The sequence below is a fragment of the Halosolutus gelatinilyticus genome (assembly GCF_023028105.1).
GTDB classification, from domain to species: domain Archaea; phylum Halobacteriota; class Halobacteria; order Halobacteriales; family Natrialbaceae; genus Halosolutus; species Halosolutus gelatinilyticus.
Genome location: NZ_CP095491.1, coordinates 1,560,751 through 1,786,183, shown reverse-complemented (window position 1 = coordinate 1,786,183; position 225,433 = coordinate 1,560,751). Strand labels below are relative to the sequence as shown.

Sequence of the window (225,433 nt, the reverse complement as noted above, 5' to 3'; positions counted from 1 at the left end):
GAGTGACAGCCATTAACGATGATTAAGAGCGTGGCTGAGAGATTCCATATAAGGAATATAAGCAACAGTACGGAACTGAACGGGAGTTTCTCGAACAGCTACGGTTCGATCGCGAGATGAACGCCCCGTCCGACGACTGCGATCGCTCGCGATCGAGGCGATGACTAACGAGCCGAGAGGCCCATTTGCCTGGCGTGGCGGTTCGGATCGTCACATCGGCGTCGGAACTGGATCGATCGTTTCAGCGGCAGCGTACTTAAGGTCCACCCACCGTTAGCATTCGGCATGTTGAGGAGTTTCCGGATCGGGTCTCTATTCGGTATTCCGATCAAACTCGATCTGACGTTCTTGCTGGTGCTCCCGTTGTTCGCGTACCTCATCGGAAACCAGATTGGGGAAGTCGCAACGATCCTGAACGACGTTCTCGGCGCCGGCATCCAAACCGGTACGATCACTGGCGGCGCCACGCCGTGGATCCTCGGACTCGCCGCCGCGATCGGCCTGTTCGTCGGGGTCGTCCTCCACGAACTCGGTCACTCGCTGACCGCCCAACGGTACGGCTTTCCGATCGACTCCATCACGCTCTGGCTGTTCGGCGGCATCGCCGCGCTCTCGGAGATGCCCGAAGACTGGCGCCAGGAGTTCACCATCGCCGTCGCCGGCCCGATCGTCTCTGTGTTAGTCGGCGTCGGCTCGTACGCGCTCTTCCTGGCCACCCCCGAAAGCCTCGGGGGCGTGCGGTTCGTCCTCGGTTACCTCGCCGTGTTGAACGTCGCGCTGGCGATCTTCAACGTCATTCCGGCGTTTCCGATGGACGGCGGGCGGATCCTTCGGGCGTTTCTCGCGCGGAGCCAGCCCTACGCCCGGGCGACTCAGCAGGCCGCGAGCATCGGGAAACTGTTCGCCGTCTTCATGGGCCTGTTCGGCCTCTTCGCGTTCGACATCATCCTCATCGGCGTCGCCTTTTTCGTCTACATCGCCGCCTCCAGCGAGGCCCAGCAGGTGACGATGAAAGCCGCCTTCCAGGACGTCACCGTCTCGGACATCATGACGCCCGCCGAGCACCTCCGTACCGTCGACCCCGACACCTCGATCGCCGATCTGATTCAGCGGATGTTCACCGAGCGTCACACAGGGTATCCGGTCATCGAAGCAAGCGGGTTCAACGGCGAACGACTGGTCGGCCTCGTGACGCTCTCCGACGCCCGCGAGATCGATGCCGTCGAGCGCGACGCCTACACCGTCGAGGACGTGATGTCGACCGACCTGAAGACGATCTCGCCGGACTCGGACGCGATGACCGCGATCGAACGCATGCAGAGCGACGACATCGGTCGCCTGCTCGTCGTCGAGGACGGCGACCTCGTGGGCCTGATCTCCCGGACGGACCTGATGACCGCGTTCGACATCGTCCAGAAGAGCGGCGGGCTGAACATGGCTGCGCAACCGCAGACGGCGGACTGAAGGTACGATCGATCACGACTTTAGGTATCGCTCGTCGGTACGTCGATCGGGATCGATCGTCTCGGGTGGCGATCGCGTGTAACCGGAACGATCCCGTCGAGTGCCGCCAACAACATTCTTAACCGCGGTCGGGGCTGATTCCCGTCCGATGCCACCGGCCATCGAGACCGTCGACCTGGTGAAGGAATACGGCGATCTGCGCGCGCTTCAGGAGCTCTCGCTCACGGTCGAGGAAGGCGAGTTCTTCGGCCTGCTCGGCCCCAACGGGGCGGGCAAGACGACGTTCATCAACACGCTGGTGGGGCTGGTCCGCAAGACCGGCGGCGAGGCGCGGGTCTTCGGCTACGACGTCGAGGACGACTACCAGCAGGCCCGCGACGCGATCGGCCTGGCTCCACAGGAGTTCAACGTCGATCGATTCTTCCCCATCAAGGAGGTTCTGATGCACAAGGCGGGCTACCACGGCGTTTCCGAGGACGAGGCGGCCGATCGCGCCGACGAGGTGCTCAAGCGCGTCGGCATCTACGACAAGCGAAACGAACGCTTCGACTGGCTCTCCGGCGGAATGAAGCGGCGCCTGCTGCTCGCCCGGGCGCTCGTCACCGATCCCGACCTGCTCATCCTCGACGAGCCGACGGCGGGGGTCGACGTCCAGTTGCGCCACGACCTCTGGGAACTCGTGACCCAACTCAACGAGGAGGGGACGACGGTGCTCTTGACCACCCACTACATCGAGGAGGCCGAGCGGCTCTGCGATCGCGTCGCGATCCTCAACGAGGGGCGAAAAGTGACCGTGGCGACCCCGGACGAACTCAAGACCCGCGGCACCGACACGATCGACGTCCGTCTCGAATCGCCGCCGACGGTCGCGCCGGATCTCGGGCCGTACGCGCACGAAACCACGGTGTCCGACGATCGCCTCGAGGTCCGCGTCGACGACGGCGGCTCGACCGCACCGCGGCTGCTCAACGACCTGGAGGCGATGGGCCACGAGATCGTCGATCTCGAGATCTCCCGGACGTCGCTGGAAGAGATCTTCGTCGACCTCACCGAGCGCGAGGATCGCACGGTGACGCGATCGAACGCGAGCGACGGCGACGCCGCCGAGGAGTGGGTCGGCGATGAACGCGAGCGGGAGCAGGAGGGTGTCGCCTGATGTGGACCGTCGGCTTCCGGGCGCTCTTCCGGCGCGAGGTGTTGCGGTTCGTTCGCCGCCCCAAGAACACGTTCATGCCGCCGGCGATCACGAACGTGCTCTACTTCGCCGTCTTCGGGGTCGTCCTCGGCGGTCGGATCGATCGGATCGCTGGCTTCGATTACATCCTCTTCATCCTCCCGGGGCTGATCGTCCTCGGCGCGATCTCGAACGCCTTCGAGAACGCCTCGTTCTCGATCTTCCACGGCCGGTGGAACGAGTACATCCACGAGACGCTCACCTCGCCGCTGTCGTACCTCGAGATGGTCGTCGCCTACGTGGCCGCGAGCGCGGTCCGCGGACTGATCGTCGGCCTCATCATCGCCGTCGTCGGGCGGATCTTCGTCCCGATCAGCATCGAAAACGGACTGTTCCTCGTCGCGACGATGGTCGTTATCACCTCACTGTTCGCGGGACTAGGCATTATCGGCGGTCTAGTCGCGCGCGACTTCGACGATCTAACCGTCATGAACCAGTTCATCCTGCGCCCGCTGGTCTTCTTCGGCGCGGTGTTCTACTCGCTGACCATGCTCGATCCGATCTGGCAGGCCGTCTCGCTGGCGAACCCGATGGTCTACATGGTCGACAGCGTCCGGTACGGTCTGCTCGGCCACTCGGACATGCTCGAAATCGCCCCGGCGGCCTACGCCGAGTACGCCCCGCTGCTCTCGCTTTTCGTCCTCGCGACGCTCACCGCGATCGTGCTGGCGATCGACATCCACCTGTTCAAGACCGGGTACGGGCTGACGGACTAGAAATCGGGCGCCCGTGCCGACTCGAGTTGCGAAGCCGAACGCCGGGTGTTTACTGTCTCCGTGACGTGTTGCTTCGGTATGGAAACGGCAGATCACTGCTGGAACTGCGGGTCGAACGTCGAATCCGACTCGAACTACTGCGCCGAGTGCGGAGCGGAACTGGATCGAGAGCGGCGTTCGGAGCGCGACGTCGACGATCGAACGGGTGGATACGAGACCGGTGTCGACGGAACGGGCGACTACGTCGAAGACGAGTACGGTACGCACCGCAACGACACGATGTTCGCCGCGGCCACGCACCTGCTCGCGATCTTCACGTGGGTGATCGGCCCGCTGATCGTGCTCGTCGTCACCGAGGACGAGTTCGTCGACGCGAACGCGCGGACAGCGCTGAACTGGCAGATCATGTTCACTGTCTGGATGGTACTGTCGTTCGTTCTCGCGCTCGTCGTCGTCGGCATCATCGGCCTGCTGATCCTGCCGCTCATCAACATCGCCTTCTGCGTGGTCGCCGCGGTCAAGGCGAACGACGGCGAGGTCTGGCAGTATCCGCTCACGCCCGAGATCGTCTAGCGGCGAGAGCGGCAACCCGACTTACGACTCGTACTCGGCGACCTGCACGAGTTGCTTCCCGACGTTCTCACCCTCGAACAGGCCGAGGAACGCGTCGGGCGCGTTTTCGAATCCCTCGACGGCGGTCTCGCGGTAACGGATCTCGTCCTCGCGGACGAACGTCGAGAGCCGATCGAGGGCCTCGCCCCAGCGGCCGTCGTAGTCGCTGACCAGGAAGCCCTCGACGCGGGCGCGGGATTCGACGAGTTTGCCGAGCTTTCGCGGTCCGGTCGGGACTTCGGTCGCGTTGTACAGCGAGATCTGGCCACAGACCGCCACGCGCGATCGGACGTTCAGCAGGGGCCAGACGGCGTCCGTGATCGGGCCGCCGACGTTGTCGAAGTAGCCGTCGATCCCGTCGGGACAGGCCTCGGCCATCGCGGCCGAGAGGTCCTCGGTTTCGTAGTTGACCGCGGCGTCGAATCCGAGTTCGTCGGTGAGCCACTCGACCTTCGCGTCGCTACCGGCCGTCCCGACGACGCGTGCCCCGTTGAGCCGGGCGAGCTGGCCGGCGACGGAGCCGACCGCGCCCGCGGCCGCCGAGACGACGACCGTGTCGCCGGGAGTCGGGTCCGCGACGTCGAGCATTCCGAAGTAGGCGGTCACGCCGGGCATGCCGAGCACGCCGAGCGCCGTCGATACCGGGCCGCGATCGGGATCGACCGGCCGGAGTTCGTCGCCGTCCGCGACCGCGTGTTCGGCCCAGAGGAGGGTTCCCGTCACGACGTCGCCGGCCTCGAACTCGTCGTGGTTCGATTCGACCACCTGGCCGACGATCCCCGCCTGCATGGGATCGCCGACGTCCCACGGCTCCGCGTAGGACTCTGCGTCGCGCATTCGCCCGCGCATGTACGGATCGACCGACTGGTACAGCGTCTTCACGAGCACCTCGCCCGGTCCGGGCTCGGGCCGATCGACGGTCACCAGTTCGAAGTCGTCGCGGGACGGTTCGCCGACGGGACGGCTCGCGAGTCGCCACTGTCGCGTCTCTTCCATACGCAGGCAAGGCGAGCCGGGCAGGTCAACGTTGGTATCCCGGAAGCCGCGGGTCCCCGATCGGCGACTCGCGATCGTCACGCCGATCGGCCCCGACGGCGTCGGTCGCCCGCGATCGAGAACCGATCGCAAAGCCTGACCGAAAAGAAATTACTTTGACGGTGGTACGTGCCCGTTCTCGTATGGGATCGGACTCTGACGACGTACTGCACGCACTGCTCGCGGGGAACGACAGCCACGTAGAGGCGCTGGCCGACGGTCACTTCGCGGCGGTCCAGGCCGGACAGGAGCCCGACGTCGTGGCGATCTGCTGTTCGGACTCCCGCGTCCCGCAGGTGGGCATGTGGGACGTCGACGAGCCCGGGACGGTGTTCACGCCGAGCAACATCGGAAACCAGGTCTGGGACGAGGTCGACGGCGAGACGGTCGTCAACGGCGGCCTCGCGTATCCGATTTACCACGCCGACACCGACGCCATCGCCGTCGTTGGACACACCGGCTGCGGGGCCGTGACCGCCGCTTACCGGGTCGCGACCGGGGCCGATCGTCCCGGTCCGCGGGGCGTCGACAAGTGGGTCGACCTGCTCGTCCCGGTCGTCGAGGACGCCCTGTCGGGCGAGGCGATCGACGTCGACGCCGACGACGAGACGGTGATCAACCGACTCGTCGAGTACAACGTCGACCGACAGATCCGGTTCCTGCTGGAGTCGGACGAGATCGACGACGACGTCGACGTCTACGGCTTCGTCTACGACTTCCAGGGGATCTACGGCGACGACCACGGTCGCGCGTACCTCGTCAATCTGAACGGCGAGACCGAACCGGCGGCGATCGCCGCGTCAATCCCGGCGAAGTACGAGTCGGCGATTCGGCGCCTACTCGACTGAGTCTCTCGTCTGAAGCTACTCGACCGAATCTGTTCGATCGAGTCCGCCCGCCCGAGTAACTCACCCGAATCTGCTCGACCGGGTTCGCTCGGGCGAGAACGTCGGAACGCCCGCCGATCGACGTGGGGCGCAAAACAAGCGGACGGTTCGGGGCGGCTCGCCACGGCGATCGTCCCAACCTAGTACTCGGGGACGTTCTCGAAACACCGAGCGCACTTCGTGGCGCTCGAGTCGCTGATCGCTCGCTCGACGGAGATCAGCCGCAACTCGTCGTGAGAAACGTGAGACGTCGCTCCACAGTGCGTCCGGAAATCGGAGCTGCCGGCTTCGTACTTGTGAATCTCGTTCGTGGTTTCGTTCAGAACGCCGTCCATGAGTCTCGGTATCACGGCCCACCAGCATAACGTTATGGACCGAACCGATCGAGGAGGGCGGGCGCCGATTCGACCGCTCGTCGATGTTGTTTTGTCGGTCCCGACGAAAGCTATCGCCATGCGCGAGTACCTCGAGACCGACATCGGATTCTACTACGCGATCGGCGCGTTCACGATGGCGGTGTTTCTCGTCGGGCTCGTCGCGCTCGCGGTTATCAATCCCCGCGGCGTCGGCACGACCGAACTCGTCGGGCTCGTGGGCGGATTCTTCCTGTTCATGCTGGTGTATTTCATCTCGATAACCGTCCACCGCCTCGAGGAGAGTGAAGAGGTCTGAGCCAGCGTCTGTCACGATACGCCGGTGAACGCGGTTCGTGATGCGTCTGTCCGCCGGATTCAGGAAAAGAGACGAGTCGGAGGGTTTATCAGGATAGGGCGGCTCCCTTTAGAAGCAATGGCGAAAGGAACCGTTGATTTCTTCAACGACACTGGCGGCTACGGATTCATCGAGACTGAGGACGCGGACGACGACGTGTTCTTCCACATGGAAGACATCGGCGGCCCGGACCTAGAAGAAGGACAGGAACTCGAGTTCGACATCGAGCAGGCCCCCAAGGGCCCGCGCGCCAAGAACGTCGAGCGCCTGTAAGGCGGATTTCGTAGCGGTATCGGCACTTGACTGCAGTATTTTACACCGTCCAGCGGCGGCACCGTCGACGCCGACGGTCGCGACGCGATCGACCGGAAGGACGGCGTTCCGACACGATGATACGCCCCGTACGCGTACCATCCGTACCATGATCGTCCCCGCGATCGGCGTCCCCGAACTCACGGTCATCGCGTTCAACCTTCTCCTCTTCGTCGGATTCCTCGGCGGGCTCTGGTACGCCGGTTCGAGGATTCGACGCGCGCTGTAGCCGGCGTAGCGGAGGGTGCGGGATCGGGGACCGAGAGCCGAGGGCGGCCGCACCCCTCCGGGACAATTTTGGTGATCGATCGCCGAATAGGCGTATGACCGAGCCGCTGATCCGATCGGACACGGAGATCGAGTACGAAGCAGTCGACGCGGCCGACGGCCTCCGGAAGGGCGTCCTGATCGGCGATGAGCACGGCGCGCCGAACTTCGCGATCCGGCGGTTCGTCCTCGATTCCGGGGCCGAAGTGCCGAAACACACGAACGAGGTCGAACACGAGCAGTACGTCCTCGAGGGCGCATACACCGTCGGCATCGAAGACGAAGAGTACGACGTGGAAGCGGGCGACTCGCTGTTGATCCCTGCCGGCGCGGTCCACTGGTACCGCAACGACGGCGACGAGCAGGGCGCGTTCCTCTGTGCGGTCCCGAACGGCGACGACGCGATCGAACTGCTCGAGTAGCGCCAGTTCCCGTCCGATCGGCGTCGGTCGGTCGCAGGCGAGGATCGCAACTACTAAACGTTCTTTAGGCGGACCTAAATGTGAATGGCTGGATCGCACTCGGCCGGGACTGGGGCGCAAACGACCGCTCAGAAGCAAGAGAGCTGGCTCACCGGCACGCTAGTGGTGTTCTGTCTGGCGAGCACGATCGTTACGATCGTCGCCGGGCTCGTGCAGGTTAGTTTCGGGTCGTACTCGATGACGATCGCCGAAGCCTGGCGGGCGGTCGCGAATCCGGACGTGGTGTTCAACATCAAGGCTTGGAACGCGTTCCTGCTCGGGGGCGAACTCCCCGAGATGGATAGAAACAGTCTCATCGTCTGGAACATCCGGCTGCCGCGGGTGTTCGTCGCGATCATCGCCGGTGCGACGCTCGCCGTCTCCGGTGCGATCTTCCAGGCGGTGACGCGCAACGAACTGGCAAGCCCCTTCGTGCTGGGCGTGAGTTCCGGAGCCGGGTTCGCCGTGCTCGCGACGCTCGTCGTCTACAGCGGCCTCGCGCCGTTGCTCCCCTTCGTCGCCGCGCTGGGCGGAACGCTCGCGTTTCTGGTCGTCTACGCGATCGCCTGGAAGGGCGGGACGAGCCCCGTCCGACTCGTCCTCGCGGGCGTGATCGTCAACATGATCTTTCAGTCGCTCCAGCAGGGGCTTTTCTTCTTCGCCGACGACCTCGGCGTCGTCCAGACGGCGATCGCGTGGCTCACCGGTTCGCTCACGGGTACCGGCTGGGACGAGGTCCGGGTCGCGATCGTGCCTGCGATCCTGGCGATCCTGATCGCCCTCGCCGGCGCGCGACAGCTCAACGTCCTGTTGCTCGGCGAGCAAACCGCTCGATCGCTCGGCATGCGCGTCGAGCGGGTTCGGTTCTTCCTCTCGGCCGTCGCGATCCTGGCCGCCAGCGTCGCCATCTCCATCGCGGGCATCGTCAGCTTCTTCGGTCTCGTCGTGCCCCACATCGTGCGAAACACGCTCGGCGGCGACTACCGGCAGCTGATGATCGGCTGTCTGTTCGCCGGTCCGGCGCTGATGGTCGCGGCCGACGTCGGCGCGCGACTCGCACTCGGCGGCACACAGATACCGGTCGGCGTCGTCACCGGCCTGCTCGGCGGCCCGTACTTCCTCTATCTGATGCGCAAACAGCGATCGATGGGTGAACTCTGATGACGCGATCGAATCCCATGACCGATAGGAACCTCGACGAATCGACGGGAGCCGGTGGAAGTGACAGCGACGCTGACGCCGGCGCCGACGCCGATACTGGCACCGCCGCTGAAACGACCGTAACCGGCGACGCCGACGGCGTCGTCGAAAGCGCACTCGTCGGCGACGACCTCGAGTTGAGCTATCCCGCGACCGACGAGACCATCGTCGACTGCGCGCGCCTGGACATTCCCGACGGGGAAGTGACCGCCCTCGTCGGACCGAACGGCAGCGGCAAGAGCACGATGCTCAAGGCGCTCTCGAGTCACCTCGAGCCGGAGGCGGGGGCCGTCCGCTTGCGAGGGGAGGATCTTCAGGAGTTCGACCGGAAGGAACTCGCGCGCGAACTCGGGCTCCTCTCGCAGGAGAACGATCCCGTGGCCAGCATCACCGTCGAGGACCTCGTCTACCACGGCCGGTATCCCCACCGCGGGTTCTTCGACAGCGTCTCTGCAGAGGACGTCGAGGCGGTCGAACGCGCCCTCGAGCTCGCGGGCGTCGACCACCTTCGCGACGCCGAACTCGGTCAGTTGAGCGGGGGCCAAAAGCAACTCGCCTGGATCGCGATGGTGTTGGCCCAGGACACCGACATCCTTCTGCTCGACGAACCCACGACCTTCCTCGACCTGCACCACCAGTTCCGCGTCCTCGAAACGATCCGCCAGCTGAACGAGCGAAAGGGCGTGACCGTCGCGGTCGTGCTCCACGACATCTCCCAGGCCGCGCGGTTCGCCGACTACCTCATCGCGATGCGCGACGGGGAGCTGTACGACTGGGGGCCACCCGAGGAGATCGTCACCGAGCAGCTGCTCGCGGACGTCTTCGGCGTCGAGGCGAGCGTCAAATACGAACCCGAGTTGCAAGTATTACCGAAGCGAGCGCTCCAGACCGATCGATCGTAAGCGCACTTTCGGAAGGTTTTTGACGTTTTAGGTGTGCCTAAAGCGTAATGAGCGACGAAGGATACTGGTCGAGACGACACGTCCTCCGAACGAGCGCCGCGATCGCCGGGGTAGGCGCCGTCGCCGGTTGTCTAGACGACGGGAACGACAACGGAAACGATGACGGGAACGGCGACGGCGGAAGCGAATCAGGCGGCAGTTACTCCGTGACCATGGAGCCCGTCGGAACCGTCGAGTTCGACGCCGTCCCGGAGACGTGGGTCGCCAACAACGGCACCTGGGCCGACATGGGGATCGCGCTCGGACAGGAACCGCCGAAGGCCCTCTGGCTCACCAGCCGATACCACACGCAGTACTACGACGGGATTCCCGACCTCGACGTCAGCAAAGAGGGGATGATCGATCTGTACGACGACGGCGTCGACGTCGAGAAGTTCTACGAACTCGACGCCGACCTGCACGTCATGGATCCTAACTTCATGACGAACCGGTACGACACGATCGACGAGAGCGACGTCGAAGATATCGAACAGATCGCCCCGATCTTCGGGAACAGCATCTTCTCTCGGGGATACAACTGGCACGATTATGAGTACCTCACGCTGTACGAGGCGTTCGGGAAACTCGCCGAGGTATTCCAGGAGGAAGAACGATACGAGGCGTTTTCCACGCTTCACGACGAGTTCCAGTCGACGCTCGGGGACGTCGTCCCGTCGGAGGACGAGCGGCCCGGAGTCGCGATCGTCTGGCCAATGGGCGACGGCGAGTTCCTCCCGTACACGATCGACGAGGGGACGAGTTTCAAGCAGTGGAACGACCTCGGCATCCACGACGCGCTCGCGGAAGCGAACGTGGAGAACTTCCACGACTCCCGCGGTCGGATCGACTACGAAAACCTCCTCGAGATCGACCCCGAAGTCCTCCTGTTGCGCGGCAACGAGGATCTTAGCGCCGAGGAGTTCCGGAATACGGTCGTCGCCGAGATGGAAAACCACAACGTCGCCAGCGATCTCACCGCCGTCCAGAACGGTGACGTCTACCGCGGCGGGCCGCTCCACCAGGGGCCGATCATCAACCTCGTCCTCACCGAACGCGCGGCCCAACAGGTCTATGGCGTCGACGAGGAGCTGTTCGACCGACAGAAAGTCAGCGACATCGTCAACGGCGAGTTCTAAGCGATCTCGAAGCCGCTCTCCGATCGAATTCGAGCGTCTGACTGAACCGTCCCGTTACTCGGACCACGTGAACGCGTTCGGTTCGTCCCCGCTGTCGGGGGGTTCATCGTCGCTACGCGCGGTCGTATCCGCGGACTCCGATTCGTCGCCGTCCGCTGCGGACGGATCGATCGAGACTTCGAACGTCGAGAGCGACTCGGAGAGTTCTCCCGCGCGCTCCGACAGCGATGCCGCGGTGTGCGAAACCTCGACGAGCGACGAGGTCTGTTCCTCGGCCGCCGCCGCGACGGTCTCGGCTTCGGCGCTGGTCTCCTCGCTGATGGCCGTCACGTCGTCGGTCATCGCCACGACCTGCTGGGTTGCGGCGGCTTGCTGCTGGCTCGCGGTCGAAATCTCCTGGACGCCCCGGTTGGTTTCCGCGGCGAACGACGAGATCTCGTCGAGCGCGGCCACCGACTTCTCGACCGCGCCCCGGTGGGTCTCGATCCGATCGTTCGTCTTGCGAACCACCTCGACGACGCGATCGGTCTGCCCGTCGACCCGCTCGAGGCGGTCCTCGATCTCCGTCGCCGCCTCCTGGGTCTCCTCGGCGAGTGACTTGACCTGCTCGGCCACCGCGGTGAAGCCGCCGGCCGACGAATCGGAGCGCGACGCCTCGATCGAGGCGTTGAGCGCCAGCATGTTCGTCTCGACGGCCACCGCCTCGATGAGCGCCAGGAGGTCGTCGATCTCCGCCATCTCCCGTTCGAGTCGGTCGACTTCCGCGACGGCCTCGTCGGCCTCGGTCTCGACGGCGTTCATCCCGTCGATCGCTCGCTGGGCGGATTCGCGGGCGTTCGAGCCGGTTTCCGCGGTTCGTCCGGCGAGCGAGGCCACCCGCGAGGAGGTCGCGGCGATCTCTTCGGTCGCCGTCGATAGGTCGTCGACCTCGGCGCTTACGGCCGCGAGTTGGTCGCTCTGTCGGTCCGCGCCGTCGGCGATCTGCTGAACCGAGGTCGTCACCTGTTCGGAGGCCGATCGGACCTCGACGACGCCGTCGGCAGTCGTCTCTGCCGCGTCGTCGACCGCGTCCGCGAACGCCCGCGTGACGCCGACGGTCCGCTCGATGTCGTCCATCATCGCGTTGAACTCGGCCGCGACCGCGGCCATCGCCTCGCTCTCACCGTCGGGTTCGAGTCGTCGCGTGAGATCGCCGTCGGCGCAGGCGCGCATGATTTCGCCGTACTCGTCGGCCGTCCGTTCGAGGTGGCGGGAGAACCGATCCGATTCCGCGCGGGCGCGTTCGGCGTCCGCTCGCGCCGACTCCGCCTCCTCGATCCGATCGCGCAGCGACCGGCGCATCCGATCGAGCGACCGGTGGAGATCCCCGAGTTCGTCGCTGCGGGTCGACTCGACGGGATCGTCGAGGGTCCCGCCTTCGATGGCCTTGGCCTTCCCGGAGAGGTCGCGGAGCGATCGGGCGGTGGTTCGACCGATCGTCGCGCCGAGGACGACGACGCTCGCGAGGGCGACGGCCAGCATCGCCAGGATCCCGTTCGAGACGACCGTCTGTAGCGAGTACGCCTTCGCGGCGGGGACCCTGGTCGTCAGGGTCCAGTCCGTGCTCTCGAGCGCCGCGTAGCCCACCACGAGCTCATCCCCGGCCGCGGTTTCGATCGACGCCGTTCCGGTTCCGTCACCGACGTCGGCAGGATCGAGGACGTCGTCCCGGAGAAGCAGCGCCCGATCGTGTGCGAGGACGACGGTCCCGCTCGAATCGACGACGACCACGTCGTCCTCCTCGTCGCCGATCATGTAGCGGGACAGCGACCCGAGATCGACGAGCCCGACGACGGCGCGATCGGATCCCGGAACCTTGCTGACGACGAGCATCGCGGGGCGGCCGGTTTCGATCTCGAACGGCTCGGTGAAGGCCGTACTGGACCCGTCGTCCATCGCCGCAGCGACGCGATCGGCCGTCGCATCGTTCAGCCGCCGCTCGTCGGCGACCGCGGACACGCCGGCGGAGACGAGGACCTCGCCGGTCGCGGGGTCAACGTAGTAGCCGCCCTCGAACGCGGCGCGATCGGTCAATCGGTGTAACGCGTCGGAGATCGCGACCGTGTCTTCGCTCCGAAACGCCGTCGATCGCGGCAGCGACTCCATGTACCGCTCGGTCGAGTCGTACCAGGTGTCGAGTCGATCCGAATCTTTCTCGGCGCCGGAGACGAGTTGCGACGCGACGTCGGACTCGAGTTCGTCGCCGGTGTGCGCGTAGACGTAGCCGCCGAACGCGCCCAGCACGACGACGACGGCCACGAGCGCGGCGACGAAGCGAAGCGCGTAACTGCGACGAACTCCCGGAACGTACTCGGCTGGATTGAACCCCATTCGATTGGCGAACGAGACCCGGATACCATGTAGCTCGCTAATTGTGGAACGTAGCGCTATTGAGAGCCGTTGTCCGGTACGTTCGACGGACGATGCGACGGGGCGCCGCATCGATCGCGCCCGGCCTCGGCCGGCGGACGATCGCCGGAGCGGGAGTCGGTGCGATCGCCGAGGGAGTCCGAACCGCTGAAATACCGTCCCGCCATACTGACGGCCGTGTCGAAGCAGGTCCAGGAGATCGAGACGATCTTTTGTCACGAGGCGGGCAACGACTACCTCGTCGTCGTCCAGCGTGACGGACAGCGGCTGTTCCGGGCGAAACTCGGGCTCTCGGAGACCTCGGCCGGGCCGCGGCCCGCGAAGTTCCGACTCAAACAGGGCTCCAGCGAGGAACCCCGCCAGCCCGACGAGTTCGTCGAACTCGCCCGCCGAGCGAAGCGGATCCGCATCTCCGAGCAGACCTCGCCCGAGGGCCGGCACGAACTCACGGAGATGTTCGCGGGCTACCAGCTCGACGACAAGGCAAAGGCCGTCAGGACCTGCCGCTACTGCGCCTCCGCGGGCCGGTACTCGCCCATCACGACCGAAACCGCTGTCAAGGACGATCGGGACTGGATCTGCCGGGACTGCGCCCGGCGGGAACTCGAACGGCAGCTCTCCTACGCCGGCGGCGGCGAGGTGACCGGCGCCGCCAAGGAGCGCCTCGAAGAACTCATGCTCGAGGTCCAGGACCTCGATCGGATCGTCAACCTGCTCAAGGGGCGACTCGACCCCGATCTCACGAAGTTCGATACAATCTCGGCGACGACCGACGAGGTCGATCCCGTCCGCGTCGACTCGCTGAACCTCCATCCGGGGCTGCAGAACCTGCTCGAAGATCGGTTCGAGACGCTGCTGCCGGTCCAGAGTCTCGCCGTCGAGAACGGGCTGTTCGAGGGCGACGACCAGCTAGTGGTATCGGCGACGGCGACCGGGAAGACCCTCGTCGGCGAGATGGCCGGCATCAACCGCGTGTTAAACGGGAATGGGAAGATGCTCTTTCTCGTCCCGCTGGTCGCGCTCGCGAACCAGAAGTACGAAGACTTCAAAGACGAGTACGGCCACCTGGTCGACGTCTCGATCCGCGTCGGTGCGAGTCGCATCAGCGATAACGGCAACAAGTTCGATCCGAACGCCGACGTCATCGTCGGCACGTACGAGGGGATCGACCACGCCCTGCGGACGGGCAAGGACATGGGCGACATCGGAACGGTCGTCATCGACGAGGTCCACACCCTCAAAGAGGAGGAACGGGGCCACCGCCTCGACGGACTCATCTCGCGACTCAAGTACACTTGTGAAGGACGAGCAACGCGCCGCGACGACTACGGAGGCGCACAGTGGGTCTACCTCTCCGCGACCGTCGGCAACCCCGAACAGCTCGCAAAGGTGCTGGAGTCGAAACTCATCGAGTTCGAGGAGCGGCCGGTGCCGATCGAGCGTCACGTCACGTTCGCCGACGGACGGGAGAAGATGCGGATCGAGAACAAACTCGTCAAGCGGGAGTTCGACACCGAGTCGTCGAAGGGCTACCGCGGCCAGACGATCATCTTCACGAACTCCCGCAGGCGGTGTCACGAGATCTCCCGGAAACTGGAGTACTCCTCCGCGCCGTACCACGCCGGGTTAGACTACAAGCGCCGGAAGAAAGTCGAACGCCAGTTCGGTGAACAGGACTTGGCCGCGGTCGTGACGACGGCCGCGCTCGCGGCGGGAGTCGACTTTCCGGCCTCGCAGGTCGTCTTCGACTCGCTGGCGATGGGCATCGAGTGGCTCTCCGTCCAGGAGTTCCACCAGATGCTCGGCCGCGCGGGTCGGCCCGACTACCACGACGAGGGGAAGGTGTACGTCCTCGTCGAACCCGACTGCTCCTACCACAACTCGATGGAGATGACCGAAGACGAGGTCGCCTTCAAGCTCCTCAAAGGCGACATGGAGTCAGTGATGACCCGCTACGACGAGACCGCGGCGGTCGAGGAGACCCTCGCGAACGTCACCGTCAGCGGCAAGCGCGCGAAGGCCCTCAACGATCGGATGCTCGGCGAGGTGCCGACGAAGCACGCGATCGGCAAACTCCTCCAGTACGAGTTCATCGACGGCTTCGAGCCGACGCCGCTGGGTCGGGTGATCACCGAGCACTTCCTCGAGCCGGGCGAGGCGTTCGCGCTCGTCGACGGTATCCGCAAGGACGCCCACCCCTACGAGCTGATCGCAGATATCGAGCTCCGCGATGCCGATCTGTGAGAACGGACGACCGTCGACCACGCAGTCGTCGCGACGAACCGACGACTCGCTTTCCGAGAAGCGATCGACGCGGAAATCGCGAGTAGGGAAGCGAGTAACCGCTGGCCGTCAGGGCACGAATGCGACGCCGAACAGCGCCAGCATGATCACCAGTATCGCACCCGGGACGCCCCCGAGGGCGACGATGACGATCGCGATCGGCGTGACGGCGACCGAGAGACCGAACACCGCCTGCGCGAGGAACAACACCAGCAGGCCGACGGCGGTGTTGACGATGAACGGGCGGACGGTCTCGACGATCGTCGACGCGCCCAGGAGGGCGGCAAGCACGAGGACCACCAGGAGGATTTCGAGTCCCGTAACCATAGCTGACTGTTCGGGCGGAGCGAGGTAAAACCCGCCGACGGAACGAAACGCTTTATGACGTCGGGCCGGAACAGTGAATACGGGATCGTGGGTTAGCCTGGTATACTTCGGGCCTTGGGTGCCCGTGACCCCGGTTCAAATCCGGGCGATCCCATATTACTGCCGCGAGCACATTCGCGAGCGGCAAGAATCTGACAGAGACAGGATTTGAAGTAGCGCGATCGAGATACGCATGAGAGATGGCCAGAGCGGTACCCGTTCGTTGTCGCAGTTTGGACGAACTCTACTATTGTCCCACAACCGGAGACAACCTTCTCAGACCACCCTACCAGCCATCACGATCCGAACCATCGGCACACCATCCGGCAAGGGGATGCTAGCGATCCAAGACGGATCAACGCACCTCCGAGTGGTTAAGGCGAGATTTGGGATGGAATCCTAGACACAGTTCCCGAGCGTTCGGCTTCAAATTCTGAGAGTTCCACGAGAAACGACGGGGGCGACCGGTGAGTCGACTCGTCGAATCCGATGAGCGGGAACGCCGCGGCGATCGAGATGAGGTGTCCTCTCGAACGTCAAGAACCCTATTGAGTTCTCTACAGTACACGTGAGCCGAATTTTCAGTATAGCCATCTATTATAAATATACTTCTATTTCTCCCAGGAGTTAGATTCTGATGTCTGGGAAAGAAAACGGCGACAGCGCGAAAGCGCCGTTGGGCACGGCGAATCGACGGCGGTTCATGGGAGCGGCCGGCGCGCTCACGGGCGCGTCGATCGCCTCGATTGTCGTCAGCGACACGGCTGCGGCGGAGCGTTCCGAGGAGCGGGACGCGATTCGAGCGCCGCGGATCACGGCGCACCGGGGCTACGCCGACGTCTACCCGGAGAACACCGTCGCGGCGGTCGCGGGATCGTCGCGACTCCGCGCCGATCGGATCGAGATCGACGTCGTGGCGTGCGAGGACGGCGAAATCGTCGTTTTCCACGACAACGTGCTCGATCATCTCACGGACGAATCGGGGCCGGTCGCCGAGACACCCTTCGAAACCGTCACTCAGACGGAAGTCCTCGAAAGCGGCGAGACGATACCCACCCTGGGGGAGGTCCTGGATGCGGCGCGGCCGAGCATCACGATGAACATCGAATTCAAGGCGTCAGGGAACGACTCCTGGCTCGAATTCGCCGATCGCGCCCTGGGTATCGCGGCCGAGTATCCGGGCGACTTCTACGTCTCCTCGTTCGAGTCGGACGCGCTCGAGGCGGTTCGAGAGATCGATCCGACGATTCCGGTGGGGGTCATATTCGGCAGCAACCCGGAGGAAAACCTCGAGATCGCCCGCGAGCTGGACGCCGAAGCGGTCAACGTGTCGACGGGCGTGCTCGATCGCGCCCTCGTGGAGACGGCGCACGCGGAGGGTCGCGAGGTGAACGTCTGGACGATCGACAGCTGGCGAGACGCAACGGCGCCCCTCGAACTGGGCGTCGACGGGTTGATCGCCGATTATCCGAGCGTCCGCGATTTCGGCACCGGAAAACGGGCCCCGAGCGCGCCGGGTCAGTAGCCGCCGAACACCGATCGAATCGGAGCGGTCGGGAGGCGCGGATCGCCCGCACCGCAGCGGGTGGCCGCTACTGACGCGGTCACCGCGCCGGCGTCTACGACCGCGTCCGCGATCGCGGGTGGCCGCGCGCCAGCGCGAGTCCGAAACTCCCGTCTCGCGTCCGCGTCGGTTCGAGAGCCCGAGCGCCGCGATCGATCACTTTCAGCACCGTCCGTCTCCTCATCGAACGGGTACCCGCTGACGCCCCCACGCGACACCACCCGGACGGTGACGGTTCGTCGGTCGGAACCGGGATAATCGTATAATTCATACCTATTAATACATGATTCTATGAACTTAGCGAGGGATTAATACCCCAAATAGCAGCCGATGGCGTAGAAATACCGTCAAGTGTGCGCGGGATCGAACGAGTTCGTTTGCTCGGTCCCGCGACCGCCGTACCGAGCGAGTCGCTTCGATCGCCAACAACGTCGACATCGAGCCTACGCTGAGCCGAGCCGACCGGAATCGATCGCCCATCCGTACGCGATTCGGCGCTCCCGACCGACTACCGCACCGATCGCTCCGGTCGACTCCGAGCGTCGATTGGTCGCTACGCGGCCTCTCGTTCGGCCTGCGCGACCGGGTCGGAATCGCCGATCGTCACCTCACCGTCACCGCGCACGCGAACCGTGTAACCCTGATACGAGAATTCGACCGAGAGTCGATCCCGATCGGAGCCCGCCGACTGGGCGAGCGAGTCGAGCGCCTCCAGATCGACGGCGTAGTGAAGCGGCGGAGTGAGCTCCGCACACGGCGTTCCTTCGTGTTCGGCGATCGTTTCGATGACTGTCTGACTGATCGGTTGCCCCCGATTCATACTTCGCGCTGCCAGACTCGGATATATAAAACCCGATGGTTGTCTACTGACGTCCGACGGACGACCGTCATACAACTCGTCACAACGCACACCGAGTTTCCGACGCCTCGGACGGCAGCCGGCGAGTCCGATCGCCGAACCGGTCCGTCGTCGATCGGCCGAATCGGAGTCAGGCGGCCGGTTGCGACCGACGAGAGAACGGATCGGCCGCCGAGGCCGCACACGTGTCACCGGGAGATCAACAGTTCTGTATAGGTGTCGTCCTAGTAACAGCGCATGGACATCGACGAGGCCGCCGACGAGTGCGCGGCCGTCATCGACGCGATCGGGGAAACGGTGGTGAGCGATCGGGAGTTCCTCGAGACGACCCTCCTCGGGCTGCTGGCCCGCGGACACGTATTACTCGAGGACGTGCCGGGGACGGGGAAGACGCTTACCGCGCGCAGCATGGCGCGGGCGCTCGGTCTCTCTTTTTCCCGGATCCAGTTCACGCCGGACCTGCTTCCGGGCGACGTGACCGGAACGCACGTCTTCAACGAGCGCACGCGGGAGTTCGAGTTCCAGGAGGGACCGATATTCAGCAACGTCGTCCTCGCCGACGAGATCAACCGCGCGCCCCCGAAAACCCAGTCCGCGTTACTGGAGGCGATGGAGGAGCACCAGGTGACCGTCGGCGGCGAGACGCGCGAACTGCCCGACCCCTTTTTCGTCATCGCGACGCAGAATCCGGTCGAACACGAGGGAACGTTCGTCCTGCCGGAGGCCCAGGTCGATCGGTTCATGGTGAAAACGAGCATCGGCTACCCGAGTTTCGAGGGCGAAGTCGCTCTCCTGAAGCGGCGCGCGAACCGCCACGAGCGAAGTCCGTCCGTCGAACGGGCGCTGACGGCCGATCGCGTGGAAGCCCTCCAGGGCGTCCCCGAGACGGTTCGGGTTCACGACGACCTCGTCGACTACATGCTCGAACTCACGCGCGGCACGCGATCGAACCACCGCGTGGCCGTCGGCGTCTCGCCGCGTGGCTCCCAGCGGCTGTTCGAAGCGACTCGCGCGCGGGCGGTCATCGAGGGGCGCGACTACGCCACCCCCGACACCGTGAAACGCGTCGCCAAGCCAGTGCTCGCCCACCGACTCGTCCTGACGGCGGACGCCGCCGTCGACGACGTCGAGAAGGAGTCGATCGTCGACGAGGTGCTCGCGGAGACGCCCGTGCCGACGATCGAGTAACGCGACTATTCCTATTTGAAACTCGACCCCTTCTACGAGGCGTGCTACTGTGAGACGACTATCGGTGTCGATACGGTTTCGAAAGCAACTCCAGCCGTTACGAGAATCGCTATCCGCGGCTAGCCGCGTCGTCCCGGAGGATCGCCGTCAGCAAGAGCACCGTCGCGACGATCAACAACACCAGCGCCGACAGCGGCTGGCCGTCGGTCGCGATCTCGTAGAGCAGATAGCCCGCGCCGATCGTGAGCGCGCCGACGGCGGCGCTCGCGGCGAGGTGAACCAGTTCGATCCGGCGCGTCGGCGCCTTCCGACCGAGTTGCTCGCCGATACTGATCGCCGTCGTGCCTGCGTCCCACGCCAGGACGGCGGCGACGACGCTCACCAGGACCGCACCCGCGGCGGCCCCCTGCACGCCGGCCACGATCGCACCGGCGACCAGCGCCGCGGCGCCCAAGGAGACTGACGATCGGGTTCCCCTGGCGACGCCGCTGACCAGCAGCGCGAGGCCGACGCCGCCGGCGGCGAGCGCGTACCACGAGTAGAGCCCGCTCGCGATCGCCGCACACCCCGCGGCGACGCACGAGGCGACGCCGCTCAGCCGCGCGGGAGAGCGATCGGTCCGGGTCATCGCCCCGTCACCGCCCGGGCCCTCGCGAGCACTTCGTCGAGCGACTCCTCGGGCGCCCAGTCGAGGACCGGAATCTCCGCCCGGCGGAGGTCGGTCGTCGCCACCGTTCGGTAGACGCGCGCGAGTTGCTGTCCGGGCGTTCGATCGGCCGTCGGATCGGGACTGACAACCGTCGTCGAATGCCCCCGCGCCTCGAACTCACGGACGTAGCGGATCGTCGATCGATCGCAAAGCGGCGAGAACACGATCAGCTGTGCGGCGTCCGGTAGCCGTCGCCGGAGTCGCCGTTTCCAGTAGAGCGTGAACTGATCGTCGTCGGGAACGGACGAAAAGATCGGGTCGGTGGCGAAGAGCGTCCGTCCCCGCGCTCGGTGATCGCGACCGGTCGACGGTGCGAGCCAGCAGTCGGGCGCACCCATGGCGGCGATGCCGACCCGGTGTCCGTCGGCCAACAGGCCGGCGAAGATCCGCCGCGCGGCGGCGATCGATCGATCGACCGCGTGCTCGGACTCCGGGCCGGGGGAGACGTACGCCGACGACTGGACGTCGACGACCAGCACGACGACCGCCGCCCGTTCCCGCCGGAACTTCAGCGTGGCGAGTTCTCCGGTCCGCGCGTGGTGGTGCCAGTCGATCCGGTTCATCGCGTCTCCGGGCTGGTACTGGCGCGTGCTGTAGAACTCCACGCCCGCGCCGCCGGCGTCCGTCTCGACGACACCGGTGTACTCGCTCGCCTGCGCCCGGAGAGGAACCGCCTCCCGGGTCGGCCGGAGCGGCGGCACGCACCGCAGCACCGACGGCGCCGAGAGGAGGAGTTCGCGTTCGACCGTCCCGGGCAGGTTCCGCGCGACGGCGATCGCCGGTCGGAACTCGTGCTCGCCGCGACGGGCCGTGACGGTGTACGAAAACGTCGTCGAGTCGCCCGCCCGCAGCGCGGTTCCGAACCGCGGAGATCCGTCGGTGACGGCCAGTCCCGGCGGGACGCCGTCGACCACGCGCAGGTCCGGGAGAAACCGGGACGAGCCGTTTGTGATCGTCACGGTTACCTCGACGTCGTCTCCCGGCTCCGGGTCGTCGTCGCCGAGCGATCGCTCGAACGAAAGCTGGACCGGCTCGAGCGGCATCGACCGGGCGTAGGCCGCGTAGCCGATACCGACGACGGCCGCGAGGAGGATCGCCGGCCGCTCGACGAGCAATCCGACGCCCAGGGCGACGAACGCGACGAGCCCCACGCCGCTCCAGTGGTTGGTCGATCGTCGGATCCCGGATCGAGTGGTCGATCCCTCGGCGGCCATCCTGTCGGAGTCGACCGTCGTCCCCGCGGGCGCCCGTCCGTCGGTCGCCGCGGGGCCGGACGCCGCTCGCCGAGCCGGAGACGGGGCAGCTGTGCGCTCTGGCGACGAGCCGATCGTCTGTCGTATCCGCGACCGAATCGTCTCGACCTCCCGCTCCGGGACCGGAACAGCTGCGATCGCCGCGATCTCGGACACGGTGCGACGAACGGCTCGTTCGTACTGCGATTCGGCGAGGAACGGCGTTCGAAGTCGATCGAGAAGCCGTCCCGGCGAGTCGTTGGTCTCGCTCAACAGCGACGCGGCGTAGGGATCGGCCGTCCACGTCCCGTCGTCGACGCGCTCGCGCGCCTCCGACTCCGTGCAGTCGGCGTAGCGGGTGAGGACCGCGATCGCCGCGGCCCGCAACCCTCGCTTCGTTCGCGTGGTGGAATAGACGGTTCCCGAGTCGAGAAACTGTTTGAGGACCTCGTCGAATTCGTCGCCGGGCGTCGGCGTCGGCGGAACGTCTTCTGGATCCGGAATCGACGCCTGTGTGACCCCCGACCCGTCGCCGGACCAGCGGACGTAGTAGGCGTAGCACAGCACCAGTCCGCCGACGACGGGGACGAGCGGATCGCCGATCGGCATCGGGAGCGAGCCCGGCGCGACCATCTCCACGAGCGCGAGACCGAAGAGTCCGAGTCCGGCGCCGACGAGGAGTCCGCGGGTCCTCATTCGTCATCAGCTCCGTACGTCCGTTCGATCCGGCGAAACACGCGAACGGCTCGCTTCTCCCGCTCCGTCGTCGGACTGTACTCCCCGTACCGAACGTCCTCGAACAGTCGCGTGAGCTCGCGGACATCGTCGGAGTCCATTCCCGCGTCCACGGCGACGGTCGCGAACTCGCGCGGCGTCGTCGTTTCGGGACGGGACACCTCGAGGAGGTCGATCATCTCCCGCCACGCTCGAAGGACGTCGTTGCCAATGTCGTCGCCGTCCTCGATCCGATCCGCCGCCCGGCCCGCGGCGCGCCCGATCGCCGCTGCGTCGTCTTCGTCCTCGTCGGCGTTGGGATCGGCACCTCGCAACCGATCGACCACCGTCGATCGCGCTGCCGACGATCGAGCGGCGACGACGATCGCGCCGAGCAACGCGATCGTGAGCGCGAGGAGAACGACGGTCGGAACGGGCGTCGAATCGCCGGACCCGAGCCCGCCGCCGTCGCCCTCGCCGCCGAGGCCGCCGTCGCCCGCGGATTCCGGCACCGGCTCATCGCCCGTCGGGATCGACCCCGAAAAGAGGAACAGCGCGAGCACCAGCAGCGCGACGAAAACGACGACGATGACGATCCACGGAACGGATTGCCGCCAGTTCCGGACGAAGTACACCAGAAGCGCAAGCAGGATGAGACCCAGCACTACCAGCAGGATCTCCTTCACAAACGGGATTTCGACGGCGTCGACCGGCCGATCGGACGCCGGCGGCGGCTGAACGCCGGTTCCCTCCCCTTCGCCGGATCCGCCCCCACCACCGCCGCCGAGGCCGCTCTCGACGTCGACGGTCGATGGAAGCGTCGCTGCCGCCAGCGAGACTGCGAGAACGCCGACGACTGCGACGATGGCGACGAGTACGGTACGTTGGTCCACGCGTGACACTATCGGCGGTATCGCGTTTATCCATTCCGGAATCCATAGCCATATTACACGTCGATCGGGCCGACACTCCGACGGAGGTACCAAAACACGTTGGCACGAGATACATACTCGAGTACTCGAAAGAGTCACTCGGCCGCGCGAACGACGAACACTGACACGACGATCGCCGTACGACGATCGCCGACTACCGGTTCGACGTGGCCGGGTCGCCCGACCCGATCGGGCCGTGCTGCGTCCGCCGCAGCACCAGGGGTTCCAACGAAGCACCAGGGAATGTTTTCACGCACGGCAATCGGTCCGTCCAGGACCGATCGACGGTTCTCCTGACGCAGCCGCCGATCGAAGTCGCGGCCGGCGATCGCGACCGTCGCAAGCGAAGCCAGGCGGGCGATCAGTTCCGCCCCGCTTTGCCACCATTTATACCCGATGCAGCCCCTACCACAGTGCAATGGCGCAAGCGGGCAACACGGAACTCGTCGATGCTTTCGAGCAGTTCTTCCGCAACTACTACGACAACGAGATCAAGCAGCTTGCGCAGCGGTACCCCAACGAACAGCGGTCGCTCCACGTCGACTGGCAGGACCTCTACCGGTACGATCCCGATCTGGCTGACGACCTCATCAATCAGCCCGAACAGCTCCAGCGCTATGCGGAGGAGGCGCTGCGACTGTACGACCTGCCGATCGACGTCAGTCTCGGCCAGGCCCACGTCCGGGTACGGAACCTCCCCGAGACCGAGTCGCCCGAGATCCGGGAGATCCGCGCCCGCGATATGAACTCCCTCGTTCAGGTACGGGGGATCGTTCGAAAGGCGACCGACGTCCGGCCGAAGATCGAGGAAGCCGCCTTCGAGTGTCAGCTCTGTGGCACCCTGACCCGCGTCCCCCAGTCCAGCGGCGACTTCCAGGAGCCCCACGAGTGCCAGGGCTGCGAACGACAGGGCCCGTTCCGGGTGAACTTCGACCAGTCCGAGTTCGTCGACTCCCAGAAACTCCGCATCCAGGAGAGCCCCGAAGGCCTCCGCGGCGGGGAGACCCCACAATCGCTCGACGTCCACATCGAGGACGACATCACCGGCGAGGTCACCCCCGGCGACCACGTCTCTGCCACCGGCGTCCTCCGGCTCGAACAGCAGGAGAGCCAGGGCGAGAAATCGCCCGTCTTCGACTTCTACATGGAGGGGATGTCCGTCGACATCGACGAGGAGCAGTTCGAGGACATGGACATCACCGACGAGGACAAAGAGGAGATCGTCCGTCTCTCCGGAGAGGACGACATCTACGAGCAGATGGTCGGCTCGATCGCACCCTCGATCTACGGCTACGATCAGGAGAAACTCGCGATGATTCTCCAGCTGTTTTCGGGGGTCACGAAGCAGTTGCCCGACGGCTCGCGGATCCGCGGCGACCTGCACATGCTCCTGATCGGCGATCCGGGTACGGGTAAATCGCAGATGCTGGGGTACATCCAAAATATCGCACCTCGGTCCGTCTACACCTCCGGTAAGGGTTCGTCCTCGGCCGGACTTACCGCCGCTGCTGTGAGGGACGATTTCGGCGACGGACAGCAGTGGACCCTCGAAGCCGGCGCTTTAGTTCTCGCAGATCAGGGCATCGCGGCAGTCGACGAACTCGACAAGATGCGGTGTGTAACAGGAGACACACTTGTCCATACTAATAGCGGAATCAGGCCAATTCGTGAACTCGCACACGAAGCGATAGCTGACGGGTCGATTGAAGAACTCGAGAACGGCCGGACGATCCGAGACGTCGACATAGACGTCTGGACCATGACCGATGACGGAAACGTAGTCAAACGCGACGTTCTCGCAATCCACGAATACGACGCACCGGAAGAATTCCGGAGAGTCGAATTAGAGAGCGGAGAAGAGCTAACGACTACCGCGGATCATCCCTTCTTCGTCTTAGAAGACGGAACGCACGAGGAACGGCAAGCCCAGCATCTTCACGAAGGCGACTGGGTATACGTACCTGAGAAAATCCCAGCAGAGATAGCCGATGGCGGCGTAAGTGTTCTTCCAGCCTCCGAGGCAGAATCGGAAACCGATCAAATAACTGCCGCACACGGCGCGGTTCTAGGCTATATCGCTGGCGATGGGAACGTCTTCTACGATCGAGAGGGCGGAAGCTATGGATTCCGCTTCACGAACAAGGAAGAAGAACTCCTGAACGACTTCGAGGAAGTCTGCGAGGAGGCGTTCGATACGCAAGCTGTCCGCTATCCCAGCGAGCAGCGGAGTGACGGCGTCGAAACGGTTCGAATCCACGGAAAGCAGTACGTCGATAGACTTCTCGAATCAGGTGCGAACCTCGAGACCTACGATGGAAAACGACTCCCCGAGACGATAACGAACGCATCCCGAGAGACGAAAGCAGCGTTCGTTCGTGCCCTCGCAGATTCCGAGGGAACAGTCGATGAACGAGCGGTCAAAATTTACTCCTCGAGCTACGAACTGCTCCTCGGAACGAAGATGCTCCTCCTTGAGTTCGGGATCTCGAGCCAGATCCAGACGCGAGATCGGGACGACAAGCGTGACTTGTTCGTGCTCGCGATCACGTCCGATCAGTCACTCGAGGCGTTCGAGCGGCATATCAGCTTTACTCTCGATCGAAAACAGCGTGCGCTAGAACGGGCCTGCGAACGAACGACGGGAACCCGAACTATCTTGGACGTACTGCCCGAGTGCGGTGAGTTGTTCGAACAGACCCGCAGTGCACTCCGATTACATCAGTCCGAGTGCGGTCTCAAGAGCGATGCGACCTACTGTAACTTCGAAAACGGAGATGCGAACGCATCGCTTCGACTCTCGAAAACGATACTCGAGACGTTCGAGGAGCGAAAGGAAGCGGCCAGTGACCATTGCGAAGAACTCGATTCCGAGACATCTTGGAAACGCCTCGAAGAACTCCGAGAGCAGTACCACGTCTCACAGCGGGAACTGGCCGCAGAGATGTTGCTTTCCCAGCAGCAGTTGTCCGCTCGATGGGGAAGGAATACCGATCTTCGAGAGCGAGTGGGGAGCCGACTACGTGAGATCCTCGAAACGCCCGCCTCAGTCGATCTCGAGCCGCTCCGAGTGTTAATCGGGAGCGACGTGAAGTGGCGTCGCGTAACTGCAGTAGACTCGGTAGAGTCCCGGGACCATACCGACACTAGAGTTCGAGTTCTCGAACAGCAACTCGCTGATGAACTCGGTGCGTCCACCGTCGACTCGATTCGAGAGCGAGCGCGGTCCTTGCTCGAGACGGACGAACCGGCCGAAACGTGGGACGAACTTCGCAACCGACTCGGGATGTACGGCATTTCGTTCCAGCAAGTCGCCGTGGAGATGGACGTTGCAGGATCGACGGTCTCACGGTGGTTCTCGGGAGCCGTTGACGTCGACAACTTCGACGTCGTCCGATCCGTCTGCGAAGCGTTACTCGACGAGAAACGACAGAATCTCTCAGTACTTCTCGAGGAAATCGAACGGCGAGATCAGCCTCGAGTGTACGATCTTACTGTCGAAGGCACACACAACTTCATCGCCAACGGTATGATCGTCCACAACTCCGAGGACCGATCGGCCATGCACGAGGCCCTCGAACAGCAGAAGATTTCGGTCTCCAAGGCGGGCATCAACGCGACCCTCAAGTCCCGATGTTCGCTGCTCGGCGCGGCGAATCCCAAGTACGGCCGCTTCGATCACTACGAGCCGATCAGCGAGCAGATCGATTTAGAGCCCGCGCTCATCTCGCGGTTCGATCTCATCTTCACGGTCACAGACCAGCCAAACGAGGACAAGGATCGGAATCTCGCGGAACACATCCTTACGACCAACTACGCGGGCGAGTTAACGACTCAGCGCGAGCGGATGACCAACCTCGACGTCAGTCACGAGGAGATCGAGGAGATGACCGAGCAGGTCGATCCCGTGATCGACGCCGAGTTGCTGCGCAAGTACATCGCCTACGCGAAGCAAAACTGCCACCCGCGGATGACCGAGGAGGCCCGCGAGGCGATCCGCGACTTCTACGTCGATCTCCGATCGAAAGGGACCGACGAGGACGCGGCGGTGCCGGTCACCGCCCGCAAACTCGAGGCACTGGTGCGGCTCTCGGAGGCCAGCGCGCGGGTTCGCCTCTCCGACACCGTCGAACAGGACGACGCCGACCAGGTCATCGAGATTGTCCGATCGTGCCTGCAGGACATCGGCGTCGACCCCGAGACGGGCGAGTTCGACGCGGACATCGTCGAAGCCGGCACCTCGAAGTCCCAGCGCGATCGGATCAAGAACCTGAAGCAGCTGATCGGCGACATCGAGGAGGAATACGACGAGGGCGCGCCGGTCGACATCGTCATGGAACGGGCCGAGGAGATCGGGATGGATCAGTCCAAGGCCGAACACGAGATCGAGAAGTTAAAGCAGAAAGGCGAGGTCTACGAGCCGAGTACGGACAACCTCCGAACGACGTGATCGTAGCCGGTCTCGTCGAGAGTCGCCGGTGACCGCACGCGTCAGTCCACCCCGAGTTCTCGAAGCGTCGTAACCGTCGATCGGATCGTCACCGGCGCGACGTCGGCGACCTCGGCCGCAGCGGCCTGGGTCACCGACGGCCACTCCTCGCGTTCGTTGGCAGCCCGGTAGAGACAGGCCGCCGCGACCCCGCTCGGATTGCGGCCGCCGATCGCGCGCGCCGCGAGCAGGGCATCGACGTGGGCTCGAGCGCGCCGTTCGACGGGCGAGTCGAGATCGAGCTTCGAGGCGTACCGCGGCAGGTACTCTGTAGGTTCGATCGGGCCGGTCGGCAGCCCGAGATCGCGGTTCAACGCGGCGTAGGCGGCTTTGAGTTCGTTCGCGTCGGCGCGCGCGACGGCCGTGATCTCGTCGATCGTCCGGGCGATCGACCGCGTCCGGCAGGTGGCGTAGATTGCGGCGGCGGCGAACCCCTCGAGCGACCGGCCCTGAAACAGCCCTTCCGATTGCGCCGAATCGAACAGTGCACACGCCTGGTCGCGGATCGACGCGGAGAGCGACAGCCGCCCGGTGACGCGTTTAATCTCGGTGAAGCCGTAGGCCTGATTCTGATCGGCCTTGGTCGACAGTCGAGCTCGGTTGTGCTCCCGCCGTAACCGGGCGAGCTGGCGTCGCTTCCGGCCGGTGAGTCGCGTCGTGTAACCGACGTCGGAGCCGGATCCGTAGCCGATCTCCGTCGAGAGTCCGCGGTCGTGGCGCGATCGGGTCAGCGGCGCGCCGGTTCGACGCGGATCGGACCCGTCGTCGTCGAACGATCGCCACTCCGGACCGCGATCGATCGCGTCCTCGTCGGTGACGAGACCGCAATTCTCGCAGACGAGTTCCGTTTCCGCCGGCCGAACCGTGCCCCCACACTCGGGGCAGACCGAAGTAGATCCCACATTAACCATCGGTAATTAGCATCCCACACAGTAGGTGATCGCCGGTATCCTATTTAAATTCTAGCATCGGTTCCGAAATAAAATTCGACGGACTCGTTCTACACGGAGCGTCGCGGCGTCGAAGAGCAAGGCGGGAGTCGGAGTCGAGACGCTACGTTGCGCCCGATCGAACGGCCGCGATGGACCGCCTCGAGCGGCTACTCAGCGCAGCGTCGCGACGAGCCGTCGAACGATCGCGCGGCGTCCCTCGTCGGATCGGCGCTCGGAGGCGCGAGTCTCCGCGATCGACCGATCGCGATCGTCGAGGACGCGTTCGTACTGGTCGACGATCGCCTGTCGGCGGCGTTCGCTCGCCGCGAGTTCGCGTTCGAGCGCGGCGACCTGAGCACGCAAGCGGGTCTGTTCGATGTGGGACGCCATCGGAGACGGACGCTCGGCACTCGTCGCATCGATCGACGGCGTCGTGACGGGCGGGAAACCGCGGTCGGAACCGGTTCGAGTGGAGGTCGATTCACGAACGCCGGAGTCGGCGCGTCGCTGCTCGGCGGACATGAACGCATCAGCAACGTAGACGATCAAAAAAGTCAGTCAGTCGGATGTCAGACGCGTCAGACGGCGGTCGTGCGCGGAGCGGACGATCGCGATTTCGGCCCGATTAGTTCCGGAGATGCTCCAGGACTCCTTCGGTGTCGGCCGGCACCGGTTCGGGGTCGGCGCCCGCGGCGGCCGCGGCGTCGGGATCCTTGAGCAGGTGGCCCGTCGTCAGGCAGGCGACCCGTTCGTCGTCGTCGACGATCCCCGCGCCGCGGAGCTTTCGCAGACCGGCGACGGACGCGGCGGAGGCGGGTTCGACGCCGATCCCCTCGCCCGCCAGGTCGCGCTGGGCCTCGGTGATCTCCTCGTCCGAGACCGCGATCGCCGTTCCGCCCGTCTCTCGGATCCCGGGCAGCGCCTTCGGCGCGTTGACCGGGTTGCCGATCCGGATCGCCGTCGCGCGGGTCTCGACCTCGTCCCAGCGGCGGACCTCGTCGGCGCCGTTCTCGATCGCCTCGACCATCGGCGCGGCGCCCTCGGCCTGGATGCCCGTCAGCTTCGGCACCTCATCGGGGTCGAGTTCCCCCGCCTGGACGAGTTCGCGGAACGCCTTGTACAGCGCCGAGGTGTTGCCCGCGTTGCCGACCGGGAGGACGATCCGATCGGGGAACGCGCCGTAGTCGTGGCGGAACGCTTCGAGGATCTCCAGGCCGATCGTCTTCTGGCCCTCCAGCCGGAACGGGTTCAGCGAGTTCAGCAGATACGCCTCGCCGCGGGCGGCGAGCTCCTGGACGATGTCGAGACAGGCGTCGAAGTTGCCATCGACCTCGAGAATGCGGGCGCCGTGGAGGCTCGCCTGGGCGATCTTGCCCGCCGCGACCTTGCCCGCGGGTAGCAGGACGAGCGTCTCCATCCCGCCGCGGGAGCCGTAGGCCGCCAGCGCGGCGCTCGTGTTCCCAGTCGAGGCGCAGGCCAGCCGATCGACGCCGAGTTCCTTCGCGACGGCGACGCCGACGGTCATGCCGCGGTCCTTGAACGATCCGGTGGGGTTCATCCCTTCGTGTTTGATCCGCAGCGCGTCGACGCCGACGTCCGCTTCGAGACGGGGCACCTCATACAGCGGCGTCGCGCCCTCTTGGGTGGTGACGCCCTCCTCGAGCGGAAGTGCGTCGGCGTAGCGCCAGACCCCCTGGCCTTCGAAATCGTCGAACGTCGGTAGATCCGCGTACCGCACCTCGAACAGGCCGTCGCAGTCGTCGCAGGTGTAGCGGACGTCCTCGAACGGGGCGAACGTTGCGCCGCACTCGATGCACTCGAGCCAGACGCCGTCGACGGCGTCGGCCGGCTCGTCCGGCCGGGCAGCGGAGAGGCTGAGACTCATTGTCGGTCGAGAGGGAGAGCAGAGGCAAAAAGGACGTGGATTCGGGGGACTAGCGCCGACCCAATCGGCCGCTCGATCGGGGCCGACGCCCACCGAGCGATCGAATCGCGGAAAACGCGGCAGGGGGGCGCAGCCCCCGGTTACGAGCGATACCACTTCCCCGCACGCTCGCTCACGTCAGATACAGGGCGATCAGCGCCGCCGGCCCCAGTATCATGAGAAGCGCGGCGAGCAGCAGTCTGAACGGCATACCGCCGACTCGCCCTATACCGAACTCGTGTATAATTTTACAGGATCGTTCCGACTCGGTGAGTGGTTTCGATCGTTGATAAATATCGCATTGTCCGGGTAAACTACCTGTTTCTTCCGGTCGGACGCCGGTCCGCAGCGCGAAGGTGTCCGCGCTCTACCCGAGCAGCCAGCTCAACAGCGCCTTCTGGGCGTGCAACCGGTTTTCGGCCTGCTCGAAGACGATCGACCGATCGCTCTCGATGACAGCGTCGGTGATCTCCTCGCCGCGGTGAGCGGGCAGACAGTGCATGACCGCCGTCTCGGGGGCGTGCTCGAGGAGGTCCGAACAAACCTGGAAGCCTTCGAAGGCGTTCATCCGGACGTCGCGTTCGTCTTCCTGGCCCATGCTGATCCAGACGTCGGTGTAGATGACGTCCGCGTCCGCGGCGGCGTCGACGGGATCGTTCGTGATCGTCGGATCGCCGCCGAGTTCGCGGGCGCGGGCGAGCACGTCGTCGTCGATGCCGTACCCCTTGGGCGTCGCGACCGTCAGGTCGATGTCGGTCAGCGCGGCGCCGATCGCGAACGACTGCGCGACGTTGTTCCCGTCGCCGATCCAGGCGACCGAGACATCCTCGAAGCCGCCCTCGTGTTCGCGGATCGTCAGCAAGTCGGCGAGCGTCTGACAGGGGTGGGCGTCGTCCGTGAGGCCGTTGACCACCGGTACCGACGAGTACTCGGCGAACACCTCGATGTTCTCGTGTTTGAACACGCGGGCCATCACGGCGTCGACGTACCGCGAGAGGGTTCGCGACGTGTCCTTCAACGGTTCGCCGCGACCCAGCTGGATGTCGTCTTCGCCGAGGAAGACGGCGTGGCCGCCGAGCTGGGTCATCCCTGTCTCGAAGGAGACGCGGGTCCGCGTGCTTGGCTTCTGGAAGATCATGCCCAGCGTCCGTCCATCGAGGTCCTCGTGGGGCTCGCCCCGCTGCTGGGCGCGTTTATACTCCGCGGACCGATCGAGGACGGTCAGCAGTTCGTCCTCGGAGAGATCGTCGATCTCGAGGAAGTGACGGACGTCGGCGTCGCTTGCGGCGTCCCCGGTCGTCGCCATCAGTCGTCACCTCCGCGGAGCGCGGTCGCGACCCGTTCGAGGACCGCGACGGACTCGTCGAACTCGTCGAGCGAGAGGCGCTCGTCGGGGGCGTGATCGAGGTCGGAGTTTCCGGGGCCGTAGGTGACCATCGGGCAGTCCCAGGCGCCGGCGTAGAGGTTCATGTCGCTGGTGCCCGTCTTGCGAAGCAAGCGGGGCTCGCCGCCCCCCTTCCGGATCGCGGCGCGGAACGCGCGGGCGACCTCGGTCCGGGGGCTCTCCATCACCGGCGGGATCGGTTCGGCCCACGAGACGGTGCCGATCTCGAGTTCGGCCTCGGCGGTCTCGCGGACGATGTCGACGTCCAGCGACGGAGGCACCCGCAACTGGACCTTGAGCGTCGCCTCGACGGAGAGGCCGTCCTCGCTGATCCCGCCGTCGATGCCGACCGGCTTGGCAGTCACGCGCTCGAAGACAGGCTGGTACTCGTCGCTGTCGAAGGCGTTCTCGACGGCCGTCCACCACTCGGTCGCGTGCTGGATCGCGTTGGGTTCGGGCCGCGAGGTGTGGCCGGACTCGCTGGTCGCGACATACGTGCCCGCCAGGAAGCCGCGGTAGCCGAGAGTGATCCCCGTCGTGCCGCTGGGTTCGCCGTTGACGACGGCGTCGGGTTGGTCGCGATCGACGACCAGGTGGCGGGCGCCCCGCGAGTTCGTCTCCTCGCCGACGACGCCGACGAACGAGACGCCCGCGCGTACCGCTGCGACGGCCATCGCGGCAAGCGGCCCGGTGGCGTCGACGCTGCCGCGTCCCCAGAGGACGTCCTCACCTTCTTTCTCGGCCACCTTGGTCTCGACATCGTCTTCGTCGGCCGATCGAACCTCGACCGGAATCTCGCCGGGAACGGTGTCGACGTGCGAGGTCAGCAGGACCGCGTCGTCGGCCGGCGCGCGGACGTTACCGACCTCGTCGATCCAGGCCTCCCGACCGTTCGCCGAGAAGAACTCGACGAGGCGCTCGGCGGCCGCGCGCTCCTCGCCGGAGGGCGAGGGGATCGAGACGAGGTCGATCAGCAGGTTGCGCGCGTCTTCGATCGAGACGTCGATCGTGTCGTCCATCGTCGCGTTCATGAGTGGGCCTGGGCTTCGGGTGCGATGATTGCGGTCAGCGCATCGACGAGGCGATCCGCCTCCTCCTCCCCGATCACGAGCGGCGGCAGCAGGCGGAGGACGGTCCGACCGGCAGGGAGCGCCAGTATCCCGTGCTCGAGCGCCAGATCGCGGGCGACGCGGTTCGCCCCGCGTTTCAACTCGACGCCGACGAGCAGGCCCGCGCCGCGGACTTCGCGCACGTCGTCGCCAAGTGCCGCCTCGAGTTCGTCTACGAGGTAGTCGCCGATTTCGGCAGCGTGGGCGGGCCACTCCTCTTCGACCAGCGTCGTGATCGTCGCGTGGACCGCCGCGGAGACGACGGGGCCGCCGCTGAACGTGGCGTTGTGCGAGGCCGCGCCGTCGGCGATCCAGTCGCGAACCGCGACCGCGCCGACGGGCAGGCCGTTGCCCAGCCCCTTCGCCGTCGTGAGCACGTCGGGCGTGACGCCCGCGTTCTGGCAGGCCCACATCTGGCCCGTCCGGCCCATCCCGGTCTGGACCTCGTCGAAGACGAGGGCTGTGCCGGCCTCCGCGGTGAGTTCGCGGGCCGTCTCGAGGTAGCCCGCAGGCGGGACGTTGATCCCGCCCTCGCCCTGGATCGGCTCCAAGATTACGGCCGCGGTCTCGTCGTCCACGGCCCCAGCGAGTTCCTCGTCGTCGCCGTAGGGGACGAACTCCACGTCGCCGGCCAGGGGCTCGTAGGGCTTCTTGTACTTGTCCTTCCAGGTCGCCGCGAGCGACCCCATCGTCCGGCCGTGGAACGAGCGGGTCGCGGCGACGATCTTCGACTCGCCGGTCGCCGATCGGGCGAACTTCAGCGCGGCCTCGTTGGCCTCGGTCCCGGAGTTGCAGAACCAGGCCTGGTCCAACCCGTCGGGCGCGGCCGCGACGAGCGAGGCGTACGCGTCCTGGCGCGCCTGAACGGGATAGGAGGAGTCGACGAACGTCAGCTCACCGACCTGCTCCTGTACCGCCTCGACGACGGCGGGGTGGCTGTGGCCGAGCGGCGTGCACGCGTAGCTCGCACCGGCGTCCAGGTACTCCGTCCCGTCTGCGGTATAGAGGTACGGCCCCTCGCCGCGCCCGATGCCGATTGGCTTGCTTCCGGAGACGAAGTCGTGGTCGCTCACTGCGCCACCTCCTCGCCCTTCTCAGCGATCGCGTCGGGTTCGAGGGTCGTCCCTTCACCCGTCAGCGCGGCCGAAATCGGCTCGTCGGCGTTCGCCGTCGCGACGATGACCGACGACGCGCCGCCTTCCAGGGCTTCCTCGGCGGCCATGACCTTCTTGGTCATGAAGCCCTCCGCGGCCGCTTTGACGGCCGCGAACTCTTCTGGCGTCGCGGCCGAGTCGATCTTCGTCGACTCGTCGTCGGGATCCTCGTAGATGCCCGAGACGTCGGTGAGGACGACCAGGTCCGCTTCGAGAGCGCCGGCGATCGCCGCCGCCGCGCGATCGGCGTCGGCGTTAACGGCCGTGTAGCCGCCGGCTTTCTCTTTTCCGAGAACCGGCACGGAGACGACGGGCGTGTAACCGCCCGCGAGCACCGTTTCGAGCAAATCGGCGTTGACCGACTCGATCGTCCCGGAGTGGTCGCCGCGCTTGATCTTCTTCTTGTCGTCCTCCTTCACGCGGACGGCGGACTTGCGCTTGCCCTCGAGCAGCTTGCCGTCCGTGCCCGAGAGACCGACCGCGTTCACGCCTTCGTTCTGCAGGCTCTCCACGAGATCCGTGTTGAGCTTGCCCGGCATGACCATCTTGAAGACGTCCATCGTCTCCTCGTCCGTAAAGCGGCCGACGACGCCGCCGGGCGTCTCGACGTAGGTGGGCTCCTGTCCGAGCGCTTCGAGCGTCTCGTCGACGGCGGTCGACCCGCCGTGGGTGAGAACGATGTCCTCGCCCTTTTCGACCAGCGAGGCGACGTCCGCGAGCGCGCCTTCGGGATCGACGGCGCGGGCGCCGCCGATTTTGACCACTACCGTCATTAGGGCGCCCCCACGGGGTGTAACCCCGCAAACTCGAGTCCGGCGGTTTCCTCCAGTCCGAGCGCGACGTTGGCCGCGTGGATCGCCTGTCCCGCCGACCCCTTCATCATGTTGTCGATCGCCGAGAAGACGACGACGCGCTTGTTCTGCGGGTCGAGTTCGAAGCCGACCTCGGCGTAGTTCGTCCCGGCGACGGCCTTCGGTTCGGGGTAGCGGTAGACGCCGGAGCCGCCTGCGGCCATCCGGACGAAGGGTTCGTCCTCGTAGCAGCCGCGGTAGGCCTTCCAGAGGTCGCCCTTCGAGACCGGCCCGGACGGGAAGACGTGGCTCGTCGCGCTGGCGCCGCGGATCATGTCCACGGCGTGGCAGGTGAACGCGACCGAGGTACCGAGGAACTGCTCGATTTCGGCCTCGTGGCGGTGGCCGGTCGGCGCGTAGGGACGGACGACGCCCGATCGCTCGGGGTGGCTCGACGCCTCGCCGCCGCCGGCGCCACCCTCGGAGGAGCCGACTTTGACGTCGACGACGATCTGCTCCCCGCCGTCGAGGACGTCGTGCTCGAAGAGCGGGTACAGCCCCAGAATGGTGGCGGTGGCGTTACAGCCGCCGCCGGCGATCAGTTCGGCGCCTTCGAGGTTCTCGCGATTGATTTCGGGAAGCGCGTACTCCGCCTTCTCGAGGTACTCGGGTGCCTCGTGGCCGTCGTACCACTCGTCGTACTGCTCCTCGGTGTCGAGGCGGAAGTCCGCCGAGAGGTCGACGACGGTGTCTGCGATCTCGAAGAAGTCATCGATCTGGCCCATGGAGACGCCGTGTGGCGTCGCCGCGAACAGGACGTCGACGCTCTCGAGATCCTCGGGTTCCGTAAAGCGCAGGTCCGCCCCGCGCAGCGGCGGGTGGACGGAGCCGACGCTCTTGCCCGCCTTCGATCGGCTGGTGACCTCGGCGATCTCGACGTTCGGGTGGCCCGCGAGCAGGCGGAGCAGTTCGCCGCCCGTGAAACCGGAGCCACCGATGACGGTCGCGGTGACCGTCGCTGCGTTCTCGTCGGCGCTGACGTCGGTGCCGACGGCCATCAGGCGGTCACCTCGAGTTCGGTTTCGGTCGCGTCAGCGGCCTTCTGTTCGAGCCAGTCGACGACGGTGCCGGCGATGTCGGTGTCGACGGCGCCGTCTAACGCCTTGAACTCGACCGTGTGGTTGACCTCGTGGACGGTGTATCCGTCTTCGGTTTCCATGAGGTCGATGCCGAGTAGCCCGCCGCCGACGGCGTCGCTGGCCTTCTCGACGAGCTCTTTCGCCTCCGCGTCGGGCTCGAAGACGTCCGTCTCGGCACCCTTCGCGGCGTTGGTGATCCAGTGGTCCGACGAGCGGACCATGCCGGCGATCGGCTCGCCGTCGGTGGCCAGCACGCGGATGTCGCGACCGGGCTTCTCGACGAACTCTTGGATGTAGAACACCTTGTGCTCGTAGTGGCCCAGCGTCGCCTTGTGCTCTAAGATCGCCTCGGCGGCGTCGGGAGAGTCGATCTTGGCCATCAGACGACCCCACGACCCGACGACGGGTTTGAGGACGCACGGGTAGCCAAAGTCCTCGATAGCCTCCATCGCGGTCTCCTTGGTGAAGGCGACCTTCGTCGCGGGCGTGGGCACGCCCGCTTGATCCAGTGCAAGGCTGTTTTTCACCTTGTCCGCGCAGATGTCGGCTGTCTCGTGGCTGTTGATCACGGGGACCCCGTACGCCTCGAAGAACTGCGTGGCGTACAGGCTCCGGCTCGTGGCGAGACAGCGATCGACGACGATGTCGAGGTCGGTGAACGTCTCGGGGACGTCGCTGATGTCGAAGGTCTGCTTGCGGACGTCGATCTTCTCGACCTCGTGGTCGCGATCGCGAAGCTCGTTCAGCAGGAGCTTCTCGTCCTTGCGGATCCGGGAATAGAGTATTCCTACGCGCAAGATCACTCACCCCAGTCCTCTTCGAGCTCCGGGGCTCGCTCGAGGACTGGTGGCTCGGTGTCGACGACTTCCAGCTCGGCACCGCAGGTCGTACAGTCAACGATCTCTCCAACTTCCAGATCGTCGTGCAGGGACACTTCGGCCCCACACTCGACGCATTCGGTCATTGTACTCGCAACTGGGAGCCGGTATCCCTTAAACCCTTCGAACTTAACAACAAGATTACAGTATGGACACTACCCGCTAACGGTTTGAAAAGGCGATTTTCCGGCAAATTTTCGTTTCACATATCATGTGATAGGTAATACGTCCCCGGGAGGGGACGGCGGCGGGAGTGGAACTCCCGCTCGCCCGCAGATCCCGCGATCGGAATCTGCGAACGGCGAGGGTGGCCGAATCGGAATTGTTGGTCGAAACGCGACCTCAAACATACTCGTTCACCTCCTCGCGAAGCGCCGCGTGTGCGGCCTCGATCGCCTCGCTCGTTTCGTCGAGCGTCGCCTCGTGGCTCGCGAGCGCGTCGCGCGCGTCATCGAGTTGGTCCGCGACGACCTCGGGGGCGGGACCGCCCCGCGAGTCGCGAGTCGCCACGCTCTCTGCGGGATCGAGGGCTGCCGCCACGGCCTCGGGATCGACGAACGAGTCGATCGGTTCGCCGAGGACCTCCGCCGCAGCGGCGTCGATCGCATCGTAGTCCGCGCCGTTCTCCGCCGCGATCGCGACCACTTCGTGCGCCGTCCGGAACGGCAACCCGTTCGCCGCCAGCAGGTCGGCGACGCCGGTCGCCGTCGAGAAGCCCGCGCCGGCCTCCGCCGCGAGGGCGTCCTCGTTCCAGTCGGCCGTTGCGATCGCGCCGGCCGCGACCTCGCTCGCCTCGATCACCGCGTCGACGGTCTCCCAGGCGTGGGTCGTCGCCCGCTGGAGATCGCGGTTGTACGCGCGGGGGAGACCCTTGAGCGTCGTCGTCAGCCCTTGGACCCCGCCCGCTGCGTCGCCCGCGACCGCGCGGACGAGCTCCAACGTGTCGGGGTTTTTCTTCTGGGGCATGATCGACGACGTCGACGAGTAGTCGTCCGAGAGGGAAACGAAGGCGCGGTTCGCGAAGACGATGAGGTCCTCCGCGATTCCCGACAGCGTCGTCGCGTGGGTCGACAGCGCCTGCACCGTCTCGAGCAGGAAGTCCCGGCTCGAGGAGGCGTCCATCGAGTTCTCGATCACAACGGCGGAGCGCTGCTCCGCCGAGGTCCCCCTCGTGCCGCTCGCGGGACCGCCGTCGAAGCCGAGCAGTTCGGCCGTACGCTCGCGATCGATCTCGAACGTCGTCCCGGCGAACGCGGCCCCGCCGAGGGGTGATTCGTTGATCCGGCCGTACGCCTCGAACAGGCGTTCGGTGTCGCGACGAACCGCGCCTTCGTAGGAGAGCGCCCAGTGCGCGACGGTAGTCGGCTGGGCGGGCTGGAGGTGCGTGTAGCCGGGCATGATCGTCTCCCGGTGTGCGTCGGCGACCGCTGCCAGCGCCTCGCGCAGCGCGATCGTCGTCTCGATCGCGTCGAGAACGTCCTCGCGCACGCGATACCGGATGCAGGCCGCGACCTCGTCGTTGCGCGAGCGCGCGGTGTGCATCTTCCCGCCCGCCTCGCCGATCCGCTCGATGACGGCCGTCTCGATCGCCTCGTGGACGTCCTCGCCGTCGGGCAGCGAGGCGTGGCCGTCGACCTCGATCGCATCCAGCGCGGTGAGGATCCGGCCCGCAACGTCGTCCTCGACGATTCCCTGCTCGGCGAGCATGATCACGTGGGCGCGATCGACCTCGAGATCGGCCTCGAAGATTCGTTCGTCGGCCACGAGCGAGGAGAGGAAGCTCCGGGCGGGGCCGCCGCTGAAGCGGTCCCGTCGGACGACGCCCTGATCGCTGCCGCCGTCCGTTCGGACGATCCGATCGCGAGCGGATTCGCCGTCGTGAGCGCTCTCCTCGGTCATGGTTACTCGTCCTCGGCGTCGGTTTCGCTCCCGCCGTCGGGAGCGAGTTCGACTTCCTCCTCGGCGGCCGCGTTCGCGGCGATCGCTTCGTTCGCGAGGCGGCGCTGGAAGCCGTGGTACTTCGCGACCCCGGTGGCGTCCTCCTGCGTGATCTTGCCGACCGTCTCGGTGTCGAAGGAGGCGTGCTCGGCCGAGTAGGCGGCGTACTCGCTGTCGCGAGCGACGACGCGGGCCTGTCCGCCCTCGAAGCGAATCGTCACCGTGCCGGTGACGCGCTGCTGGGTTTCCTCGATAAAGCCTTCGAGCGCGTCCACGAGCGGCGCGTCTATCAGCCCCTCGTAGCCCTTCTTCGACCACTTCTGATCGATCAGCTGCTTGAACTCGCGTTCTTCCTGTGTAAGGACGAGCCCCTCGAGCCCCTCGTGGGCGTTGAGCAGCGTCGTCGCGGCCGGGTGCTCGTAGTTCTCGCGAACTTTCAGTCCGAGCATGCGGTCTTCCATCGAGTCGGTGCGTCCGACGCCGTACGCCCCGGCCACGCCGTTCAAGTGCTCGACGAGTTCGACGGGCTCGTACTCGACGCCGTCGACGGCGACGGGGTAGCCCTCCTCGAATTCGATCTCGATCTCCTGGGTCTCCCCGGTGGGCGCCTGTGTCCACGCGTAGATGTCCTCCGGCGGGACGTAGCTCGGGTCCTCGAGTTCGTCGCCCTCGACCGAGCGGCTCCAGAGGTTGGTGTCGATCGACCAGTCGCCGCCGCTGCCGCCCTCGACGGGGAGGTCCCGTTCGGCGGCGTACTCCTGTTCCCACTCGCGCGTGAGCCCGAGTTCGCGCACGGGCGCGATCACTTCGAGATCCGAATCGCGCCAAATCGCCTCGAACCGCAACTGGTCGTTCCCCTTGCCGGTACAGCCGTGGGCGATACCGGTACAGCCCTCTTCCTCGGCCACCTCGAGGATGGCCGTCGCGATCACGGGGCGGGCGAGCGCCGTCCCGAGGGGATAGCCCTGGTAGGTCGCGTTCGCGCGGACGCTCTCGAGACAGAGCTGCGCGAATTCCGCTCGCGCGTCGACGACGTAGTGTTCGAGGCCGAGTGCCTCGGCGGTTTCTTCGGCCTCTTCGAACTCGGAGGCCGGCTGTCCGACGTCGACCGTGACGCCGATGACGTCGTCGTATCCGTATTCCTCCTCGAGCAGCGGAACACAGACGGTCGTGTCCAGCCCGCCCGAGAACGCGAGTGCAACGCGTGTCATGTCGTACTCGAGTGAAACGGCAGGATGGACTTAAATTCATTGGTTTTATTCGAGTAAATTAAGTTTAGAGCGTACGCTAACCGGAAAATTGGGCAATTGCTGGAACGTTGGGAACGAACCGGAGACGTGGGGGGGTAGTATAGTACGGGCTCAGAGGCCCGGTCGCGGTCGTCGCGGTCGCGGAGAAACAGCTCCGTCGGTACCGAGACCGGCAACGGCGGGTCCGACGGAGAGACTCATTGGTACAGGTAACACAGCCCGAGCTATTAAACGCTATCGGGACGGCAAATGTTACAGCCGCCGTCGACGGGACGGCGCGCGAAGAGGGATCGTCCGATCAGTCCTCGTCTTCCTCGTCGTCGGGCAAGGAGAGCACGTTCTCGCGACCGATCCGGAAGACGTCGATCTGGTCGTCCTCGCGGAGCCTGCTGACCACCTGGCTCGTCTTGGCTTCGGTCCAGTCCAACTCCGAGACGACTTCCTGTTGCTTGATCCGGCCGCCGCGCCGGTTGAGCAACCGCAGGACGCGCTCTTCGTTGCTCAGCAGTTCCGGCGGCGGACCGTTCGAACCGCCGGCGGCGACGCTCGGGTCGTCGATCGGTTCGGAGTCGACGCCGGCGTGCCCGCCGGTTCGCCCCCGTTCGCCCCCGATCCACCAGCCCGCGGCGCCGACCGCCGCGAGCAACAGGAGGGCGGCCGCGACCGCGAGCCAGGGCATGGGCGGACCCCCGTCGGTGTCGGCAGCCTCCCCGTCGCTCGCGTTCTCGATCAGGATGAGCCGGGGTTGCTCGTTGGTGAACTCGGTCTCCTCGCCGTTCCAGAAGACCGATCGATCGTCCCGACTGTCCGGCGAGGGGTCGACGCCGTCGTAGGTCTCGTAGCCCTCGGGCCAGCGAAACTGCAGCGTGGTCCCGTCGGAGAGCGTGAATCCGGAGAGCGAATCGCCCGCCTCGATCCGGTTCAGTTCGACGTGGGCAAACGAGTTCCACGTGAAGGTGAACGTGACGTGGCCGAACGTCCGCGGTGCGGTGCTCTTGTCCGTTCTGACGGAGACGTTCATGAGTTCCATCTCGCGCTCCGTCCGATTTTCGGCCTCGACGAGTTCGGTTTGCCAGTCGTCCGCGTGCGCATCGGTGTACGCGTCGGAATTCGACTCGACGTCCTCCCGAAGCGTCTCCCATTCCACGTTGGACTCGTTGCCGTCGTCACCGTTGATCGCATATCGATGGTCGACGGTGAACGTCGCCGATCCGTTCTCGTGGATGACGACGTTGACATGGATCTCGTCAGCCTCCTCTAACCACGCGCTCTCGTTCCGCTCTTCCTGAACCGCGGCGGCGTCGATCCCGGTAGCACTCCCGCCGGCATCGGCAGCCACACCGAACGGAACGAACGCGATCGAGCCAACCACCACGAGCAGGCAAACCAGGGCCCGGAGCCCCCTCACGTCCATTAGTTAACGATGACAGAGCCGCCTAAATAGGTCTTTCCGACCGCGGTAGCGGTGTGTTTTTCAACTGTCACGTCAACGCGAGCGGGTGAACGATTCGCGCGGCGCCCGCTGGCTGCCGGGCTGACCGTGAGCGAACGCCAGACTCATACGTCGACCGACCGAACTGAGACCGAAGTGTACAGCGTCAACGTCCCCGTACCGGGGCGCGTCCGCGAACTCGCGGACGCCCTCTACCCCGAACTGCTCGGGTTCGATCGCGTTCGCGAGGACCACTCGTGTTTGCTCAAGCGCCTCGGCGACGCCGATCACGTCTCCCGGCTCCAGCACCGCGCCCACCGGGCGCTCGAGGGATCTCCCGCGGTCGAAGCCGAGATCACGGGCATCGACTACTTCGACGATCCGCCGCTGGGATCGGCCCCCGTCGTCTACCTCGCCGTCGAGAGTCCGGGCCTCGAGCGGATTCACGCGAATCTCGCCGAGACGTTCGACGCGGTCGACGGTCTCGAAGGCAGCGACTACGTCCCCCACGTCACGCTGGCTCGCGGCGGCGACAGCGAGGTCGCGAGACGGCTCGCCGATCGGGAGATCGAGCCGATCCGGTGGACGGTCTCCGAACTCGAGTTCTGGGACGGCACCTACCGGCTGCCGGTCAGCCGCGTGGGCCTTCCCGCCTGATCGCCGGCCAATTCCGTCCGCGACCGTCCGGTCGCAGTACCGTGACGACGAGGGTGCGCCTCGTGACCGATCGGCCTTTTCGCGACCCTGATCGAGGGGCAAAATCGGCGACGGGACCGGTCACGGAGCCGGCGGATCGCCGTCGTACGCGCCGTGATCGGCGTAGAAATTCAGCATCGCGAACTTCAGCTTCTCGGGCTGGATGTCGAGCAGCTCCTCGCGGTCCTCGTGGGGGAAGGTGCCGTTGACGCTGTACTTGCCGAGATCCGACTTCTCCCGCCGTGAGTAGCGGCGATCGAGCAGCGCGCGAACGCCGACGTCCTCGGGCGATCGGATCACCCGCCCGAGCGCCTGACGAGTCTTCCGAACCGTCGGGATCTCGACGGCGTAGCGCCACCCCGTCTCGGTGCCCTCGAAGGCCGCGTCGTAGGCCTCCTGAACCGCTTCGGCGCGATCGTCGAGGTGCGGATAGGGGACGCCGACCACGAGGACGGTCCGAGCGTCGGCGCCGTCGAAGCTCACGCCCTCCGCGAGCGTCCCCCACAGCGACGTACAGAGCACGGCGTCGTCGTCTGCAACGAACTCCCGGCGGAGGTCCTCGACAGCGACGCCGGGTTCGTCGAGGTAAACCGGGTTCTCGCAGCGGGATTCGAGCCGCTCGGCGTACCGACTCGCCTCACCGTAGTTCGGAAAGAACGCGAGCGTGTTCCCGGGCGTCATGCGGACGGCGTCGTGAATCGTCTCGGCGACCCGTTCCTGGACCTCGGGATCGTCGCGATCGGACGAGAACAGCGGCGGCGTCTCGACGGCGTACGTGCGCCGGTTCGAGTCGGGGAACTGGAGGCCGTACGCCATCGTCACAGGGTTCTCGAGGCCCAGCACGTCCTCGGTGACGTCGAACGGCTGGAGCGTGGCGCTCATCAGGACGGTCGCGTACACCTCGTCGAACAGGCGGCCGGTCACCTGCCGTGGGAGGCAGGTGTACAGTTCCGCGCGGCCGTAGACCTCGTCGGTCCCGGCGTCGCGCGTGACGGAGACGACCGGGTAGAGTCCCTCTTTCGCGCCCTCGTTTAGCCACGCGCTGACGAACGCCGCAGCCTGCAGCGTCTGGCACTCCGTCCGCGTTGCCGTCTCGCCCTCGCGGTAGGCCTCCTCGTACTGCTCGTCGAGTTCCTGGCCGAGTTTCGTCGCCGCCTCGAGGTCACCTTCGATCCCTTGCCCCGAGTACTGCTGGAGGAAGGCGAGCGTGAGGTCGTCCCGCCGGTCCTCGTTGGCGATCGGGACGTCCTCCCAGTTCTCGCCGATCCGTTCGCGCCCGCCGAAGCCGAACGAGTCCTCGTAGGTCTCGACCAGCGCGCGGTGAAACGCCGAGAGGACGTTCACCGCGTCTTCGGCCCGAGGATCGTCCGTCTCGGCGAGTTCGTCCAGCGCGGAGTCGAACGTGCGCTCCGAGCACGTGCGGGTGGCGTGTTCGCGGGCCGCGTCTTCGACGTTGTGCGCCTCGTCGAAGACGGCGATCACGTCCTCGGGATCGCGGCCGAGCCACCGGAAGAACTGCTCGCGGATCATCGAATCGAGCAGGTGATGGTAGTTACAGACGACCAGGTCGACGCCCTCGATCCCCTCTTTTAAGAGTTCGTACCCGCAGAACTGCTGTTGTTCGGCGTAGTCGTAGATCTCCTCGGGCGTGCGGACGTCATCGAAGAGCCAGCCGAAGAAGTCGTCCGTCTCCGCCGTCAGGTTGTTGCGGTAGTACTCGCAGACGTTCTGGTCCGCCAGGTCGTCGAGTCGGTCCTCGATCGACTCGAGTTCGTCCATCACCGCCGATCGGGCGTCGGCCGCGCCGCCGTCGCCCTCCTGGCTCTCCGCGAGCAGTTCCCGCTGGCGGCGTTCGAGTTGCTGCTTATCGCGTTCGGCGTCGACGAGCGCCCGGGTGTTGTCCCGCAGCGCCTGACACTCCTCGTAGCCGACGTCGATGTGACACATCGACGATTTTCCCTTGAACACGACCGCCCGAATCGGCTCTTCGCGGGTGATCGCGCGGGCTTCGGCGACGAACTGGCGCATCTGCTGGTGGACGTTGGTCGTGATGACGACCGTCTTCCCCTGTTCGCGGGCGACTTCGAGGGCGGGAACGAGCGACGAGAGAGTCTTGCCGGTCCCGCAGGCCCCCTCGAAGAGGACGTCCTGTCCCCGGTAGAGGGAGTTGTAGATGCGGTCCATCGCCTCGCGCTGATTCTCGTACGGCTGGTCGTACGGGAAAAAGCGCATGTACCCGGCTGTCTCGGACACGATACGTGATTGGTTCCTGCTCCGATAAAAGCATTCGTCTCGATTCAGCGCTTCTTGATGCGGACTCGATCGTCGACTCCAATCGACCAGATGGAGTCGATCGTGTTCGGATCAGACGAAGACATCTGCGATCCGGATGAGATCACAACGAAAGCCCCTGGCAGCATCCGGTCGAGGGACTTGCTGTGCGTGGTTCGAGAGACCTGTGGTCTCTCGTCATCAAGCGAAACCTTCGGTTTCGCGGACATCGCGAATCTCCGATTCGCTCAGTCACGAAAGGCGCGCAGCGCCTTTCGAACGACCTCACTCCGTTCGGTGCTGGCCAAGCGAGAGTCTACGGCTCTCGCAGTCCTTTGCGCGCGGAGCGAGCAAAGACGGCGCCCGTCTTCCCGGATGCTGCCAGCCCCGTTCAGTCCCACCCGCGGTGGCCTGCCGATCAGCCGACACGGGTGGGGCTGAACGGGGCCAGTGCGATCGGGGAAGGCGGACGGCGTTAGCACCGAGTCGAACGAAGTGAGGCGAGGCGCGCAACGAGTCCCCCGACTCGATCGCAGCAGGGGTTTTCGTGGTGTTTCCAACCGCTACGAATTATTCAGCGTGGTAGTCGAACAGAGACGAAATGCCAATTGACCACAGTTCTCACAGCCGGCGTACGCGGGGTACAGGGACATAACGAACCGGCACTTCGCCCCGAATATGGTGGCCATTCCAGGGTACGATTCCGATACGGTCGCGGAGGACACATTGCCACAGGGAGGCGCCAGCATCGCCGTCGTCGCCGGCGTCGTTCCCGACGAGTTCGGCCTGTCGAAGAGCGCGATCGAGGGGCCGATCGACGCGCTCGCGAACCCCGTCGACATCCGCGGGCTGGACGGACTGAAGGCGATCGAAGCGGTCCGGATCACGCTCGGCTACGATCCGTCGAAACTGCCGCCGGGGGCGAGTCCGACGGACGTCGCCGTCGCCGTCGACACCGATTCGGGCTGGAAACCGCTCGAGTCGACGGTCGACCTGGAGGAGACGACCGTGACGGCGGTGCTGAACGATCGGCCGCCGGGGCCGACGATCGTGGCGGGGTACGTCGACAAGGACGTCGAACGTCCCGGCGCGATCGAATAGCGCCGGTCGTCGAACGGCCCGGTGGAGCGATCGAGACGCCCGTTACGTTTCGGGCTCGATGTACACTTTCCGGACCTGCGCGTCGTGGTCCATCAGCGCCAGTTCGATCGCGGTGATGCGCTCGTCGATCGTCTCCGTATCGAGGTCGGGTTCGAACGCGACGTCCGCGGTGACGAGCAGTTCCTCGGCGCCGAAGTAGACGGTCCGGAAGTCGACCAGGTCGGTGACGTCGTTCGAGTCGATGGCGTGAATGAGTATTTCGACTGATGTTCAGATGAGTACATATTTTCTCGTAGTAAACGATTGGGTGAAGTATCCGACCAATAGTTCTCTTTATTAATAAATATTAGAATATATTTTATTTTTGTAAATGTAAATATGATCATAGATAGATATACTTAGAATACATACATTTATATAAATGGTATTTTAATTAATAGTTGGGTTCCATAGTGAATCAGCAAGATAATATCAGAAGTAATACACGAAGAGATTTCCTGAGAACGGTCGTAGGCTCCGCAGGGATTACCGGGCTTGCAAGCCTAGGTTCGGCTTCCGCCACTGCAGGAGGTCCCGATAGCAGCGACTTCAGAGCGGGGAAAGCAACGGATCGAATTTATCAACAATCGCTGCGGCTCCGGAAAAACAGGGGCTGGGATGTCCATGAATGGAGGAGTTGGCTCGCCGGCCATGGCTTGGACTTCAAACACACGGGCGACGAGGTGACCGTGAAGAAACCAACAGCGCATGGCGGCCCCAGTTCACAGCGCCTCTATGAAAGCACTGCGAGACTGTACATGACCTACACGCGGGGTCAGGACACGGACCATCTCATGGTAGAGTGGAGCCTCGATGACGGCTGGTCTTCGTACGCCGAACCTCCGGAGGACTATGTCTCCATTAGCTTTGAAGGCAGCTACTACAACTTCACCGACGGATACGATGAGGACTACGGGGATTATACCGACAGCGCCGAAGGTATCGACTCACTCGGCCACAACTATCGGGTCGTCAGCTACAATGCCGACGGGCACGCGATGAATTCGGTCGGCCGGTTTGGTTCCTGGTTCGATACGAAACTCTACGCCACTGGTGGCTCGCCTCAGACACGCCAGATCTACATGGACTACCACTGCCGGTGGACGGAGGAGACAATAACTGGCTTCGTCGTTGATTCTAACGGGGATGGTGGCCTTAACTTCGGCTCCGAGGACGGCCATTGGCGTGCCGAGACGTTTACCTCAGAAGCTGAGATGGACAATGGAGAAACCTACGTCGACGACGACCCAGAGTGACTCACGCGTTTCACAGTATATCGAACAATGAAACACGACAACGCAAGCTTGAAAGAGACGAATCGGCGGTCAATCCTCGCAGCGGTCGGCGGGGCGGCATTCGCCGGACTACCAATTGCATCAGCACAAAAACCCGCCCCAAATGGCGAGGAATATGAACGCCTCGCTCAGATGCGTACCGAAAACAACTGGGACCTTTCTACCTGGCATCATCGACTCAGAGCCGCTGGATTCGTCGTCAAGTACACTAACAAGAAGATTGGTGGCAGTGATGTTGGAACGACGAAGCTAGACAAAAACGAGTCGCATCTGTTCGTCACCTACTCCGAGGGGAGCGATGCAAACTGGGTGAACTTCAAGTGGTCGTTGAACGATGGATACGACGACTGGGCGACAGACCCGCTTGACTACGCTGCGATTACGTTTGATTCAAGCGACTACACCCGTAACTCGTATTACGGCCCCACATATGGTGACTATGTCTTTCCAATCTCTGACCGGGAAGACGACACTAGCGACACTGGCTTAGTCGTAGAATACAACTCAAATGACGCCGCGTACGACACTATTGGACGTTTCGAATCGTCCTTCGATGTTGCCGTAGATCCGTCAGCGAACTCAACTCCGTCCCAGCGCGAACTGACCGTCAATTTCTGGCACACTTGGGGTGCCGAACTGACCGATATCTCGATGTCAGGTTCGAACATCGATCTGGATTGGGACATCGGTCTTCACGGTGGCGTCTGGAACCGGAGTGCGAGTCCGTCGGAGTACCAGATGCAAAACGGGTTCTCGGACAAGTAACGACAATTACTGACCGAACCCCGACCTAATTATTGTGTATTTTTATCGACGTCTCGTTCGTTCGCAGTACGAAACTGCGCGCCCAATCCAGTTGGACGCGAGTTAAGTCCGCTTGGATTATGGCTTGACGGACTGTATCCTTAAAACGTACTTACGAATTGGCGATGATAAGTGTGTGCTTTATGATTAGTCGTCAGACTTTGAGGCGGTGCTCGAATAATAGCCGTTTGATCCGTGGCTGCCGACGTACGCCGAGCTGGCCGAAACGACGTAGAGGACAACCGTCAGAACTCCGGTCCCGACGAACGCGTACGTCGCCACTGTGATCCCTTCCGTCGCGACGGCGGTGACGAGTCTGCCGAACCACCAATTATTGGGGGTCTGTTCGAGGGGTACTGAAATAAACCAACATACGAACGCAACGAGGAACCAACTGCTCGCTGCAACGGCCACCCTAACGTTTTCGCGTGCCACACCGTGGATACCGGTGTGTTCGGCTGATTCTGTAGTGTGAGCGTGTCTAGAGGTGGCGATTGCAAAGACGTACAACGTTGCCATGAGGATCCCGCCGATTCGCGCGCCCGTGGTCGCAGCTGAGAGAGGGAGTAGCTGACCGACGAGCCCCCAGAACAGCAGGATGCCGGCGACCGGGAAGGTGGACCGGAGCAACATACTGATCGAATTCATTGAATTTAATGAATGCTTTCGACATATATATTTCTACCTCATCGTAAAACCACAGGTCAACGGACCTGTCGAAGCGGTCACGGGGAGAGGTCGACGGTGCGACAGGTCACCGAGCGGTGTCCTGACCTCCTCACTCGATCGTCTCGGGTTCGATGTACACCTTCTGGACCTGCTCGTCGTGGTCCATCAGCGCCAGTTCGATCGCGGTGATGCGCTCGTCGATCGTCTCCGTATCGAGGTCGGGTTCGAACGCGACGTCCGCCGCGACGAGCAGTTCCTCGGCGCCGAAGTAGACGGTCCGGAAGTCGACGACGTCGGTGACCCCGTCCCAGCCGGCGACGATGGCGCGCAGTTCGTCCTCGGCGGGTTCGGGGAGGCTCTCCCCGAGGAGGAGCCGCTTGTTCTCCCACGCGAGCGCGACGGCGAATCCCATGAGCAGGATCCCGATGAGGAGCGCGGCGCCGGCGTCGTAAATCGGGTTCTCGTAAACCCGACTGAGATAGATCCCGAGGAGGGCGATCCCCGCGCCGGCGAGGGCGATCGTGTCCTCGGTGAGCGCGGTGAGCGTCGTCACGTCGCTCGTCTTGTGGAACGCCTCGCGGAAACTCTCCCACCCGTGGGCCGCCATCTGACGGGTGATCCCCTGGTAGGCCTTGTGGAACGCGTACGCCTCGAACGCGATCGCACCTAGCAGGACGGCGTAGTTGACGTACACCGGGTCGAACGTCGTCCCGAGCAGCGAGACCGGTTCGTTCGTGCGGTGGACGCCGCCGTGGGTCAGCGCCTCGTAGCCGTGCGTCGCACTCTCCCAGCCGGCGATCCCGAACAGCATGACGCTGACGAGGAAGCTGTAGAAGAACTGCGCTTTGCCGTGGCCGAACGGGTGGGTTCGGTTCGCCTCCTGCGCCCCGTAGCGGATGCCGACGAGGAGGAAGATTTGATTGCCCGTATCCGAGATCGAGTGGTACGTCTCCGACAGCATCGCGGGACTACCGGTGAGCAGAAAGCCGCCGAACTTGAGGACCGCGATCGCGCCGTTCGCGAACAGCGCGGCGAGTACGACGGAGGTGCTACTGGCCATCGATGGCACCTACGCACACCGTCTTAAAAGAATAGGTGGCTGATAATTCGCGGCGCGTCTTCGACGCCGGTCGTCGGGCGCGGCCGATCGACCGCACACTGTCTTCCGATCGAGCCGGCGACGAAAGTTCGAAAGGATCGTCCCGATCGGGCCCGAATCAGAGGGCATGATCGCGATCTTTTCGGATACGCACAGCGATAGCGGGCACGAACTCGCGGGCGAGGCCCTGACCGCCGCACGAGAGGCCGGCACCGTGATTCACGCGGGGGACTTCACGAGTCCGGCGGCGCTCGACGCCTTTCAGGAGGAGTGCGAACACTTCTACGCCGTCCACGGCAACGCGGACAGCGCCGCGGTGCGCGATCGGCTGCCGACCGAGCGGATCGTCGAGGCCGGCGGGATCCGGTTCGCGGTGACGCACCGACGCGACGGCGGGGACGCGGGGCTGGCGATGTTCGGCCGATCGCGAGGCGCCGACGTCGTCGTCTCCGGGCACACGCACCGGCCGACGATCGTCGAGACCGGCGACGTGGTGCTGTTGAACCCGGGCAGTCACGCCCAGCCACGCGGGAATCGTCCCGGATTCGCGGTGCTCGACGAATCGGCCGACGGCCTCGCGGGCGAGATCCGCGAACCCGACGGCACGCTCGTGGAGTCGTTCGAGGGCCGGTGAGAAACGGCGCTACGCCAGCAACGGCGGCGAACGCGACTGGCAATCCGCGGGCCGCGAGCGACTCGGAGGGCGATACTGCGTCAGCGGGGGACGCGGGCGAAAGGAGGGCGAAGACGGAACCGCGCCGTCTTCGGCCGCGTCCGATTCAGGCGGAACGAAGCGGACGAGGGTGACCGGGTGGCGATCGTCGGGGGGACCGGCCGACGGATCGACCAGCGGGAGTAGGCCGGTGGTCTCGATCGCCAGGCGGGTCGACGATCGAGACGCAATTGAGGATACGAGCCAACACTGGTTATATTCAGCGTAAGGTGAAAAGGCGATTTTAGCCACTGAAATCCCGGCGAGACCGACGTCAGTTTTACCGCGAAAAGACGTCAAGGGGACGGCTCGCGGGACGTTCGTCGGCGATCGAGACTGAACCGGCGCCACCGCGGTTTCGATCCGCCCGATCGACGTCGAAACGATTTTGCGCGCTGACGGTGTACCCGCGTCCTATGCTGGACCTCATCCCCGACGATCCCGTCATCATCGCGGTCGTCCTGATCCTCCTATCGCTGATCTTCTTCTCGTACCTGCTCCTCCGGCGGACGGTCCTCGAGTTCCGCGACGGGATGCGCGGCCGGTAACGGGAGACGCGCAGGAACCGCGAAACGCAGCCGATACCGTGGAGCGATCGGTGACGCGAGTGGGCGAACCGCCGCTCTACACGTCAGTCCGCGCGGCCGAACGCGTCCGCGGCGCGATCGATCGCCCGCTCGACGTCCTCGCGGGAGACGTCGCGGTGGGTACAGAACCGAACCGTCGTCGGCCCCATCGCGGACGCCAGGACGTCGCGATCGCGGAGTCGATCGAGGGCCGTCGTCGACTCGAGGCCGGTTCCCGAGACGTCCGCGAGGACGATGTTCGTCTCCGGCGGCTGGACGTCGAATCCGTCGAGGGTCGCGAGGCCGTCGGCGAGCCGGCGCGCGTTCTCGTGATCGATCGCGAGGTCGTCGACGTTCTCGAGCGCCCGCAGGCCCGGCGCGGCGACGATGCCGGCCTGGCGCATGCCGCCGCCGAACAGCTTGCGCGTCCGGCGAGCCGCTTCGACGAACTCGGCCGACCCGGCGAGCATCGAGCCGATCGGGGCACCCAGTCCCTTCGAGAGGCAGAACATGACCGAGTCAACGGGGTCGGCGAGTTCGGTCGCGGGAACGTCGAGCGCCGTCGCCGCGTTGAACAGCCGCGCCCCGTCGAGGTGGACCGGTACATCCCGATCGTGCGCGGCGTCGGCCGCCGCGGCGATCGCGTCGGGGGCGATCGCGAGGCCGCCGCGGGTGTTGTGCGTGTTCTCGAGACAGAGCAGTCCCGTTCCGGGTCGGTGGAGGTCCTCGACGACGGAGTTCGACTCGATCTGTTCGGGCGTCGGGACGCCGCGATCGGCATCGAGCGTCCGGACCTGCAGACCGGCGTGCTGGGCGAAGCCGCCGAGTTCGTACTTCACGACGTGGCTCTTGCGATCGGCGAGCACCTCCTGGCCGCGATCGGCGTGGACCCGCGCCGCGATCTGGTTGCCCATCGTTCCGCTGGGGACGTACAGCGCCGCCTCCGCGCCGACGGCCTCGGCCGCGCGGGCTTCGAGTTCGTTCACCGTTGGATCCTCGCCGTAGACGTCGTCGCCGACCTCGGCCGCGGCCGCGGCCTCGCGCATCGCCTCGTCGGGTGTCGTAACGGTATCCGATCGCAGATCGATCATGACCGAGGGTCGTCCGGAACCCCCCTAACGGTGTCGCTCTCGGACGCGGGCGCGATAGCCAGTGCCGACCGATCGACCGAAGCGTACAACCCGTACCGTCTTGATTGCTGACGTATGGTCCCCGATAGAACACCCATCGACCCGGGTTCTGGCGGGAATTCGCCGCCACCCGGCGATCCGAACGACCATCCGACAGACGGCGGTGACTCGAACGATCCGCGCCCGCACTCGTTCCCGTGGCACGTCTCGCGCGTCCTCGATCGGATCGACGCGATCCTTCCGTTCGCACTGGTTCCGCTGTTGACCTCACTATCGCAGATCGCGAGCGTCCGGCGGGCGCTCGATCCCGCGGGGGGCATCTCGGTCAACTTCAAGTTCGTCTTCCCGTCGCCGTTTCTCGATCTGTGGACGCTCGTCGATCCGCCCGCGCGAGTCGATCGACACGCTATCGGCAGCGGATCCTCACCGAGGGACGATCCGTTCGCCGATCCGACGGTCCCGACCGGATCGGCGGATGCGACCGGTCCCGGCGGCACCGACCTGACCGTCGACACGCCGCTGTACGGAGTCGGAATCCCGATCGAGGACGTCGGCGTCGCTACCGGCGTCTGGATCGCGATCGCGCTGCTGGCCTACGCCGCGATCGCGGCGGTTCTCGCGGCCGTCTACGTCGGCGGCCTCGATCGGCGACTCCGGGGCGAGTCGGTCGCGGCGGCGGCCTGCGTCCGCGAATACGCGCCGCGCTTTTTCCTGTACGGACTCGTCACTTTCGGCGGCGTGTTGGTACTCGTACCGTTCGCGATGCTCTCGCCGATCGTGATCCTCCTCGCGCTGCCGGCGCTTGTCGTGCTGGGCTATCTCTTCTACGCCGCGCCGTTCCTGTTCATCGTCGCGGACGCACCCTTCCTCGACGCGTTCCGCCGATCGTACGGGTTCGCGATCCGCGGCGGCGCCTACCTCGGATTCGCGCTCTGGCACGTCGTCGTCGCGGTCGTGAGTTCGATCGTCCTCTCGCTGCTCGTCAGCGTCGGCCCCGTCGGCTTCCCGTTCGCACTGCTGCTCGCGGTACCGCTATCGCTCGTGCTAACCGCTGCGGCGGTGTCGTTCGTCCGGGAGTTATCGAACGCGAAGACGAAAGGGGACCGCCGACGAACGCGACCCTAACGTGACGAGCACACGCGTACGGCTGGCTCTCACCGGCCTCCGACTCGGCGCGATCGCCCTGGTCGTGAGCGGGTTCGTCGGGTGGGCAACCGGCGACGCGGCGTCTTTTTCGCTCGACTCGCCGTTCACGATCGCGTTTCTCGCGGGCGTCGGCTGTGCGATCGCGTCGATCTACCTCGGGATCTTCCTGACGAACCGCGACGAGACCTGAACGCACGATCGATCAGGTACCGTTTCGATTCGAAAACCGTATCCCGACGGTCCGGGTAGGTGTGGCACATGGACCCGCGCATCCGCGAACACGCCGAAATCATCGCGAATCACTCCGTCGACCTGCAGGAGGGTGACGATGTCGTCATCGACGCCCACCCGGTCGCGGAGGACCTCGTCGTCGCCCTTCACGAGGTGGTCGGCGATCGAGGGGCGAACCCGCTTACGACGAGTCAGCGGACGGGAGAACGACAGCGGCGAGCGTACCTCCGGGCCGGAGACGACGACTACGAGACGCCGGAGCACGAACTCGCGCTCATCCGGAACACGGACGTCTACATCGCCATCCGAGCGACCGACAACGTCACCCAGACCAGCGACGTCGCGCCCGAAACGCAGGCGGCGTACCGACAGGCTCAGCGACCGATCTTGGAGGAGCGGCTCTCGAAGCGCTGGTGTCTCACCCAGTTCCCCGCGCCCGCGAACGCCCAGCTCGCGGAGCTGTCGACCGAGGGCTACGAGAACTTCGTCTGGGACGCCATCAACAAGGACTGGGAGGCCCAGCGCGAGCACCAGGCGAACATGGTCGAATTCATGGACCCCGCCGACGAGATCCGGATCAAGAGCGGCGACACGACCGACGTGACGATGTCGATCGACGGGAACCCGACGCTCAACGATCACGGCGAGCACAACCTCCCCGGCGGCGAGGTCTTCACCGCGCCCCGGCCGGATAGCGTCGAGGGCGAGGTGCTGTTCGACATGCCGCTGTACCACCAGGGCCGGGAGATCACGGACGCCTACCTCGAGTTCGAGGGCGGCGAGGTCGTCCAGCACTCGGCGGCGAAGAACGAGGCCGTCCTGACGGAAGTACTCAACACCGACGACGGCGCCCGCCGCCTCGGCGAACTCGGCATCGGCATGAACCGCGACATCGATCGATTCACCTACAACATGCTGTTCGACGAGAAGATGGGCGATACGGTCCACATGGCCGTTGGCCGCGCCTACGATGAGACCGTCGGCGAGGGCAACGAGGCCAACGACTCCGCCGTCCACGTGGACATGATCGTCGACATGAGCGAAGAGTCGGTCATCGAGATTGACGGGGAAGTGGTCCAGCGCAACGGAACCTTCGTCTTCGAAGACGACGAGCTCTGAACGCGGCGAAGATCTCGATTCGAAACGACGAGCGACGCGAGCCGTAGACGGTTTCGAAGGATAGCGGTCGTTCGGGACGGCCCGATCGGACGTCGATTGGATTAATGGCGTCGGCACCGAAACCTGCAGTATGACCGTTCTTGTTGCGTACGACGGCTCCAAACCCGCCCGGACGGCGGCCGAATACGCGTTCACCGAATACCCCGACGAGGAAATTGTCCTGCTCCGGGTCATCGAGGCGGCCGACGGATTCACCGACGCGGGGATCGAGATCGTCCGAGACTTCTTCGCGGAGCGAAAGGCCGAAGCGTCGGCAGAAATGCGAGCGGACGTCGAGGAACTCGTCGACGCGGACGAACCGGAGTTCCGGACAGAGATCGCGATCGGGAAGCCCGCTCACGAGGTCGTTCGATTCGCCGACGAGCACGACGTCGATCACATCGTCGTCGGCAACCACGGCCGATCGGGCGTCTCCCGCGTGCTGCTCGGGAGCGTGGCCGAGAAGATCGTCCGTCGGGCTCCCGTTCCGGTCACCGTCGTTCGGTAACGCCGAGCCGCCCTGCCCGTGGGATGCGGGAACGACGAAGTGCGCGTTCTCGCGATCGGTCCGTAGTCGGCGCTCACCTGCGAGGCCGTCGAGTAAAACGAGAGCCCCTCGAGACCGTCGTTCGAGGTCACCTCCGCGACGGCCGCCAGGTCGCCGGTCACGGAACGGTGGCGGCGATACCGATCGGTGCCGATCAAACTGATCCACGGTTCGGCCGTCGGACGTACGTCGTCCGCGGCGACTCGGCGGTCCATCGAATCGAAAGTGAAAGAGAACTGTGTCCGACCCCCTGCCTCATTCGGTAATCGTATCGTTGACGAATGGTCAAGCCGATCCGAGGATCGGCTTGACGGTGGTAGGTGGGTGTACGCGGTCGGCAGCGGGGATGGCGATATCGACTGTGCCCCCAACCAATCCCCTTCGTGATGCCGTCGAACGGCTCTGCCGACGGGAAATTGTTCTCCGTCAAACAGTATTAAACTAACGGTCCCCGAGAGAATGACCCGATCGACGACGGCGGCGATCACCGTCGCGTGCCGCACGTACCGATAGGATTTGGAAACGGTCTGATTACTGAACGGGACGTTCGTTCCAGTACGATGGAATCATCACTCGCCGGAGAGCGGGTCGCCGCGCGGTGTGAAAACTGCGGGAATATTTTCGTCTCCGAGATCTGTCCCGACGGCTCGATTCGGCCGATCGGGACGAAACAGGCCTGCAGCTGCGGGAACGGTGACTTTCGGCCGATCGAACGAGAGCTCTCTGAGACGTAGGTCGGTGCGTGCGGGTTCTGGTCCGGGTTCGGCCGATCGCCTTCGCGGTCGCGCCTCGGAGGGAGCGGTCCAGATCGGCGCGCTACCGAAGGTGACCCGCCAGTCCTCCGGGAAGCGGCGATGAGCCGCTACGATCGCCGATCGTTTCACTCGTGCAACGGCGTGATGAAACCCATAGTGAATTACCGTCCGACGCTGGGAACGGACGTGTCCGAGATCACCAGGCGATCGCTGATTACCGGTAGTACCGCACTCGTAACGTGTAGCGCGCTCTCGTCGGCCGGTCCGGCGGGCGCGGCTGACGACCCCGACGCGACTCTCGACGAGGTTCGAGCACCCGACGCGACGCACGTCGATCACGGAATCGCGTCCTTCAGGGCCTCCGTGACGAACACCGGCGACGAACCCACCTCCGTGCCGGTTACGCTCCAGATCGCGTACTTCGACGACGTCATCGGGACGCTGGATCTCGATCCCGGCGAAACCGGTCGCGCGTACGAGTCGTTCGATCCCAGGAGCTTCGGCCCGGGAGAGCACGACTGGACCGTCGCCGTCGCCGGCGAAACCGAGACGGGAACGCTGACCGTCGACGCCGAAAACGACTACGAGGACAGAGACGAGGGGTACTTCCTCAACGTCCACAGCTGGAACGACGACGAGGAGTCAGTTATCCACGTCGAGGATCCCCAGGAGACGGTGAAACTCGCGTTCGACATGACCGTGCTCAACTACCACTACGACCCCGTCGAGACGGAGTTGCGCTTCGAGATCGACGACGAGACCCAACAGATCCCGCTCGAGTTCGAGCCGCGCGAATCCAAGCACGTCGATCCCACGGTGGAGCTGGGGGTCGGTCGCTATGAGTGGTCGGCCACCATCGGCGACCAGACCGAGTCGTCGCAACTTCGAATCGTCCCCGAGGAGTCGGACTGCTAGGCTCGGCGCGGTTGCGAAGCCGATCGGTTCCGGCTCCGATCGGACTGCGTCGACCCGAACGCGCTTCGGACCACCGCGCTGAGGAACTCGATCGCGGCACATTTTCGGCGAGTCGTCCGAGCAGCATTCTCCGCACCAGGCTTCGACCCGGCACGATGGGAGTTACTCCTCACGTCCGTTTTCCGTGAGACTTCGTCTCACGACGTTCCGCTCACAGGTTCGCGAAATCGTCGCAAAATCACGGGTACAATGGATTCGAACCACGGCCACAGCAAACTGCTCCCTGATCCGAACCCCATCTCATTGTGATGCTGTCGCTCACGAACTGTTCGCAACAGCAAGCGGGCACGATGGGGATCGGATGATGCCGCGGTCTGCGGCCCACTTAGTGGCGTTCATGGATTTCATAGGTCAGGAAGGTAATCGCTGCGCTGTTCGGCCTGTTCTCGGACTGAACGGCGGTCGTAATGCCGATCGAGGATATCCTCGCTCGCGTTGAGGCGGTCTTGTACGATCTGACGCGGAACATCCTCTCGCCGATAGTAGGTCACACGACCACTGCGGAGGTCGTGAGGTGACCGCGACGATGGGCACTTACTCGCGTGGTCGAGATGGGCGGCGTCGCACTCGTCAAGGTCGCGATCGTGGGGACACGGCTCACCTCGCCAGCAGGGTCGTGTGACGCGGTAGAGCGTCTTTCGCAGAGTATTCCCAGCGGGACGACCGTACTCCGTCGTGAGTAGCGGTTTCCGGCCGTGCTCGTCCGTTACGTCGGGACGGTGGTACTCGATATAGTCCTCAATGTACCGGGCTGCTTTCTCGCTAATTCGGTTCCATCGGGTCCCTTTTCTTGGTTCTTGAGCGGCGTTCCGGTCTCTGGTCGGTGGACGAAGTGAATGGCAGGGCCGGAAACACGCGGGTGCGATCCGTCGAGGTCAAGATCTCGAAGATCGAGCCCACGGACCGCACCAGTTCGCGCGCCTGTTCGCCAGAGCAGCATCACGACAATATGGTCACGAGAAGCCGGTTGAGCGCGTTCGAGATATTCCAGGATCGTCACCGCTCGATCGGGTTTCAGCGTCGAATCTGACACGTCTTCGCCGTTTTTCATCGTCGGCAGCGTGACCTGTTCGTACAGCTCTGGAGGCACGGCGTCGATGTTCGCCGCGAAGCGCAGAAATCGGCGGAGCGTCGCGAGTTGACCCTTCAGAGTGACCAGTTTAACCGGTTCTCGATCGTCACCAGCCCCCTCGCGTCGCCAGATTCGGTACTTGTAGATGTCCCGGCCAGAGAGTTCGTTTAGATCATCAATTCCGTGCTCGTCACAGAATTGCACGAACGCGCGCAGCCGGTGTTTCGCGCTCCTGCGTGTCGACTCCGCGTGCTCGTCGCGCATCGCGTCGTGATACATCTCGATCGCGTCGTGGGGCGCGATCGGCTCGAGACCGCTCATCGGCCCACCTCGCGAATTTCTAATTGATTACAGTATCCGGTACGCTTACCGTGGTGGCGTGTTTGGTGTGTCATGGTCTCACGGTTGTGGGACCGCGGACTCGCCGCGCGCGCCACTACGTGGAACTGGGGGCACGCGCGGTCGTTGTCCGTCGGTGATTCGTAACGAGTGAATCCCGCCCTCTTAGTCGCTGGAGTGTCGTTTCCGAAAGTTCTGCAAACACGTATCGAGGACTGAAGCCCTCTCCGATGCGTTTTGAATACTTTCGGCTATTTCCGATACAATTCCGATACTCGATCGTCGCGGCCATGGGCTGTGGGCCACAGGTCGATCGGGGACTTTTCCCCTGTAGCATCGAGCGATTGCATGCTTCCGTACTCACTTACGGAAGCCAGCGGGCCGGTGCCCCAAACACCGGGTCCGCGGTTCTGACGAGGACCCGACCGGGCAGCGGCGGGTCCGTCTGGCTTCCGTTGCGCTCACCCAGGAACGGGGGGTACTTCAAATTAGTGCATCAAACAATGCACTACAGGTGCTCAAACGCTGCACAAATACCATCGTACCGGTCGTTCTAACACGGTGTTCCGTGTCTTGAAAAGCGAATGCGACGGCCACGGGTGGACTGGATGACGCGAGCCGACGATGCGATTCTTGAGTTTCTTCTGAACGAAGGTAACGAACCGATCGTGGCGAACCCGTCCACTGTCGAGGCAAACATCGATTACAAAATTTCCCACGTTCGTCGTCGTCTCCGAGCGTTACAGGACGGCGGGCTGGTCGAGTACTACGACGAAGATCGCGGACTGTACCAGATTTCCGATCAGGGACGGGCCTATCTCAGTGGGGAACTCGACGCTGACGACCTCGAGTAAGGTGGAATCGCTTCTCTGCCGATCGGATCTGTTACCAGTTACGTCTCAAACATAACCCAACCGTGGTCAGCGAGTTGTCAAACAGTTAGGGATGATCGTGTATGCGGTGCTCACGCCGATTGACAGCGTCACCGTGATCCCGAAATGTGTTTATCGATGAATGGTTGAACTTCTGCACGTCGATCGCACCGCACCCGGACGAATCCCGAATCGAAGAGAACCGGGACCGATGACGATCGCGCTTGAGGTCGACGTCGTTACGACTCGGTGCCGATCATGTTCGCGAGGTGAGTTCGCGCCGGAGACGGATCGGTCCTGTTGGCTCGCCCGCGGGACGATCGCGGCGTCCGTCGACGGCGCCGGCCGATCGCAGTTGATTCTCAGTGGGGCGTCAGTGATCAATCGCGCTGACGGCTAAGTCAACTGACTATTTAGGCCAAATTAATAAGATTTAAAATATTTCAGAAAAGAATAAAAGGCTCCAGTTTATTTATGGATTCCAGTTCCCAACGGTACCTGTACTTCCGTCGTATTTTGTGACGACTGTAATACTGGCGTCGTCATCACAGACCGCAGTACCACCTACTGAAAGCGGATTACTGCTATTAACGGTAGTACCACTACTATCTTCACAATTATTCCCGTCTTGGATCCAGACCTCCCCATTATCGGTCCGCTGGTCTTGGATGAAGGTAACTGTCACTTCACCAGTACCAGTCGACGACGGTTCGTGGTCAAACTGAATACCGGCCGCAGGTCCAGCGCTCTGGCTCTGTCCGAGATCGAGCACGAACGCTGCGATCACGGCCGCGAGGATCACGGTGATGGCCACCATAAGTATCACACCAATGACTGGTGACACTGCCCGTTCCTTTTTGGAGTTTGTCTGGTCGCTATTATCTATCCCTTTCATGGGTTCCAGTTGCCAACAGTTCCCTCCGTGCCATCATACGTTGCAGTGACCGTAATTGGTGTACTAGTATCGCTGCACGTAGTGGTTCCACCGACACTTAGGGGAGTACCAGTGGTAGAGGTATCTCCATCACAGTGCACTGTGACATCGCCGTCAACACGATCTTCTTGGATATACGTAACCGTCACCGAGGAACCAGAGGAATCTTCATCGAATTGGATACCTGCAGACGGACCAACACTTTGGCTCTGTCCGAGATCAAGCACGAATGCCGCGATCACGGCCGCGAGAATCACAGTGATTGCTACCATTAATATGACACCTATGACAGGTGACACTGCCCGTTCTTCCTCGTTTCCGATCAACCGCTTGCCGATTGTGTCTAGCATGATTTCTCATAGCACCGCTGAACGGTAGGAAAGCTTATACCCAGGACTATGGTACGCCCGAGATGCGCGGGAATGGGGGCTTCCACACCATCCCAGCGCAATCTTCCTGCCGTCCTGCATTTTGGTGCTGATAGCAACCAGTTCCCTGGGGGGATATATACTTAGGGGATCGTGAATGTCTCGAGATCTGAAAAGGCTTTCAAAAGTGATAATCAGCGTTGTATAGAAGAGTTACAGTACCCCCTTGAAGCGCCGCAGTCTTGCGATTTCAAACTGACCAACACGGTGTAATAACCGTTATGGCCGATCGGTTCCACCCTCGAATGATGACTGATCGCGTCCCGATCAGCGAGCGCGCGCTCGCCGCGACGTTTGACGGCGGGGCCTATCCCCACGCGTGGGAGGTGGTCGAACAGTACCGCCGTGCAACTGACTACGCGCGCAAGAACGACTGCAAGTCCGGTGCGACAGCCTCGGCGCTCGACCTGCCGCGATCGCGACTCCGGACCTGGATCGACGACGGTGGGGCGCCCGATGCCGTCCGGGCGATCGAGATCGCCCGTGATCGCGGCTGGCTGGATTCCGAGTTCGGCGATCCGGAATTCGCCGGCCTGAACGCACTCGTCGCGAACGTCTTCTCGGGTGGATCGATCGCAGCAGAGAATTACGCGCCCTCGTTCGCGATCAATCACCACGGCGAGGAATCGCATCTGTTCGACGCGCTCGAGCTGGCTGACGTCGACTATCGGATTGAAGCCGATCGCCACCGCCGAGCGGATGAGGCCCGGCCGAGTACCGACGGGACTGTCCTGGGGCGCGTGCTTGCTGCACTCGGAGCGCCGGTCGGGTCGAAAACCTCGCAGCGCCTGTCACTACCCGATTATCTCGACGACGCGCCGGCCGACGTCCGGGAGACGTTCGTCTATAGCTACCTCGAAAATCGCGCGGCTGAACACGACGAGAAGGCTACGCTCACGATCCAAGAGCAACGAAATCAGGAGTATCTCTCAGAGTTGGGAGCGTTGATCGAAGATGTCGCTGGCGATCGCGTCACGATCGGTGAGCAGCATATCACGATCTCCGCGGATGCCGCTCGGAACCTTGGCACGGTTCGATAATCGTCACGTCTCGATCTCCTCGATGCGTTCGAGCGTCCATTCACCGTCGCCGACGTGACGGATGTGAACGTGGTGTTCTTCTTTGAGTTCGCCGTTCTCGTCGAGCAGCCCCTCAACGCGGAGATCGTCTTTCGGGAGCGTGATCCCGAACGAATTCTTGTCTAATCGGCGGATTTTGTTTAACGCCATGCGCTGGGCGGCAACCCGCCTTGGTATAAATGTTGGTGACTATCGGCATTACCAAGGCATCACCTAGTTTTTACTGACATTTTTGCGCGGACGCGTGCGACGGCCGCCGTTGCACTATGGCAACGAACGAAATCGACCCAATCGACTACGCGGGAATCGTGGCATACCCAATTTTCGCCGGAATGATCTTCGGCGTCTGGACGTTCGCCCTGGACCTGTTCGGCGGGTTCAGCTTCACTGATCCGCTATGGACGGGCGCGGGCGGTCTGGAGATCTCGATCGCGCTGATCGGCGCGATCGCGGCGATCGGCTGGATCGTCGCGACGAACGAGATCGACGGCTCGGACTACGAGCAGTACGAGTACGGTGTGATCATCTTCGCGTTCCTGAGCGTGCCACTGTACGAGTTCGTCCCGGCGTTCCAGCAACTCGTTGGCGCCCATGACATCATCGCGCTGGTGCTATTCCTGCTCGTCTCGGGAGCGTCTGCCTACATCGCGTGGACGGAGTGATCTCAATGACGAGAACCTACAAACTGCTGGTTTCGCCGCAGACAGCGTACATACTTCTCGTTTCCTGGGTGACGCTGATTCTGATCTTGGGGGTCGGCATGGCCGCGGTCGCGAGTGCGGACAACGCCGGCGACGAGCTCGCGAACGAGACAGTCCTGCTGAGCAACGACACGGCGCCGATCGCGGTCGGAGTCGAGTGGAGCGAATCGCTCACCGACGCGGCGAACGAGACCGCTGACATGACGTTCTATAACGCGACCGAGTACGATGACGACCCAGCAAACGCGACAGCCGTCCTATCGGACAGTATCGCCGCTGACGTCGGGAATACGACCGAGAATGAGTACAACGCAACCAACAGCGCGCTCGAGTTTGGCGAGGAGTACCACGTCGTGCTCGAGGGCACCGACAGCGAGATCGCCGACGCCTGGATCGAGGAGGGCGGTGGCGCGCTGTTCGCCGGGTCGGGCGGCGCGGCCGCCGGCGTCGGCATCCTGGCGATCGTCGGAGTGCTCGGCATGTTCGTCTACATGGGGAGGGATTCATGAGTAGTTCGGCGGCAGTCTCGCCGCCGGACGCCGACGGCGGCATCTCGATCGAGGACGACGAACATCCGGCCCATGCCCATGGCGACGGCGACGTCTACGAGCACGGTCAGACGCTGATCGGCCGGCGTGACCTGCTGCGGAGATCGGCGGTCGCCGGCGGCGCGATCGCGGCCGCGATCGTCATCGTCGGTCATGACGGGAAGGACCTGCATCCAGCAGTTCGAGAGTTGTGTCTCGTCCTACAGAAGAAGGACAAGAAGATCGCCCGGTTCTACGAGTCGATCAACAACCGGAAGCCAAAGCAGCCAATCACACCGGAGATCACCGGCTGGCCGGACTCGATGTGGAAACCCAACGACAAGGACCCGGCGCCGTGGAGTTGGGCCGACGGTTCCGACGACGGTTCTGCCGAGAATGGTGAGCACATCGCCCGAGAAGACGCTTTCCGGGAGTTGGCGATCTGGACCGTGATCCACGAGCGGACGAGGGAACTGGGAGACGATGAGGATCGACTCTCGTTCGACAAAATCTCCCAGAAACGTCTTGACGGCGCGTATTCCGGCGAATGGTGTCGTCGACGGTGGAAGGAGTACGAGGGCGGCGAGCACGGGAACGTAGTTGCCGGAGTACAGCAGGCCATCGCATGACGGCGTGGACCTCCAACGATCCCACCAACACCAACCCCCACCCGTAGCCCATAGCGACGCTTCCTGCGGTCGCGTCTTTGACGCTATGGGCGATGTTAGCAGTCGTAAAACTGGTCCGGGAAAATATATATCACACGCGAGAGGAATCCAATGAACCGATCAAAGAAAGCGAATAAATACGGTACAGCCGTCGAGAAGAAGGTATTCAGCAAGTACGGAATCGTTCCGGCCCGTTCGTCATGGTGTGACGCCGAGTTTCGAACGACCGGCACACCGATCGAGATCAAATCGGCAATGCTCAGGCGTTCGAACGGCCAGCCGGGGAATTTCAAGCTCTATGAACAGTATCACCGACGTCTCCGGCGGAACGACGGCTATTACATTTTCGCCGTCTACCGTCCCTACGGTCGCGGAACTCGAGTGCTGAAAACAAAGTTAGTTCATTCGAGTCGGGTTCCACGTCTCAGCTGGCATGGCGGCGGCGAGCACCGTGACACCCGACAGGCGAAGCTCGCGATTGCAGATATTTTCTGATTCTCTATTGAATTTTCACGATTTCTAGTAGCTTTCCGCAGCCGTGCTGAATACATAGCGCGAATGTGGCACGGAGTGAGGAACGACCAACGCGGAAGGTCGAACGCTCAATACATGAGACGAACATCGCCCGGGTTATCCTCGGCCAGCAGAATCTCGATTCCCTCACTCATCTACGAACCACTACCTATGCGGATTTGCTCGCTTTCTTCTCGGGAACTGTGAATGAGAAAGTCGACCCCTCACCGAGTTCCGACTCAACCCAAATGCGGCCATTGTGAATATCAACGATCCGTTGGCAGAGTGCGAGGCCAATACCAGTGCCGGCATACTCGTCAGTGGTGTGGAGGCGGTTGAACACCTCAAAGATCTCCTCAGCCTTTTCCGAATCGATCCCGATTCCGTTATCCTGGACCGACAGCACCCATTCATCGTTTTGCTTCTCAGCGGTGACGTGAATATGCGGCGGCTCATCACCAGCGTACGTAATAGCGTTATCGAGCAGATTTTGGAACAGCTGCACCAGTTGCTGCTCGTCGCCTATGACCGTGGGCAGTGAATCCGAGGTAATCTCGGCGCTGCTCTCTTCGATGGCGATTTGAAGATTATCCGTCGCCTGGGCGAGCACGTCATTACAGTCCACGGGTTCGAATTCTTTGTCACTCGTGTTGAGCCGTGAATACTGCAGCAACGCATCGATCATCTCGCGCATCCGGTCGGCACCATCGACGGCGAACTCGATGTACTCCTGTGCGTCGGCATCGAGATCGTCGGCATATCGGTGTTCGAGCAGTTGGACATAACTCGACACCATCCGTAACGGCTCCTGGAGATCGTGGGAGGCGGCGTAGGCGAACCGTTTCAATTCGGCGTTCGAGCGTTCTAGTTGTGCGTTAGTTTGTTCGAGTTCCTGCTGGCGATGCTTGCGCTCGGTAATGTCGCTCGCCATACCAATCCATTCCTCAATGTCACTGTCCTCATTCAACATTGGTACCGCACGCGTGAATGACCAGCCCAGGCTGCCATCGGCCTGCTCCACCCGGTGTTCAATCTCGAACGTGCTCTTGGTCCGGACGGCTTCGTTGACGGCCTCCATGACGCGCTCCTGGTCGTCCGGGTGAATGTATTTGTCAAGCCAGTCGCTGGTCGGTTCGTTTGTGTCGGCGAGGAAGCCGTGGGCTTCGAGGTGTTGCATTTTGTTCCAATCGGGGCCCATGCGAAACACGGCTTCCGAACTCGCGGTGACCAACGCTCGGAATCGCTCCTCGCTTTCGCGCGCCGTTTCATACAGACGAGCATTATCAATGGCTACGGCCGCTTGGGCAGCAATCCCGGTGATGATGTTTTCATCCTTCTCGGTGAAGATGCTCCGCTCCGAATGGCCGAAGAAAAGGCCGCCGTGTACTTCACCGGAGTTCGAGATTACAGGAACCGCCAGGTAACTGCATACGGGCAGATGGCCTTCGGGCATCCCATCGTAGGGCGCGTTTTTACCGTACCGCGGATCTTTGGTGATGTCGTCCGAACGGACGACCCCCTCGCCGTGAAAGGTCGGGCCGAAGACCTCCGTATTGCGCGGCATCGGGAAGTCTTCGAATGCCTCATCAGGAACACCTGAGAGGGTATAGAGCGTGTAGGATTCGCCCTGGTCATCGATGACGTTATAGAAGAAAGCACCAAACTCCGCGCCGGTTATTTCCGTACCGGCGTCTGTAACCTCCTGCACCAGATTCTCGAGGTCGAGTTCGGCGGCCAATGAGTTGCCCGCCTGGTTGATCGTTTCGAGGGTGTGGGTTTGTTCGCGCAGCGCCTCCGCGGCCTGCCTGCGTTCAAGTTCATACTCCACCCACTTCCCCATCAGGTGGTGGAACGTGCGTTCGGCCTCTGAGAACTCCTCCTTTCGTGGTTCGTTCGAGACGAAGAAGAACGTCCGATCGACGTCACCATCGACTTCGAGTTGGGTTCCGAGGTATGCCTGGACGCCGAAGCGCTCGTAGCACAGTTTCCCCTCGAACCCCTCGCTTACAGGGTCGGTGACGGCAGCGGTTTCTCCGTCGTCCGCCACCAATCGGCAGTAGGTTTCGGAGAGCGGATACTGCTCGCCCGGGACGAGGTGGTCATGGTCCCCGCGTATGGTCTCCACCTCGAACAGATCGGCCGTCGGATCGATGCGGGCGATCCCGCCGTATTCGAGGCCGAACCGCTCGCAGCCGAGCTCAAGTACCGCTTGGAGTTTGTCGTCGAACGGCCGGTCGGAATCGGCCACAATCTCGTACAATCTCTGTTGGGCCTGCTCGTGTTCCTTGCGCTCGCTGATGTCGCGGATCGTCGCGAGCATGACCGGGCGGTCATCGACCTCGATTTGGGACGCCGAGATCTCAGTCGGAATCCGGCCCCGATCCCTGCTGCGGCAGGTGAGTTCGTCTGTCCAGCCGATCCCATCTTCGAACACCTCGTCAACGAACGTACTGAATCTGTCGAGTTCGTCGGGATACAAGTCGGAGGGGCCGCGCGACAGCAACTCGTCTCGTGCGTATCCAAGCATCTTGGATGCGGCCGGATTTGCAGCGAGGATTTCGTCCGCGTCGGAGTCAACGATGAGGGTGGCGTCGTGGTTGCTCTCGAAGACCTGCTTGAAGTGTTCTTTCGATTGCTGGAGTTCCGTCTTCGCCTCGGTCTGCTCGCGCAGCTTCCCCATCATCCGATCAACCTTGTCGGCTGGCTGCTCGGGGCCGAAGAACTCCTTGGGTGGGGTGTAGTAGACGTTGTGAGAGACCATGTTGTCGTGGATGAGGTGCGGGTGGGCCTCGATGACGTCTTCGAGCATCTCGGGTGGGAACCGCTCGCGATTATACTGACACATGACGGTGTAGTCCTCGTTCTGGAACAGAGAGTTGAGGGCCGCTTCGTACTCGACCAGTTGATCAGGGCTCGTATCCTCGTCCAGCGCCCACGTCATCTCGGTGGCTGCCCTGATTCCCGTGTAGCCGTCCTCGTCTGTTGCCTCCGTTAGGGAGTCCTCCCAGAACTCCAGTATCGCATCCTGATTGAACGTGCCGGTCCTGTGGTACGTGTCCGCCTCCGTGTGGACGGAAAGCGCACCCGAGTCAAGGGCACCGTCCACGTCAATGCCGCGGGCCCGCATCGCTTCCAGTACTTCTGCTTTCGAGTTGTCATCCGCGATGTACAGGCATCGCTTGCCCTGCTCAAGCCCTTGGTGGATGAACGGGATGACGGCCGCGAACTGCTCGTCTCGGTTCTTATATATGAGTGCAAAATGGTCGTTGGCGTGGTCGTGACCATCGAGGGATTCGACCGGGCCGCGAAACTCAGGACTCTGACGCAATGCCTCGAGGCCGCTTTCGAGACCCGGCGTCCCCGGTTGGTCACTGCGTTCGCCCTGTTGACTCATTGGCAAACGGTAGTTGGGTGGCACGGTTAAATGTAGTCTTCATCTGTACGTGGGTGATCCGCCCTCCTACTCCCACCGTTTGGAGTTAGCGCTCGGTAGATATGCATATCTACGGAACGGCTGGTTCAGTAGGGCGGGCATGAAACAAACGAGATCGTCGTGCTGAACTCATCCTCTGCATTCAGCAGCGTCCATCTATCAATTTCGAAGGGATCGGCAGAGCAAAGCCGCACAGAGATTTTCCCGCCAGTCACATCTCTCCTTTCGTCTGAACGGCTACCTCAGTCTCAACGTCAAAACTGACAGCTTTCGTGCTCAGTGTCTCGGCGATCTCCCGGCGCTGCTTGAGCGTCAGATCGTCGCGCTCCAAAACACGTCGAGCCGCGGCTACGAGCGTATCGACGTCGTTGCACGCGAAGGCGATCGCGCCGACGAACCCAACCTCGGTACCGCCGCCGGGAGTCTTCCAGGTCAGCTCTGCCTGCCGGAGAACCGCCGGATCGTTACCCGACTTCGACCACTTCTCGAGGGCTTCCGCCGCGATCGTCGCGACGTTCTCGAAGCTCCCGTACTTCAGCTTCGAGAGAATCGTGTCGACGCGGAGCCGCTTCGGATCGCCGCCCTGGTCGAACTCGATCTCGGCACCGTTCTCTGCAAGCCACTGCTGGAACGGCGAGAGTTCGGCGACGTGATCAGCCAACCCCATCACGTGCTGAATGCGATCGGCGAAGCTCTCGATCGCGTCCCCACTGGCCTTCGGACTCTCGAGTTCCGACGTCCGCGAACTCATAGCGGCCCCTCCCGCGCGTTACGGACGTCGCGCGTACAGTCCGTGAAGAGCCGGCGAAGGCCGGTGATTCGATCGCCGTAGCGCTCGCACTCGTCGGATTCGACGAGACGGCTCATCGGTCACCCCTCTCGCATCTCGTGGAGTTCTCAAAATTTGAAGGAGAATGCTCAGAGCCCGGCTGTAGTTGTCGCTGGAAGAGCGATGACAGTGTTTGGACGACAGCAGAACACTTTTGCAATAAATGTGAGAATTGATTATCATGTCCGCCGATGCAGTTCGAATCGACGTACCCATTATTCACACCTCGGTTGTCGTGTATCTCGCCGTCTTCAGCGTCGGATACGCTCTTTTTGTTTCGAATACGGTATTGGGCGTCCCGGTGATCTGGCTCGGCTTGGGACTGTACGTAACTTATCTGCTCTACAGGGTCGTGCTGGCAGTTGAACGAATTGCATACGAGTCCTGACCGTTCAGTACCGGCCGCGGCGTTACCGCCGTCGGTCTGGATCTCTCGCTCTTGTCTCTCGATCGCACGACGAACCTGCTCGTCGGTTACCTGGTGGGCTGGATGGGCAATCTTCGTCCGAGTCGCGACGTCGTACAGCCGGTTCGCCGGCACGAACTCAAACATCCGATTCACCCCCGTGGCGACCGGGCGACGTCTCCGGGTCCGGGCTGGCGATGTCTTTCCCCGCCGCGGAGCCGCGGCTCAGTCGAGCGTACGAATCACACTCGCCGCAGCGATGGGCCCGGTCGCGATCGTCACCGAAGACCCGGCGGAACCGATCGGTGACGTGGGCACCACAGTGGAGACACGTCGATCGATCCGTCGGCGTCCAGAGACCGGTACTCAAGCCGACCACCTCGCGATGCAACCGACAATGAAAATCGCCGGACTGCGACGGGGGGTGTTCAACTGTTGAACGAAGTCCAGATTCTCAGGACAGGTCTCGAAACGAGAAATGCCCGAATCTAGATGGGAGCAGCGTTCTCGCGGACTTCTGGATAGAAGCCCTAAAACGATAGTTTTCGGACGGGCACGATGGGATTCGAACCCACGACCGTCGGATGTCTTCCCCCACCGCGATCGCGACGGGGATAGAAGTCCGACGCTCTATCCGGACTGAGCTACGTGCCCTCGGCTACGAGTCGTCGATCGAACAGCATAAGCAGTGTGGATTTAGGCCGGGTCTAGCCGTGGAACCGGTACAGCGAGGTCACGAACGGGAGCCGGTTCGCCAGCCAGATCGCGATCGGCAGTCCGACGATCGTAATCGCCAGGAGGGCAGCGAGGTTCGCCCAGGGGAAGCTCAGCCATCAGCCGACGAACACGAGGTACGCCGCTCGAACTAGCAGCGAGCGCTGGCCGCGGGCGACGTCGGAGTTCGTGAAGGATCGCGGCTCCTGCAACGTTCGCACCGTCGAGACGAGGTTGATCAGTTGATCCTGATCGGCGCGAGCACCGCGGTCACAGTCAGCGCCCACGCGGTGTTGACGACGATCGGAGTGAGCCACCAGCCGACCAGATCGAACCAGATCGTGCGTACGAACATCGACCGGTGAGTCATAGTGCCCCGTAGTTTCGATCGAGAGATAGCAGTTTCGAGCGCGCCGCCGGTTCCGGAGTGCGAATCGACGACCCGGAGACGATTCTCGTTGTCGAGCCGGTCACCGCTCCGAACCGATCGAAAAAAGCCGAACCGAAGCCGAACCGTTCAACTGGCGGTACTACTCGACGATGTCTTCACCGAACTCGTCGCCCGAGCCGGACTCGTTGCCGGTGGACTCGTTGCCGGCGGACGTCTCGTTGCCGGCGGACGTCTCGTTGCCGGCGGACGTCTCGTTGCCGGCGGACGTCTCATTGCCGGCGGACGTCTCGTTCCCTATACCGCTATCGGACTCGTTGTTCTCGTCACCCATACCGCTGTCCTCGCTGCCGCCGAGTCCGCCATCTTCTCCCTCGCTCGTATTCTCCGTCCCGCCGTCGCCGGTGCTCGACTCGCCCCCGGATCCGGAGCCGTCGCTTCCGGACCCGGTGTCGTCCGAACAGCCGGCGATCGCTGCGATCGCACCGATGCCGACCGCCTTGGTGAATCGACGTCTATCGAGGAGTTTGGCTGTCATAGCGTGCGCTCGAAGCGAGGTCAATATGAAAGATAAGATGGACACTCCGTTTCGGAAAATAGTCTCGAATTCAAACGAATTACCGCGAGTCCGATCGCGGCCCCCGGACGATTGCGAGCGCGAACACTGTTTCCGCTCGAGAACGAGCCCCCTCTTATGGACGACCGGGTCAGTGAATGGCTCGTTTCCGTCCTGCGGCCGACGAGCGCGGTCGACGCGATCCGTTCCGCTCGCGAAACCGACGATACGCGACTCCTATCGGAGTTGCATCCAGCGAAACCGAGCCCGTATCGAACGGAACGAGCCGAGGGACGTGCGGCCCGCGACGAGCGACGAACACAGCCCTTATGCGGGTCTCGCCTGTATCCCCTCTCGATGCACGTCATCGGAACGGTCGGGCTCCCCGGCAGCGGGAAAGGCGAGGCCGCGACCGTCGCACGCGAGGAAGGAATCCCGGTGGTGACGATGGGCGACGTCGTCCGCCAGGAAACGGCCGATCGAGGCCTCGATCCGGCCAAGGACCACGGGAAGGTCGCGCAGGCGCTGCGCGACGAGAACGGACCGGCCGCGATCGCCGAGCGCTCGCTCCCGATGATCGAGGACCGCCTCGAGCAACACGAGACGGTGCTGGTCGACGGCATCCGATCGGACGTCGAGGTCGACGTCTTCGAGGACCGCTTCGGCGAGGACTTTACGCTGGTCAGCATCGAGGCGCCGTTCGAAGTGCGCGCAGAGCGGGTCGAGTCCCGCGGTCGGGACGCGAGCGAGGACGACGGCGGCGAAGGACTTGCTGCTCGGGACGCCCGCGAGCGCGGCTTCGGGATGGACGACGCGATGGTCCGGGCCGACGTCGTCGTCGAGAACACCGACACGCTCGAGGCGTACCGCGAGCGGATCCGAACGATCGTTCGCGAGGGCGCAGACCACGTCGATGCGGAGGTGCGCCGGTCGTGAGCGAGATCTACCGCGTCGACGTCGAGATCACGGCGCCGGTGTACGACACCGAGGTGACGAGCCGCGTCGCGGACGCGGTCGCGAACATCTTCCCCACCGCGGACCTCGAAGAGGGATTCGGCGAAATCAGGGGCGAAGCCCACTCGATGGACCACGTCTCGGAGCTCCTCCACAAGCAGGAGATCCTCGATACGGCCCGTGGCGAGTTCTTCGCGACCCGCGAGGGCGATACCTTCTCCTTCGCCCTGAAGAAGCAGGCGGCCTTCGAGGACCGGATCAACTTCTCGGTCGGCGAACCCGACGAGCTCGGCGAGATCAGCGTCCGCGTCCGGGTCGACGACCCGACCGTCGAGGAGTACATCGATCACGTCGCGCCGCCGACGGAAGACGGCCGGCCGATCGACGTCTGAACGCCGACCCATCCGACCGGCGCCGTCGCGGCGGTGCTCGAAACGGACCGAATCCGAGATCGCCGACCGACCCGGTCACCGCAACGTCCCCGAGAGGACTTTCGCGGCGACGAGCACGGGATCCCACGTCGTGTTGAACGGCGGCGCGTAGGCGAGATCGTAGTTCTCCAGTTCGAAAACGCTCGCGCCGTTCGTGATCGCGGCGACGATCGCGTGGCTTCGGTGCACGGCACCCTCGCCGTACTCGCTGGCGAGGCTCGCGCCGAGGACGCGCCCGGTGTTCCGATCGGCGGTGAGCGTGACGGTGACGGTCCCTCCCTCGGGGTAGTAGCCGGCCCGAGATTTCGCCTCGATCGTCTTGCTCACTGGATCGAAATCGGCTTCCCGGGCCGCCTCGTGGTCGAGGATCCCCGTTCGGGCCGCCTCGACGTCGAACGCCTTGATCGCTGCCGTGCCCGCCACGCCGCCGCCCTCGGTGGGGGTTCCCGCGACGGTCTGACCGACGGCGCGGCCGTGGCGGTTCGCGGTCAGTGCCAGCGGGGCGTACGTCGGGTCGCCGGTGACGACGTGCCTGGCCTCGGCGCAGTCGCCCGCCGCGTAGACGTCGGGCACGTTCGTCTCCCGGTACTCGTCGGTCGCGATCGCCCCCGTCGGCCCGAGTTCGACGTCCGCCGTTTCGGCGAGGCCGGTCCGGGGACGGACGCCGGTGCCGAGCAGAACCATCTCGACTGGGACCCGATCGTCGTCGGTGACGATCGCCGCGACCGTCTCGTCGTCCGTTCCGCCCGACGCGGCCGCGTCGCTCGCTAGTTCTCGCACGTCGGCGTCGAAGTGGACCGCGACATCTTGGTCGCCGAGGTGGTCGGCGATCCGTTCGCTCGTCGCCTCGCTGAACGTCTTCAGGACGCGATCGCCGCGCTGGAACAGGTGGGCTTCGAACCCGTTCGCGGCCAGCGCCTCGGCCATCTCGATCCCCACGTAGCCGCCGCCGACGACGCCGACGGGGCCCGCACAGTCCTCGAGGTACCGACAGGCTGGTCCCCGATCGGGCTGCTGGAAGGACTCGCCGTCCCGCGCTCGGGCGACGTACTCCCGGAGTTCCTTCCCGTCGCTCATCGATCCGAGGGTGTAGACGCCCGCCAGATCGGTTCCCTCGATTGGCGGGACGACGGCCGCGGCGCCGACCGCGAGCAGCAGGTGGTCGTACGACTCCGTGACCGTGCCGGCCTCGCTCTCGGCGGTGACGGTGCGCTCGTCGGGGTCGATCGAGACGACCTCGTGGCCCGTCCGGAGGTCGATGTCGCGCTCCTCGCGGAACTCTTCGGGGGTCACGGAGACGAGGGCCTCGAGCGACTGGATCTCGCCTTTCACGTAGTAGGGGAGCCCGCAGGCGCCGTAGGAAACCCACTCGCCCCGCTCGAAGACGACGACGTCGAGGTCGGGGTCGTCCCGTTTCGCCTTGCTCGCGGCGGACATCCCCGCCGCGTCGCCGCCGACGATGACGAAGGTGTCGGCCATACCCGTCGTTCTCCTCCCAGCTACATCAAACGGCGACCGCTCACGCAACCGTTGAATAGGCTTCCCGTTCGAGTGTCGCGTATGCGGTTGTTCGTCAGCGCCGACTTGCCCGACGATCTCGCGGAGCCGATCGCCGACCTTCAGGACGATCTCGCGGAGGCCAGCGGCCTCACCCTCACCGATCCCGAGCAGGCCCACGTCACGCTGAAGTTCCTCGGCGACGTCGCCGGCGACAGACTCCCCGCGCTCGAGGACGAACTCGCCGCCGCTGTCGACGACGCCGACGTCGACCCGTTCACCGCGCGGTTCGGCGGTCTCGGCGTCTTCCCCAGCCTGGACTACATCAGCGTCGTCTGGCTTGGCGTCGCGGCGGGCGGCGACGAACTGGCCCGCCTCCACGAAGCGATCGAGGACCGGACGACGGCGATGGGATTCGATCCCGAAAGCCACGACTTTACGCCCCACGTCACCCTCGCACGGATGGAACACGCCGGAGGGAAAGATCACGTCCAAAAAGTGATACGGGAGCGCGACCCGACGGTCGGCGAGATGCACGTCGACGAGGTTCGGCTGACCGAGAGCACGCTCACCGACGCGGGGCCGCGTTATTCGGCGGTCGAACGGTTCTCGCTCGAGTAATCGCGCCACCCGAGTTTCGTCAAATTAGCCACAATTAGGCAGCACTTACGACTCCGTCTGGCGGGAGATAGTCACGGTAAACTGTCTGTACACGGTGTCTTTCAGACAATACAGAAATGAATATGATAACGCCCTCCAGTGTAGCCCTTCTGGTAGGATGGTCGCTCAAATCGGCGTTTCAGCGTCAGCCACCTCGGCGGGATGGCACGGGAGGGCTCGATGATGTCGGAGGAGACAGGCGGGATCGGTCGGTTTCCGACGCGTCGGGAACTGCTCGCCGCGATCGGCGGAGCCGCAGCCACGTCGAGCGTCGACGCGAGCGGGGTCACAACACGTGAAGCACCGCTCCGGGTGCGGGTCTATCCCGGCCCGGTCTCGATACGCGCGTGGGCGCGATACGGGTTCAGCGGGATCACCCGGAACTGGCCACCGCCGTTTCGGGACGCGTTTGCGGCGATCGAGGACGCGCTGAACCAGGTGCTCTCGTACGCGTCGCGTCAGTCGCGACTCACGGAATTCGACGTTCGCCTCGAGCGCGGCGATCTCGTCCAGTATCCGCTCTCGGAGGCGTCGCCGTCCGCGGAATCGATCATCCCGTCGCGGGACACCGTCCTCAGCGTGTTCCGCGATCAGGTGCGCGGCCGCAATGTCGGCGCGGGTGCGGAATCGACCGCACACGTGCTCTTTGCGTGGGCGCCGTTGAACTACCGACTCGGCTACGGCGGCACGCACCCGGATCTCTATCGACTCGGACGGGTCCTCGGCGACGGCGCGTACACGGCCGTGAACCTCGGCGCGACGGAGGTCTGGGACTCGCGAGTGGTAAGCCGAAACATGGCCATTCACGAGACCCTGCACACGCTCATCTCGCCCTCGATCGCCGAAGCGATCGGCGGAACGGAGTGCGATCACGACCTCGGGACCGCCGTCCGAACTGACGACGGCACCCTCCGCGTATCGCCGATGGCGACGGCTTACGCCGGTCCAGATGTCGCGGGCATCAACGGAGGGACCCGTTGGCCCGGGACGGGCTGTGCCGATATCGATCGGATCCACGAGGGTGATCCGGACGCCGCTGTCGATCAGGTCGAGTACACGACGGAGTTGAGCGACGCGACGCTCGAGGCGGTGACGCGGTTTCTCGAGTACGTCCGCGATCGGCTGGCGAACGACCAGCCAGCCTCCGGGTAGGGGTGCGACCGTCCACCGTTCGCGGACCCGCCAGCGACTCAATCGTCGACGAGCTGCTCGATCCGCGTCGCCGTCGGCGGGTGCGTTCGAAAGAGTCGCCGTCGAAGTCGTCGGAGCGGAGGTATCGTTCGGTTCGGCCGATCGACGACGAATACGTTTTGCTATCGATCGCGCGCGGCTACGAACGGCGATCGCGGTCGAATTCGCGAGACCGGTGTGAGCCGAACGGCGCGAACGTCGAAGGTCGCGATCGCCGGTAAGATGGACAAGATTTTAAGCCAGCGTGGGCTACGTCCGGCCACTATGGGTAAAAAATCGAAGGGCAAGAAGAAGCGTCTTGCCAAACTCGAGAACCAGAACAGCCGCGTTCCGGCCTGGGTCATGATGAAGACCGACATGGAAGTCACCCGGAACCCGAAGCGACGTAACTGGCGGCGCAACGACACCGACGAGTAAACCATGAGTGCAAGTGATTTCGAGGAGCGCGTCGTTACCGTCCCGCTCCGTGACGTCAAGAAGGGCGCGAACCACGAGGCAGCCGATCTCGCGATGCGACTCGTCCGCGAACACCTCGCGAAGCACTTCGCGGTCGACGAGGACGCCATCCGACTGGACCCCTCGATCAACGAGACCGTCTGGTCGCAGGGCCGATCGAATCCGCCGCGGAAGCTTCGCGTCCGTGCGGCCCGCTTCGACGAAGAGGGCGAGGCCGTCGTCGAGGCCGAGGTCGCCGAGTAAACTTGCAACGTCTCGCCTTCGCCGGGTCGGCCTACGTCGGGGTGTTCGCCCGCACGACCGACTCGTGCGTACTCGTTCGTCCCGACGTCGACGACGACGTCGTTTCCGACCTGACCGACGAACTCGAGGTGCCTGCCGTCAAGACGACCGTCGGCGGTTCGTCGACGGTCGGCGCGCTAGCGACGGGGAACGAGAACGGCCTGCTGGTCAGTTCCCGCGTCCTCGAGTACGAGCGCGAGCGCCTCGAGGACGAGGTCGACGTCCCGATCGCGGAACTGCCGGGGAACATCAACGCCGCCGGGAACGTCGTTCTGGCGAACGATTACGGCGCGTACGTCCATCCGGATCTGCCCCGCGAGACGGTCCGGATCATCCAGGATACCCTCGACGTACCCGTCGAACGCGGTGATCTCGCGGGGGTCCGGACCGTCGGCACCGCCGGGGTTGCAACGAACTCGGGCGTGCTCTGTCACCCGAAGGCAACCGACGAGGAACTGGACCTGCTGGAGGAGGTTCTGGACGTCCGGGCCGACGTCGGGACGATCAACTACGGCGCGCCGCTGGTCGGGTCCGGGCTGCTCGCGAACGAGGCCGGCTACGTCGTCGGCGAGGACACGACCGGGCCGGAACTGGGCCGGATCGAGGACGCGCTGGGCTATCTCGACTGAGGTATCGGCGCGACCGTCGATTTTGCGTCCGTCGATCGCGGAACCCGAGAGCGTCGCGAGCCGTTCGAGTCCGGTCGGCTCCGCGAGCGCGCCGCGGCGCTCGACGGCGCCGCAACACTTCTTCCCGCGCGACTCCTACGTTACCGTATGGTGTCCGGCCCGATCGATCCCGCGAGGCGTGCGCTCGACGCCGTCAGGCCGCCCCCGCGGCTGGTCGATTGGTCGATCTTCGCGATCGTCGTCTTCGAAGCCGTCTCTGGGCTGGTCTCGTTTACGGTCGGGACGGCGTCGGGGTGGCCGCTGTTCTGGCTCCACCGGATTCTCGGCCTGACGCTGATCGCGCTGCTGGGGTTCAAACTCGCTCGGGTTCGGTACCGACTCACCCGGCGCGGGCAGTGGCGCCCCTCCACGCTCCTGTCGGTGCTCACCCTGCTCGCGGCGACGGGCGCGATCGGGACGGGCCTCCTCTGGGTAGTCGGCCTCGACGCGCGACTCTCCTACTGGACGCTCCTGAGCGTCCACGTCGGGTTCGGACTCGCCCTCGTCCCGCTGCTGCTGTGGCACCTCACGACCCGGTTTCGGCTCCCGCGTCGAACCGACTTCGACCGCCGCCGGACGACGCTCCAGTACGGGGCGTTGCTGATCGGCGGGGCGTTCACCTACCGGGCGCAGGAACTCGCGAACCGCGTCCTCGACACGCCCGGCGCCGATCGGCGGTTCACGGGCTCGCAGCCGCGAGACGGGGACGGCAACGACGGCTTTCCGATCACCTCGTGGGTCGCCGACGATCCCGAGCCGATCGATCGGGCCGACTGGACGCTGACCGTCCGCGGCGAGGTCGAGACGCCGATCGAGTCCGCCTACGGCGACCTCGCGCTCGACGGCGAGAAACGAGCCCTGTTGGACTGCACGAGCGGCTGGTACACCGTCCAGAAGTGGCGCGGCGTCCGCGTCGGCGATCTGCTCGACGCGGCCGAGGTCCGGGCGGAGGCGCGGTACGTCCGGTTCGTCTCGGTGACCGGCTACCGGTGGTCGCTGCCGATCGACGAGGCCCGAGACGCGCTCCTCGCGACCCACGTGGGCGACGAGCGACTCAGCCACGGCCACGGGGCCCCGATGCGGCTCGTGGCGCCCGGTCGGCGCGGATTCCAGTGGGTGAAGTGGATCGAACGCGTGGACGTCCGTCGCCGCGACGATCCGGCCCAGTGGGTCGCGACGCTCGTCAGTGGCTTCGATTGACTCGCGTTCGATCGGCCGTTCCGTCCCTCGAACGTCGTTTCAGCGCTGATCGAACCGGTGGAGCACGATCTCGTTGTCGTCGTTCCACTCGAAGTTGTCGTGGGCGCGATCGAGCAACTGCCGGTAGGCGTCGAGGTCTTCCATCCCCTCGGCCCGGGCGTCCTCGTCCGTCAAGTCGCCGAGCGTGCGCTCGGTCACCTCGGTCACTTCGAACGTCGTCCCGTCGATGACGAATGTCTCGCCCTCCTCGGCGTACCGGTGGCCGCGGTGGATCTGGGTGACGTCGCCCGCCAAGGCACCCTGGCGCATCCGTTCGCTCGGCAACAGCGCTTCGGCGTCGAGTTCGCTCATGGCCGATCGTTCGACGATCGGTCTGAAAACGGTTCCGCCGGTAGGGTCGATCGCCGCCATCGGCCCGTCGAGCGGGAAGGGAAGATTCTTCCGACTGCCTGCCGGAGTGGATGACATGAGTGAGTTTACCGTCAGTGGTCGGTACAAGAACCGCGATGGGTACCGAGCGTTCGAAACGACGATCGACGCCGTGAACGAGGACGTCGCCCGCGAACACGTCCTCTCGCAGCTCGGGAGTCGACACGGCGTCAAGCGCACCGAGATCGAACTCGAGGAGGTCGGCGAATAATGAGCCAGCAACAACTCCAGCAGCTCTCCCAGGAACTCCAGGAGATCCAACAACAGATCGAGATCCTCCAGGAGGACGTCGAAGGGATCCAGCAGGAGAAAAGCGAGGCCGACGAGGCGATCGACGCGCTCGAGACCCTCGAATCGGGGTCGACCGTCCAGGTCCCGCTCGGCGGCGGCGCGTACCTCCGCGCGGAGATCCAGGACATCGACGAGGTGATCGTCGAACTCGGCGCTGACTACGCCGCGGAGTTCGAACAGGACGGCGCCGTCGACGCCCTCGAGAACAAAAAGGAGCGACTCGACGATCGGATCGACGAGGTCACCTCGGAGATCTCCGAACTCGAGACCGAAAGCGATCAGCTCGAACAGCAGGCTCAGCAGCTCCAGCAGCAGGCGATGCAACAGCAGATGCAGCAGCTGCAGGGACAACAGGGCCAGAACCCCGACGAATAACCGGGTCACTAGGGATCGACACCCATGTTCGACAACCTGAAGGAGAAGCTCGGGAGCTTCCGCAAAGACGCCGAAGAGGCCGCCGAAGAGAACGTCGAGGAGATCGAGGACGTCGAAGATCTCGACGAGGAGGAACTCGACGAGAAGACGCTCGAGGCCGACGCCGCGATCGACGAGGGCGACGCCGAAGCGCCGGCCGCGGACGACGTCGGTGCGACTGCCGACGAGCGCGAGGTGGTCCCCGAAGAGCCGGACGCCGATCGGCCGATGGTGGACGCCGCAGCGGAACCAGAGGCTCGAGAGACGACCGGCGAGGCGACGGCCGAGACGGCGACCGCCGGGGTCGATCGGCGAGCCGACGCCGATCCGCAGACCGAAACCGAAGCCGCGGCTGCGGCCGACGCGGCAGCCGAGCCCGATCCGACGGCCGAGTTCGACGCGGACTCCGGCGCCGACCTCGACTCCGAAGGTGCGTCCGATCTCGATCTCGAAGATGCGGCAGACGCCGAGGGCGCAACCGGGGCGGACGAGGCGATCGCCGATGCCGAGGAGGCCGACACAGACGAGGGTGCAGCCGACGACGAGTCGGTCGGCGGGATCGGCTTCGGGCGGAAGGCCAAGTCGCTCGTCCGCGGCAAGTTCGTCATCGAGGAGGAGGACCTCGAGGACCCGCTGGACGAACTCGAACTGGCGTTGCTCTCGAGCGACGTCGAGATGGGTGTCGCCCAGGAGATCATCGACAACATCCGCGACGAGCTGGTCGGCGAGACCCGGACGTTCACGACCTCTACGGGTGACGTGGTCGAGGAGGCGCTCCGGGACGCGATCTACGACGTGATCAGCGTCGGCCAGTTCGACTTCGACGAGCGCATCGCCGTCGAGGACAAACCCGTCACGATCGTCTTCACCGGCGTCAACGGCGTCGGGAAGACCACGTCGATCGCAAAGCTCAGCCGCTACTTCGAGGAGCGGGGCTACTCGACGGTGATGGCGAACGGCGACACGTACCGCGCCGGCGCCAACGAGCAGATCCGCGAGCACGCCGACGCGCTGGACACGAAGCTCATCAGCCACGAGCAGGGCGGCGATCCCGCCGCCGTGCTGTACGACGCCGTCGAGTACGCCGAGGCCAACGACGTCGACGTCGTCCTCGGCGACACGGCCGGCCGACTCCACACCAACGAGGGGCTGATGGATCAACTCGAGAAGATCGACCGCGTCGTCGGTCCCGACATGACGCTGTTCGTCGACGAGGCCGTCGCCGGCCAGGACGCCGTGAACCGGGCCCGCGAGTTCGACGAAGCCGCCGAGATCGACGGCGCCATCCTGACCAAGGCCGACGCCGACTCCAACGGCGGTGCGGCGATCTCGATCGCCCACGTAACTGGGAAACCCATTCTGTTCCTCGGCGTCGGCCAGGGCTACGACGATCTGGAGCGGTTCGATCCCGAGGAGATGGCCGATCGGCTGCTCACCGCCGAGGAGTAGGGTTATTTCGCTTCTTTTCGAAGCGCTCGTATACTGATGGCAGGCCGTGAGACTCGTATTCGGGATCGAAGAGAGATTCTCTGGTTCGCCTTTTTCGGAGCGTACACCAGTACGCTCCTTTTCGCTCCCATCTACAGCGTGATTTTCGACGGATCCATCGTGGGCGAATCGAGGTATCTCCGGTCCGTACTGCTCACGGCGATCGTCGGCTCGCTCGCCGGAGCTACGATACTCCGATCGCGGATCCAGATGGACAGGTATCGCTCGGCTGAAGTGGCGGTCTGGGACGAAGTGGTCCGCTACGCGGTCACGTTCTTTCCAGTCGTAACCGGCACTGCGCTGGTGCTCGGGGCCGTAACCGCCGTGGTTTCGGACGCCGCAGAAGCGCCGCTCCTGGTGCGCCACGTTCTGGCGACCGTCCTCACAGCGGCCCTTCTAGCCCTGCGATGTCGCGGACGAATTACGTATCCGTCGTGGCTCCGGAACTATTCGTGGGGGCTGTCGGCGTATGCGATCCTGTTCGGCGGCGTGTTCTTTACCACCTACATATACCTGACCCCGGTGTTCGGTCCTACGGACGAATTATTGACGCTCTTTTCGCTGGCTTGCGCGACGATCGCCGTCCTGTTACGGCGGACGGAGGTGTTCGTTCCCTCCTGCGAACGACCCGCCATCTGTTCGATACTGTGACCTGCTATCTATCTGGTGTGAAAAGCTGTAATGTCCGGCCGGTCAGCGCGATCGCTAGTGCTCGCTCGGCCGCTCGGTTCCGGTCGTGCTACCCCGACGAGCAGTTTCCTGCGCCGGCACCGCTTGCCGGTACCCACGACGGGACCGCTCCGCGTCGCGCCGGCGCCCGTCGTCTCCCGGCCGGTCGGGGCGGATCTGCCACGGCACCGTCGGCGGGCGTGCGAGAGTAGTGGCAATATTTGTCGCCGGGGACGACCGTCGTCATGATTCGCCTGTTTGCGGGGGGGTATACGCACGGGGTGAGATACCCCGTCAAACGATGATCTTTCGCTACAGCGCGATCGCGACGACTGCCGGCGCGCACCGGCGGTGGTCGACATGAACACGACCGAGCGGTACAAGCAGGAGAAACACCCCCTCGACGTGATCGACGACGTTTACGACTACGCCGAGGAGCAACTCTCCTTCGAGGAAATCGAAGAGCGCGCCGGCGGCGGTGAGTGGGAGCGTCTGAAGTGGGCCGGCATGTACGCCCAGAAACAAGAGGGCTACTTCATGATTCGGACCAAGGTGCCGGGCGGCTACCTCACGCCCGAGCAGGCCGAAGTGATCGGCGAGTGCGCTACCGACTACGCCGTCGCGCCCGAGGAGTACGGCGGCGAGGAACAGAACGAACTCTGGGGCGACGCCTACCTCGACATCACGACCCGACAGGACATCCAGAAACACTGGATCCGCGTCGAGGACGTCCCCGAGATGTGGGAGCGCTACGACGAGGTCGGCCTGACGACGGTTCAGGGCTGTGGCGACTCCGCCCGGAACGTCCTCGGCTGTCCTGCTGCCGGCCTCGACGATCACGAGTGTTTCGACGCCCAGCCGGTCGTCGACGCCGTCTCCGACTTCTTCACCGAGAACCGGGAGTACGCTAACCTCCCGCGGAAGTTCAAGCTCACGATCACCGGCTGCCGGCACGACTGCGCCCAATCCCAGATCAACGACATCGGCCTCGTCCCGGCGAAGAAGGAACTGGAAGGCGAGTACTACTACGGCTTCCACGCCCGCGTCGGCGGCGGCCTCTCCGACGGGCCGCGGATGGGGTCGGAACTCGACGCTTTCATTCGACCCGAGCACGCCGTCGAGTTCTGCCGCGCCGTCGCCCAGACCTTCAAAGAGCTCGGCGATCGCCACAACCGCGGGGTCTGCCGCATGCGCTACCTCGTCGAGCAGATGGGCCCCGCGAAGTTCGAGGAAGCCGTTCGCGATCGGTGTACGATCGACCTGCCCGAAGCCGGCCAGAACCTCACCGTCGGCTACCAGGGCGACCACGTCGGCGTCCACGACCAGAAGCAAGACGGGCTGAAGTACGTCGGATTCAACGTGATCGCCGGCCGGATGGGCGGCGACGAGTTCGCCGAGGCCGCCCGCGCGGCCAAGAAGTACGGCACCGCGGACGCCTCCGTCCGCCTCGCAACCGACCAGAACTTCCTCATCACGCACGTCCCCGAGGAGAACGTCGACGATCTCCTCGCCGAGCCGTTCGCCCAGGAGTACCAGCCGGATCCGGGGCCGTTCTCCCGCGGCGCGGTCGGCTGTACCGGCAACGAGTTCTGCAACTACGCGATCATCGAGACCAAGAAGCGAACCAAACGCTGGGCCCGCGAACTCGACGAGCGCATCGACGTGCCCGACGACATCGAGGCGATCCGGATGCACATGTCCGGCTGCTCCGCGTCGTGCGCTCAGCCCCAGATCGCGGACATCGGCTTCCGCGGCGAGACGGTGAAGCTGGACGAGGACGGCGAGTCCGACATCGTCGAGGGCATGGACTTCGGGCTCGGCGGCTCGCTCGGCGCGGACAACGAGTTCCTCGATTGGATCGAGAACGCCGTCCCCGCCGACGCCGTGATCCCGGCGCTCGAACAGCTGTTCGAGGCCTACGCCGACGATCGCGAGGACGGCGAGAAGTTCTACCAGTGGTGTCGCCGCGCCGACAACGAGCGGCTCCGATCGATCATGCAGCGTGCGGAGGCGCCGGTCGCGCGAGGTGTTGCCCATGGGGACTGACGGCGACGACGAGCTCGCGTTCCCGCGCGTTCCCGACTCGAACGCGGACGACGACGAGACGGTCGCGTTCCCCGAGACCGGGAGCACCGCACCGCGATCGCGCCACGGAACCGACCACGCTCGCGACGGCGCGATCGAAACCGGCACCGGCGATAGCTGCGGTCCCGAGACCTGCACCTGCGGCGAGAAGACGGGAGACGCGACCGCACAGGATCAGCCCGTCGCCACGGATGGAGCTGGCGTGGCCAACGTCGACGAGACCGGCGACCTCGGCGAGATCGAGTTCACCGAACCCGCCGAGGGGGTCAGCCAGGACGTCGACAACGGCGAACCAGACGTCCGCGTCGGCGTTCCCGACGGCGTCGACCTCGACACGCCCGAGTACTCGATCCGATCGCAGATGAACGATATCGAGACGCCGGACGAGAAAACCTGGTTCATGGAACTCGACGAGGCGGTCATCGGCGCGGATCGGTGTATCCAGTGTGGGACCTGCGTCGCCGCCTGTCCGTCGGACTCGATCGGCGTCGGCGAGGACGACCTGCCCAAGCTGGTCAAGATGTGCACCGGCTGTTCGCTCTGCTGGGACTTCTGTCCGCGCGGCGGCCTCCGGTACGAGCGCCAGTGGAAGATCACCGGCGGCGAGGACAACGTCACGGGCGCCGGCGATCCGATCACGGAGTTCTCCGCGAAGGTCGACGACGACTGGACCGAGGGCGCCCAGGACGGCGGCGTCGTCACCGGCATCCTCGCCACGCTGCTCGAGGAGGGCGAGATCGACGGCGCGCTGATCGCGACCGAGAGCGAAGATGAGCCGTGGAAGGCCGAGAGCTTCCTCGCCACGACGGAAGAAGAGCTGATCGAGAACGCCGGCACGGTCTACAACCAGACGCTCGCGCTGGGCAACCTCGACCTGAAACGGTGGGAGCACAAGCTCCCCGACAAGGACTGGGACGACCTCTCGCTCGCCTTGGTCGGCACGCCCTGCGAGATCGAGGGCATCCGCGCCCTCCAGGACTTCGACTGGGATTACCAGAAACAGAACGAAGGCATCCGCGCGGTCGACTACACGATCGCGCTGATGTGTACGAAGAACTTCAACTACTACAGCCTCATCGGTGAGCAACTGGCGGAAAAACGCGACATCTCGCCGGACGAGATCGGCAAGATGGACGTCCTCCACGGCAAGATGATGGTCTACGGCCGCGACGGCGAGATGATCCTCGAAGAGGACGTCGAGAACTTCCACGACGCCGCGCTCAAGGGCTGTGACGAGTGCGCCGACTTCACCGGCTTCTGTTCGGACGTCACCGTCGGCTCCGTCGGCTCCTCGGACGAGTACTCGAGCGTCATCATCCGCACCGAACGGGGGATGAAGGCCTGGGAGCTGACCGAGCCGAAGCTCGACTACCACGACCTCGAAGACCGGAGCGCGATCGGCAAGCTCCAGGGCTGGGACAAGAAGAAGGCCTTCGAGAGCCTCGAACGGCCGTTCGATCCCGACGCGCCCCGGTTCATCGACTACGCGGACCACGCAGAGAACTACGGCACGGCGCTGAACCCGCACGATCAGGGGTACTGATCGACTTTCCGCGGTCCCGTTCTCGCGTCGGTATCGTCCGACGCCTCGGCTCCCGAACCGTGACGGCTGCGCCCTCGCTCCGCCGTCGTTCGAGCCGGTATCGATTAGTGACCGGTCATCGTACCGGCCGGTATGTCCCGCGGAATCGGCGAATTCGAACCGATACAGGAACTGATACCGGAGTGGGCCGCGATCATCGTCGCGCTCGTGACCCAGCTGGGCGACGTCTGGTTTCTCGCCGCGATCGTCGGTGCCGTCTACTGGTTTCACGCGAAGAAACGCGAGGACGCCGCCGTCATCGTCGGTCTGACGCTGGCCGGCCTCTCGCTGATCTCGGCGCTGAAACACGCCTTCGCCCTACCGCGGCCGGGGCAGCCGCTCGTCGCGATCGAGACCCTCCCCTGGCTGATCCAGCCGCTCTACGAGGAAACGGCGATGGCCAGCGGCTACGGCTTTCCGAGCGGCCACGCGCTCATGACCACGATCGTCTACGTCAGCCTCGCCAGACGGCTCTCGATCGGCACGCCCCGCCGACGCCTGGTCGGCGCGACGACGATCGTCGCCGCCGTCTGTTTCTCGCGAGTCGCGCTGGGCGTCCATTACCTCGTCGACGTCCTCGCCGGCGTCGGCGCCGGGTTGGCGTTTTTGCTCGTCGCGGAGCGACTGATCGCCCGGTATCCGACCGAGCCGGGGACGGTCGCCCTCTCGCTGGCGATCGCCGTGAGCGCGAGCAATCTCGTCGTGAGCGGCGTCGGTCCGGACGCCGTCCTGTTACTCGGCGCCTCGCTGGGTGCCTTCGGCGGCTGGCAGCTCGTCCGGCTCGGCGGGGACGTGTTCGCGGTCGACCGCCCGTCGCAGGCGGTTCGGCCGCTCCTGGTCAGAGGCGCGGTCGCGAGCGCGGCGTTCGCGCCGCTTGTCGCCGCGCTCGAGTACCTGCCGCTCTTCTCGCTTCCCGCTCGAGGCGGGGCGTTCGGCCTCGCGTTCGCCGCGTTCCTCACGATTCCGGTGGTGAACCGCTCCGAACGCGCTAGCAGGACCTGGGCGGCGCTGGTCTTCTGGCTCACGATGGCGGCGATCGGGATCCGCCGCCTGCTCCGGCCGTCGACCGCGCGGCGCGGGTACGTCACCGGCCGCCGGTACGTCGTCGAACTCCGGCGGTGGATCCGAGCGCAGCAGTCCTGACGAGCGGCCCCGGCACCGGGTAGCGCTCGGGACCGGTGCGCCGCTCCTCGTCGCGGGCGTCGCGCCTACAAGCGGGTCGTCGCACTCCTCGATCGTCAGGGATTCCTGGACGCCTACGCCGTGACGACGCTTCGCGAGACCGACGACCGAGCGTCGCTGGTTCGAACGGGCGGGTTCTCGAAGGACCGTAGCCGAACTCGTTCTCGCCCCCGTCAGTTCGACGGATCCCCCGCAGCGAGCGCGGCGCGGACGGTTTCGAACCCCGCGCTCGCCGCCTCGAACGTCTCGCGGGAGTCGAACCGGAGCACCGTCGGCCGGGACGGTCCGAGACGCTCTATGACCCCCACGAGCATCGAAAGCGCGCGGTTCGACGGCCGCGAGACGTCCCACCGGAGACGGATCGTCGCCGCGGCGTCGTCGATCGTGACGCCCGCGAGCGAGCCGAGTCCGAAGCAGGTCGACCCGACGCAGAAACTCGGCGGCGAGAGTTCGTACGTCGTACCGTCTCGTTCCCACTCGCACAGGGTCTGCTTCGGGAGGACGCCGGCGGACACGTCGTCGAACGGCGCCTCGATCGCTTCGAGCGCGTCCGGAGCGCTGTCGCCGTCGATGTCGAACTGCCGGTGATCGGCGTTGTACAACAGGAACGCAGCGCCGTCGCGTTCGAGGCGCACGTGTCCGACGCACACGGGGAGGTGCCAGGTCTCGATCTCCAGCAGATCGCGGAGGACGGTTTCGTTCGCCGGCTCGTCCGTGGAGTAGTCCTCGTAGCCGCCGTCGGCCGTCCCCCGATCGTACTCGGCCCGCAATCGATTCGCGAGGGTCGGATACTGGTCGCCGACGCACTCGCGGTCGATCCGGAGTCCGATCCGATCGGCGCGGGTCGCCGCCGCACGGATCGCGTCGGCGGTCGTCGCTCGTTCGGTTTCGGAGTCGAGCGAGCCGAACACGACCGCGTGCGTCGGCCGGAGATCAAGCGAATTCACGGGGCGTCTGCCTACGTCGATGCTGTCTCGGAGCCGCGGGATAAACGCTCCCGTTCGGGGGCGATCGCTCGGTGTCCGACGATCGGCGACGCCCGACGATTCGCGATCACCAACTCGGCGGCATCGGTCGGCTACTGGCAGCGATCGGACGCCTCCGCCGATCGTCCGACCGAAGCCGCTTTGTGCGACCACTGACTGGTATTCGCCGTGACTCCCTCGAACTGGCAAACCTATCTCGTCACCCAGCAGTCGCTCTCGGCCGGTCGATCGACCGTCGAGATCGTCCGGGAGGCGATCGCCGGTGGTATCGACGCCGTCCAGCTCCGGGAGAAGGGGACGGACGCGAACCGGCGGTACGAACTCGGGCTCGAACTCCGCGAGCTGACCGCCGATGCGGGCGTCGACCTGCTCGTCAACGATCGCGTCGACCTCGCGCTGGCGATCGACGCCGACGGCGTCCACGTCGGCCAGTCGGACCTCCCGGTGGCCGTCGCGCGCGACCTGCTCGGACCGGACGCGATCGTCGGCTGCTCGGCCTGGACGGTCGAGCAGGCCCGCCGGGCCGACGCCGATGGCGCGGACTACCTCGGCGTCGGGTCGATCTACGGAACGACCTCGAAAGACGTCGATCCGGAGAAGGACCGCGTCGGCCCGGAACGGGTCGCCGAACTCGCCGACGCGGTTTCGATCCCGATCGTCGGCATCGGCGGGATTACCGCCGAGAACGCGGCGCCGGTCGCCGAGGCCGGCGCCGGGGGCGTGGCCGTCATCTCCGAAATCACTCGGGCCGACGATCCGCGGGCCGCGACCGACGCGCTCGCTGCGGCCGTCGAAACGGGAAAGACCACCGGCGACGAAGGGGTGGACGCATGAGCGACGAGATCGACGCGACGGGGACCGCCCTCGCGAATTCGCTTCGAACGATCGCGGAGGCGGAACCGTTGGTCCAGCACCTGACCAACGAGGTGACGATGAACGACGTCGCGAACGTGACGCTCCACTGGGACGCGCTCCCGGTGATGGCCGATTCGCCCGGCGACGCCGGCGAAATGGCCGAGATCGCGAGCGCCGTCCTGCTCAACATCGGCCAGGTTCCCGAGGGCCGAGTCGAGGCGATGCACGAGGCCGCCGCGACGGCGACCGATCGCGGGATCCCGATCGTCCTCGACCCCGTCGGCGTCGGCGCGACGGCCACCCGTCAGTCCGTCGCCGAGGCGCTCCTCTCCGAGGTCGCGTTCGACGTGATCAAAGGAAACTACGGCGAGATCAGCGCCCTCGCGGGCGTCGAAGCCGAGGTCAAGGGCGTCGAGTCGATCGGCGACTACGACGAGATCGAGGAGACCGCGCGTTCGGTCGCCGACTCGACCGACGCCGTCGTCGTCGCGAGCGGCGTCGAGGACGTCGTCGCGGACGCCGATCGGGCGGTTCGGCTCTCGGCGGGTCACGAGCGACTTGGCGAGGTCGTCGGCACCGGCTGTATGCTCGGCGCGACCCTCGGGGCGTTCGCCGGCGCGGTCGACGATCCGTTCACAGCCGCCGTCCACGGCACGCTCGCATACGGTCTCGCCGGCGAGCGCGCGGCCGAGCGGGACCACGACGGGCCGGCGAGTTACCGGACCACCTTCCTCGATTCGGTTGCGAACTTCTCGCCCGAGTCCGTTTCCGACCTCGACCTCGGCGATCGGGTCGATCGGCTCTTTTAACCGATCGCCCGCGGTGCCGGGAACTTCTACAACTGTTTTAGTACCTGCGGACGAATCCTCGCGTATGGCACGAGAGAACCTGGCGGACGCGGCGGAATCGCTTCGCAACGCAGCCGATGCGGCCTCGGACGACGAGGCGCGCGATCGGCTCGAAAACCAGGCGGCCGAGTTCGACAAGCACGCGGAGGCGGACCGCGGGCCGGACCACGGAAAACTCGCTCGCCACGAGCACATCCTCACCGAGATCGCCGACGACGAAGGCGGAGAGACGGCCGACCGTATCGAGACGGCGCTCGAGTCGATCCGATCGTTCCGGTCGACGGTCGAGGGCGTCTGATCGGACCGTCGGAAAACAGTTTTTCGCGGATTCGAGACCCGATTTCGACGCCGATCGGCGGACGGGTCCTCGAACGCCGATCAGCAGACCGGCTTCGGGTTCGCGCCCATCGCTTCCATGTTCTCGACGTACTCGTCGTAAGCGGCCTCGATCGCGCCGTTGGCGGCTTCCAGCGCGCGCTCCTCGTCTTCCTCGTCCTCGCAGACGGTCTCGAGCAGGGATTCGGCGCGATCGAGCTGGTCGTCCAGATCGCTGCCGAACTCGCGGAACACCTGTGCGGTCTGCGGATCGGCGTCGCCGACGAAGTAGCCGACGACCTGGTCCTTCGACCGCTTGCTCGCGACGATGCGGCCGACGAACGCGCCGACGCGCTCGACGGTCGTCTCGAGGCCGCGCAGGTACTCGTGGAGCGCGGGCACGGATTCGGGCTCGTAGTCGTCGCCGAGTTTGTCGAGGACGGTCTCGTAGTGCTCGCGTTCCTCCTCGGCCGTCTTCTCGAACGCCTGGCGAGCCCCGTCGTGGGCCTCGTCGTCGGCCCACGCGGCGAAGGTCCGCCACGCGGCGTGCTCGGCGTCGGCGGTCGCCTGCAGCACGGGTTCGGTGTCGATGTCCCCGCCGGTGTCCGCGTAGAGCGACTTCGACGAACCCAGTCGGGAGAGCGCGGTCTGGTTGTCCTCGCGAACGGTCTCGACGAACGCCTCGGAATCGGTCATGGGCGGTCGTTCGAGAGGACGGGAGTTAGGCCTATCGTCACGTCGTGCCGCCGTACGGGAGCGGCGCCGGTCGCGTCACGAATCCGGGTTCCGCAGCAAGGCGGCGAGAAACAGGATGATCGCACCGAGCAGGATCAGCATGAGCAACAGCTCCGCGACGATCTGCAACCCGCCGTACCCGCCGCCGAGGCTCACGAAGCCCGCGGCGAGGACGACGATCATAAACCCGAGCAGTTGATTCGTCGCTTTCCGACTGGCGACCCACGCTTCCCAGCCGTCGTTCATCACCTCGAAAATCTAACTCGTGTGCGGTAACGGTTTCGATCGAGTCCGCGAGCGGCGTCGACGGAGCGTGACGGCTGTCGACGGAACCGCGCGATACGAGCCGAATATCGGTCGTTCGTCTCGAACGATCACGCTGCGCTTCCTATGCATCGCCTCGTTCGATCGGCGCAGACCCGCCAACGGTGCCGCGGGACAGCCGCGGCCGATCGCCGAAGAGCCAGTCCGAAGATTGAACTATCCCGTGTGAGTGCGCGTCGTATGGTCGAGAAAGACGCCGTTCGTCGATCGTACGACGAACTTGCGGACGTGTACGCCGCCCGCCGTCCCGAGAACGATCGCGGAACCGGAATTCTGGAGACGTTTCTCGGCTCATGTTCGGCGCGTTCGGAACCGATACGGGTGCTCGACGCCGGATGCGGCCAGGGGACGCCCGTTCTCTCTCGGGTGAGCGACGGAGCGAGGGCCGTCGGTCTCGACTTCTCCCGCGGGCAGCTGCGGCTCGCAGCGGATGCCGCTCCCGATGCGGCCCTCGTCCAGGGTGATATGACGGCGCTGCCGTTCGCGACAGGCGCGTTCGACGCGGCCGTCGCCTACTGGTCGATAATCCACATCCCGATGGACGATCACCAATCCGTGATCGACGAGTTCGCGCGCGTCTTGCGGCCGGACGGCCGACTCCTGCTGTGCGAGGGAACGAACGAGTGGGCCGGCGAGAATCCCGACTGGCTCGACAGCGGCGTCGAGATGCAGTGGAACATCGCCGGCGCGGACGCGACCCGCGAGCAGTTGCGATCGGCGGGCTTTACGATCGTCGATCGGTGGGGCGCCCCCGAGACGCTGGCCGCGGACGAGGACGAAGCCGATTCGGACGTCGACGACGACCTCCCGTGGACGTTCTTTTCCGCACGGCTCGACGCGTAGTTGCCACTGGACCGGGAACTCGTTCGCGCCGAAAAATATCGGGATTCGATCCGGCGGCGTCGCCGCAGTGGTGCTGCGGCGAGGTCCGTCCCTCCTTACTCGCCGCTGCCCTGCTCGATCGGCGCGTCAACGAGGTTGCCCCACTCGGTCCAGGAGCCGTCGTAGTTGACGGCGTCCTCGTACCCGAGCAGTTCGTGGAGCGCGAACCAGGCGACCGAGGAGCGCTCCCCGATGCGGCAGTAGGCGACGGTCGTGCTGTCGCCCTCGATGCCTTCGTCGGCGTAGAGCGCCTCGAGTTCGTCGCGGCTCTTGAACGTGCCGTCGTCGTTCGTCACGGCCGCCCACGAGATGTTCTTCGCACCCGGGACGTGACCGCCGCGCTGGGCGGTCTCCTGGAGTCCCGGCGGGGCGAGGACCTCGCCGCTGAACTCTTCGGGCGATCGGACGTCCACGAGGGGAACGCCGCGGTCGATCGCGTTTTCGACGTCATCGCGGTAGGCGCGGATGGACTCGCGCGGGCCGGACGCGTCGTATTCGGTCTCGGAGAACGCCGGAACCTCGTCCGTCGTCGGGTAGTCGTTCTCCAGCCAGTACTCCCGGCCGCCGTCGAGGAGACGGGCGTCGTCGTGGCCGTAGTACTTGAACTGCCAGTAGGCGTAGGCGGCGAACCAGTTGGAGTTGTCGCCGTAGAGGACGACGGTGTCGTCCTCGCTGATACCGTGGCTGCCCAGCAGGTCCTCGAACTCGTCCTTGTCGAGGATATCGCGTCGCGTCTGGTCCTGGAGCTGGGTCTCCCAGTTGAACCCGATCGCGCCGGGGGCGTGCTCCTCGTCGTACGCTTCCGTGTCGACGTCGACCTCGACGAGACGGAGGTCGGAGCCGTCATCCTGGAACTCGTCGAGGTTGTCCTCGACCCAATCAGCCGATACGAGCACGTCGTTGGCGTATTCGTCGGTTGCCATGTGCGACCCATGGGGTGCCACCCGTATAGTGACTCACCAACCGGACAATTCGGTCGGCGTTCGACTCTTCCGGCAACCATTGCCGCTACGTCGAGCAGGCACGGACCGTCGTCTCCCCGCACCGGGCCACCGTCCCGCGATTAGAGAAATCGCCGACGCGGGTCGGCGCCCGGAGAGCTCGCGGCCGGCCCCGAACCGGATAATGTTGCCACCACCTCGGTACCCTGGGGAGTCGTGCCGGGACCGATGCGTTATCGGCGCTGGGAACCTGAGTCGACGGTGATGGACGAATCCGTCGTCGTCTCGCCCGACTGGCTCGCCGATCGACTGGACGACCCGCAGGTACGCATCGTCGACGTCCGAGACGCCTGGGAGTTCGATGGGATCGGGCACATACCCGGCGCCGTGAACGTGCCGTTCGACAGCTACCGCGGCGAGGCCGGCGACGATCCCGGCACTCTGCCGGGTGCGGACGCCGTGGCCGACCTGCTCTCGGCGGCGGGGATCGAGCCCGAGGATACGATCGTCGCCTACGACGACACCCACGGCGTCTTCGCGGCCCGGTTCGTCGTCACCGCGCAGGTGTACGGCCACGACGACGTGCGCCTGCTCGACGGCGACTTCAGCGCGTGGAATCGGGCGTACGAGACGACGAGCGAGACGCCGGACGTCGACCCGACGACCTACGAGGTCGAGTCCTTCTCGTTCGCCGAGACGCCCCTGATCGATCGCCTCGCCGTCGAGGAGGCCATCGACCGGGGCGCCATCCTGGTCGACACGCGCGAGCGCGAGGAGTTCGAGGAGGCTCGCCTGCCCGGCGCGGTCCTGTTCGACTGGCGTGAGGTCGTCGACGACGAGACCCGGCGACTGAAACCCGAGGACGAACTCGAGGCGCTGCTTTCCGACCACGGCATCACGCCCGATCGCGAGATCGTTCTGTACTGTAATACGGCCCGCCGGATCAGCCACACATACGTCGTCCTGCGGGCGCTCGGCTACGAGGGCGTCGCCTTCTACGAGGGCAGCCTGACCGAGTGGCTGGCGAACGACGGCGAGGTAGAGTCCGGACCGGCCTCGGCGGAGTAACCGCGGGATCGCTCGTTCTACTCGCCGCTCACGTCGCGCCAGTCCGGCGCCGTCGAGTACGGCCGATCGGCGGCCTCGTCGAACGCTTTCAACACCACCTCGTTCAGCGCGGGGTGGACGTGCACCGTCTCGGCGACGTCATCGACGGTTCCCTCGCCGCGGGCCATCGCAACGACGACTTCGTGAATCAGCGTCGACGCGTCCGGGCCGACGATGTGACAGCCCAGGATCTCCCCGTCCGGCCCGGCGAGCACCTTCACGAAGCCGTCGTCGGCCTTCAAGATGAGTCCCTTCGGCGCGGCGTCGTAGGGCACGATCGTCGACTCGTACTCCTCGTCGGCCTCGTCGAGTTCCGACTCCGTCGCGCCCACGCTCGCGACCTGCGGCGAGGTGAAGATCGCGTGGGGCATCGCCCCGTAGTCGACCTCGCGGCCGGCGTCTCGCGGCTTCGCCGCTCGACTGTTCGAGGCGCGTGGCGCCTCGCTATCGTCCAAGATATTCGCCGCCACGATCTCCGACTCGTAGTCGGCCGCGTGCTTGAACGGCTGGGCGGCGAGCACGTCGCCGAGCGCCCAGACGTTCTCGGCGGTCGTCTCGAGCCGTCCGTCGACCTCGACGTGCCCTTTGTCGTCGGTCTCGACGCCCGCCGCGCCAAGATCGAGCGTATCGGTGTTCGGCCGTCTGCCGGCGGCGATCAGCAGTTCGTCGGCCGACAGCTCCACCCGATCGTCCCCGTCCGACTCGCCGTCGCCGTCTTCGTCGTCGCCGACCGATTCCGCGGTGACGGCGATGCGATCGCCGTCCTCGCTGTTCGTCCCCACTTCGGCCGCCTCGTAGCTGGTGTACAGGTCGCAGTACGTCGCGAGGCCGTCCGTGACGACCTCGCTCACGTCGTCGTCCTCGCCGGGGACGAGCCGGTCGCTGCGGCCGACGATCGACACCTCGGTCCCTAACGCGGCGAAGAAGTAGCCCAGTTCGGCGCCGATGTAGCCGCCGCCGACGATGACGAGTTCGTCCGGTCGCTCGTCGAGGAACAGCGCGTCCTCGCTGGTGAGATAGTCGACGTCGTCGAGGCCGTCGATCGGCGGCACCACCGGGCGACCGCCGACCGCGACGACGACGTGTTCGCCGCGGATCCGACCCGGATCGGCCTCGCCGTCGTTCGGGTCGATCTCGATCGTTCGCTCGTCGACGAATCGGCCCTCGCCGCGGTAGAGCGTGACGTTCTCGGCGTCGTTCAGGCTCTGCTCCTGACGATCGGCCTTGCCGTAGACCGCGTCGTGGATCGTCGACGTGATCTCGGCGTAGTCGACCCCCGAGAGTCCCGCGTCGACGCCGAACCGCTCGGCGTGACGGACCTCGTCGACGATATCGGCCCGGTGGAGCAGCGCCTTCGAGGGGACACAGCCCCGGGTGATGCAGGCGCCGCCGAGCGGCCCGGGCTCGATCACGGCCGCTTCCAGGTCGTACTCGGCCGCGGCGGTCGCGATCTGGCTGCCGGAGCCGCCGCCGAGCACGACGATGTCGAACTCCTCCATGAACGGATTCGACCACCGACGATCGCGTAAAACCAGCCCCTGCGAGTCGGTTCCGTTGCCCTGTCGATGAGAATCGATGTTCTCCCGACATTATTTCCGTGACTCGATCGCTTTCGTTAACTGAACCAGATCGGTGATAATTGTCCGGTGGGACGACCCACTGATGGCAACCGATTCCGATTCGCGCGCCGGCGTCACGATCACGCGCAACCGGTTCGTCCGGTTCCTATTCACGAACGAGTACGTCCAGCCGGCGGTCAACCTCCTCACCGTCGGCCTCTTCTTCTACGCGATCTATCGGGCCGCGGTCGGCCCGGCGGACGCGAGCGCGAACTTCGGGGCCGTCGCGTTCTTCGACCTCTGGTGGTCGCCGGTGATGATCCTCAGCCTCCTCGTCTTCGGTCGGATCTGGTGTTTCTTCTGCCCGCTGGGCGCGATCGTCCGGTTCACGCAGCGGTTCGGCCTCGATCGTCACTTCCCGATGTACACCCACAGGAAATGGCTCGTCTACGGGCTCCCGATCTCGATTCTGTCGCTGACGGCGCTCACGTTCGCGCTCGCGCGGTGGCCGATGTACAAGGTCGGCGTCGCCTACACGCCGTCGCTCGTCCCGTACTACTGGCTCGCGATCCTCGGCGTCGCCGTCGCGGTCAGCCTCGTCTATCAGCGCCAGGCGTTCTGCCGGTACGTCTGTCCCGCGACCGGGGTGATGAGCGTCACGGCGAAGCTGTCGCCGTTCGAGGTCGCCCAGACGCCCGAAACCGGCGTCCAGTGTGCGACCCTCGAGTACCGGAGCGAGTACCTGAGCACCGATCGTCGGTGTACCGCGTGCATGAAGTGCACGACCGAGCGGCCCGACGAGGACGTCGAGTTGCGGGTTCGCTGGCCGGGGTCGACGATCGTCACCGAGCGCATCCCGCTGGTCGACGAGGCGATCGTCGCGCTGGTCATCTGGGCGGTCTTCCCCATCGATCACGTCCTCGGCGACGCCGTCGAATCGACCGCACTCGTGGGCAGTCTGCCCGGCGTGTTAGCGCCGACGACGGCGTACCTCGTCAGCATCGTCGCCACGATCCTCGGCTTCACGGCCGTCCACCGCCTCGCGAGCGACTGGAGCGGCCTCGAGTGGACCGAGTCGTTCACGAAGTTCGGGCTCGCCTACGCGCCCCTCGGCATCATGTACTCGCTCGGCGCGCACGTCGTCGGCGGCTTACTGGAGAGCGGCGGGGAGAGCCTGAACGCGTTCGCGAACGGGCTGGGAATCCCGCTGGACCTCCCCGCGGGCGCAGACCCGGCGATCGTCTCGGCCTGGGATGAGGTCTTCGTCACCGCGTGGCTGTGGCTCGCCGTCGCCTGGAGCGCGCTGATCGCCTGGCAGGTCGCCACCGCGATGACTGACTCGAAATCGCGCGCGCTGCGGGCGTTCCTGCCGCACCTCGCGCTGATGTCGGTCAGTACGTTCCTGGTCGTCGTTCACCTCTCCCACTAGCCCTGATCCGCCGGGTTCCGCCCTCGACGGCACCCGTGGCTCGGACGTCTCGGGCCGCGCTCGCGACCGCCGGGTGCCGGTTAGAGCCAGTCGTCGCCCGGATCGTCGTCGGTCGCCTCCCTGTAGGATTCGACCGCCGCCGCGAGATTCCGCAGCGCCGCTTCCGGGGTTCCTCCTTGACTCGACACGCCGGTCACCTCGTCGTCGGCGATGTGGAGGCCGTGTTCGTTCCGGCGCATCGTTACCTCGGCCTCGTCGAGTTCCTCGTACTGGTTCGGGTCGACGCCGTACTCGCTTGGATCGACGCTCGCGTCTCCCTCGGAAGTCATACGAGCGACTTGGCGGCGCCCGGGTGAAATACTCACCGACGCCGATCGCGGCACTGTTCGCTCACAGTTCGGACCGCTTGACCAGTGCGTAGACGAGCAGGGCCGCGAGGATCGTGCTCAGGTAGGCTTCGGAGCCGGCGAGCAGGCGAGCGAGCGGGCCGGTCGGACCGATGTCGCCGTAGCCGATCGTCGTGTAGCTGATGTAGCTGAAGTAGAGGACCTCGTAGAACGTTTGGAGCCCGTCGGCGGTGGCGAGGTCGCCGATCGAGAGCTGGTCCGCGTCCGTCCTGAACAGTGGGCCGCCGAAGGCGTAGGGAATCGCGAAGAACAGCGGTGCGACGATGAACGCGACGCCGATCCGCATCGGCCGGATCCCGTAGCCGCAGGTGAGGCCGAGGAAGAAGTTCTCCGCGGCCCGGCCCAGGTTCTTCGCTCGGGTCAGCCATCCCGTCTCCGGGTCGCGGACGACTTCGAGGTTCTTCCGGCGGCTGTACTGCTGGCGCTTGATGCGAAACTCCCCCGCGATCTTCGTATCGCCGACGTCCCGCGCACTCTGTTTGGCCTTCAAGTACGTCGTCTCGACGACCTCCGGCGTCATCTCGAGGGCGTACTCGCGATCGTCGTCCGGATCGTCGAAGTCGTGGATGCGCCAGGCGTTCCGATCGAGGTACTCGCGGTGCCCGCTGAAGTCGAACGTGTGGCCGTCGAACTCGTCGAACTCGGTGCGGCAGAATCGGAAGTAATCGAGCAGCTGGCGGCGATCGCTGAGCCGCTCGGCCGCGAGGTCGATGTCGCCGATGCTGGCGAGGGTGAGGTCGTACCTGACCCAGCCGTCGGCGGGCTGGACGATCCGCCCGCTGCGCAGCTTCGCGCGGGTGAAGTCCACGAACGCGTCGTCGTCGAGGCCGCGCGCCTCGAAGTCGATCCGCTCCGTGACGATACAGCCGCTGAAATCGACGGTTCCGCCGAATGCCGTCCCCTCGAAGTTGGCGGCGGTGATCTCGGCGTCGTGAAAGTCGACGTCGGCAGCGAAGCGGGCGCCGGCGAAGGAGAGATCGTCCTTGAGGTGGTTCGCGCCGCCGGCGAACTCGCAGCCGCGGAACGAGCACGGGCCGTCGAACCGGACGCCGGAAAAGTCGGCGTCCTCGCGGAACCGGGCCTCGTCGAAGTCGACCTCCCGATCGAACGCGACGTCGGGGAAGTCCGCGTCGCCGTCGAAGGTCGCCGATTCGAAGTGAGCGATTCCGTCGAAGGTCGCCGCGGCGAACGTGACGTACCGGAACGAGGCGTGGCGAAACGTGACGTCGTCACGAAAGGTCGCGGCCGCGAAACTGGCGTCGTCGACCAGTATCCGCGCGCCGCCGTCGAACGACGCGCCGCGGAAGTCCGCCCGACCCTCGAACGCCGTGTCGTCGAACGCGACGTCGCCCTCGAAGCGCACCTCGTCGAAGTCCGCGAACGCGTCGAACGCGGTCCGTTGAAACTCGGCGTCGCCGGTGAACGTCGCCTCCTGGAAGATCGCGTCCTCGCGGAACGCGACGTCGTCGAACCGGACGTACCCGAACTCGGTCTCGCGGAAGCTAACGGGCGCGCGGAACGTCGCGTCCGAAAACGTCGTGTTGTCCTCCAGGTGGTTCGAGTCGCCGTGACACTCGGCCGCGCGGAAGGACACCTCGTCGTCGAATGTCGCGCGATCGAAGCGAACGTCGTCGCGAAAGGTCGCCTCGTCGAAGTCGATCGGCCCCTCGAAGGTCGTTCCGTCGAACTCGACGTCGTCGTCGAACTGCGCCTCGAAGAGGGTCGCGGGCCCGGTGACGGTCGCATCGGAACACGACAGCGCCGCCTCGACGTGCGCCTCCGTCAGTCGGAGCGAGCCGACCGTGGCCTCGTCGAGGACGATCGGGAACGTCACGCGGGTGTACTCGAGCGACAGTCCGTCGATCGTCGCGCCGGTGAGATCGACCGGGTGCCGATCGAGACTCTCGAGCGTCAGGCGATCGAGCGAGAGCTCGGGCAGCGCGACGCCGCGCAAGTTTTTCTGCTCGGCGGTTCCGTACGTGATAACCGTGCGGAACGTTTCGCGGACCTCGTCGTCGGTGATCCCTCGCGCCTCCCGCTCGGCGGGTGAGAGGTGCAGAACCGAGGGGTCGACCTCTGCGGGGGTGGCCGTCGCGAGGAGGTCGCCCGACTGATCTGCGGTCTCCCCGCCGGATCCCGTCTCGTTCCCTGATCGTTCCGGCATACGGCCCGTTATGTAAACGGGGGCCATATATGTTTAGAAGAGCGTTCCGGTCAGTGATCGCCGGCGGCGTCAGGCGCCGGGTCCGCCGACGAGCCGACGGGCGGGCGCGCCGCGGGCTCGCGAACGACGGTGAAGGCGCTTCGCGTGTACAGCGCGAGGTCGTACTCGGGGTAGGTGTGATAGGTCTCGTAGCCGTCCTCGTCGAGTTCGATCGTCGTGACGGCCTCTGGATCCCCGTCGAACGCGTGGGCGAGGTCGAACGACCCGAGGTCGGTTCGAAACCGATCGTGCGGAAACGCCGAGAGCGGTCGGTGCTCGACGACCGTCTGGCACCGGAACGCGTCGGTTTCGAACGCGAGCCGACGGGGCGGTCGATTCGGGTCGAGCGGGAGTTCCGTGCCCGTTCGATCGCCGGGGTTCGCCGGGTCGCAGGCGGCGAGTTCGTAGAACCCGTACGCGGGCGCGCTGACGTAGTGCGAACTGCCGATGATCCGAAACGTGAACGCCGCGCCGAGAAACGGCCGGGTCAGCGACTCGAACACGCGGATTTCGTCGGCCGCGGGCGGTCGATCGGCGTGGACGAACCGGAGGGTGTCGCGGGTCATGGTCAGTAGTCGACGATAACGTCGTAGTTCGGGTGGAAGATGCTGTTCGACTCGACACCCCGATAGCGGGGGAGCGATCGCCACCGCCACTCGTCGAATCGATCGGCGTGCTCGCGGACGTACTCGCTCTCCGCCCGATCGAGGTCGGGTTCGGGCGTCGGACCGTCCGAGAGGACGTAGAACCGCTCGCCGGGCTCGAGGTCGCCGTCGCCGTCGAGGTCGTCGTAGACGTAGTAGGGGAGGTATCGATCGAAGCCGGCCTCCCGGACCGTGGTCGCGTACACCTTGCTGTGGGTCGGGTGGTCGCCGCTGGTGTATACCCAGGAGACGACGAGGCCGTCGTCGGTCAGGCGCTCGCGGAGCAGCGTGTAAAACTCCGTCGAGTACAGCGCCAGCGTCTCGTCGCTGCGAGCGCCGGGGACGTCGAGGAGGATCAGGTCGTAGGTCTTCTCGGTCTCCTGTAGGTGGGTGAGGGCGTCCTCGACGGTCGTGTTCAGCTTCTCGTACTCGTGGGCGTCGTCGTGGTACTGGCGAAAGAGCTCCCGCTCGCGCGCGAGCTCGAGGAACTCGCCGTCGATGTCGACCTGGTCGACCGACGCGCCGTACTCGCGGAGGTGATCGACGGCGATGTAGTCGCCGCCGCCGACGAGCAGGACGTCGACCGAGGACGGGTCGTCGAAGGTCGTCATCGGGACGTCGACGAGGCCGCCGTGGTAGGAGTCGACCCAGGTGTCGCAGAACTGGATCGCCCGATCGAGGTGGAGACAGGTCTCGGTGTCGGCGTGGCCCGCGAGGTCGCGCTCGTAGGTGAGCGCCGTCTGGTACGGCGTGGTGTCGTAGCTGAGCGCCCTGACGTCCGCCGTTCCCTCGGGGAACTCTCCCTCGATCGCGCGCTCCAGGTAGGTCGTCGTCACCGCCCGATCGACGGCGTCGGGGTGGCCGACGATCCCGCCGTAGGTGCCGGTCAGGAGGAGTCCGACGACCACGACGGCGCGCAACTGCCCGGCCGACGGCCGCGAGAGCGTGCGGGCCGCTCCCGACGCCGTCCACGCGGCGAAGGCCAGCGCCGCGAGCGCGTTCAGCAGTCCGAGCGCGAAGACGGTGACGACGATCCCGAACCGCGGGTAGAGCACCAGCGCGTAGACGACGGTCCCGGCGAGGCTCCCGAGGTAGTCCACCCCGAGCACCTCCGAGAAGGACCGCTGGTCGGGCTCGTCGATCGCGAAGAAGATCCCGAGGACGCCGCGCACGATCCGTCGTGGGTAGAGCCGCCCGAGCGACGCGAAGATCGTCTCCTCGCGATCCTCCACGAGGTCGGTCAGCAGCGGCACCTCGAACCCCGACAGCACGCCGACGACGAGGATCGGCACGTGCGAGCACGCGAGGACGAGCGGCCCCTTCCCGGGGAACGTGACCGCGGGCACGGAGTTGATCGCGACGATCGCCATCGCTCCCGCGGGGCCGGCGATCGCGAGGTACACCTCCGTCCGGAGGAAGTTCGATTCGGGATCGCCGAGCTGGGCGGAGAGCACCGAGCCGACCCCGAGCGAGAACATGTAGAGCCCGATCGTGATCGAGTACCTGAGGACGGTCCCGCCGAAGAACACCGTGAGCAGTTCCGAGTAGACGAGTTCGTACGCGATCGAGCAGAACGCGACGAGGAACGTCACGCCGAGCGCCACCCGTCGATCGGTGAGGAATCCCTGCGATCGGGGCGGGTCCCGAGCGGCCGCTCGCGATCGCCTCGCGGAGCCGGCGTCGGTCGTCCCGTCGCTTCCGTCGGATCGGGGGTCGTCGGTCACGCTGGATCGGCTCCTGTCGTGCGGGCCGGGGTGAGTTTCGTCGGCGCTATCGGGCGGCGTCTCGAACACGCACGCCGAACGGTTTCGACGGGGGTCGCGAGTCGGGCAGCGGACGCCGCGCCGCCGCGCTCGCGATCGGGTCGGACGGACACGCCCGGATTCGAGTCCGCTGCGTGGGCGGTCACAGTCGCGGTCGGACGTGCCAGACCTCGTCGGCGGAGAGGTCGCCGGTCGCCCCTCGGTCCAGTTTGAAGTCGGCGGCCTGCCACTCGAAGTCGACGGCGCCGTCCGGCGACTCGAGCCGCGTTCCGACGCGGTACCACCCCTCCTTCGCCTCCGGCGCCGACTCGGTTTCGTCGGCGGGCACGGACTCGGCGTCGGACTCGTTCCCGACCGGTTCCGACCCGGCGTCCGCGTCCGCTCGGGGCCCGGACGAGAGCGTCGCGAGGTCGACTTCGAAGGTCGTTCCTGGGTCGGGATCGGACCACGTCTCGTCCCAGTTGACGGGTCCGGGGCCGGGGGACCGGCGCCGATACGCGGTGTTCGATCCCACGTAGGCGACCCCCAGGGTGGCGATCGCCGCGCTGTACCAGTCGTACTCGTCGTCGTGATCGTCGCGCCAGCTACCGTTCGAGTGTCCGCCGTAGATCGCCCAGTTGTGTCGACCCCTGGGCGCCGACGAGTAACCGCCGGTGCCGCGACCGGTCGCCCCGCTCGATCCGGAGCCCGAACTCGATCGCGATCCGGCGCGCGCGGTTCCGACGGGGACCAACAGGCCGACGATCGGCGCCTGGTCGACCGCGTCGATGCGCGATTCGACTCTCGGATCGGCGTCCAGTTCGATCTTCATCGTCCCGTCGTTGATCGAAACATCCTCGAACACCTCGGCCTCGCGTGGCGGCGGCACGTCGTCGCTCGACAGACTGCCGCCGAAGCTCGACAGGCAGCCGGCAAGTCCTGTGCCCGCGACTGCGAACCCGCTTCCGGCCGCGCGGAGGAAACGCCGTCGGTTCATGCGAACTCCTGTCCATTCTAACACGAAGTAAGTTAGGTTTTCGAGGCGATCGCTTCAGCAAGCATTCGAACGGTTGAAGTAAACCGCCTGAGAATCCCGTGACGATCATGAGCGGGGATCAGAAACCGGTTCGACGGGAGTTTACGGGCGACGTTCGTCTCGACGGCGGCGAGACCGCGCCCGTCGAGCTCCGGGGCGCCGAGGACGTGTACGTGAGCGCCGAGGCCGTTTCGGGGCGGCTCACGATCGACGATCCGGAGTACGTCTTCACCGACGTCCCGACCGGCGCCGACCCCGTCGCTGACGACGCCGTCCGAACGGTCGTGGCGGGAGACCTCGACGACGGCTACGTCGATCGCGTCGACGGCGACGTACGAATCTCCGGCGCCGAAGACGTCTTCGTCGAGTACGGCGCGGCCGAAACGCTCTCCGCGATCGGCGCCGAGCAGGTCTTCCACGACGACGCGGCCGCGCCGACCCGCTCGCCGGAGGAGTACGAGGTGTCGCTGTCGGGGTGGGAAGGGACCCGGACCGTGCGCGATCCGCGCGACGGAATCTCCGTCAGAGGTGCCCGAAACGAACTGACGGTCACCGACGCGAGACACGACCTCACCGTCTACGTCGCCGGCTGGGGCAACGAGGTCCGCATCGAGGGCCAGGCGATCGACGTGACGGTCTACTTCGTCGGCCGCGACAACCGCGTCAGCGTCGGCCCGTACGTGACGGCGACGACGGGGGCCGAAAGCGGGTACGACAACGAACTCGACTCCGATCCGCTGCCGCCGGAGGCGCTCATCGAGGAGACCGAATCGGAGGCCTACAGGGGGCTCCTGTTCGGGCGGCACAAGGTAACTTACCAGAAGCCCGCGCCCGACAGGGAGTGGTGTCCGAACTGCGGCGAGACCGCCGACGCGATCGTCACGCGCCACCAGCGCGACGCGTTCTTCCTGTTCGGGAAACCGATCCGAACCTACGACCACGGCGGCGGCGCCTTCGAGTGCGAACGCTGCACGCCGGTCGCGATCGGCCCCGTCGAACTCTCTCCCGAAGAACGGCGGCAAATTCTCGGGTAGTTCACACTGGTGACCGGCGGGTCGCCTCAGCCGCGAGCGCGGTGACGCGTTTCGCTCGCGTCGCCAGTAGATAAAACCTTTAACGCTGTCGTGCCGTAGACTGGGCAAATGGTACTCGACGATCTCGGAAGCTCTCTGCGGGGCACCCTCGACAAACTCCGCGGAAAGTCACGGATCAGCGAGGAGGACGTCGAGGAGATCGTCAAGGAGATCCAGCGATCGCTCCTCTCCGCCGACGTCGACGTCTCGCTCGTGATGGAACTGTCGGACAACATCAAACGGCGGGCCTTAGAGGAGGAACCGCCGGCCGGGACGCCGGCGCGCGATTTCGTCCTCCGCATCGTCTACGAGGAACTGGTCGACCTCATCGGCGAGTCGACCGACCTCCCGCTCGAGGAGCAGACGATCCTGCTTGCCGGCCTGCAGGGGTCCGGGAAGACGACCTCCGCCGCGAAGATGGCGTGGTGGTTCTCGACGAAGGGACTGCGCCCGGCCGTCATCCAGACGGACACCTTCCGACCCGGCGCCTACGACCAGGCCAAGGAGATGACCCGGCGCGCGGAGGTCGACTTCTACGGCGATCCCGACAATGACGACCCCGTCGACATCGCCCGAAAGGGACTCGAGGAGACGGGCGAGGCCGACGTCCACATCGTCGACACCGCGGGTCGACACGCGCTCGAGGAGGATCTGATCGACGAGATCGAGCAGATCGAGGACGTCGTCGACCCGGACACCTCGCTGCTCGTGCTCGACGCCGCGATCGGGCAAGGTGCGAAAGAGCAGGCCCAGCAGTTCGACGAGTCGATCGGCATCGAGGGCGTCGTCATCACGAAACTCGACGGTACGGCGAAAGGTGGCGGCGCGCTGACCGCGGTCGACCAGACCGACTCGTCGATCGCGTTCCTCGGGACGGGCGAAGAGGTCCAGGACATCGAGCGCTTCGAGCCCGACGGCTTCATCTCGCGGCTGCTCGGAATGGGCGACCTCTCCCAGCTCGCCGAGCGCGTCGAGCGCGCGATGCAACAGACCGACATCGAGGAGGACGATTGGGACCCCGAGGACATGTTGAAGGGGAACTTCACCCTGAACGACATGCAAAAGCAGATGGAGGCGATGAACAACATGGGGCCGCTCGACCAGGTACTGGACATGATCCCCGGCTTCGGCGGCGGCATCAAAGACCAGTTGCCCGACGACGCGATGGACGTCACCCAGGATCGGATGATCACGTTCCAGGTCATCATGGACTCGATGACCGACGCCGAAAAGGAGTACCCGAAGGCGATCGGCGCGAGCCAGGTCGAACGCATCGCCCGCGGTTCGGGCACGAGCGAGGACGAGGTCCGGGAATTGCTCCAGCAGTACAAGATGATGGAGCGGACGATCAAGCAGTTCCAGGGGATGGGATCGGACAAGGAGATGCAGCGCATGATGAAACAGATGCAACAGCAAGGCGGCGGTGGCGGCGGGATGGGCGGGATGGGGCCGTTCTGAGTCCGGAACGCCGTCGCCGGATCGCGATCGCTTCGGTTTTCCGATTCGAGTCCGGTCCGCTGCAATCGTCGGTGTTTCTGATCCGACGTCCGCTCGGCGCGATCGTTCCGATCGAGTGACTATCGCGTTGCCGCCACGCCCAAACCGGGTTACTTGCATGAGGCCGTATGGACAGACGGCAGTATCTCGAACGCGTGCGTCGGCGGCGTTACGAGGATGCCGCGTCGCGCTCGAGAACGGCCACCGGCGGCAACTCGTCGACGAGGACGACCGCGTCGCCCTCGAGGACGGTCGTCCCCTCCGCGTCGGTAACGGTCGTCTCGATCCGGTACTTGTCCCTGCCGAGGTCCTCGAGGACTTCGCAGACGGCGATCACGCGATCGCCGATCGGGAGCGGCGCCAGGAAGCTACTCTCCTGCGAGAGGTAGATCGTCAGCCCCGGCAGCCGAGCGAGCGCCGCGCTGATCACTCCGTTGGCGAGCACCCCGTGAACGATCGGCCTCCCGAATCGGGTCTCGGCCGCGTACGCCCCGTCGAGGTGGAGCCTGTTCGTGTCGCCGGTGACGTCGGCGAAGGCCTCGACGTCGTCGATCGTGATCGGTTTCGAGAACCGCGCAACGTCGCCGACGGAGACGGTCGACTCGTCCTCGCCGTGATACTCGAATTCCCAGTCGTCCCGTTCGTACGCGGTGTCGGTTCGCACCGCTCGCCGGGGGCGCTCGGCGCTGCGGTCGCCGGTCTGGCGGGCCAAGTGCGGCACGAAGTAGGTGAGCTCCGTCGTCGTGAGGATTCCCGCGAGGTCGCCGCCCTCACCGCCACCCTCGCCACCGTCCGTCCCGGTCTTCCGGACGACCGGCAGGTGTTCGAGGTCCTCCGATCGAAGGACTGAGACGGCGTCGACGATCGACGTGTCGGGCGCGATCGTCACGAGCGGTGCCGACATCACCTCGTCCAGTTCGACGGCGCCGAGGTGTTCGCGGCCGCAGAGGTACGTCACGAAGTCTCCCTCGGTGACGATTCCGACCGGGGCGCCGTCCCGCGTGACGACGACCGAACTGACGTGCTCATCGCGCATCAGCGTCGCCGCCCGCGCCACGCTGGCGTCGATCGGCGCCGTCACGACGTCGGTGACCATGATTTCAGAGACGGGAATGATGTCGTGCATGTCGGAGTGGCTACCACAGCCCCGGCTATTAGTGTCGGGGCTGCGGCGGTGAGCCGAGAGAATCCGCGGCGTCGGCGCCGATCGGGTCGGACGTCGAGTCCCCGGAAGCGACGCGAAAAAATATCGAATCGAACCGGCGGGCGTCAATAGAGCCGTTCGAAGGTCCAGCGCTGGTTCGCGCCGCCGTGGTAGTCCCACTGGATGACGTTCGCGCCGTCGTCGGTGCTCCAGTCATCGACTTCCAGTCCGAGGCCGCTGTGGTCGGCGATCATGCGGTACTCCCCGTCGCCGACGGCCTCGATGCGCCAGTGCTGGTTGTCCCCGCCGACGTAGTCCCACTGGTGGACGTTCGCGCCGGGGTCGGTCGAGACGTCGGCGACGTCCAGCGCCTTGCCGGTGTGGGCGACGAGTACCTGGTACACGCCCTCGCGGATCTCGTGGATCGTCCACCTGTGGTGGTCGACGGCGGCGGCGGGCCACTGCTGGACGGTGGCGCCGTTCTCGGTGGCGCCGTTCTCGACCTCCAGCGCCTTGCCGCTGTTCACGTTGATGATTCGGTAGGTGCCGCCGTCAACGAGGTCGCCGTCGCCGCCGCCGTCCGACACGGCGTCGACCACGGCGGCGGCGTCGACCTGTCCTGCCGCCTGGCGGTCCGACGGAACCCCCGGGAGCGTCGTCGCCGTATCCGTGAGCAGGCCGCGAACCTCGGCCGTCGAGAGCGACGGATCGAGTTCCTTCGCGAGCGCCGCGACGCCGGCCGTCACGGGGCAGGCCATCGACGTCCCCGAGGCCCGACCGTAGCTCTCCTGGGGAAGCGTGCTAAGGACGTTCACCCCGGGAGCGACGAGGTCGAGGTTCGGCCCGGAGTTCGAGAAGTCCGCAACGTTGCCGTTCGCGTCGGTCGCGCCGACGGCGATGACGTTGGAGTCGCTGGCCGGATAGGTGACGGCGTCGGTCCGCCCGTCGTTGGCCGATGCGGCGAGCACAACCGTCCCGTTGTCGGTCGCATACTGGATGGCGTCGCGGAGCGACGGCTGCTCGTCGTAGCCGACCGACCACGAGAGCGAGATCACGTCGGCGCCCTTGTCCGAGGCGTCGACGATGGCGTCCTCGCCCCGGATGTTGTCCCAGATGTTGTACCCGAGCAGCCGGCTGTTCGTCGGCCCCGCGACGCCGACGCCGTTGTTAGTCGTCGCCGCCGCGCACCCGCCGCAGTGGGTTCCGTGGTCGTCCTCGCCGTCGGGTACCGGATCGGGTCCGCCGACCTCGTCCGTCACTCGTTCCTCGAGGTCGGGGTGGTGGACGTCGAGTCCGGTGTCGATGATCGCCAGCGTCGAGTTCAGCGACCCCATCGTCGTCTCCCAGGCGGTCGGGGCGTTGACGGCCTCGTCGGCCCACTCCTCGCCCCAGCGTGGATCGTTGGGGTCGACGGCCTGGATCTCTTCGACCTCGAACCTGATCTCGTAGTCCGTCTCGGCGTACGCGACGCCGGAGTGCTTGCCGACGGCTTCTTTCGCCCGATCGGCGGATTGCGCCGCCGGCCCGGCGAGTTCGAGGACGGCGTAGTCGATCGTCTCGTTGTGGTGGACGACCTTCGCTCGGTTCGGAACGTCCGGATCGGCGCGGATCGACTCGCGAACCTCCTCGATCGTCCACTCGTCCTCGACGCCGATGACGAGTCGTCGCGTCGACGGCGACGCGCTCGTCTTGCCGGCGAAGCCGACCGTCACGGTCGCCGCACCCATTGCTTTCAAAAACTGTCGTCGATCGTATCGCCCGTGTGATTTTTCTGTCATGGATTTCCCCGGGTGCCCACGCTGTCGGCCGCGGTCGGACGCCGAGGAGACGGCCATCACTGGTCGAGGACTCGATCGGTTGCCGGGGCGCGCTGACGCACGCCCCGGGTCTGCCCTCCCGCCCGCTCGTCCCCGTTTTCGCGTCCGTTCGGATCGGACGAATGCCGCTGCTCTCGGTGCAAGTCCGTTCGACCACCGCGTCTGGACGCGGCCGTTGACGGAATTGGACTCCCGGCACCAGTATTGTTTTTATTCCGAGTTAATAAAATTCATGTTACTTTATATCTAATTTACATCTATTATTCACCATTCGAATACGATGGTGGCCCGAGACAGAGGGAGCGAGTCGCGAGCGCTCGATCGCGTTCGCCGCCGACCGGGGCATCTCGTCTCGCCGGAATCGTGCGGGCGGCTCGGATCGACGGACTTTCGAGGCGACCGGATCGCGGGGCGGACCGCTCTCGCGGGTCGCAGCCCTTAACAGTCGTCGTCGCCACCATTCCGCTAATGACCGACCGAGAAGGCGATCGCGAGCACCCGTTCTCCGAGGGCGAGGGGTTCGACGATCCCTACGAGGAATTCGACCTCGATCCGCCGGAGCTGGCGGTCGATCCCGCGCGAATCGACCCCGTCGACTCGCGGGTCGTCGCCGACACGCTCGACGAGCAGAACGTGGCCAGCGGGGACGTCGACGCCGGAGAACTGCTCGACGTCGGGTTGAACTACATGCAGATCAACCGCTACGAGCAGGCGGCCGACGCCTTCGAACGGGCGGCTCGCTTCGCCGACGACGATCGCACCGAGCAGGAGGCGTGGGTGAACAAGGGGGCCGCCCACGCGGAGCTCGAGGAGTACGACGAGGCGATCGGGGCGCACCGCGAGGCGCTGCGAGTCAACGATTCGAACGAGCACGCCGCGACCGCGGAGACGAACCTCGCTTACGCGCTCTGGGAGTTCGGCGAGACCTCCCAGGCCTTAGAGCACGCCGAGCGCGCCGTCGAGATCGACGAGCGATTCGCCGAGGGCTGGTTCAACCGCGCGTTCTTCCTCTCCGAACGCGGGCTGGCCGAGGACGCCCTGCACTGTATCGACAATGCGATCCGCCTCGGCATGCACAACGCGCAGGTCCTCGAAGAGAAAGCCCGCATCCTGGAAGAGCTGGGCGAGTACGACCAGGCCGAGGAGATCGCCGACGAGGCCAACGACATGCGCGAGCGGGCCGAACAGCGGCTGGTCGAGGAGCGGCGGGAGATGCAGGGACAGGCGACGGGCGGCGCACAGTCCCAGCGGGACGCCGAGATCACCGATCCAGGCCGCGCGTCCGATCGGGACGACCGCGAGTGGGAACTCGAGTAACGGAGACACGCATGATCGTCAAGGAACGAGAGACGCAGGAGGGATTGCTCGTCGCGGTCTGCGACGAGGACGTCCTCGGCGAGACGTTCGAGGAGGGCGAGCTCTCGCTGACCGTCACCGAGGAGTTCTACGGCGGCGATACCGTCGACGAGGGTTCCGTAATCGACAGCCTCGCACGGGCCACGGTCGCGAACATCGTCGGCACCCGCGCCGTGGAACTCGCGATCGAGGAGGGGTTCATCGACGAGGCGAACGTCCTCGAAGTGGGGACCACGCTGCACGCGCAGCTACTGCGGATGTACTAACTGATCGAGGGCACCGCGCCCGCGATCGCCGGGTAGTCGAGCGATCGCCCTCGATCCCGGACCGACGCCAATTGTTTTCGTCGATCGACGCGAACGAAACCGATATGGTAGAACGCTTCCGTACCCTCGATCGACTCCGACAGCCCGAGTACACGGGCGAGAACCGCTGCACGCCGTGTACGATCGTCAACGTGGCGATCGCCGTCGCGCTCGCGGCCGCCGTCGCCGTCGTCTCGCCCCTAGCCGCGCCGATCGCGTTCGGGCTCTCGCTGGCCGCGATCTACCTCCGAGGCTACCTCGTTCCGGGGACGCCGACGCTGACGAAGCGGTACTTTCCGGACCGGCTGCTCGCGAAGTTCGACAAAGAGCCCGCACCGGGCGGCCCGGCGATCGAGACCGGCGGAAGTGAGACCGGATCGGCGTCGGCGGGCGAGACCGACGCGGGCGAACCCGTCGAACCGGTCGATCTCGAGGCGTACTTCCTCGAACGCGACGTGATCGCGCCCTGTCTCGCCGGGGACGGGACGGAGGACCTCTGTCTCGACGAGGAGCTCCGCGAGGCGTGGCGGGCCGAGATCGAATCAGTTCGCGACGCCGACGTCGAGTCGGAGGTCGCCGCGTTCCTGGAGATCGATCCCGAGCGGGTGACGGTGGTCGGCTCGACCGATCGCGCCACTGCCCGCGTCGACGGCCGGTCGGCCGCTCGGTGGGAGTCCGAGGCGGCGCTGATCGCCGACGTCGCCGCCTCGCGAGTGCTCGGGGATCGCCTGCCCGACTGGGGCTCGCGTCCCCTCGACCAACGCAGCCAGCTATCGAGCGGCCTGCGGGCGTTCGTCGAGCGCTGTCCGAGTTGCGGCGGCTCGATCTCGGTCGACGCCGAGACGGTCGAGTCCTGCTGTCGCTCCTACGAGGTGTACGCGATCACCTGCGACGACTGTGAGTCGCGGATGCTCGAAGTCCGGGAGTGATCGCGACGGGATCGCCGACAGACGTATATGCGCGAGTGTGGTACTCGTACGCACGGCAGGGAACACAGGCGCCGTCCCCTGCCGAGTACCCCTACCCGACTTTTTCGATTCTCGAGACGGCGGCCGTGAGGCCTGCCAACGGCCAGTAACGGCGGAGACGGACCGTGACGGAAGGGCGCGTGGACCGAAGGAGTGTTTTGTCTGGCGTCCCTCCTAGCTGGTAATGAGTCAACAGAAGCTCGAGCCCCTCGACGTCGGGGCGATTCGCGAGGAGTTTCCCATCCTCGAGCGGGAGTTCGACGGCCAGCGGGTCGTCTACCTCGACAACGCGGCGACGACCCAGACGCCGGACCCGGTCGTCGACGCGATGAGCGACTACTACCGCGAGTCCAACGCGAACGTCCACCGGGGGATCCACCACCTCAGCCAAGAGGCGTCGACCGCCTACGAGGAGGCCCACGATCGGGTCGCCGACTTCATCGGCGCCGACGGCCGCGAGGAAGTCGTCTTCACGAAGAACACGACCGAAAGCGAGAACCTGGTCGCCTACTCGTGGGGGCTGAACGAACTCGGCCCCGGCGATCGGGTCGTCCTCACGGAGATGGAACACCACGCCTCCCTCGTGACGTGGCAGCAGATCGCCCGCCGGACGGGCGCCGACGTCGAGTACATCCGGATCGACGATACCGGTCGTCTCGACATGGATCACGCCCGCGAGTTGATCGACGACGACGCCGCGATCGTCTCCGCCGTCCACGTCTCGAACACCCTCGGCACGGTCAACCCCGTCGCCGAACTGACGGCCCTCGCGCACGACCACGGCGCGCTCTCGTTCATCGACGGCGCCCAGGCGGTCCCCACTCGTCCGGTCGACGTGAAGGAGATCGGCGCCGACTTCTACGCCTTCTCGGGCCACAAGATGGCCGGCCCGACCGGCATCGGCGTCCTCTACGGCAAGCGGGACCTGCTCGAAGATCTCGATCCCTACCTCTACGGCGGCGGCATGATCCGCAAGGTCACCTTCGAGGAGTCGACGTGGGGCGACCTTCCCTGGAAGTTCGAACCCGGAACGCCCCCCATTGCGGAGGCCGTCGGCCTCCACGCGGCGATCGACTGGCTCGAAGCCATCGGTATGGACCGGATTCGGGCCCACGAGGAGGAGCTGGCCGCCTACGCCTACGATCGACTGCAGGAGGAGGACGACGTCGAGATCTACGGCCCCGAGGGCGGCCCCGATCGCGGCGGCCTCGTCAGCTTCAACCTCGACGGCGTCCACGCCCACGACCTGACCTCGATCCTGAACGACCACACGATCGCGATCCGCGCCGGCGACCATTGCACCCAACCGCTGCACGACAAACTCGGCGTTCCGGCCTCCGCCCGCGCCTCGTTCTACGTGTACAACACGCGCGAGGAGGTCGACACGCTGGTCGAGGCGTTAGACGACGCCCGACAGTTGTTCGCGTAGGCTATCGACGAAGTGTGAGGAGCGGCTCCCCGACGATCGATTTCTTCCGGCTGCGTTACCAGCGAGCGGGTCCGCCGTCCACGTACACGGCCTCGACGTCGCGGACTGCGCCGATGTCCGCGATCGGGTCGCTCCCGAGTCCGAGCAGGTCGCCGCGGTTACCCGGTTCGAGAACCCCGACGTCGTCCGCGGGGATCGTTCGGGCGGCGATCCGCGTCGCGGACTGAAGCGCGTCGTGTTCGTCCATTCCAACCCCGTCGACGAACAGCTCCAGTTCGAGGGCGTTCTCGCCGTGCGGGACCAGTTCGGGGCCGAGGAAGTCCGTTCCGGTGGCGATCGGAACGCCGGCCTCGTACGCGCGTTCGACGGCGTCGAAGTGCGCTTCGCGGGCCTCCCGAGCCTTTTCGAGTCCGTAATCGGGGACGCCGTGGTCGCCGCCGTGCTCGACGAGTCGGTGCATGATCGACAGCGTCGGGACGAAGGTGGCGCCCGTCTCGTCGAAGAGTTCGAGACACTCTTCGTCGAGGTAGAAGCCGTGCTCGATCGTGTCGACGCCGTTTCGAAGCGCCGTCTTGATGCCGGGTGCGCCCTGCGCGTGGGAGGCCACCGGGATGCCGACGCGGTGGGCCTCCTCGACCAACGCTCGCACCTCGGCGTCGGTGAACTGGCTCTGATCGGGGGCGTCCTTCTCGCTGAGCACCCCGCCGGTGGTCATGATCTTCAGCACGTCGACGCCCTCGCGGATGCGTTTGCGGGCCTCCTTCCGGCACTCGTCGGCGCCGTCCGCCAGCGTCGACAGCGCGGCGCCGCCGTCGGCGACCCACTCGTAGGGGAGGAAGTGGGCGTCGCCGTGACCGGCGGTCTGGCTGATAGTGCGGCCGCTGGTGAAGATCCGCGGCCCCGGAATCGTTCCCTCCCGGACCGCTTGCCGGAGGGCCAGGCCGGTCGTCGAACCGACGTCCCGGACCGTCGTGAACCCCGCCCCGAGGAGTCGCCGGAGATCCGCGGTCGCTCGCGCGGCCCCCAGTTCCGACGACTCCGTGACCCACGTCATCGGGTCCATCTCGCGCATTCCCTGGAGGTGCACGTGCGCGTCGATGAACCCCGGGACGACGGCGGGGTACGACGCGACGTCGGCGGCCGCCGGCGCGTCCACGTCCTCCTGCGTCCCGACGGCGTCGATCGTCCCGTCGTCGGCGAGCACGACTCGCCCGCCGTCGATCGGCTGCTCGTCCCGACCGGTGACGAGCAGATCCGCGTCGATGACTCGCATACGTGCGCATTTCCGGACAAGAGCAATAGCTATTGGAGAACCGGAGGCCTGCGTCGGTTTCGCCCTGGCGATCGACCGTCGACGCGTGTCACCGATCGAGCTATTCGTCGTGACGGTCGGAAAAGATGCACTGCGCCCGATTCGAAAGGCGAGTCAGGACGATTTCGTGGTGGGATCGACGCCCGTTCTGTTGCCGACGACCGTCGCAATAACGCCGCCGAAGAGAGCGCCGACGAGCATGAGTCCGTAGGTGATAATCGGCAGGAGCGGTTCGTGTAGCGATACCGCGAGAAACAGCACTGCCATCCAGAAGACGTACGCGAGGACGCCGCCGGTCGCGAGATCGGACAGTCGAATACGACTTCCCATCACTATTCCGAAACCGATAGCCGCACTCACCGCCAGTAGCAACACCGCGACCTCGAGATCGCCGTTCAGGGGTTCGTATACGCGTAGCATCACCTGCCGCCAGGGGCCGCCTCCCCACGGCCACACGGCGTAGCCAGCGATGGAAAGCAGTACTGCGCTTGCGGCTATTTCTCGTACTTTGTCAACCATATATTCAGATACGGGAAAATAGTATAAAAACCCTCTCTAAGCGATGGCCCGGTGGTGATTATCTATCATCTACCGGGCGTTGAACCGGCCACTCGTACGCTAGCAACTCCGGTTAATCGAATCAAAATCACCTTCGATAACCGTAGCGTATCCCGAGTGGTCTTTCTTGCTATTATTTAGATACGTGGTACCGTCGTACGATCCGCCGTTGCTCGTGAGTATATCGACGATCGCCTCCCGTCCGGGGTCGTATTCCAGCCCGGTGCTATGGTCGAACGATCCGTCTTCGTGGGCCTGAATGGTGACGATTCCGTCTTCCAACTCCCAGAACTTCGCGTGCTTTCGGCCTAGCCACCCGACTCGTTTATTAACGGCGTGTGAATACTCGCCCTGCGGTTCGTTGTCGGGGCCGACGAACAGCTCTCGATCCGTATCCCACGCGTATCGCTTCCACGAGAGACTGTAGTCGTCTTCGTCGTACCACCCTTCGTCGTCGATGATATCTTCCACGTCTTCGACGTCGTACCCCTTGCACACGATATTCATCGGGGACTTCACGTAGTAATCCTCGCCGTCTTGTTCGTAATCCCAGACGCCGATCCCGCAGTGCTCGTCTTCCTCGGGCGGGTGGCTGTGTTGCGCGGAGACGTCCTCCTGACCGATGGTCATTCGTCGTCGTTGTGAGATCGTTTTCCACTCGCTCTCCGTCGCCATGTACGTGTGCCACGGTTCAGTCGTCGTTCGCTTTCCGCGGAGCGGGAGGTCGTCCTCTTTCGGTGCCGGCCGATCGATGCGCTTCTTTTTCGTGAATGTAGTACTGCCTTTTCTCTCCTTCAGATCCGGACTCTCGTACGCCTTTTTGATGACGAATCTATTCTTGTTGAACGTCACTTTCACCGTCTTTGTACCGGTTACTTCGAAGTTCGATAACGACCCCTCGGACGACTGGTCGCTATCTGATCGGGCGGACGCGGATGACGCCAGACCGAGTCCGGTGACGGCACACGTCGCTTTCAAGAAACCTCGTCGAGTGTTGAGCTTCATATTTTCCAACAAGTTCTACATTATAGTAATGGTATTTAAAAATTTCTTCGTTGACAGATAATTAGAATTTGATGCCGAGCGTATAGAAGAGGTGGAGAATGAATTTCCGGCGAAGCGGGCGCTCAGGAAGATCACTCGTCGTTCTCTCCGCACGACCCGCGATCGATCGCGTTCCCGGCGGCGGAACCGAGGGCAACGCGGACGAGTACCTGCCCGAAGAATATCTGCGCCCCGAACGACGAGTTCGACGAGATCACAGATGGTCGATCGGGCGCGTTCGCAACGGGGCGGTCCGAACACCGAGCGAAACGGCTGATACACCCATCCTTCCCCGGACTTCATCGGACATGAACGGAGCGTTTATTCGCCCGGTGGCGAAACACGACGGCCATGCTCGAGGACGTCCGCCGCCGCGCTCGAACGTACTTCGACGACGCGTCGCCGGCCCACGATTGGCGCCACGTTCAGCGGGTCGAAACGATCGCCGAGATGCTGTGCGATCGCCACCCGGAACCTGTCGACGACCGGGTCGTGACGCTGGCCGCCCTCCTGCACGACGTGGGCCGATCGCGGGAGGATCGCGGCGAGATCGACGACCACGCGGTCTGGGGTGCTCGGGAAGCGAGCGAGATCCTGCGGAGACTCGGCGCCGGTGAGGGGACGATCGACGCGGTCCGACACTGCATCCGCGCCCACCGGTTCTCGAACGACGTCGAACCGGAGACGATCGAGGCGAAGCTCCTCTCGGACGCGGACAACCTCGACGCCCTCGGCGCGGTGGGAATCGCCCGGGTGTTCGCCTACGGTGCCGAACTCGGCGACCCGATCCACGATCCCGCGATCCCGCTCGCCGACGACGAGACGACCGCTGGCGCGACGCAGTACAACCACGTCCACAAGAAGATCCTCGCGTTACCCGAGCGAATGTACACGGACGTCGGGCGGGACCTCGCGGCCGATCGGGCGGCGTTCGTCCGCGAGTACGTCGCGCAGTTCGACGCGGAGATCGCAGGGGAGACGTGACGGTGGGCAACCGGTCCGTCCGCCGTCGTCGCTCCCCGGCCCGCGACCGCGATCGACGACAACAACGATAAACTCGCGAATGAGTTTCCGTCGGGCGCTCGTACTGGCTATCGCCGAGGTGAGAACGCATGTACGAGAACACTATCGGCCGTCCCGAACGGGATTCGTTCGACGCCTTGGTCGACGTTCTCGCCGCGGCGAATCGGTACGATCTCCTGCTCGGGATCGTTCCGCCCGCGTTCGCGGTTGCGCTGGTCTCCGCGACCGTGCTGGGACTGTCGGTGACTCGGACGATGCTCGTCGTCGCGATCGTCGGCGTGGTCGTCATCGTCGGCGCCTGCCACCTGAACCCCCGATCGATCTCGACTAGGGGTCGACGTAGCAGCATCGACCACCAACCGCTCGAGCCGACCGAGTTGCAGCGACGTCTTCGATCGCTTCTCGTCGAACAGACGACTACCGAGACCGGACGAGGAGCGATCGGACGGGCCGGTACCGCGCCGAACCGGTCGGAACCCTTTTCGGTGGACCGGCCGTACTCGAAGCCAACGATGGGACTGGGCTCGGATATGTACCGACAGCAGATCCTCGACCACTACAAGAACCCCCGGAACTACGGGGAACTCGAGGATCCGACGTTTACGCACGTCGGCGAGAACCCGATGTGCGGCGACGAGATCCGGATGGACGTCCGTCTCGACGAGGACGACGAGACGATCGAACGGGTCGCCTTCTCCGGCGACGGCTGTGCGATCAGCCAGGCGTCCGCGAGTATGCTCTCGACGAAACTGGCCGGCAAGACGGTCGACGAACTCCTCGAGATGGACCGCGACGACGTCATCGACATGCTCGGCGTCGACATCTCGCCGATGCGCGTCAAGTGTGCGGTCCTCGCCGAGAAGGTCGCCCAGGATGGCGCCGAGATCTACCAGGGCGAACTCGACGTCGAGAAGACGACGACCGAAGACTGATCGCTCGGCGATCGATCGCCCAACTCGACCGCCGTCCGAACCGCTGGTCCCGGTACGCGAGACGGGTTCGATCCGTCGTTCATCGGTTCGGATCGTCCGCGGACCGGAAAATTATCGATTCGTGAAGCTTGCAGGCAGCTATTTATCGTCGACTAGCGTATAGGGTTCGATGATTGTCCACCCGCTGACGGCAGACGCCCGCGAACCCGACTCGGTAACCGGAACGATCGTCAGCGCCGTGAGTGACGCCGAGGACTGCGACCCGCTCTCACTGCCGCCGCTGTGGGACGTGATCGACTCCGAAGCGCTCGACGAACTGTTCGCGCCGACCCGCACCGGGCGGCACCGAGCCGGGAGCGTTCGCTTCGACTACGCCGGGTACGAGGTCACGGTCACGGTCGACGCCGATACGACCGGGAACGTCTCGCTCGAGGCGCTCAGCGATCGTGATCGAGCGGACGAAAATCGATACGCGAAACGCGACGAGTAGCGGATTATTCCGGTTTCAGACCGCCGTTTTCGACCCGCATGACTGCCTCGCCGTCGGCGAGGTTCGGTGCGTCGACCAGGCGGACGATCCGCTTGTCGCCTTTCGACTTGCGGAGGTAGATCCGGAACGTCGATTTGTGGCCGAGGATGTTGCCGCCGATCGGCTGGGTCGGGTCGCCGAAGAACGAGTCGGGGTTCGAGGCGACCTGATTGGTGACGATAACGGCGGTGTTGTAGAGGTTGCCGACCTTGTCCAGGTCGTGGAGGTGCTTGTTGAGCTTCTGCTGGCGATTGGCGAGTTCACCGCGGCCGACGTACTCCGCGCGGAAGTGAGCGGTCAGCGAGTCGACGCAGAGCAGGCGAACGGGATACTCAGAGTCCTCGTGCTCGCTGGCGAGTTCCTTCGCCTTCTCGGCGAGCAGCATCTGGTGGTTGGAGTTGAACGCCTTCGCGACGTGGATCTTCTCGAGGACGTCCTCGACGAGCGCCTCGAGCGCATCCTCGTCGTCGACCGCGCCCTCGATCTCGCGATCCTGGAGCGCGGCCTCGATAGCGGCGTCCGGGAGGCCGCGGACCATGTCGTCGATCCGCTCGGGGCGGAAAGTGTCCTCGGAGTCCATGAAGATGGCGCTGCCGTGGAGGCCGCCGACCTCCTTCGGGAGCTGGACGTTGACGGCCATCTGGTGGGTGATCTGCGACTTGCCGGAGCCGAACTCGCCGTAGACTTCGGTGATCGACTGGGTCTCGATGCCGCCGCCGAGCAGATCGTCAACCTCGTCGATGTGCCAACTCAGCTTGCCGATCTCGTTTCGGCGTTCGAGAACGGTCGACCCGGTCTCGAATCCGCCGATGTCGGCGGCGTCACGGGCGGCGCGGACGATGTCCGCGGCCGTGGACTCGCCGACGTCCGCCGTGTTCGATAGTTCGGACGGCGAGGCGACGGCGAGGCTCTGGAACGAGTCGAAGCCCGCGTCGTGGAGTTTGTCTGCCGTTGCCGGGCCGACACCGGGGAGGGTCTCGAGGTCTGCGTCTGGCATACCAGGTCATTATGCCGGACCCCTCATAAACCCTCGTTAACAGGGTAGTGGAAGTGAAAGTGCCCGCCGGCGTCGGGGTAATCGGTCAGCAAGGACGAACGTTTACCAGAGAAGGGGACGGTCGACGATCGACGAACGAAACGGACGAAAAGGGAGTTGCGGGGTCGAGGTCCGATCCGCCGCGGTGAGCCGCCCGATCGCGGCTCAAGGTATCGGCTCGTCGGGACCCCATTCGAGGCAGTAGAGCCGTTCATCGTCGCTGCCGACGTACAGTCGTTCCTCGGCGATCGCGGGCGTGCTCCTGACGGCGCCCTCGACCGCGAAGTGCCATAGTAAGTCGAATTCCGCGGCGTCGATCCCGAAGAGCGAGCCGGTTTCGTCCCCCGCGATGCAGATATCGCCGGCGACGACGGGACTCGATCGGACCGAGCCGTCGAGCGCGATCCCATTCTTCGAGAAGAGCCAGCCCCGGACTTTGCGGCGGCCGAACGTGGTGTCGGTCACGTGCAGGTAGCCGTCCGCGGCGCCGACGAAGGTGGTTTCCTCCTCGGGCAAGACCGTCGCCGACGACGTGAACACGTCGTCGATCCCGTATGTGAACCACGTCTGGCCGGTCTCGGCGTCCAGCGCGAGCAGCGTCCCGGCGTCGTCGCCGGCGTACGCCAGCCCGTCGGCGAGGGTCGGTCCGTCGGTGATCGAGCCGTCGGCGGGGACCTCCCACTCGAGGTCGCCAGTGTCGATCGCGACGGCGAGGACCGTCTCCGCGTCCGTCCCGACGTAGACGCGCTCGTCGTCGATCGCCGGACAGCCGGCGATCTCACCGTCCGTTTCGTGGCACCAGAGAATCTCGCCGGTGTCGGCGTCGATCGCCGACAGTCCCGTCCCACTCGTCCCGTTGGCGTGGCCGACGAACAGCCGCTCGTCGTCCAGCCCTGCGTCTGCCAGCGACAGGGAGGTCGTGAGGTCCCCCGGAAGCTCGGTCTCCCAGCGCAACTCGCCGGTGCTGGGGTCGAGCGCACGGATCGTGCCGTCGGCCGTCCCCGTGTAGACCGAGTCGTCCGTGACCGCCGGCGCCGCGTCGATCGCTGCGAACGTCTCGAACACCCATCGGCGGTGCCCCGTCTCCCGGTCGAGCGCGAAGAGATTGCCGACGCTCGTCCCGACGTAGACGGTGTCGCGATCGAGCGCCGGTGACGATCGGATCGGTCCGGAGAGATCGACCCGCCAGCGTTCTTCGACGCGTCGCGGTCCGTCGAGGTCGCGTCGGACGCCCGCGTTCGCGCGGTCGCCCTTGAACTGGTTCCAATCGGTCACCGTTCACGTGTACCGAGCGCGGGGGTAAAACCGGTCCGACTCAGTCGGACCGAGATCGCACTGGTCGAACGGATCGACGCGGTCGAAACCGCACGCTGGAGGCGATTGAAAGTAGGGGGTGCGGGTAGGACGGCGGATGGATGATGAAGTGATGATGTGGCGTCGAACCGTCCTACCGTACACCTTCGTACTGGCGGAAGAGGGATACCTGTGTCTCCAACACAGTTTGGCATCGAGCGCCGTTCGATCCGTCGCCGACGATCGCGGCCACCGCTGGCGTGCCCCGCAACGCCGTTACTCCCAGGGGTGGGTGCCGCTCCGACTCGGCCATAACGGGTACCAGTACTCCTTCTCGCGTTCGATCTCGAGTTCGCCGTCGAGCGCCGCTTCGAGTTTAAACTCCGCGCTGGAGTCGCGCTCGCGGCCGGGCCGGGGTGCGAAGGGGTAGAACCGGCCGCGACGGAAGGAGTAGATCCAGTAGGCCGTCCCGCCCCCATCGGCGGTTCCGCCGCCATCGCCGTGTCCGTACGCGAAGACGGCCGCGAGCAGCCGCGAGCCGTAGTCGCGTTCGATGAACGTGTCCGCGGCGAAGTGGAGGCTCGTGATGAGGTCCTCCGGATCGTCGTCCTCGAGGACGACCCAGTGGTAGCCGTGGTCGTCCGCCGAGACCGAGAACTCGGTGCCGGTCTCCTCGCGGCCCGCCTCGAGGATGGCTTCGACCTCGTCGACGGTGTCGCGAAAGCTTCGGGAGTCCACGCCGGAGAAACAGAGGGCGCCGACGTCGAGCGACTCGTAGCCGAGATCGGCTTCCATCGTGATGTAGGCGGTGCTCATTCCGAAGAGGTCGTCGGGGTCGGCGTCGCGCGTGGCGTCGGCCTCGGCGCGTAAGCCGAGGACGGCGCGGAGACCGTCCAGCAATCCCATACCTCTCCCTTCGAGGGCGATCCTTTGAAAGGTATTCATTTGCTCCAGCAGTCAGTCGAGGAACAATCGAACGTCCGCGGCGGGAGCCGTCGGCGTGTCGCGCCCCGACTCGGGGAACGACTCGAACCACCCGCCGTCCCAGGTGCACGTGCCGCCGGACGGGAGGTCGGCCGCCCGGGCCGCCGATCGCGGCGAGGCTTCGAAAACGACCGTGTGACTCGTGGTGTGGAGTTCGTCGCGCCCCTGCACGGCGTGCTCGATCGATCGGACGAGGACCGGGCGTTCGATCGCGATCGGGACGTCCACGATCCGCTCGACGGCGCGGTAGCCAGCGGCCACCCAGTCACCCCCGGATTCGACGTGGGCGTTCGGCAGCAGCGCGACGGATTCCTCCCGGTGGGTCGCCAGCAGCACCCGCCCGTCCGCGGTCATCACGCCGACCGCAGCCGCGCCGTCCTTGTCGGCCATACAGTAGTCCTCGTCCCCGTGAACGCGCGTCGTCTCCTGGTATCGAACGCCATCGCAACCCCGCAGGTGCTCGGGGTCGGCGAGCGAGTCGAACTCGGCTCGGGAATCGGTACTCGTCTCGGCGGCGTCTCGTGAAGGGGCGTCGGTCATGAATGGAGTCCTCCGTCGGCGTCGCACGAACGTCCGAAATCGATCGTGCGAGCGCCGGAGAGATAGCTACAGGGAATGCGTAGAAAATCGCTGCGATTTTATTTCTCTACAAAAACTCATGTGATAATTCGAGGCGGGTGAAGAAAAAGGTTTCGACCGTTCATCACGTCGCGTCGTCAATCGACCCCCCAGCGCGTCTCGTACGGATACCGCTCCGTCCGGTAGAGTCCGGCGTGGAGCACGATCGCGGCGGCGATCAGTCCGAGGTTCACCGGCGTCGAGTCGTAGGCGACGATCTGAAGGACGATGTCACCGCGGTACAGCGGCCAGAAGGGAGCGATCGCCGCGTCCGGTGCAGCGGAGAGCAGGTCGACGAAGATGTGGCTAAGACCTCCGGCCCAGAACGATGCCGTCGTGAACACGAACGTCGTCGAGGGCGCGATCGAGTCGCTGTGGATCAGCCGATTGGCGTTCAACACGGGGGTCAACCAGTACGCGGCACCGACGCCGAAGATGACGCCCACGATCAGCACGAACGGTACCGTGTGGGTCACGCCGTGGTGCTGGAGCAGCGGATGCGCAAAATACCGCTGGAGATGGACATCGACGTCGGGGAGCAGCGCCGTCATCTGCGTTAGCGCGGCGAACGTGACCGCGGGGCGGCGCCCCCACAGGAACCACGCGGGGACCGCGAACAGCAGTGCCGCCGCGACGTGACCGATCGGTTCGACCATGCCGGATAAGCCCGGCCGTTCGGGATAAGTAACCGCCCGGATAGATCAGGTAGCGACGATGAGTCGAGCGACGGGTGTGATCGACGACGTATCCCGCTCACGACCGATCGGTTAGAAGCCTTCCATCTCGCGCTCGAGCTGACGCAGTCGTTCGACGCGGCGTTCGGTCGACGGGTGCGTCGAGAAGAGCTTGCCGACGATCCCGGACTTCAGTGGGATGATAAAGAAGGCGTTCATCTCGGCCTCCTCGCGTAAGTCCTTGTCCGGGACCTTGTCGACCTCGCCGGAGATCTTCATGAGCGCCGAGGCGAGCGCCGACGGTTTGCCGGTGATGACGGCCGCGCCTCGATCGGCGGCGAACTCGCGGTACCGGGAGAGCGCCCGGATGAGCAGGTAGCTGATAATCCAGACGACCAGCGAGGCGACGATCGCGACGACGATGCCGCCGCCCTGCCGGTTCCGACCGCCGCCGAAGAACGCGCCCCAGCGGACGACCATGAACGCGATCGTCGACAGGAACGAGGCGATCGTCATCACCATCATGTCCCGGTTCTTCACGTGCGCGAGTTCGTGCGCGAGGACGCCGTCGAGTTCGTCCTGATCGAGCGTCTGCAGGAGGCCCGTCGTGACGGCGACGGAGGCGTTGCGCTGGTTTCGGCCGGTCGCGAACGCGTTCGGCACCGAGGAGTCCATGACCGCGACCTTCGGCTTCGGCAGGTCGGCCTGCTGGGAGAGCCGTTCGATCGAGGCGTGCAGTTGGGGGTGCTCGTCGGCGGTGACCGTCTTCGCCCCCATCGTCTTGAGGGTGAGCGTGTCGCTGAAGTAGTACTGCACCAGCGACATCCCGCCGAACAACAGCGCGAAGACGAAGATTCCGCCGCCGACGTACGTGGTGATCACGCCGGCGAAGACGATGTACAGGGCGAACAGCAGGAACATCGTCAGGAACATCCGCCCACGAAGCCCCCAGTCAGGCTGCCAGTTCATATTCGTTCTATGAACCCCAGCGAAATAAGCGTCCTGACGCGCGCCGATTCCGGAACGCGTCGCGGAGTCGAAACGAGCGTCTCGTCGCGCCGGTCGGAAACGTGTCCGTTCGATGAACCCCCTCGTTTCGTCTGGAGACAGGGGGACGCGACCGCGTCTGACGCGGCCGTGTCAACGGGCGTCTGACGGGCGGCTGACGCGTTCGACGGTGGCGTCCAACCCCTTGATTTCGTGTAGAGTTGTCAGATCGTGAGAAGCGTTGACGCGATCTGACGCGAAGGAACCGCCGGCGATTTCGACGGATCGTTGCGGCGACACGAACAGTCACAGCACACTTCCGTTGCACGACGGAAACGGTGCTACCGTCACGATAGCTAACTGACGGAAACGGCGACGTTCTGTCGCATGATCGAACACGGCAGACGCGACGTGCTGAAGTACACCGGACTCGCGGTGGCCGGCAGCGTGTTGGCGACTGGCGCCGCGAGCGCCGATCGCGCCGACGAATCGACCGCCGAGGCGGACGGCTGGTCCTCTCTGGGCGGCGGTCCGGGAAACAACCCCATCGTCTCGCCGGCGGACGACGTGGGCCCGGCGGCCGAGGTCGCCTGGGAGTACGAGCACGTGGGCCCGGTCGCGGCCGTCGACGGAACCGTCTACCTCACGACGGGCGGCGAAGTCCACGCGCTCGACGGCGACGACGGGTCCGTTGAGTGGACAACACACAACATCGGCGCGAGCGGGACGCCAACCGTCACCACCGAGGCGGTTATCGTCGGCGGCGAGCGGCTGACGGCGATCGATCCGGACACCGGGAAGATCTGTTGCCAGCTCGATCCGGGCTACGACGAGGCGATTCCGTCGCCGACCGTCGCGGACGGCCACGCGTTCACCGTCGCCGACGGCGTCCTCTACGCCGTCGATCTGGCTGATCGCGAATTCGCCTGGGAGTTCGATCCCGATGGCGACGCCCTGTACGAACAGCCGGTCGCGGCCGGCAACGGCGCGGTGTTCGCCGCGAGCGAGTCGACGGCGTTCGCGCTCAAGATTGCCGACGGATCGGTACGCTGGGCCGACGACGAGCCGGCGGGCGACGAGGAGTACAGCCGCTTCGCGCCGCCGAACGCCAGGCAGGTCAGCTACCCGGTTGCGACCGACGACGTCGTCGCGATCGGCAGCGTCGATTCGGACCCGTACGCGATGAATCCGAGAGGTTACACGACGTTGTACGACGCGGAAACCGGCGAGAAGCTCGCAAGCAGCGAGCGAGAGCCGTTCACGCCGGGACCGATCGCCGAGGAGCGCTTCTACGCCCGGGATACGTTCGACGTGTACGGGTACGATCGGGAAACCGGAGAACGCGACTGGGAGACGCCGGTCAACACGTATCACGTCGAGTCGGCGATCGTCGGCGATGGGACCGTCTACGCCGGCCTCTCGATCAACGGCGACACCTACGGGCCGGACAACATGCCCGAGCCAGAGGTCGGAGTCTACGCCATCGACGAGGAAACCGGGGAACGAAAGTGGGCGATCGGAACCGACGATCCGACCGAGGAACCCACCCTGGCGCTCGCCGACGGGACGCTCTACGCCAGCGCCACGACTCTGCTCGCGATCCGATCCGCGGACGACGGAGCCGACGAGGGAGACGAGGGAAGCGAATCGGACGAAACCGCGGACGACGGAAGCGGCGACGACGGTACCGACGGCGAACGGACGAACGACTCGGAGACGGACGGTTCCGGTGGGAACGAGACGGACGACGCGAGTGACGGGGGATCAGACGGCGACGATGGAACGGCGAACGCATCCGAGGGCGAGAACGGCGAGATCACAGCGTCGGAGACGCGATCCGAAACCGAGACCAAGGGCGAGGAAAACGACGCCGTCCCCGGGTTCACCGCAGGTGCGGGGATCGCCGGCGGCGCGCTGACCCTCGGGTGGCTTCGGCGAACGAGAGCCGACAACGCGTGACGATCGTCGTCCGATTCGATCGATTCGATCGACCGGGGCGCCGAGAGCGCGCCGTTTAACTCCGTCAGTCACCAACCGGAGATAATGAGCGAGTCGCGAGCCTTCTGTCCCCGCTGCGGCGATCCGGTGCCCGACCGGTCGGAGAGCGACGCGGACGACGGGCGCGCTGCCGACCCCCTGCAACCCGGGACCGAGGTCGACCTCTGCGACGAGTGCTACTTCGAGGACTTCGACTTCGTCGACGCGCCAGATCGGATCAACGTCCGAGTCTGCGCCCAGTGCGGCGCGGTCCACCGCGGCAACCGGTGGGTCGACGTCGGAGCCGAGGACTACACGGACGTCGCGATCGAGGAGGTGAGCGAGGCGCTGGGCGTCCACGTCGACGTCACGGACGTCGCTTGGCAGGTCGAACCGGAACAGGTCGACCAGAACACGATCCGGATGCACTGTTACTTCACGGGCGTCGCGCGCGGGACGCCGGTCGAGGAACAGGTGACGGTGCCGGTCAGGATCGCCCGCCAGACCTGCACCCGCTGTGGCCGGATCGCCGGCGACTACTACGCCAGCATCGTCCAGATCCGCGCCGACGATCGGACGCCGACCCAGGCGGAGATGGATCGAGCCAAGGAGATCGCGAACGCGGTCGTCGCCGACATGGAAGCGACGGGCGATCGGAACGCCTTCGTCACCGAGATGGGCGAGGTCGCCGACGGGCTGAACATCAAGGTCTCGACCAACAAGATCGGCAAGAAGATCGCGAACAAGATGATCCAGGAGTTCGGCGGCACCGTCAACGACGCCGAGACCCTCGTCACCGAGGACGAGGACGGCAACGAGGTCTACCGCGTCACGTTCGCCGTCCGCCTGCCGCCGTACGTTCCCGGCGACGTGATCGACCTCGCGGACGACGACGGCGGCCCCGTCCTCGTCCGCAGCGCCCGCGGGAACCTGAAGGGCGTCCGCGTGACGACCGGCGATCGGTACGAGGCGAGCTACGAGGAGGGGAACTCGCCCGACGCGCGCAGGCTCGGCGAAACCGGCGACGCGGTGGAGACGACGGTCGTCACCGTCGAGGACGAGAACGCCGTCCAGGTGCTCGACCCCGAGACCTACCGGGCGACGACCGTCGCGCGGCCGGACTACTTCGATCCCGACGCCGAGACTGTGCCAGTCCTGAAGAGCCGCGCCGGCCTCCACATCCTTCCGGACCCCGATCCGGACGCGGGCGACGGTGCGGACGAATCAGCCCCCTACGACCCGTACGCGAGCAGCGAGAGCGATGCCTGACGACGCCGATCGAAATCGAGACGACGAGCGGGGTCGATCAGATGATCTTAGGCCAGACGACGACCTCGAGCCGTCGCTCCCCGACGCGAACGCGGACGCGCCGCTGGCGGCGATCGTCGAGAAACACCGCACCGAAACCGCGATCGAGTCGCTTCGGGTCGAGGGCGTCTACGACGACTCCAGACGCGTGCGCGAGGACGGTCCCGATCGGGTCGCCCTTCCCGTGACCGAACCGCCGGCGGAGACGCGGGTGCTCGAGGTAGTGCGGCAACTGGATCCCGAACCTCGAACGCGCGATCTGGCCGATCTGCTGGCCGAGCGAGGGTGGAGCGAGGCCGACCGCGAGCGCGTGCCGGGGTCGTGGGCTGTGATCGGCTCCGTCGCCCTCGTGACGATTCCCGAGGAGTGTCCCGACGAGACGGACCTCGGCGAGGCACTGCTCGAGTTACACGGCGAGGCCGACAGCGTGCTGGCCGACGAGGGGATCGCGAACGACGGGACCGCGGGCACCTACCGGGAGCCCCGGACGCGGCTCGTCGCGGGCGAGCGGGACACCGAGACGGTTCACGTCGAACACGGCACCCGCTACGGACTCGACCCTGCGAAGGTGATGTTCTCGCCGGGCAACCAGGCCGAGCGAGCACGAATGGGCGATCTCGTCGGGGACGACGAACGCGTCTTCGACATGTTCGCCGGCATCGGCTACTTCGCGCTGCCGATGGCTCGCGCCGGCGCGCGGGTGACCGCGACCGAATTGAACCCGACTGCCTTTCGATACCTCGTCGAGAACGCGATGCTGAACGACGTCGCCGATCGGATCGACGCCTACATGGCCGACTGCCGCGACCTCGCGGGCGACCTCGAGGCCGATCGGATCGTCATGGGCTACTACGGGCGCAGCGATTCGGACGAGGTGACGGACGGTGACGGACAGGTCGGGGATCGGTCGACGAACGACCACGGGACCCGGTCGAACGAGGCGCACACCTTCCTCCCCGCCGCGATCGAGGCGCTCGTTCCCGGCGGCGTCGTCCACTATCACGAGGCGACGCCGGAGCCGGTGCTCTGGGAGCGGCCGGAATCGCGACTCGAACGGGCCGTCGACGACGTCGATCGAACGCTCGAGATCCTCGACCGTCGACGAGTGAAGAGTCACAGCGCGGGCGTCGAACACGTCGTGCTCGACGCGAGAATCACCTGAGCGCCGAGAGCCTCGTCGTCGAAGACACCTCGATCGAACGGTGGCCTCCGGCATCGGTCGGCCGCGCCGAGGACGACAGCGGTATGGCACGGACGCCACCTCGGGAGGCGGGCGGAAGCGCGCGAATTTTGCACAGTTGCCTCAGCGATCTCGTGCGCCGAATCCAGAGTGCAGCTCGAAAGCCCGTTAGTGTCTATGACAAATAATATAAATTTATCCCTGCCCCATTATTCTTGCAGGTATCCCTTCCCCAATCTTTAATTTAATTGAATATGTTACCAACGACGAGGCGCGGATAGATGAACTACTCGCGCCGCGAATTGAGACATGAGCAGAGATACACTACAATGGACGTTCGGAAGGGGCGTCGCGATCGTATTTGCGCTCCTGATGGTCACTTCTCTCCCGGCGATGGCAGCGGGAGCGGGTGCTGGTGACCGGGCGAGTGGTACGACAGACGACTACCTGGAGGTCTCGTCGCTCGAGATGGATCGGATCGACGAGGCGCTGCAGGACGCGGACGGGACCACTGAGATGGTCGTCCGCTTCGAACGCGCCGAGGTCGTCTCGACGGCGAGCGAAGAGGAAGCCGTCGGCGCGCTCAAGACGCACGCCGCGGAGTCGCAGAAAGAAGCGATCCGATGGGCGAAGGAGACGGACGGCGTGACGGTCGAGAACGAGTTCTGGATCGCGAACGCGATCCTCCTCGAAGTCGATACCGCGAAGGTATCACCCGAGGAAGTCGCCCGATACACGGGCGCGGAGGCCGTCCACAAGAACTTCGAGCTCGAGATAACCGGCGGGCCGAGTGCCGATTCCGAATCGGCCGACGCCGCCGCGGACGAGTCGGTTCGGCCGACCGCCGAGAACGTGACCTACGGACTGGACATGATCAACGCCACCGAGGTCTGGGAGCAACACGGAACCAAGGGCGGCGGCGCGGGCGTCGCCATCCTTGATACGGGCGTCGACGCCGACCACCCTGACCTCGAGATCGACCCCGACAACTGGCAGGAGTTCGACGATTCGGGCGAACCGATCGAGTCCGAGCCGAACGATGGAAATGGACACGGGACCCACGTGAGCGGCACCGTCACCGGATCTGACAACCCCGAGGGCGACGTTCCCGTTTACGGCGTGGCCCCCGAGGCGGAGCTCTACCACGGCAAAGTTCTCAGCGACGCCGGCGGTGGCTCCTTTGCCCAGATCCTCGCCGGCATGGAGTGGGCCGTCAACGACACCGACGCCGACATCATCTCGATGAGCCTCGGTGCCACGGGCTACTACAGCGAACTCATCGAACCGTCCGAGAACGCGCGCGACGCCGGCGTCGTGCTCGTGAGTTCGGCCGGAAACAGCGGCCAGGGGACCAGCGGTTCCCCGGGGAACGTGTACCCGAACTTCGCGAGCGGCGCCGTCGACGAGAGCGGCCAGGTTGCCAGCTTCTCGAGCGGCGAAGTGATCGACACCGAGAGCGCGTTCCCGGACGCGCCTGAGTACTGGCCGGACGAATTCGTCGTACCGAACGCGGCCGCACCGGGCGTCAACGTCCTGAGTTCCGTCCCCGGCGGCGGCTACGACGACACGTACTCGGGGACGTCGATGTCCGCGCCGCACAAGGCCGGCGCCTTCGCGCTGATGATCGCGGCCTCCGGCGGTGACGCCGATCGCGACCTGCTGTACGACGCGCTCGAGCAAACCGCCTGGCAGCCGGACGGCGGCGAGGAACCGAACACCGAGTACGGACACGGAATCATCGACGTCGCCGCCGCGACCAACATGGTCGCGCTCGACAGCGGGATCAACGGCACCGTGACGGCCGCCGACGGGACGCCGATCGACGACGCGACCGTCGACGTCGACGGCGCCGGCAGCACCGTCACCGACGACGACGGACAGTACAGCCTCGTCGCACCGGCCGGCGAGTACACCGTCACCGCAGACGCGTTCGGCTACGAGGCCGAAAGCGCCACCGTGACGGTCGAAGAAGAGGAGACGACGGTCCAGAACTTCGATCTCGCCGACGCCCTCGACGTCGAACTTGTCAACGACCAGCCCGAGGGCGTCGAGGGCGGTGACACGGTCGAGGTGAACGTCACCGCCGCGAACGTCGAAACGGTGACCGTCGACCTCGGGGGCGACTACAACCCCGAGAACGCGACCCTCTACGTGGACGGCGAGGAAACCGAGTTCGGCGAGACGGTCGACTTCGGCGGACCGATCTCGGACGATCTGACGATCGCCGTCGAAACGACCGAAGACACCGAGGGTGAGCTCGCGCTCGAACACACCTTCACCGGCATGGGCGACGAGCACACGATCGCAACTGGTCCGACGATGGTGTTCGAAGAGTACGTCCCCGTCGCCGTCGTCGACGACGCCGGTTCGTTCGGCGACGACATCGCCGCCGTACTCGAAGACGAACTCCCGGCGCTGTACGACCCCGTCGCGACCACATCCGACGAAGCGAAAGACGGCTACGACGTGATCGTCGTCCAGAACCTCGCGACCGGCGGGGCCGAGGAGTTCATCGAAGCGACCGACGGCGGCGATACCGGCGTCGTCTACCTCGATCAGTGGGGCAGCGACAGCAACGCGCTCCCCGTTCACTCCGACGTGACGGGCGAGCCGGCGTCGACGTACGAAAACGACTTCGTTTCGCCGCCGGTCGGCTACGAACTGACCGCGGACCACCAGATCTTCGCCGGCGTCGGCGAGGCCGGCGACACGGTGGACATTCACACCGGAAGCTTCGGCGACCACACGTGGTTCGACGGAACCGACTTCGACGTGCTCGCGGAGACGAGCGCCGAAGGGGTCGCCGTCGGAAGCGGTTTCGCCGTCGACGACGGGAGCGCGACGGTGTTCGCCTCGAGCCTGGGCTACTCGGCCTTCGTCGGGAGCGGAGACTACACCGACGACGCCGATACGATCCTGGCCAACGCGGTCGAATACCTCGCCGAGCCCAGACCCAGCTTCCAGGTCGAGGTGACCGAGACGAACGAACCCGTCATCGAAGGCGAGAACCTGACCGTCGGCGCCACCGTCGAAAACGTCGGTAGCGAAAACGGGACCCAGAACGTCACGCTCGCCGACTTCGACGGCGACGTCGTCGACAGCACGGCGCTCTCGCTCGACGAGGGCGAGGCGGCGAACGTCTCGCTCTCCTGGGAGACCAACACGAGCGACATCGGGACCGGCAACGTGACCGTTGCGAGCGAGGACGACGCGGTTACCCGCACCGTGACGGTCCACGAGGAGCCCGACGGACTGCTCACGTTCGGCGACGGCGACTACATGGGGATCATCGACGAAACTGTCACCGTCGAGATCAACACTACCGCCGAGGCCGTTGCAGGCTACGAGACGCAAGTCCGCTTCGACCCCGCCGTCCTGCAGGTCGAAGGGGTCAACGGCGTCGACTTCGACGACCCGGTTAGCAGTATCGACAACGAGAACGGCACGCTCTCGATCGCCGCCGCCCAGGCCGGCAACGAGTCCATGCCGACGCTCGCCGAGGTCGAGTTCGCGGTCGTCGGCGACAGCGACGACGCCGCCAAACTGATCTTCGACGAGGAGAACACCTTCCTCAACGACGCGGAAAGCGAACTCACGATCATGACCGAGGACGGGACCGTCACGCCGAACTGGCTCGGTGACGTCAACGGCGACGACGACGTCAACACGCTCGACGCGACGCTGACCCAGCAGTACATCGTCGGCGACGAACCGACCGGCGCGTTCAACGCGGAACTCGCCGACATGGATCGAGACGGCGAGGTCAACGCCGGCGACGTCATCCTCATCCTCGAGGAGATCGTCGAGGCCCACGGTCCGAACGCGATCGAAGCCTAACCCGAGTCGAATCGAGACGCCACCGAAATCGCCGCGCGGCGATTTTTGTGCTCGATCGGTGGCCGAACCGACCGTTCAGAGACGCTGCGAACCCACGCTTTCCACGCTACCACAATGACAACCAACCCGAACCGAATCCGATTGCTCGCTCTCGTCCTCGTCGTCGCCCTCGCGCTGGCGACGATGGCCGCGGGCGCACAGGCGGCCAGCGACCTGCCGTCGGCCACCGAGGACGGAACGATCGAACTCGCGGTCGTCGACGAGACCGACGAAACGATCACCGTCGAACTCGCCACCCCCGCCGCGGACGTCGCCGGCTTTCAGGCCAATCTGAGTTACGATCCGACCAACGTTGCGGTCGAGGACATCGCCGGCGGCGATTTCGGTCAGCCGGTCGAGAACGACGAGGGCGGGCACGTGGCTCTCACTCAGTCGACCACCGGCGACGAGAGCGTCGACCAACCGACGCTCGCGACGATAACGTTCGCCGTCGACGGCGACCTCGCTCTCGAATTCGTCGAGAGCGATTCGATGGTCTTCGAGAGCGACGCGAACGCCATCGCGGACGTCGGCGACTCCGGCGGAGGCGCACCGGGCGGCCCGTCGCCGCCCGCCGCCGACGGCGACGGCAGTGACGGCAGTGACGACGGGACCGACGAGGACGACGCGGCTGGCGACGGTTCCGACGACGACACCGAGAACGGCGACGACGGAAGCGAAAACGACGACGGAAGCGAAAACGGCGATGATAGCGACGACGCCTCCGACGGCGGCGACGATGGCGGCGATAGCGACGACAGCAACGAAACAGTGGATGACGGCGAATCCGACGGGTCGGACGGCGACCGCCTCCCGGGCTTCACGATTGGCGGAGCCGTCGCCGCGGTAGTCGGCCTCCTCGCGCTCGGCGTCACGCGGCGGTAGCGCCGGTCGCCCGACGCGCTCTCGCCGTCCGGACCCGATCGACCGGATTCTGGACCGGTCGTGACATTCTTGCTTCCGTGGACTGTTCCCCCGAACATGGACAGAAATCAGCTGATCGCGTTGCTCTTCGCGTTCCTCATGATGAGTTCGATGATCGCGTGGGGTGCGACGTCGATACTCTGATGCGACCGCGCCAGTCGTTCCGTTCGGCGAAGGTATTCGATTAGCCTCCCCACCCACCGAACAAAGGTATTTACCAGGGTGCAAGTGAATTCACGAACATGTCCGACGATCAGGACCTCGGGATCGGCTACCTCTCGGGGTCGCCCGTCCGCGTCGCCATCCTCGACGAGCTCACGGACGGCCCCGCCAAACCGGCCGATCTCGTCTCGGCCACCGACGTCTCCCGAACGACGGTCCACCGATCGCTCACTGAACTGGGCGACCGCGGCTGGATCGACCGCGTCGACGGCGGGTACGCTGCGACCACGATCGGCGAACTGGCGCTCGAGACGTATCGGCGGGCCCGAACTCGATTCCGAACGATCGAACGGTTCGAACCGTTTCTCGCGCACGTCGACGTGGACGCCGCGGAACTCGAGGTCGACTGGCTCGAGACGGCCGAGTTGGTCACGGCGAGCGAGACCAGACCCCATCAGCCGGTCGAGTGGTACGCCGATCGAGTGGCAGTGGCCGCCGAGGAGGGGGCGGAGTTCCGCGGCGTATCGCCGGTCGTCAATCGACAGCTCGTCCAGATCCACACGCCGATCATCGAGGGCGGAACCCAGACCTCGCTCGTGATCGACGAGGCGACCTGCCGGGCCGCCGCCGAGCAGTACGCCCCGCAGTTTCGCGAATCGATCGCCCTCGATCACTACGAGCTGTACGTCACGGAAAAGCCGCTCTCAACGGGGCTCAGCCTCGCGGGAGAGACGGTCTTTCTCGGCGCCTACGACAGCAACGGCAGACTTGTCGTCGTCCTCGAAAGCACGGACGATCGGCTTCGAACGTGGACGGCCAGCCGGTTTCGGCGGTTGCGGGAGAACGCGCGACTCGTGACGGCCGACCTGATCGACAGCATGAGCTAACCGCCGGTCGTCGCTCGTCGACCGGCCTCGCTCGTCCGATCGCGGCCGGAGACCCCGATCGACGGATTCCGTTTCCGGTCGGTGCGAAGTGTTTCACCCCGTGCAACACGTTCCAGCAGATAGATAGTTTATCTCCCGGTCCCTCCCTCTGGATGCTGATCCAGTCGGCGGATCGAATTCGAGGTCATGCCAACACTCGAACACCGGTAGCGGTGCCGATCCGTCGCAGCTGGGCACTATTGGTCGGTCTCCCACACGTCCGCCAGTGGGCTCGAACGGGACGACCGCCGCGACCGCCGCGAACTCGCGGTGCCGTCGCGATCGTCCCGACGACCGTTCTGCGGCGTCCGTTCCCTCGACGCGGAGAGCGCAGTCCGGGGTTCGAACGGCGGCAGTTCCGGCTCGTCCATTCGATCGACCTGTGCGGCGAACCAGTCCGGCACGTCCGACCCGGCGCGGTCGAACAGATCGAGCAGGCTCGAGTCCGCCAGGTAGGTCGCGCCGTGGTCGTCGGGCGCCCGCACTACCCTACCGCAGGCCTGAATGACGGTCCGCAGCGCGGTTCGGTAGTACCACGCCCACTGCCCCTCCTCGAGCCGGTGGGCGACGCGCGAATCGCCCGTGTTGAGAAACGGGGCCTTACAGAGGACCTGCCACCGACAGAGGTCGCCCTTGAGGTCCAGCGCCTCCTCCATCTTCACCGAGAGGAAGACGTCGGGGTCGTCGCTCGCTTTCCACGCCTCGAGGTCGGCGTCTCGTTCCTCCCGCGTGTGGGTTCGAACGCGATCGCCGACGCCGAAATCCGCGAGGAGGTCGGCGAGCCGTTCCTGAATGTCGTATGAATGGGCGTGGACCAGCCCCTTCTCGTCGGGGTGGGTCTGCATGATCCGAACGATCGTCCGGGCGATCTTCGGAACCGTCTCGTCGCGGTGCTCGTAGGTCATCTTCCCCTGCGTGACGTCGTACAGCGGCCGGTGCTCGACGGGGAACGTGTGGGGGACGTCGACCAGCGCGACGGTCGCGGGGTTCAATCCGACCTGGCGGCAGAACGCGTCTTTGTTGAGGATCGTCGCCGAGAGGAGTGCGAACGTGTTCCCGCGATCCCAGACGGTGTGCTGGAGGTACCGTTCGGGGTCCATCGGCTTGATCGTCAGCGGGCCGCCCGGCTCCTCGTCGGCGTCCGCGTCGTCCTCGCCGCGATCGCCGGATCGAGACGCCCGCGGCTCGGACTGATCGACCAGCCACGTCGTCGGGCTCTGCGGATCGCGGTAGTCCGAGACGAACCAATCGAGTTCGCCGATGAGTTCCTGCAGCCGGTCGCGCTCGCGCACCTCGGCGGGCGACAGCGAGTCCTGGGCGAGCAGGTCGTCCTTCCGGCGCTCGCACGTCTGGGCCAGGTTCTCGGCGTAGCGGGCGGCCCGATCCAGCCCGTCGACCGTCGGAACGCGCAGTTCGTCCCAGAAGGGGACCGTCCGCGGCCCCAGCTGGATGGTCGCGTACATCTCGGCCCACTCGGCGAGGCCGTGGGCCTCGTCGATGACGACGACGTCGCGCTTGCGAAAGACCTCGCTGCCCGCGGTCTGCATGAAGTAGGCGAGCGTCATCGCCGCGATTTCCCGGTTCGAGGCGATCGCCCGGTCCGAGAAGTACGGACAGCGGTGCTGGACCGAGCAGTCGTAGCCGCGCTCGCGGACGCACGGCGCCTGATTGACCGGCGTGTCGCGCTCGTTCGGGAGGATGCAGGTGTAGTTCGACTTGCCGCGGATGACGTTCAGGTCGGACAGCAGGTCGTCGGTGGCGACGTCGTCGAGTTGCGAGACCTGCGGCGTCGTGTAGTACGCTCCCGACGCCTCGCTCGGTTCGACTTCACCTATCTCGCGGGCGCAGCCCGCGATCGCCCGCGCGAGCAGCGACTTGCCGCTGCCCGTCGGCGCTCGGACGAGGACGACGTCGTTGCCCGCCGCGAAGGCGTCGCGGACGTCGCGGAGGGCCTGCTCCTGTGCCCCGCGGAAGCTCGGCGCGGGAAACTCCTCGAAGATCCGATCGGGGTTCACCGTTCGACTCACGGCGGGGCCGCGTCCTAAAGGCTACGGACCGTCGCGCTCGATGAAACGTCGTCGCGGCCGCGGCAATGCGGCCGCGCTACTCGGAAGCGGGCGATTCGTCGGCGCGTTCGTAGGTCATCCGGAGGAGTTCCGCGGTGCCGCCTTCGGGAATCTCGAACTCGGGGCCGAACGGTTCGAAGCCGATCGATTCGTAGAACAGTACCAATCCCTCGTGACAGAGCAGCGACAAGCCCGGAACCGTCTCCAGGTCGGAGCGGGAGACGACCGCGTTCAGCAGTCGCTCGCCGAAGCCCTCGCCGCGCCGATCGGCCGCGACGAGCACATCGTAGACCGTCGCGTAGTACCGGTAGTCGGTCAGCACCCGCGCGCCGGCGACCAGGTCGCCGTCGTCCTCGACGCCGACGGCAACCTCGGTCTCGGTCAACGCCTTGCGAACGGCGTCGACGTCGCGGTCGTCCCACCAGGCGTACTCCTCGTAGAGCGCCGTCAGCGCCGGCGCGTCGGCGGGCCTCAGCTCTCGGATGCGCGTCACCGATCCACGGGTCTCGCGCGCGACAAAAAGCCGTTCCGGAGGTGTGCCAACCGGTGGCGCGCCGTCGGCACCTCCGGGACGGGGAAGACGACGGAGAGACATCGTCGAGATGGGGAAGGGCGGCGACGGCGTAGGCCACCGTTATCCGGGGGAAACGGGTCGATTACAAATACGAACTCCGCCGTCGGACTCGGGTACGGAAGGGTCGCTCAGCGGTAGAGCACCGCGGTGCCTCTGGCCCGCGGCGGCATCTCGCCCCGTGGCGTTCGAATCCCACCCCTTCCGCTTGCGGTGCGGTTGCGGTGCTGTGCAACGGTGGTACAGGCCCGGGGTCCCGGTTCGGTTGCGGGACGATCCCGGACGATCGTCGATCGGGAACGCTCGGCGCCGGTCGCCGATCGGAAGTGGCTGCTCACGTGCTCACGCGGTGACTCCCATCGGTTCTCCGTTTTTTCGACCTACGCTAGCCGCGACGTCTCCGCGTCGACCTGCTCCAACTGCTCGACGTCGGCGGCCGTCGCGTGGTCCGGCAGTGCCGCGATACAGGGATAGCACAGCAGGTGTTCCGAGCCGTCCTCGAACGCCAGCGTCATCGCCGTCCCGTCGCTGCCGTCGCGATCGCCGAAGGTCCAGAAGTTGGCCATCCCGCCGGCGACCGTGACCGTTCGACCGCAGCCGTCACAGGAGTTCTGTCCCATACGAGACGATCGGTTCCGATCGGTGAAAGTCGTTCCCCCGCCGGCCGAGCGGTTATGCCCGTCGTCGTCCTACCGGCGCGCATGGAGGTGAACTGTGCGGGCTGTGCCGGCTGTTGTCTGGACTGGCGATCGCTCCTCGACCGGGTCGACGGGACCGACTCCGATTTCGATCGGGAGTGCGACGGAGACGGCACTCGCCGCAGACTGTGCGCTCCGGAGGCCGACGACGACGCGCCCCGCCGGGAGCCCCTCGACGACGACGTCAACTTCGTGCCGTTGACCCGCGACGAGGTGCGGGCGTTCCTCGATCGCGGGCTGGCCGCCGCCCTGACGCCGCGGTTCTGGGCGGCCGCCGACGAGGCCGAGAGCGTCGAGATCGACGGGCGCTCGCTGGCCGCGATCGCGGGGCGGCCGGTCTTTTTCGTCGGCCTGCGGAAGCCGCCGAAACCCGTCGCCCCGTTCGGGCGCGAGGAGCCGGCGTGGCTCCCGACGTGTACCTTCCTCGATCCGACGACGCTCCAGTGTCGCATCCACGAGGACGACCTCTTCCCCGCCGAGTGCGGTGCCTATCCCGAACACAACCTTGCGCTCGACCAGGAGACCGAGTGCGAGCGCGTCGAGTCGGCCTTCGGCGGCGAGCGGTTACTCGACGGCGACCACGGCGATCCCGAGGGCCTGTTGCTGGGGTCGCAGGCGATCGGCGCGAAGCTCTTCTGTCACCCCGAACCCGACCGACTCGACGGGATCGTCGGGCGGGCCGCGAGCGGCGGCCTGACGGCGACCGATCGCGCGGAGTGTCTCGCGGTCGCGGCCGCCTCGAGTCCGGGTACGGTCGCGATCTCCGACCACCATTACGAGCGGGCGCTCGAGACGATCGGCGTACACGACGGGGAGGACGGGCCCGACGGCGACGAGAACGGGGACGAAAATGGTGACGAGAGCTGGGTCGGCCCGGCCATCCGGGAGTGGGTCGACCGTCGCCGTAACGCTGACGGGACGGTCCCGTCGCCGACCGTCGCGAGGACCGTCGAGGAGGCCCGCGGCGCCCCGAAGACGCCGGGGTGGGACGCGATCGAGTGAACGGAGTCGATCCGCGGCACGAGGGTCGGATCGCGGTGCGCCGGCCGTTGCGCGGTCGCGCCGCTCGCCGTCCGAAAGTCCCCAGAAGAGAGATCGAGCGCGGGCTCCGCCACTACTTGGATTTGATCTCCTCGAACTGGCTCAGGAGCGCCTCCGTCGAATCGCCGGAGTCGTACTCGACCTCGCCGCGATAGATCGTCCGCTCGTCGTCGAAATCCGCGTCGACCTTCGAGGCTTGCTGTTCGCGTCGCTCGTGCTCATCTTCATCATAGGCACCCATTGACATGGTAAGCACACACAAGTTAGTAGCTGTCGTACATCAATGTAACGGTTCTTCACACTCGGACGTCACGTAACACGTATGCACCCTGGCAGCGTAGGGAGGGCCGTGGCACGGCCCCTTCGCTTTCGATACTCGCCCCAGACCTGGAGCGAGCAACGAGTTCGACGCGATCTTCTCCAGCCGCTCCGGTCGAATATCGGCGCTCGCGCCGTCACGCCGCGATACGAGATCGGGGCCGACTGGGAGACGCACCGCTTCGAGATGCAAAACGGCGACGTCGCGCTGTTCGCCCGCGACGACGATTCGGGGGCCTACTGGATGGGCAACACCGAGACGCCGTCGTCGCTGTGGCGCACCGACAAGTTCGGCTGGCGGGAAGTCCCCTACCACGTCGCTCGGTGGACGCAGCGGGAACTGCTCTCGACGCTCCACGAGGAGGACCCCTGGCTCGCGGACTACCCGCACCTCTCGTGGTTTTTCCTCCCCGTATTCATGTCCAAGGACGGCCGCGAGTCGACGCGCGCGTTCTTCCGACAACACGCCGCCGGCTTTCCCGACGCCGGCCGCCGCGAGGCGACGCGCTTCTTCGAGGAGTTCCTCGAGACCGGCGTTCTCGACGACTATCGGCACGTGATGTCCGGCAAACTCGGCACCAGCGACCACGTCGATCGCGTGCGCATGAGCGCCGCGATGGCCGAGTTCATCGCCGCGAAGCTCCTCACCGACGCCGGCTACGACGTCGTCCCCGAGATCGAAGTGACGACGGGCCACTCGCTTGACTTCCGGGCGACGGACGCCGAGACTAACGTGCTCGTCGAGGTCACCCGGCCCCAGCCGCCGAACACCCGCTCGGCGTCGGGCCCGATCGCCGCCGTCCGCGAGACGGCCGAGACGAAGACGAACGGACAACTCGCCGAACACGGTGGGGGCGCCGTCCTCTTCGTCGACTGCTCGAGTTTCCGCGACGACGCCTGGAACGCCGTCCGCGGCGAACAACCCGACGTCCGACACCGCCCCGCCGTCGTCTACCGCGTCCGACCGAACGGGCGCGCCGAGGGCTACCGAAAGGGCGGCGTGCCGCTCGAACTGAGCGACGCGATCGAGTTTCTGGACTAAACGCGGCACGCGGTCGCCGCGTCGAGAAGCGCCGCCCGCTCGAAACGGCGTTGAGTTTTATAATTCCGAGATGGTTCCGGAAGAACGATCGACAAGCCGGAAGAGCGTACTCCTCCGGTGATTACCGGGCTAGAACGACACCGCGTCCGGCGTGTACGGACTCCCGACCGGCGTCGGATCGCGATCGCTGTAGCCGACGCGACCGATCGCCTTGTCGCTCACCGCACCGTAGATCGCGAAGCGAGCGTCCTCCGGATTTTCGAAAGTCTCGGACTCGAGTCGGGCGAGTACCTCGGCGACCGTCTCGGAGCCGTTCGGGAGTTCGAGGGTCCGGTCGCCGTGTTCCTCGATCAGTTCCTCGGTGGTCGCGGGATACTCGTAGTCGTCGATGACGTCGCCGGTGCCGTTGAGCAGCATTACGCCCGATTATGCGTTAACGATAATTATAAACATTGTCCATGTATGTTTTCTAGTGGCACCCCAGACCTAATACTGCTAGAGGACCCTTCGATCGAGGCGAACCCCGCGCGGGCCGAGAAACGACTTTACGGCGGGCCCGACACGGGTACGGTATGCCGTACGCCGATCTGCACGTCCACACGACGCGCTCGGACGGGGAACTGGAGCTCGCGGAAATCCCCGTCGCGGCCCGCCGGGCCGGCGTGGACGTCGTCGCCCTCACTGATCACGATCGGTTGCAGCCGTTCGACGACTCCGTCGTCGAGCGCGACGGCGTCGCGATCGTCCACGGGATCGAACTTCGCGTGGAAATCGAAGGAAGCGGCCGGCGCGTCGATCTGCTTGGATACGGCGTCGAGCCGACCGACGCGCTCGACGGACTCGTCGAGCGGATCCAGCGGAACCGCCGGGAACGCGGGCGAGCGATCGTCGACTGCGTCGAGGATCGACTCGGCGTCGACCTCGGGCTGACGATCGACGAAGGGTTCGGACGGCCCCACGTCGCCCGCGCGATCGACGCCCACTCCGAGATTCCACACGACTACGAGGGCGCCTTCGACGAACTCATCGGCGACGGCGACCCCTGCTTCGTGCCGCGGGAGATCCCGTCGTTCGAACGGGGGCGAACCGTGCTCGGCGAGGCCTGCTCGATAGTTTCGCTTGCCCATCCGCTGCGGTATCGCGACCCGGAACGGGCGCTGGCTCGCGCGGCCGACCTCGACGCGGTCGAGTTACACTATCCCTACGCCCGCGACGTCGACCTGACGCCGGTCGAACGAACGATCGAACGGCACGACCTCCTCGCAACCGGCGGGAGCGACGCGCACGACGACGAACTCGGTCGCGCCGGGCTGACGGAAGCGGCGTATCGACGGCTCGGCCTTCCGGCGAGGTAACAGTACCATCGACCGAGAGCGGAGGGTTCAATGCATCCTGGCTCTAACAGGGAACCATGCACTGCCACTACTGCGACCGGGAGGCCGCGTTCGCGGCCGAATCCGACGGGCTCAAAGTCGGGCTCTGCGAGGAGCACTTCCGCGAGCGGTTGCAGGAGCTCGCCGAGGCTGACGGACTCGAGAAGCTCAAAGAGGAAGTCGACGTCGATCGCGCCGAATAACGGGAACCGAATCGGTACTTCGACGATCGCACGTGGCGATCAGGCCGTCCGACCGGCGTCGACGTCGATCGCGTCGACCGGACAGACGTCGACGCAGAGCATGCAGTCGATACACTGGGCCTCGTTGGCGGGATCTGCTTTCTCCTCGCTTTCCGGGTGGCCCGGTGTGTCGACCCACTCGAAGACGTCGACCGGGCAGTCCTCGAGACAGGCGCCGTCCGCGATACAGAGGTCGAAGTCGACCGCGACGTGCGTGCCGTGGATGCCGAGTTGTTCCGGCTCGTCCACGGGGCCCCAAACGTCGTGACCGTTGTGTTCGTCGACTACCTCGCGGTTCTCGTGAAACTGCGGGTCTATGGTCATTGCTAGCAGAGCCAAACGAGGGACGAATACTTAAAAGTATGTACTCGTTTCCGTCGGAACGGCCGTTTCCGGAGTTAGGGGCGCCTAAAACCACCAGGCGTAGCGGGGGAGCAGCGTCGATCGAATACATCGACTATCTGGAACGATCGAGAATTTATATACTACGCAAAACGGTGACGAGAGGAAGCGGCGCCTCACGGGACGGGAACGAGGTCGACCCGGTGTGCTCCCGCGGACCACCGGCCCCGGTTCGGAAACGCGCTCAGTAGCCGAGCGACAGCGTCCGGTTGACGACGAGCGCGCAGAAGACGAGCGCGAGCAGCACCGCCAGCAGGGAGAAGGCGATCCCCCAGCCGAAGGCGTCCGCGACGACGCCGGTGACGACCGAGCCGAGCGCGCCGATGAAGCCGTAGACGCTCCTGACGAGGCCGAATCCGGCGCCGCGTTCGGACTCGGAGAGAACGTCCATGAACCGCGGTAACAGGGCCGCGCCCCAGCCGAGACCGGTCCCGATCAGGAGGACCGCTGCGCCGAGCGCGAGCCATCCCGGAACGGCCACGAGGAGGACGAAGCCGGCCGCCGCGAGGACCATACAGCCGGCCGTCGCGAGGTCGCGGCCGTACCGATCGGAGACCGCGCCCACGCCGACCTGCGTGATCGCCTGCACGACGAAGTAGCTCGCGAAGACCGTCCCAGCGAGTTCGGTCGACTGTTCCCGGTGCTCGATGAGGAACGTCGGGAGAAACGAGGACGTCGCTTGCCAGACGAACGCCCCAAGGATCGCCAGGCAGACGGGAAAGGCGATCCGCGGTCGCGAGAGCAACTCGACCAGCGGCTCCAGCGCGAACAGCCGCTCGCGCATCGATCGGCCGGGCTGGCGCGGTTCCGTCGGGCGGACGCGCCAGGCGAACAGCACGAAGACGGGGATCGCGATCGCGGTGCCGATCGCGACCGCGGGCCGCCAGCCGTACTCGACGCCGATCCAGGCGGCGATCGGCGGGGCGATCAACCCGGCCGCGGGGCCGCCGCTGTTGTGGATGCCGATCGCGGTGCCGATGTCCTCGTAGGTCCGGGTCAGCAGCGTGGTGGCGACGCTGTAGTGGAGGCCGGCGACCGCGCCGAGCGCGATCGTCCCGACGACGAACAGCGCGAACGCCGGCGCTCGCGCGAGCAGGAGACTCGCGATCGCCGTTCCCCCGACGGCGACGAGGATCACGGGTCGCTCGCCGATCCGATCGGCGAGGACGCCGCTCGGGAACTGGGCGGCGAAGTAGGCCATCCACATTCCCGTCAGCGCGACGCCGATCACCGAGTTCGAGACGTCGAACTCCTCGGTGATCAGCGGCACGACGGGGCTGATCGCCAGGCGGGCGACCATCGTCGCGAAGAACGCGAGCGTACACAGCGTCAGGACGGTCTCTCGGTATCGCCAGCGCATGTGGAATTCGTCACCCGCCGATCGGCGGGACTACTGGTTGGTCTCAGGCCGCACTTCAAGAGGATATTGATCTCGGCGGTATCAACCGGGAGACGGCACCGCGATATCGATCGTGACGATTCGAACGCGACCGGTACCCGCGTCCGGGCCATCCCGATCGGCAGCTGACGTACACTCTTTGTCTCTGGCTCGAAGGGCATTCGTATGCCACAGGTTCGAATCGTTAGCACCGGAGGAACGATCGCGAGCACCGCCGACGGCGAGAGCGAGGGGAAAACGCCCTCTGTCACGGGCGAAGATCTCGTCGATGCGGTGCCGGAACTCGCCGATCACGCGACGATCGAGGTCGACGAGGTGTGCCGGGTTTCGGGCTTCCAGATGGATTTCGAAAACGCCGCTCGGATCGTCGACGCCGCCGAGCGCGCCGCGGACGACGGTGCGGACGGCGTCGTCGTCACCCACGGGACCGATACGATGGCCGAGTCGGCCTACTACCTCGCGCTCGTCCTCGAGGCGGAGCTCCCGGTCGTCTTCACCGGCGCGCAGCGATCGTTCGACCAGCTCGGAACCGACGGGCCGGCGAACCTGCTCGCCGCGGTCCGCGCCGCGGCCGACGATCGGTTCCGGGACGCCGGGGGGAGCTACCTCGCGTTCAACGACGCCGTCCACGCCGCACGCGGGGTGGTGAAGTCGCACACGAGCAAGCTCGAGACGTTCCGCTCGCCCGATCGGGGACCGGTCGCGGAACTCGCTCCCGACGGGTTTCGATTCCTCCGCGAACCGGGCCGGGACGCCGATCCGATCCCGGACTGGTTCCCGGGTGCTCGGATCGACCCAGGCGTTCGAGTGGAACTCGTCACGAACGCGATGGGCGTCGACGGTCGACAGGTCGATCGCGCGCTCGACGCTGGCGTCGACGGCGTCATCGTAGCGGGAACGGGGCTCGGCAATGCGACCGCCGAACTCGGTGCCGCGATCGAGAGCGTCGTCGACGCCGGCGTCCCCGTCGTGCTCACGTCGCGCTGTCACGCCGGCACGACGGCCGGGGTGTACGGCGGCCCCGGCGGCGCGAAAACGCTGCTCGAGGCAGGTGCGATCGCCGGCGGCGATCTCCCGCCGTGGAAGGCCCGCCTCAGGGCGGCCCTGGCGCTCTCGACGGGAGACGGCGATCGCGGCGCCGTCGATCGGGTTCGGAAAGTGTTCGAGGGGATCGACTCCGTCATCTGATCCGGGTCCTGCGGGCGGTGCTGCCGCGAAGGAACGACATACTGATGACGCTCACTCGTCTTCGATCGCGCCGGTCGCATCGAACACCCGGCCGTCGTAAAGGATCGTACGCCGGTTCCCGGACTCGTCGTCGAACGGCTGAAGGGCCGTCCACCGGTCGGTCTTCACCCGGACGGTCGTCACGCCGTCCTCGAACAGGGGGAACGCGTTCCGGAAGCCGCGAAACGGCTGCCGGGGGAGCTGTTCGGGGAGCAACCGATCGTCGACCGCGTCGGGGTCGGCGTCGGACCGCGTGACGGTGATCGTCGCCGGCCGACGAGCGTCGTCGTAGTTCGGAAGACGAACGGCCACCGTCTCGCCCCGGTCATCGACCTCGGCATCCGCCTCGGGACTGATCGCGAGGCCGGGCGCCTCGAAGTCGAACGCCGCCGCGTGGGTCTCCCCGTCCCGGCGGTAGCCGACGGCGTAGGCGTACCGGCCGCCGCCGAGGTGGTCGACGACGCGAGCGTCCTCGCAGGGAACCGACTCTCCGTGGAAGACGTGGAGCGTCGTCTCGTCCCGATCGCCCGGTCGGAGGTGCGATAGGGGCAACGTCCACATCCACGGGTGGATCGGGTACCACTCGTCCTCGACGAGTTTGTAGAGCCGCCAGTAGTAGGGGTTGCCTGCCATCGTCGTCCGTCCGTGGTTGATCAGTTCGAACCCGATCCGGCCGGGGGCGTCGACGGCCTCGGTCGACGGGCGCAACGAAACCTCCGTTTCGGGGGTCGCCTCGTGGTACCAGGCCGTCTGTTCAGCGTCCGGCAGTCCGGGCATCGCCTCGGCGAACCGGGACTCGCCGTCGGGCCCTGGCTCGCCGGTGGGCCACACGGCGATGGTGAACGCGCCGTCGCCGCTGGCGAACCGGTAGCGGCCGGGACCGATCGCCGACTCCCCGCGGTCGTGGTGACCGAGCAACACGAACTCGGCGGTCAGCCGCTCGTCGGGACCGAGCGTGATCGTCTCGGGGAACCAGTCGCCCTCGACGTCCTCGACGCGCCACCGGCCCTCCTCGTCGCGGTGGTAGTCGGGGAGAGTCTCCGCGACGTCGGTCTCCGCCGTCGGCGCGAGGTAGATCCACTCGCGCTCGTCGTTCCGGGCGCTCGGCGGGTCGTCGAAGAGCGGGAGCCGTCGCGTTTCGATCGTCCGGTCGTACGATCTCCCGTTCTCCAGGACGGCCGCGAGACGGGCGGGGGAGTCGGGCGTCGCGGGTTCGACGAAGTCGATCGACAGCCCGAACCGGTTGACGAACGGACCGGACGCGACGACCGCCGTGAGCGGCGCCGTCTCGAAGTCGACGACGGTCGGGTCGTCGTCGATTCCCGGGAAGTCCGGTTCGTCTCCGTCGTTCGAGTCGTCGGGCGAGTCCACGCCGAAGGGCGACCGATCGGCGTCGCCTCCGGGGAGGGAGACGGCCGAGCAGCCCGGGAGGAGGCCGACGCCGGCGGTCCCCGCAAGGAAGGTGCGGCGATTCATACGCGGGACGACTCGTCAGTCGTACGTAAGCTTCCGGCTAGCTCAAACGGTCGTTTCACCGACGGAACGCCCGCTCTCGAGCGCACCGTTTTTGCTCGCCCCGCGGATAGTGCCGGTATGGACCTCACTCACCGCCCCCGGCGGCTCCGACGCGACCGCGTCCGGGGACTCGTCAGCGAGACCCGCCTCGCGCCGTCGGACTTCATCGCGCCGGTGTTCGTCGACGCGACGACCGAGGAGCGCGTCCCGATCGAGTCGATGCCGGGCCACGAGCGGGTGCCGATCGCGGACAGCGTTACCCGGGTCGAGGAAGTGCTGGAAACGGGCGTCGAAGCGGTGATGCTGTTCGGCATCCCGGAGTCGAAAGACCCCGATGGAACGCGCGCCTGGGCCGAGGACGGCGTCATCCAGGAGGCGACGCGGCGGATCACGGCGGAGACGGACGCCTACGTCATCACCGACGTCTGTCTCTGTGAGTATACGGATCACGGCCACTGCGGGCCGCTCGAGGAGGAACTTCGAGGGCCAGACGTCGACGAGGGTGGCTCCACCTGTGAGGCGACGCTGACCGTCGACAACGACGCGACCCTCGCGACCCTCGAGAAGATCGCCGTCTCGCACGCCGAGGCCGGCGCCGACATGGTCGCTCCGAGCGGCATGATGGACGGGATGGTCGCCGCGATCCGAACCGGCCTCGACGACGCCGGCTACGAACACGTCCCGATCATGAGCTACGCGGCAAAGTACGAGAGCGCCTTCTACGGGCCGTTCCGGGACGCGGCGGACGGTGCGCCCGCCTTCGGCAACCGACGTCACTACCAGATGGACCCCGCGAACGCCCGCGAGGCGCTTCGCGAAGTCCGCCTTGACGTCGATCAGGGCGCGGACGTGCTGATGGTCAAACCTGCGCTCCCCTACCTCGACATCGTCTCGGCCGTTCGCAGGGAGTTCGATCACCCCGTCGCGGCGTACAACGTCTCCGGCGAGTACGCCATGCTCCACGCCGCCGCCGAGAAGGGCTGGCTCGATCTGGAAGCAGTGGCGATCGAGTCGCTGCTGTCGATCAAGCGCGCCGGCGCCGATCTGATCCTGACCTACTTCGCCGAGGACGTCGCCCAACGGCTGTCCGCGGACCGGTAGTCGTCTCGTCTTCGATCGCGGGTCGAGCGGTCGGCAGTTCGTCGGCAGGTGGCGCCGCCGCCCGTTGATCGCCGATCGGACCGCACGAGCGGGCCGATTTCGATCACAACGGTTTTGATATCACCGTCTGTAGCGGGGCATACAACGGGGCGACTCGACGGGCGCCGATAGCGTCTTCCACCGCCGTCCGCCGGACCTAACCGACCTCACCACAACCAATGTCTCAATCACCGAGCAGCAAAGCGAAAACTCTCCTCGTTTTTGTCGCGACGATCGCCGTCGGATTCATCTTGTTCATCCTCCCGAACCTGTTCTTCGGGATCACCAAACTCAACGGCGGTCTCGTCGGTGTGAACCTGTTCGTTATCGCGCTCTTTCAGTTCGTCACGGTCTGCGCACTGCTCTACGTTTCCCTCGGGCGGCTGGGACGGGATTTCCGGTCTATCGGCCTCACCCCGAACGACTGGAAGCGAGACGGCCTGCTGGGGCTGCTGGTAGGGTTAAGCTGGGCTGCGGTACAGTTCGGCTGGATAATTCCCAGTACCGGCGGCGCCGAACGGGCGGACGTGGCGCAAATGGTGACGATGATGGATGGGACGGTGTTGGGCCTCGCGGCCTTCATCGCGCTGGGAGTGATCGGCGGCGGGATCACCGAAGAACTCTACAACAGGGGCTATTTTATCTCGGTCCTCAGGGATACCTTCGAAAATCCTCGTATAGGGCTGTGGGTGGCCGGAATCCTGTCCATCCTCTTTTTCGCTCTCGGCCATCTCCCGACGAACACTGTGGAGTGGATCGATATTCTCGTCCCTACGATCGCGTACACAGCCCTGTTCGTGTACACCGGTCGCCTGACTCCGTCGATCGTCGCACACGGTTGTTACAACGCGACGGCTATCCTGTTGACCTACTGGCTCTACTACGGCTGAACTGGCGCGCGACTCGAACCGGGATCTCAACGATCCGACTATCCGCGTATGCCGCCCTCACGAGCAGACGAGGAGGGAGCGTCGCGGTCGCGTATCCTCTCGGTTCGCCGATCGGTGCTCGACGATACCGGGATTGTCGGAAGATTGAATAAACACAGACCGATAGTCGATCGTACCGAATGCGTCGCGTCCCCATCGCTCGGCTCACCCGAGTCGGTTCGTATGTTCTCGCGTCGGTGATAGCGGTACTGCTCGTCGTGTTTCCGATCATCCGCGGCCTCGGGGTCTCCACTCCCGTTTCGCTGATAGCCCCGCTCGCGGAACCGATCGGTGTTCGGATACCCGTTCCCGGAGACGGCCTGAAATGGGGCCTGTTCGTCGGATTCCCGCTCCTGGTGCTCGGTCGAGCGATCACCACCCGGGCCCCCGCGGATGCCGTTCTCGCCACGTGGGCGATTCCCTGCCTATTCCTGTCGCTGTGGGCGCTCTATCGTCCCTCCGTCGGCCGCTCGGCGCTGTTTTGGGGAGACCCCATCATGTTACTCGGCAACGTATTGCTCGCACTCGTCGTCCTCGGCGACGGGTTCCTCGCGCACGTCCGCGGTCTCCGCGCTCCGACGATCCACGGTTGACGACGGGGCGCGATCGGCCGCGAGTTCGATCACCCCGTCGCGGCGTACACCATCTCTAGCGACTACACCGTGCTCCACGCTTCCGAGAGGGACTGGTTCGACATGGAGACGGTGGTGATCGGATCGCCGCTGCCGATCGAGCGTGCGGGCGCCGATCCGATCCAGAGATACTTCGTCGAGGAGTCGCGAAACAGGCGAGCGCGGGCCAGTTGCGGCTTCGAGTCATCTACGGGGCCGAGATTGGCGTCACCACTCGATCGGTGCCGCGTCGGATTCGACACGGGACCGTCGACGGCCCACAAATCGGGTCGAGCGCTCAAAATACGTAGTGAGCGATTTCCCGTGACTGACAGTTGGGACACTCCTCGGCTCGATGTACGAGTTTTTCGCCGCAGTTTCGACATTCGTACAGCTCTGTGCCATCCGATTTTCGCAACGCTTTGAACACCCCCATTATTCGGCCCCCACGTGAACGTTTGGGATGAGCTACCATCACTCTATCTGCTCTTCGCGGAGAATATCAGGATCGTTACAGATCCGTGCGCTGTTCGACCGGCGACTGCGGCTCGCTACCGGTGCCGTCCAGCTATCGGAGACGTCCAGTTCGCGCCAGCTGTACCCATCGAAGATGCTCGATCGTCGCGTTCGCGGCACCGAGCGCGGCCTGCGGCCAGCGGCGGACGAACGTCCAGTTCGGGGCGACACCAGCGGACGTGCGGCAACATCTGCCGCGCGCGGAGCATCGAAGCCAATTTTCAATCCGTCCTAGCCCCGTATTCATGACACCCATCGCAAATCTGGTGTACGAACGCACAGAATACGCCCGCTAGCCGTGAAAATCGGAAAATTCTATCGCCTTATACGAATTAAATCACCTCTAGATTTGTTCAGCTGCCCCTATTACGATCTGATTTATAGACGAATGTCAACGCTAATCCTTATATCAGACCATTCCATGAGTAGTAGGCGTGATACAGAAGACAACCATGGCCTGTTCTGATCCATACATGGACATTTGTTTACAAACTGTGAGCGATCGCGGCGGAACGACGGAGGTGTGCGGCTAATGGAACCGACGCTCCTCCAGAGCGACGTCGGGGCGCTGATGGAGACGATCAACTACACGTGGATCTTGGTGGTCACGTTCCTGATCTTCTTCATGCACGCCGGCTTCGCCATGCTCGAGGCGGGGCAGGTACGCTCGAAGAACGTGGCGAACCAGCTAACGAAGAACCTGCTGACCTGGAGCGTCGGCGTGACGGTATTCTTCCTGATCGGGATCGGCGTCGAAACCGCCGTCGCCGGCGGCGGCTTCGAACCAGCGTTCGTCGGCGACGCGACCAGCTGGATCGACTGGCTCTACGGTGCCGTCTTCGCCATGACCGCGGCGACGATCGTCTCGGGAGCCGTCGCCGGCCGCGCGAAGCTCCGCGCGTACGTGACCTACACCTTCCTGCTGGCAGCGGTCATCTACCCGGTCGTTACCGGCATCACGTGGGCCGGCGGCTACATCGAGACGATCACCGGAACGCCCTTCGCCGACTTCGCGGGCGGGATGATCGTCCACGGCATGGGCGGTATCGCCGGCCTCACCGCGGCGTGGGTGCTCGGCCCGCGCATGGATCGGTACAACGACGACGACGGCACCGTGAACGTCATCCCCGGTCACTCGCTGACCTTCGCCGTGCTCGGGACGCTGATCCTGGCGTTCGGCTGGTACGGCTTCAACGTCGGTACCTCCGCCATCTTCGCCGAGGGCGCCTTCCTCGGTGACCAGCTCGGACGCGTCGCCATGACCACGACGATCGCGATGGCCTGCGGCGCGATGGCCGCCGGCCTCGTCGCCTGGCTCAAGACGGGCAAGGTCGACACCCTCTACGTCGCGAACGGCCTGCTGGCCGGCCTCGTCGGCATCACCGCGATCCCCGACACCACCGCGTGGTGGGGCGCGTTCGTCGTCGGCGGCCTCGCCGGCGCGCAACTGCCGATCGTCTTCGAGTTCGTCGAGCAGCGCCTGAAGATCGACGACGTCTGTGCGGTCTTCCCCGTCCACGGCTCCGCGGGCGTCCTCGGGACGCTCCTGTTCCCGTTCGTGGCGGCCCCGGGCGTCGTCGACAGCGTCGTCGACGCCTTCCTCGCCCAGTTGTTCGGGGTCGTCGTCATCGGCGCCTGGACCGCCGGCGCGACCGCCGCCATCTGGTACGCGTTCAAGGCGATGGGCCAGGCCCGGGTCACCCCCGAGCACGAACGCGACGGCCTCGACGTCTCCGAACACGGCGTCGACACCTACCCCGAGTTCGGCCAGCCCGACGTCGCGACCGACGGCGGCCCGACGGGTGCCGGTGACGCGATCCGCACCGACGGCGGTGAGCCGAGCGATGCGAGGCGATCCTCGTCGGGCCTCCGGTCCGACGGCGGGAAACCGAACGGCGGACAGATCAAGATGGTCACCGCGATCGTTCGCCCCGATCGACTCGGGGCGGTCAAGCAGGCGCTGGCGGAAGCCGGCGCCCCGTCGCTGACCGTCACGAACGTCTCCGGACGCGGCTCCCAGCCCGCCAAGACGGGCCAGTGGCGCGGCGAGGAGTACACGGTCGACCTCCACCAGAAGGTCAAGATCGAGTGCGTCGTCGCGGACATCCCCGCCGAGGACGTCGTCGACGCGATCAGCGAGGGCGCCCGCACCGGCGACCCCGGCGACGGGAAGATCTTCGTCACCCCCGTCGAGGACGCCTACCAGATCCGCACCGGGAAAACCGGCTCCGACGCGGTCTGACCGATCGAACCGGCCGAAGACGAACGTCTCACTCCTTCTCCCCGACCGGTTCGTCGATCGACGGCGACGCACCGCGCCGGCGCCCGACGACGAGTCGCACCAGCGCGGTCCGTTTGATCAGCGCGAAGCCGACCGCGACGACGGCGAAGCCGACGATCGTCGTCGCCGCCGGCGACTCGTCCAGCGCCAGCCAGCCGACCACCGCAGCGAAGACCGGGAGTAGGTACGAGACGAGGTTGATTTCGACGGAGCCGAGCCGATCGAGCAGGTCGAAGTACAGCAGGTAGCCGAGCGCACCCGCGACGGGGACCAGATAGGCGAAGGCGAGGAGCACCGTCGGCGTCCACCCGATCGCCTGCGGTTCGCCGAGGCCGCGACTCGCGACGTGCAGGACGGGCGCGCCGAGCAGCATCAGCCATCCCTGGAGGGAGGCGACCGGTAGATCGGTCCGGGTCCGCTGGGTGGCGACCGTGCCGAGCGCGAACGCGAGCGCGGCGGCGAAGATGATGACCACCCCCAGCGACTCGCTCGTGTAGAGGTCGCCCGGATCGGGATCGGCCACGATCGCCGTTCCGATGAAGCCCAGGCCGAGGCCGACCGCGCCGACGACGCCGAGGCTGGTGGTCGGGAGCACCAGCCGCGAGAGCCCCGCCGTCAGGATCGGGATCGTCGCGACGACGACGGCGGCGACGGCGCTCGTGACGTACTGCTGGCCCGCGAACAGCAGCGCGTGGTGACAGGCGATCAGCAGGACGCCGCCGGCGACGAGGCCGGCCCACTCCTCCCGTCGCGGGCGAACCCGATCGCCGCGAACGGCGGCGTACCCCAGGATGAGAATCGCCGTCGCGTCGAATCGAAGCGCCGCGAACAGCACGGGCGGGACGACCGCGACGGCGGCCCGGACGGCCGGAAACGTCGTGCCCCAGATCGCGGCGACGAGCAGAAACAACAGCGGCGTTCGATATCGCATTTATAGTGGTCGAAAGCGACTCGGCGAGGCGATCGTTTAACGGTAGTGATCGACGGGTAGACGGCGTGGCGATCGGACTTCTAACTCTGTAATGGACGAGAACACCACGAAAGCCCCTGGCGCTGTGGACTCCCAGGGCTCGCTGCGGTCCTCACCTCACTCCGTTCGGTTGCGGTCCTTGCGTCGCCCGAGTTCGCCCACAGCGCCAGCCCCTTTCATTCCCACCCGTGTCGGCTGACCGAGATGCCACCGTGGGTGGGAATGAAAGGGGCTGCCGGCTCCGGGAAGACGGGCGCTGCTAGCACGCGACCGAAGGGAGCGCGCGCAGCAAGCCCCTCGACCGGAGCCGGCAGGGGCTTTCGTGGAGCTCGTGGAAGCCAAACCAATCCTGCGGTAGAATCGGGACATAACTCGGTTTCCTGATAGCGATCGAACCTCGGTACTACTTTGCCGTCCGATCGCAAAGGGCCGGATATGAACGACGAGAACTCGCGCGACCTCTACGATCGGGCGCTGTCGGTGCTCCCCGGCGGCGTCAACTCCGCGGTGCGCGCGGCGATCGAACCGTATCCCTTCTTCGTGCGGAAGGGCGACGGCGGCCACGTCATCGACGCCGACGGGAACCGGTACGTCGACTGGGTGATGGGACTCGGGCCGCTGCTGCTGGGCCACGACCTGCCGGAGCCGGTCGGGGCGGCGATCCAGCGGAAGGCGAGCGAGGGGCCGATGTACGGGACGCCGACCGAGATCGAGGTCGACCTCGCGGAGTTCGTCGTCCGCCACGTGCCGAGCGTCGAGAAGATCCGGTTCGTCAACTCGGGGACGGAGGCGACCGTCTCCGCCGTGCGACTCGCCCGCGGGTACACGGGTCGGAACAAGATCGTCGTCATGCAGGGCGGCTACCACGGCGCCCAGGAGTCGACGCTGGTCGAGGGCGACGCCGAGAACCCGACACCCTCGTCCGCCGGCATCCCGCAGTCGTTCGCCGAGCACACCCTCCCGGTGCCGTTCAACGACGAGACGGCGATCCGGGAGGTGTTCGAGGAGCACGGGGACGACGTCGCGGCCGTCCTCACCGAACCCATCCTGGGGAACTACGGCATCGTCTACCCGGAGGACGGCTACCACGAGTTCCTCCGCGAGATCACCGAGGAACACGGCTCGCTGCTGATCTTCGACGAGGTCATCACGGGCTTCCGCGTCGGCGGCCTGGGCTGCGCCCAGAGCGAGTTCGGCGTCACGCCCGACCTGACGACGTTCGGCAAGATCGTCGGCGGCGGCTTCCCGGTCGGCGCGATCGGCGGCCGCGCCGAGATCGTCGAACAGTTCGCGCCCTCGGGCGACGTCTTCCAGGCCGGCACCTTCTCCGGTCATCCCGTCACGATGGCCGCGGGCCTCGAAACGCTGCAGTTCGCCGCCGAGAACGACGTCTACGATCACGTCGACGGCCTCGGCGACGACCTCCGGCGCGGGCTGACCGAGATCGTCGCCGACCAGGCGCCGAGTTACACCGTCACCGGAACGGCGAGCATGTTCAAGGTGATCTTCACCCGCGAAGGACCGGGGCCCGGATCGCTGGACGAACAGTGCGAAGCGGGGTGTCGGCAGAACCCGACCTGTCCGCGCTACGACTACTGCCCGAAGAACGGCGCCGACGTGAAAAACGCCGAGACCGATCGCTGGCGCCGCGTCTTCTGGGGGAAGATGCGCGAGCGGGGGATCTTCCTCTCGCAGAACCAGTTCGAGTGCCAGTTCGTCAGCTACGCCCACACCGAGGAGGACGTCGAGCAGACGCTCGAAGCGTACAAAGAGGCGCTATAGACGGTCCTTCCGTCGCGCGGTTGCGATCGCGTCCGAACGCGAGCACGGGGGCTGACCCGACTTGCTCGCGATCGACGGCGGACTCGAGGCTCGCCGCGAGTCCGAACGGATGGAACGAGGGAAGTGAAAACCGGAGATCGACTTTCAGCCCCTCTTCCAATCGATCAGTGGTTATATGCAATCGTGTGATGAGGTTTACACTATGTTGAAACGCCGTGGACTGTGCGCTTGTTTGTGTTCCGTTTTCACGGTAGGATGTGCCGGTACTAGAGACGAGGACACTACCGGTAGAAGTGAAAATCAAACTAGCGGTACGGGTGAGCAAGAGGGGGCGACCGCCGACGCTCTGCCCGACAAAATGACGGTGGAGGTGTCAGTAAAACATGAATCTGAGAGCGGGTTACTGGTAACTGGAAAACCGGTTCGATCAGTGATAGACGATCGTGGACACGGTAGTGTGAAATTCTACTTCGAGAATATGTCCGAATCGATCATAAAACGTGACGACCAGGGATTTTTACCGGATGTAATCAGACTATCGCGGGATAATGACAGTTCAGAAACGATACTGGAATACGACGGGGACGAGAATAGCGACGACCGTGTGACCGGGATTCACTCTACCGAGTCGATCACGGAACAGTATATTCTCTATATAATGCACTCCATGCTAGGAGACGCATTTACAACTACCGAAAATATTAGCTACTACGCTGACGGCGAGGAGCACAAAGACGAGATAGATATCGAGATCCGCGTTGAAAATGCGGATAATTGATCGCGCTGTGGATACCTTGAGAGCGCCGGAAAACGTCCGAATAAGAGGTAAATTGACGCACGTTACCAAACATCGATTCGACTAAGTAGAGTTAGGAGAGCCGACACTGTATTCCGATTATCTACGACCGACCGTAGAACGGCGACAAACGGAAGACGGAATCGCCAAAAGCGATACATGAAACGTTCCCGATCGAAATGACACGGTAATCGATGGCCCCGCTGTCGACGAGCGTCGAGACGTTCGACTGGGCGCGTCTCATCGAGCGACTGTGCTTCGGCATTCCGCCGGTGGTCGGCGTCGGCCTCATCGGTGTCCTCCGGGAGACGGAACCCGGCGTCCCCTACCTCGAGCGAGGATTGGTCCTCGTCGGGACGTTCGGCTACACGGCGCTGACGCTCGCGCTCGCGATCGCGCTCTTTTTCGACGCCAGTCGCGTGCGCCGTCGCGGCGGCGTCAGCAGCCACTGGACGCCGAGCCCGTGGCTCAACGCCGCGTTCGCGATCGTCTGGGCGCCGGCCGCGGGGGTGTTCTACCTCTACCGACGGCACAAGCGCTTCGGGACGCGACCGGGCTGGTCGGGCTGGTGGCTCGTCGTCGCGGTCTCGCTCGCGACGACCGTGCTCGGGATCGCCATCGCGATCGTCGCGTACGCCCTCGCGCTGCCGGGGCTGCTTTCGACGGCCGTCGGGACCGCCGGCGCGATCGCCTTCGGCGCGTTCCCGATCGCGATCCACCAGGACGCCGCGTACGTCTGCATCCAGGGACAGGGGTGGCGACCGAATCCGGGGCTGTACCTCGGACTCGCGTTCCTCAGTCTCGTCGTGGCGCCGCTGCAGCCGATCGTCGCGGGCTACTACCTCCTGCGGCGGCGCAAGGCGATCGGGACGCCGTGAGGCGTCGATCGGTCGCCGAAGAGCGGACGGCCAGACGCGAATCCGGAATCAGTCGGCCGCGGTGACGATGTCGTCTTCGTATCCGGCGACCGCCTCCATCACGGCCGCCCGATCGGCCTCGTCGACGTCGAACTCGACGAGCGTCTCCTCGAGGTGGGTCGCGATCACGTCGAAGTCCGACGGGGTGATCTCGAGGTGCTCGTGGGCCGACTCCATGTCGGCGCCCGAGTACTCGACCGGGCCGTCCGCGACCGAACTGAGGAACTGGGTCTGGTGGGCGCGCTGGTCCTGCATGTCGAGGTCCTCGAAGAAGTGGGCGACCCGGTCGTCTTCGAGCAGCCGGCCGTAGAATCGATCGACGACCGCGGCGATGGCGTCCTCGCCGCCGAGCCGATCGTAGAGCGTTTCGCTCATCGGGACAGTGTACAGAAGTAACGTGGATAAAAACCGGGGCGAATTCCCGAGAACTGGGAGGGCGATCCTCTCGGTGGTGAATCGCCCGGTCCGGTGACGGCGGAGTTCGACGGCAGAGAGCGATCCTATCGTCCGTCTCGTCGGTTCGAGTCGCCGGTTTCGGTCGCGGGGGAGCCGCGTCGTGCGAGCTCGGTACGAATCGCGTCGCGCTTGACCAGGACGAACCCGCAGACGATGACGCCGAAGCCGGCGACGGTGCGCGCCGCGACCGGTTCGCCGAGGACCGCCCAGCCGCCGATCGCGGCGAAGACCGGCGCGGCGTACCCGATCAGGTTGATCTCGACCGCGCCGATCCGGTCCAGAAGTTCGAAGTAGAGCAAGTAGCCGACGACGCCGGCGACGAGGGCCAGGTACGCGAGACCGAAGAGCGCCGATCTCGTCCACTCGATCGCCGCGAACCCGGGGAGCGGGAGCGCGATCGCCGCGAGGTGCAACAGCGGCGCCCCGACGAGCATCATCCACGCCTGCATCGATCGCACGGGGAGAGCGGTGCGATAGCGGCGCGTCAGAACCGCCCCGAGAGCGAACGCGGCGGCCGACAGGAAAACGAGCAGGACGCCGTACAGCGTCCCCGTTCCCGTTCCGGCGAGCGTCGGATTCGCGACGATCACGACGCCGAGCAGCCCCAGACAGAGGCCGAGTGCACCGACCCGATCGAGTCGCTCGTCCGCGAGCAACGGCCACGCGAACCCGGCGGCGAGCACCGGATCGAGACTCATGACGACGCTCGCGACGGCGCTCGTGACGTACTGCTGGCCCGCGAACAGCAGCGCGTGGTGGACGGCGACGAACAGCGTCCCCCCGAGGACGACGACGCGCCACTCGCCGATCGTTTCGGGGTACCACCGATCGGTGGTGGCGATCGCGTACGCGAGCGTGGCGACGGCTACGATATCGAACCGAAGGGCCGCAAGCGGGACGGGCGGGATATGCGGCAACGCGGCCCGCGCGGCGACGAACGACAACCCCCAGATGGCTGCGAGCAGGACGAACAGGCCCGCGGTACCGTATCGCATACGCACCGCCAACGCGACGGGACCCGATAATAGTTCTCATCGTGTTGATACGTATCAACACGACCTTCGGTCGCACTCGCCGACGGCGTCGATCGCTGGCGCGGTCCGCCGACGTGGCCCGATCGACGGGCCGATCGGACGGCGCGACGACGAGCGGGACTCGGCGATCGACCCGCCGACCCGGCCCGCCGGACAAGCGTGCGCTTTTCATACCCGAGGCGACCACTACCGCCTATGAGAACGCGCGGGACGTTGCGACTGGCGACACGGGGGTCCGCACTCGCCCGACGGCAGGCCGCACTCGTGAAGGAGGCCCTGGAGGACCGGCGCTACGAGGTCGAACTCGTGACCGTCGAGACGACGGGCGACCAGATCAGAGACGAGTTGATCCACCGTCTCGGCAAGACCGGGGCATTCGTCCGTGAACTCGACGAACGCGTCCTCGACGGGGACGTCGACGGAGCGATCCACTCGATGAAAGATATGCCGACCGAACAGCCGCGGGAACTCGTGACCGCCGCGGTCCCGGAGCGGGGACGGCCCGGGGACGTGCTCGTCACGCCCGACGGGACGACGCTCGAAGACCTTCCGGAGGGTGCTACCGTCGGCACCTCCAGTCTGCGGCGTCGCGCCCAATTGCTCTCCGAGCGCCCGGACCTCGAGGTCGAACCGCTCCGCGGGAACGTCGATACCCGTCTGGAGAAACTGCTCGCTCCCGCGCTGCAGGCGGAACACCAGGAGCGGAGCGAGGCCGACAAAGAGCGGAAAGGGAACGCCGGCCGCGAGGCGCAAAGCGCCTCGGATAGTGCGAGCGGGCAAAGCCCGCGAGCAGACGAGGACTTCGAACCCGAGTACGATCGCACCGTCGACGAGTGGTTCGACGGCCTCTCGGAGCTCGAAAAGCAGGCGCTCGGCCGCGAGGTCGAGACCGAGTACGACGCGATCGTGCTCGCGCAGGCGGGCCTCGAACGCAGCGGCCTCGCTCACTACGTCGACCCTCAAGAGCTGCCCGTCCAGACGTTCGTCCCCGCGCCGGGACAGGGGGCGCTCGCGGTGACCGCGACGGACGGCGAAACCGCCCGCGAAATCCAGTCCGTAATCGACCACCCGCGGAGCCGCGTCGAGACGACGGTCGAGCGCACCCTCCTCGCGGAACTCGGCGGCGGCTGTATCGCCCCGATCGGCATCTACGCCGTCGTCCAGGGCGAGTACGTCCACGCCACCGTCCAGGCGTTCGATCGCGACGGCGAGGAATCGGTCCAGGCGAGTCGCGACCTGCCGATCGAGACCCACGCCGACGCCGCCCGCGAGTTCGCCGCCGATCTGGCCGATCGCGGGGCCGCCGACCTGATCGAGCGCGCCCGCGAGGAGGCCGAAGACGAGGACGAGGAGGTCGGCCCCGGCGGCCCCGTCGGAGGGGAAGTCGATGAAGCGTGACGACGCGGAGTCCGCGGAACCGCGGGCGGGCACCGTCTACCTCGTCGGTAGCGGCCCCGGCGATCCCGACCTGCTGACGGTCAAAGCGAAACGACTGCTCGAGACGGCTGACGTCGTTCTCCACGACAAGCTTCCCGGCCCCGAGATTATCGATCGACTCCCCGAGGATCGCCGCGAGGACGTGGGCAAGCGCGCCGGCGGCGAGCGCACGCCCCAGTCCGAGATCAACGATCGACTGGTCGAACTCGCACGCGACGGGAACGACGTCGTCCGGCTGAAGGGGGGCGACTCGTTCGTTTTCGGCCGCGGCGGCGAAGAAGCCGAGCACCTCGCGGCCCACGAGGTACCCTTCGAGGTCGTCCCTGCAGTGACGTCCGCGATCGCCGCGCCCGCCGTCGCCGGCATCCCGGTCACCCACCGCGACCACGCCTCCTCGGTCTCGTTCGTCACCGGTCACGAGGATCCCACCAAGGCGGAGTCCGCCGTCGACTGGGAGGCCCTGGCCGCGACCGGCGGCACGATCGTCGTCCTGATGGGGGTCGGTCGCCTGCCGGACTACACCCGGGCTCTGCGAGAGGCCGGGATGTCCCCCGAAACGCCGGTCGCGCTCGTCGAACGCGGCACCTGGCCGGACCAGCGGGTCGCCACCGGCACCCTGGAAACGATCGTCGACGTCCGCGACGAGGCGGGCATCTCGCCGCCGGCCGTGACGGTGATCGGCGATGTCGCCGGCACCCGCGAGTCGATCGTCGAGTTCCTCGAAAACGACTACGGTGGCGCGAGCGACGGTGCTGCAGACGACGGCGCCGCGGGCGGGAGGTAGCGATCGATGAACGACGACACACCCACGGTCGCCGTCTTCCGCCCGAACGACGATCGCCTCGACGCGGCCGTCGACCTGCTCGAATCCCTCGGCGCGGAGCCCGTGGCGGATCCCATGCTGGCCGTCGAACCGACCGACGCGACGCCGCGAACCGACGCGGACTACGTCGTCCTCACGAGCAAGACCGGCGCGGGGCTCGTCGCCGATGCGGGCTGGGACCCCGACGACGCGATCGTCTGCGCGATCGGCCCGGCGACGGCCGACGCCCTCCGCGACGTCGGCTACGCGGTCGACCTCGTCCCCGAGGAGTTCACGTCGAGCGGCCTCGTCGCGGCGCTGAGAGACGAAGCGCGCATCGACGGCGCGCGTGTGGAAGTCGCCCGCAGCGATCACGGCAGCCCCGTCCTGCTCGACGGCCTCGCGGACGCCGGCGCGTACGTCCACGAGACGGTCCTCTACCGACTCGTACGGCCAGAGGGAAGCGGCGAGTCCGCGGAGCTGGCCGCCGACGGCGCGCTCGACGCCGCCTGCTTCACCTCGTCGCTGACCGTCGAGCACTTCCTCGAGGCCGCCGCGGCGCGCGGCGTCCGTCAGGATGCGCTCGCCGGCCTCCGAGACGCCACGGTCGGCGCGATCGGCGACCCGACCAGAGGGACCGCCGAGTCGCAGGGAATCGGCGTCGATGTCGTCCCCGAGGCGGCGACGTTCGAGGCGCTGGCCCGGGGAACGATCGACGCGCTTCGATCGGCCGACGGATCGGGGCGCTGACGCCGCAGTTCCGCGGCGCCGGCGTCCGCCGGTGGCTCGCCCTCGTCGTCTTTCGACCGACACGAACGTCAGTTCCACCGCGCGTAGGGTGACCGTCCGCTCGAAAACCGGCGACGCGGGAGACGGCGACCCGGTCCGCTCGCCGGACGTGCGAACGCGCGACCAGCCGACCTCGGACGCCACATGCGGTAGCAAGGCGATCGTTATTCCCACATAGAGCCGTCTAGACGACCGATGTCAGCGACATCCGATCTTCCGATCAGGCTGGACCCGCCGGGATCCGCCAGTTTGCGCGCGACGTTTCTCGCGCTCTGGTTCGTCGACGCGATCGCCGCGACCCTCTTTTTCGTCGTACCGTACGCGTCAGAACTCAACCCCGTCACCGTCCTCTTCTACCAGGCGTTCGGCCTGCCCGGCGTTCCGCTCGCGGCGGCCTGCTACGCCGCAATCGTGATCGCGATCGGCAACCTCCTCTCGAACCCGCTGGACGTTCGGTTCGTGGCCGCGATGATCGGCATCTATGCCCTGCTCGTGACGAACAACGTCCTGTTGCTCCTCTTCCGGAATTCGGTGCCCCAGCTCTTCGGGCTGTGACGCGGACGCGTCACGCCGAAGCGTATCGCCACCGATCTCGGGATGCGCGCGATTTACGCGACGTGCTCGAACCGGATCGGCTCGACACCTGCCGATACGACGGCGAGTTCCCGCGCTGACAGTCTTCGCGTCGCATCCGTCCGTTCGCGTTCCGTCGACGTTCTCGGTATCCGCAGGTTTATCCCCGAAGCCGACCCAACGATCGCCTATGGCTGGCCCGGTTCCCGAACTCGCCGATCGCGCGGTCGCTTGCGCACGGCGGCTGTGCGAGGCCGAGCGCGTCTTGCTCGCCTCCCACATCGACGCCGACGGACTGACGAGCGCCGCGATCGCCGCCCGGGCGCTCGAACGCGCGGGAATCCCCTTCGAGACGGTCTTCGAGAAGCAACTCGACGAGGAGGCGATCGGGGCGATCGCCGACACCGGCTACGAGACGGTGCTCTTTACGGACTTCGGGAGCGGACAACTCGACAGCATCGGCGAGCGCGAGGACGCGGGCGCGTTCACGCCCGTGATCGCCGACCACCACCAGCCGGCCGACCGCGACACGGAGTACCACCTCAACCCCTTACTCTTCGGGATCAACGGCGCCTCCGAGCTCTCCGGCGCCGGCGCGAGTTACGTCCTCGCGCGGGCAGTAGCGGAGGTCACGGACGGCGCCGACATCGATCGATCGACGGTCGCAGCCGACGGCGGGGCCGCGACGGCAGCGACGGGAACAGGAACCGACGCCCGCGCGGACAACCGCGATCTGGCCGCCCTCGCCGTCGTGGGCGCCGTCGGCGACATGCAGGCGTCCGGCGGCGAGCTTCACGGTGCGAACGCGAAGATCGTCGACGAAGGCGTCGAGGCCGGCGTCCTCGAGACCGGGAGGGACCTCGCGCTCTACGGGAAACAGACCCGGCCGCTTCCCAAGCTGCTCGAGTACGCCACGGACGTCCGCATTCCGGGCATCTCGAACGACCAGCAGGGCGCGCTCCGATTCCTCGACGGCCTCGATCTCGAGTTGAAACGCGACGGGGAGTGGCGCCGCTGGTCCGGCCTCACGAACGAGGAGAAGCGGATCGTCGTCAGCGCGCTCGTCAAACGTGCCGTCTCGAGCGGCGTCCCGGCGAGCAAGATCGACGGCCTCGTCGGCACGGCTTACGTCCTGAGCGAGGAGCCGATCGGCACCGAGCTCCGGGACGCAAGCGAGTTCTCGACCCTGCTCAACGCGACCGCCCGCTACGAGCGGGCCGACGTCGGTCTCGGGGTGTGCCTCGGGGATCGCGACGAGGCGCTCGGTCGCGCGCGCACGCTCTTGCGGAACCACCGGCGCAACCTCTCCGCGGGGATCGACTTCGTCACGCAGGAAGGCGTCACCCACGAGGAGCACCTCCAGTGGGTCCACGCGGGCGACCACATCCGCGAGACCATCGTCGGCATCGTCGCCGGGATGGCGATGGGCAACGATGGCATCAGCCGGTCGAAGCCGATCGTCGCCTTCGCGGACAAGAACGAGGACGAGGTCAAGGTCTCGGCTCGCGGCACCCACGGACTCGTCCGGCGAGGGCTCGACCTCTCGACGGTCATGGGGGACGCCTCCCGCGCCGTCGGGGGCGACGGCGGCGGTCACGACGTCGCCGCCGGTGCGACGGTCCCGAGCGGTCGAGAAGCGGAGTTCGTCGAACGCGCCGACGCGATCGTCGGCGACCAACTGTCCTGACCGCGACGCTACGATCGATCCATCGACGCGGGCACCGTCGGCACCAGCGGCGCCCGCGAGGTGACCAGATAGGTCGACTTTCGAACCGCGCCCTTGGCGTACTGCACCGTGCTCTTGTGGATCGGCGTTCGCTTCCCGCGGATCTGCGTTCGACCTTCGAGGATGGCGTCGACGAGTTCGTCGCCGTCGATGTCCGCCTTGGTCGGGCTTCGGCCGTCCGGCGACACGACGATTTCCGTGTAGGCGCGGCCGACGTTCGGCAGGTAGTGGGCGTCGCTGGCGCCGATTTCGGGGTAGCCGCGGCGGCGGGCGAACGTGCGGGCGCGGCGGTTCCGATAGCCCGTGAACACCATCGAGTTGTAGGTCTCGATCGCGTCGGCGTCCGCGATGTGGCGTTTGCGGACGCCGTGGCGGCTGCGCTGGAAGGGGTGCGGGACGATAGCGATCCCGCCCAGTTCGCGGACGCGCTCGACCGTCCGCATGAACGGCTGTCCGGGATCGGGGCGTTCCTCGACGCCGATCGCGAGCAGGTGACCGTGTCGGGTCGAGACCTCGACGCCCGGAATGCCGAGCAGTCCGTATTCGGGGGCGAGGTTGGCGGCGCGGAGGGATTCGTCGATCTCGTCGTGGTCGGTAATGACGACGCCGTCGAGACCGATGTCGGCGGCGTGTTCGAGAATGAGTTCGATCGGTTCGTGGCCGTCGTACGAGTCGTCCGAGTGGACGTGAAAGTCGATGGCCAGGGAGAGCTGAGATGTCATAGGCCCGTTAGCGCTGGTTCCAGTATACTTGCGATGACGGCATAAGCCCTCCGCAATGGAGAACTACTCGCGGGAAGCATCATCTTCCAGACGCTCTCGATTCTGGGAAATCGACCGGTCGACGCCGAACGGACGGCGAATCGCCGATCCATTCGAAACGGGAGGCGCTGTGAGAAGCGACGATCGAGGGTGCGTTCCGGATCGACCGCGGCGCGATCGGGACCACGGCGATTCGGGGCGAGAGCTATCGGAGCCACGACCCGATCGGCGAACGGTGCCGAAATTCATATCGTAATATATGATTTACGACCGCCGCCATCCGCGCTGTTCGAAGCCACGCCGAAAAGAGAACAGTAATCCGAGTTTTCGAGGGATGAGCGGCCGCAGCTTGGGCCGTCTCTCGGAGCGTTCCGCTTTCGCACACCTCACTGCCAGCCGTCGAGCGATCGCCGGCCGCAGCCGACGCAGACGAATCTCCGGAGTGATCCTGTCCGAACGCACCAGTCCGCGCGAAGCACGTTCGGCGCCGTCACAAAATCCCGACGAGGGTTCGCTGCTCCTCGGACGGAGTCCGATGACCGCGATTCAGCGTACCGGTCCCGTCGACCCACACGGCGATGAAACACGGAGTGGGGCGGTCACGAACCTACGGCATCTCCACCGCCCTCTGCACGGTTCACCGTCCACGCAGCTTCGCCACCGCGACCGACGATCGCGACGTCCCGCCGACGCGAGCTACAGAGGCCCGAGGTCGAGACGAGTACCGGTCCGCGCCGTGCAGGGGTAGCTCCAGGTATCCGGCCCGCGATCGGTCCGGGACGAATGCCGAACCGACGCAGTATCGAAGAGATCGGCCGGGGACGGTCGCGACGGTGACGGTCGGCGCGTTGAACGTGCTGAGTGCCGGGGATACTGTCCGCGACGGTCGACGGAGATGCACCGCTTGCGGGGTCCGCTCGAGGTTTCGACGTCGTTGACGGCCTACATCCGGTCGATCGGAACGGGTGGTAGCACCGAAGGTGTACGGGTACGATCTCGGATCGACGACGTCCCGCCGCGGTCGACACGTCGTTCGCACGGCCTGGAGAACCACGTCGAAGACGAATCCGAACGCGGTATCGGCGATAGTCCGGCTCGCCGCGGACCATACACTGGTTACTGCTATACGAAATACACCAGTTGTCGATCAGCCGACGTCGACTGCCCCGGCCGAACTAGTGCGTTCGGCCGGTCGGAACGAAGTCCGCGAGCGAGACGTTCTCGAGTACGTTTCTGACTTCGACCGGGTCGGTCGGTTCCTCGACGAACTCGTGAACGCGGCGCATGCACTCGAGCAGCCCATCGACCGCGGCGTGGCGGGTCGAAACGTGGCCGATCGACTCGGTGATCGATCGATCGGAGAGCGAGTAGCGGTACCGAAGCTCCCAGTACCGATTCAGGCCGAGTCGCGGGTGAGAGCCGTCCGCGGCGGTGCGGTCCGCGAGGAGTTCGATCGCCAGCCGGCTGTGACGGTAGGCGAAGCAATCGCCACAGAGCTCGGCGGGGCCCCACCCCGGCGGAAGCGCTTCCTGTGGAATGGGGGGCTGATCGGGATTCATCGTATCCGAGGTGGGCGGTGACGAGGGGTGGTGGTTCGGCTTGCGTGCTCATCCTCCGTATGTAGGACACCCCTACCAGGTAACGCGAAGAGACTGTTCAGCGACAGCGAAACGGACCCCGATCGTCCCACTTTTGTCCCCGCTCGCGCTCGTATCGACCATGGCCGACTTCGACCCCGAGAAGTTCGAGGACAAGTACGCGAACTACTTCCCCGAACTCCAGCAGGCGTACAAGAACGCGTTCAACCGAATGAACGACCGGTACGACTCCCAGCTCGTCCACGCGATCGACCAGCAGGTGTTAAACGAGAGCGAACCGTTCTACGAGGGCGACGGGGAGTTTCGCGTCGAACTGCCGGCGGAGCCGTACGAGCGCCTTTCCGGCGTCGTCGTCGACGAGGAACGGTTCGAGACGGTTCTCGAACGGCACGTCGAAGAGATCGAAACGGAGCTCCGGCGGGTGTTCGGGTTCGCCTGACCGGGCTCGGCCGAGCGTCGGCTCCCGGCGAGCGAACGTCGCGGACGGAAGGTTTAGGGGTGCTGGTACCCAACGGGTTTCTATGAGCACCGAGACCCAGAACGACGGGGACGATCTCGAAGAGCGCGTCGCGAACTTTCTGCGACGGAACTTCCCCCAGATTCAAATGCACGGGGGCAGCGCGGCGATCCAGGACCTCGACCGCGAAACCGGCGAGGTCTCGATCGCACTCGGCGGCGCCTGCAGCGGCTGCGGGATCTCGCCGATGACGATTCAGGCGATCAAGAGTCGGATGGTCAAGGAGATTCCCGAGATCGAGAAGGTCAACGCCACTACCGGCATGGACGGCGGCGGCGACATGGGCGGGATGAGCCCCTCCTTCCCCGGTGAAACCGTCGATGACGACGCCGAACCCGACGAAGGTCCGGAAGCCCCGTTCTAGGCCGACGGCCGAGTCGCGCTTTTTCGCACGCCGCACGGACGCCAGTCACAACTGGCACCCTCGATCGACAGCGAACGAACCGATTCTACCGGTGTTCCCGGTTTCTATCGCCAGTTCGAAGGCGACCGGCTCGTCGACGACCTTCGAGAGTGCGTCGAAACGCGCGGAAACGATCGTCGCGTACGCGGACATTACCGGAGTCCGCGCTCCCGTTCCCAGGCCCGCAGCAGCATCGACAGCGTCCGATTCGTCGGCACCGCCAGGCCGCGCGCCGACGCGCGGTCGACGACGTAGCCGTTGATCGCGTCGACCTCGGTTCGTCGCTCCGCGCGGACGTCCTGAAGCATCGACGACTCGTTGGCCGCCGTCGCGGCGGCCACGTCTTCCATCGCGGCGAGCGCCCGGCGGTTCGAGAGCGTTACGCCGGTCGCGCGGGCGACCCGCGCCGTCTCACGGGTCGCCGATCGGGCGAGTTCGTTCGCGTCGGCTTCGAGGACGGCCCCGTTCCGAATTCGCGTCAGGGCCGTCACGGCGTTGATGCCGGCGTTCACCGCGAGTTTTTCCCACAGCCGCAGCGGCATGTCGTCGGCGACAACCGTCTCGAGCCCGGCGCCGGCGAAGGCCTCGCCGACTCGATCGGCGAGCGACGATCGGCCGCCCTCTCGCGGCCCGAGGACAATCTCGCCGACGCCCGTCCGCTCGACGACGCCGGGTTCGCGGAGGATCGCGCCGTACGAGGCGGTCCCGGCGAGAACCGGACAGTCGAGGCGGGATGCGAGCGTTTCCTCGTTTCCCATCCCATTTTGCAGGGAAAGGACCGCCTCAAACGTCCCGGTGGCGAGCGTTCGGGCGGCCGCCGCAGCATCGAACGCCTTGACGGTCACGACCACCAACTCGGTGTCGAGGTGCGTGCCGTCTCCGATCGCCCGAAGGTTGACGCGCTCGGGGCCGTCTCGGTCGATCCGTCCGCGGACGCCCTCGATTCGCAGGCCATCCGCTCGAACGGCCCGAACGTGGTCCTCGCGTCCGACGAGCGTGACGTCGTGTTCGCGCGCGAGGAGCCCGCCGACGAGACTGCCGAGGCTGCCGGCGCCGAAGACGACGATATCCATGGTCGACTCTTCGGACGACCGGTACTACAGTCGCTCGGTTCGACCGAGTGGCGGATCCGATCGAAGCGGATCAGTGCTGGCCGTGATAGGATCGACGGCGAAGAAGTCCTCCGAGTGATCGGACCGTATTCGATCGATCGCCACCCCGATCGTTCGGACGATGGGTTCTCGCGCCCCGTACTGGAAGATCCGCGTTCCCGATCTATTGACGAGGCCGCCCGTAACGGAGACCGACGACGGAGCGACGGCGCGGGAGACCGTCGCCTCGTACCCTATCGAGAGCGATGTTTGGGGTGATAAACTGTTTTGTGCTATACTGAACCCCAGCGAAATCGGTTCGCTGACGGATTGTGAGGTCTCGAGGGGCCGATCGAAGCGGAAAGAGCAGCCGAGGCGGGCCGGCACGATCGGATTCGATCACGCATACAGCGGTTCGCAGTCGCAGATCTAGTCGAAAGGGCTATGCTCCACCTCTCCCGAGAGGCGAAGCGTGACAGTCGATACCGCCGACTCTCGATCCGAACGCGGCGATCCGATCGGACGCCGGCTTCGTCCTCCCCGTCGGCGTTCCGGGGTAGCTCGCGACGGGATTTCGGGGTTCGATCCCGTCGCCGTATCCGTTCTCACGCGCGGTGCGCGATCGTGACGGGGACCGGCGTCGCCACCGTCGGAAACTGTCGGATCGCGTATCGACGGGCCGGGACGGCCGGTCCGCCGATCGTCCTGCTCCACGGCGCGGGCGTCGACGACGCGACGGTGTCGTGGCGACACACCGTCGATGCTCTCGCGGACGAGTACCGAGTCTACGCGCCCGACTGGCCCGGGTACGGCGAGAGCACCGGCCCGATCGAGCACACGATCGACGCCTACGTCGACGTCCTCGACGGGTTTCTGGCCGCGCTTCCGTTCGATCGCGTCTCGCTCGTCGGAATCTCCATGGGTGGCGGCGCAGCCCTCGGCTACGCGCTCGCCAATCCCGATCGCGTCGATCGGCTCGTGCTCGTCAACAGCTACGGATTGGGCGGGCGACTCCCGGCGGCCCTCCCCTGGAAACACCTCACGCAGGTGCCCGGCGCCGCCGAGTACGGGAAGATCGCGTGTAGCGCGTCGAATCGAACCGTTCGGCTCGTCCTGGAGGGCCTCGTCGCCGACGCGACCGACCTCTCTGTCGAGTTCGTCGACGACGTCAGAGAGAAGCTCGCAACCCCGGGCTCGCTTCGGGCGTTCACGGCGTTTCAGCGCAACGAACTCTCGTTCAGCGGTCGGGCCGCGACCAACTTCGTCGACGATCTCGACTCCCTCGCGGTGCCGACGGCGCTCGTTCACGGCAGACGGGATCCGCTCGTTCCGGTCGAGTGGTCGATCCGGGCGGCGCGACGGATTCCGGACGCTCAACTCGAACTGCTCGACGCCTGCGGACACTGGGCGCCGCGGGAGCGACCGCGGCGGTTCAACGAGCGACTCCGGGACTGGTTGCCGGAGAGTCGGCGCGTCTCGACGCCCAGCTATCCGAACGGCGAAATTCCGGGTCTCGGCGAAACGAGCGACTGATCGGACCGCGAACGCATCGGGCCGCGGGCGCGAGCGACGGTCGTCAGCGCTGCGTTCGGCGACGATCGGCAGGGAGGCCGCGACCGACGGAACGCGCCGTTCGACCCCGTGAATACGGCCCAGCGCGAGGCGTACCGAATTCGTGCGGGCGTTCTCGGTTGGATCGAGAGACACTCCAGCGAGCGGACGATTTCAGGATTATATGTCAGTACACCACCCGTTCGGTACCGTTCAAGGACGAGTGACAGTTTCTCCAAGGGAAAATTGATAGATTCACCGGTGCGCCCGTCGCGGCACCATTCATACATTATTCAACTCGTCCGGTGCGGACGGTAGAACACCGGACAACTGCAAGCGAAAGCGTTGTTCCAGTGCGGAATCATCCGGATAAGACCGTAGCGATCGTTTCGAACCGCCGGACGCGAATCGGCTCGAGGACGGCGGGTGAACCGAATGTTACGCACTCTTCAGCTGTTCTAACACTGGTTTTCCCTGAGACAATCTTGTAACAGTCACTTCGCTTTAATCCGCATTTCGGTGTAGCAGAGGAGGCATGGTTTCACGACCGCACAAACTTGGCGTCGCCTTCGTTGCGCTGTTCGTCGTACTGGCAGGGGGTCCCGCCCTTGCCGGAGCGGCGACGGCGACGAACGACGACGCCGGAGACACGAGCGCGACACTCGAAGGGGTACAGGTCGGTACACTGGAACTCGATAACGTGACAGTCGAGAACGCGACGATCGAGGAGCTGAACGTGCAGACTCTCGACGCGGACGTCGAGCAGCTCCAGCAGGAACTCGACGGGGCTGACAACGCCACCGAAGACGGCAACGCCACTGACGGCGAGGCGACCGAAGACAACGCGACCGCCGGCGAAGAGGTGACGATCTCGGACGTTCAGATCGAGTCGCTCGAACTCGAAGACGTCTCGGTCGAGGAACTCGATCTCGGTGACAACGCGACCGACGACGGCGGCCTCGGCATGGACGGCAACGCAACCGAGGATAACGCCACCGACGATAACGAAACCGAAGACAACGCCTCCGCGAGCGGGCAGAACCTGATCGACGAAGGCGCGTCGGAGGTTACCGTCCAGGAACTCACCATCGAGACGATGGACGTCGAGGAGCTGACGATCGAGGAGCTGTCCGTCGGTGAAGACACCGAGGACGGAGACGGCCTCGACACCGAGGACGACAACGCTACCGAGGACGACAACCTGACCACCGAGGATAACGAGACCGACGACAACGCCACCGAAGACGACGGTCTCGCCACCGACGACAACGAAACCGGTGACAGCGAACCCGGCAACGCCACGGGCGCAGAAGAGATCGAGGAACTCACGGTCGAGCAGTTCGACGTCGACGAGATCACCGTCGCGTCGATGACCGTCGACTCCGTCGAGGAAGGCGACGGCGCCGAGGGCGGAGACGGCCTCGACACCGAGGATAACGCCACCGAAGACGAGACGGACGGCCAAACCGTCTCGGAAGTGTCCGCATCGTCGATCGACATCGGTAACGCGACCGCCGACACCCTGATGTTCGGCGACGCATCGGAACTCGAAGAGGTCGAAACGACCGACGGGACCGAAGACGACGGGCTGACAACCGACGACAACGAAACCGAGGATAACGAGACCGACGATAACGCCACTGAAGACGACGGTCTCACCGCCGACGATAACACCACCGACGACAACGCCACTGACGACAACGAAACCGAAGACGAGGGCGACGGGATGTAGCTCGCTCCCTCCAAGCTCGCCGGATCGTCCGGCATCGAACGCCGCGATCGGCGTTCGGCGCGACGATCGGTCCGGCGCGAGGCGTTTTTTGCGGCGACGGAGACAACCACCGGCGAGCGGCGGCACCGGACCGAGCGCCTGCTGATCGCGCGGTAGCCGACGTGCGGGTCGTCCGTTCTCCGTTCCCGCTCGCTGGCACCGGGACGATCGTTTTCGGGCGTTTAGAACCGCCGTCCGAAACTGGAGCGGATCCCGATCGAAGCACCGGCGACCGTGAGTCCCGTAAGGACGGGGACGGAGACGAGAACCGAGTCCACCGCGAGCCGAACGTATCCGAGCCACGGGATTCTGAACAGCGCCTTCCCGGTGATCCACCCGGGGGCGACGACGGTCGTGCGCGCACCGCCGCCGGCCTGATCGTACCTGAGGTTCGCATCGCCCTTGGTGATGAAACCGGCGTGTGGCGCCGGGCAGTAGGTCACGTCGTCGCAGTCGACGTTCCCGCCGAGGTACTCCTGGTTCGCCTTGGTGTCGACCCAGTTTTCGCCGTCGTCGACCCAGAAGTGCGCCCGATGGATGATCGGCGTCGCAGTCCGATCGCCACCGGGGGCAAAGACGATCACGTCGCCGGTGCCGCCGAACCGACCATCACTGCTGTCGGCAGCACTGGACTTCGTCACGACGCCGGTGTCGGCGACCGTCCCGGCCCCCTCGAATCGATGCTGATCGACGACGAAAACCAGGTCACCCGTGTTCATATTCGGTTCCATGCTCGGGCTCTCGACGGCAACGAACGGCGGCCAGACGCCGCTCACGGCGAACAGAAGGAGGCCGACGACGGCGACGACCGCCGCGATCGAGACCACGTCCCGCATCAGGACCGCGGTGTCGTCGTCGGACCGTAACAGCCACCGACCGATACCGTCGTCTTCGATCGTTACTGGGGCATCGCCGGTAGAAACGCCGTCGCTCGTATCGTCGTCGCTCGACGCCGGCGAATCGGAATCCGTCATCGTAGGATCGTTCTCCACCGCGAATTATAACGGTTCCCGAGTCGTTGAGAAATAGAATCGGCGGTCAGGAGGGAGGACCCCCAGTCCGAGAGAGTAGCGATCGCGACGTCGCTCGAACCGAGTAATGGATCAATACGGTCGGCGGCGAGCAGCCCCCGATCCCGCGAAGGCGACGCCGATTGCTCGTCGATGGCGATCACATGAAGTCCTCGATGCCCGATTGCTTGTTTTTGTCGTTTTCGAAGATGCTCTCGAGCGATCGCTCCAGGACCTCTAACCGCTGTTTCGTGTAGGAGCGACAGTCGTACTCCTCGGCGACCTGGATCGCCGTCTGCATGTACTTGTTCACCGATCCCTTGTGGACGGTGAGGTTGACCCGACCGCCGCACTCCCGGCAGGTTTCGGTCAGCGGCATCCGACGGAACTTCTCGCCGCAGTCGAGACACCGGGTTTCCTGGCGCGAGAACGCCCGGAGATTGCCGATCAGGTCCGGCAAGAAGTGGTACTCGATCACCCGCTCGGCGACGTCGGTCTCGTCGACCGCCGCGAGTTTCCGCGAGAGTTCGAGTTGCGCGTCCATCTTGTCCATCATCGAGCCGAGGGTCTTGTACGCCGAGAGGTCGGGACCCATCGCGATGTCCGTCGTGTCGTGGGTGTGCTCGAAGCCGGTGTATTCGTCGTCGGTGCCGAGGGTGTCCTCGGCGATCCGGACGTCCACTTCCCCGGGATCGGCCATCTCGCGAGTAGCGAGGTAGAACTCGCGGGGGTACCGCGAGACGATGTCCATGTTGTGGGCCTCGTCGTCGATCTCGGACGGGTCGATCCGGGAGGACATGACCAAGGGCGCGTCCATTTTTCCCCCTCGTTTATCTGGCAAGAATTTGATGCTAAAGTTCAATAGGCCGTCGAGAAGGAGCATCACGCAATCCTCGTCACCGTCGCAATTCCGGCGTTTTGCGGCGTGAAAGTACGGATGCGCGTATCCGACCGCCGCGCTCGTGAATCCGATCACTCTCCCGATAGTTGCGGCGCTCGTGTGGGGTGCCATCCCGAAAACCAGTTCGCCGACGAGTTCCTGCCGATCGTCGATCTCGTAGAACGGTTCGAGGCCGTAGTAGCTCTCCAAGAGGTCGTCGATGAAGTCCGCCGTCTGCATCATGTGCTCGGCGGCGCCGTCGGAGAGGACGATATCCTGGACCTTCAGTTCGACCAGCTGGTCCTCGTGGGCGAGCGGTTCGCCGTGGACGTCCTCATCGTAGCCGAGCGCCTGCAATTGACCGACGTCGACGTCCAGTTCGCTCGCCCGGACGGCCGTCACGGGAAGGTCGGTCATGTCGTACCGAACGGTGCCGTCCTTGAACGCGCTCACGTCGTGTTTCGCGCGTAAGACCCCCTTCTCGATCGGTTCGGGGATCTTGGTCGTCGAAGTCAGCCCCTTTACGCCTTTGAGGATCTCGAAGGCGTTCTCCCGCTCGCCGACGGCCTCCAGGGCGTCTCGGTACTCCTCGTGGACGTCGATCTCGCGGATCTCGACGCAGGTGGCCTCGCGCTCGCAGCGATCGCACTCGACGCGGCCCGCCTCGTCGGGTTCGACCCGCTGGTCGCAGTCGGGACAGCGGTAGTCGGGCGCGGTCCGCTGGTCGCAGTCGGGACAGCGGTTCTTGAACGTCTCCGTGCCGCACCGTCCACAGCGCTGGCGGCCGATCTGCACCTCGATGACGCCGGGCGTGTCCGACATCGTCTCGGCGTGTTTGGCCGCGTCGGCGACATTTCGCTGGGCGCCGCCGGCCTCGCCGATCGGGAACAGCGTGTGCACCGGCGGACTCAGGTCCCGGCGTTCGGACTTCTCGGGCCGGCCCATCCGGTTACCGATCCGAGTGGGGGCGCGCTCGCGGACCGGAAACGGGGCGACCTCGTTGACCGCCTCGATTGCGTTATCACCGTCGTCCTCGTGTCCCCAGGTGCGGGCGCGCTCGGAGAGGTCGTCGTCGGCCCAGGTGCGGACGAGTTCGATCGCCCCGGCACCCGGGTCGGGGCCCTCGCCCTCGGCGTCGACCTCGGCCCGCGCGCCGTCGGTCGCGGTCCGACGGATCTCGCAGCCGAGCGATCGCACGAACGGTCCCCAGTCGTCGATCTCGATGCGGCCCTCGCCCTCGCGCTGGCGGTGTTCGATGACGATCGCCTCGAGCGCCTCGCGGGTGGCGTCGGCGTAGTCGAGCACGAGCGTCGTGCCCTCGCCGTCGACCCCGTCCTCGATCCGTCCGTCGGCGACGGTCGCCGCGAGGTCGCAGAAGGCCTCGACGGAGATGTCGTGCCAGAGGTAGGTGTACTCGGGGTGTAAGGGCGCGTCGTACTCGCGGGCCCATTCGAGGGCGCGATCGGCGGGCGGAAACTCGAGGTTGACGTGCGGATCGTCCTCGAGCGCCTGGACGTCCGCGCCGGCCGCGTCGAGGTCCTGGACCCACCACTCGTAGGTGTAGGAAGCGGGCGCGAGCGGGTGGTTGTTCTCGACGAACTCGCCGTAGTTGACGAGGTACTCGCCGAGGTCCAAGATCTTCTCGACGCCGTTTCTGATCTCTACGGCGTTCTCGGGGTCGTCGATCCGCCGGACGTCGCCGTTGGCGAGTTTGACGGTCGGCCCCTCGATCGAGTCGACGGGGACGACGCCGGCCGCTTTCCCCGGTCGCTCGGTCTTGATCTGGGTACCCGTCGCGAGGAAGTCATCGACCAGGTGCATCGCGGCGGGATGGACCCCCGCGGTCGCGAAGCCGTGGTTGCGCGCCCGGCCGTAGCGCAGACGGAAGCCGCCCTCCGCGCAGGGATGCGAGAAGACCGGCCGACCGGCGATCAGGTCCCGGAGGAATTTCTTCGATTCGCCGACGCGCGGCGGCCCCTCGGACTCGACGGCCGACTCCGCGTCGTCTTCGGCCTCCCCGTCCGTTTCGGCGGGCGCTTCGTCCTCGTCGGCGTCGTCGCCGGACTCCGCGTCGTCTTCCGCGTCGTCGTAGTAGGTGCCGTCGATGAGATCCTGGAGCCACGGCCAGTCGATCTCGTCTAAGTTCCGAGTGTAGCGCTGGATCTTCGGCGCCTTGAGCGCGATCCCCTCGGCCATGACGAGACACATCCCGCCGCGGGCGCTGTTGGTGTCGACCCGTTCTAAGTCGCGGAAGCCGGAGACCTCCTCGTCGCCCGTCGCCTCGCCGTCCAGCATGATCGGCATGTGCTTGGCGATGAACTTCGTCTCCTTGTCCTTGGGCGTGTACTGCAGGCCGGTCTCCTTGTCGTAGAGGGCGACCTCCTCGGCGTAGCGTTCGATCTCCTCCTGGCGGGCGTCGTACTGCTCGATGCCGACGAGCGCGCGGGTGTAGTCCGCGACCAGCACGGACAGCGCCTGCGCGGTCCCGCCCGCGGAACGGATCGGTCCGGCGTAGTAGACGTTGACGAACTCCGTTCCGTCGTCGTTTTCTACGATCTCGACCTTGTCGATCCCCTCGATCGGCGCGGCGACGACGCCCTCGGTCAGCAGGGCGACCGCGGTTCGAACGGCGCCTTCGACCTTGCCGGCTTTCGTCTCGTAGTCGCCGACCCGACCCTCGGCGAAGTCCTTCGCGAGTTCGAGGGCGGCCTCCTCGCGGGACATTTCTCCTTCCAATTCGCGGACGCGCTCGGCGACCCCCTCGATCCCGAGGATGTTCTCGACCCGATCGGCCATGTCCTTGGCGACGGGAATCTCGACCTCGGGTTTCGGATCCGCGCTGCCCTCCTTCGCGCGTTCGGCGACGTCGAACGCCTCGTCGAGTTGGGATTCGAGGCGTTCGAAGTACCGCCGGTCTGCCTCGCGCATGTCAGAGCCAGAGGTCGAGTTCGGTGGTCTCGTCGTACTCGCGTTCCAGGCCCTCCTCGAAGACCCGCATGTACACCTCGCCCGCCCAAACCGTCGCCTCGTTCAGGTGGCCCGCGTATGTCGTGCCCGCGTCGTCGGAGAGGACCGCGTGCGTGTGCGCGAAGCGATCGTCGTCGTCGGACTGCGTCCGACTGCTCGAGGAGCTTTGCTCCTCGCTGTTCAGCCACGAGACGTTGCCCACGCAACTGGCGACCTCGAGTGGCTCGTCGAATTCGATCGGATAGTACTCGCAGTCGTCCTGGTCGTAAAACCACAGTTCGGCGTCCTGGACCGCACCGAGCGCGGTAAACCACGCGGCGTCGGCCTCGACTTCGTTCGCGAGCGACTCGATCTCGGCTCGCCAGTCGGCGCCCGTCTCGAGGCGAGCGACGTACTCCGATTCGGTCTCGACCGCGCGATAGTTCATATCACCCATCTGTGTGCCCCGATAGAAAAAGACCACCGTTCGTGGGCGATCCATGCGATCAATGTACAGGTCAGGGCCCCGAAAACGGCGCGCTCTGGCCGGTATTGACAGTATTATCGGACGGTAAGAATGGCTTTGCGAACAGTACCCACTCGATACCAAAATACGCCGATTGGGACTAGATAGCAGGATGGGACCCAATCAGCTCACCGCCACACGACGGCGGCTTCTTGCGTCAGGTGCAGCGGTCAGTGCAGCCGCGATCGGCGGCTGTATCGGTGGGGACGGAGGTCCGGGTGCCGACGGCCAACACCTCGACTACACACAGGAGGTGAGTCCCGACGGCGACTTCGATCCGGTCGTCACGTTCGACGCTTACAGCGCCCAGATCGTCAACCTCGTCTTCGACGGGTTGTACGAGTACGACTTCACCCTCAAACCCCAGCCGAAACTCGCAGCCGGCGAGCCCGAAGAGGAACGCGACGGCCAGCGATACATCGTCGAACTCGTCGACGGCGCGACGTTCCACAACGGCGATCCCGTCACCGCCGAGGACGTCGTCCACACGTTGACCGCGCCGGTCGAGGAGGAGACCCAGAACATGCCGACCTACGAGATGGTCGACGTCGAGAACACCCAGCCGGTCGACGAGCAAACCGCTCAGATCGACCTCGCGTACCCGTACGGCGCGTTCACCGAGCTTCAGCTGGTTTCCTCGATCGTCAACGCGGAGGTCCGACAGAACGATCCCGACGCGTACAACACCGATCCAGTCGGCTCCGGGCCGTTCACGTTCAAAGAGTGGGCGTCCGACGAGTACGTCGAGATCGAACGCTGGGGCGACTACTGGGACGAACCGACGCCCGAGCTCGAGTCCGTCCGCTTCGAGGCGGCGGAGGACGACGCCGGCCGCGTCTCCCAGATTCTCGCGGGCGACACGGACGCGATCGCGACCGTCCCGCCGGATGACTGGGACAACCTCGATAGCGAAAACGGCGTCGAGGTGTACCGGACCGAGAGCCCCTCGTACATGTACGTCGCATTCAACTGTAACGAGGGCGGAACGACCGATCAGGACGTCCGACGGGGGGTCGCACACGCGTTCTCGCTGGACGAGTTCGTCAACCAGAACCTCGGGGAGAGCGCGATTCCGCTTGAGTCACCGATCCCGCCGCTCGTCGACAACCTCGGCTGGGAGTTCCCGATGGACGAGTGGGCCGAGACGGCGCCGGGGTACGATCCGGACCGGGCGCAGGAACTGCTCGACGGGGCCGCGCCGGACGACTGGAACCCGACGATCATCGTCCCACCGGACGACATTCGGATCGCGTTGGGCGAGTTGATCGCTTCCCGGCTGGACGAACTCGGGTACAACGCGGAGGTCCAGAGTCTGGACTTCGCGACCCTCGGCGAGACGTACGTCACCGGCAACGCCGACGACTACGAGATGTACATCCTGGGCTGGACCGGCGGCCCCGACCCGGACGTCTACCTGTACAACCTGTTCCACGAGGATAACGAGGGCATCTCGCAGGGCCACTTCTACGAGGGGAGCGGCGACTTCCACGACAACATCCTCGAAGCCCGTGAGACCGTCGATCAGGAGCAACGCCGCGAGCTGTACATCAACGTCATCGACGAGATCGTCGAGCAGGTGCCGGTGTTGCCGGCGTACTCGCCGCACAACACGATGGCGGCCCAGAGCTACGTCCAGAACGTCCAAGCGCACCCGGCAGTCGCGTACAACCCGCGGCTCGTCTCGGAGGAGACCAACGTCTCCATCGAGGAACAGTAACGACCGACCGAGGACCGCCGCGGCGAGTCTCCGATCCGGCTCGCCGTCGGCGACGGAACCCGCGACGTCGATCGGAACCGCGAGTTCGGCGCCGATCGCGACGGCGACGAAAACAGCGGTCGTCGCCGCGGCTCCGAGGCCGCAGGCGATCGACGACCGACGACCACACATCGACCGCAACCGACCATGGGACTGCTCAGATACACCGCCTTCCGGCTCGTACAGGCGATCCCCGTCCTGATCGGGATCTCCGTGATCACGTTCGCCCTCGTAAACTTAGCGCCCGGCGACCCCGTCCAGCTGATGGTCCAGGGCCAGCAGGTCAACGAGGAGCTCATCAGGTCGCTCGAAGCGCGGTACGGGCTCGATCAACCGCTCCACGTCCGCTACTGGAACTACATGACCGGACTCGCGCAGGGCGACCTCGGCCACAGCATCCACCGCGATCGGCCGGTCGCCGACCTCATGCTCGAACGCGCCGGACCGACGCTGCTGCTGGTGCTGTCGGCGTACGCGTTCGCGCTCGTGACGGCCATTCCCCTCGGCGTGATCGCGGCGAAGCGCCGAAACAAGCCGTCGGATCACGTCTCGCGGATCGTCGCGCTGATCGGCGTCTCGACGCCGTCGTTCTGGATCGGGATCATGCTGATCATCGTCTTCGCGGTCGAGCTCGGCGTTCTGCCCTCGGCGGGACTGGTATACCCGTGGCAACCGCCGGAGGCAGCGGGGTACGACAACCACATCCAGCTCTGGATCGCGTCGATCAAGCACTTGTTACTGCCGATGATCGCGCTGGGAACGCTCCAGATGGCGACGCTGATGCGCGTCGAGCGAACGCAGATGATCGAGTCGCTGCAAGAGGAGTACGTCAAGCTCGCCCGCGCTTACGGGGTCCCCGAGCGAACGATCCTCCGCAAGCACGCGTTCCGATCGGCCCAGCTGCCGATTATCACGATCGTCGGCCTCAACTTATCGACCGCGCTCGGCGGCGCCGTGCTGATCGAGACGGTCTTCGCGATCAACGGGATGGGGCGGCTGTTCATCGAGTCGATCCAGCAGCTCGATTACCAGCTCGTGATGGGGATCACGATGGTGCTCGGGTTCATCTTCGTGGTCGGCGTCGTCATCACGGACATCTCGTACGCGTACATCGATCCGCGGGTAACCTACGGAGAGCGCGAGTAACGATGACACGGAGGACCTAACCGATGGCTACCACCGAATCACAACTCGGCGACCAGGAACCGGGCGCCGGCTCGGAGGGAGAGACGGCCGACGAGGAGGTCGAAACCCGCGTCGGCTGGCGGTACACCCTCTCGAAGATCGCACAGGACACGACCGCACTCTTCGGCCTCATTATCGTCGCCCTCGTCCTCCTCACCGCGACGTTCGTCGCCGTCGACAGCAACCTCTCGCGGCTCACGCTCGGCGCAATGCCGGATTACGCCGTGGCGGAGGCGCTGCCGATCTTTGACCACCCGACGAGAATTCCGCCGCCGGGGGAGGGCACGCCGAACCAGCCGCCGGCGTTCGTCGACGGCGGGACGCTTTCGCACCCGCTGGGTACCGATCCACAGGGGCGGGACTACTTCACCCGTATCGTCTACGGCTCGAAGGTGTCGGTCAGCGTCGGCATCTTCTCGACCGCGATCGGCCTCGTCGGCGGCACGATCGTCGGCGCGGTATCGGGCTATTACGGCGGCCGCATCGACGACGCGCTGATGCGGGCCGTCGAGACGCTGTACGCGATCCCGCCGCTGGTGCTGATCATCGTCTTCATCGTCTTCGTCAGCGGCGGCAGCCCGGACATCCGCTACGCCGTGATCGGCGTCGGGATCACCTTCATCCCGGTGTTCGCCCGGATCATCCGGAGTCGCGTGCTGTCGGTCCGCGAGATGGACTACATCGAAGCCGCCCGCGCGGCGGGCGTGAAAGACCGCGAGATCATCCGCAGGCACGTCATCCCGAACAGCTTCGCGCCCGTGATGGTGTACGCGACCCTCCAGATCGGCGTGACGATCCTGATCGTCGCCGGCCTCTCGTTTCTGGGCTACGGCGCCCAGCCGCCGACGCCCGACTGGGGCGAGATGCTCCGGATCGCCCACGGCCGGTACATGCACTCGAACATCTGGCTGTCGATCTGGCCCGGCGCGGCGATCCTCGTCACCATCATGGGCTTTAACCTGTTCGGCGACGGGCTGCAGGACGCGCTGGACCCGCGAATCGAGGACTGATACGCTACTATGAGCTCCGAACCACTCCTCCGCGTCGAAAACCTCAAAACCCAGTTCTTCACCGAGAGCGGCACCGTCCGCGCCGTCGACGGCATCTCGTTCGAGGTCCACGAGGGCGAGATCGTCGGCCTCGTCGGCGAGAGCGGCGCCGGCAAGAGCGTCGCCTCGATGAGCCTGCTGCGGCTCGTCGAGAGCCCCGGCGAGATCGTCGGCGGCACGATCGAGTACAAGGGCGAGACGATCTTCGCCCTCGAAGAGGACGCCGACGGCGAGTTGCGCGAGCACCCGGACATGCTCTCGGAGTCCGAGATGCGCGATCGCATCCGGGGCCGGGAGATCGCGGTGATCTTCCAGGACCCGATGGAGTCGCTCAATCCCGTGTTTACCGTGGGCGGCCAGCTCCGGGAGTTCATCGAACTCAACCGGGACCTGCCGAAAGACGAGGCGAAAGCGGAGGCGATCGGCATGCTCCGCGAGGTCGGCATCCCCGATCCCGAGGAACGGTACGAGGAGTACCCCCACCAGTTCTCCGGCGGGATGCGCCAGCGGGTGCTGATCGCGATGGCGCTGGCCTGTGAGCCGAACCTGATCATCGCCGACGAGCCGACGACGGCGTTAGACGTCACCGTCGAGGGGCAGATCATCGACCTCGTCGACGACCTTCAGAAGCGGTACGACACGAGCTTCATCTGGGTCACCCACGACATGGGCGTCGTCGCGGAGATCTGCGATCGGGTGAACGTGATGTACCTCGGCGAGATCGTCGAACAGGCGCCGGTGGACGAGCTGTTCTACGACACCAAACACCCCTACACCGAAGCCCTGCTGAACTCGATGCCCCGCCCCGATCGGGCGACCGACCTCGAGCCGATCGAGGGCGTGATGCCGGAGGCGATCAATCCGCCGTCGGGCTGTCGGTTTCATCCACGCTGCCCGGACGCCAGGGAGGTCTGTACGCGCGTGCACCCGGAGACGCGGGAGGTCGATCGGGCCGACGGCCATCCCCACCGCGCCGCCTGCGTGAAACACGAGGCGTTCGACGTGGGCTACGACGAGAGCGTCCCGCTGGAGGCGGGCGACGAGGCCGCGACGAAAGTCGGCGAGACGGGGACCGAGGTGGGCTCCGAATCGGACTCGTCGGTCGAGGAAGGCGCCGCGTCGACGGACGGCGGGGCCGATTCGGATACCGAAACCGAAGCCGACGGGGCCGCGGCGGACGAGAGACCGACGACGGACCGCGATCGTGACGGGGGTGAACGCCGTGAGTAAACCGGACGACCCGATCGGCTTCGGCGACATGGACCTCGATGCGGGCGAGACGCTGCTCGAGGTCGACGGCCTCACTAAGCACTTCCAGTCCGACTCCGGCCTGTTCGCGTCGGTCAACGTCGAATCCGATCGGTTCCCGCCGGTGAGCTTCGGCATCGATCGCGTGAAAGCCGTCGACGACGTCTCCTTCGAGATCGAGATGGGGGAGACGCTGGGGCTCGTCGGCGAGTCCGGCTGCGGGAAGAGCACGCTCGGGCGAACGATCCTTCGGCTGCTCGATCCGACCGACGGAACGATCCGGTTCAAGGGCGAGGACCTGGCCGAACTGAGCGGCGAGGAACTCCGGCGGAAGCGATCGGAGATCCAGATGATCTTCCAGGACCCGCAGTCGTCGCTGGACCCGCGGATGAAGGTCGGTCAGATCATCGAGGAGCCGATGCGCGCCCACGGGATGTTCGACGACGAGGGCCGGGAGGCGCGGGCGAAGGAACTGCTCGAGAAGGTCGGTCTCGATCCGCGCCACTACAACCGGTACCCGCACGCCTTTTCGGGGGGGCAGCGCCAGCGGATCAACCTCGCGCGGGCGCTGTCGGTCGACCCCGACTTCGTCGTCTGCGACGAACCCGTCTCCGCGCTCGACGTCTCCATCCAGGCGCAGGTGCTGAACACGATGGAGGAACTCCAGGAGGAGTTCGGCCTCACCTACCTCTTCATCGCCCACGACCTCTCTGTGATCCGCCAGATCTCCGATCGGGTCGCGGTGATGTACCTCGGCCACGTCGTCGAACTCGCCGAGACGGAGGAGGTGTTCGAGAACCCCCAACACCCGTACACGCGCGCCCTGCTCGAATCGATCCCCGTCCCCGATCCGCGAGCGACGGGGGCGCGCGGCGTGCTCGAGGGCGAGGTGCCGAGTCCGATCGACCCGCCCTCCGGATGCCGGTTCCGGACGCGATGCCCGCGGCTGATCGCGCCCGGCGAGTACGACTGGACGGACGAGGAGTGGGAGCGGACGCGGGCGTTCATGCGGGCGGTCAAGCGACGGACGTTCGAGCCGATGCCGGCCGCCGAGGTGAAAGCGGAGTTCTTCGACGGCGACCTCCCCCGGGGCGAGCCGGGGGCGATCGTCGACGACGCGATTGGGTTGATCGCGTCCGATCGCGACCGCCGCGAGGAGGAGGCGGCGGCCGACGAGGTCGGCTGGGAAGAAGCGACGGACCTGCTCCTCGAGTCGTTCGCCGAACGGAGCATCTGCGCGCGCGAGCGGCCGGCCTACCACGTCGAGTCGGAGTACGGCAGCGGCGATCACTTCGCGGCGTGTCACCTCCACCGATAGCCGGGACCCGCGATCGGCGGGAGTCGTGGCCGACGCAGAGGACGATCGCCGGCGATCGAATTCGCGTCCGACGGGTCGAATCCGCGCGCGATATCGGCCGCTTCGCGCGAAAACTCGAACGGTCAACCCGACCGAATGTCGTTTCGGGACGGGGATTTTGACCGTTCGTGTGACTCGTTCACTCATCGATTATCAACCATTACACAACGTGGAGAATCATCGCAAAAATGCTTAAGGCGGTCGGGCAACTATTTACTCGTGTATGAGTAAGACACTGACCATCCTGGCAGCCCACACCCGAATCGGCGCGAAAGTACAGCGAACGATCGAGCACTCGCCCGAGTTCTCGGGCGTCCAGCGGAGCGAAACCGGCCGCCCGGAGCGGCAGGTCGCGCCCGGCGGCTTCCTCACCGGATGATCGGACGGCGAGATTTGGACGGAGCGGATGCCGACCGTTCTTCGCTCGACGAAGAAGATCTGCGGCGGATCGAACGCGGGCGCCGATCCCGGCGGTCGGCCGCCCCTGCTTTTCGACTCGAACCTGACCGACGCTTCGAAACTCGACGGGAGGCGATCCAAACCGGACGCGGTCACGCCGATCGCGTGGAGCAGATCAACGCCTTGTAGTTCGCGAACGATCGAACGCGACCGTTCTCGACGCGAATCTCGAAGAACGATCGCGCGTCCTCGGGCGCGTTCAACAGCACGCGTTCGACGCGCTCCCGGCGTTCGGCATCGAGCGACTGCGCCCGCACCCAGGGCTCGAATTCGAGCCGTTTTTTACGGTGTTCGACGGTCTCGACGGCGAACCCGTGCTCCCGGAGCCACGCGCACCACCGCTCCGTCGGGTGCGATTCGACGTGCGTCGGATCGCGCGTCCGTTCGACGCGATCGATGAACTCGCCGAGGTCGGTCGGTTCGGGCGCGACGTTGTCCTCGAACGCGAACGTCCCGCCCGGTCGGATCACGCGGGCGACCGACGCGACGAACGCCCGCGGATCGGGGAAGTGGTGAGCCGCGATCCGACAGGTGACGGCGTCGAAGGAGCCCGCGTCGAACGGCAGGCGCTCCGCGTCGGCGACGACGCCTTCGACCCCGTCGAACTCGGTGACGGCGGTTTCGACCATCGCCGGCGACGCGTCGGCGGCGACGACGGACCGAACGCCGGCGGCGGCGGCGACAGCACCGGCCGTGTGTCCGGCGCCCGTCGCGACGTCGAGCGCCGTCTCCGCGTCCCGACACCACTCGGCGAGTCGCTCGAGATCTCCTCCGGTCCGGTGGACGTCGCTCGCGAGGTACTCCGCCGTCGCGGCCCCGAACGAGGCTGCCGTTTCCCGCTTCTCGTCCGATCCATCGGTCATCGAATGGAGTTTCGCCCCGGTCCGCATAAACGCGCGGGGTCGACGGCGTCGGCCGACGCCGACCGCGCTACTCGATCTCGATCGTCGTCGAATCGCTCGCCCGGTACCGGCGCTCGTGCGTGGCGACGAACGCCCGGATCTCGTACTCGCCGGGATCGGGGAGGACGGACTCGCGGCGGGTCCCGCCCCGCGCGCGCTCCAGTCGACCGTGCCAGGTGAACGCGACCCGTTTGCGCTCGCCGGCGCGAAAGCGAAACGCCGACGGTCGGGGCCGCGTGTACCGGCGCTCGTCGGTCGCCTTGAGTTCGCCGTCGATCGTCCAGCCCCAGCGGCGTTGTCGGGGCGTCGGGATTTCGATCGGGACCGGCAACCGATTCTTGAAGTCGACGGTGATCTCGACCGGTTCGCCCCGCTCGTACCGATCCCTGTCCGTCCCGATCGCGACGGCGACGGCACGGCGAGCGAGCGCCGCCGGGACGAGCGAGGCGGCGCCAGTCGCGACGATCGATCGATCGTCGGCCCCGAGGCCGAACCCGTCGTCCGCGTTCGTTCCCGCGCGACTGCGCGGACGAGAACTCACCATGGGACGTGATCTCACCGTTGTCGTACTAAAGCGTATCCCGAAACCGCGAAACGGGCAGCCCGGCGGTCCAGTTCCCGGCGGGTCCGTCCGCGATCGTCCGCAGTCGCCCGCGTCCGGCCCTTCCCCTCGCCCCCTTACCGCATGGCTACGAGCGTCGGCGCGTCGTCGGCTTCCATCGAAAGCCACGCTCCGTCTGCTGAGATATCGGCAATGACGTACTCGGCGCTCGAATCCGTCCCGTCGATCGAGCCGACGACCGTGTCGTCAGCGGACATGGTGTGGGGGTTTGGCACCATGTGTGTAACTGACTACCACCCACATATAAACTCGTCGAATTGGACTATCCCGTATCTCGACGCGTCGACGATCGACAGTCGTTGCGTTACGGCTCTATTTGCGCGTTTTCGAGGCTGAAACGGTCGAGGATACCACGAGATTCCCTGGCGCTGTCGGCGTCCGTGGTTTGCGTCAATCCTCGGCCTCTCACGCCCGCGATCGGCGCTGCGTCGGGCCTCATTGGAGGATTCGCCCTGCTCGTCCTCCGACCCGTTTCTCGTCCACGACGCGATCGGCCGCGCGAAGCACTGGGTTTATACTTATTTTCGCCCTACCGTGGAGACATGAACGTAGCTGACGCGATGACACCTCGCGAGGACGTGGTGACCGCCGAACTGCCGGGTACCCGATCGGACGTCCTCGAGTACCTGCAAGAGCGGTCGTTCTCGTCCGTTCCGGTCATCAAATCGACCGGCGACGGCCCCGAGTACAGAGGACTGATCTCGCGGGAGACCCTGATCGACCAGCCCGACGAGGACCAGTTAGTGATGCTGATGGAGGAGGTGCCGACCACCACGGCCGAGACGGCACTCGACGACCTCGCGCGGTTGATGGTCGAGGAGGGCGCGCGCCGCGTCCCCGTCGTGGACGGGGAGTTCGAGGGAATCGTCACGGTGACGGACGTGATCCACGCGATCGCGACGGGCGATCAGGAGACCGACGGCACCGTCGAGGCCTACGCCAGCGAGAACGTGAACACGACCTACGAGGGCGCGCCCCTGACCGTCGCCGAGCGAGAACTCTCCTACGCGAACGTCCCGTACACGGTCGCGCTGGACGGCGACGGCAGGATGAGCGGCGTCCTGACGGAGGTCGACATCATCGACGTCGCGCGCATCGTCGAGGGAGAGGAGGAGACGGGCGACAACTTCGGCGACCAGGACGACGAGTGGTCCTGGGAGGGGATCAAGGCCGTCGGCAGCCGCTACCTCCCGACGCGAGATATCGAGATCCCGAACAAGCCGGTTCGGGAGTTCATGAGCGACGATGTGGTGACCGCCTCGAGCCAGACGTCGATTCAGGACGCCGCACAGCGGATGATCAGCAACGACATCGAGCAGATTCCGATGGTCACGGGCGAGGACCTGGTCGGCATCGTCTGTGACGTCGACCTCCTGGAGGCGCTCTATGAGTGACCAACGAACGACGCCGCGGAGCGCGGACGAGGCGACGAGCGAGAAACTGGTCGAACTGGCCAAGCGGCGGGGCTACTTCTTCCAGTCCAGCGGCGCCTACGGCGGCGTCGGCGGCTTCTACACCTTCGGTCCGCAGGGCGCCGCGCTGAAGGGCAACGTCGAGGACGCCTGGCGCGATCGGTTCGCCGTCGCCGAGGGCAACATGGAGATCGACGCCCCGACGATCATGCCCGAACCCGTCTTCGAGGCCTCGGGCCACCTGGACACCTTCGACGACATGCTCGTCGAGTGTCCGGAGTGCGGCGAGAGCCACCGCGCGGACCACGTCGTCGAGGACAACACCGAGTACGAGGACGCCGAGAGCCTCCCCATCCCCGAGGTCGAGGAGGTCATCGCCGAGTACGAACTCGTCTGCCCGAACTGCGGTGCGGGACTCGCGGGCCAGGCCGTCGAGGCGTTCAACCTCATGTTCGCGACGAACATCGGCCCCGGCGACTCCCAGCCCGGCTACCTCCGCCCCGAGACGGCCCAGGGTATCTTCGTCGAGTTCCCGCGCCTGAAGGAGTACGCCCGCAACCAGCTTCCCTTCGGCGTCACCCAGATCGGCCGCGCGTATCGGAACGAGATCAGCCCCCGCCGATCGATCATTCGCACGCGCGAGTTCACTCAGGCCGAACTCGAGTACTTCATCGATCCCGAAACCGACGAGCCCGACCTCTCGGCGGTCGAAGACGTCGAGGTCACGCTGTACCCCGCGAGCGAGCAGCAGGCCGACGACGGCGAGGAGATCCAGACGACGATCGGCGCGGCCGTCGAGGAGGAGATCATTGGCAGTCCGTGGGTCGCGTACTTCCTCGGCGTCGCCAAGCCGTGGTACGAGTCGGTCGGCGTCGACATGGACCGGTTCCGGTTCCGCCAGCACCTCTCGGGCGAGCGCGCCCACTACGCCGCGGACTGCTGGGACGCCGAGGGCGAGATCGACGGCAACTGGATCGAACTCGCCGGCTTCGCCTACCGCAGCGACTACGACCTCTCGAAGCACGCCGAACACTCCGACGATCGGTTCACGATCTTCACGCAGTACGACGAACCGAAGACGGTCGAGCGCGCCGCGGTCGACCCCGACATGAGCTACCTGGGTCCCGAGTTCGGCGGCGACGCCCAAGCCGTCGTGTCGGAGCTCGAGGCGCTCGCGGCCCGCGATCGATCGGCCTTTGACGGCGACACCGTCGACGTCGACCTCGACGGCGAGACTCACGAACTCCCCGTCGAGAAAACCGGCTTCGCCGTCGAGGAACGGACGGAGGCGGGCGAGCACGTCGTCCCCCACGTCGTCGAACCCTCCTTCGGCGTCGATCGACTCGTCTACACGGTCCTGCATCACGCCTACCGCGAGGACGAGGTCGACGGCGAGGAGCGCACCTTCCTGCAACTCGATCCCGAGGTCGCGCCCACATTCGTCGGCGTCTTCCCGCTCCAAAGCGACGGCGACCTCGAAGACGAGGCGCGGGCGATCGCCGCGGAACTGCGCGAGGCCGGCCTGTCGGTCGCGTACGACGACTCGGGCAACATCGGCCGCCGCTACCGCCGCCAGGACGAGGTCGGCACGCCGTTCTGCGTCACGGTGGATTACGAAAGCCTCGAAGACGAGGCCGTCACCGTGCGCGAGCGCGACTCGACCGACCAGAAGCGACTCCCGATCGAGGACCTGCCGGAGACGCTGTCGGCGCTTCGCGCCGGCGAGTTCGCGTTCGAGGATCTGTAGTCCGCCACGCCCCAGTTTTCGTCAGCGGGTCCGGATCGGTGCGAGCCCCGATCGGCACACCCGTTTTGACCGGCACTTGTCACGGAGACGTACTAAGCGCAGGAATCATCTCAGGAAAGTTAGGGCAATCGTTCACGGATTTCGAGGGACGACGGCGTCACCCGCTAACCCGGGTGTCCGGGAACAGACATATAGGTTCGAATTCGAACGACGTAACGTGACGCAACCAGCTATCGAAATGATACGGATCGAATCGCGCAGAGACACCCTCGAAACGGGAGTGAGCGCCTGATGTTCGGGCCCACGGGCGCCGACGTCGCGTTCCTGCTCGCCCGCGTCCTCTTCGGCGGCGTGCTCGCGTTCACGGGGCTGAACCACTTCACGGATACGGACGCAATGGCCGACTACGCCGAGTTCAAGGGGCTTCCGGCGCCGCGCGCCGCTGTGCTGGCGAGCGGCGGCCTGCTCGTCTTCGGCGGCCTCTCGATCGTCCTCGGCGTCTTCCCGGCGATCGGCGCCGGCGCCCTAGCCGTCTTCCTGCTCGTCTCGGGGGTCACGATGCACGACTTCTGGGCGGTCGACGAGGAGGAGACGCAAGACGAGATGACTCACTTCCTGAAGAACGTTTACGGCGCCGCCGGGGCGCTGGCGTTCCTCGCCGTCGCGAGCGCGCCGTGGCCCTACGCGATCAACGTCGGCCTGTAACTCGGTACGATCGCGCATTCGGTCGATCAGTGGGCGAAACCTGACGACGCCTCGACCGTCGGTGACACCGCTCCTCGACGGGGGCAGCGTTTTATTTCGCGGCCGTCGTACGTACCACGATCACATGTCGAGTGAGAAGCGAGACGACGCGGTGGATCACCGGATCGACGCCGAAGATGATACCGTTCACAGCGCGTGGGATAATGGGCTCGAGCCGGTGCGGACGATCGAACCGGGCGATGTCGTTCGCGCGTCGTGCAGAGACGCGACGAACGGGCAACTCGATCCCGACTCGACGGCCGCGGACGTTCCGGATCTGGACATCGACCCCGTGCATGCGCTGACCGGCCCGATCGCGGTCGACGGCGCTCGACCGGGCGACGTCCTCCAGGTCGAACTGCTCGACGTCGAGCACGAAGGCTGGGGGTACACGGCCGTCCTTCCGGGGGCCATGGATCTCGGGATCCTGGCGGACGAGTTTCCGGAGCCGGCGCTCCACGTCTGGGACCTCGACGGCGACGTCGGTCGCTTCGTGAACGGGATCGAGGTTCCGCTGAACCCGTTCCCCGGCATCGTCGGCGTCGCACCCGCGGCGGACGGCGCTCACAGCACGTTCCCGCCGCGGTCGGTCGGCGGAAACATGGACGTCAAGCACCTCACGGCGGGCTCGACGCTGTACCTTCCCGTCGCGGTCGCGGACGCACTGCTCAGTATCGGCGACTGCCACGCCGCCCAAGGAGACGGCGAGGTCTGCGGGACCGGCATCGAGGCGCCGATGACGGTCACGTTCCGGGTCGACGTCCGTTCGGACCTATCGATCGAGCAGCCACAGTTCGAAACCGCCGGCCCGTTCACGCCGACCGGGCGGGACGAGCAGATGTACGGGACGACGGGGATCGCCGACGACATGATGGAGGCGGCCAGACTGGCCGTCCGACACATGGTCGATCACCTGCACGACGAGCGCGGACTGCGGCGGAGCGAGGCCTACATCCTGTGTTCGGCGGCGGTCGATCTGAAAATCAGCGAAGCGGTCAACGCTCCGAACTGGGTCGTCTCCGCGTACCTTCCGGAGCGCATCTTCCCCCAGGAGCGCCGTCGACCGACCGCAAGCGAGTGAGTAGCACCCAATCGGAGCCGGGACAGTTCGGTTCGGCTCCCGGTGGAACACACTTATTCGTCGGCGGCCTACCGGTGACATGGATCGCCCTCGGTTCGATGGACCGTCGTCCGATCGGCGCACCGAAGCGGCGTTCGGGATCGCTCGCGTAGATGCACGACACTCGACGCACCGGAGTCGGGACAGCGATCGGTTCGAAGTCGATCGGCGCCGTGTCGGGCGGGTGGTGCGACGATGACCGACCCGATGCCGGGTGACCTTCGAGACGACGAGACTGCCGAACGTCCTGCGGACCGGCCCACGGGCACGCCCCCCGAAGCGGTCGCTCGGCGCATCTTCGACGCGAGTCCGGGCAGCACCGTCGTGGTCAATCCGGCGGGAGCGATCGTCTTCGCGAACGAGCGCGCGTCGGAAACGCTCGGCCTGTCGCGCGAGCGGCTCACCGGCCGAGCGTACGACCCGTCCGAGTGGACCATCTACCACGACGACGGGACGCCCGTTTCCGAGGACCAACATCCCGTCACGCGCGCCCTCGAAACGGGCGAGCCCGAGTACGAATTCGAACACTGGATCGAACTGCCGGACGGATCCGAGCGGTGGCTGTCGACCAGCGCGGCGCCCGTGCTGGACGAGGCGGGAGCGGTCGAGTACGTCGTCGTCTCGTTCGAGGACGTGACGGCCTTGAAGCGACGCGAAAAACGGCTGACCAGCGATCACGTCCGACGTCTCGAGTTTCGCGCGGACCAGTCCGCGGTCCCGCCGTCGCTTCGCGTCGACGGCGGCGAGACGCGGGTCGAGGTCGACTCGGTCGTCTCGCTGCCGGACGAAACGGCGGTCCAGTACATGGGGACGTCGGATCTCTCCGCGAGCGACTTCGTCACCGCCGTCGAAGAGGTTCCCCACTATCTCGACGCCCGATTGCTCAGTTCGATCGAGGGGTACAGTCGAATCGAAGCCCACGCGGAGTCGGAGACGGTGGCGCAGGTGTTCACGCTGTTCGGCGGCCGCCCCCGAGAAATCATCATCGCTCCCGACGAAGTCAGGTTCCTCGGCGAGCTTCCGGGGGACGTCGATCCCCGGCTGGCCGCGGACGGGATTCGGCGATTTCACCCCGACGTCGAACTGGTATCCGAAGAACTCGTCTACTCCCCACACCTGTTGTACGACGTCGTCGCAGACGCGCTCACCGATCGACAGTTCGCAGCGCTCGACGCCGCGTACTTCGGCGGCTACTTCGACACGCCGCGGACCAGCACCGGCGACGAACTCGCGGATCGGTTCGGCGTCACGCGCCAGACGTTCAACCAGCACCTCCGTAAGGCCCAACGAACCGTCTTCCGTCACCTCTTCGAGAAGTCCGGCGCTGATGCACGTTGACTGGTCAGCGTCCCCTCTTACCACGACGACTCGAGTACCGAGGGACAATGAGCGAGTACACGACCCACTTCGATTCCACCTCCGTTCAGTTGTCCGGTGATGACAGCGTGGGTTACGATCCCACCACGGGAACGTTCCACACCCAGTTCGACGCGGACGGCGACTCGAATTCGATCGTCGTCGCGATCGTCGACACAGTGGCGACCGTCACGAACAGCGATCCGATCTCCCTGCCGCCGCTTTTCGCGACCGTCGATCCCGAGGCGCTCGCCGCCCTCGTAACGTCGGCTCGGGAGGGACCCATCGAAGTGAATTTTTCGTACGAAGACTGTCGAGTGACCGTTTCGAGCCACGGAACCGTCGTCGTCGAGCCGCCGGGGGCGTGACGGTTCGATCTCGGTGACGGGGTCTCCCGCCGATCGAACGTCGCCAGCGGTAACCGACGGACTCAAGGGATCGTCTTTCGAGATGTTCGGTGATGGCCGACGAATTGAAGCGACGACTGGTACACGCGAGTGGATCTGGACTGGTCGCCCTCTATCTGCTCGCGAACTGGTTCGATCTCGGTCTCACCTGGCGACGGTTTCAGGTTCTGATGGTGGTCCTCGCGCTCGGAGCGATCGGTCTCGAGTTCCTCCGACTGCGCGTCGGCCTCGACTGGTCGATCTACGACAAACTGACCCGGGAGTACGAACAGGACCAGTTCGCCGGCTACGGCTACTACATGGTCAGCATGACGATCGTCGTGCTGCTCTTTCCCGACGTGGTCGCCCTCCCCGCAATGTTGATGCTCGCGATCGGCGACCCGATCAGCGGCGCGGTCTCGGACGACACGCTCAAGCGGTTTAAGGGGCCGAAAGTGTTCGGCACGATGTTCGTCGTGAGCGCCGCGCTCGCCGCACCCTTTCTCTCCGAGCACCCCCTCGCCGTCGTCGCCGCCGCGCTCGGCGCGACGATCGCCGACGGCGTGACGCTCTCGATCGGCGAGTACATCGTCGACGACAACCTGACGATCCCGATCTACGCCGGCGTGCTCGCCTGGCTTGCGATCGAGTTCGGGCCCGTCTGAGCTAGAGGTCGGTCGCCCGGAACCGCCAGTAACCGACCCCCATCGCGGCGGCGATCCACCCGCCGAGCACGACGAGTGCGAACGCCGGTTCCTGATAGACCGCCGGCTCTGACGGCGGACTGACGAACGTCGCCGGGTTGAGGTCGGGGAACAGCCCCGAGAGCAGGTGCGTGTAGGCGGCGACCGGATTCAGCGCCGACACGAACGGTACCCACTCCGGCGTCGTCTCGGGGAACGAAAAGCCGTGCCGGACGTACAGGGCGGTCTGCGGGATCGAATCCCACAGCTGGAAGTAACAGAGAACGAAGACCCCGAACGCGGCGACCGTCGCCCGCGTCGTCGTTCGAACGACGGCCGAGATGGCGACGGCGAGGGCGGTACAGGTAACGCCGAACAGGGCAAGCACTATCGCGACACCGACGAGTCTGGTCGGGTCGACCGTCACGCCCAGCACCAGGCCGACCGGCACGGCGACGAGCATCGAGGCGACGACCGCCGTCGAAATGATGATGCTCCGGCCGAGGAACGTTCCGAGGACGACCTCGCGCCGGGAGAGCGGCAACCCGAGGACGACGGTGAGCGCACCGCTCGTTCGCCGCTCGACGATCGTCGACGCGAACGACGACTGCGACGCGACGTGGGCGCTCACCGGAAGCACGAGTTTCGCGCTCCAGGGCGTTCCGCTGACGCCGAACGATATCGACGGCCAGGCGACCGAAGAGGGCGCGTATGCGATCGAAGCCGCGTTTTCGGAGCGGGTCGTCGACCGGTCTCGTTCTCGGAGTCGGCGGCGATCCGATCGCACTTCGGGGCGCTCGATCTCGACGGCGTTCGGGTCGAGATCATGGGCGCGCTCCAGAAGCGCCGGAACGACGGCACGTGGGAGGAACCGATCGACGTGACCGACCACCGAACGGTCGTCGACGGGGTTGGTATTCCTGTCCTCTCGCTCGACTACGAAACGCGGGCGTACGAGCGGTTGGGTCGATCGGAACGAGTGGCCCTGCTGTCGGAGTACAGCGACTGGTAATACGGCGATCGGCGGTCGTTCGCGGGGCCGCCGCTCCGATCCGTCACCGATCGTGATAGTACTTTCACCGCGGTACGGGAACCCTTATTCCGAGCGCTCTCGAACCCTGCCGCAATGGCAGCGACGGACGAGGACGGGAGCCAGCCGACGATCGAGCATCCGCTGCTCGCACCCGACTTCCTCGAGCGCCGACTCTACCAGTTGAAACTCGCCGGAACGGCCGCGAACCACCACACGCTCGTCTGTCTTCCGACGGGGTTGGGGAAGACGACCGTGAGCCTGCTCGTGACGGCGCGGCGCCTCGACGAGGTCGGCGGGAAGTCGCTGATGCTCGCCCCCACGAAGCCGCTCGTCCAGCAGCACGCGGACTTCTACCGCGAAGCGTTGCAGATCTCGGACGAGGAGATCGTCGTCTTCACGGGCGACGTCAGCCCGGACGATCGGGCCGAACTGTGGGACGAGGCGACGGTCGTGATGGCCACGCCGCAGGTGATCGAGAACGATCTGGTGGGGAGCCGGCTCTCGCTGGCCGACGTCACGCACGTCACGTTCGACGAGTGTCACCGAGCGACCGGCGACTACGCGTACAACTACATCGCCGAGCGCTACCACGCCGACGCCCGCGAGCCGCTCGTGACGGGCATGTCGGCCTCCCCCGGCGGCGACGAGGAGGCGATCCTCGAAGTCTGTGAAAACCTCGGCCTCCAGGAAGTCGAGGTGATGACCGAGGAGGACGCCGACGTCTCGGAGTTCACTCACGACACCGACGTCGAGTGGGAGCGCATCGACCTCCCCGACGAGGTGCTGGAGATCCGGGACGCGCTGAACGAGGTGATCAAAGACCGCCTGGAGAAGCTAAAAGAGCTCGGAGTGGCCAAATCGACTCAGCCCGACCAGTCCCAGAAGGACTTGAACCGGATGCGCGCGGAACTCCAGCAACTGATCAACAACGACCAGTCGGAGGGGTTCAAGGGGATGTCCGTCCACGCGGAGGTGATGAAGCTCCGCCAGGCCGTCACCCTCGTCGAAACGCAGAGCGTCGAGGCGCTGCGACGGTACTTCGATCGCCAGCGCAACCAGGCCCGATCGTCCGGCGCCTCGAAGGCCAGCCAGCGAATGGTCTCCGACCCGCGGGTTCGCGAGGCCATGCGAAACGCCGAGAACTTCGACGAGTTGCACCCGAAGTACCGCAAGGCGCGGATGCTCCTCGCCGAGACCCTGGGCCTCGACGGCGGCGATCGCGTCATCGTCTTCACCGAGTCCCGCGACACGGCGGAGGCGCTGACGGACTTCCTCTCGGAGAGCTTCGACGCGAAACGGTTCGTCGGCCAGGGCGATCGCGAGGGCTCCGACGGGATGACCCAGAAGCAACAACAGGAAGTGCTCGACGACTTCCGGGCCGGCGAGTTCGAGGTCCTCGTCTCGACGTCCGTCGCCGAGGAGGGCCTGGACGTGCCGGAGGTCGACCTCGTCCTGTTCTACGAACCCGTTCCGACAGCGATCCGATCGATCCAGCGCAAGGGTCGGACGGGCCGCCAGTCCGAGGGTCGCGTCGTCGTCCTCATGGCCGAGGACACCCGCGACGAGGCGTACTTCTGGATCTCCCGCCGCCGCGAGAAGGAGATGGAGTCGGAACTGCGCGAACTGAAGGGGATGGCCGACGAGATCGAGCAGGAACTCGACGCCGCCCAGCAGTCGCTCGCCGCGTTCGATACCGGAGCGGAAGTAGAGAGCAACGGTGGGAAATCGCACGACGGAAACGAGTATTCCAGCGGAAACGAGGGGGTTTCGAATCAACCCGGGTTGCAGGAGTTCGGAAGTTCTCACTCGGAATCGGGTACCGACGTGGACGGCGGACCGAACGACGGAGCGGACCAGGACGGCGAAGCTGTCGAGGATGACGGGGACGTCGAGACGCCCGTCCCGCACGCCGAGGGCGATGCGGTCGAGATCGTCGCCGACCAGCGCGAGATGGACGCCAACATCGCTCGCGACCTCTCGCGTCGCGAGGAGATCGAGGTTCGCCTCGAGACGCTGGACGTGGGCGACTACGTCTGCTCCGATCGGGTCGTCGTCGAGCGCAAGTCTGTCGCGGACTTCGTCGACTCGCTCGTCGGGAGCGACCGATCGATCTTCGAGCAGGTCGGCGCGATGGCACGGCACTACTCGCGGCCGATCGTGGTCGTCGAGGGCGACGGGCTGTACGAACAGCGGGACGTCCACCCGAACGCGGTACGCGGGGCGCTGTCGAGCCTGGCGGTCGACTTCGGCGCGAGCCTCCTCCGAACCGAGGACGAGGCGGACACCACCGAACTGCTCGCGGTGATCGCCGGCCGCGAACAGGAGTTGAGCGATCGGGAGGTGTCGGTCCACGGCGAGAAGCAGTCGAAGACGCTGGCCGAACAGCAGGAGTACGTCGTCTCCTCGATCGCCGAGATCGGTCCCGTGACGGCGCGATCGCTGCTCGAAGAGTTCGGCACCGTCGAGGCGGTGATGATCGCGACCGAAGGGGAGCTACAGGAGGCTGACGGCGTCGGGCAGGTGACCGCCGAGCGGATTCGCGACGTGATCGGTAGCGAGTACATCGGCTAGCGACGACCGGTTTCGCGGCGACGCTCAGTCGCCGACGTCGGAGGAGATGCCGTCGCCGCGCTCGTCGCGGGCGGGACCCCGATCGGTGTCACCCTCGACGCGGGCGACGATTCGCTCGGCCGCGAAGACGGTTCCGACGCCGAGCGCGATCCCCGCCACGACGTCGAACGCCCAGTGGATGCCGAGGTACATCGTCGAGAAGACGACGGCGAAACTCACCACCGAGGCGATCGGGAACCACAGGGGGTACGCCCGGCGCGACCGCCACGCGAACAGCAGGACGACGATCGCCAGCGACGTGTGCAGCGAGGGGAACACGTCCGTGTTCGACGAGATCGCCGCCGTCATGTCCTGGGTCTGCGGGTAGACCCGGTACATCAACCCGTCGACGGTGGACAGGTGGTTGCGGGGCCCGTACGCGATAAACAGCGTGTAACAGATCGCGCCGATGAAATAGTTGCCCACGTACGCGACGAGCAGCGCTTTCAGATGCCGCTGGGACGGTAACGCGAAGTAGAGTATCGGGGCCGCCACCAGCAGGAACGGAAACCCGAACATGTACATGACCGAGAAGAATCCCAGCGTCGCCTCCGGGACGATCGCCTGCAGCGTGGCGACGAACTCGCCTTCGGCGGCGTAGAGTTCGTCCGTGATGTTCCAGTCGATCGCCCGCGAAATCCGGACGCTGTACCCGTGGGTCGCGCGTTTCGTCAGGAAGATCAGCGCCGCGAGGCCGAGGTAGGGTGCGGCATCCCGGAGTCGACGACCGCTCTCGTCGACGGTTCGGCGGAGCTGACGCCGATCGATACAGAGGGCGCACGTCATCGTCACGCTGGCGAGGACGGCGAGGGCCGTCAGGGCGACCATGGTTAGCAGAGGCATTCGTTCTCTCCCAGGTTTTCCTAGATACTCCAGCAGGTTCGTATTTATATCTATACACTTAGCGGGAGAAGAAACGCGTCGCGATCCCGGCGCCGGCGATCCGATGCGGACCGGAGATTACCGAAGCGTCAACAGCGCCTCGCCGGCCTCCCGGGCCGCTTCGAGGCACTCCTTCGCGTACCGCGGATCGTCGGTCTCGGCCGCCTCGGCCGCGAACTTCTCCAGGGCCGCGACGAGCGACTTGCGGGCGCCGTCAAGGTCGGCGTTCCGCGATCGGGCCGTCGAGGTCGATGGTCGCGACGGCTCGTCGATCGCGCTCGTACGCGATCGAACCGCCGAATCGCGCCGATCCGTCGACGTCTCGGGTTCCCGATCGGGAACCGTTCGGGACGAACTCGCGATCGAGTCCTCGTCGGGGTCGCCCGCACCCGTTCGTGCGTCCGAATCGGGTTCGGATACCGATTCCGACGACAGGGACGAACCCGCCTGCGTCGGCGTCTCGGATCGATCGTCGGTCGTGGACTCGTCGGCGCGAGCGTCAGCCTCGGCAGCCGTCCTGTCTCCGTCGGCAGCGTCCTCGGCCGCGGCGTCGTCGCTCGGCGTGTCTTCGTCGATCGATCCCTCGGCCGGCCGGGCTTCGAGGTCCGTCCCCTCGACTGCCTCGGCGGTGCCGTGACAGCTGGGACAGAACGTCGTCTCGTTCTCCTGGAAGAGCGGGTCGCCGCAGGTGCCACAGTGCATGTTGGTCATCGTGGCGCCCTTCAGCAGGAGGTCGCTCATCCGCTGGGTGGCCTCCCGATCGGCCTTGTCGCGCTCGTACTTCTTCCGAAGCTTCTCGCGCTCGGCTTCCTTGTCGAAGTCGCTCATGTCCGCCTAGAGGTGACGGATTATCGAAAAAGCTACGAATTAGACGGTGGCGCCGAGGGCCGATCGGAGTCCGCGAACGATCGGTGCCGGCGAGCGATCGGACGCCCGGTCCGAACGCCGATCGCCGCGGCTCACTCGGTTCGACGGTACATCCCCTTCGAAGCGGGTCGGGTTTCCTCGTAGCCAAACCGCTCGTAGAAGTCGTCGACGTCGGCCATGAGATTGACGTACGCCCCCGGCGGCGCCGTCTCCTCGATGTGCGACTTGAGGAGCTCCATGATTCGCGTGCCGAGGCCCCGTCCCTGGTGGTCCGGATGGACCGCCATATCCGAGATCTGATAGACCATTCCATCGTCGCCGACGATCCGACCCATGCCGACGACCTCGTCGGCGGGTTCGTAGACCGCGATCGCACCGTACAGCGAGTTGGGGAGACCGCGTTCGACGCCCTCGGGCGATCGGGCCGTCATCCCGGCGGCGTCGCGCAGCGCGGCGAACGTCTCGGGGTCAGGGAGCCCCTCCCTGAGTATGTACGGATCGGTCCCGTCGTGGCGCTCGCTCATGCCCCAGGCAGGGGTTCGAAGCGAAAAAGCGGTGTCGATCCGAGGCTTCGAGCGCCCTCGCGTCCGTCACTCCCCGCGATCGATCGCCGCCTCGACCGCGTCGACCGCTTCCGCGGGTGTCTCGACGGTATCCACGCCGGGAACTTCGTGGGTACCGAGGCCGACGATCGGCCGATCGTAGATCCCCGCGAACCCGATCTCGGTGAGCGTGCCGTGACCGCCGGCCAGCGCGATGACCGCGTCGCCGTTCATCGGCACCAGCGCGTTCCTGGCGTGACCGAGGCCGGTCGCGATCGCCGTGTCAACGTAGTCGTTGGCCTCGTCGCGGGATTCGTCGGGGAGGATGCCAATCGTCGTTCCACCTTCGGCTTTCGCTCCGCGACAGACCGCCGCCATCGTCCCGCCGCGGCCGCCGCAGACGACCGCGTGGCCGCGTGCGCCGAGTTCGCGGCCGATCGCGGCCGCGAGGTCGGTTTCCTCGTCCGTGATCATCCCGCCGCCGACGACGCTGACGCGAAGGCTCATGGTCGAGGCGGCGCGTCGAATCCCCTTGATCGGTTCGGTCCGTCGAACGCGTTTGGTCGCGTCGATCGAGCGAACCGATTCGAGAGGACGAGGAAAACGATTCGACAATCGACGTATCATCTATCGTCATTCTCGCGCAAGCGTACCGAATTCGACGGATTTAACGCCCGGCACGGTACAGATTCACGTGGTATGACGAAAGTTAGCGTGGTCGGCGCGGCCGGAACGGTCGGAGCCGCCGCAGGCTACAACATCGCGCTTCGAGATATCGCGGACGAACTCGTCTTCGTAGACATCCCGGACAAGGAAGACGACACGATCGGACAGGCCGCCGACGCGAACCACGGCGCGGCCTACGACTCGAACACGACGATCCGCCAGGGCGGCTACGAGGACACCGCCGGATCGGACGTCGTCGTCATCACGGCGGGCATTCCGCGTCAGCCGGGTCAGACCCGGATCGACCTCGCGGGCGACAACGCGCCGATCATGGAGGACATCGGTTCCTCGCTCGCGGAGCACAACGACGACTTCATCACCGTCACCACGTCGAACCCGGTCGACCTGTTGAACCGCCACCTCTACGAGGCTGGCGATCGCGCACGCGAGAAGGTGATCGGCTTCGGCGGCCGCCTCGACTCCGCCCGGTTCCGCTACGTCATCTCCCAGCGTTACGACGCGCCGGTGCAGAACGTCGAGGCGACCATCCTCGGCGAGCACGGCGACGCCCAGGTTCCCGTCTTCTCGAAGGTTCGCGTGAACGGTCGGGATCTGGAGTTCGCGGGCGACGAGAAGGAGGAACTGCTCTCCGAACTCCAGACCTCGGCGATGAACGTCATCGAGAAGAAAGGCGCCACGGAGTGGGGTCCGGCGACCGGCGTCGGCCACATCGTCGAGGCGATCCTCCGCGATACCGGCGAGGTGCTGCCCTGCAGCGTCAAACTCGACGGCGAGTACGGCCACGAGGACACCGCGTTCGGCGTCCCCGTCAAACTGGGCGCGAACGGCGTCGAGGAGGTCGTCGAGTGGGACCTCACCGAGTTCGAGCGCAACCAGCTCGGCGAGGCCGCCGAGAAGCTCTCCGAACAGTACGAGAAGATCTCGTAAGCGCCGACCGTCGCGATCGGACCGATCCCGCGTTTTTTGCATCCAGTACGCGGCGAGCCAGCTACCGCTTTCGAACCCGCAGCTCGACGGGGCCGGGGTCGAGCGAAATCTTGACCGTCGGGTCGATCGATTCGGTGACGCGCTCGAACGCGACGCGCCGGGTCATCGCGGCGAGCGACAGCTTCAGTTCGGTCATTGCGAAACGCATGCCGAGACAGTGACGCGGTCCGCCGCCGAACGGGAAGTAGGCGTACTCGGGCCGGTCACCGCCGTCGGCGATCGATCCGTCGGCGTCGAGCCAGCGCTCGGGACGAAACGAGCCGGGGTCGGTCCACCAGCGATCGTCGCGGTGAATGCTGGACATGGCAAGTTGAACGGTCGTTCCGGGCTCGATCCGGTAGCCGCCGAGCGTACACGCCGCGTGCGGTTCGCGGTGCACGAACGGAAACGGCGGGTAGAGGCGCATCGCTTCGCGACAGGCGGCCTCCGCGACGGAGAGGTCGGGGAGCTCCGCAGCCGTCGGATCGCGATCGCCGCAGACGGCCTCGACGTCGCGATCGAGATCGCGCCGCGCGTCCTCGTCGCCGGCGAGAAGCCACCACGTATAGGTGAGCGCGGTCGCGGTCGTCTCGTGGCCGGCGAGCAGGAACGTGAGCAGCTGATCGCGGATCTCCTCGGGGGAGAGTCGCGACCCGTCCGGATACTCGGCGGTCGCGAGGATCGACAGCAGGTCGTCGCCGTCGGCACCGGAGCGGCGCCGCTCCGCCACCAGGTCGTCGACGAGGTCGCTCACGTCGGCCGTCGCGCGATCGAACTCGCGTTTGGTCCGACTCGGAAGCCACGCGGGGAGCACGGCGCGAGCGCCGAAGAGTTCGGCGTCGATGTAGCGTCTCATAGCGTCGGTCCACGCCCGAACCAGATCGGCGCGGTCGCCCGCTCGCGGCCGTGGGCCGCTCGCCGTTCCCGAGGAGCGTGGCTCCTCGCCCCCGATCTCCACGTCGAACAGCGATCGGGTGAGCACGCGAAGGGTGAGCGTCGACAGCGCCTCTCGGACGTCGACGACCTCGCCGTCCGCCCAGCCGTCGGCCATCTGCGCGGTTTCGTCGACCACGTCGGCGGCGTACGACCGGACGCGATCCGGCGTGAACGACGACTGGAGCAGGCGACGCTGTCGTCGCCAGCACTCCCCGTCCGCGAAGACCACGCCCTCGATGCCGATGAGGTCGCCGAACTCCCCTTCGAACTCGCCGCGCCAAAATTCGTCGTTCCGGGAGACGAGAACCGCCTCGACGACGGCGGGATCGAAGACGGCGACGAGATCGCGGCCGAACGCCTCGTAGCCGACGATATCGCCGTACTCGCCGATCGAGTCGAGAAAGTCGAGCGGATCCCGAGCGAACGACAGCGTGTTGCCGATCACCGGGAGGCCGCGGGGACCCGGCGGTGATGCTGGGGCGTCGTCCGATCGCGACTCGCCCGCTGGCGAGCGACCCCGATCGGACAACGGAATCGATTCTCCGTCGGTTGTCCGGGTCTCCGTCGGTGTGGTATCGCTCATACACCACGATTCGGCGCGAGACGAGGTGGGTGTTCGTCCGAAGCGGTGAACTTCTTTATAAATAACCCTCGAACGGCCGGTATGCAATCGGCCGATCTCACCGTCGGACTTCCGCCGTCGATGCGCCTGCCGGGGTCCGAAGACGCGACCGAATCCCTCCGGCGCGAGGAACTGCTCTCCTGGGAGACCGATCCCGACGCGGGGACGGTTCGATTCCTCTCGCTGGTCGTCGGGGACGCCGAGGTGCTCGGCGAGATAGCGGACGAGCTCGACGTGATCCACCGGTACGACTTCACGCACGTCGACGACGAGACGTTCTACAGTTACGTCGAAATGGACCTCAGAGCGGCCGACGCCTCGTTCATGGGGACGTTCGACGTCCCGGGACTGGTGATCGTTCCGCCGATCGTCTACACGGGGCGGGACCGCGCTCACGTCACGGTCCTCGGAGAATCCGACGCGATGGCGCGGCTGCTCGATCGGTTCCCGGACGACGTCGAGATCGACGTTCGGCGCGTGAGCGAACACCAGCGGCGATCGGAGACTCTGGCCGGGCGACTCACGGCCCGGCAGTTCGAAGCCCTCGAAACCGCGCGCGAACTTGGCTACTTCGACGTCCCACGAACCGGATCGCTCGCCGCGGTCGCAGACGAGCTCGGCTGTTCCGAGAGCGCCGCCTCGACGCTCCTTCGATCGGCCGAACGCGCGCTGGTCGACGCGGCGATCGCACGCTGAGTCGAGTGCAGAAAAACGCCGACTCGCCGAAAGTCAGGGGATCAACTGCTCGCCATCATCGTCGTAGATCGTGATCGCGTCGACGGGGCAGGTCCGGGCGGCGAACTTCGCATCCAACTCCGCATCCTCGGGCACCTCGCGGACGAAGATGCCGTCCTCGACCTCCTCGCTGTCGTTCAAGACGGCCTTCCCCGCCGCCTTGTCCTTCTCGAACTCGCTCCACTCGGCGACGCACTGGTACATCCCGATGCAGGTGTCGCGGTCGAATTCGACTTTCATGGCTCGAAGTTGGTAGCAGCCGCCTAAAGCAGTGACGGGACTGGGCGCGGGAATCGCCGGGCCGCCGCGCGTCGATGGTGATTCGCCGAACGAACCACGATATTTGATGATGTGTCACACGTTACACGTGACCACATATCATCCAAATTTTATTATCGGCCCGACCGTCGACTCGAGCATGGCGATCGACAGGCGACGCGGTGCCGACCCGCTCGGACGAGCGATGCTCGCGCACCAGCGCGGCGACTTCGAGACGCTGCGTTACCGGGACGGTGCCGACGTGCAGGACGGCAACGTCCGGAAGTTCTACTTCGGGTCGTCCGAGGAGTGGGCCGACGAGACGATCGCGCTCCTCGATCGACTGGCCGATCGCGAACCCGTCCTCGACGTCGGCTGCGGCGCCGGACAGCACGCGCTGTGGTGGCAGGAGCGCGGCGTCGACGTGACCGCGATCGATGCGAGTCCGAACGCGGTCAGGGCGGCCCGCGACCGCGGCGTCGAGGACGTTCACGTGATGGACATGTTCGACCTCGCGGTCGATCGAAGCCGGTTTGGCGCCGTCCACTGCGTCGGCACGCAACTCGGCCTCGGCGCCTCGGTAGCCGGGATCAGCGACCTGCTCGCCGAGTTCGCCCGCGTCACCGACGAGGACGGGATCGCGGTGGTCGACAACTACGATCCGACGCGGCTCGACGAGGAGTTCTTCGGCTACCGGCCGGACCCTCGGGAGGGCGTCGCCCACCGGTGTTTTCACTTCGAGTTCGAAGAGGAACGGGCGGACGAAAGCCGAGTCCGCGAGGTCGGCCCGTCGATGCACTTCCTGCTGTGCTCGCCCGATCGGCTCCGCGAGGCGACGATCGGGACGCCGTGGACGGTGCGATCCGTGGCCCAGCCCGGAGACGGGACGCACTACAAAGCAGTGCTAGACAAGCGCGGTCCCGGAAGCGGACGGGACGAGTAGGAATTCGGAGGTACCCTTTTAGGTCACGTCGTTGAATCTCGGCGGACGAGATGGTCGAACTGTCGTCTGCGAGTCTCATCGGGACGGCGATTCTCACGTGTCTCTTTATGGCGTGGGTGCTGGGTGCGAACAGCAACTCGCCGCCGTTCGCCCCCGCGATCGGGGCTAACGCGATCTCGACGATGCGGGCGGCGTTCGTCATCGGTCTACTCGCGGCGGCAGGGGCGCTCGTGCAGGGCGGCAGTATCTCCAGGACCATCGGGGCAGACCTGATCGACGGCGTGACGATCACGCCCCTCGCTGCAACCGCCGGGCTGCTGACCGCGGCGACGTTCATGGCCGTCGGCATCTACACGCGATACCCCATCCCCGCGGCGTTCGCGACGACGGGCGCGATGGTCGGCGTCGGCCTCTCGCTCGGCGGCGACCCCGCGATTGACACCTACCGGCGACTCGGCACCTTCTGGCTACTGGTCCCGATCATGTCCGGCGGGCTGGCGTACATGACGGCGATCATCCTGCGCCGAGACGACGTCCCCGAAACGATCGGCGTTCCGCTGCTCGCGGGCGCCGTCGGTGCAATCGTCGCCAACGTCAGACTCGGGGTGATCCCGGATCCCGCCGGCCGTGGCACGGTGGCGCGGTTCGTCGCCCGCCAGTTCGGCGGCGGGCCGGAACTAGTGGGCGGGGTCGACCTCGGGACGATCCTCGTGACGATCACCGTCGGCGCCCTGGCTTTCGTCTGGATCCGGATGCGCGTCCTCGACTCCGTCGAGCGGGGCATCCGCTCGTTCCTGCTCGTGCTCGGCAGCATCGTCGCCTTCTCGTCGGGGGGTTCGCAGGTCGGGCTCGCGACCGGCCCGCTCGAGAACCTGTTCCGGACCCGACTCGGCCTGCCGGGAATCGTCCTGCTCGCGATCGGTGCCACCGGCATCCTCGCCGGCGCCTGGATGGCCGCGCCGCGACTCCTGCAGGCGACCTCCCGGGAGTACGCCCAGCTCGGCGTCCGCCGATCGATCGCCGCGCTCGTGCCGGGCTTCGTCATCGCCCAGCTGGCGATCGCGCTCGGAATCCCGATCTCGCTCAACAACATCATCCTCTCCGGCGTCATCGGCGGCGGACTGGCCGCGGGGTCGGCCGGCGTCTCTCGGCGCAAGATCGGGTTCACGATCACCTTCTGGCTGCTGACGCTGGGGAGTTCAGCCGTCGTCGGCTACGGACTCTACCGGGCGCTCGCGCTCGCGATCGGCGGCTGACCCTGGATACCGGCCCGATCGACCGAGAACGGCCGGACTAGCGGTCGTCACTCGAGGACGGTCACGGGACGCGGGATCCGCTCGACGACCGTGGTCGCGACGCTGCGGCCGAGAATCCGTCGCACGATGCTCTTCGAACTAGCGTCGTGTCCGTACATGACGACGTGATCGACGTCGTGGTCGGTCGCGTACCGCGGCAGGATCGTTCCCGGTCGCCCCGCAGCAGTCTCGATCAGGACCCGATCGTCCGGCGACTGATCGTCGACCCCCTCCACGAGCCGGATCGCGCGCTCGCGGGCCGCCGCCGCTCGCTGCTCGTCGCGCTCGAGCACGCCACCCTCGCTCAACGGTGCATCCAGCGGCGTGACCACCGCGAGCACGATTACGTCGGCGTCGGGAAACGTCTCGAGGGCGTACGCGAGGGCCTCGACCTCACGTGGGCGGCCGAGCGTGGGGACGAGAACGTGGTCGGGATCCGAGGCGACCATACGTCGTCTTCGATCGCCGACTCCATCGGTCTATCGGCGCACACGCCCAGTCGCTCGATCGGCCCGCGGCTTGGAGGGCGTAACGAACCGGTACATTGACAGATCGTACCGCGCGTACACCCCGGTGTGCGCTCGGCGTGGAAGCGATCGCAGTCGGCGTTCGTCGGCGTCGTCGTCGCGAACCTCGCGTCGGTGGGCGCGATCTGGTGGTACGGCTGGCAGGCCCACGCCCTCCTGATCGTCTACTGGCTGGAAACCGGCGTCGTCGGAGCGGTCTACGTGGCGAAGATCCTCCGGACCGAGGGAGTCGACGATCCCGAGGACGTTCGGTCACGGACGAAGATCCACGGCGAGCCGCCCCGATCGTACGTCGGACGGTCGAACCGGACGATCGCAAACGCCCTCGTCCTGAACTACACAGGGTTCTGGCTCTTCATGGGCGCGTTTATCCTCGTCGTCCCCTTCGCCGAAGAGGCGGTGCTGGAGCCGACGAGCCCGGACGTCGTCGCCCTCGCCGCTGTCGGGCTCGTCGGCTACCACGCCTTCTCGTACTGGTACGAGTACGTCGGCTTCCGGGAGTACGAACGACGGGGCCCGGTGTCGTTGCTGGTCGAACCAGCGCCTCGGTTCTGGGCGCTCTCGCTGGCACTCTTTTTCGGCCTGGGTGTGGCCTCGTTCGCCCGAGACCCGATGGGTGCGATCGTCGCGCTGGCATTCTTCAAGACCTGCGCCGATCTGCTGATCCACAGACGGGAGCGCAAACGCGCCTCGGCATAACCGTCCCCGACGCTCGGCACCGATCCGTCGGCACCGGTCGTAGTACGTCCGGCGTGCGATCGGCGCGAGCGACGGACGTTCGAACGCGCCGAGACGACAGTTTAAACCGCGGGACGCGCCAACTGCGGGTAATGAATATCGAGGAGCTGTCGGGGCTCCCGCCCGGCGCGATCGAGCACTTCGAGCGCGAGGGGATCGAGGAGCTCTACCCGCCCCAGGCCGAGGCGGTCGAGGACGGCGCGACCGACGGCGAGAACCTGGTCGCCGCGGTCCCCACCGCTAGCGGCAAGACCATGATCGCCGCGCTCGCGATGCTGTCGGCGATCGAACGCGGCGGGAAGGCGCTGTATATCGTCCCCCTTCGCGCGCTCGCCAGCGAGAAAAAGGCCGAGTTCGAGGCCTACGAGGAGTTTGGCGTCACGGTCGGCGTCACGACCGGCAACTACGAGAGCACCAGCGACTGGCTCGCGACGAAGGACATCATCGTGGCGACCAGCGAGAAGGTCGACTCGCTCGTGCGCAACGGCGCCGACTGGCTCTCGGATCTCACCTGCGTCGTCAGCGACGAGGTTCACCTGATCGACGACCCGAACCGGGGACCGACGCTGGAAGTCACGCTCGCCAAGTTGCGCCAGTTGAACCCCGAACTGCAGGTCGTTGCGCTCTCGGCGACGGTCGGCAACGCCGGCGAGATCGCCGACTGGCTCGACGCCGAACTCGTGGACACGGACTGGCGACCGATCGACCTCCGGATGGGCGTCCACTACGGGAACGCGCTGCACTTCGACGACGGCACGACCCGCGAGGTCCCCGTCGAGGGATCGGAGAAGCAGGAGTCCGCGCTCGTCCGCGACATCCTCCAGGAGGGCGGCTCCTCGCTCGTGTTCGTCAACTCCCGGCGGAACGCCGAGGCGACGGCGCGGCGACTGGGGCAGGTGTCGAGCCGCGAACTGACCGGCGGGGAACGCAACGACCTCGCCGAACTCGCCGCGGACATTCGGGCGGTCAGCGACACGGAGACGAGCGAGGACCTTGCGGCCTGCATCGAGCGCGGCTCCGCGTTCCACCACGCCGGCCTGGCGAGCGAGCACCGATCGCTCGTCGAGGACGCCTTCCGCGAACGCCTGCTGAAGGTGATCGCCGCCACCCCGACGCTCGCGGCGGGAGTGAACACCCCGGCCCGGCGCGTGATCGTCCGCGACTGGCGACGCTTCGACCCGACCGCGGGCGGGATGGCCCCGCTCGACGTCCTCGAAGTCCACCAGATGATGGGACGAGCGGGACGGCCCGGCCTCGACCCCTACGGCGAGGCCGTCCTGCTCGCGAAGAGCCACGACGACCACGAGGACCTGTTCGATCGCTACGTCTGGGCCGACGCCGAACCCGTCCGGTCGAAACTCGCCGCCGAACCCGCCCTGCGGACCCACGTGCTCGCGACGATCGCCTCCGGGTTCGCCCGCACCCGCGAGGGGCTGCTCGAGTTCCTCGAGGAGACCCTTTACGCGAGCCAGTCGACCGAACCGGGGCGGCTCGAGCGCGTGACCGACGGCGTCCTGCAGTACCTCGAATCGAACGACTTCATCGAGCGCGACGCGGGCGACGCGGGCGGCGACGGCGCGTTCACCTCCGCGGCCGAGATGGCCGAAGGGGGGACGACCGATCTGGAGGCGACCAGCCTGGGCCACACCGTCTCCCGACTCTACCTCGATCCGATGAGCGCCGCCGAGATCGTCCACGGCCTCGAAGACGCCGACGAGCGTCCGACCGCGCTCGGGTGCTACCAGCTCGTCTCGCGCACGCCGGACATGTACCAGCTGTACCTGCGATCGGGCGAGGACGAGAAGTACGGCGAACTCTACTACGAGCGCGAAGACGAACTGCTGGGCGACGCCCCGAGCGAGTTCGAGGACAACCGGTTCGAGGACTGGCTCGCCGCGCTCAAGACGGGGAAGCTCCTCGAGGACTGGGCGACCGAACTGGACGAGGATACGATCACGGAGCGGTACAAGATCGGTCCCGGCGACCTCCGCGGGAAGGTCGACACCGCCGAGTGGCTGCTCGGCGCGGCCGAATCGCTCGCGAACGAGATCGGCAGCGAGTGGACCGTTGCCGTCCGCGAGGCGCGGGCGCGGGTCGAACACGGCGTGGACGAGGAGTTGCTCGAACTCGTCTCGGTCAGCGGCGTGGGCCGCAAGCGCGCCCGACGGCTGTACGCGGTCGGCATCGAGGAGCCCGCCGATCTGCGGACCGCGGACAAGGGCGTGATCCTCGGCGCGCTCAAGGGCAAGAAGACGGCCGAGACGATCCTCGAGAACGTCGGCCGCGAGGATCCGTCGATGGACGACGTCGAACCGAGCGATTCGCCGGCGGTGGACGCGTCGACGGACGCGGCGAGTTCGAGCACCGACGGCGGGAACGGCGACGACGGGGCGACGAACGCCGCGGCGGACGAGAGCCAGTCCAGCCTGGGTGACTTCTGATGGAGCTGCTCGAATGCCGACTCGAAATCGACGGCCTCGACTCGTTCGTGCGCGACCTCGGCGCGATCGGCGATCGTCGCGGAGTGACGGTACAGGCGTTCGACGCGCGATACGTCGCCGATCGGCGCCACCTCGAGCGGGCGGTCGACCTCGCCGATCGAGCGATCGTCCGGGGCGAGAACGTCGCCCGCGACCGCGCGGTCGAGATCCTGCTGTACGCCGCCGGCCGCCGGCAGATCGATCGGGCGCTCGAGATGGGCGTCACCGAGGGACCGAATCGAGCGGTGATCCTCGTCGACGCCGACGCTGCCGACGGAGAGGGAGACGCCGGCGCGAACGAGGCGGCCGCGCTGGAAGACCTCGAAGCCCTGGACGCGGTCGTCGGAACCGAACCGACGATCGAGGGCGACCACGCGGAGACGCTGCGTGACTTCTTCGACGTCACCGACGCCGAACGGGCGGCGACCGACGCGACGCTCGCGACGCTCGTCCGGGAGCGGGTCGCCTTGCTCGAGGTCGAGAAGTGAGCCGCGAGCGCCGATCGTCGCGGAGGCTCGCGCGTTTGGAGACCGCAACTGGAGCGATCACCGGTAGCCCAGTTGCCGTAACCGCTCTTCAACGCGGACGCCGGACGCGTCCGAGGTTTCGCCCGCCCGGACCACCTTTCGCTCACCGTCGATCACCGCCCAGGGAACGACGACCAGCTCCGGGAATCGAAGCCGGGCTTTGTGCGCGTAGAGGCCGAGCGAGCGCTTGAGCCCCGTCGAGTACAGTCGACCGTGATCAGCCGTGAGAACCGTTTTACCGGGAAGCGCTTCGGCTAGCTCGAGGGCGGAGGAGAGCCCGTATTCGAGATTCTCGGCGTACGCCCGCCAGTGTGCGTCCTCGTTCTCGGAGGGGTCCTCGACGTCGCTCCCGACGAAGGGGCCGTGTGGCTGCATGAAGTGGACGATGAGCCGTTTGTTCGGATACTCCTCGTTCGCCGCGATCGCGGCGTCGACGACGGTTTCGGGGAGGACGACGCCGGCCTCGTCGTCGAACCCGTCCTCCCAGAGTTCGACGATATCGTGAAAACAATCGCCGGCGACGAGCGACGTGTGTGGGTTCGCAGACACGTACACCGTGTCTCCGAACGTCCGCCCCTGGAAGTTGCGCCGCGTCCACTCGCTGGAGTGGCTCCCGAGGCTCACGACGCGCCGGTACTCGTCGAACGTCTCGAGGTCGGCGACCGACTCGAAGAAGTCCGCGCGACAGGCGTCGAGCACGACGAGCGCGTCCCAGTCCTCGTCCATGACGCGAACTGCCTCGTCGTATCCCGGATACGCGGGATGGAGCCTGGTCAGCGTGCCGACCACGTACGGTACGAAGACGCGGTTTCGCCACCAGTCGATCGAGTCGTAGTTCTCGCGCACTTCAGCGACCGCCCGCCGTATCCCCGGCGCCATATCCCACGCTCACCACCGGCGACCACATCAATAGTAGGGATCGGCCGCGTTTCGTGCGACGGAACGGCGGCCGCCGGGTCCGGGTTCGCCGCAGGGGGTTTTTATCGGAGCGCGGTGTGCCATAAGGTGCCACTATGCAAGCAGCCCGGCTCCACGAGTACACCGACGAGATGAGCGAGGCGCTGCAGATCGAGGACGTCGATCAGCCCGAAATCGATCGCTCCGACGGCGTCATCATCGACGTCGAGGGCGCGGGATGGTGCCAGACGGACAACCACATCATCGAGGGGATGTGGGAGGCGTACGCGCCCCAAGACCTGCCGATGACGCTCGGCCACGAGAACGCCGGCGTCGTCACCGAGGTCGGCGAGGAGGTGACGCTGGTCGAGGAGGGCGATCCGGTGATCTGTCACCCCGTTCAAACTTGCGGCATCTGCCGCCCCTGTCGGCTCGGCGAGGACATGTACTGCGAGAACAGCGCGTTCAACGGCCTCACCACCGACGGCGGTTTCGCCGAGTACCTGCGGACGAACGAGCGCGCGGTGATCCCGCTTCCGGACGGCGTCGATCCGACCGAGATCGCCCCGCACGCCGACGCCGGGATCACGGCCTACCACGCGGCGAAGAAGGCCGTCCGGGAACTGAACCCCGGCGACACGTGCGTCCTCATCGGCATCGGCGGCCTCGGTCACATCGGCCTCCAGTGCGTCGACGCGATGAGCGCCGCGGACGTCGTCGCCGTCGACATCAAGGACGAGGCGCTCGAGTTGGCCGAAGAACTCGGCGCGCGGCACACGATCAACTCGGCGGACGAGGACCTCGAGTCCGTCCTCGGCGACCTGACCGACGACGAGGGCGCCCAGCAGGTGCTCGACTTCGTCGGGGGCGACGAAACGACGGGCATGGCTCCCGACATCGTCGCCGCCGGGGGCGACCACCACGTCATCGGCTACGGCGGCCACATCCACGAACCCTGCCAGGCGCTGGTCAACGGCGAATTCTCGTTCAAGGGGACCCTCGTGGGCAAGTACGCCGAACTCCAGGAACTCGTCGCCCTCGTCGATCGGGGCGACGTGGAGTTGCACACCGAACGGTACGATCTGGACGAGATCAACACCGTCGCGGAACGGCTCGAAAATCGGGAGATCGAAGGCCGGGCGGTCGTGTTGCCGCCCTGATCGCCCGACGATCGCCACCGATCGCGCGTCGGATGCCGCACTGACGCCGTAGTCCGTCACCACGCTCTTGTGCACGCCCGTCGAATCCCGGCTATGGCGTCGCTCGAAGACCCGCTGGAGATCGGCGGGCTCACGGTCCCCAACCGGCTCTACCGCGCGCCGCTGCTCGAGTGCGCGGGCAACGGTCCCGACGCGGTCGACGTGCTGATCGACGACCTCGAACCCGCCGCCGAGTCCGGCGTCGGCCTCATCTGCCAGGGGGCGACGATCGTCCGCGGCGAGGGCGGCTGCGCCGCGCCGGGGATGACCCGCGTCCACGATCCCGCGTTCGTCTCGCGGCTGTCGCGGCTGACCGATCGCATCCACGATCACGGCGGTCGGATCTTCGTCCAGTTAGAGCACGGCGGCCTCCGGAGCATGGAGACCTGGCACGCCGAGTACCGGCGGGAGCACCCGGACCTCGAGCAACTCGCCGTGTCGAAACCGCCCTGGCAGTTGCGGGCGCTCGATCGCGTCGGCTTCCTCTCGTACGATCCGCACGTCATGCCGACCGACGAGGTGTACGACCTCGCGGCCGACTTCGGGCGAGCGGCCGCCGCCGCCGTCGAAGCGGGCTACGACGGCATCCACCTTGCGGGCGCGAATATGGGCATCGTCCAGCAGTTCCTCTCGCCGTTCTACAACCGGCGCGATGACGAGTTCGGCGGCGGACCCGAGGCGCGACTCGAGTTTCTGGCGCTCGTCCACGACGAGATCCGCGATCGAGCCGGCGACGTCCCGCTGATGACCAAGATCCCCGCGGAGACGCCCGCGCCGCCCGCGCCCATCGTCGATCGAAAACTCTCGCTCGATGACGGCGTCGAGATCGCCCGGCGACTCGAACAGATCGGCTACGACGCAGTCGTCCCCGTCCAAACCTCCGTGGTCTGGGACATGAGCATCGTCCGGGGCGAGTACCCCGATCGGGCCTGGGAGAACGAGGCGCTGCAGGAGGAGTACGACGCGGCGTTCGGCGGTTCAGTGCGAAAGCGGCTCGTCGCCCTCGGAAATAGGGTCCAGTCGCTGCAGTACGACTTCGAGCCCGCGTGGAACGAGGACTTCTGTCGGCGGGTTCGCGACGAGGTGTCGATTCCTGTCCTCGCGGAGGGCGGCATTCGGGAGCGCGGGCGGATCGATCGGCTACTGGGAGACGGATCCGCGGGCGGGGCCGCCGGAGCCGACTCACAACCCGCCTGCGACGCCGTCGGGATGGCCCGGCCGTTCTACGCCGAACCTCGACTCGGCGCCCGACTGCTTGCGGACGGCGACGAAACCCCGCGCGCGCTCTGCGAGAGCTGTAACAACTGTACCGTGCCGCAGGTGACCGGGGCACCGGGGATCTGTCGAACGCCGGACGTGCTCCGAAAACGGGGCGAACTCGAGCGATCGGGAGCGTACGAGACCTCGGGTTCGTAACGTTGCAGTTCGTGCGCGACCCGTAGCACTCAGGCCGTAACGGTGCCGCTCGTCAACTCTTCGAGCGTTCCCTCTGTCGTATAATCGGGCGCTTCGACCCTGAATCGGGAATCGGTCGAACCCCCGTAGTGGAGCTGCAGCGTGTACGAACCGTCGTCGGCGATCGGCGCTGCTTCGTGCCGCTTCGCGTCGACCTGCTCGAGCATGACCATCTCGCCGGCGTAGGCGGCATCGGACTGGCCCCGAATGGTGTAGGTCGCCCGATCCGCCGAGACGTCCGATCCCTGGAGCGGGTAACCGCGATCGATCCACGCGCCGAACCCTTCGTCGAGCGCGTACACCTCCTTGTACCCGTCGTTGATCAGCGACGCGGCGCGCAACCCGGAGAGGTGGTGCGGACAGCCGCAGTAGGTGACGATCCGTTCGTCCGTGGACCACTCCTCGATCGGATCGTTCGAGCCGCCGTCGGGAGCGGGGCTCAGCGGTGCCCCGGCGATGTGTGCTCGTTCGTACTGCGCGGATTGCCGCGCGTCGGCCACCCGCGTTTCCCGTCGCTGGTACCAGTAGAAGACGTCGTTGATCGGCGCCAGCGGAACCTCGACGCCCTGGAACACCTGCGTTCGGTACGTGCTGGTGTCGATCGATCGCTCTTCGGGTACCGTGTCCGGTTTCGGCCCGTATCCGTCGGCCTCGGTCTCGGTCCCGTCATCGCTGAGACAGCCAGCAACGCTGCCGAGTGTCGCCGCCCCACTGATCGTGAGGAACGTCCGTCGATCCATATATCTCCTCTAGCGCAGGCCGGAAATATGGTTTCTGATACCACGACAATTACGGACGAACCCCTTCGTTTCGACTGGAGATCGATTGCTGTCGCTGGGAAAGCGTTCCAAATGAAATAACGAAAGGAAGTAGTCCATCCTGGATTCGAACCAGGGTCGAAGCCCCCAGAAGGCTTCAGGATTGGCCACTACCCCAATGGACTGACATGTTTCCGTCGGCTCCGAGTACCGACGTCGTATCAGTCTGTAGTGCGTGTCCATATTAGAGTGTTACGAACTCGATCTACCGTGGAGAGACGGACCCATCAGACGGTCAGCATCAGTCTGTCCATCAATTGGTGAATCTATTCAGTCACCATCTACAGTCGCCGGATCACCGTGCTCCAATCGATGGCAGTTCGCACAGAGAACTTGACACCGGTCGATTTCAGCACGAATCCGCTCTTTCGATCGGTCGTCCGAGATCAGTTCGGCGATCGTCGCACGTTTTTCGGTACCGGTGTGATGGAAGTCCAGACATGCCGGATCCGACTCCGAACATCGATCACACCCTGCGTTCCGTTTTCGTTCGTGGACCCATCGACGACGTTCGCGATCAGGAGTGGTGTAGTGTGCTTTCCGGTGGCAATTGGCGCACAATACGTCACACTTATCGATCTCTTCACGGAGCGCATCCTTCCCATAGCCGAAAGTTACCATTCGACCGACGGCCATCGTTTTCGTGGCTGTATCACGATGGTGGAAGTCGAGGCACGAATCAACGTCGAAACCACATCGTGAGCACCCACGTTCCCGTTTTTGGTCATTGAGCCAGGAACGATGCCGATCGCGGCGGCGTAACGATCGTTCGGTATTCCACTCGACGTTTCGATAGTGCCACCGCTGATCGACGGTGAACTCCTCCCAAGACGCCCCCTCGGGGAGTTCGACGTCGTCGGGTTTCGGTCCGACACGAGACCCCGTGGAACGCGACGTATCTAGCCCCGCCGCCTTCTTCGCATCGTTCCAACGGCCGAACGTTCGAATGATCGTCGCTGACGCAGGCGTCAATCCCAGCTCCTCGTACTGCGCCTTCGTCGGCGACTCGCCGAGCCGATCGGCAGCTTCCCGTAACGCCTCGATGCACTCCGCTTCGGTCGTCACACCCTCGTCGGGCCGCGCTATTCCGTATAAACCCTCACCTCGGTAGCGCGCTCGGTTCCGGCGATACCGGCCGCCCGATCGGGAACCGACACCCCTTTTCCCCTCTCTCGCGCAGTCCCGCGTATGTACGTTGGACGCTTCGTCGTCGTTGGCCCCGACGTCGGCGCCTACCGCGTGTCGTCGCGATCGTTCCCGAACCGCCGGATCGTCGATCGGGAGGACGCGCTGACGGTCGGTCCGACCGAGGACGCCCCGGAGACGGACAACCCCTACGTCTCCTACAACTGCCTTCGTGCGGTCGAGACCCCGACCGGCGAAACGGTCGCCTTCGGGAACGGGTCGCAGGTCGACCCGATCGCCGAAAAGCTGGAACTCGGCTACCCGGCCCGCGACGCGCTCGCGGAGTGCCTGCTGGCGCTCGATTACGAGAAGGACGACTACGACACGCCCCGGATCGCGGCGACGATCGACGACGGCGGCGAAGCGCTGATCGCCACCGTTCGGAAAGACGCCCTGCTCGTCGAGACCGTCGACGAACCGACGCTCGTCGCGACCTACGAGTCGAACGCGCCCGAGCCGATCGACTTCGACGCGGAGAGCGCCGCTGCCGCCGCGAGCGAGGCCTACGAGCGCGAGTTCGAGCACGCGGTCTGTGCGGCCGGCGTCATCCGGACCGGCGACGGATTCGAGACGGCGATCGAGAACGGGAACTGATCGGCGATCGAGGAGGACGTTCTTTTAGAACGCCGGACGCGACGGCCGATCGGTCGGGATCGCTCGGGGGCGTCGGTTAGTACGCCCGCAGTCCGGCCTCGATCCGATCGAAGCCCTCGTCGAGGCGATCGAGGGAGTTCGCGAACGACAGTCGCAGGCGTTCCGGGGCCGTCTCGCCGAAGCCGTCGCCGGGGGCGAGCACGACACCGTGCTCTTCCAGCAGGTACGTGGCGACCGAGAGGCTGTCCGCGTCGAGGCCCGGATCGAGGAACGCGTAAAACGCGCCCTCCGGCCGGGGACAGGAGAGGCCGTCGATCTCAGCGACGCGATCGACGACGAGGTCGCGTCGGCGGCGGAAAGCGCGACGCATCTCCTCGAACGGTCCCTTCGGGCCCGTGAGCGCCGCGATCGCGGCGTGCTGAGCCACACTCGAGGCGCAAGCCGTCGTCGCTTCGCGAACTTTCGTCACCTCGTCGACGAGGTGGCCGTCGCCCGCGAGCCAGCCGAGTCGCCAGCCGGTCATCGCGTACGCCTTCGAACAGGAGCCGACGGTCACCACGTGGTCGGGGTGGCCGGTGTGCGCCGCGATCCCCTCGGCCGCGCCGTCGTAGGTGAGCCCGAGGTACACCTCGTCGGCGATCACGTACGCGTCGTGATCGGCGGCGGCCTCGACGACGGCGCGACACGCGGCCGGATCGAAGACGCGACCCGTCGGGTTCGACGGCGTCGTGAGCACGACCGCTCCCGTGTCGTCACCCATCGCGTCGATGACGCGGTCGGCCTCGAGGGCGAACCCGGACTCGGCCGGCATCGGCACCTCGCGGAACGAGCCGTCGGCGAGCAGCGCCTGCGTCTCGTAGTTCGGCCACGTCGGGCCCGGAACGAGGAGTTCCTCGCCGGGAGACACCGTCGCCAGGACGGCCAGGTGGAGCGCTTCCATCCCGCCGACGGTGACGACGATCTCGTCGGGGTCGTATCGGACGCCGAACTCGGCGGCCAGCGTTTCGCTGATCGCGCGTCGACACGCCGGCAGGCCGGCGTTCGAGGTGTAGTGCGTCTCGCCCTCGCGAGCGGCGCGCGCGGCCGCGTCGACGACGTGTTGGGGCGTGTCGAAATCGGGTTCGCCGACCTCGAGTCGAACGAGGTCGCCGTCGTGGCGTTCCGCGAGATCGAACATGACGCGGATGCTCGAGCGGTCCGCCCGGCGGACTCGATCCGTCGGTGTGGACATACGACACACACGTCGATCGGCGCTAAAAGGGATTAGGTGCCGGTAATCGCCGGCCGTCGCAACGGGCGTCGCGAGCGCGGCCAACCTACATACCGCTGGCGCCTGTTAGCCGGGCGTATGAAGGTCGGACTCATCTCGGACGTCCACGGCAATCGCGTCGCCCTCGAGGCCGTCCTCGACGACATGCCGCCGATCGACGGCCTCGTCTGCGCGGGCGACGTCGTCGGCTACAACCCCTGGCCCGCCGCGTGCGTCGACGAACTCCGCGATCGGGACGTGCCGACGGTGATGGGAAACCACGACGCGGCCGTCGTCGAGGGGACCGCGTTCCGATTCAACGAGATGGCGCGGGCGGGCGTCGAACACGCTCGCGAGCACCTCTCGGACGCGCAGCTCCGGTGGCTCGCCGACCTCCCCGAGGAGCGCTACGAGTACGGCGGCCGGCTAAAGATCGTCCACGGCCACCCGGACGATCCGGATCGGTACACGCGGTACACCCGCCCGCACGAGTTCTCGGCCGGATTGCTCGGCGACGAGGACGTGCTCGTGCTGGGACACACGCACGTCCAGCACGTCGAACGATACGGCGAGGGAATCGTGGTCAACCCCGGCAGCGTCGGGCAGCCCCGCGACGGCGATCCGCGCGCGGGCTACGCCGTGGTCGATCTCGACGCGCTGACCGTCGAACCCCGCCGCGTCGAGTACGATATCGAGGCCGTCAAGGCCGCCGTCCACGAGGCCGGCCTTCCGGAACGGATCGGCAGCCGACTCGATCGCGGCAAGTGACGGCGAGCCGGAACGCGACGCCCATCGCCGCGAGACGAATTCTTTTAGGCGATCTGCGAGTAGTGTCGACTATGGTACGCACCGGCCACACCGCGTGCATCGTCCGGAATCGACTCGATCGCGCCGTGGCCGGCTGTTGTCCGTCGGCGGAAGGCGGCTCCTCCGGATTCTTCCACCCCCGAACGACTCGCGCGGGAGCCCCGCGGCCGGCCTCGCACGTCGATCGGACGCCCGCGATCGGGACGGAGAAGCGATGATCCGGCGAGTTCGCGAGGACATCACGGCGATGTGCGAGCGCGATCCGGCCGCGACGGGCCGGCTCGAAGTCCTGTTGGCCTACCCCGGACTCCACGCCGTCTGGGCCCACCGGATCGCCCACCGGCTGTGGAACCGAGAGATCCGCCTCGCCGCGCGGCTGTTCTCGCACGTCGTTCGGTGGCTGACTGGCGTCGAGATCCACCCCGGCGCATCGATCGGCCGTCGGGTAACGATCGACCACGGAATGGGCGTCGTCATCGGCGAAACCGCCGAGGTCGGCGACGACGTGCACATGTACCACGGCGTCACGCTCGGCGGAGCCACGAACGAACCGGTCAAACGCCACCCGACGGTCGAAGACGGCGTCCAGATCGGCGCGAACGCGACGCTACTGGGCGATATCACGATCGGCGAGGAGGCGGTCGTCGGCGCCGGGTCGGTCGTCAGCAGGGACGTCGAGGCCGGGGCGACGGTCGCCGGCGTTCCGGCCGAGAGAGTAGACTGAGCGGCCGACAGGCGTCTTACTGCTGTTCTTCGCTGACCGCGCCGTCCGTACCCGGCGGCGAGCCTTCGGCCCCGACGCCCTCGTCCGTCTCCGCGTCGCTGGCGGACTCGCCGACGGTATCTTCGGTCATCTCCGCGTCGGGATCGGACGTGTAGCCGAGTTCGAACCAGAGTTTGGCGGTGCAGTCGAATTCCTCCTCGTCCAGTTCGGTTTCGCCCTCCCGTTGGTCGAGATAGCCGTTGCAACGGCCGTGTTTGACGACGTTCATGAGCGAGGCGGCGGAGCCGCACTCCGGGCAGTCGATGTAGTAGTTGCCCTCGTCGTTCTGGTGCCAGGAGTCGGGCGTCAGTTCGGTGTAGGCGGCGTCCTCGTTGCGTCGACCCATGTGCGGACAGTGTGCTCCGATGGGGATAACGGACGGCCCGGAGCACGCAACCAAAAGCGCCGTCCGGGAGGGCGCCGGCGAGGGCGAACGAGATCAGACGAGCGGCTCGATCAACTCCTCGCCCGCCTCGAGCAGCCGTCGAACCCGCTCCTCGTCGGTCGCCTCGGCGTACACGCGCAACACGGGTTCGGTGCCGCTGGGACGGACGAGCACCCACGAACCGTCGTCGAGCAGGAGTTTGAACCCGTCGGCCGTGTTCACGTCCCTGACGTCGATCCCCGCGACCGAATCGGGGATTTCGTCTTCGAGGTCGGCGAGCACCCGCGCCTTCCGATCGTCCGGACAGGCCACGCTGATCTTATCCTGGACGACGGTTCCGTACTCGGCGAGCAGCCGATCGACCCGATCGTCGAGCGGTTCCTCGGCGTGCATCGCCGCCGCGAACAGCGCCATCAGGACGCCGTCTTTCTCCCGGACGTGGCCGCGGACGGTGAACCCGCCCGACTCCTCGCCGCCGACCAGCGCGTCGTGGTCGGCCATCGCCTTCGCGACCCACTTGAAGCCGACCGGCACCTCGTGGACGGGTTCGTCGTGGGATTCGGCGATCCGATCGATCAGGTACGTCGTGGAGACCGACCGGACCGCCGACCCGGAGTCGGTCTCGAGCAGGAACTCGTAGAGCGCGGCGAAAAAGAGGTTCTCGTCGAGGTAGCCCCGGTCGGGCGTGACGACGGCGATCCGATCGGCGTCGCCGTCGTTGGCGATGCCGAGGGCCGCGTCGGTCTCGTCGCTGGCGACGTACTCCGCGAGGTCGGCGAGGTTCTCGGGTGCGGGTTCGGGCGCGCCGCCGCCGAAGTCGGGATCGCGCTCGCAGCGCAGGCGCTCGACCGAGACGCCGACGCGTTCGAGCAGGGCGTCCGTCGTCCCGCGGCCGCTGCCGTGCATGGCGTCGTACGCGATCGTCAGATCCGCGTCGGAGAGGTCCGCACCGCCGGTGATCGACTCGACGAGGGCGAGCGCGGCGTCGGCGTGCGGCTCGACGAAATCGACCTCGCAGACCGATCCGTGCTCGTCCTCGGGGAGCGGATCGGGGTCGGCGAGTCGATCGGCGATCGCGTCCATCACCGCCGGAAGCGCGGGCGCGCCGTCCTCGGGGATGAACTTCACGCCGTTGTACTCCGGCGGATTGTGCGAGGCGGTGATCACGAGCGCCCCGGACAGATCGCGCTCGACGATCGCGTGCGCAAAGAGGGGGGTCGGACGATCGCGCTCGGACATGAGCACGTCGAAGCCGTTCGCACAGAGCACGCGGGCGAGTTCCTCCGCGAAGCCGCGGGAGGTTTCGCGAGCGTCGTAGCCGATCGCGACGGGGCTCTCGCGCCCCTCGTCCCGCAGGTACGTCGCGACGGCCTGGCCGACCGCGCGAACGCGCGGCGCGGTGAACTCCTCGAGCGTCGCCCGCCAGCCGTCCGTTCCGAACGAGATCGCGTCCATACGCGCACCTTTACGGCGGAGCCGAAAAAACCGACGGCCTCGGTCACGGTCGGGCGACTCGACACTCGTAGTCAACGGTGTTTTCTTGATCAGGACCCAATACCGGGTATGAGCGACACCCCCTCCGTTCTCGCCGTCAGCGGGAGTCTGCGCGAAGACAGTTATACCCGAACGGCGCTACGGTACGTCCTCCGGGCCGCCGCGGAGGCCGGCGCCGACACTCGCATGCTCGATCTGCGCGAGTACGACCTCCCCGTCTACGATCCCGACGTCGACGATCAGGGCGACGGCGAGGAAGTCAAACGTCTGGCCCGCGAGGCGGATGCGATCGCGCTCGGAACGCCGGTCTACCACGGGTCGTACTCGGGCGCGTTGAAGAACTTCCACGACTACTGCGGGTTCGACGAGTACGAAGACACCACCGTCGGTCTGCTGGCGACCGCCGGCGGCGGCAGCTACGGCTCGACGCTCGACCACTTGCGGATCACCGTTCGCGGGGTCCACGGCTGGGTGCTTCCCCATCAGGTCGGCCTCCGGAACGCCTCGGGAAAGTTCGAGGCGGACCCCGACGCGATCGGCGGCCGCCGGTTTCGCGATCCCAATCTTCAGAAGCGGGTCGAGAAACTCGGTCGAATGCTCGTCGAGTACGCGTTCATCGAGCCGGACGTGAGTTCGCCGCGATCGGAGTCGGAAGCGGCGGCGGACGACTGACTCGCGGGCCGCTCGGTGCTCGCAGAATTCGACCGCGCTACTCGCCGTCGAGCAACCGTTCTTTCGCCGAGCGCGTCAGCTGCTTGATCTCGTATTCGCGGGACATCGCGGCCGATCGCGTCTCGAACCGTTCGTGATATCGAAGTTCGACCGGCATCCGACCGCGGGTGTACTTCGCTCCGTCGCCCGCGTTGTGTTCGTCGACCCGTCGATCGAGATCGGTCGTGTAACCGGTATAGAGAGTGCCGTCGGCGCACTCGAGCACGTAGACGACGTGGCCGCCGTCGCTCCGGGACCGGGACATCGGGCGTCCGTTCGGTGGAACGGGTAAAAAGCGACTCGGATGAAGTGGAGTGCGTGGTCGTTGCAGACGGTTCACGGGGATGGCGGTCAGGTACTGCGGGCGCGCTCTTTTGCTACTTCCGCGATCCCAGCATTGGCCGAGCAGCTCGTGCACGCGTGGATTCTGCCGTGCTCGTCGGCGAAGACGCGCGCGAAGCGCTCGGAGACGTGCGCGCCGCAGTGGTCACATGTGGGCATGGGTACACCGGCACAAGCCGGTACCCGTATCTACCGGGTGTATAGTTAAATATGCTTTCCCAAACGCCGTTTGGCGTTTCGATATCAGAAGAATATTTTTGCAGTCTGTCACTCGCGAGCCGCGCCGATCGTCCGGGCGATCAGGGTCGCCTGGGCGCCGGCGACGAAGCCGGCGTCGACGTTGACGACCGAGAGGATCGTACACGACTGGAGCATCCCGGCGAGGGCGGCTTCGCCATCGCCGCCGAATCCGTACCCGCTGGAAACGGGAACTCCGATCACCGGCACGTCCACGAGCCCGGCGACGACCGTCGGCAAGGCGCCCTCCCGGCCGGCGCAGACGATGAGGACGTCCGCCTCGCGGAGTCGATCGAGCTGGTCCAGGATCCGATCGAGCGCCGCGACCCCGACGTCGTCGACCCGATCGACGGCGATCCCCGCGTCCTCGCAGACGAGTTCGGCCTCGTCCGCGACCGGGCCGTCGACGGTGCCGCCGGTCGCGATGCCGACCGTCGCGTCGAGCGACGGGGGATCGTACGCCGGGGTCCGAACGTGGACCGTCGTCCCGCGGCGATCGACGATCGCGTCGGGGTACGAGTTCGCTATCGATGACTCGAGCGCCTCGATCTGTCGATCGGAGGCGCGCGTAACGAGTGCCCGCTCCGTCGTTTCGAGTGCGGTTTCGGCGAGTTCGACGACCTGTTCGGCCGACTTACCCGCGGCGAAGATCGCCTCCGGAATGCCGCGACGATGCTGTCGGGCCGCGTCGAACCGACCCGCGTCGCCGGTGACGTACCCCCTGAGTTCGGCCTCGGCCTGGGCCGGCGACAGCGAGCCGTCGGCGACGGCCTCGAGGAGTTCGCGCATACCCGTCCTGGGTGACGAACGTACTCGAATCCGTCGACCCGCATCCGCGAGTGACTCCCGCGTTCGAACCGCGCCCGAGCGACGATAGGAGCGCGCGCGAGCGGGAATTCACCGAATGACGGCATCGATCGCGCGGGTGACGGCTCATCAGACATATACTTTCCGGTGGATCCGGCGCCCGAAACGGACGAATTGGGCGCTGCAACCCCCGTATTTCGCCGAATAAGCACAACCTTTATATTAGGGTAAGCGGAATCGATACATCGTATGGCAGACCTTATCGTCAAAGCCGCCGTAAAGGAAGCGCTCGATGACAAGAACGTCGCTTCGGATTTCTACGATGCACTCGACGAGGAAGTCGACGAGCTGCTCAAGGACGCCGCCCGACGTGCGGAAGCGAACGATCGCAAGACGGTCCAGCCGCGCGACCTGTAAGGAACGCCACGTACTGCGATTTTTTCGGACGCTGCGCGACCAGCCGCGGCTTCGTCGGCGCGTGCGGTGATCGACGATAGCGAACGCGGACGCGGGATCGCGCGACGCCCGGATACGGGGTCGCGGGGGTCGAGAAAGTCGGACGGCGAGTCCGCAGCGCCGATCGAGCCGGGGCGGCGTTACTCTCGGATCGACTCGTCCATCGATTCCGGTCCGCCGGAGACCGTCGCGTCGTCGAAGAGCGAGGACATCGCCGCGTCCGGATCGGCGGGCCGGATCGACTCCCCGTCGGTTCGCCCCGACGACCGATCGTCGGCGTCCGGATCGGCGTCGTCGGAGACGAGCGCGAGAATGTCGTCGACGCTCTCGTCCGAGATCGTCCGCTCGGGCGCGGATCCGGACAGCGACCCGTACTCCCGCTTCAGTTCGTCGAAGTCCGGGTCGCGGTCGGCCGCGTCAAACGGGGAAGACTCCCAGTCGTCGGGTCGCCGTTCGACGGTCGGCGACGCCGCGATCGGATCCTCCTCGCGGGCAGCGGCTTCCGCCTCGAGTTTCTCGAAGACCTCGTCGATTCCCTCCGAAGAGACGGTTCGCGACGGTTCGCCGCCGAACGCGACCGATTCCGAGTCGGTATCGCCGTCCGCCGACGCGGTCGATCCGACGATGTCGTCGACGTTCGACTCGGAGACGTGATATCGGGTGCCGCTCTCGCTGAGTCTCTCGACGACGGTCTCGGTGTCCTCCGATTCGAGGAGCGATTCGATCGAGTCCGCCGCGTCAGTCTGTCCCCTCCCCGAGACGTCCGTTCCCTCCAGCGGCTCCCGCATTTCTATCGTCTCACGACAGGCACCATCGTATATTAAGCTCTTTTGTGGAAGAATTAACCTTTTCGAGGAATGATGACGGCCGAACCGCGATCGAGAGATAGTCTGGCGACGCCTATCGCGAGCCGCGTTCGTCGAGGTATCGTCGAGTGCCCCCGAGAACGACGGGATCGACCGCTCGAAGGTCGGCGATCGACGCCGACCCCGTGACGAACATTGCGGTCCTGAGCTCGAGCGCGAGCGTCTCGATCAGGTCGACGACCGCTTCGGTTCCCCGGCCGGCCGGTCCGAGGAACGGCTTCGCGAGCCCCCCGGCGCGTGCGCCGAGCGCGATCGCTTTCGCGACGTCGAGTCCCGACCGAACCCCGCCGCTCGCGATCACGCAGTCGTGGACCGCGGTCGCCTCGAGCGTACTGACGACCGTCGGGATTCCCCACGCCCGGAACCGGGCGCCGATCCGTTCCTGCCTGTCGGCGCCGACCGCGGCCGCCCGGTAGGATTCGATGCCCGACCACGTCGTCCCGCCCTTGCCGGCGACGTCGATCGCGTCGACGCCGGCGTCCGCGAGTCGCTTCGCGGTCGATCGAGAGATTCCGTTGCCGGTCTCTTTGACGACGACCGGAACGCTGAGGTCGGCCGCGACACGTTCGATCGCGGCGAGACAGCCGCGGGCGTCGACGTCGCCCTCGGGCTGGACCGCTTCCTGTAAGAAGTTCAGGTGGATCGCCATCGCGTCGGCGTCGATCATCTCGACGGCTCGCTCGACGTCGGCCACGTCGTACTCGAGCAGCTGGGCCGCGCCGACGTTGCCGTAGAGGAACGCGTCGGGCGCGACGTCGCGGACGACGGTGTAGGACTCGAGGAGCGCGTCGTCGTCGAGTTCGAGCCCCGCACGCTGGCTGCCGACGCCCATCGCGACGTTCGTCCGCTGGGCGGCCTCGGCGAGCGCCCGGTTGATCTTCGTCGTGTTCGGGTGGCCGCCGGTCATGCTCTCGATGACGATCGGCGCGGCCAGTTCGCGCCCGAACAGGGTCGTCGTCGTGTCGATCTCGTCGCGGTGGATCTCGGGAAGCGCCTCGTGAACGAGTTCGACGTCGGCGAACCCGGTGCCGGTCGTCTCGACGTCTTCCTCCCGAATGATGCGAATGTGGTCGTCTTTCCGATCGGAAGTCTCGGGCATCGAATCGTCTCCACCGCAACGATGGATCGAATCCGTTGAAAAGCTGTCTTTTCGTCGGTCCGGATCGCTCGCTGCAATCGAGGACCGCGTTTTTTGCCGATCGTCTCCGTATTCAGGGTATGCTTCGCAAACTGCTGATCACCTTCGGGCTCGTCGAGATCGCGAAGCCGCAACCGGTTATCGACGCCTGTGAGCGGATCGGGCTCGCGAACCCGGAGGAAGCGCAACTGCGACCGTGGGCGCTCTGGGGAGCCCGCCTCGAAGGGCTCGCGTTCGTCTGGCTACTGGTCCGCGGTCGCGGCGGCTCGCGGCTCGTCGGGTCGCTGCTCGGCGTCGCCGGGATCGTCCTGGCGCTCGTCCCCCGTCCGATCATCACGCTCAGCCAGGAGTTCGTCTACGAGAACACCGAGGACCTCGAGTTGAAGCCGTGGATCGAACCGGCCGCTCGCCTGCTCGGGGTACTCTACCTGACCGTCGTCGCCCTCTCCCGGCGCGCCGACGCCCCCGAGGATCCCCAGATCACCCCCGAAGAACGACCGGCGGCCGATCGCACTGCGCGGTAATAGCCCGTTTCGCCGGAGGATCGCCCGACCTGTCACGACAGGTACCGGACAGAGAGCGTTATTTCCGTCCCCGGCGTACCCCTCGCCATGACACCGCGTTCAAACGCCGGTTCGAAACGGCTGTCGCGGCAGGTAACGGCGACGCAGCTGGCCACACTCGCCGATCGACTCGAGACGATCGAACGCCAGCACCAGCAGCTTCGGCGGACGATCGAAGCGGTCGGTCGAGAAACCGGCGTCGGGATCGGCAGCCCGTGCGCTCGCTGTCAGCGGAGTTACCTGCTGATCAAAGACGGCGGGATGCACTGCCCCGTTTGCGGCTATCAGGAGACCCTGTAGCCGGGCCGAACTCAGTATCGGCGGACGTCGACGCCGTCGTCGGTGCCGACGTACGTCGCGTCCGCGAGGCCGACGAACAGGCCGTGCTCGACGACGCCCGCGATCGACGACAGCTCGGTCGCCAGGTCGGTTGGCGCCTCGATCGCGCCGAACTCGCAGTCGAGCACCAGGTTGCCGTTGTCGGTGACGACCGGACCGTCCTTGCGCTCGGCCGCCCGAAGCGTCGGCTCGCCGCCGCGGTCGCGGATCCGATCGGCGACGACGGTGTGCGCGTCGGGCAGCACTTCTACCGGCACCGATCGGTCGAGTCGGGTCGTCAGCTTGGACGGATCGGCGACGACGACGAACCGATCGGCCGTGGAATCTACTATCTTCTCTCGTGCGTGCGCCGCACCGCCGCCCTTGACGAGCGCGCCGTCCGCCGCTGAGTCGGGGTCGTCGACGACCGCGTCCGCGCCGTCGATCGCGAGATCGATCCCCGCAACCGCATCGAGGCTCGTGAGCGGAATCCCGACGTCCAGCGCGAGCCGACGGGACTGAAACGAGGTCGGAACGCCCTGCACTGCGAGCCCATCGTCGACCCTGCGTCCGATCGTCTCGATCGCGTATGCGGTCGTCGAGCCGGTTCCAAGCCCGACGACGAACCCGTCCTCGACCTCCTCGGCCGCGCGTTCGCCGGCGCCGCGTTTCGCCGCATCCGATCCACCCTCGGTCTTCATGGTTCGATGGGCGCGCGGCGACGACAAAAACGTTGCATCTCGACGATCGAATCGACGCTCGTGCTGTACTGAGTGGGACGGCTCCGTTCACAACACCACGAAAACCACTTTCATTCCTACCCGCGGTGGCATGGCCGATCGGCCGAAGTGGGCGGGCTGAAAGGGTCAGGGGCTTTCGTGGTGTTCGTTACTGTTTCGGTACTAGATGCAGGTGATCGCGAAGTGCGTCGTTGGAAGAAGCTTTTTCCACGCGTTCGTGGTCTCATGCCCATGGCGAGTTCGGAGACGGCGGTTTCGCTGTCGAACGTCCACAAGACCTACCACGTCGGCGAGCCGGTCCGGGCCTTAGACGGGGTGGACCTGAAGATTCCCCGCGGGTCGTACACCGCGATCATGGGACCGAGCGGCTCCGGAAAGTCGACGCTGATGAACCTCGTGGGCTGTCTCGACACGCCGACCGAGGGCGAGATCGTCGTCGGCGGCCGCGAGGTGACGGGCCTCACGGATCGCGATCGAACCAGCCTCCGCGGCTCCGAGGTCGGCTTCGTCTTCCAGACGTTCAACCTCATGCCCCGACTGAACGCCCTGGAGAACGTCGCCCTCCCGCAACTGTTCCAGGGTACCGATCGCGACGAACGCCGCGATCGGGCTCGAGACCTGCTCGAACGCGTGGGATTGGGCGATCGGGTCGACCACATGCCGAACGAACTCTCGGGCGGGCAGCGCCAGCGGGTCGCGCTCGCCCGCGCGCTGGTGAACGATCCCGCGATCGTGCTGGCCGACGAGCCCTCCGGCAATCTCGATACGGAGACCGAGGCGGCGATCCTCGACCTCTTCGAGGAGTTTCACGCCGCCGGGACGACGATGATCGTCGTCACCCACGAGCGCCACGTCGCCGAGCGCGCCGATCGGATCGTCCGCCTGCTCGACGGACGGATCGAGCGAATCGAGGAACTCGACGGCGATCGACCCGGCGAGAGACCGGGCGACGTCGACGCGATCGGCGAGAGCGGCCAGGCGGAGAACGGCGATGTGGGCGACGGCGCCTCCGAACGGCGCAGTGTGGGCGACGGGAGCCGCAGCGGTGATGGTGGATGAACCCGCTGGAGAGCCTGCGACTCGCGTGGCGCTCGATCCGCGGACACAAACTGCGATCGGCGTTGACGACGCTCGGGATCGTGATCGGGATCGCCGCGGTGATCGCTTTTGTCACGCTCGGCGCGAGCCTGCAGGCGGGCGTCATCGGCGACATCAGCCCGGACGACCAGCGCAACATCTACGGCTGGGCGGCCGAGCCGGACACCGAGGGCGGACCGCTGGCCGGCGCGCAACCGGTGTTTA

218 protein-coding genes, 4 tRNA genes and 8 pseudogenes (1 of these 230 cut by a window edge) are annotated in these 225,433 nt (G+C 65.8%); 128 read left to right on the top strand and 102 right to left on the bottom strand.

The window, feature by feature from the left end:
* Window positions 1–285 precede the first annotated feature (285 nt).
* From MUH00_RS08885 to MUH00_RS08870, 4 genes are all read left to right on the top strand, one after another.
* Window positions 286–1,464: a CBS domain-containing protein gene (locus MUH00_RS08885; RefSeq protein WP_247003738.1), complete on the top strand. Its 1,179-nt coding sequence runs from the start codon at window positions 286–288 to the stop codon at window positions 1,462–1,464.
* A 148-nt stretch (window positions 1,465–1,612) separates the two neighbouring features.
* Complete coding sequence (locus tag MUH00_RS08880; protein ID WP_247003737.1) at window positions 1,613–2,620, top strand: ABC transporter ATP-binding protein; 1,008 nt, start codon at window positions 1,613–1,615, stop codon at window positions 2,618–2,620.
* Window positions 2,620–3,414 carry an ABC transporter permease gene (locus MUH00_RS08875; protein ID WP_247003736.1) on the top strand — a complete coding sequence of 265 codons (795 nt, stop codon included), beginning with the start codon at window positions 2,620–2,622 and terminating at the stop codon, window positions 3,412–3,414. Before MUH00_RS08880 ends, MUH00_RS08875 begins: the two co-directional genes overlap by 1 nt.
* 78 nt (window positions 3,415–3,492) lie before the next feature.
* Window positions 3,493–3,987 (top strand): magnetosome magnetite crystal formation protein family, encoded by a 495-nt coding sequence (locus tag MUH00_RS08870; protein ID WP_247003735.1) that lies wholly within the window; start codon window positions 3,493–3,495, stop codon window positions 3,985–3,987.
* A 21-nt stretch (window positions 3,988–4,008) separates the two neighbouring features.
* Here MUH00_RS08870 and MUH00_RS08865 read toward each other — a convergent pair whose 3' ends face one another.
* Window positions 4,009–5,022 (bottom strand): NADP-dependent oxidoreductase, encoded by a 1,014-nt coding sequence (locus MUH00_RS08865; RefSeq protein ID WP_247003734.1) that lies wholly within the window; start codon window positions 5,020–5,022, stop codon window positions 4,009–4,011.
* A gap of 182 nt (window positions 5,023–5,204) precedes the next feature.
* On the opposite strand from MUH00_RS08865, the gene MUH00_RS08860 reads away from it, so the two are divergent.
* Complete coding sequence (locus tag MUH00_RS08860) at window positions 5,205–5,909, top strand: carbonic anhydrase (protein ID WP_247003733.1); 705 nt, start codon at window positions 5,205–5,207, stop codon at window positions 5,907–5,909.
* A gap of 179 nt (window positions 5,910–6,088) precedes the next feature.
* On the opposite strand, the gene MUH00_RS08855 is transcribed toward MUH00_RS08860, so the two are convergent.
* Entirely contained in the window at window positions 6,089–6,283 is a 195-nt protein-coding gene (locus MUH00_RS08855; protein ID WP_247003732.1) for a hypothetical protein, read from the bottom strand.
* Between the two features lie 118 nt (window positions 6,284–6,401).
* On the opposite strand from MUH00_RS08855, the gene MUH00_RS08850 reads away from it, so the two are divergent.
* From MUH00_RS08850 to MUH00_RS08825, 6 genes are all read left to right on the top strand, one after another.
* Complete coding sequence (locus MUH00_RS08850; RefSeq protein WP_247003932.1) at window positions 6,402–6,620, top strand: hypothetical protein; 219 nt, start codon at window positions 6,402–6,404, stop codon at window positions 6,618–6,620.
* Window positions 6,621–6,737: 117 nt separating this feature from the next.
* Window positions 6,738–6,932 carry a cold-shock protein gene (locus MUH00_RS08845; RefSeq protein WP_247003731.1) on the top strand — a complete coding sequence of 65 codons (195 nt, stop codon included), beginning with the start codon at window positions 6,738–6,740 and terminating at the stop codon, window positions 6,930–6,932.
* Between the two features lie 362 nt (window positions 6,933–7,294).
* Window positions 7,295–7,660, top strand: coding sequence for a cupin domain-containing protein (locus MUH00_RS08840; protein WP_247003730.1), 366 nt, complete (start codon window positions 7,295–7,297; stop codon window positions 7,658–7,660).
* Window positions 7,661–7,744: 84 nt separating this feature from the next.
* Window positions 7,745–8,860 carry a FecCD family ABC transporter permease gene (locus MUH00_RS08835; RefSeq protein WP_247003729.1) on the top strand — a complete coding sequence of 372 codons (1,116 nt, stop codon included), beginning with the start codon at window positions 7,745–7,747 and terminating at the stop codon, window positions 8,858–8,860.
* Window positions 8,861–8,877: 17 nt separating this feature from the next.
* Window positions 8,878–9,801, top strand: a complete 924-nt coding sequence (locus MUH00_RS08830) for an ABC transporter ATP-binding protein (RefSeq protein ID WP_247003728.1) — start codon at window positions 8,878–8,880, stop codon at window positions 9,799–9,801.
* 47 nt (window positions 9,802–9,848) lie between these two features.
* The gene (locus tag MUH00_RS08825) at window positions 9,849–10,976 is read left to right on the top strand and encodes an ABC transporter substrate-binding protein (RefSeq protein ID WP_247003727.1); all 1,128 of its coding nucleotides are present in this window, start codon (window positions 9,849–9,851) and stop codon (window positions 10,974–10,976) included.
* Between the two features lie 54 nt (window positions 10,977–11,030).
* On the opposite strand, the gene MUH00_RS08820 is transcribed toward MUH00_RS08825, so the two are convergent.
* Window positions 11,031–13,346, bottom strand: a complete 2,316-nt coding sequence (locus tag MUH00_RS08820; protein ID WP_247003726.1) for a methyl-accepting chemotaxis protein — start codon at window positions 13,344–13,346, stop codon at window positions 11,031–11,033.
* Window positions 13,347–13,562: 216 nt separating this feature from the next.
* On the opposite strand from MUH00_RS08820, the gene MUH00_RS08815 reads away from it, so the two are divergent.
* Entirely contained in the window at window positions 13,563–15,629 is a 2,067-nt protein-coding gene (locus tag MUH00_RS08815; protein ID WP_247003725.1) for a DEAD/DEAH box helicase, read from the top strand.
* Window positions 15,630–15,737: 108 nt separating this feature from the next.
* Here MUH00_RS08815 and MUH00_RS08810 read toward each other — a convergent pair whose 3' ends face one another.
* The gene (locus tag MUH00_RS08810) at window positions 15,738–15,995 is read right to left on the bottom strand and encodes a pro-sigmaK processing inhibitor BofA family protein (RefSeq protein ID WP_247003724.1); all 258 of its coding nucleotides are present in this window, start codon (window positions 15,993–15,995) and stop codon (window positions 15,738–15,740) included.
* 81 nt (window positions 15,996–16,076) lie between these two features.
* On the opposite strand from MUH00_RS08810, the gene MUH00_RS08805 reads away from it, so the two are divergent.
* Window positions 16,077–16,149, top strand: a tRNA-Pro gene (locus tag MUH00_RS08805).
* A 522-nt stretch (window positions 16,150–16,671) separates the two neighbouring features.
* On the top strand, window positions 16,672–17,559 hold the full coding sequence (locus MUH00_RS08800; RefSeq protein WP_247003723.1) for a glycerophosphodiester phosphodiesterase: 888 nt from the start codon (window positions 16,672–16,674) through the stop codon (window positions 17,557–17,559).
* Between the two features lie 592 nt (window positions 17,560–18,151).
* On the opposite strand, the gene MUH00_RS08795 is transcribed toward MUH00_RS08800, so the two are convergent.
* Complete coding sequence (locus tag MUH00_RS08795) at window positions 18,152–18,418, bottom strand: HalOD1 output domain-containing protein (protein ID WP_247003722.1); 267 nt, start codon at window positions 18,416–18,418, stop codon at window positions 18,152–18,154.
* 276 nt (window positions 18,419–18,694) lie between these two features.
* Here MUH00_RS08795 and MUH00_RS08790 point away from each other — a divergent pair, with 276 nt between their 5' ends.
* Window positions 18,695–19,645 (top strand): AAA family ATPase, encoded by a 951-nt coding sequence (locus MUH00_RS08790; protein WP_247003721.1) that lies wholly within the window; start codon window positions 18,695–18,697, stop codon window positions 19,643–19,645.
* 109 nt (window positions 19,646–19,754) lie between these two features.
* Here MUH00_RS08790 and MUH00_RS08785 read toward each other — a convergent pair whose 3' ends face one another.
* The 3 genes from MUH00_RS08785 to MUH00_RS08775 are packed head-to-tail and all read right to left on the bottom strand — an operon-like array spanning window position 19,755 to window position 23,193.
* Window positions 19,755–20,273 carry a DUF7519 family protein gene (locus MUH00_RS08785; RefSeq protein WP_247003720.1) on the bottom strand — a complete coding sequence of 173 codons (519 nt, stop codon included), beginning with the start codon at window positions 20,271–20,273 and terminating at the stop codon, window positions 19,755–19,757.
* Complete coding sequence (locus MUH00_RS08780; protein WP_247003719.1) at window positions 20,270–22,282, bottom strand: DUF58 domain-containing protein; 2,013 nt, start codon at window positions 22,280–22,282, stop codon at window positions 20,270–20,272. Before MUH00_RS08780 ends, MUH00_RS08785 begins: the two co-directional genes overlap by 4 nt.
* Entirely contained in the window at window positions 22,279–23,193 is a 915-nt protein-coding gene (locus MUH00_RS08775; RefSeq protein ID WP_247003718.1) for a DUF4129 domain-containing protein, read from the bottom strand. Before MUH00_RS08775 ends, MUH00_RS08780 begins: the two co-directional genes overlap by 4 nt.
* 457 nt (window positions 23,194–23,650) lie before the next feature.
* On the opposite strand from MUH00_RS08775, the gene MUH00_RS08770 reads away from it, so the two are divergent.
* The gene (locus MUH00_RS08770; RefSeq protein WP_247003716.1) at window positions 23,651–27,679 is read left to right on the top strand and encodes an LAGLIDADG family homing endonuclease; all 4,029 of its coding nucleotides are present in this window, start codon (window positions 23,651–23,653) and stop codon (window positions 27,677–27,679) included.
* 41 nt (window positions 27,680–27,720) lie between these two features.
* Here MUH00_RS08770 and MUH00_RS08765 read toward each other — a convergent pair whose 3' ends face one another.
* From MUH00_RS08765 to MUH00_RS08705, 13 genes are all read right to left on the bottom strand, one after another.
* Window positions 27,721–28,629 (bottom strand): transcription initiation factor IIB, encoded by a 909-nt coding sequence (locus tag MUH00_RS08765; protein ID WP_247003714.1) that lies wholly within the window; start codon window positions 28,627–28,629, stop codon window positions 27,721–27,723.
* Window positions 28,630–28,821: 192 nt separating this feature from the next.
* Entirely contained in the window at window positions 28,822–29,040 is a 219-nt protein-coding gene (locus tag MUH00_RS08760) for a hypothetical protein (RefSeq protein ID WP_247003712.1), read from the bottom strand.
* A gap of 235 nt (window positions 29,041–29,275) precedes the next feature.
* Window positions 29,276–30,535, bottom strand: coding sequence for a threonine synthase (gene thrC, locus MUH00_RS08755; protein ID WP_247003710.1), 1,260 nt, complete (start codon window positions 30,533–30,535; stop codon window positions 29,276–29,278).
* 406 nt (window positions 30,536–30,941) lie between these two features.
* On the bottom strand, window positions 30,942–31,880 hold the full coding sequence (argF, locus tag MUH00_RS08750) for an ornithine carbamoyltransferase (protein ID WP_247003708.1): 939 nt from the start codon (window positions 31,878–31,880) through the stop codon (window positions 30,942–30,944).
* Entirely contained in the window at window positions 31,880–32,989 is a 1,110-nt protein-coding gene (locus tag MUH00_RS08745) for a [LysW]-lysine hydrolase (RefSeq protein WP_247003707.1), read from the bottom strand. The genes argF and MUH00_RS08745 overlap by 1 nt, the downstream gene beginning before the upstream one ends.
* Window positions 32,986–34,140 carry an aspartate aminotransferase family protein gene (locus MUH00_RS08740; protein WP_247003706.1) on the bottom strand — a complete coding sequence of 385 codons (1,155 nt, stop codon included), beginning with the start codon at window positions 34,138–34,140 and terminating at the stop codon, window positions 32,986–32,988. Before MUH00_RS08740 ends, MUH00_RS08745 begins: the two co-directional genes overlap by 4 nt.
* Window positions 34,137–34,994, bottom strand: a complete 858-nt coding sequence (locus MUH00_RS08735) for an acetylglutamate/acetylaminoadipate kinase (protein WP_247003705.1) — start codon at window positions 34,992–34,994, stop codon at window positions 34,137–34,139. The genes MUH00_RS08740 and MUH00_RS08735 overlap by 4 nt, the downstream gene beginning before the upstream one ends.
* Window positions 34,994–36,070 (bottom strand): N-acetyl-gamma-glutamyl-phosphate reductase, encoded by a 1,077-nt coding sequence (gene argC / locus MUH00_RS08730; protein ID WP_247003704.1) that lies wholly within the window; start codon window positions 36,068–36,070, stop codon window positions 34,994–34,996. Before argC ends, MUH00_RS08735 begins: the two co-directional genes overlap by 1 nt.
* On the bottom strand, window positions 36,070–36,954 hold the full coding sequence (lysX, locus tag MUH00_RS08725) for a lysine biosynthesis protein LysX (protein WP_247003703.1): 885 nt from the start codon (window positions 36,952–36,954) through the stop codon (window positions 36,070–36,072). The genes argC and lysX overlap by 1 nt, the downstream gene beginning before the upstream one ends.
* Complete coding sequence (lysW, locus tag MUH00_RS08720) at window positions 36,951–37,115, bottom strand: lysine biosynthesis protein LysW (protein ID WP_005554620.1); 165 nt, start codon at window positions 37,113–37,115, stop codon at window positions 36,951–36,953. The genes lysX and lysW overlap by 4 nt, the downstream gene beginning before the upstream one ends.
* Window positions 37,116–37,371: 256 nt before the next feature.
* Entirely contained in the window at window positions 37,372–38,928 is a 1,557-nt protein-coding gene (gene argH, locus MUH00_RS08715) for an argininosuccinate lyase (RefSeq protein WP_247003702.1), read from the bottom strand.
* A gap of 2 nt (window positions 38,929–38,930) precedes the next feature.
* Window positions 38,931–40,178 carry an argininosuccinate synthase gene (locus MUH00_RS08710; protein ID WP_247003700.1) on the bottom strand — a complete coding sequence of 416 codons (1,248 nt, stop codon included), beginning with the start codon at window positions 40,176–40,178 and terminating at the stop codon, window positions 38,931–38,933.
* A gap of 337 nt (window positions 40,179–40,515) precedes the next feature.
* Window positions 40,516–41,631, bottom strand: coding sequence for a helix-turn-helix transcriptional regulator (locus tag MUH00_RS08705; protein ID WP_247003699.1), 1,116 nt, complete (start codon window positions 41,629–41,631; stop codon window positions 40,516–40,518).
* A 174-nt stretch (window positions 41,632–41,805) separates the two neighbouring features.
* Here MUH00_RS08705 and MUH00_RS08700 point away from each other — a divergent pair, with 174 nt between their 5' ends.
* On the top strand, window positions 41,806–42,306 hold the full coding sequence (locus tag MUH00_RS08700) for a 2'-5' RNA ligase family protein (RefSeq protein WP_247003930.1): 501 nt from the start codon (window positions 41,806–41,808) through the stop codon (window positions 42,304–42,306).
* A 120-nt stretch (window positions 42,307–42,426) separates the two neighbouring features.
* Here the strand turns inward: MUH00_RS08700 and MUH00_RS08695 are convergent, their stop codons facing one another.
* Window positions 42,427–44,577 carry an ATP-dependent DNA helicase gene (locus MUH00_RS08695; RefSeq protein ID WP_247003928.1) on the bottom strand — a complete coding sequence of 717 codons (2,151 nt, stop codon included), beginning with the start codon at window positions 44,575–44,577 and terminating at the stop codon, window positions 42,427–42,429.
* A gap of 720 nt (window positions 44,578–45,297) precedes the next feature.
* On the opposite strand from MUH00_RS08695, the gene MUH00_RS08690 reads away from it, so the two are divergent.
* The gene (locus MUH00_RS08690; RefSeq protein ID WP_247003926.1) at window positions 45,298–45,717 is read left to right on the top strand and encodes a hypothetical protein; all 420 of its coding nucleotides are present in this window, start codon (window positions 45,298–45,300) and stop codon (window positions 45,715–45,717) included.
* A 42-nt stretch (window positions 45,718–45,759) separates the two neighbouring features.
* On the opposite strand, the pseudogene MUH00_RS08685 reads toward MUH00_RS08690, so the two are convergent.
* Window positions 45,760–45,951, bottom strand: a pseudogene (locus tag MUH00_RS08685) (cation diffusion facilitator family transporter); the annotation flags it as partial.
* Window positions 45,952–46,169: 218 nt separating this feature from the next.
* On the opposite strand from MUH00_RS08685, the gene MUH00_RS08680 reads away from it, so the two are divergent.
* Together MUH00_RS08680 and MUH00_RS08675 are read left to right on the top strand one after the other, a co-directional pair.
* The gene (locus tag MUH00_RS08680; RefSeq protein ID WP_247003698.1) at window positions 46,170–47,012 is read left to right on the top strand and encodes a hypothetical protein; all 843 of its coding nucleotides are present in this window, start codon (window positions 46,170–46,172) and stop codon (window positions 47,010–47,012) included.
* A 27-nt stretch (window positions 47,013–47,039) separates the two neighbouring features.
* Entirely contained in the window at window positions 47,040–47,816 is a 777-nt protein-coding gene (locus MUH00_RS08675; RefSeq protein WP_247003697.1) for a hypothetical protein, read from the top strand.
* A gap of 186 nt (window positions 47,817–48,002) precedes the next feature.
* On the opposite strand, the gene MUH00_RS08670 is transcribed toward MUH00_RS08675, so the two are convergent.
* A complete protein-coding gene (locus MUH00_RS08670) occupies window positions 48,003–48,503 on the bottom strand; it encodes a hypothetical protein (protein ID WP_247003696.1) in 501 nt (166 codons plus the stop codon).
* Window positions 48,504–48,633: 130 nt separating this feature from the next.
* Window positions 48,634–49,584: a cation diffusion facilitator family transporter gene (locus MUH00_RS08665; protein ID WP_247003695.1), complete on the bottom strand. Its 951-nt coding sequence runs from the start codon at window positions 49,582–49,584 to the stop codon at window positions 48,634–48,636.
* Between the two features lie 166 nt (window positions 49,585–49,750).
* Between MUH00_RS08665 and MUH00_RS08660 the strand changes: the two genes are divergently transcribed.
* A complete protein-coding gene (locus MUH00_RS08660) occupies window positions 49,751–50,257 on the top strand; it encodes a metallophosphoesterase (protein WP_247003693.1) in 507 nt (168 codons plus the stop codon).
* Between the two features lie 494 nt (window positions 50,258–50,751).
* Window positions 50,752–50,883 carry a DUF7859 family protein gene (locus MUH00_RS22850; protein WP_256464811.1) on the top strand — a complete coding sequence of 44 codons (132 nt, stop codon included), beginning with the start codon at window positions 50,752–50,754 and terminating at the stop codon, window positions 50,881–50,883.
* Between the two features lie 83 nt (window positions 50,884–50,966).
* Here MUH00_RS22850 and MUH00_RS08655 read toward each other — a convergent pair whose 3' ends face one another.
* Window positions 50,967–51,992 (bottom strand): threonine aldolase family protein, encoded by a 1,026-nt coding sequence (locus MUH00_RS08655; RefSeq protein ID WP_247003692.1) that lies wholly within the window; start codon window positions 51,990–51,992, stop codon window positions 50,967–50,969.
* A gap of 114 nt (window positions 51,993–52,106) precedes the next feature.
* On the opposite strand from MUH00_RS08655, the gene MUH00_RS08650 reads away from it, so the two are divergent.
* The 5 genes from MUH00_RS08650 to MUH00_RS08630 all read left to right on the top strand — a co-directional run bounded on the left by MUH00_RS08650 (window position 52,107) and on the right by MUH00_RS08630 (window position 56,783).
* Entirely contained in the window at window positions 52,107–53,156 is a 1,050-nt protein-coding gene (locus MUH00_RS08650) for a hypothetical protein (protein WP_247003691.1), read from the top strand.
* Between the two features lies 1 nt (window position 53,157).
* Window positions 53,158–53,367 (top strand): hypothetical protein, encoded by a 210-nt coding sequence (locus MUH00_RS08645; RefSeq protein ID WP_247003689.1) that lies wholly within the window; start codon window positions 53,158–53,160, stop codon window positions 53,365–53,367.
* Window positions 53,368–53,435: 68 nt separating this feature from the next.
* Entirely contained in the window at window positions 53,436–54,527 is a 1,092-nt protein-coding gene (locus tag MUH00_RS08640; RefSeq protein ID WP_247003688.1) for an aminopeptidase, read from the top strand.
* Between the two features lie 130 nt (window positions 54,528–54,657).
* The gene (locus tag MUH00_RS08635; protein WP_247003687.1) at window positions 54,658–55,074 is read left to right on the top strand and encodes a universal stress protein; all 417 of its coding nucleotides are present in this window, start codon (window positions 54,658–54,660) and stop codon (window positions 55,072–55,074) included.
* 893 nt (window positions 55,075–55,967) lie between these two features.
* Window positions 55,968–56,783 carry a hypothetical protein gene (locus MUH00_RS08630; RefSeq protein ID WP_247003686.1) on the top strand — a complete coding sequence of 272 codons (816 nt, stop codon included), beginning with the start codon at window positions 55,968–55,970 and terminating at the stop codon, window positions 56,781–56,783.
* Window positions 56,784–57,187: 404 nt separating this feature from the next.
* Here MUH00_RS08630 and MUH00_RS08625 read toward each other — a convergent pair.
* Window positions 57,188–58,194 (bottom strand): annotated as a pseudogene (locus MUH00_RS08625) (tyrosine-type recombinase/integrase).
* Window positions 58,195–58,862: 668 nt separating this feature from the next.
* Here MUH00_RS08625 and MUH00_RS08620 point away from each other — a divergent pair.
* Window positions 58,863–59,108 carry an ArsR family transcriptional regulator gene (locus MUH00_RS08620; RefSeq protein ID WP_247003685.1) on the top strand — a complete coding sequence of 82 codons (246 nt, stop codon included), beginning with the start codon at window positions 58,863–58,865 and terminating at the stop codon, window positions 59,106–59,108.
* Window positions 59,109–59,598: 490 nt separating this feature from the next.
* Here the strand turns inward: MUH00_RS08620 and MUH00_RS08615 are convergent, their stop codons facing one another.
* On the bottom strand, window positions 59,599–60,021 hold the full coding sequence (locus MUH00_RS08615) for a type IV pilin domain-containing protein (protein WP_247003684.1): 423 nt from the start codon (window positions 60,019–60,021) through the stop codon (window positions 59,599–59,601).
* Window positions 60,018–60,410 (bottom strand): type IV pilin domain-containing protein, encoded by a 393-nt coding sequence (locus MUH00_RS08610; protein ID WP_247003683.1) that lies wholly within the window; start codon window positions 60,408–60,410, stop codon window positions 60,018–60,020. The genes MUH00_RS08615 and MUH00_RS08610 overlap by 4 nt, the downstream gene beginning before the upstream one ends.
* Window positions 60,411–60,736: 326 nt before the next feature.
* On the opposite strand from MUH00_RS08610, the gene MUH00_RS08605 reads away from it, so the two are divergent.
* On the top strand, window positions 60,737–61,528 hold the full coding sequence (locus MUH00_RS08605) for a hypothetical protein (RefSeq protein WP_247003682.1): 792 nt from the start codon (window positions 60,737–60,739) through the stop codon (window positions 61,526–61,528).
* Between the two features lie 3 nt (window positions 61,529–61,531).
* Here MUH00_RS08605 and MUH00_RS08600 read toward each other — a convergent pair whose 3' ends face one another.
* Window positions 61,532–61,717, bottom strand: coding sequence for a DUF8053 family protein (locus MUH00_RS08600; protein WP_247003681.1), 186 nt, complete (start codon window positions 61,715–61,717; stop codon window positions 61,532–61,534).
* A 116-nt stretch (window positions 61,718–61,833) separates the two neighbouring features.
* Here MUH00_RS08600 and MUH00_RS08595 point away from each other — a divergent pair, with 116 nt between their 5' ends.
* The 4 genes from MUH00_RS08595 (at window position 61,834) to MUH00_RS08580 (ending at window position 63,958) form a co-directional block, all read left to right on the top strand.
* The gene (locus tag MUH00_RS08595) at window positions 61,834–62,229 is read left to right on the top strand and encodes a DUF8023 family protein (protein WP_247003680.1); all 396 of its coding nucleotides are present in this window, start codon (window positions 61,834–61,836) and stop codon (window positions 62,227–62,229) included.
* A 5-nt stretch (window positions 62,230–62,234) separates the two neighbouring features.
* Complete coding sequence (locus MUH00_RS08590; protein WP_247003679.1) at window positions 62,235–62,777, top strand: PGF-CTERM sorting domain-containing protein; 543 nt, start codon at window positions 62,235–62,237, stop codon at window positions 62,775–62,777.
* Window positions 62,774–63,424 carry a hypothetical protein gene (locus MUH00_RS08585; protein ID WP_247003678.1) on the top strand — a complete coding sequence of 217 codons (651 nt, stop codon included), beginning with the start codon at window positions 62,774–62,776 and terminating at the stop codon, window positions 63,422–63,424. Before MUH00_RS08590 ends, MUH00_RS08585 begins: the two co-directional genes overlap by 4 nt.
* A gap of 150 nt (window positions 63,425–63,574) precedes the next feature.
* The gene (locus tag MUH00_RS08580) at window positions 63,575–63,958 is read left to right on the top strand and encodes a PD-(D/E)XK family putative nuclease (RefSeq protein ID WP_247003677.1); all 384 of its coding nucleotides are present in this window, start codon (window positions 63,575–63,577) and stop codon (window positions 63,956–63,958) included.
* A gap of 187 nt (window positions 63,959–64,145) precedes the next feature.
* On the opposite strand, the gene MUH00_RS08575 is transcribed toward MUH00_RS08580, so the two are convergent.
* The 3 genes and pseudogenes from MUH00_RS08575 to MUH00_RS08570 all read right to left on the bottom strand — a co-directional run.
* Complete coding sequence (locus tag MUH00_RS08575; protein WP_247003676.1) at window positions 64,146–67,370, bottom strand: MEDS domain-containing protein; 3,225 nt, start codon at window positions 67,368–67,370, stop codon at window positions 64,146–64,148.
* 250 nt (window positions 67,371–67,620) lie between these two features.
* Window positions 67,621–67,797: pseudogene (locus MUH00_RS23175) on the bottom strand (DUF7692 domain-containing protein); the annotation flags it as partial.
* Window positions 67,789–68,112, bottom strand: a pseudogene (locus tag MUH00_RS08570) (DUF7845 domain-containing protein); the annotation flags it as partial. The pseudogenes MUH00_RS23175 and MUH00_RS08570, both read right to left, overlap by 9 nt.
* Before the next feature lie 307 nt (window positions 68,113–68,419).
* Between MUH00_RS08570 and MUH00_RS08565 the strand changes: the two are divergent.
* Window positions 68,420–68,626 (top strand): DUF8066 domain-containing protein, encoded by a 207-nt coding sequence (locus MUH00_RS08565; protein WP_247003675.1) that lies wholly within the window; start codon window positions 68,420–68,422, stop codon window positions 68,624–68,626.
* A 157-nt stretch (window positions 68,627–68,783) separates the two neighbouring features.
* Here the strand turns inward: MUH00_RS08565 and MUH00_RS08560 are convergent, their stop codons facing one another.
* From MUH00_RS08560 to MUH00_RS08550, 4 genes and pseudogenes are all read right to left on the bottom strand, one after another.
* Window positions 68,784–69,023, bottom strand: coding sequence for a DUF7563 family protein (locus MUH00_RS08560; protein WP_247003674.1), 240 nt, complete (start codon window positions 69,021–69,023; stop codon window positions 68,784–68,786).
* 171 nt (window positions 69,024–69,194) lie between these two features.
* Window positions 69,195–69,298, bottom strand: a tRNA-Arg gene (locus MUH00_RS08555).
* 53 nt (window positions 69,299–69,351) lie between these two features.
* Window positions 69,352–69,728, bottom strand: a pseudogene (locus MUH00_RS23070) (YccF domain-containing protein).
* A 160-nt stretch (window positions 69,729–69,888) separates the two neighbouring features.
* The gene (locus MUH00_RS08550) at window positions 69,889–70,284 is read right to left on the bottom strand and encodes a hypothetical protein (protein WP_247003673.1); all 396 of its coding nucleotides are present in this window, start codon (window positions 70,282–70,284) and stop codon (window positions 69,889–69,891) included.
* Window positions 70,285–70,659: 375 nt separating this feature from the next.
* Here MUH00_RS08550 and MUH00_RS08545 point away from each other — a divergent pair, with 375 nt between their 5' ends.
* Both MUH00_RS08545 and MUH00_RS08540 read left to right on the top strand, forming a co-directional pair.
* Window positions 70,660–71,238, top strand: a complete 579-nt coding sequence (locus MUH00_RS08545) for an AAA family ATPase (protein WP_247003672.1) — start codon at window positions 70,660–70,662, stop codon at window positions 71,236–71,238.
* Window positions 71,235–71,648, top strand: a complete 414-nt coding sequence (locus MUH00_RS08540; protein ID WP_247003671.1) for an RNA-binding domain-containing protein — start codon at window positions 71,235–71,237, stop codon at window positions 71,646–71,648. Before MUH00_RS08545 ends, MUH00_RS08540 begins: the two co-directional genes overlap by 4 nt.
* Window positions 71,649–71,723: 75 nt before the next feature.
* On the opposite strand, the gene MUH00_RS08535 is transcribed toward MUH00_RS08540, so the two are convergent.
* Window positions 71,724–73,166 (bottom strand): FAD-dependent oxidoreductase, encoded by a 1,443-nt coding sequence (locus tag MUH00_RS08535; protein ID WP_247003670.1) that lies wholly within the window; start codon window positions 73,164–73,166, stop codon window positions 71,724–71,726.
* 81 nt (window positions 73,167–73,247) lie between these two features.
* Between MUH00_RS08535 and thpR the strand changes: the two genes are divergently transcribed.
* From thpR to MUH00_RS08505, 6 genes are all read left to right on the top strand, one after another.
* Window positions 73,248–73,805 (top strand): RNA 2',3'-cyclic phosphodiesterase, encoded by a 558-nt coding sequence (thpR, locus tag MUH00_RS08530; protein WP_247003669.1) that lies wholly within the window; start codon window positions 73,248–73,250, stop codon window positions 73,803–73,805.
* Between the two features lie 222 nt (window positions 73,806–74,027).
* Window positions 74,028–74,996, top strand: a complete 969-nt coding sequence (locus MUH00_RS08525; RefSeq protein WP_247003668.1) for a hypothetical protein — start codon at window positions 74,028–74,030, stop codon at window positions 74,994–74,996.
* Window positions 74,997–75,299: 303 nt separating this feature from the next.
* A complete protein-coding gene (locus MUH00_RS08520) occupies window positions 75,300–75,452 on the top strand; it encodes a 50S ribosomal protein L39e (protein WP_247003667.1) in 153 nt (50 codons plus the stop codon).
* A 3-nt stretch (window positions 75,453–75,455) separates the two neighbouring features.
* Window positions 75,456–75,734 carry a 50S ribosomal protein L31e gene (locus tag MUH00_RS08515; protein ID WP_247003666.1) on the top strand — a complete coding sequence of 93 codons (279 nt, stop codon included), beginning with the start codon at window positions 75,456–75,458 and terminating at the stop codon, window positions 75,732–75,734.
* A gap of 2 nt (window positions 75,735–75,736) precedes the next feature.
* A complete protein-coding gene (locus MUH00_RS08510) occupies window positions 75,737–76,402 on the top strand; it encodes a translation initiation factor IF-6 (RefSeq protein ID WP_247003665.1) in 666 nt (221 codons plus the stop codon).
* Window positions 76,403–76,549: 147 nt separating this feature from the next.
* Window positions 76,550–77,641 carry a molybdopterin-dependent oxidoreductase gene (locus MUH00_RS08505; protein WP_247003664.1) on the top strand — a complete coding sequence of 364 codons (1,092 nt, stop codon included), beginning with the start codon at window positions 76,550–76,552 and terminating at the stop codon, window positions 77,639–77,641.
* Window positions 77,642–77,680: 39 nt separating this feature from the next.
* On the opposite strand, the gene MUH00_RS08500 is transcribed toward MUH00_RS08505, so the two are convergent.
* Window positions 77,681–77,992, bottom strand: a complete 312-nt coding sequence (locus MUH00_RS08500; protein ID WP_247003663.1) for an ASCH domain-containing protein — start codon at window positions 77,990–77,992, stop codon at window positions 77,681–77,683.
* Between the two features lie 115 nt (window positions 77,993–78,107).
* Between MUH00_RS08500 and rpl18a the strand changes: the two genes are divergently transcribed.
* The 7 genes from rpl18a to MUH00_RS08465 all read left to right on the top strand — a co-directional run bounded on the left by rpl18a (window position 78,108) and on the right by MUH00_RS08465 (window position 85,742).
* The gene (gene rpl18a / locus MUH00_RS08495; protein ID WP_247003662.1) at window positions 78,108–78,281 is read left to right on the top strand and encodes a 50S ribosomal protein L18Ae; all 174 of its coding nucleotides are present in this window, start codon (window positions 78,108–78,110) and stop codon (window positions 78,279–78,281) included.
* The gene (gene pfdA, locus MUH00_RS08490; RefSeq protein ID WP_247003661.1) at window positions 78,281–78,736 is read left to right on the top strand and encodes a prefoldin subunit alpha; all 456 of its coding nucleotides are present in this window, start codon (window positions 78,281–78,283) and stop codon (window positions 78,734–78,736) included. Before rpl18a ends, pfdA begins: the two co-directional genes overlap by 1 nt.
* Before the next feature lie 24 nt (window positions 78,737–78,760).
* Window positions 78,761–80,224 carry a signal recognition particle-docking protein FtsY gene (gene ftsY, locus MUH00_RS08485; RefSeq protein ID WP_247003660.1) on the top strand — a complete coding sequence of 488 codons (1,464 nt, stop codon included), beginning with the start codon at window positions 78,761–78,763 and terminating at the stop codon, window positions 80,222–80,224.
* A gap of 159 nt (window positions 80,225–80,383) precedes the next feature.
* Window positions 80,384–80,914, top strand: coding sequence for a hypothetical protein (locus MUH00_RS08480; RefSeq protein WP_247003659.1), 531 nt, complete (start codon window positions 80,384–80,386; stop codon window positions 80,912–80,914).
* A 378-nt stretch (window positions 80,915–81,292) separates the two neighbouring features.
* Entirely contained in the window at window positions 81,293–82,978 is a 1,686-nt protein-coding gene (locus MUH00_RS08475) for a nitrite/sulfite reductase (RefSeq protein WP_247003658.1), read from the top strand.
* Entirely contained in the window at window positions 82,968–84,560 is a 1,593-nt protein-coding gene (locus MUH00_RS08470; RefSeq protein WP_247003657.1) for a Coenzyme F420 hydrogenase/dehydrogenase, beta subunit C-terminal domain, read from the top strand. The genes MUH00_RS08475 and MUH00_RS08470 overlap by 11 nt, the downstream gene beginning before the upstream one ends.
* Before the next feature lie 132 nt (window positions 84,561–84,692).
* Window positions 84,693–85,742, top strand: coding sequence for a phosphatase PAP2 family protein (locus tag MUH00_RS08465; RefSeq protein ID WP_247003656.1), 1,050 nt, complete (start codon window positions 84,693–84,695; stop codon window positions 85,740–85,742).
* Window positions 85,743–85,954: 212 nt separating this feature from the next.
* Here the strand turns inward: MUH00_RS08465 and MUH00_RS08460 are convergent, their stop codons facing one another.
* Complete coding sequence (locus MUH00_RS08460) at window positions 85,955–86,728, bottom strand: hypothetical protein (RefSeq protein ID WP_247003655.1); 774 nt, start codon at window positions 86,726–86,728, stop codon at window positions 85,955–85,957.
* Between the two features lie 207 nt (window positions 86,729–86,935).
* Here MUH00_RS08460 and thiE point away from each other — a divergent pair, with 207 nt between their 5' ends.
* The 3 genes from thiE (at window position 86,936) to MUH00_RS08445 (ending at window position 88,768) form a co-directional block, all read left to right on the top strand.
* Window positions 86,936–87,601, top strand: a complete 666-nt coding sequence (gene thiE / locus MUH00_RS08455) for a thiamine phosphate synthase (protein ID WP_247003654.1) — start codon at window positions 86,936–86,938, stop codon at window positions 87,599–87,601.
* Window positions 87,598–88,431, top strand: coding sequence for a hydroxyethylthiazole kinase (gene thiM, locus MUH00_RS08450; protein ID WP_247003653.1), 834 nt, complete (start codon window positions 87,598–87,600; stop codon window positions 88,429–88,431). The genes thiE and thiM overlap by 4 nt, the downstream gene beginning before the upstream one ends.
* A gap of 64 nt (window positions 88,432–88,495) precedes the next feature.
* Window positions 88,496–88,768: a DUF7553 family protein gene (locus MUH00_RS08445; RefSeq protein WP_247003652.1), complete on the top strand. Its 273-nt coding sequence runs from the start codon at window positions 88,496–88,498 to the stop codon at window positions 88,766–88,768.
* Window positions 88,769–88,848: 80 nt separating this feature from the next.
* Here the strand turns inward: MUH00_RS08445 and MUH00_RS08440 are convergent, their stop codons facing one another.
* The gene (locus MUH00_RS08440; RefSeq protein ID WP_247003651.1) at window positions 88,849–89,481 is read right to left on the bottom strand and encodes a rubrerythrin family protein; all 633 of its coding nucleotides are present in this window, start codon (window positions 89,479–89,481) and stop codon (window positions 88,849–88,851) included.
* A gap of 75 nt (window positions 89,482–89,556) precedes the next feature.
* The gene (locus tag MUH00_RS08435) at window positions 89,557–89,766 is read right to left on the bottom strand and encodes a hypothetical protein (RefSeq protein ID WP_247003650.1); all 210 of its coding nucleotides are present in this window, start codon (window positions 89,764–89,766) and stop codon (window positions 89,557–89,559) included.
* Between the two features lie 258 nt (window positions 89,767–90,024).
* Between MUH00_RS08435 and MUH00_RS08430 the strand changes: the two genes are divergently transcribed.
* Entirely contained in the window at window positions 90,025–90,687 is a 663-nt protein-coding gene (locus MUH00_RS08430; RefSeq protein ID WP_247003649.1) for a class I SAM-dependent methyltransferase, read from the top strand.
* Between the two features lie 95 nt (window positions 90,688–90,782).
* Here MUH00_RS08430 and MUH00_RS08425 read toward each other — a convergent pair whose 3' ends face one another.
* Window positions 90,783–91,649, bottom strand: a complete 867-nt coding sequence (locus MUH00_RS08425; RefSeq protein WP_247003648.1) for a sulfurtransferase — start codon at window positions 91,647–91,649, stop codon at window positions 90,783–90,785.
* A gap of 282 nt (window positions 91,650–91,931) precedes the next feature.
* Between MUH00_RS08425 and MUH00_RS08420 the strand changes: the two genes are divergently transcribed.
* Window positions 91,932–92,735: a sulfurtransferase gene (locus tag MUH00_RS08420; protein WP_247003647.1), complete on the top strand. Its 804-nt coding sequence runs from the start codon at window positions 91,932–91,934 to the stop codon at window positions 92,733–92,735.
* A gap of 17 nt (window positions 92,736–92,752) precedes the next feature.
* Here the strand turns inward: MUH00_RS08420 and MUH00_RS08415 are convergent, their stop codons facing one another.
* On the bottom strand, window positions 92,753–94,273 hold the full coding sequence (locus MUH00_RS08415) for a dihydrolipoyl dehydrogenase (protein WP_247003646.1): 1,521 nt from the start codon (window positions 94,271–94,273) through the stop codon (window positions 92,753–92,755).
* A 163-nt stretch (window positions 94,274–94,436) separates the two neighbouring features.
* Between MUH00_RS08415 and MUH00_RS08410 the strand changes: the two genes are divergently transcribed.
* The gene (locus tag MUH00_RS08410) at window positions 94,437–95,762 is read left to right on the top strand and encodes a 4Fe-4S binding protein (protein ID WP_247003645.1); all 1,326 of its coding nucleotides are present in this window, start codon (window positions 94,437–94,439) and stop codon (window positions 95,760–95,762) included.
* 80 nt (window positions 95,763–95,842) lie between these two features.
* Here MUH00_RS08410 and MUH00_RS08405 read toward each other — a convergent pair whose 3' ends face one another.
* From MUH00_RS08405 to MUH00_RS08385, 5 genes are all read right to left on the bottom strand, one after another.
* Window positions 95,843–96,091 carry a type II toxin-antitoxin system HicB family antitoxin gene (locus tag MUH00_RS08405; protein WP_247003644.1) on the bottom strand — a complete coding sequence of 83 codons (249 nt, stop codon included), beginning with the start codon at window positions 96,089–96,091 and terminating at the stop codon, window positions 95,843–95,845.
* A gap of 61 nt (window positions 96,092–96,152) precedes the next feature.
* Window positions 96,153–98,333 carry a pentapeptide repeat-containing protein gene (locus tag MUH00_RS08400; protein WP_247003643.1) on the bottom strand — a complete coding sequence of 727 codons (2,181 nt, stop codon included), beginning with the start codon at window positions 98,331–98,333 and terminating at the stop codon, window positions 96,153–96,155.
* Window positions 98,334–98,383: 50 nt separating this feature from the next.
* On the bottom strand, window positions 98,384–98,938 hold the full coding sequence (locus tag MUH00_RS08395) for a DUF2617 family protein (protein WP_247003642.1): 555 nt from the start codon (window positions 98,936–98,938) through the stop codon (window positions 98,384–98,386).
* Between the two features lie 2 nt (window positions 98,939–98,940).
* On the bottom strand, window positions 98,941–100,740 hold the full coding sequence (locus MUH00_RS08390; protein WP_247003641.1) for a spermidine synthase: 1,800 nt from the start codon (window positions 100,738–100,740) through the stop codon (window positions 98,941–98,943).
* A 181-nt stretch (window positions 100,741–100,921) separates the two neighbouring features.
* Window positions 100,922–101,755 (bottom strand): hypothetical protein, encoded by an 834-nt coding sequence (locus MUH00_RS08385; protein ID WP_247003640.1) that lies wholly within the window; start codon window positions 101,753–101,755, stop codon window positions 100,922–100,924.
* Window positions 101,756–101,862: 107 nt separating this feature from the next.
* On the opposite strand from MUH00_RS08385, the gene MUH00_RS08380 reads away from it, so the two are divergent.
* Together MUH00_RS08380 and MUH00_RS08375 are read left to right on the top strand one after the other, a co-directional pair.
* On the top strand, window positions 101,863–102,828 hold the full coding sequence (locus MUH00_RS08380; RefSeq protein ID WP_247003639.1) for a hypothetical protein: 966 nt from the start codon (window positions 101,863–101,865) through the stop codon (window positions 102,826–102,828).
* A 108-nt stretch (window positions 102,829–102,936) separates the two neighbouring features.
* Window positions 102,937–104,325 carry a signal recognition particle protein Srp54 gene (locus MUH00_RS08375; protein WP_247003638.1) on the top strand — a complete coding sequence of 463 codons (1,389 nt, stop codon included), beginning with the start codon at window positions 102,937–102,939 and terminating at the stop codon, window positions 104,323–104,325.
* Between the two features lie 208 nt (window positions 104,326–104,533).
* On the opposite strand, the gene MUH00_RS08370 is transcribed toward MUH00_RS08375, so the two are convergent.
* Both MUH00_RS08370 and MUH00_RS08365 read right to left on the bottom strand, forming a co-directional pair.
* A complete protein-coding gene (locus tag MUH00_RS08370; protein WP_247003637.1) occupies window positions 104,534–105,490 on the bottom strand; it encodes a CBS domain-containing protein in 957 nt (318 codons plus the stop codon).
* Window positions 105,491–105,633: 143 nt separating this feature from the next.
* Window positions 105,634–107,235, bottom strand: coding sequence for a S8 family serine peptidase (locus tag MUH00_RS08365; RefSeq protein ID WP_247003636.1), 1,602 nt, complete (start codon window positions 107,233–107,235; stop codon window positions 105,634–105,636).
* Between the two features lie 558 nt (window positions 107,236–107,793).
* On the opposite strand from MUH00_RS08365, the gene MUH00_RS08360 reads away from it, so the two are divergent.
* From MUH00_RS08360 to MUH00_RS08345, 4 genes are all read left to right on the top strand, one after another.
* The gene (locus tag MUH00_RS08360; RefSeq protein ID WP_247003635.1) at window positions 107,794–108,642 is read left to right on the top strand and encodes a tetratricopeptide repeat protein; all 849 of its coding nucleotides are present in this window, start codon (window positions 107,794–107,796) and stop codon (window positions 108,640–108,642) included.
* Between the two features lie 11 nt (window positions 108,643–108,653).
* Entirely contained in the window at window positions 108,654–108,947 is a 294-nt protein-coding gene (locus MUH00_RS08355) for a DUF424 domain-containing protein (protein WP_247003634.1), read from the top strand.
* A 104-nt stretch (window positions 108,948–109,051) separates the two neighbouring features.
* Entirely contained in the window at window positions 109,052–109,915 is an 864-nt protein-coding gene (locus MUH00_RS08350) for a DUF8054 domain-containing protein (RefSeq protein WP_247003633.1), read from the top strand.
* A 223-nt stretch (window positions 109,916–110,138) separates the two neighbouring features.
* On the top strand, window positions 110,139–111,383 hold the full coding sequence (locus MUH00_RS08345) for an aminotransferase class V-fold PLP-dependent enzyme (protein WP_247003632.1): 1,245 nt from the start codon (window positions 110,139–110,141) through the stop codon (window positions 111,381–111,383).
* Window positions 111,384–111,438: 55 nt separating this feature from the next.
* Here the strand turns inward: MUH00_RS08345 and MUH00_RS08340 are convergent, their stop codons facing one another.
* The 4 genes and pseudogenes from MUH00_RS08340 to MUH00_RS23170 all read right to left on the bottom strand — a co-directional run.
* The gene (locus MUH00_RS08340) at window positions 111,439–112,656 is read right to left on the bottom strand and encodes a metal-dependent hydrolase family protein (RefSeq protein ID WP_247003631.1); all 1,218 of its coding nucleotides are present in this window, start codon (window positions 112,654–112,656) and stop codon (window positions 111,439–111,441) included.
* 153 nt (window positions 112,657–112,809) lie between these two features.
* Window positions 112,810–113,214 carry a hypothetical protein gene (locus MUH00_RS08335; protein ID WP_247003630.1) on the bottom strand — a complete coding sequence of 135 codons (405 nt, stop codon included), beginning with the start codon at window positions 113,212–113,214 and terminating at the stop codon, window positions 112,810–112,812.
* A 99-nt stretch (window positions 113,215–113,313) separates the two neighbouring features.
* Window positions 113,314–114,105, bottom strand: a complete 792-nt coding sequence (locus tag MUH00_RS08330; protein WP_247003629.1) for a hypothetical protein — start codon at window positions 114,103–114,105, stop codon at window positions 113,314–113,316.
* Between the two features lie 108 nt (window positions 114,106–114,213).
* Window positions 114,214–114,258 (bottom strand): annotated as a pseudogene (locus tag MUH00_RS23170) (twin-arginine translocation signal domain-containing protein); the annotation flags it as partial.
* Window positions 114,259–114,648: 390 nt separating this feature from the next.
* Here MUH00_RS23170 and MUH00_RS08325 point away from each other — a divergent pair.
* The 4 genes and pseudogenes from MUH00_RS08325 (at window position 114,649) to ddfA (ending at window position 116,742) form a co-directional block, all read left to right on the top strand.
* Entirely contained in the window at window positions 114,649–115,281 is a 633-nt protein-coding gene (locus tag MUH00_RS08325) for an HD domain-containing protein (RefSeq protein ID WP_247003628.1), read from the top strand.
* Between the two features lie 128 nt (window positions 115,282–115,409).
* A pseudogene (locus MUH00_RS23325) lies at window positions 115,410–115,574 on the top strand (DUF8015 family protein); the annotation flags it as partial.
* Window positions 115,575–115,832: 258 nt separating this feature from the next.
* Window positions 115,833–116,252: a Fe-S cluster assembly sulfur transfer protein SufU gene (sufU, locus tag MUH00_RS08315; protein WP_247003924.1), complete on the top strand. Its 420-nt coding sequence runs from the start codon at window positions 115,833–115,835 to the stop codon at window positions 116,250–116,252.
* A 169-nt stretch (window positions 116,253–116,421) separates the two neighbouring features.
* Window positions 116,422–116,742, top strand: coding sequence for a DdfA family disk-determining factor (gene ddfA / locus MUH00_RS08310; protein WP_247003627.1), 321 nt, complete (start codon window positions 116,422–116,424; stop codon window positions 116,740–116,742).
* A gap of 4 nt (window positions 116,743–116,746) precedes the next feature.
* Here ddfA and radA read toward each other — a convergent pair whose 3' ends face one another.
* From radA to htpX, 6 genes are all read right to left on the bottom strand, one after another.
* Window positions 116,747–117,778 (bottom strand): DNA repair and recombination protein RadA, encoded by a 1,032-nt coding sequence (gene radA, locus MUH00_RS08305; RefSeq protein WP_247003626.1) that lies wholly within the window; start codon window positions 117,776–117,778, stop codon window positions 116,747–116,749.
* A 204-nt stretch (window positions 117,779–117,982) separates the two neighbouring features.
* On the bottom strand, window positions 117,983–119,092 hold the full coding sequence (locus MUH00_RS08300) for an outer membrane protein assembly factor BamB family protein (protein WP_247003625.1): 1,110 nt from the start codon (window positions 119,090–119,092) through the stop codon (window positions 117,983–117,985).
* Window positions 119,093–119,386: 294 nt separating this feature from the next.
* Window positions 119,387–120,016, bottom strand: coding sequence for a PspA-associated protein PspAB (gene pspAB / locus MUH00_RS08295; RefSeq protein ID WP_247003624.1), 630 nt, complete (start codon window positions 120,014–120,016; stop codon window positions 119,387–119,389).
* A gap of 51 nt (window positions 120,017–120,067) precedes the next feature.
* The gene (locus MUH00_RS08290) at window positions 120,068–120,634 is read right to left on the bottom strand and encodes a hypothetical protein (RefSeq protein ID WP_247003623.1); all 567 of its coding nucleotides are present in this window, start codon (window positions 120,632–120,634) and stop codon (window positions 120,068–120,070) included.
* 176 nt (window positions 120,635–120,810) lie between these two features.
* Entirely contained in the window at window positions 120,811–121,368 is a 558-nt protein-coding gene (locus MUH00_RS08285; RefSeq protein WP_247003622.1) for a metal-dependent hydrolase, read from the bottom strand.
* Window positions 121,369–121,479: 111 nt separating this feature from the next.
* On the bottom strand, window positions 121,480–122,355 hold the full coding sequence (gene htpX, locus MUH00_RS08280; RefSeq protein WP_247003621.1) for a zinc metalloprotease HtpX: 876 nt from the start codon (window positions 122,353–122,355) through the stop codon (window positions 121,480–121,482).
* Window positions 122,356–122,760: 405 nt separating this feature from the next.
* Here htpX and MUH00_RS08275 point away from each other — a divergent pair, with 405 nt between their 5' ends.
* From MUH00_RS08275 to MUH00_RS08250, 6 genes are all read left to right on the top strand, one after another.
* A complete protein-coding gene (locus tag MUH00_RS08275; protein ID WP_247003620.1) occupies window positions 122,761–124,332 on the top strand; it encodes an outer membrane protein assembly factor BamB family protein in 1,572 nt (523 codons plus the stop codon).
* An 84-nt stretch (window positions 124,333–124,416) separates the two neighbouring features.
* A complete protein-coding gene (locus MUH00_RS08270; protein WP_247003619.1) occupies window positions 124,417–125,619 on the top strand; it encodes a 60S ribosomal export protein NMD3 in 1,203 nt (400 codons plus the stop codon).
* Entirely contained in the window at window positions 125,612–126,820 is a 1,209-nt protein-coding gene (locus MUH00_RS08265; RefSeq protein WP_247003618.1) for a class I SAM-dependent methyltransferase, read from the top strand. The genes MUH00_RS08270 and MUH00_RS08265 overlap by 8 nt, the downstream gene beginning before the upstream one ends.
* Window positions 126,821–127,231: 411 nt before the next feature.
* On the top strand, window positions 127,232–130,675 hold the full coding sequence (locus MUH00_RS08260; RefSeq protein ID WP_247003617.1) for a S8 family serine peptidase: 3,444 nt from the start codon (window positions 127,232–127,234) through the stop codon (window positions 130,673–130,675).
* A gap of 114 nt (window positions 130,676–130,789) precedes the next feature.
* Complete coding sequence (locus tag MUH00_RS08255; RefSeq protein WP_247003616.1) at window positions 130,790–131,599, top strand: cohesin domain-containing protein; 810 nt, start codon at window positions 130,790–130,792, stop codon at window positions 131,597–131,599.
* Window positions 131,600–131,880: 281 nt separating this feature from the next.
* The gene (locus MUH00_RS08250) at window positions 131,881–132,687 is read left to right on the top strand and encodes a helix-turn-helix transcriptional regulator (protein WP_247003615.1); all 807 of its coding nucleotides are present in this window, start codon (window positions 131,881–131,883) and stop codon (window positions 132,685–132,687) included.
* Between the two features lie 236 nt (window positions 132,688–132,923).
* Here MUH00_RS08250 and MUH00_RS08245 read toward each other — a convergent pair whose 3' ends face one another.
* Window positions 132,924–134,741 carry a helicase C-terminal domain-containing protein gene (locus MUH00_RS08245; protein WP_247003922.1) on the bottom strand — a complete coding sequence of 606 codons (1,818 nt, stop codon included), beginning with the start codon at window positions 134,739–134,741 and terminating at the stop codon, window positions 132,924–132,926.
* An 88-nt stretch (window positions 134,742–134,829) separates the two neighbouring features.
* Complete coding sequence (locus MUH00_RS08240) at window positions 134,830–135,285, bottom strand: GNAT family N-acetyltransferase (protein WP_247003614.1); 456 nt, start codon at window positions 135,283–135,285, stop codon at window positions 134,830–134,832.
* A gap of 198 nt (window positions 135,286–135,483) precedes the next feature.
* On the opposite strand from MUH00_RS08240, the gene MUH00_RS08235 reads away from it, so the two are divergent.
* Window positions 135,484–135,570 (top strand) — tRNA-Gln (locus MUH00_RS08235).
* 173 nt (window positions 135,571–135,743) lie between these two features.
* Here the strand turns inward: MUH00_RS08235 and MUH00_RS08230 are convergent.
* Window positions 135,744–135,983: a DUF7561 family protein gene (locus MUH00_RS08230; RefSeq protein WP_247003613.1), complete on the bottom strand. Its 240-nt coding sequence runs from the start codon at window positions 135,981–135,983 to the stop codon at window positions 135,744–135,746.
* An 81-nt stretch (window positions 135,984–136,064) separates the two neighbouring features.
* Here MUH00_RS08230 and MUH00_RS08225 point away from each other — a divergent pair, with 81 nt between their 5' ends.
* The gene (locus MUH00_RS08225; protein WP_247003612.1) at window positions 136,065–137,063 is read left to right on the top strand and encodes a YkgJ family cysteine cluster protein; all 999 of its coding nucleotides are present in this window, start codon (window positions 136,065–136,067) and stop codon (window positions 137,061–137,063) included.
* 112 nt (window positions 137,064–137,175) lie between these two features.
* Here MUH00_RS08225 and MUH00_RS08220 read toward each other — a convergent pair whose 3' ends face one another.
* The gene (locus MUH00_RS08220) at window positions 137,176–137,349 is read right to left on the bottom strand and encodes a DUF5786 family protein (protein ID WP_247003921.1); all 174 of its coding nucleotides are present in this window, start codon (window positions 137,347–137,349) and stop codon (window positions 137,176–137,178) included.
* A gap of 102 nt (window positions 137,350–137,451) precedes the next feature.
* Between MUH00_RS08220 and MUH00_RS08215 the strand changes: the two genes are divergently transcribed.
* Window positions 137,452–138,462, top strand: coding sequence for a DUF5784 family protein (locus MUH00_RS08215; protein WP_247003611.1), 1,011 nt, complete (start codon window positions 137,452–137,454; stop codon window positions 138,460–138,462).
* A gap of 129 nt (window positions 138,463–138,591) precedes the next feature.
* Here MUH00_RS08215 and MUH00_RS08210 read toward each other — a convergent pair whose 3' ends face one another.
* The gene (locus MUH00_RS08210) at window positions 138,592–138,879 is read right to left on the bottom strand and encodes a DUF5789 family protein (protein ID WP_247003610.1); all 288 of its coding nucleotides are present in this window, start codon (window positions 138,877–138,879) and stop codon (window positions 138,592–138,594) included.
* A gap of 155 nt (window positions 138,880–139,034) precedes the next feature.
* Between MUH00_RS08210 and MUH00_RS08205 the strand changes: the two genes are divergently transcribed.
* Both MUH00_RS08205 and MUH00_RS08200 read left to right on the top strand, forming a co-directional pair.
* A complete protein-coding gene (locus MUH00_RS08205) occupies window positions 139,035–139,817 on the top strand; it encodes a PHP domain-containing protein (protein WP_247003609.1) in 783 nt (260 codons plus the stop codon).
* 56 nt (window positions 139,818–139,873) lie between these two features.
* The gene (locus MUH00_RS08200) at window positions 139,874–140,038 is read left to right on the top strand and encodes a DUF6757 family protein (protein WP_247003608.1); all 165 of its coding nucleotides are present in this window, start codon (window positions 139,874–139,876) and stop codon (window positions 140,036–140,038) included.
* Between the two features lie 39 nt (window positions 140,039–140,077).
* Here MUH00_RS08200 and MUH00_RS08195 read toward each other — a convergent pair whose 3' ends face one another.
* Window positions 140,078–140,401, bottom strand: a complete 324-nt coding sequence (locus MUH00_RS08195) for a 4Fe-4S dicluster domain-containing protein (protein ID WP_247003607.1) — start codon at window positions 140,399–140,401, stop codon at window positions 140,078–140,080.
* Between the two features lie 262 nt (window positions 140,402–140,663).
* Window positions 140,664–141,839 (bottom strand): MFS transporter, encoded by a 1,176-nt coding sequence (locus MUH00_RS08190; RefSeq protein WP_247003606.1) that lies wholly within the window; start codon window positions 141,837–141,839, stop codon window positions 140,664–140,666.
* 204 nt (window positions 141,840–142,043) lie between these two features.
* Here MUH00_RS08190 and MUH00_RS08185 point away from each other — a divergent pair, with 204 nt between their 5' ends.
* The gene (locus tag MUH00_RS08185) at window positions 142,044–143,066 is read left to right on the top strand and encodes an asparaginase (RefSeq protein WP_247003605.1); all 1,023 of its coding nucleotides are present in this window, start codon (window positions 142,044–142,046) and stop codon (window positions 143,064–143,066) included.
* Between the two features lie 51 nt (window positions 143,067–143,117).
* On the opposite strand, the gene MUH00_RS08180 is transcribed toward MUH00_RS08185, so the two are convergent.
* Window positions 143,118–144,581 (bottom strand): hypothetical protein, encoded by a 1,464-nt coding sequence (locus MUH00_RS08180; protein ID WP_247003604.1) that lies wholly within the window; start codon window positions 144,579–144,581, stop codon window positions 143,118–143,120.
* Between the two features lie 117 nt (window positions 144,582–144,698).
* On the opposite strand from MUH00_RS08180, the gene hemB reads away from it, so the two are divergent.
* From hemB to MUH00_RS22980, 5 genes are all read left to right on the top strand, one after another.
* A complete protein-coding gene (gene hemB / locus MUH00_RS08175; protein WP_247003603.1) occupies window positions 144,699–145,721 on the top strand; it encodes a porphobilinogen synthase in 1,023 nt (340 codons plus the stop codon).
* 290 nt (window positions 145,722–146,011) lie between these two features.
* Window positions 146,012–146,650: a CPBP family intramembrane glutamic endopeptidase gene (locus tag MUH00_RS08170; protein ID WP_247003602.1), complete on the top strand. Its 639-nt coding sequence runs from the start codon at window positions 146,012–146,014 to the stop codon at window positions 146,648–146,650.
* A gap of 179 nt (window positions 146,651–146,829) precedes the next feature.
* Entirely contained in the window at window positions 146,830–147,282 is a 453-nt protein-coding gene (locus MUH00_RS08165; RefSeq protein ID WP_247003601.1) for a hypothetical protein, read from the top strand.
* Window positions 147,283–147,351: 69 nt separating this feature from the next.
* Window positions 147,352–147,726, top strand: a complete 375-nt coding sequence (locus MUH00_RS23165; protein WP_425603047.1) for a hypothetical protein — start codon at window positions 147,352–147,354, stop codon at window positions 147,724–147,726.
* 622 nt (window positions 147,727–148,348) lie between these two features.
* Window positions 148,349–150,058 (top strand): ammonium transporter, encoded by a 1,710-nt coding sequence (locus tag MUH00_RS22980; RefSeq protein WP_321576095.1) that lies wholly within the window; start codon window positions 148,349–148,351, stop codon window positions 150,056–150,058.
* Window positions 150,059–150,086: 28 nt separating this feature from the next.
* Here the strand turns inward: MUH00_RS22980 and MUH00_RS08150 are convergent, their stop codons facing one another.
* On the bottom strand, window positions 150,087–151,028 hold the full coding sequence (locus MUH00_RS08150; protein WP_247003600.1) for a DMT family transporter: 942 nt from the start codon (window positions 151,026–151,028) through the stop codon (window positions 150,087–150,089).
* Window positions 151,029–151,502: 474 nt separating this feature from the next.
* Here MUH00_RS08150 and hemL point away from each other — a divergent pair, with 474 nt between their 5' ends.
* The 3 genes from hemL to MUH00_RS08135 all read left to right on the top strand — a co-directional run bounded on the left by hemL (window position 151,503) and on the right by MUH00_RS08135 (window position 154,523).
* Window positions 151,503–152,849 (top strand): glutamate-1-semialdehyde 2,1-aminomutase, encoded by a 1,347-nt coding sequence (gene hemL, locus MUH00_RS08145; protein ID WP_247003599.1) that lies wholly within the window; start codon window positions 151,503–151,505, stop codon window positions 152,847–152,849.
* A gap of 358 nt (window positions 152,850–153,207) precedes the next feature.
* Window positions 153,208–153,627 carry a hypothetical protein gene (locus tag MUH00_RS08140; RefSeq protein WP_247003598.1) on the top strand — a complete coding sequence of 140 codons (420 nt, stop codon included), beginning with the start codon at window positions 153,208–153,210 and terminating at the stop codon, window positions 153,625–153,627.
* Window positions 153,628–153,839: 212 nt separating this feature from the next.
* Window positions 153,840–154,523, top strand: coding sequence for a hypothetical protein (locus MUH00_RS08135; protein ID WP_247003597.1), 684 nt, complete (start codon window positions 153,840–153,842; stop codon window positions 154,521–154,523).
* Window positions 154,524–154,571: 48 nt separating this feature from the next.
* Here the strand turns inward: MUH00_RS08135 and MUH00_RS08130 are convergent, their stop codons facing one another.
* Complete coding sequence (locus tag MUH00_RS08130) at window positions 154,572–154,937, bottom strand: group I truncated hemoglobin (RefSeq protein WP_247003596.1); 366 nt, start codon at window positions 154,935–154,937, stop codon at window positions 154,572–154,574.
* Between the two features lie 125 nt (window positions 154,938–155,062).
* On the bottom strand, window positions 155,063–156,013 hold the full coding sequence (locus tag MUH00_RS08125; RefSeq protein WP_247003595.1) for a DMT family transporter: 951 nt from the start codon (window positions 156,011–156,013) through the stop codon (window positions 155,063–155,065).
* 234 nt (window positions 156,014–156,247) lie between these two features.
* Here MUH00_RS08125 and hemC point away from each other — a divergent pair, with 234 nt between their 5' ends.
* The 5 genes from hemC to recJ all read left to right on the top strand — a co-directional run bounded on the left by hemC (window position 156,248) and on the right by recJ (window position 161,340).
* The gene (gene hemC / locus MUH00_RS08120) at window positions 156,248–157,450 is read left to right on the top strand and encodes a hydroxymethylbilane synthase (RefSeq protein WP_247003594.1); all 1,203 of its coding nucleotides are present in this window, start codon (window positions 156,248–156,250) and stop codon (window positions 157,448–157,450) included.
* Window positions 157,440–158,273, top strand: coding sequence for a uroporphyrinogen-III C-methyltransferase (gene cobA, locus MUH00_RS08115; RefSeq protein WP_247003593.1), 834 nt, complete (start codon window positions 157,440–157,442; stop codon window positions 158,271–158,273). Before hemC ends, cobA begins: the two co-directional genes overlap by 11 nt.
* A gap of 6 nt (window positions 158,274–158,279) precedes the next feature.
* Window positions 158,280–159,041 (top strand): uroporphyrinogen-III synthase, encoded by a 762-nt coding sequence (locus MUH00_RS08110; protein ID WP_247003592.1) that lies wholly within the window; start codon window positions 158,280–158,282, stop codon window positions 159,039–159,041.
* Between the two features lie 234 nt (window positions 159,042–159,275).
* Entirely contained in the window at window positions 159,276–159,635 is a 360-nt protein-coding gene (locus MUH00_RS08105; protein ID WP_247003591.1) for a hypothetical protein, read from the top strand.
* Between the two features lie 208 nt (window positions 159,636–159,843).
* Entirely contained in the window at window positions 159,844–161,340 is a 1,497-nt protein-coding gene (recJ, locus tag MUH00_RS08100) for a RecJ family nuclease (RefSeq protein ID WP_247003590.1), read from the top strand.
* An 8-nt stretch (window positions 161,341–161,348) separates the two neighbouring features.
* Here recJ and MUH00_RS08095 read toward each other — a convergent pair whose 3' ends face one another.
* Complete coding sequence (locus tag MUH00_RS08095) at window positions 161,349–162,101, bottom strand: PHP-associated domain-containing protein (RefSeq protein WP_247003589.1); 753 nt, start codon at window positions 162,099–162,101, stop codon at window positions 161,349–161,351.
* A 1,214-nt stretch (window positions 162,102–163,315) separates the two neighbouring features.
* Entirely contained in the window at window positions 163,316–163,699 is a 384-nt protein-coding gene (locus MUH00_RS08090) for a hypothetical protein (RefSeq protein WP_247003588.1), read from the bottom strand.
* 160 nt (window positions 163,700–163,859) lie between these two features.
* Here MUH00_RS08090 and MUH00_RS08085 point away from each other — a divergent pair, with 160 nt between their 5' ends.
* Both MUH00_RS08085 and MUH00_RS08080 read left to right on the top strand, forming a co-directional pair.
* The gene (locus MUH00_RS08085) at window positions 163,860–164,177 is read left to right on the top strand and encodes a DUF5783 family protein (protein ID WP_247003587.1); all 318 of its coding nucleotides are present in this window, start codon (window positions 163,860–163,862) and stop codon (window positions 164,175–164,177) included.
* An 82-nt stretch (window positions 164,178–164,259) separates the two neighbouring features.
* Complete coding sequence (locus MUH00_RS08080; protein ID WP_247003586.1) at window positions 164,260–164,619, top strand: NifU family protein; 360 nt, start codon at window positions 164,260–164,262, stop codon at window positions 164,617–164,619.
* A gap of 191 nt (window positions 164,620–164,810) precedes the next feature.
* Here the strand turns inward: MUH00_RS08080 and MUH00_RS08075 are convergent, their stop codons facing one another.
* Complete coding sequence (locus MUH00_RS08075) at window positions 164,811–165,731, bottom strand: ketopantoate reductase family protein (RefSeq protein ID WP_247003585.1); 921 nt, start codon at window positions 165,729–165,731, stop codon at window positions 164,811–164,813.
* A 642-nt stretch (window positions 165,732–166,373) separates the two neighbouring features.
* Here MUH00_RS08075 and MUH00_RS08070 point away from each other — a divergent pair.
* A complete protein-coding gene (locus MUH00_RS08070; RefSeq protein ID WP_247003584.1) occupies window positions 166,374–167,282 on the top strand; it encodes an alpha/beta fold hydrolase in 909 nt (302 codons plus the stop codon).
* 553 nt (window positions 167,283–167,835) lie between these two features.
* The gene (locus MUH00_RS08065) at window positions 167,836–169,032 is read left to right on the top strand and encodes a midas domain-containing protein (RefSeq protein ID WP_247003583.1); all 1,197 of its coding nucleotides are present in this window, start codon (window positions 167,836–167,838) and stop codon (window positions 169,030–169,032) included.
* 221 nt (window positions 169,033–169,253) lie between these two features.
* Here the strand turns inward: MUH00_RS08065 and MUH00_RS08060 are convergent, their stop codons facing one another.
* From MUH00_RS08060 to MUH00_RS08050, 3 genes are all read right to left on the bottom strand, one after another.
* Window positions 169,254–170,045, bottom strand: coding sequence for a S26 family signal peptidase (locus tag MUH00_RS08060; protein ID WP_247003582.1), 792 nt, complete (start codon window positions 170,043–170,045; stop codon window positions 169,254–169,256).
* A 196-nt stretch (window positions 170,046–170,241) separates the two neighbouring features.
* Window positions 170,242–173,889 carry a DNA polymerase II large subunit gene (locus MUH00_RS08055; protein WP_247003581.1) on the bottom strand — a complete coding sequence of 1,216 codons (3,648 nt, stop codon included), beginning with the start codon at window positions 173,887–173,889 and terminating at the stop codon, window positions 170,242–170,244.
* A 1-nt stretch (window position 173,890) separates the two neighbouring features.
* Window positions 173,891–174,355 carry a PPC domain-containing DNA-binding protein gene (locus MUH00_RS08050; RefSeq protein ID WP_247003580.1) on the bottom strand — a complete coding sequence of 155 codons (465 nt, stop codon included), beginning with the start codon at window positions 174,353–174,355 and terminating at the stop codon, window positions 173,891–173,893.
* 190 nt (window positions 174,356–174,545) lie between these two features.
* On the opposite strand from MUH00_RS08050, the gene MUH00_RS08045 reads away from it, so the two are divergent.
* The 6 genes from MUH00_RS08045 (at window position 174,546) to MUH00_RS08020 (ending at window position 181,407) form a co-directional block, all read left to right on the top strand.
* On the top strand, window positions 174,546–176,150 hold the full coding sequence (locus tag MUH00_RS08045) for an ABC transporter substrate-binding protein (RefSeq protein WP_247003579.1): 1,605 nt from the start codon (window positions 174,546–174,548) through the stop codon (window positions 176,148–176,150).
* Between the two features lie 186 nt (window positions 176,151–176,336).
* The gene (locus tag MUH00_RS08040) at window positions 176,337–177,335 is read left to right on the top strand and encodes an ABC transporter permease (protein ID WP_247003578.1); all 999 of its coding nucleotides are present in this window, start codon (window positions 176,337–176,339) and stop codon (window positions 177,333–177,335) included.
* 23 nt (window positions 177,336–177,358) lie between these two features.
* Window positions 177,359–178,384 carry an ABC transporter permease gene (locus MUH00_RS08035; RefSeq protein WP_247003577.1) on the top strand — a complete coding sequence of 342 codons (1,026 nt, stop codon included), beginning with the start codon at window positions 177,359–177,361 and terminating at the stop codon, window positions 178,382–178,384.
* A gap of 9 nt (window positions 178,385–178,393) precedes the next feature.
* A complete protein-coding gene (locus MUH00_RS08030; RefSeq protein ID WP_247003576.1) occupies window positions 178,394–179,653 on the top strand; it encodes an ABC transporter ATP-binding protein in 1,260 nt (419 codons plus the stop codon).
* Between the two features lie 28 nt (window positions 179,654–179,681).
* Window positions 179,682–180,989 carry an ABC transporter ATP-binding protein gene (locus tag MUH00_RS08025; protein ID WP_247003919.1) on the top strand — a complete coding sequence of 436 codons (1,308 nt, stop codon included), beginning with the start codon at window positions 179,682–179,684 and terminating at the stop codon, window positions 180,987–180,989.
* 262 nt (window positions 180,990–181,251) lie between these two features.
* A complete protein-coding gene (locus MUH00_RS08020; protein ID WP_247003575.1) occupies window positions 181,252–181,407 on the top strand; it encodes a hypothetical protein in 156 nt (51 codons plus the stop codon).
* 172 nt (window positions 181,408–181,579) lie between these two features.
* Here MUH00_RS08020 and MUH00_RS08015 read toward each other — a convergent pair whose 3' ends face one another.
* The 3 genes from MUH00_RS08015 to MUH00_RS08005 all read right to left on the bottom strand — a co-directional run bounded on the left by MUH00_RS08015 (window position 181,580) and on the right by MUH00_RS08005 (window position 183,229).
* Entirely contained in the window at window positions 181,580–182,350 is a 771-nt protein-coding gene (locus MUH00_RS08015) for a class I SAM-dependent methyltransferase (RefSeq protein WP_247003574.1), read from the bottom strand.
* Window positions 182,351–182,417: 67 nt separating this feature from the next.
* Entirely contained in the window at window positions 182,418–182,933 is a 516-nt protein-coding gene (locus MUH00_RS08010; protein WP_247003573.1) for a DUF7974 family protein, read from the bottom strand.
* Between the two features lie 134 nt (window positions 182,934–183,067).
* On the bottom strand, window positions 183,068–183,229 hold the full coding sequence (locus MUH00_RS08005; RefSeq protein ID WP_425603046.1) for a DUF7556 family protein: 162 nt from the start codon (window positions 183,227–183,229) through the stop codon (window positions 183,068–183,070).
* A gap of 324 nt (window positions 183,230–183,553) precedes the next feature.
* Here MUH00_RS08005 and MUH00_RS08000 point away from each other — a divergent pair, with 324 nt between their 5' ends.
* From MUH00_RS08000 to MUH00_RS07970, 7 genes are all read left to right on the top strand, one after another.
* Entirely contained in the window at window positions 183,554–184,405 is an 852-nt protein-coding gene (locus MUH00_RS08000; protein WP_247003572.1) for a CBS domain-containing protein, read from the top strand.
* Window positions 184,398–186,170, top strand: a complete 1,773-nt coding sequence (gene glyS / locus MUH00_RS07995; RefSeq protein WP_247003571.1) for a glycine--tRNA ligase — start codon at window positions 184,398–184,400, stop codon at window positions 186,168–186,170. Before MUH00_RS08000 ends, glyS begins: the two co-directional genes overlap by 8 nt.
* A gap of 291 nt (window positions 186,171–186,461) precedes the next feature.
* Window positions 186,462–186,875: a DoxX family protein gene (locus MUH00_RS07990; RefSeq protein WP_247003570.1), complete on the top strand. Its 414-nt coding sequence runs from the start codon at window positions 186,462–186,464 to the stop codon at window positions 186,873–186,875.
* A 124-nt stretch (window positions 186,876–186,999) separates the two neighbouring features.
* The gene (locus MUH00_RS07985; protein ID WP_247003569.1) at window positions 187,000–187,995 is read left to right on the top strand and encodes an acetamidase/formamidase family protein; all 996 of its coding nucleotides are present in this window, start codon (window positions 187,000–187,002) and stop codon (window positions 187,993–187,995) included.
* A 234-nt stretch (window positions 187,996–188,229) separates the two neighbouring features.
* Window positions 188,230–189,372 (top strand): bacterio-opsin activator domain-containing protein, encoded by a 1,143-nt coding sequence (locus MUH00_RS07980; protein WP_247003568.1) that lies wholly within the window; start codon window positions 188,230–188,232, stop codon window positions 189,370–189,372.
* A 47-nt stretch (window positions 189,373–189,419) separates the two neighbouring features.
* The gene (locus MUH00_RS07975) at window positions 189,420–189,758 is read left to right on the top strand and encodes a HalOD1 output domain-containing protein (RefSeq protein ID WP_247003567.1); all 339 of its coding nucleotides are present in this window, start codon (window positions 189,420–189,422) and stop codon (window positions 189,756–189,758) included.
* Between the two features lie 92 nt (window positions 189,759–189,850).
* Entirely contained in the window at window positions 189,851–190,441 is a 591-nt protein-coding gene (locus MUH00_RS07970) for a diacylglycerol/polyprenol kinase family protein (protein ID WP_247003566.1), read from the top strand.
* 1 nt (window position 190,442) lies between these two features.
* Here MUH00_RS07970 and MUH00_RS07965 read toward each other — a convergent pair whose 3' ends face one another.
* Window positions 190,443–191,090, bottom strand: a complete 648-nt coding sequence (locus MUH00_RS07965) for an ABC transporter permease subunit (RefSeq protein WP_247003565.1) — start codon at window positions 191,088–191,090, stop codon at window positions 190,443–190,445.
* On the opposite strand from MUH00_RS07965, the pseudogene MUH00_RS23160 reads away from it, so the two are divergent.
* Both MUH00_RS23160 and MUH00_RS07955 read left to right on the top strand, forming a co-directional pair.
* A pseudogene (locus MUH00_RS23160) lies at window positions 191,017–191,471 on the top strand (nucleotidyltransferase domain-containing protein). The gene MUH00_RS07965 and the pseudogene MUH00_RS23160 overlap by 74 nt on opposite strands.
* Before the next feature lie 114 nt (window positions 191,472–191,585).
* Entirely contained in the window at window positions 191,586–194,063 is a 2,478-nt protein-coding gene (locus tag MUH00_RS07955) for a DEAD/DEAH box helicase (RefSeq protein WP_247003563.1), read from the top strand.
* A 24-nt stretch (window positions 194,064–194,087) separates the two neighbouring features.
* Here MUH00_RS07955 and MUH00_RS07950 read toward each other — a convergent pair whose 3' ends face one another.
* The 4 genes from MUH00_RS07950 to MUH00_RS07935 all read right to left on the bottom strand — a co-directional run bounded on the left by MUH00_RS07950 (window position 194,088) and on the right by MUH00_RS07935 (window position 196,900).
* A complete protein-coding gene (locus tag MUH00_RS07950; RefSeq protein ID WP_247003562.1) occupies window positions 194,088–194,945 on the bottom strand; it encodes a phosphatase PAP2 family protein in 858 nt (285 codons plus the stop codon).
* Window positions 194,946–195,062: 117 nt separating this feature from the next.
* Window positions 195,063–195,812: an Sjogren's syndrome/scleroderma autoantigen 1 family protein gene (locus MUH00_RS07945; protein ID WP_247003561.1), complete on the bottom strand. Its 750-nt coding sequence runs from the start codon at window positions 195,810–195,812 to the stop codon at window positions 195,063–195,065.
* A gap of 131 nt (window positions 195,813–195,943) precedes the next feature.
* On the bottom strand, window positions 195,944–196,375 hold the full coding sequence (locus tag MUH00_RS07940) for a GNAT family N-acetyltransferase (protein ID WP_247003560.1): 432 nt from the start codon (window positions 196,373–196,375) through the stop codon (window positions 195,944–195,946).
* 66 nt (window positions 196,376–196,441) lie between these two features.
* A complete protein-coding gene (locus tag MUH00_RS07935; RefSeq protein ID WP_247003559.1) occupies window positions 196,442–196,900 on the bottom strand; it encodes a TIGR00725 family protein in 459 nt (152 codons plus the stop codon).
* A gap of 192 nt (window positions 196,901–197,092) precedes the next feature.
* On the opposite strand from MUH00_RS07935, the gene mdh reads away from it, so the two are divergent.
* Window positions 197,093–198,007, top strand: a complete 915-nt coding sequence (mdh, locus tag MUH00_RS07930) for a malate dehydrogenase (protein ID WP_247003558.1) — start codon at window positions 197,093–197,095, stop codon at window positions 198,005–198,007.
* Window positions 198,008–198,068: 61 nt separating this feature from the next.
* On the opposite strand, the gene MUH00_RS07925 is transcribed toward mdh, so the two are convergent.
* The gene (locus MUH00_RS07925; protein WP_247003557.1) at window positions 198,069–199,565 is read right to left on the bottom strand and encodes a cytochrome P450; all 1,497 of its coding nucleotides are present in this window, start codon (window positions 199,563–199,565) and stop codon (window positions 198,069–198,071) included.
* A gap of 81 nt (window positions 199,566–199,646) precedes the next feature.
* Here MUH00_RS07925 and MUH00_RS07920 point away from each other — a divergent pair, with 81 nt between their 5' ends.
* Window positions 199,647–200,300, top strand: coding sequence for a helix-turn-helix domain-containing protein (locus MUH00_RS07920; protein WP_247003556.1), 654 nt, complete (start codon window positions 199,647–199,649; stop codon window positions 200,298–200,300).
* A 33-nt stretch (window positions 200,301–200,333) separates the two neighbouring features.
* On the opposite strand, the gene MUH00_RS07915 is transcribed toward MUH00_RS07920, so the two are convergent.
* Complete coding sequence (locus MUH00_RS07915; RefSeq protein ID WP_247003555.1) at window positions 200,334–200,579, bottom strand: ferredoxin; 246 nt, start codon at window positions 200,577–200,579, stop codon at window positions 200,334–200,336.
* A gap of 178 nt (window positions 200,580–200,757) precedes the next feature.
* On the opposite strand from MUH00_RS07915, the gene MUH00_RS07910 reads away from it, so the two are divergent.
* Together MUH00_RS07910 and MUH00_RS07905 are read left to right on the top strand one after the other, a co-directional pair.
* Window positions 200,758–201,540, top strand: a complete 783-nt coding sequence (locus tag MUH00_RS07910) for a class I SAM-dependent methyltransferase (RefSeq protein ID WP_247003554.1) — start codon at window positions 200,758–200,760, stop codon at window positions 201,538–201,540.
* A 50-nt stretch (window positions 201,541–201,590) separates the two neighbouring features.
* The gene (locus tag MUH00_RS07905) at window positions 201,591–202,796 is read left to right on the top strand and encodes an inorganic phosphate transporter (protein WP_247003553.1); all 1,206 of its coding nucleotides are present in this window, start codon (window positions 201,591–201,593) and stop codon (window positions 202,794–202,796) included.
* Window positions 202,797–202,843: 47 nt separating this feature from the next.
* On the opposite strand, the gene MUH00_RS07900 is transcribed toward MUH00_RS07905, so the two are convergent.
* Window positions 202,844–203,284, bottom strand: a complete 441-nt coding sequence (locus MUH00_RS07900) for a universal stress protein (protein ID WP_247003552.1) — start codon at window positions 203,282–203,284, stop codon at window positions 202,844–202,846.
* 126 nt (window positions 203,285–203,410) lie between these two features.
* On the opposite strand from MUH00_RS07900, the gene MUH00_RS07895 reads away from it, so the two are divergent.
* From MUH00_RS07895 to cgi121, 3 genes are all read left to right on the top strand, one after another.
* On the top strand, window positions 203,411–204,061 hold the full coding sequence (locus MUH00_RS07895) for a DUF6498-containing protein (protein ID WP_247003551.1): 651 nt from the start codon (window positions 203,411–203,413) through the stop codon (window positions 204,059–204,061).
* Between the two features lie 131 nt (window positions 204,062–204,192).
* Window positions 204,193–206,541 (top strand): ATP-dependent DNA helicase, encoded by a 2,349-nt coding sequence (locus MUH00_RS07890; protein WP_247003550.1) that lies wholly within the window; start codon window positions 204,193–204,195, stop codon window positions 206,539–206,541.
* On the top strand, window positions 206,541–207,068 hold the full coding sequence (cgi121, locus tag MUH00_RS07885) for a KEOPS complex subunit Cgi121 (RefSeq protein ID WP_247003549.1): 528 nt from the start codon (window positions 206,541–206,543) through the stop codon (window positions 207,066–207,068). The genes MUH00_RS07890 and cgi121 overlap by 1 nt, the downstream gene beginning before the upstream one ends.
* A gap of 57 nt (window positions 207,069–207,125) precedes the next feature.
* Here cgi121 and MUH00_RS07880 read toward each other — a convergent pair whose 3' ends face one another.
* A complete protein-coding gene (locus MUH00_RS07880; RefSeq protein WP_247003548.1) occupies window positions 207,126–207,986 on the bottom strand; it encodes a hypothetical protein in 861 nt (286 codons plus the stop codon).
* Between the two features lie 134 nt (window positions 207,987–208,120).
* Between MUH00_RS07880 and MUH00_RS07875 the strand changes: the two genes are divergently transcribed.
* Window positions 208,121–209,164 carry an NAD(P)-dependent alcohol dehydrogenase gene (locus tag MUH00_RS07875; RefSeq protein ID WP_247003547.1) on the top strand — a complete coding sequence of 348 codons (1,044 nt, stop codon included), beginning with the start codon at window positions 208,121–208,123 and terminating at the stop codon, window positions 209,162–209,164.
* 93 nt (window positions 209,165–209,257) lie between these two features.
* On the top strand, window positions 209,258–210,619 hold the full coding sequence (locus MUH00_RS07870) for an oxidoreductase (RefSeq protein ID WP_247003546.1): 1,362 nt from the start codon (window positions 209,258–209,260) through the stop codon (window positions 210,617–210,619).
* 29 nt (window positions 210,620–210,648) lie between these two features.
* Here MUH00_RS07870 and MUH00_RS07865 read toward each other — a convergent pair whose 3' ends face one another.
* From MUH00_RS07865 to MUH00_RS07855, 3 genes are all read right to left on the bottom strand, one after another.
* The gene (locus tag MUH00_RS07865) at window positions 210,649–211,398 is read right to left on the bottom strand and encodes a rhodanese-like domain-containing protein (protein ID WP_247003545.1); all 750 of its coding nucleotides are present in this window, start codon (window positions 211,396–211,398) and stop codon (window positions 210,649–210,651) included.
* Window positions 211,399–211,528: 130 nt separating this feature from the next.
* Window positions 211,529–211,601 (bottom strand) — tRNA-Gln (locus tag MUH00_RS07860).
* 145 nt (window positions 211,602–211,746) lie between these two features.
* A complete protein-coding gene (locus MUH00_RS07855; RefSeq protein WP_247003544.1) occupies window positions 211,747–212,541 on the bottom strand; it encodes a homing endonuclease associated repeat-containing protein in 795 nt (264 codons plus the stop codon).
* A 123-nt stretch (window positions 212,542–212,664) separates the two neighbouring features.
* On the opposite strand from MUH00_RS07855, the gene MUH00_RS07850 reads away from it, so the two are divergent.
* The gene (locus MUH00_RS07850; protein WP_247003543.1) at window positions 212,665–213,255 is read left to right on the top strand and encodes an IMP cyclohydrolase; all 591 of its coding nucleotides are present in this window, start codon (window positions 212,665–212,667) and stop codon (window positions 213,253–213,255) included.
* A 76-nt stretch (window positions 213,256–213,331) separates the two neighbouring features.
* Here the strand turns inward: MUH00_RS07850 and MUH00_RS07845 are convergent, their stop codons facing one another.
* Window positions 213,332–214,486 carry a pyridoxal phosphate-dependent aminotransferase gene (locus tag MUH00_RS07845; RefSeq protein ID WP_247003542.1) on the bottom strand — a complete coding sequence of 385 codons (1,155 nt, stop codon included), beginning with the start codon at window positions 214,484–214,486 and terminating at the stop codon, window positions 213,332–213,334.
* A gap of 117 nt (window positions 214,487–214,603) precedes the next feature.
* Here MUH00_RS07845 and MUH00_RS07840 point away from each other — a divergent pair, with 117 nt between their 5' ends.
* The 3 genes from MUH00_RS07840 to cysE all read left to right on the top strand — a co-directional run bounded on the left by MUH00_RS07840 (window position 214,604) and on the right by cysE (window position 216,035).
* The gene (locus MUH00_RS07840) at window positions 214,604–215,272 is read left to right on the top strand and encodes a metallophosphoesterase family protein (RefSeq protein ID WP_247003541.1); all 669 of its coding nucleotides are present in this window, start codon (window positions 214,604–214,606) and stop codon (window positions 215,270–215,272) included.
* Window positions 215,273–215,343: 71 nt separating this feature from the next.
* Window positions 215,344–215,529 (top strand): hypothetical protein, encoded by a 186-nt coding sequence (locus tag MUH00_RS07835; RefSeq protein WP_247003540.1) that lies wholly within the window; start codon window positions 215,344–215,346, stop codon window positions 215,527–215,529.
* Complete coding sequence (gene cysE, locus MUH00_RS07830; RefSeq protein ID WP_247003539.1) at window positions 215,526–216,035, top strand: serine O-acetyltransferase; 510 nt, start codon at window positions 215,526–215,528, stop codon at window positions 216,033–216,035. Before MUH00_RS07835 ends, cysE begins: the two co-directional genes overlap by 4 nt.
* Before the next feature lie 16 nt (window positions 216,036–216,051).
* On the opposite strand, the gene MUH00_RS07825 is transcribed toward cysE, so the two are convergent.
* Together MUH00_RS07825 and MUH00_RS07820 are read right to left on the bottom strand one after the other, a co-directional pair.
* The gene (locus MUH00_RS07825; RefSeq protein WP_247003538.1) at window positions 216,052–216,420 is read right to left on the bottom strand and encodes a hypothetical protein; all 369 of its coding nucleotides are present in this window, start codon (window positions 216,418–216,420) and stop codon (window positions 216,052–216,054) included.
* A 93-nt stretch (window positions 216,421–216,513) separates the two neighbouring features.
* The gene (locus MUH00_RS07820) at window positions 216,514–217,914 is read right to left on the bottom strand and encodes a phosphoglucomutase/phosphomannomutase family protein (RefSeq protein ID WP_247003537.1); all 1,401 of its coding nucleotides are present in this window, start codon (window positions 217,912–217,914) and stop codon (window positions 216,514–216,516) included.
* 108 nt (window positions 217,915–218,022) lie between these two features.
* Between MUH00_RS07820 and MUH00_RS07815 the strand changes: the two genes are divergently transcribed.
* Window positions 218,023–218,625: an NADPH-dependent FMN reductase gene (locus MUH00_RS07815; protein WP_247003536.1), complete on the top strand. Its 603-nt coding sequence runs from the start codon at window positions 218,023–218,025 to the stop codon at window positions 218,623–218,625.
* 37 nt (window positions 218,626–218,662) lie between these two features.
* Here MUH00_RS07815 and MUH00_RS07810 read toward each other — a convergent pair whose 3' ends face one another.
* From MUH00_RS07810 to larB, 3 genes are all read right to left on the bottom strand, one after another.
* The gene (locus MUH00_RS07810) at window positions 218,663–218,929 is read right to left on the bottom strand and encodes a GIY-YIG nuclease family protein (RefSeq protein ID WP_247003535.1); all 267 of its coding nucleotides are present in this window, start codon (window positions 218,927–218,929) and stop codon (window positions 218,663–218,665) included.
* Window positions 218,930–219,015: 86 nt separating this feature from the next.
* Window positions 219,016–219,165, bottom strand: coding sequence for a DUF7563 family protein (locus MUH00_RS23155; RefSeq protein WP_425603045.1), 150 nt, complete (start codon window positions 219,163–219,165; stop codon window positions 219,016–219,018).
* Between the two features lie 108 nt (window positions 219,166–219,273).
* Window positions 219,274–220,032, bottom strand: coding sequence for a nickel pincer cofactor biosynthesis protein LarB (gene larB, locus MUH00_RS07805; protein ID WP_247003534.1), 759 nt, complete (start codon window positions 220,030–220,032; stop codon window positions 219,274–219,276).
* A 267-nt stretch (window positions 220,033–220,299) separates the two neighbouring features.
* Here larB and MUH00_RS07800 point away from each other — a divergent pair, with 267 nt between their 5' ends.
* Complete coding sequence (locus MUH00_RS07800) at window positions 220,300–220,467, top strand: DUF1931 family protein (protein WP_247003533.1); 168 nt, start codon at window positions 220,300–220,302, stop codon at window positions 220,465–220,467.
* A gap of 179 nt (window positions 220,468–220,646) precedes the next feature.
* On the opposite strand, the gene MUH00_RS07795 is transcribed toward MUH00_RS07800, so the two are convergent.
* Both MUH00_RS07795 and fni read right to left on the bottom strand, forming a co-directional pair.
* On the bottom strand, window positions 220,647–221,294 hold the full coding sequence (locus MUH00_RS07795; protein WP_247003532.1) for a hypothetical protein: 648 nt from the start codon (window positions 221,292–221,294) through the stop codon (window positions 220,647–220,649).
* A gap of 112 nt (window positions 221,295–221,406) precedes the next feature.
* Window positions 221,407–222,471: a type 2 isopentenyl-diphosphate Delta-isomerase gene (gene fni / locus MUH00_RS07790; protein WP_247003531.1), complete on the bottom strand. Its 1,065-nt coding sequence runs from the start codon at window positions 222,469–222,471 to the stop codon at window positions 221,407–221,409.
* Between the two features lie 119 nt (window positions 222,472–222,590).
* Here fni and MUH00_RS07785 point away from each other — a divergent pair, with 119 nt between their 5' ends.
* Window positions 222,591–223,034 (top strand): hypothetical protein, encoded by a 444-nt coding sequence (locus tag MUH00_RS07785; RefSeq protein ID WP_247003530.1) that lies wholly within the window; start codon window positions 222,591–222,593, stop codon window positions 223,032–223,034.
* An 87-nt stretch (window positions 223,035–223,121) separates the two neighbouring features.
* Window positions 223,122–223,373 carry a hypothetical protein gene (locus MUH00_RS07780; RefSeq protein WP_247003529.1) on the top strand — a complete coding sequence of 84 codons (252 nt, stop codon included), beginning with the start codon at window positions 223,122–223,124 and terminating at the stop codon, window positions 223,371–223,373.
* 11 nt (window positions 223,374–223,384) lie between these two features.
* Here the strand turns inward: MUH00_RS07780 and rpiA are convergent, their stop codons facing one another.
* Window positions 223,385–224,092, bottom strand: coding sequence for a ribose-5-phosphate isomerase RpiA (gene rpiA / locus MUH00_RS07775; RefSeq protein WP_247003528.1), 708 nt, complete (start codon window positions 224,090–224,092; stop codon window positions 223,385–223,387).
* Window positions 224,093–224,362: 270 nt separating this feature from the next.
* On the opposite strand from rpiA, the gene MUH00_RS07770 reads away from it, so the two are divergent.
* Together MUH00_RS07770 and MUH00_RS07765 are read left to right on the top strand one after the other, a co-directional pair.
* Complete coding sequence (locus MUH00_RS07770; protein WP_247003527.1) at window positions 224,363–225,190, top strand: ABC transporter ATP-binding protein; 828 nt, start codon at window positions 224,363–224,365, stop codon at window positions 225,188–225,190.
* Window positions 225,187–225,433, top strand: the start of a protein-coding gene (locus MUH00_RS07765; protein WP_247003526.1) for an ABC transporter permease. Its footprint extends 1,115 nt past the window's final position; only the first 247 of its 1,362 coding nucleotides appear in the window; its start codon is at window positions 225,187–225,189; the stop codon falls past the right edge of the window. Before MUH00_RS07770 ends, MUH00_RS07765 begins: the two co-directional genes overlap by 4 nt.

Bases quoted from the DNA above. Each gene is read 5' to 3' on its own strand.
- MUH00_RS08835 (WP_247003729.1), top strand. From the start codon at position 7,745: ATGGCTGGATCGCACTCGGCCGGGACTGGGGCGCAAACGACCGCTCAG.
- MUH00_RS08830 (WP_247003728.1), top strand. From the start codon at position 8,878: ATGACCGATAGGAACCTCGACGAATCGACGGGAGCCGGTGGAAGTGAC.
- MUH00_RS08765 (WP_247003714.1), bottom strand. From the start codon at position 28,629: ATGGTTAATGTGGGATCTACTTCGGTCTGCCCCGAGTGTGGGGGCACG.
- MUH00_RS08600 (WP_247003681.1), bottom strand. From the start codon at position 61,717: ATGGCGTTAAACAAAATCCGCCGATTAGACAAGAATTCGTTCGGGATC.
- MUH00_RS08150 (WP_247003600.1), bottom strand. From the start codon at position 151,028: ATGCGATATCGAACGCCGCTGTTGTTTCTGCTCGTCGCCGCGATCTGG.
- MUH00_RS08065 (WP_247003583.1), top strand. From the start codon at position 167,836: ATGGTTTCACGACCGCACAAACTTGGCGTCGCCTTCGTTGCGCTGTTC.
- argF (WP_247003708.1), bottom strand. From the start codon at position 31,880: ATGGCGACGACCGGGGACGCCGCAAGCGACGCCGACGTCCGTCACTTC.
- MUH00_RS08345 (WP_247003632.1), top strand. From the start codon at position 110,139: ATGAGTCAACAGAAGCTCGAGCCCCTCGACGTCGGGGCGATTCGCGAG.
- MUH00_RS08745 (WP_247003707.1), bottom strand. From the start codon at position 32,989: ATGAACGCGACGATGGACGACACGATCGACGTCTCGATCGAAGACGCG.
- MUH00_RS08230 (WP_247003613.1), bottom strand. From the start codon at position 135,983: ATGGGACAGAACTCCTGTGACGGCTGCGGTCGAACGGTCACGGTCGCC.
- MUH00_RS08445 (WP_247003652.1), top strand. From the start codon at position 88,496: ATGGCACGAGAGAACCTGGCGGACGCGGCGGAATCGCTTCGCAACGCA.
- MUH00_RS08105 (WP_247003591.1), top strand. From the start codon at position 159,276: ATGTCAGCGACATCCGATCTTCCGATCAGGCTGGACCCGCCGGGATCC.
- MUH00_RS08860 (WP_247003733.1), top strand. From the start codon at position 5,205: ATGGGATCGGACTCTGACGACGTACTGCACGCACTGCTCGCGGGGAAC.
- MUH00_RS07890 (WP_247003550.1), top strand. From the start codon at position 204,193: ATGAATATCGAGGAGCTGTCGGGGCTCCCGCCCGGCGCGATCGAGCAC.
- MUH00_RS08885 (WP_247003738.1), top strand. From the start codon at position 286: ATGTTGAGGAGTTTCCGGATCGGGTCTCTATTCGGTATTCCGATCAAA.
- MUH00_RS08795 (WP_247003722.1), bottom strand. From the start codon at position 18,418: ATGAATCGGGGGCAACCGATCAGTCAGACAGTCATCGAAACGATCGCC.
- pspAB (WP_247003624.1), bottom strand. From the start codon at position 120,016: ATGGGATTGCTGGACGGTCTCCGCGCCGTCCTCGGCTTACGCGCCGAG.
- MUH00_RS08130 (WP_247003596.1), bottom strand. From the start codon at position 154,937: ATGAGCGAAACGCTCTACGATCGGCTCGGCGGCGAGGACGCCATCGCC.
- MUH00_RS08635 (WP_247003687.1), top strand. From the start codon at position 54,658: ATGACCGTTCTTGTTGCGTACGACGGCTCCAAACCCGCCCGGACGGCG.
- MUH00_RS08820 (WP_247003726.1), bottom strand. From the start codon at position 13,346: ATGGGGTTCAATCCAGCCGAGTACGTTCCGGGAGTTCGTCGCAGTTAC.
- MUH00_RS08195 (WP_247003607.1), bottom strand. From the start codon at position 140,401: ATGACCATAGACCCGCAGTTTCACGAGAACCGCGAGGTAGTCGACGAA.
- MUH00_RS07870 (WP_247003546.1), top strand. From the start codon at position 209,258: ATGGCGTCGCTCGAAGACCCGCTGGAGATCGGCGGGCTCACGGTCCCC.
- MUH00_RS07940 (WP_247003560.1), bottom strand. From the start codon at position 196,375: ATGAGCGAGCGCCACGACGGGACCGATCCGTACATACTCAGGGAGGGG.
- MUH00_RS08220 (WP_247003921.1), bottom strand. From the start codon at position 137,349: ATGTCAATGGGTGCCTATGATGAAGATGAGCACGAGCGACGCGAACAG.
- MUH00_RS08125 (WP_247003595.1), bottom strand. From the start codon at position 156,013: ATGCGATACGGTACCGCGGGCCTGTTCGTCCTGCTCGCAGCCATCTGG.
- MUH00_RS08325 (WP_247003628.1), top strand. From the start codon at position 114,649: ATGCTCGAGGACGTCCGCCGCCGCGCTCGAACGTACTTCGACGACGCG.
- MUH00_RS07905 (WP_247003553.1), top strand. From the start codon at position 201,591: ATGGTCGAACTGTCGTCTGCGAGTCTCATCGGGACGGCGATTCTCACG.
- fni (WP_247003531.1), bottom strand. From the start codon at position 222,471: ATGCCCGAGACTTCCGATCGGAAAGACGACCACATTCGCATCATTCGG.
- MUH00_RS07985 (WP_247003569.1), top strand. From the start codon at position 187,000: ATGTCGAGTGAGAAGCGAGACGACGCGGTGGATCACCGGATCGACGCC.
- MUH00_RS08790 (WP_247003721.1), top strand. From the start codon at position 18,695: ATGGACATCGACGAGGCCGCCGACGAGTGCGCGGCCGTCATCGACGCG.
- thiM (WP_247003653.1), top strand. From the start codon at position 87,598: ATGAGCGACGAGATCGACGCGACGGGGACCGCCCTCGCGAATTCGCTT.
- MUH00_RS08005 (WP_425603046.1), bottom strand. From the start codon at position 183,229: ATGGTGCCAAACCCCCACACCATGTCCGCTGACGACACGGTCGTCGGC.
- MUH00_RS08470 (WP_247003657.1), top strand. From the start codon at position 82,968: ATGGGGACTGACGGCGACGACGAGCTCGCGTTCCCGCGCGTTCCCGAC.
- MUH00_RS07785 (WP_247003530.1), top strand. From the start codon at position 222,591: ATGCTTCGCAAACTGCTGATCACCTTCGGGCTCGTCGAGATCGCGAAG.
- ddfA (WP_247003627.1), top strand. From the start codon at position 116,422: ATGATTGTCCACCCGCTGACGGCAGACGCCCGCGAACCCGACTCGGTA.
- MUH00_RS08845 (WP_247003731.1), top strand. From the start codon at position 6,738: ATGGCGAAAGGAACCGTTGATTTCTTCAACGACACTGGCGGCTACGGA.
- MUH00_RS07910 (WP_247003554.1), top strand. From the start codon at position 200,758: ATGGCGATCGACAGGCGACGCGGTGCCGACCCGCTCGGACGAGCGATG.
- MUH00_RS08110 (WP_247003592.1), top strand. From the start codon at position 158,280: ATGAACGACGACACACCCACGGTCGCCGTCTTCCGCCCGAACGACGAT.
- MUH00_RS08575 (WP_247003676.1), bottom strand. From the start codon at position 67,370: ATGAGTCAACAGGGCGAACGCAGTGACCAACCGGGGACGCCGGGTCTC.
- MUH00_RS08385 (WP_247003640.1), bottom strand. From the start codon at position 101,755: ATGAACCGACGGCGTTTCCTCCGCGCGGCCGGAAGCGGGTTCGCAGTC.
- MUH00_RS08290 (WP_247003623.1), bottom strand. From the start codon at position 120,634: ATGACCGACGCCCCTTCACGAGACGCCGCCGAGACGAGTACCGATTCC.
- MUH00_RS08185 (WP_247003605.1), top strand. From the start codon at position 142,044: ATGCCACAGGTTCGAATCGTTAGCACCGGAGGAACGATCGCGAGCACC.
- MUH00_RS07925 (WP_247003557.1), bottom strand. From the start codon at position 199,565: ATGAGCGATACCACACCGACGGAGACCCGGACAACCGACGGAGAATCG.
- htpX (WP_247003621.1), bottom strand. From the start codon at position 122,355: ATGAACTGGCAGCCTGACTGGGGGCTTCGTGGGCGGATGTTCCTGACG.
- MUH00_RS08475 (WP_247003658.1), top strand. From the start codon at position 81,293: ATGAACACGACCGAGCGGTACAAGCAGGAGAAACACCCCCTCGACGTG.
- MUH00_RS08870 (WP_247003735.1), top strand. From the start codon at position 3,493: ATGGAAACGGCAGATCACTGCTGGAACTGCGGGTCGAACGTCGAATCC.
- MUH00_RS08380 (WP_247003639.1), top strand. From the start codon at position 101,863: ATGAGCGGGGATCAGAAACCGGTTCGACGGGAGTTTACGGGCGACGTT.
- MUH00_RS08655 (WP_247003692.1), bottom strand. From the start codon at position 51,992: ATGATCGATCTGCGATCGGATACCGTTACGACACCCGACGAGGCGATG.
- MUH00_RS07970 (WP_247003566.1), top strand. From the start codon at position 189,851: ATGGCCGACGAATTGAAGCGACGACTGGTACACGCGAGTGGATCTGGA.
- MUH00_RS08250 (WP_247003615.1), top strand. From the start codon at position 131,881: ATGTCCGACGATCAGGACCTCGGGATCGGCTACCTCTCGGGGTCGCCC.
- MUH00_RS07865 (WP_247003545.1), bottom strand. From the start codon at position 211,398: ATGGATCGACGGACGTTCCTCACGATCAGTGGGGCGGCGACACTCGGC.
- MUH00_RS08340 (WP_247003631.1), bottom strand. From the start codon at position 112,656: ATGCGAGTCATCGACGCGGATCTGCTCGTCACCGGTCGGGACGAGCAG.
- MUH00_RS08670 (WP_247003696.1), bottom strand. From the start codon at position 48,503: ATGAATTCGATCAGTATGTTGCTCCGGTCCACCTTCCCGGTCGCCGGC.
- MUH00_RS08710 (WP_247003700.1), bottom strand. From the start codon at position 40,178: ATGACACGCGTTGCACTCGCGTTCTCGGGCGGGCTGGACACGACCGTC.
- MUH00_RS07975 (WP_247003567.1), top strand. From the start codon at position 189,420: ATGAGCGAGTACACGACCCACTTCGATTCCACCTCCGTTCAGTTGTCC.
- MUH00_RS07820 (WP_247003537.1), bottom strand. From the start codon at position 217,914: ATGGACGCGATCTCGTTCGGAACGGACGGCTGGCGGGCGACGCTCGAG.
- MUH00_RS08565 (WP_247003675.1), top strand. From the start codon at position 68,420: ATGTCCGCCGATGCAGTTCGAATCGACGTACCCATTATTCACACCTCG.
- MUH00_RS08350 (WP_247003633.1), top strand. From the start codon at position 109,052: ATGGTAGAACGCTTCCGTACCCTCGATCGACTCCGACAGCCCGAGTAC.
- MUH00_RS08165 (WP_247003601.1), top strand. From the start codon at position 146,830: ATGCGTCGCGTCCCCATCGCTCGGCTCACCCGAGTCGGTTCGTATGTT.
- recJ (WP_247003590.1), top strand. From the start codon at position 159,844: ATGGCTGGCCCGGTTCCCGAACTCGCCGATCGCGCGGTCGCTTGCGCA.
- MUH00_RS08585 (WP_247003678.1), top strand. From the start codon at position 62,774: ATGAGTAGTTCGGCGGCAGTCTCGCCGCCGGACGCCGACGGCGGCATC.
- MUH00_RS07955 (WP_247003563.1), top strand. From the start codon at position 191,586: ATGGCAGCGACGGACGAGGACGGGAGCCAGCCGACGATCGAGCATCCG.
- MUH00_RS08210 (WP_247003610.1), bottom strand. From the start codon at position 138,879: ATGCTGCTCAACGGCACCGGCGACGTCATCGACGACTACGAGTATCCC.
- rpiA (WP_247003528.1), bottom strand. From the start codon at position 224,092: ATGAAGACCGAGGGTGGATCGGATGCGGCGAAACGCGGCGCCGGCGAA.
- MUH00_RS08840 (WP_247003730.1), top strand. From the start codon at position 7,295: ATGACCGAGCCGCTGATCCGATCGGACACGGAGATCGAGTACGAAGCA.
- MUH00_RS08135 (WP_247003597.1), top strand. From the start codon at position 153,840: ATGGCCCCGCTGTCGACGAGCGTCGAGACGTTCGACTGGGCGCGTCTC.
- MUH00_RS23155 (WP_425603045.1), bottom strand. From the start codon at position 219,165: ATGCCCACATGTGACCACTGCGGCGCGCACGTCTCCGAGCGCTTCGCG.
- MUH00_RS08270 (WP_247003619.1), top strand. From the start codon at position 124,417: ATGAGCGAGTCGCGAGCCTTCTGTCCCCGCTGCGGCGATCCGGTGCCC.
- MUH00_RS08520 (WP_247003667.1), top strand. From the start codon at position 75,300: ATGGGTAAAAAATCGAAGGGCAAGAAGAAGCGTCTTGCCAAACTCGAG.
- MUH00_RS08405 (WP_247003644.1), bottom strand. From the start codon at position 96,091: ATGACTTCCGAGGGAGACGCGAGCGTCGATCCAAGCGAGTACGGCGTC.
- MUH00_RS08505 (WP_247003664.1), top strand. From the start codon at position 76,550: ATGGTGTCCGGCCCGATCGATCCCGCGAGGCGTGCGCTCGACGCCGTC.
- MUH00_RS07825 (WP_247003538.1), bottom strand. From the start codon at position 216,420: ATGGGTCGACGCAACGAGGACGCCGCCTACACCGAACTGACGCCCGAC.
- MUH00_RS08615 (WP_247003684.1), bottom strand. From the start codon at position 60,021: ATGAAAGGGATAGATAATAGCGACCAGACAAACTCCAAAAAGGAACGG.
- MUH00_RS07950 (WP_247003562.1), bottom strand. From the start codon at position 194,945: ATGCCTCTGCTAACCATGGTCGCCCTGACGGCCCTCGCCGTCCTCGCC.
- MUH00_RS08580 (WP_247003677.1), top strand. From the start codon at position 63,575: ATGAACCGATCAAAGAAAGCGAATAAATACGGTACAGCCGTCGAGAAG.
- MUH00_RS08080 (WP_247003586.1), top strand. From the start codon at position 164,260: ATGAGCACCGAGACCCAGAACGACGGGGACGATCTCGAAGAGCGCGTC.
- MUH00_RS08605 (WP_247003682.1), top strand. From the start codon at position 60,737: ATGACTGATCGCGTCCCGATCAGCGAGCGCGCGCTCGCCGCGACGTTT.
- MUH00_RS07795 (WP_247003532.1), bottom strand. From the start codon at position 221,294: ATGCGGGAGCCGCTGGAGGGAACGGACGTCTCGGGGAGGGGACAGACT.
- MUH00_RS08595 (WP_247003680.1), top strand. From the start codon at position 61,834: ATGGCAACGAACGAAATCGACCCAATCGACTACGCGGGAATCGTGGCA.
- MUH00_RS08205 (WP_247003609.1), top strand. From the start codon at position 139,035: ATGCCGTACGCCGATCTGCACGTCCACACGACGCGCTCGGACGGGGAA.
- MUH00_RS08800 (WP_247003723.1), top strand. From the start codon at position 16,672: ATGTCTGGGAAAGAAAACGGCGACAGCGCGAAAGCGCCGTTGGGCACG.
- MUH00_RS08880 (WP_247003737.1), top strand. From the start codon at position 1,613: ATGCCACCGGCCATCGAGACCGTCGACCTGGTGAAGGAATACGGCGAT.
- MUH00_RS08050 (WP_247003580.1), bottom strand. From the start codon at position 174,355: ATGAACTATCGCGCGGTCGAGACCGAATCGGAGTACGTCGCTCGCCTC.
- MUH00_RS07990 (WP_247003570.1), top strand. From the start codon at position 186,462: ATGTTCGGGCCCACGGGCGCCGACGTCGCGTTCCTGCTCGCCCGCGTC.
- MUH00_RS08415 (WP_247003646.1), bottom strand. From the start codon at position 94,273: ATGGAGGAGTTCGACATCGTCGTGCTCGGCGGCGGCTCCGGCAGCCAG.
- pfdA (WP_247003661.1), top strand. From the start codon at position 78,281: ATGAGCCAGCAACAACTCCAGCAGCTCTCCCAGGAACTCCAGGAGATC.
- MUH00_RS08355 (WP_247003634.1), top strand. From the start codon at position 108,654: ATGATCGTCAAGGAACGAGAGACGCAGGAGGGATTGCTCGTCGCGGTC.
- MUH00_RS08370 (WP_247003637.1), bottom strand. From the start codon at position 105,490: ATGCACGACATCATTCCCGTCTCTGAAATCATGGTCACCGACGTCGTG.
- MUH00_RS08420 (WP_247003647.1), top strand. From the start codon at position 91,932: ATGGACGAATCCGTCGTCGTCTCGCCCGACTGGCTCGCCGATCGACTG.
- MUH00_RS08550 (WP_247003673.1), bottom strand. From the start codon at position 70,284: ATGACAGCCAAACTCCTCGATAGACGTCGATTCACCAAGGCGGTCGGC.
- MUH00_RS07845 (WP_247003542.1), bottom strand. From the start codon at position 214,486: ATGTCCACACCGACGGATCGAGTCCGCCGGGCGGACCGCTCGAGCATC.
- MUH00_RS07875 (WP_247003547.1), top strand. From the start codon at position 208,121: ATGCAAGCAGCCCGGCTCCACGAGTACACCGACGAGATGAGCGAGGCG.
- MUH00_RS08780 (WP_247003719.1), bottom strand. From the start codon at position 22,282: ATGAGGACCCGCGGACTCCTCGTCGGCGCCGGACTCGGACTCTTCGGT.
- MUH00_RS08810 (WP_247003724.1), bottom strand. From the start codon at position 15,995: ATGGTTACGGGACTCGAAATCCTCCTGGTGGTCCTCGTGCTTGCCGCC.
- MUH00_RS08375 (WP_247003638.1), top strand. From the start codon at position 102,937: ATGGTACTCGACGATCTCGGAAGCTCTCTGCGGGGCACCCTCGACAAA.
- rpl18a (WP_247003662.1), top strand. From the start codon at position 78,108: ATGAGTGAGTTTACCGTCAGTGGTCGGTACAAGAACCGCGATGGGTAC.
- MUH00_RS08620 (WP_247003685.1), top strand. From the start codon at position 58,863: ATGACGCGAGCCGACGATGCGATTCTTGAGTTTCTTCTGAACGAAGGT.
- cysE (WP_247003539.1), top strand. From the start codon at position 215,526: ATGATCCGGCGAGTTCGCGAGGACATCACGGCGATGTGCGAGCGCGAT.
- MUH00_RS08255 (WP_247003616.1), top strand. From the start codon at position 130,790: ATGACAACCAACCCGAACCGAATCCGATTGCTCGCTCTCGTCCTCGTC.
- MUH00_RS08395 (WP_247003642.1), bottom strand. From the start codon at position 98,938: ATGACCCGCGACACCCTCCGGTTCGTCCACGCCGATCGACCGCCCGCG.
- argH (WP_247003702.1), bottom strand. From the start codon at position 38,928: ATGACCGAGGAGAGCGCTCACGACGGCGAATCCGCTCGCGATCGGATC.
- MUH00_RS07980 (WP_247003568.1), top strand. From the start codon at position 188,230: ATGACCGACCCGATGCCGGGTGACCTTCGAGACGACGAGACTGCCGAA.
- MUH00_RS08015 (WP_247003574.1), bottom strand. From the start codon at position 182,350: ATGACCGATGGATCGGACGAGAAGCGGGAAACGGCAGCCTCGTTCGGG.
- MUH00_RS08010 (WP_247003573.1), bottom strand. From the start codon at position 182,933: ATGGTGAGTTCTCGTCCGCGCAGTCGCGCGGGAACGAACGCGGACGAC.
- MUH00_RS07935 (WP_247003559.1), bottom strand. From the start codon at position 196,900: ATGAGCCTTCGCGTCAGCGTCGTCGGCGGCGGGATGATCACGGACGAG.
- MUH00_RS08500 (WP_247003663.1), bottom strand. From the start codon at position 77,992: ATGAGCGAACTCGACGCCGAAGCGCTGTTGCCGAGCGAACGGATGCGC.
- MUH00_RS07835 (WP_247003540.1), top strand. From the start codon at position 215,344: ATGGTACGCACCGGCCACACCGCGTGCATCGTCCGGAATCGACTCGAT.
- MUH00_RS08140 (WP_247003598.1), top strand. From the start codon at position 153,208: ATGACGGTGGAGGTGTCAGTAAAACATGAATCTGAGAGCGGGTTACTG.
- hemB (WP_247003603.1), top strand. From the start codon at position 144,699: ATGGACCTCACTCACCGCCCCCGGCGGCTCCGACGCGACCGCGTCCGG.
- MUH00_RS08735 (WP_247003705.1), bottom strand. From the start codon at position 34,994: ATGACGGTAGTGGTCAAAATCGGCGGCGCCCGCGCCGTCGATCCCGAA.
- MUH00_RS08705 (WP_247003699.1), bottom strand. From the start codon at position 41,631: ATGGACGTGAGGGGGCTCCGGGCCCTGGTTTGCCTGCTCGTGGTGGTT.
- MUH00_RS08865 (WP_247003734.1), bottom strand. From the start codon at position 5,022: ATGGAAGAGACGCGACAGTGGCGACTCGCGAGCCGTCCCGTCGGCGAA.
- MUH00_RS08035 (WP_247003577.1), top strand. From the start codon at position 177,359: ATGGCTACCACCGAATCACAACTCGGCGACCAGGAACCGGGCGCCGGC.
- MUH00_RS08665 (WP_247003695.1), bottom strand. From the start codon at position 49,584: ATGGCCAGTAGCACCTCCGTCGTACTCGCCGCGCTGTTCGCGAACGGC.
- hemC (WP_247003594.1), top strand. From the start codon at position 156,248: ATGAGAACGCGCGGGACGTTGCGACTGGCGACACGGGGGTCCGCACTC.
- MUH00_RS08060 (WP_247003582.1), bottom strand. From the start codon at position 170,045: ATGACGGATTCCGATTCGCCGGCGTCGAGCGACGACGATACGAGCGAC.
- MUH00_RS08515 (WP_247003666.1), top strand. From the start codon at position 75,456: ATGAGTGCAAGTGATTTCGAGGAGCGCGTCGTTACCGTCCCGCTCCGT.
- MUH00_RS07800 (WP_247003533.1), top strand. From the start codon at position 220,300: ATGGCAGACCTTATCGTCAAAGCCGCCGTAAAGGAAGCGCTCGATGAC.
- MUH00_RS08335 (WP_247003630.1), bottom strand. From the start codon at position 113,214: ATGGTTGACAAAGTACGAGAAATAGCCGCAAGCGCAGTACTGCTTTCC.
- MUH00_RS08360 (WP_247003635.1), top strand. From the start codon at position 107,794: ATGACCGACCGAGAAGGCGATCGCGAGCACCCGTTCTCCGAGGGCGAG.
- MUH00_RS08760 (WP_247003712.1), bottom strand. From the start codon at position 29,040: ATGGCGTCCCACATCGAACAGACCCGCTTGCGTGCTCAGGTCGCCGCG.
- MUH00_RS08365 (WP_247003636.1), bottom strand. From the start codon at position 107,235: ATGGGTGCGGCGACCGTGACGGTCGGCTTCGCCGGCAAGACGAGCGCG.
- MUH00_RS08180 (WP_247003604.1), bottom strand. From the start codon at position 144,581: ATGAATCGCCGCACCTTCCTTGCGGGGACCGCCGGCGTCGGCCTCCTC.
- MUH00_RS08610 (WP_247003683.1), bottom strand. From the start codon at position 60,410: ATGCTAGACACAATCGGCAAGCGGTTGATCGGAAACGAGGAAGAACGG.
- MUH00_RS07770 (WP_247003527.1), top strand. From the start codon at position 224,363: ATGGCGAGTTCGGAGACGGCGGTTTCGCTGTCGAACGTCCACAAGACC.
- glyS (WP_247003571.1), top strand. From the start codon at position 184,398: ATGAGTGACCAACGAACGACGCCGCGGAGCGCGGACGAGGCGACGAGC.
- MUH00_RS08095 (WP_247003589.1), bottom strand. From the start codon at position 162,101: ATGACATCTCAGCTCTCCCTGGCCATCGACTTTCACGTCCACTCGGAC.
- MUH00_RS08630 (WP_247003686.1), top strand. From the start codon at position 55,968: ATGAGCCGCTACGATCGCCGATCGTTTCACTCGTGCAACGGCGTGATG.
- MUH00_RS08225 (WP_247003612.1), top strand. From the start codon at position 136,065: ATGGAGGTGAACTGTGCGGGCTGTGCCGGCTGTTGTCTGGACTGGCGA.
- MUH00_RS08410 (WP_247003645.1), top strand. From the start codon at position 94,437: ATGGCAACCGATTCCGATTCGCGCGCCGGCGTCACGATCACGCGCAAC.
- MUH00_RS08855 (WP_247003732.1), bottom strand. From the start codon at position 6,283: ATGGACGGCGTTCTGAACGAAACCACGAACGAGATTCACAAGTACGAA.
- MUH00_RS08025 (WP_247003919.1), top strand. From the start codon at position 179,682: ATGGACCTCGATGCGGGCGAGACGCTGCTCGAGGTCGACGGCCTCACT.
- MUH00_RS08465 (WP_247003656.1), top strand. From the start codon at position 84,693: ATGTCCCGCGGAATCGGCGAATTCGAACCGATACAGGAACTGATACCG.
- MUH00_RS08275 (WP_247003620.1), top strand. From the start codon at position 122,761: ATGATCGAACACGGCAGACGCGACGTGCTGAAGTACACCGGACTCGCG.
- MUH00_RS08675 (WP_247003697.1), top strand. From the start codon at position 47,040: ATGAAACACGACAACGCAAGCTTGAAAGAGACGAATCGGCGGTCAATC.
- MUH00_RS08040 (WP_247003578.1), top strand. From the start codon at position 176,337: ATGGGACTGCTCAGATACACCGCCTTCCGGCTCGTACAGGCGATCCCC.
- MUH00_RS08650 (WP_247003691.1), top strand. From the start codon at position 52,107: ATGGTCCCCGATAGAACACCCATCGACCCGGGTTCTGGCGGGAATTCG.
- ftsY (WP_247003660.1), top strand. From the start codon at position 78,761: ATGTTCGACAACCTGAAGGAGAAGCTCGGGAGCTTCCGCAAAGACGCC.
- MUH00_RS07780 (WP_247003529.1), top strand. From the start codon at position 223,122: ATGACACCGCGTTCAAACGCCGGTTCGAAACGGCTGTCGCGGCAGGTA.
- MUH00_RS08090 (WP_247003588.1), bottom strand. From the start codon at position 163,699: ATGAATCCCGATCAGCCCCCCATTCCACAGGAAGCGCTTCCGCCGGGG.
- MUH00_RS08770 (WP_247003716.1), top strand. From the start codon at position 23,651: ATGGCGCAAGCGGGCAACACGGAACTCGTCGATGCTTTCGAGCAGTTC.
- MUH00_RS08590 (WP_247003679.1), top strand. From the start codon at position 62,235: ATGACGAGAACCTACAAACTGCTGGTTTCGCCGCAGACAGCGTACATA.
- MUH00_RS08850 (WP_247003932.1), top strand. From the start codon at position 6,402: ATGCGCGAGTACCTCGAGACCGACATCGGATTCTACTACGCGATCGGC.
- MUH00_RS07920 (WP_247003556.1), top strand. From the start codon at position 199,647: ATGCAATCGGCCGATCTCACCGTCGGACTTCCGCCGTCGATGCGCCTG.
- MUH00_RS08000 (WP_247003572.1), top strand. From the start codon at position 183,554: ATGAACGTAGCTGACGCGATGACACCTCGCGAGGACGTGGTGACCGCC.
- mdh (WP_247003558.1), top strand. From the start codon at position 197,093: ATGACGAAAGTTAGCGTGGTCGGCGCGGCCGGAACGGTCGGAGCCGCC.
- MUH00_RS08825 (WP_247003727.1), top strand. From the start codon at position 9,849: ATGAGCGACGAAGGATACTGGTCGAGACGACACGTCCTCCGAACGAGC.
- MUH00_RS08075 (WP_247003585.1), bottom strand. From the start codon at position 165,731: ATGGATATCGTCGTCTTCGGCGCCGGCAGCCTCGGCAGTCTCGTCGGC.
- MUH00_RS08260 (WP_247003617.1), top strand. From the start codon at position 127,232: ATGGCAGCGGGAGCGGGTGCTGGTGACCGGGCGAGTGGTACGACAGAC.
- MUH00_RS07810 (WP_247003535.1), bottom strand. From the start codon at position 218,929: ATGTCCCGGTCCCGGAGCGACGGCGGCCACGTCGTCTACGTGCTCGAG.
- MUH00_RS08430 (WP_247003649.1), top strand. From the start codon at position 90,025: ATGGTCGAGAAAGACGCCGTTCGTCGATCGTACGACGAACTTGCGGAC.
- MUH00_RS08265 (WP_247003618.1), top strand. From the start codon at position 125,612: ATGCCTGACGACGCCGATCGAAATCGAGACGACGAGCGGGGTCGATCA.
- MUH00_RS08030 (WP_247003576.1), top strand. From the start codon at position 178,394: ATGAGCTCCGAACCACTCCTCCGCGTCGAAAACCTCAAAACCCAGTTC.
- MUH00_RS22980 (WP_321576095.1), top strand. From the start codon at position 148,349: ATGGAACCGACGCTCCTCCAGAGCGACGTCGGGGCGCTGATGGAGACG.
- MUH00_RS08695 (WP_247003928.1), bottom strand. From the start codon at position 44,577: ATGCGCTTTTTCCCGTACGACCAGCCGTACGAGAATCAGCGCGAGGCG.
- MUH00_RS08400 (WP_247003643.1), bottom strand. From the start codon at position 98,333: ATGCCGGAACGATCAGGGAACGAGACGGGATCCGGCGGGGAGACCGCA.
- MUH00_RS08020 (WP_247003575.1), top strand. From the start codon at position 181,252: ATGAGTAAGACACTGACCATCCTGGCAGCCCACACCCGAATCGGCGCG.
- MUH00_RS08425 (WP_247003648.1), bottom strand. From the start codon at position 91,649: ATGGCAACCGACGAATACGCCAACGACGTGCTCGTATCGGCTGATTGG.
- MUH00_RS07880 (WP_247003548.1), bottom strand. From the start codon at position 207,986: ATGGCGCCGGGGATACGGCGGGCGGTCGCTGAAGTGCGCGAGAACTAC.
- MUH00_RS08055 (WP_247003581.1), bottom strand. From the start codon at position 173,889: ATGCGCGAGGCAGACCGGCGGTACTTCGAACGCCTCGAATCCCAACTC.
- MUH00_RS08190 (WP_247003606.1), bottom strand. From the start codon at position 141,839: ATGCGCTGGCGATACCGAGAGACCGTCCTGACGCTGTGTACGCTCGCG.
- MUH00_RS08440 (WP_247003651.1), bottom strand. From the start codon at position 89,481: ATGACCGATTCCGAGGCGTTCGTCGAGACCGTTCGCGAGGACAACCAG.
- MUH00_RS08045 (WP_247003579.1), top strand. From the start codon at position 174,546: ATGGGACCCAATCAGCTCACCGCCACACGACGGCGGCTTCTTGCGTCA.
- hemL (WP_247003599.1), top strand. From the start codon at position 151,503: ATGAACGACGAGAACTCGCGCGACCTCTACGATCGGGCGCTGTCGGTG.
- MUH00_RS07840 (WP_247003541.1), top strand. From the start codon at position 214,604: ATGAAGGTCGGACTCATCTCGGACGTCCACGGCAATCGCGTCGCCCTC.
- thrC (WP_247003710.1), bottom strand. From the start codon at position 30,535: ATGAGTCTCAGCCTCTCCGCTGCCCGGCCGGACGAGCCGGCCGACGCC.
- MUH00_RS07915 (WP_247003555.1), bottom strand. From the start codon at position 200,579: ATGAAAGTCGAATTCGACCGCGACACCTGCATCGGGATGTACCAGTGC.
- MUH00_RS07945 (WP_247003561.1), bottom strand. From the start codon at position 195,812: ATGAGCGACTTCGACAAGGAAGCCGAGCGCGAGAAGCTTCGGAAGAAG.
- MUH00_RS08085 (WP_247003587.1), top strand. From the start codon at position 163,860: ATGGCCGACTTCGACCCCGAGAAGTTCGAGGACAAGTACGCGAACTAC.
- thpR (WP_247003669.1), top strand. From the start codon at position 73,248: ATGCGGTTGTTCGTCAGCGCCGACTTGCCCGACGATCTCGCGGAGCCG.
- MUH00_RS07900 (WP_247003552.1), bottom strand. From the start codon at position 203,284: ATGGTCGCCTCGGATCCCGACCACGTTCTCGTCCCCACGCTCGGCCGC.
- MUH00_RS08785 (WP_247003720.1), bottom strand. From the start codon at position 20,273: ATGACCCGGACCGATCGCTCTCCCGCGCGGCTGAGCGGCGTCGCCTCG.
- MUH00_RS08525 (WP_247003668.1), top strand. From the start codon at position 74,028: ATGTCGGAGGAGACAGGCGGGATCGGTCGGTTTCCGACGCGTCGGGAA.
- MUH00_RS08640 (WP_247003688.1), top strand. From the start codon at position 53,436: ATGGACCCGCGCATCCGCGAACACGCCGAAATCATCGCGAATCACTCC.
- MUH00_RS08545 (WP_247003672.1), top strand. From the start codon at position 70,660: ATGCACGTCATCGGAACGGTCGGGCTCCCCGGCAGCGGGAAAGGCGAG.
- MUH00_RS07850 (WP_247003543.1), top strand. From the start codon at position 212,665: ATGTACGTTGGACGCTTCGTCGTCGTTGGCCCCGACGTCGGCGCCTAC.
- MUH00_RS08435 (WP_247003650.1), bottom strand. From the start codon at position 89,766: ATGAACGACGGCTGGGAAGCGTGGGTCGCCAGTCGGAAAGCGACGAAT.
- cgi121 (WP_247003549.1), top strand. From the start codon at position 206,541: ATGGAGCTGCTCGAATGCCGACTCGAAATCGACGGCCTCGACTCGTTC.
- sufU (WP_247003924.1), top strand. From the start codon at position 115,833: ATGGGACTGGGCTCGGATATGTACCGACAGCAGATCCTCGACCACTAC.
- MUH00_RS07815 (WP_247003536.1), top strand. From the start codon at position 218,023: ATGAGCGACACCCCCTCCGTTCTCGCCGTCAGCGGGAGTCTGCGCGAA.
- MUH00_RS08535 (WP_247003670.1), bottom strand. From the start codon at position 73,166: ATGGCCGACACCTTCGTCATCGTCGGCGGCGACGCGGCGGGGATGTCC.
- MUH00_RS08875 (WP_247003736.1), top strand. From the start codon at position 2,620: ATGTGGACCGTCGGCTTCCGGGCGCTCTTCCGGCGCGAGGTGTTGCGG.
- MUH00_RS08660 (WP_247003693.1), top strand. From the start codon at position 49,751: ATGATCGCGATCTTTTCGGATACGCACAGCGATAGCGGGCACGAACTC.
- lysW (WP_005554620.1), bottom strand. From the start codon at position 37,115: ATGACCGAATGCGTCGAGTGTGGGGCCGAAGTGTCCCTGCACGACGAT.
- MUH00_RS22850 (WP_256464811.1), top strand. From the start codon at position 50,752: ATGCTGGACCTCATCCCCGACGATCCCGTCATCATCGCGGTCGTCCTG.
- MUH00_RS08285 (WP_247003622.1), bottom strand. From the start codon at position 121,368: ATGGTCGAACCGATCGGTCACGTCGCGGCGGCACTGCTGTTCGCGGTC.
- cobA (WP_247003593.1), top strand. From the start codon at position 157,440: ATGAAGCGTGACGACGCGGAGTCCGCGGAACCGCGGGCGGGCACCGTC.
- argC (WP_247003704.1), bottom strand. From the start codon at position 36,070: ATGGCCGTCGGCACCGACGTCAGCGCCGACGAGAACGCAGCGACGGTC.
- MUH00_RS08200 (WP_247003608.1), top strand. From the start codon at position 139,874: ATGCACTGCCACTACTGCGACCGGGAGGCCGCGTTCGCGGCCGAATCC.
- radA (WP_247003626.1), bottom strand. From the start codon at position 117,778: ATGCCAGACGCAGACCTCGAGACCCTCCCCGGTGTCGGCCCGGCAACG.
- larB (WP_247003534.1), bottom strand. From the start codon at position 220,032: ATGCGCGAACTCCTCGAGGCCGTCGCCGACGGCTCGCTGTCGCCGGCC.